The organism is Nocardia flavorosea (genome assembly GCF_015477805.1).
GTDB classification, from domain to species: Bacteria; Actinomycetota; Actinomycetes; order Mycobacteriales; family Mycobacteriaceae; genus Nocardia; species Nocardia flavorosea_A.
Window position 1 is genome coordinate 341,648 of sequence record NZ_JADLQL010000001.1, and the last position, 230,686, is coordinate 572,333.

The following is a 230,686-nucleotide window of genomic DNA, read 5'->3' on the forward strand; positions in this document are numbered from 1 at the left end:
CTCCCCGGTGGGCGCGCGGCGGACGGTACCCGACAGTTCGCCGAGCCCGGTGAGCGTGAGATCGGTGTGGACCGTACGGTCGGCCACGGCCACGTTGACCGCGATGGGCCCGTGCCCGGCGGCAGAGGCGATCAGGACGTAGTTCCCGGGGCCGGGTGCGTCGATCGAATAGCCGCCGTCGGAGGTGCCGATCGCCCGCGCGACCTGCTGGCCGCGCTGGTCGATCAGGGTGAGCGCGGCACCCGGCACCGGATGTCCGTCCGCACGGGTGATCCGCCCCGCCACCGGCGCCCGGCCCGAACCGTCTTCGGAGAATCCGGCGATGGGTAGCGTCTTCGCCATTCCGGCGGCCGTGTAGGTGCCGTGCCCGTTCCGGTCGGCCGGTGCGGGCCCGGCCGGTGCGCCGACGGCGACCGGCACGCGGTCGGTCCGCGGCGCGGTGTCCTCGGCATTGTCGGTATCGCGGGCGGCGGATTCGGTGACGGCGTACGCCGCGGTGTCGAGTTCGGCGAGATCGTCGGGAATTTCCGTGTTCGCCGCCATATCGGTGAGGGTGGCGGGATCGTTGTCGGGCTGGATATCGATCGTGCGGCGCAGCGGACGGTTCGGCAGCAGAACGGCGGCCAGTAGTGCCACCGCGGTGGCGAAGGCCGCGATCAGGAAGATCCGGCCGGTGGCGTCGCCGTAGGCGAAGCGCACGATCTCGGCGATCGGCGCCGGCAGGGCGCCGAGATCGAGATTGCTGCCACCGGAGGAATCGGCGTGGATACCGAGTTCGGCGAACCGTGCACTGGACAGCTCGCCGACGCGGGTGGCCAGTACCGAACCGAGTACGGAGACGCCGATAGCGCCGCCGAAGGTGCGGAAGAACGCGACGCTGCTGGACGCCGCGCCGATGTTCTGCACGCTCACAGTGTTCTGCACGGCCAGCACGAGGTTCTGCATCATCATGCCGACACCGAGCCCGGTGACCGTGATGAAGAGGCCGATCAACCAGATGTTGGTGGCGTGGTCGACGGTCGCCAGCAGGGCGAAACCGATGACCAGCAGGGTAGCGCCGGCGACGACGAACGGCTTCCACTTGCCGAACCGGGTGATCAGCAGGCCGGAGGTGACCGAGGCGACCAGCATCCCGGCGACCATCGGCGAGGAGAGCAGGCCGGCGGCGGTGGGGGAGTAGCCGCGTGCGGTCTGCAGGTACTGGCCCAGGAAGGTGGTGGCGCCGAACATCCCGACACCCACGGCGATCGAGGCGAGGATGGCCAGGGCGGTGGTGCGTTCGGTGACGATCTTCAGCGGGATGACCGGGTCTTTGACCTTGGCCTCCACCAGCACGGTGGCGATCAGCAGCGCGACGCCGCCGCCGACGTAGAGCGCCGTTTCGGTGGACCACCACTCGTAGTAGCCGGCTTTACCGGCGAACGAGACCCAGATCAGCAGGACCGAGACACCGGCGGTGAGCAGCGTTGCCCCCAGCCAGTCGATGGACACGTTCTCTTTGCGGATGGTCGGCAGCTTCAGTGTCCGCTGCAGCAGGAACAGGGCGATCAATGCCAGCGGAACGCAGATGTAGAAGCACCAGCGCCAGCCCAGCGGGCTGTCGACGATGACACCGCCGAGGATCGGTCCGCCGGTCATCGATACGGCCATCACCGCACCCATATAGCCGGAATAACGGCCGCGTTCGCGCGGCGGGATGATACTTCCGATGATCGCCTGCACGAGGGCGGTGAGCCCGCCCATGCCGATACCCTGCAGGGCCCGGGCGGCCAGCAGTAGCCCGACATTGTGACTGAGACCGGCGATCACCGATCCGATGACGAAGATGACGATGGCGGATTGCACCAGCGTCTTCTTGTTGAACAGGTCGGCGAGTTTGCCCCAGATGGGTGTGGAGGCGGCGTTGGTGAGCAGTGCCGTGGTGATGACCCAGGCATAGGCCGTCTGCGACCCCTGCAGGTCGCCGATGATGGTGGGTAGCGCGTTGGCGACGATAGTGGTGCTGAGCAGCGCCGTGAACAGTGCGGCCAGCAGCCCGGTCATCGCTTCGAGGATCTGGCGATGGCTCATGGCGAGCGGATCGCGAGATGGCGGTGCCTCGGTGTCAGACATCAGTGCTCGCTTTCGGAATCTGCGGGTTCTCGCCCGTCGAGGCGCAGCGGGAACGGGCATTGAGGGAATTGCGGAGTCGTCGTACGGCCAGGTAGGCCCGTTCGGCATCGTCCTCGGACCAGTCGTCCAGGGTTTCCTGAAGGTGGCGGGTGTGGGTTTCCCGCGCCCGGTTCAGCAGGTCCAGCCCCGCGCTGGTGAGTTGGACCAGGGCGGCGCGTCCGTCACTGGGGTCGGCCCGGCGGACGATGTATCCGGCGGCGGCCAGTTCGGTGATATGCCTGCTCAGCGCCGACTGGGTAATGCGCATATCGGTGGCGAGGTCGACCTGCCGGCAGGGGCCGGATGCGTCGAGGGTGGTGAGGACGGCGAGCCCGCCGGGCGGTAGCTGACCTGCGTCGGTGAAGAACAGGGCGCTGCGGAGGGCACGGCCGATATGGAACATCTCACCGAGCAGGTGCTGAGCGGTTTCGGATGAGATGGGCACTGGGACTCCAAGAGGTGAATAGTTTCTTTCGCTAATCAACTTTAGAGCAGTTGCTTTCGCTAATCAACTAAAGGAGGGGTGTCGATCCGGTGCGCCTGGGTGTGGTGTCGTGCACAACGGGAGACTTGGGAGGTGTCACACATCGCTCGTCAAGAGCGGAAGGGGCCTCCGGGAGGAAGAGAATAGTACGCGCCTCGCGGATCATCGTCGCCGGGGGGCGGTATAAAAGTGTGGCCGCCGGTGAGTTGTCCATCGATCGGAGAATGGGCGGTCGAAATGCGAAAACAACGGCGTACGAACCATTTCGGACATTACGGACTTATTCTAGCTGGTTCCCACCCGGACCGCGGTTCCGGCGTGCCGATGCGTCCGGTGCTCCGGTCAGGAGGGGACATGCCCGCGGCACGCACGACTCGAGGGATCCGGAACACCACGAAACCGCCCGTGGACCCGGGACGTCCGGGTCCACGGCCCTGTATGCGCCGTGGTGAGAACCGGGCCGCGCACATTTCGTACCTGCCCGCGTGGGGCAGCGTGCCACGTTGAACCGGGACCACCGTGTCACGGCGCCGGACTAGCATCGGCGAGCATGGTGACCGAGGCAGCAGGCCCGGACGGACCGGACTTCCAGATCCTGGTGATCGGGGCCGGTCAGTCCGGTCTGTCCGCCGGTTACCATCTGCAGCGGCGCGGGCTGACTCCCGGGCGCGATTTCCTCGTCGTGGATCACGCTCCGGGGCCCGGTGGCGCCTGGCAGTTCCGCTGGCCGTCGCTCACCCTGAGCACCGTCAACGGGGTGCACGATCTGCCGGGTATGTCGTTCGCCGCGAACCTGCCGCCCGGCGCCACGGAGCGCGCCGATGTACCGGCCGCGGTGGCGGTCCCGTACTACTACCGGCGCTACGAACAACATTTCGGGTTGCGGGTACGCCGGCCGGTCACCGTCCGCGTGGTCTGTGATCGCCGCGAACGCGACGGCCTGCTGCACGCCGAAACCGATAATGCCGGCACCCTGCGCGTCCGGGGCCTGATCAACGGCACCGGTACCTGGGAGCGCCCCTTCATACCGCACTATCGCGGCGCCGAAGTCTTCGCCGGCCGTCAGCTGCACACCCGTGACTACCGCGAACCGGAGGAGTTCGCCGGGCAGCACGTCGTCGTGGTCGGCGGTGGTATCTCCGCCGTCCAGTTGCTCGACGAAATCTCCCGGGTGACCACCACGACGTGGGTGACGCGGTCCGCACCGGTGTTCCGCGAAACACCGTTCGACCAGGACGCGGGCAGGCGCGCCGTCGCCATTGTCGAAGACCGGGTACGGCGCGGCCTGCCGCCGGGTTCGGTCGTCTCGGTGACCGGGCTACCGTTGAACAAACGACTCCGCGCCGCACGCGACCGCGGCGTCCTGCACCGGCTGCCGATGTTCGAGCATATCGAGCCGGACGGTGTGCGCTGGCCCGACGGGACCTTCCGAGCGGCGCAGGTGATCCTGTGGGCCACCGGATTCCGCAGCGCCCTCGACCATCTGGCCCCGCTGGCGCTACGGGGCCCGGGCGGCGGGATCACCATGACCGGCCGCTCCGCGACCCGGGTCGCGGCGGATCCGCGGATCCATCTGATCGGCTACGGTCCGTCCGCCAGCACGGTCGGCGCGAACCGGGCAGGTCGTTCGGCGGCCGTCGAACTGACCGGCCACCTCGGTCTCCGTGCGGATCCTGCCCGAACCTGAGCGTGTGCCCGCATCCCGGAGTCCGGCCGGGTCCGGACCTGGCCGGTGAGGAGGAACCGATACCGTCGGCCGCTGCGATGCGCCGGCGCCTGGCGCGCGTTCACCTGGCCGACCACGATCGAGGTGCGATCTTCGCATGCGGTTGCGGTCGAGTCGGGACGGCGCGTGAGTCGTACGGATATCGCCGACACGGATGTTCGGCAGGTCTTCCGGCCGCGTGGGCCTCGGCAGTTGCGAGCACCGGTGCTCGGACCGGAATACAACGGAGAAGGTTGCGGACACGTCGTTCGTAGCGGGAGCGCTACCGGCGTCCGCCCGCCATTTCGGGCGGCGGTTGGTGCGACCGTCCGTACCCGTGCCCCGCGGCACTGCGGTAGGCATCGTGGGTTGTGTTCGCGGGAGTCGTCTCTAGGGTGGGCAGGATGGCTTCGCGAAACGATATCGGAGGCAGTGGCCGGTCGGTGCGGGTCGCGGTGGGTGATGAGCTGCTGGTCATCGACGACCGCTACGAGACGGCCTCCATCGTCAACGACGTCCTGATCGCCGTATGGTTCACGGTGGGAAGTCTCCTGTTCTTCTCCGAATCGACCCATATCGCGGCGACGTGGCTGTTCCTGGTCGGTTCGGTGCAGTTCCTGATCCGTCCGCTCATCCGGCTGACCCGCCGGGTCCACCTGCGGCGGCTCGGCGATTCCGGCCATCGGCGCGCCGACTACGATTACTGACCGGCTGCGGTCGCGGCTCCTCGGAACAGGCCGTGACCTCGGATCCTGCTGTCCACGGCGCGGGCAGCCGAGCACCGGACGAGCCGCATTCCGCCCGGGCGTGCGCCCGATCGGCCGGTGCTCGTGCGGGTGCCTACCGGTTTGTCCGGCGGCCGGGCGGGTAAGTGCCGGGACATGGTGGCCAAGGATCGTATTGCAGACCCGTGGGGCACGCGGACACCGTACGGGCGAGGTGAGCAGTGGCCGACCCGGGTGGATACGCACTTACGCGAAGGTTTCGCGGCGCAGGCCGTCGATCAGTGGGTACAGACTGCGTCGATCATGCACTCCAACGGCGACGCCTTCGACGTCGCAGTCGCGGACGGCCGCATGGTGGGCGTGCGGGGGCGGGCCGCCGACCGGGTCAACCGGGGACGGCTGGGGCCGAAGGATCTGTTCGGCTGGCAGGCCAATTCGTCGCCGGATCGGCTCACCCGGCCCTTGGTAAGGGAGAACGGCGAACTGGTACCCGCCGATTGGGACACCGCGATGGAACGCATTGTGGCCCACAGCAAATACCTGTTGTCCGAGCAGGGGCCCAGCGCCATCGGTTTCTACACCAGCGGCCAGTTGTTCCTGGAGGAGTACTACACCCTCGGTGTGATCGCGCACGGCGCCATCGGCACCAACCATGTCGACGGCAATACGCGCCTGTGCACGGCCACGGCGGCCGAGGCCCTGAAGGAATCGTTCGCCTGCGACGGACAACCGGGCTCCTATGCCGATATCGACCACGCGGATGTGATCGCGCTGTACGGCCACAATATGGCGGAAACCCAGCCGATGCTGTGGGCCCGGGTCCTGGACCGGATGGCCGGCGACGACCCGCCGGCCATCGTCTGCGTCGATCCTCGCCCGACCAAGGTCGCGCAGTACGCCACCGTGCACCTCGCACCGCTACCGGGAACCAACGTCGCGTTGATGAACGGGCTGCTGCACGAGATCATCGGCAACGACTGGATCGACCACGACTACATCGACCGGCACACCGTCGGATTCGACGAACTGCGGGATCGAGTCGCCGAATATCCACCCGAGAAGGTGGCCGGGATCTGTGATGTACCCGCCGACGATATCCGGCGCGCCGCTCGATTGCTGGGTACCGCCGAAGCCCTCCTGTCGACCGTGCTACAGGGGTTCTATCAATCGCACCAGGCGACGGCAGCGTCCGTGCAGGTCAACAATCTGCACCTGATTCGCGGGATGCTGGGCGAACCCGGCTGCGGGCTGTTGCAGATGAACGGGCAGCCGACCGCGGAGAACACCCGCGAATGCGGCGCCGACGGTGATCTCGCCGGGTTCCGGAACTGGAACAACGACGCACATATCGCCGAGCTGGCGCAATTGTGGAATATCGATGTCAACCAGATTCCGCACTATGCGCCGCCCACCCATGCCATGCAGATGATGCGCTACGCCGAACAGGGCTCATTGCGGATGTTGTGGATCAGTGCCACCAACCCGGCTGCCTCCTTGCCCGAACTCGAACGGATCCGTTCGATCTTGAGTCAGGACCGCCTGTTCGTGGTCGTCCAGGACATCTTCCCCACCGAGACGACAGCGCTCGCCGACGTCGTCCTGCCGGCGGCGACCTGGGGCGAGAAGACCGGAACCTTCACCAATGTCGACCGCACCGTGCATTTGTCGGACAAGGCGGTCGAGCCGCCCGGCGAGGCGAAAGCCGACCTCGACATCTTCCTGGACTACGCGCGGCGGATGGATTTCCGTGACCGGGACAGCCGGCCCCTGCCGCCGTGGCAGGATCCGGAATCCGCGTTCGAGGCATGGAAGAAATGCAGTGCCGGCCGCCCGTGCGACTACACCGGGCTGAGCTACGACAAGCTCCGCGGCGGCAGCGGAATCCAATGGCCCTGTAATGCCGAACATCCCGAGGGAACCGAACGCCTCTACACCGGTGGGGCGTTCTTCGCCGCACCGCAGTACTGCGAGTCCTTCGGAAAGGATCTGGTCACCGGTGCGCCGCTCGAGCCCACTGCGTACCGGGCGATGAATCCCGCCGGTAAGGCGATCATCAAGGCGGCCCGGTACCTGACACCGCACGAGTCTCCCCGGCCGGACTATCCGTTCGCCCTCATCACCGGCCGGACCCTCTATCAATTCCACACCCGCACGAAAACGGCCCGCGCACCACAGTTGGACGCGGCCGCACCGCAGGTGTGGGTGGAGATCTCCCAGCAGGACGCCGACGCCCTGAACATCGCGGAGGGCGATCTGCTGAAAGTTTCCTCCCCCCGCGGCGGCCTGCACGCGAAAGCCCGGGTCAGCGGTATCCGGCCCGGGGTGCTGTTCGTGCCGTTCCACTACGGCTACTGGGACGCCGCCCCGGAAACGAGGGCCGATCACGATCGGGCCGCGAACGAATTGACACTCACCGACTGGGATCCCGCTTCCAAACAACCGATCTTCAAAACCGCGGCCGCACGAGTCGAGGTACTGACCAAAGGCACCGGCAGTCCGGCCCCCGCTCCGACGACAACAGCTTCCGGCCCCCTCGGTGCCGATATTCCGGCGACCGTGGGTGGTGCGACCGCCTCGGCCACCGAAACACTCGACACCGCGGGAGAACGACCATGAAACTCGGACTCGCCATCAGGGAACTACACCGCTCGGAACGCAAACTCGCGCTCGATCTGGCCACCCTCGCCGCCCGTCACAGCACCGATCACGAGGTGTGTCATGTCGCTCGTGATATCGCCGCGTGGTCCGGGGAACACGTGCGCGAACTCGCGCGGGCCGGACAGGGTTACGGGCTCGACCTGAAGAGCGAACCCCATACGAAACCGATCACCGGGCCGGTACAGGAGCGGCTCAGCACCTTGCTGGGGCGCAGACCCGAACCGGCACTGCTGCTGCTCATCGATCTGCGCCACGTGCACCGGGTCGCCGCCGGTGTCTCCCTCGACTGGGAACTGCTCGCTCAAGGAGCGCAGGGCGCCAAAGACGTGGGTCTGCTCGAACTGGCCGAGCGCTGCCATCCCGAAACCCTGCGGCAGATGCGGTGGGCCAACTCCATGCTCAAGATTCTTTCCCCGCAGTTCCTCGCCAGCTGACCGCAGGCCATACCGGGCCCTGCGGTACCGGGCCGCCCCGCGCCTGCGTTCCGGCGACGGTACGCACGAAACCGATGGTACGGCAACGGTTCCGGGACCGTCCTCGGCGCGATATCTGCGATTCCGCAGTGCCCGGCGCCGCTGAGCGCTACTTTTCGGGGCATTGCACGCGTCGATCCCGGCCGGTATCCGCCGCGGGATGGCGCAGTCGGGACGCACTACTGCGTTCGCACGACATAGTTCGCAAGGTCTGTGTAGTGTCTCTGCAATCTGAAACGCACACGAACAAGGCAGAGGCGCAGTGATCGGAATCGATGGATGTCTGGAACGGATCATGGGCATCCCGGGCGCGCGCAGTGTGACCTTGGTCGACGGGGCGAGTGGACTCGCGGTGGCCGGGGCCGGGCGCCACGACCTGGTGGATCAGCACGAGGACGCGGCCACCACAACCGATGTCGTACGTGCGGTACTCGGCTGTCCGGCGCTCGCGACCGGCGGAAACGACGACATCACCGAGATCATCGTGTGCGGCAGCGGCGGATACCACCTGATCGACCTGGTGCGTGGAGATTTCGAGGGCCGGCTGTTCGTACACGCGCTGTTCGACGAGGATTCCGGCAACCTGGCGATGGCCCGATTCCGGCTACGCGGCATCCTCGCGGAACTGACCGGGGACGGGCAGGACACACAACCGGCCGCGGGCGGTCCCCGGGTGGAACCGGCCGGGGACGGTCATGGGAATTGATCTTGCGGACGAGCTGCGGCGCCTGGAAGACGCGGGAAGCACCGGCCTGCTGCATGCGGGCGACGGGGTTTTCCATCTCGCGGACGGCACTGTCGCCGCCGCCGAATGCCGCCGCACCACCGGGCTCGATCGGCTGGCTCTGGCGGCCGGGGTAGCCGGCACCGATGATTGGCAGCGCGCGGCCGCGGGCGATCCCGGGACTGTTCTGCGCCGGCCGCACCTCGAAACGCTGGCCCTGCTTTCGGTTTTCGACGCCGCATATTTCCTGCTGTCGGCCCCGGCCGTCCCGGAATTCCGGCCCGCCCCGCCGCATTGGCTGGCTCCGGTCTGCCATATCCCGCCGCGGGTACTGGTCCGCGAATGCGCACGACGCGGCGACCCGGAGGCCGGGCCGTGGCCGGCCCGGCTGGTCGATCGGGCGACCGTGGTGCCGGTACGCCGGGTACGCCGGAACCGTGTCGTGCTCACCGGAGGCCAAGCCGAGGTGCTGGCAGCGGCGGATTCCCGGCGCAGTGTCACCGTTATCGCCCGCGACCTCGGACGCACCGCGTACGGCTGCCTCGAGGCGGTTCGCGATCTCACTGCGGCCGGGTTGATCGAACCACCGGGCGACGGCCGGCCGCAGGCGGCCTCCCGACTCACCGGCGACCCGCTTCTGCGACGCCGGACGCGGCAGCCGGTACCGGTTCCGGAGGGCGGCGATTGGGAGCCGGTGGATCAGGAACTGCTCCTGCGGCTCCGCTCGGCGCTGGAGGATCTCGCATGACGCCGCGCAGGAAGCTGCTCGGCGATCTGATGGGGAGGTTGACGAAGGTGCCGATGCGCGAACCCGGGCCGAATCCGGCGGTACAGGCGGAGCTCGCCGGGCTAAGGGCCCGGGTGCCCGGACTGATCGGGGCGCTGGTCGCCTCCAGCGACGGCCTGCTGGTCACCCACGATCTACCCGGCCATATCGAACCCACCGGAATGGCCGCGCTCGCCGCGGCGCAACTATCGCTGTCGAACCGGCTGGCGGGTGTCGCGCACGGCGGCGGGTTCCAGGAGGTCGTGGTGGACGGGTCGCGCGGGCATGTCGTCATCTACGCGGCCGGCTGGGCATCGTTGACGGTCCTCGCCGAACCGGACGTGAATATCGGCCGGTTACATCTCGAATCGCGTCCGGCGGCGCGCACTATCGCCGAACATCTGGCGGGCACCGCCCGTGAACCCGGCAGAACCGATGCAAGACCCGGATAACCCATCGAAAGGAAATACCTGTGTCCGATATGGACTTGGCGCTGAAAGATATGATGACGATCGACGGTGCGATCGGCGCGGCCGTCGTCGATTACAACAGCGGTATGGCGCTGGGCATGCTCGGCAGCTCCAAAGCGCTCGACCTGCACGTTGCTGCCGCCGGTAACACCGAGGTGGTGCGCGCGAAACTGCGGACCATCGAACAGCTCGGCCTGCAGGAGGGTATCGAGGACATCCTGATCACGCTGACCGGCCAGTACCACCTCATCCGCCCGATGAGCGGCCGGAAATCGAAGGGCTTGTTCCTCTATCTCGCGCTCGACCGTGGCCGCGCGAATCTGGCGCTGGCCCGGCACAAGCTGCGCGGTATCGAAGAAGACCTCGAGGTGTGACCCGGTATCGGGCAGCGGTGCGTGGCCGCGCCCCGGCACTCGGTTCTACCGTTGCGCCGGTACCGGTCCGGCTGCCGGTTCAGCGACCCCGGCGGGTGGTTCGGCGCGGTAGAGATCGGCGATGCGGCCGGCGTATTTCTCGGCCACCGCCGCGCGTTTCAGCTTCATGGTGAGGGTGATCTCGTCGCCGCCGGCTTCCCAGAACACCGGGAGCACAGTGAAACGTTTGATCTGTTCCACCCGGGCCAGCCGCGCGTTCCCGGCGGCGATACCCGCGGCGATGGCCGCCAGCACCTCCGGGTCGGCGGCGAGTGCGGCGGGTGAGGCATCGGAAAGGCCGTGCCGTTCGGCGTAGGGGCCGGCGGTTTCGGCGTCGAGGACCACGAGCGCGGTGTTGTAGGGACGGCCGTCGCCGATCACCGCCATGGCACCGATGAGCGGTGTGGCAGCCTTGATCGTGTTCTCGATATGCGCCGGGGACATGTTCTTCCCGGATGCGTTGATGATGATTTCCTTCTTGCGGTCGACGACGGTGAAATAACCGTCCGCATCGACGATGACGATATCGCCGGTGGACAGCCAGCCATCGGCGTCGATCGTTTCGGCGGTTTTCTCCGGCAGTCCGCGATAGCCTTTCATCACCAGTGGCCCACGAACCTGGAGCTCACCGTCGGCTGCCGTCCGCGCTTCCATACCCGGTAGCAGCGTCCCGACCGTTCCCAGCCGGGCCTCGCGGGGATGACTCACGGTGCATATACACGACAGTTCCGACATTCCCCAGATCTCGGTGATCGGCACCCCGAGCCCGGCGAAGAAACCCAGCGTCGCCGGGGGAATCGGTGCGGCACCCGACATCGCCCAGCGCATCCGGTCGAACCCGAGTGCCGCCCGCAGGCCCCGCAGCACGAGTTCGTCGGCGCGCTGCCATTCGGCGGCCAGATCGGCGGGGAGTTCGCGGCCCGACAGGGCGTATTCGCCGCGGGTGGCGGCCACCGACAGCGCCCACTGCAAGGCGGTGCGCCGTTCGTCGTCGGGTTCGGCGGACACCTTGAATTCGATGCCGGCCCGGATCTTCTCCCACACCCGGGGCACCGCGCCCCAGATGGTCGGGTGCAGATCGGCCAATGCGGCCGCGATCTCCGACGGGTCGGGGACACAGGTCACCTGAACTCCCAGCACCTCCTGCGCGTACAGCGCGGTGAGCCGGTCGGCGATATGCGCCGAGGGCATATACGAGGTGATGGTGTCGCCGTATTCGATACCGAGCACCTCGGCGACCCCGTAGACCTGGAACAACAGGTTGGCGTGGGTGGTCTCCACACCTTTCGGGGCGCCGGTGGTGCCGGAGGTGTAGATCAGAGTCGCCACATCGCCTGGTCGCACAGCGCGCCAGGCCGCCTCGAAATCGAAATCGGTTGCGCCCGCGGCGCGCAATCCGGCCACCGGCACAGTTCCCGCCGGAGCGTCGTCGAGGCAGACCAGCTGCTCGAGCGCGAGTCCGCAGTCGCGCAACCGCGGAACGTACTGCGGTTCGCAGATCACCACGCGGGCACCGGCATTGCCGAGAACGTACCCGAGCTGATCGCCCGGCAGTGTGTTGTACACCGAGAACGAGGTCGCGCCGAGGTGCTGGGCAGCCACCTCCAGCGGATAGAAGTCCAGGCGGTTGCCCATCATCAGCGCCACCGTATCGCCGCGGCGGACCCCGAGAGCGGCCAGCCCGGCCGCGAATTCGCGGACCTGTTGCGCATACTCGGCCCAGGTCAGTGTCCGGGTGCCGCCAGGGGTGCGGAGCGCAACCGCGGCCGGGTCCACCGCGGCGATGTGCTGAAATGCGGCGGGCAGGGTTTCGAAACGAACTGTGCTCACGAAAATCTTTCGGATCGGACCGCGGCTGCGGTGGTATCGAGAAGGGCGGCGACGAACCGTGCCGCGGACCGGTAGGCGAGCCGCGATTCCGGGATCAGCACCGGCAGCACCGGGAAGGCGTGGATCTGGTCGGGCCACACCTGTAGATCGCAGACCGCGCCGGTGGCCCTCCACCGCCGCGCCAGGGCGACGGCGTCACCGCCGAAGAATTCGGTATCGCCGGCGTGGATGAGCGCCGGTGGCAGCGGTTCACCGTCGGCCGGCAGCAATTCGTAGGGGTCCGCCGTGAAATGGGTGACCGCACGGCGCGACAACCCGGCCGAGAGCAGTCCGCATGCGCGCGCCCCCTCGTAACCGGTGGCCACACCGAGGCTCAGATCCGCCATCGGCGAGAACAGCACTACCCCGCCGGGGGCAGTCAGACCGGTGCCGGCCCGGGTGATGGCGAAATCCGCGGCGAGAAATCCGCCCGCGGAATCACCGGCGACGATGATCCGGCCGGGGGCGTGACCACGGTCGGCCAGCCACCGAAAGGCGTATTCGATATCCTGCGCCGCCGCGGGATGCGGGTGTTCGGGCGCGAGCCGGTAGTCCAGGGTGAGAACCGGCAGCCGGGTCGCGGTGGACAGCCGCGAGGCCACCCCGCGATATCCGGCCGCGGAACCGGCGACGAATCCGCCGCCGTGCACGTACAGCACCACGGCATCGGTCCGGCCGGCGCGCGGCCCCCGCACCCATTCGCCGGTGACCCCGCCGCCGCGAAGCTGTTCGACCGTGGTGCCGGCCAACGCCGGTGCGACCGTGCGCAATGCCTGATCGATCAGCGTGCGCGCGAGCGGGAGCGTCCAGGCGTTCACCGGCGCGGCCGCGGCGAGCCGGCGCGCGGTGAGCGCCGATACCTGCCGGACGGTGCGGGCCTGCCACGAACCCCGCATCGGCGGTGCGGTCATCGGCGTTTCTCGATGGCGCGCACGATATCGTGCACCGACGAATCGGCGGCCAGCCGGCCGTCGAGCACGGTGTTGATCACCCCGCGCAGCAACGCATAGGGCTGCCAGCCGCTGGGCGCGATGGTGCGCGGCGCGCGCCGGGAGATCCCGTCGGCGATGGTGCGCGCGGCGTGTTCGGCGGTGATCCGCACGCTCAGCGGCCACGGCAGTAGATCGTTGATCCGGCGCCCCAGATCGTCGGCGTCGAGCATCGCATGGGTCATCGGTGTCTCCACCAGACCGAAATAGGCGATCCCCGCGGTGGCGCCGGAGGCGGCCAGTTCCACTCGCAGCGCCCGGCCCAGTTGTTCGACCGCGGCCTTGCTGATCATGTACGGCGAACCGCCCATCCCCGGGGCGAACGCCGCGCACGACGACACCACCACCACATGCCCGCCGCTGCGGATGATCTCGTCGAGTGCCGGATGCACGGTATTGAACACACCGGTGAGATTGATGTTCAGCACCCGGTCGAAATCGCCGGGTTCGATGGTGCGCAGCGTCGCCGGCACCGGCGTGACCCCGGCATTGGCGACGACGATATCGAGCCGGCCGAACCGATCGGCCACCTCCCCGATCACCTGCTCCATCCGGTCCCGGTCGGTGACATCGGCCCCGATCCCGCACGCCCGCGACCCCAGTTCGCTCGCGGCGCGCCGGGCCGCGGCCTCGTCGATATCGACCGCTGCGATGACAGCGCCGCGCCGGTGCAGGATACCCACGAGTTCCCGGCCGATACCCTGTCCCGCCCCGGTGACCAATACGACCTTGCCTCGCACATCGAAGACCGGCCCGGTGAGCCGGTCCAGCGGAGCGGGTAGCGGCGACTTCATGAGCTCACCTCGTAGGCTTCGGCGTCGAAATGCTTGGTACGGCGGCGGTATTCGAAACTCCAGCTCGGGTACAGCCCGGCGTTGCGGCCGTCGGGAGTGGTGTAGTAGGTCTGGCAGCCCCCGGTCAGCCAGACCGTATCCGCGCTGCGCCGTTCCATTTCCCCGACGAAGGCGTCCTGGGTTTCCCGGCGCACCTCCACCCGGCGGGCGCCGCGGTCGCGCAGGGTGCGCAGCGCGTCGACGATATAGGCGATCTGCGATTCGAGCATGAAGATGGCGGACTGGTTGCCGGCCGCCCCGAACGGGCCCAGGGTGCAGAAGAAGTTCGGGAATCCCGCCATCGCCGTGCCCAGATAGGTCTGGGGCTCCTCGTAATAGAGTTCGGCGATCGAGCGGCCGTCGCGTCCGGTGATCCGCTCGAACGCGGTGGGGATGGGGGTGAACCCGGTGCCGTAGATGATCGTGTCGACCTCGATCTCGTCCCCGCCGCGGGTGACGATCGACCGCGGCCGCACCTCCGCGATACCGTCGGTGACCACCTCCACGTTGTCCTGGTCCAGTGCGGGCAGGTAGGCGTCGGAGAAGATCGCGCGTTTACAGCCGATGATGTAGTCCGGGGTGGCCGTGCGGCGCAGCCGCGGATCCCGGATCTGGCGCAGCAACTGCAGGCGGCCCAGAACCTCGAAGGGGTGCCGGAACCGGTTGTCGACGAAGCCGACCAGCCCGAAACTCTCGATCAGGCCGTACCAGGTGCCACGGACGGCCTTCTGTGCCAACGGCAGCCGGCGCAGCAAGCTGCGTTCCAGGCCGAGGGTGGGGCGGTCCATCCTCGGCACGATCCACGGCGCCGAACGCTGGAACACCGTCAGAGCGGACACCTGCGGCTGGATCTCGGGAATGAACTGCACCGCGGACGCGCCGGTACCGATCACCGCGACCCGTTCGCCGGTCAGATCGTGCTCGTGATCCCAGTGCAGCGAATGGAACGCGGTGCCGGTGAAACTGTCCAGACCGGGCAGGTCCGGGTACTTCGCTTCCGCGAAGATACCCGCGGCGGACAGGAAATAGTCCGCGGTGAGCGCGCCGCGAGAGGTGTCGATCCGCCAGACGCTGTTCGCCTCGTCCCAGTGTGCGCCGGTCAGTTCGGTGTTCAGCCGGATATGGCGCACCACATCGTGTTCGGTGGCGACGCGGCGGAGATAATCGAGGATCTCCGGTTGCCGGCCGTAGGTTCGCGACCAATCCGGATTCGGGGCGAACGAATAGCTGTACAGGTGGGACGGGACATCGCAGGCACAACCCGGATAGGTGTTGGCCTGCCAGGTGCCGCCGAGATCGGCCGCCCGTTCCAGCAGCACCACATCGTCGAAACCGGCCTGCCGCAACGCAATCGCCAGCCCGATACCACCGAAGCCGGCGCCGAGCACGACAATGCCGTGGTGTTCGGGGGCCGCGCCGGAATCCACCGGGTTCATCGCCGCGCTCCTGCCGTTTCACGGCGGACCCGGCCGGTGATCCCCTCGGCGATGGATTTGGTGACCAGGCGGTTCACCGGGCTCGCGGCGGCCAGTGCGGGCCGCAGCAACGGAGCGCCTTCGAGCGCGAAAGTCCACACCAGCCGGGTCGCGGTGCCCAGCGACAGCAGGGTGAGATCTTCGGCGAACCGGCGCAGGCCCGGGACCGAGGCGGAATCGACGGTGAAGGTCATCCGGGTGCCGTCTTCCCACCGGTAGAAACGTTCGTCGAGACGCAGCGCGCCACCGAGGGTCACCACCCGGGTGGTGCCGATACCGAACGGGCGCGGTGAGGTCCAGCGGGCGGTCGTGATAACCGGTGACCACGACACCAGCGCATCGTCGGCGGTCAGGGTTTCCCAGACGCGGTCCCGTGCGGCCGGGATATCGACGATATGGGTGTAGCGGCAGGCTGTGGTGTTCAGGAAGGTGTCGTCCGCCGGTTCGAGCGGGAAACTGGTACGCATAAGATTGGTGGACCTTTCGGCTTCAGAGATCGAGCACCAACGGCCCGCCCGCGGACCGGGAGACACACGGGAGCATGTGGCCGGGGCGTTCGGCGTCGGTGAGGGTGCGGTCGCGGTGGTCGATATCGCCGGCGAGAACCGGGGTCTTGCAGGTACCGCAGAACCCTTGACGGCAGGAGAACACGGCGTCGGGATGTATCCGGCGGATCGCGTCGAGCGCGGATTCCGTCGCGGCCACCCGGACGTGCTTACCGGAGGCGGCGAGGGTCAGATCGAATTCCCGGCCGTCGACGATCGGTGGTGCCGAGAAACGTTCGGTATGCAGGGAGCCGGTCGGGTTCAGCGCGAAGAAGGCCCGCTGGGCGGTTTGCAGAACGGGCGGCGGGCCGCAGACGTACACCGCGGCACCGGGGGGTGCGGTCGCCAGGATCGCCGCGATATCGGGAGTGCCGGATTCGTCGTCGGGCCGGATTTCGGCGCCTCGGGGTAGTTCGCCGAGGAACGGCATGGTGTCGCGGGAACGGCCCAGGTAAACCAGTTGCCCGCGATCACCCGCGGCGCGCGCCATGGGCAGGATCGGGGTGATACCGATTCCGGCGGCGACGAACAGGTAGGCGGGCGCGGTTTCCACGAAGGTGAACGCATTGCGCGGCCCGCGGATCCGCAGCGCATCACCGGGCGCGAGCGAATGCATCTCCGTCGACCCGCCGCCGCCGTCGGAAAGCCGGCGCACCGCAATACGATAGCGGGAGAGATCGTGTGGATCGCCGCACAGGGAGTACTGGCGTTGCCGCCCCGAGGGCAGGAATACATCCAGATGGGAACCGGGGCGCCAGGCGGGCAGCCGCTGCCCGCCCGGACGCCGCAGGGTCAGCGACACCACGTCCCGCGCCTCGGCACATACCGACTCCACTGTGACGTCGATATCGAAACCGCTGCGCCGCACCGGGTTCGGCGGCGACAGTGCGGGGTTGGTGAACACCTTCTTGTAGACATCCACGGCCACACCCAGCAGTCGCAGGCTCGCCGACGGTGCCGCGGTGGGGCCGTTCATCCGCGGGCCGCGGGGGAGTGCGCCAGATAGCGCAGGGCGTTGTCCATCGCACCGAGTTGTGAGGGGTGGAAACCCGGCCGGAGATAGCGCGGCATCTCGGTGAAGAATGTGGTGAAGCTAGGGATCACACCGCGCACTGTCGCGCTGAGGAATTGCTGCCCCCAGAAGCGCCCCTTCGCCGGACTCGGATCCTTGCGATACAAGTAGGCGGTGGAGACCACGAACAACGGCAACAGCAGCCCGCCGGCCAGCAGACCGGTGCGGACGCGGCGCGCGTAGCCACCGTCGACGTGCATATAGGCGTCGAACACCACGCTGCGGTGTTCGACTTCCTCGGCTCCGTGCCAGCGCACCAGATCCAGCATCGTCGGATGCATCCCGAGTTCCTCGAGCACCTCCGATTCGAGCAGCCATTCACCGATCACCGCGGTGAAATGTTCCATTCCGGCGAACAGGCCGAGGCGTTCCTTGAGCCACTCCTGCCGGGCGCGGCCGGTGAGCCCTTGATCGCCGAGGACCCGGTCGACGAGCCAGGCGATCTTGGCGACATAGGACTCGACATCCAGTCCGATCGATTGCAGATGGTTGCGCGCGCCCTCGTGGCTGCCCGCGTGCATCGATTCCTGGCCGATGAACCCGGTGACCTCTTCGCGGAGTCGTTCGTCGTCGATATGAGCCAGCGCCTCGGCCAGGCACGCCGCCATGGCGCGTTCGCCCTCGGGGAGTACCAGGTGCATCACGTTGGTGACGTGGGTCGCCAGTACTTCGCCCGGGATGTAGTGCATCGGGACGCCGGAGAAGTCGAAGTGCACGTCCCGCGCGTGGATCGCGTGGGCTTCCTCGCGATAGGTGCGCGACGGTGCGCTGTCATCAGCCATGCCCTGAACCGTACAATGCAACATATTCCCTTGCAATGTGGTCGCAACAATTTCTTCCAGATTGTTGCCGATCGGGTGCCCGCTGCTAGCGTGTCCGGCGTGCCCGCTACCGCCTCCACCTCGAAAGACCCTCTTCCCGACAAGATCGAAGAACGTATCCTCGACGCGGCTCGCCGCCAGTTCGAACGACTCGGCGTGAAGAAGACGACGATCGGGGATATCGCCCGGGAAGCGGCCGTCGACCGCGGCACCGTCTACCGGCGTATCGGGTCACGCGACGAGCTGGTCCGTGCGGTCACCGCGCGCGAGGTGCACACCCTGCTCGACGAACTCCACGCGATTCCCGCGCGGCACGCCACGGTCGATGCCGTCGTCGCCGATCTCTTCGTCACCGTGATCAGCCGGTGGCGTGGTCACCGGCTGGTGAATCGAATGCTCTCGCTGGAGCCCACCCGGTTGCTACCGCAGCTCACCACCGAGGGGGGCGCGTTCTTCGCCATGGCGATCACCACGGCCACCGCTGTGGTGGGCGATGCGCTGCGCCGGCTGCGGTCACCGGATATTCCCGACCTCGCGCCGCGTATCGAGATCGCCGCCCGGATCGTGCACTCGTTGATTCTGCAGCCGGTCGGCGCGGTCGACCTCGAATCCGAAGACCGGCTCGCCGAATTCGCCCACCGGCACATCGTCCCCCTGATCACCGGCGGATACCCGGCCTGCTGAAGCCACGGGCGGTATCCGGCCATCCGTGGGGCTGCCGGGGTGTGCGTGCCGCCTGGAGGCGGTAGGCCGCGCCCGCGTCCGCGGTATTCGACTGGATCAGCTACGCGCACAACTACACCCGCATACCGATGATCCTGCATGAGCGGCTGCGCGTGTGCGGTTCCGAGGCGCCGTACGGGCGAGGTGCGGTGCGAGTGCTGATCTGGGCGATCGGTATGTTCTGGGAACGCATCACCGAATACGATCCGCCCCGCATTCGTTCGAATACCATGTGTATCGCAGTATCCTGCAGTCCCGGCATGAAAAAGGCCGGGTGGAATTCAGCGTGACCGATACCGGCACCCGGGTGCGTTGGATCACGACAGTGCAGTTGGCAATTCCGTTCGCCGGTCCCGTGGTGACGCGAAGGGTGGCGCGGCCGCCGCTGGTCTATGGGTTCGACAGGGTGCTGCGGACGGTCGCGCACGACCTCACCGGGGCCGCCGACGGATAGGTACCGCAAAAAAGGTGTGCGCCGGCCGAATCCGGCCGGCGCACACCCTGTCTGCGCAGAATCAGCCGCGCGGGCGTGGCCGATTTCGTTCAGCGGCTGGCGTATACGACGAGAAGATCCCGCATGGCGCGGATTTCCCGATTCGCCTCGTTCAGCGCGGTACGCAAACGGAGATTCTCGTCGAGGAGATCGTCGAGATCGCCCGTGGTCTCCGCGGTCCGGTCGGCGGTGCGGACATGCACGAGTTCGGCGACGGACGCCGTCGCGGTTTCGGTGACCGGCTGGGCCTCCGCGCCGACTCCGGCTTCGGCCGACGGGCTCGCGGCACTCTCGGTTGCCGGAATCTCCGTGTGTTCGGTGACCGGTTCCCGCTCCGGTTCCTGTTCTGGCTCCGGCGCTTTCACCTGGGTTTCCGGTGCCGAGATCGCCGCCGCCGGTGCGGGCTTGCGGGTGGTGGTCCGGCGGCGGCGTTTTTTCGGTGCCGCCACCGGTGCGGCCTCTTCCTGGACGGGTTCGGCTTCGGGGAGACCGGCCGCCTTCACCCAATTCGCCAGGGTGTTGGCCGCGGGCTGTCCACCTTCCCGTTCGGAAACCGAAGTGCACGCGGCATTGACCGTTTTGCCTTGGGCGATAAGTTTTTTCACCCGATTGACGAGTTTGGTCTGTTCCCGTTTCGAGTAGCGCACTGCCATCCTCTACCTCCTGCACTCCGAGCGCTTGCTGCGAGAATTGAACCATTGTGCAGTCGTTCTCGTTCGCCCGGGGCGAGGAATTTCCGTCGAACGGGGTGCGATCATTCGGCGGGTCCCGGCGTAGGACGTTTTTCCGCAATGATTTACGAAGGCGATGTGCCCTCGCCGTCGCCCGCGAGGATTGGCTGCAGACAGTGAATTCACCATGGCCCGCGCGGAAAACTCGGCGTCCGTCGCACTGCATGGGCTACCCGGTTCGGCCGAACGTTCCCGCCACGCAGGTCGCCACGACGAGCGCGGGCCACCGCGGATCGTTACCGGATATTCGCCGCCCGGCGGCAGCCGATCGGTCCGCCCTGCCGGCCGGTCGACTCCCGGAGGTATTGCCGGGGCGCGGTACGCCCCGTTCCCGGCCGCGTTCCGGGGCCGGGCGGACCACGTCTTGTCTCGACAACGGACCTTCACCCCGTCGGACCCCGTGTTATTTTGGTGGCTGCTTTCCGTCGATCGCCCGCGTGACCAGCACGCAGAGGAGGCAGGTGGATGCACAACCAGGCCATTACGAGGGCAGGACAGCAGCTCGTTCGGTCCACCGGACGTCGGCCGCGGGCGGGTGCCCTCCAGGCGGGGAACATACGATGATCACCAGGCTGATCGTGTTCGGCGGAACTGGTGACCTCGCGGGCCGTTATCTGCTGCCCGGATTGGCCGCGCTGCGCGCCGGCGGATATGTGGACGATGATTTCGAACTTGTCTGCGTGGACCTGAAGGAATGGGACGACGACCGATTCCGGGCCTGGGCGCTGGACCGGCTCGACCGGCATGCGGCCGATACGCCGGTCGAGGCGCGGCGCGCGCTCGTGGCCACCGCCCGGTATCGGCGTTCCGATATACGGAACGCGAACGAGGTGGCCGCACTGATCGCCGGGCCCGATCCGGTCGTGGTGTATCTCGCGCTGGCACCGAGCCTGTTCTCCGCGGCGATCCGGACCCTGCATGCCGCGAAGATGCCGGCGGGCAGCCGGATCGTGCTGGAGAAACCGTTCGGTGACGACCTCGCCTCGGCACAGCAGCTGAACCACCTGCTCGCGGATCTGGTGCCCGAACAGGCCGTGTTCCGGGTGGACCATTTCCTGGCCATGACCACCGTGCAGAACCTGCTCGGCAGCCGCCTGGCGAACCGGGTTCTCGAATCCATCTGGAACAGCGCGCATATCGCCAGAATCGAGATCGTCTGGGACGAGACCCTCACCCTCGAGGACCGGGCCGGCTACTACGACCGGGTCGGAGCGCTGAAAGATATGGTGCAGAACCATCTGCTGCAGTTGATGTGCCTGGTGGCGATGGAGCCACCGATCTCGTTGTCCGAACGTGATCTGCGCGACCGCAAAGTGGATGTGCTGCGCACGGTGCGGCCACTGACCGATTCCGATATATCCCACCGGACCCGCCGTGGCCGCTACCGCGCGGGCACGATCGGCACCCGGGAAGTCCCCTCCTATGTCGACGAGCAGGGCGTCGACCCACAGCGGCAGACGGAAACCTTCGCCGAAGTCGAATTGAGCCTGGACAACTGGCGTTGGTCGGGAACCTCCTTCGTCCTCCGCAGCGGGAAGGCATTGGCCGAGGATCGTAAGGAGGTCGCGGTTCACTTCCGGCCCGTCCCGTCGATGCCGTTCGGCCGCGACGGCGCCACCCGGCCCAATGTGCTGCGATTCGGGCTGGATCCGGAATGCCTGACTCTGTCCCTCACCGCGGCGGGCACCAGCGCGGACACCCTGGAGCCGTTGACCATGACAGCGCAGATGGCGCCGCCCGAACTACCCGCCTATGGGACGCTGTTGCGCAACGTCCTGGCCGGCGATCCGGCGTTGTCGATCCGTGCCGACGAGGCCGAGGAAGCGTGGCGGGTGGTGGCCCCGGTGCTTGCTGGCTGGGCACGTGATCTGGCCCCACTGGAGGACTATCCCGCGGGTTCGCGCGGACCCGCCGATATCGGCCGGAGTGGATGAGGCCGATGGATGCCTCCGGTACTCCGCCGCGTATACAGGCCCCGTATATCGTCGTGATGGGCGTGACGGGCAGCGGTAAGAGCTCGACGGCCCGGTTGCTCGCCCGGCGTCTCGGCGTTCCGTTCGCCGATGCCGACGATATGCATTCGCCCGCGAATATCAGCAAGATGCGCTCGGGTATCCCGCTCGACGACAGCGACCGGGGGCCGTGGCTGGCGAAGGTCGGCCGGTGGTTGCGCGACCGTTCGATGGAAGGAACCGGCGCGGTGGTCGCTTGTTCGGCGCTGAAACGGCGTTACCGCGACGGTCTGCGGTCTGCCGCGCCCGGCATATTTTTCGTGCTGCTGACCGCGGACCGCGACGAACTACTGAAACGAACGGCGCAGCGAGGCGAGCATTTCATGCCCGCCTCGCTGCTCGATTCCCAGCTCGCCGCCCTGGAACCGCTCGAACCGGGGGAATCCGGCGCGGTGCTGTACGACACCCGCGGCCCCGGCCAGGCCGTCGATATGGCGATCCGGCATCTGACCGAGGTCGGCGCGGACGACCAGAGCTAGAACTGACCTCCGTGCCGGAGGGGCGCGTCAGCAGCCCATGGGGACGTCTTCGCCGCGGAATCGTGCCTCCACGAACGTCCAGGCATCGGCGAAGCCCGCGACCGCGGCGGTCATATGTTCGGCGATATCGTAGGTGGTCAGTTTGACCGGGGCACCGGCACGGCAGGCGCGGTCGGCGTATTCGGCCACGCCGTCGTACGGGGTCAGTGTGTCGTACCGGCCGTGCCAGAGGTAGGTGGGCATCGTCGGCACCCCGTCGAAATAGCGCAGGCTGTTCTCGTGCAGTACTTCGCGGGCTTCGGGGCTGTCCATCAAGCTCTTGGAGGCCGCCATCTGTTCCGCGCTGCGGAAGGCGCCGTGGAACAGCAGGAAGCGGCGGCAGGCGTCATGGGTGAACTCGCGGAACCACAGGCCGTTCTCGTTGAGCTGATCCGATACCGGCAGCCGGTGCGGATATTCGCGTTCCAGTCCCATAGCCGCGGCGAACGCCAGCCCGAAACCGGGGTGCGGGGCGAAACCGAGCCCGAGTGCCATCTGCTCCAGATCGGCCGGGACCCCGCCCGCCACCGCCGCATCGATCTTCAACTCCGGAGCGTAGGTCGGTTGCAGCGCCGCGGCCCAGCCGGTGGCGAGCCCGCCGCCGGAATAGCCGGCGATCGCGACCGGGGCATCCGCCAGCCCGAGTTCGGCGACCTGCTGGACGGCGCGGATGCTGTCGAGGGTGATCATCCCGCTGAGCCGGCCCGCGGCGTAGGCGACGGTGGGGCCCAGGTAGTCGGGCACGGAGATGGCCCAGCCCCGGCCGATCGGCAGCATCGCCCCGACCGCGTCCTGGAGTTCGCCGTTGAACAGCGAACGCGACGGGTTGCAGCGGGTGCCGAGCGAATTGATCAGGGCCTGATAGGACACCAGCGGCGGGTCGGCCACTCCGACCGGCATGAGAACGGTGGTGACTCCGAGAATGGGCTCGCCGCGGGAATTGGTGGAACGGAAGGCGATCTGATGGCCTTCGGTGCCCAGGTAGAGGCCGGTATCGATGGTTCGGGTCCGGACCACGTCGCCGGGCCGGAGATCGCCCAGGTTGTCGGGTGCGGCGTAGAAGGGGTCCGGATCGGGCTGGGGATACAGCGGTTCGGCTTTCGCCTCGACGCCGAACAGCCCCACCGAGACGAGGGTCAGCAGCAGGATCAGGATTCGGGTGGAAACTCTGAACACGATCTTCTTTCGGACAGCAGGAAACAACCCGGCGACGGGCCGGGCACTCGTGGTGCCGTTCGGCCCGTTGCCGAGGGACAGGCGAGGTATGCGGACGACTGCTGTCGCCGCGAAAGTCCGCCGCGGCGGCCCGGAGGCAGCGAGCGCGGTGATCGCTCGAACGAACTGTCTCCGTTGGCTTGTGGCCGTGGCCCCAGTTCCGCGCGTGGCGGCTTACTTTACGACGCGCACCGATGGTAGCGGTCGGCTCGGCCCGCGTATATGCCCGATTCTGCGCCAGATCACAAGGAACCGGCGCGATCTTCACCATCGGTCCCAAGATCGGCGGGCACCGGGTCCCGCAGGCCCGGCAGACCTCCGGTCCGGGCTCATGGCCGGTGGATTCCGGGAGAGATCGCCACTTCGGCGCGAACAGGCCGGCGCCGGCCGGGACAGATCACCGTGTGCCCGCCCGTAGTGATCAGGCGATGGCGCCGTAGGCGTAGTCGTCCAGCGGGAACCGCACCGCCTCCCGGTGGGCGTTGACGGTACTGGTCGGGCGCAGCAGCGCCGCTTCGCCGTGCTGATTGAAGTAGTAGCTGCGCGCGCCGGCGCAGTCACCGCCGTAGAACACCGAGGAACCGAGCTTCCCGGTCACCCGCTCCAGGAATGCGGTATTGGCGCGTTCGGTGATCTCGAAGGTCGTTTCGCCGCGGCGCGCCAGCTCGCCGAAGAGCCGGCCCATATGCTTCATCTGCGCTTCGATGGTCGTGAAATACGATAGCCCACTGTAGGAATACGGGCTGTTCAGGCTCAGGAAGTTCGGGAATTTCGGCACGGTGATTCCCTCGTATGCCTGGAAGCGGTTCTCCCGCCAGAATCGCCCGAGGTCCACGCCGTCGCGGCCGATGATTTCGAAGGCCGGGAAGTTGACGTCCCACAGGTTGAATCCGGTGGCCAGTATCAAGGTGTCGACGGTGGCCCGGCGACCGTCGGCGGTGACGATTGCGTCCGCCTCCACCCGCTCGATCGGATCGGTTTCCAATCGGACGTGGGGTTTGTTGAAAGTGGCGAAATAGTGGTTGGAGAAAGTCGGCCGCTTACATCCGAAATCGTAGCGGGGTGTCAGCTGCTCGCGGAGCCGTTCATCATGGACCTGGGCGCGCAGATGGGCCTTGGCCAGCAGCGCCGCGGCTTTGTTCAGCGGCCGGGCCTGCTTGTAGTGCAGAACGCCGACCACCATCAACGCTTCCAGCATGGTCGTATTGACCATCCGGGCCGCCCGCTGTGTCGCCGGTATCCGTTCGAAGAGTCGCTGCACTGCGGCAGGGATCGCCGTATCGATCTTGGGCACCACCCAGATGGGGGTGCGCTGGAAAACGGTGAGCTCGCGGGCCCGCGCGGCGACCTCGGGCACCAGCTGCACACTCGTGGCGCCGGTGCCGACGATCGCGACCCGGCGATCGGTGAGATCGTAGGTATCGTCCCAGGCGGTGGTGTGGATGATCTTGCCGGCGAAGGTGTCGATACCCGGGAACGGCGGGGTGTAGGGCTGGGAGAGAAATCCAGTTGCGGTCAGCAGATAGCGGGCGGTGAGTGTTTCCCCGCCGGCCGCGGTGACCACCCAGTATCGGCCGTGGCTGTCCCAGCGGGCGCTCTCGACGGTGGTGTCGAAGCGCATCCGCTCTCGGAGCCGGTACTTGTCCGCGATGTGATCGGCGTATTTCTTCAGTTCGGCGCCGGGCGCGAACAGACGCGACCAGAACGGATTGGGTTCGAAGGAGTACGAGTAGGTCACCGAGGCGATATCGACGGCGAGACCGGGGTAGTGGTTGACGAACCAGGTCCCACCGAGATCGGATTCGCGTTCGAGTATCACGAAATTGCCCAGGCCCAGACGGTCGAGCTGGATACCCGCCCCCATACCGCCGAATCCCGCACCGATCACGACGGCGTCGTATCGAGGTGCCACGTCGAACCTCCCAGCGAACTGAACCACATGTCCCGGAATGACACGTCATTCCGTTTATGATGACCGTATCATCGGGGACGTGACGAAGCCACAGACGCGGGCCGAACGCCGCAAGGCCGAACTCCGGCGCGACATCATCGATACCGCCTTCGTCTGTTTCGCGGAAAAGGGGTATCACGCCACCGGCATCGCAGATATCGCTGCGGAACTCGGAATCGGTCACGGCACCTTCTACCGATACTTCAGCAACAAACGCGACATCATCGACCATGTGATCGACGATCTCGCCGCCCGGATCGCCGATACGCTCGGCACCGACAATGCCCCGGACGCGGCGCGCACGCTGGACGAGTACCGGCAGCAGATCGAACGGATCGGGGCCGCGCTGACGCATATCCTCCTCGCCGACCACCGGGTGGCGCAATTGCTGCTGTTCCACGCGCCCGGGATCGACGACGAGCTGACCCGGCGCCTGTACGGGCTACTCGATACCGCCGACGCGCTCACGGCCGGATACCTCGACCACGGGGTGGAGCTGGGCTATCTACGTGCGGATCTGGACACCCTCAATACCGCCCGTGCGGTCACTGGCATGCTGCTCGCCGGCGTGGTCCACGGGCTCCGCGACCGAGACGAACAGGCCATCGCGGCGTTGAACCAGGCCATCCGCCGGCTGCTGATCGACGGGGTTGCCGAGAGGTGATCGACGCCCAGATCGGCCGATCGGCGCGCCGGGCGCGGCCCCGGTGAACGCATACAGTGGAGTCCATGTCGCCGATGGACGAATGGCATCCGTCCACCGTCGCGGACTGGAGCGATGAACGCCGTCGGGCCCGGTTGCGCGAAACGCGCCCGGGACACCGGTGGAAGGCATTGTCACGCACCAGACAGGCGTTGTTGCGGGTTGCCGTACTACTGACGATCGCACTGGTCGCCTTCGCGCAGTACTGGGAGCACGATGTGGCCCCGGAGCGGGCGCGGCTGGCCCGCACCGAACCCGCGCTGCTGCCGGTCGCCGAACCGGCCACCCCCGGTCTGCGGGATACCGCGGTCGTCGATTTCGTCGGGCTCGGCGGACTGAACGCCAGCGATACCGCGGCCGCGTTACCCGCGCTGCGGAAGATGGGGTCGGTCTGGGCGATCCGCTACGACAACCGCGGTATCGATACCGAAGTGATCGCCGACCTGGTCATTCGTGCCGCCGTCATGTCGGGGGTGCGCAATATCGTGCTGGCCGGGCACAGTATGGGCGGAGTGATCGCGCTGGAGGTCGCGCGGCATATCCACACCGGCAGCGACCGGCGGCTGCTCGCGGTGCTGCTCGATTGCACACCCCTGGATCTCGACGCCGTGCGGCCGGAAAGTCGCGGCCTCGGCGAGGATATGGTCCGGTGGATGGGCTGGCTGCCCGGTGCCCGGGAGAGCCGCGGCCTGCGGATCGCGGTGGAGACCTATGCCCGGCGCGAACGGTTCCTCGACGACACCGGGGTCCCGGGGATCCGGCTCGACCAGCTGGGCGCCGCGGTCGAACAGGTATTGCGGGACAAGATCTTCAACGCCGATGCCGCCAGTAACGGACTCATCGAATCCCAGTTCCTGGCCATCGTCGCCGGCGGCGCCACCGATGATCTACGCCAACTCTCCCGTGCGGCCCGTGGCAAACCCCGCCCGGCCATCGTTTTCCTCCGGCCGCACGACGCCACCCGCGACCGCGTGGTCGATGTGACGTATACCCATCAGGTGTTGATCGACGAGGTCGGCGGGGTGGACGGCAACCTGCTTGTGGTGAAGCCGCGCGGGACCGGGCATGCCGATCCGCGGCAACATCCGGCCGAATACAACACGGTGATCGCCCAGCAGGTACTGCCCTTCGTCGAGCGGTACCGGGCGCAGATCACCGCCGTGAGTTCGGCGGCGCCGCCACGCTGACCTCGGTCTCCGCAGTGCCGGTGAGGTAGCGCTGAACCGTCGGTCCCAGCCAGGCGATCACCTCGTGCCGGGGCATGGTGACCAGTGGCGGGAAACGCAGAACGAACCGGCACAGCGCCATGCCCAAGATCTGTGTGGCGGCCAGGCCGGCGCGGGCCGGGGTCTGGTCCGGGTCGTTGCCCGCTGCCGTGATCACGGGTCCGAGCTGGCCGGCGAAGATCGCGCGCATCCGTTCGGCCACAGCCTCGTTGGTGACTCCGGCGCGCAGCAGGATGAGCAGTGCCTCGTCGCGTTCCCAGCGTTCCAGGAAATGTGCGACGAGCGCGGTGCCCATCCGTTCGCGTGGAACGGCCGACAGGTCCGGCAGTTCCAGATCGAATTCGGCGGCCGCGGCGAAGAGCCGTTCCTTGTTGCCGAAGTAGCGCATCACCATCGCTGGATCGATCGAGGCGTCGGCGGCGATCGCGCGGATGGTTGCGCGTTCGTATCCGTCGGCGGCGAACCGCTCGCGGGCCGCCGCGAGGATCGTTTCTTTGGTTTCCGCTGCCGATCGCTTCATGTCAACGAGTGTAGGCCAACAAGTGTTGACAACGACGGGCGGGCGGTCTTATCGTTGATGCCAACGGTTGTTGACTTTGAGAAAGGGCAGGTGGGAGACATGTCCACACCCGATATCGACGTTATCGTCGTGGGCGCCGGCCCGGTCGGCCTCACCGCTGCGATCGTGCTCGCCGACCTCGGGCACCGGGTACGCATCGTCGACAACCAGGCCGCCGGTGCGAACACCTCCCGCGCCGCCGTCGTGCATTCGCGCACTCTGGAACTTCTCGAGCCCTACGGCGTCGTACCGGCACTGACCGCCCGCGGACTGCCGATACCGCGCTTCACCATTCGTGACCGGGACCGGACCCTGATATCGGTGCCGTTCGACGGACTGCCCACCGCCTACCCCTACACCCTGATGATCTCGCAGGCCGATACGGAGAAAATCCTGCTGGAGCGGGCGACCGAACTGGGCATCGTTGTCGCCCGTCCGGCGACGGTCGCCGCGATCGTCCAGGGCAATAATTCGGTCACCGCGACGTTGTCCGGCGGCGAGCGGATATCGGCCCGCTATCTGATCGGCGCGGACGGGATGCACAGCACGGTACGCGAGCAGGCGGGGATCGGATTCACCGGCGGCAGTTACGCGGAATCGTTCGGCCTGGCCGATATCCGGCTGACGGGAGGTATTCCCCGCGACGAGGTGATCCTCTACTTCTCCCCGGCGGGCCTGGTAGTGGTGGCCCCACTTCCCGACGATATGTACCGGGTCGTCGCGGTGGCGCAGGACGCCCCACACGATCCGGATACCGGTTTCGTGCAGCGGCTACTGGACGATCGTGGGCCGCGAGCTGTCCCGGGAGTGGTCACAGAGGTGGTGTGGGGTTCGCGGTTCCGCGTCCACCACCGCCTCGCCGACAGCTTCCGGCGCGGCCGGATCCTGCTCGCCGGTGACGCCGCCCATGTGCATTCACCCGCCGGCGGGCAAGGGATGAACCTCGGTATCGAGGATGCCGTGACGACCGGCCGGACGCTGTCGCGGGTGCTGCGCGGCGAAACGGCGGCGCTGCTCGACGAGCACGCGGCGGTGCGGCGCGGTACCGCCCGTTCGGTGATGTCCACCGCCGGGCGGCTCACCGATGCCGCCACGATACCGGCCGCCGCGCGGCCGTTACGCAATACCGGTCTGCGTATCGCCGGTGCCGCACCGGTGGTCCGGCGCCGGCTCGCCTACCGGTTGTCCGGGCTGGACCGCCGCTGAACCGGAACAGAACCCGTCATCTCCAGGAGTCCGCCATGCGCGTCGTCAACGAACACCAGGCAAGCAAAGCCCGCCTCATCTCCACCACCGCCGACGGATTCCTGCTGCTCGCCGCCGAGATCGGTGACTGGGCCGGGCCGCTACCGCGGCCTTCGGCAGCTCGCCGCCGGATACCGGCCCGGATCGGCCGGCTGACCGAGCGGCTGGCCGCCCGGCACAATGTGCTCGAGGTGACCGCTTTTCGTGCCGCGTTCCGGCCTCCGGGGGAGGGCGCGCGGATCCTGCGGACCGCCGGTGTGGCGCCCGCCCGCTTCGACTTCGTCGTCCTCGTCAGAGTGGACTCGGTGGCCGGCGTCGATACCGTTCGCCGCGACCCGGCCTGGCTCGAGCTGGCCGGGCTGCTGGAGGCGTCGGCCCGGCGCACCCATATCGTCGCGGCGAGCAGCCCCGCCCGGATCGCCGATGTCGACCATGGACCCGGCCACTGGTTCCTGTTCAACTACTTCTACGGCGACGCCCCCGGGACGGTGCAGGATATCTGGGAGTACACCGCGGGCTGGTTCCAGCGGAAGACGGCACTGCCGAACTCGGTGCCCATGTGCCCGCTCCCGGGGGAGCCCGCCGATTACACGCTGATCAACCACGCCTCCTGGCCGGCGCTGCGCACCTTTCTGCCCGGCCTGCTGTTCCGGCCGACATTCCGTTCGTTCGTCTTGGCGAACTTCGCCGCGAACAATGTTGCCGCGCAACCGATAATCTACCGGCGACTGCCCTGACCCGGCGTTCCGCCGCGGGCGCGCCGGGTGCGCTACACCGGCTCGGCTTCCGCACGGGTGAGTGGAAGCCAGACGGTGAACGTGGTGGTGCCGGGCCGTGATTCCACCCGGATATCGCCGCCGTGCTTGTTCACCACGATCCGGAAGGAGATATCCAGGCCGAGGCCCGTGCCCTCGCCGACCGGTTTGGTGGTGAAGAAGGGTTCGAAGATGCGGTCGCGTACCTCGGTCGCGATCCCGGGCCCGGTATCGGTGATCTCCACGACGGCACAGTCGTCGGCGTGGCGGGTGCGCAACGTCAGGGTGCCGCTGCCCTGCATCGCGTAGACGGCGTTGTCGATGAGGTTGGTCCAGACCTGGTTGAGTTCGGCGGCGTAACACGGCACCTGGGGGAGTGCGGGATCGTACTGCTTGACCACCGCGATCGAATCGCCGATCTTGCGGCTGAGCATGACCAGCGTGCTGTCCAGCAGTTCGTGCAGATCCACAACCTGGAACGGGGCACGGTCCATTTGCGAATACTGTTTGGCCGCGTCCACCAGGGTGGAGATCCGGCCGGTCGAATCGGCGATCTCGTTCATCAGCAGCTCGGTTTCGATGGTGTAGGTGAGCCACCGGAAGGCCCCCTCGAGTACCTGCTGCGCGGAACCCGCCAACGTCGCCGACACCCGCTCGAGCCAGTCGGTGTCGAAACCGGCCTGCACGAAATTCGGCGCCAGTTCCCAGCCTCCGGCGATGCCGTGCTCCTCGAGCCAGTCGCCGAGCGCGTCCTCGCGGTCTGCGGCTTCCAGCGGCGACAGTTCCGGCGCCTTCGCCACCTGGGCCGCCGCCTCTTCCTGGAGCCGCACCAAGGTTTCGAGTACTTCGGTGCCGAACTTGCCCTGTGCCATCATGGCCAGTTTGTGCCGCATACCGGCGATACGGTCGCGGAGACCGGAGGTGGCGCGGACGGCGGCCGCGGCCGGATTGTTCAGCTCGTGGGTGAGGCCGGCCGACAACGATCCGAGCGCCAGCAGCCGTTCCCGCTGGGCGATACGGGCATTGTTGTTGCGGTTACCGAAGAACGCACCCTCGAGCAGGTGCACTGCCATGGGGAACCAGGCGTGCATCATCCGGGAGAACGTCTGTGCGTCGAGGACGAAGAACCGGGACGGCACGGTGACGTAGAGCGAACCGGTGTACTGGGTTTCGGCGTGCTCGCCGAGGTAGGCAGTCCACGCACCGGCATAGGATCCGCGGTGGGCGGTGCGCACCATCTCGATCTCCCGGCCCGCCGACAGTTTCGTGAGACGTACCTCGCCGTCCATCAATACGTAGAAGCACGTCGCCGGTTCGCCTTCGCGGTAGACGGGGCCGGGTTCGAGGTATTCGATGCGGCCGTCGGCGCACAACCACGCCAGCTGGTCGTCGTCGAGCTTCTCGAACAGGAACAAGGTCCGCAATTCGGCCGGATCGCAGATACTCACCACTCGTCTCCTAAGCCAGGTACCGGTGTACGAGCATGACTGCCATGGCGCCCTCGCCGACCGCCGAGGCCACCCGTTTGGCGGATTCGGCATGCACATCGCCGGCGACGAACACGCCCGGCACACTGGTTTCCAGGTGATGGGGCGGGCGCGGTAGTTCCCACCCGGGCGGCCGGGCGCCGTCCACCAGCAGGTCGGGTCCGGCCAGGACGTAACCGGCGGTATCGCGGTGGACCACGCCGTCGAGCCATTCCGTCTGCGGCGCCGCCCCGATGAACAGGAACAGTCGTTCGGCGGGAGCCTTCTCCTCGGTGCCGGTCCGGTTGTCGCGCAGCACCACGGTGTGCAGATGGTCGGCACCGTCCACCGCAACGATCTCGGTCTCGGTGTGCACCACGATGCCGGGCACTTGCGCGATCTGCTGGACGAGGTAGTGCGACATGGATTTTTCCAGCGTGTCCGCCCGGACCACGAGATGGACCCGGCGGGCGTGCCGGGACAGGAACATCGCCGCCTGACCCGCGGAATTCGCGCCGCCGACGATATAGACGTCGTGTCCGGCGCATTCGGCCGCTTCGGTCATCGCCGATCCGTAGAAGACCCCGCGGCCGGTGAACGCGTCCACGCCGGGCGCGGGATGGCGGCGGTAGTCCACGCCGGTGGCGATGAGGACCGTATGCCCCGACAGGGTGCCGCCGTCGGCGAAGCGGACGGTACGGGCCGAACCGTTCACCTCGAGCCCCACCACCTCCCGGGTCGTGACCACCTCGGCGCCGAACTTCGCGGCCTGGCGCCGCGCCCGGTCGGCGAGCTGCACCCCGGACAGGCCGTCCGGGAATCCGAGATAGTTCTCGATCCGCGAGCTCTGCCCGGCCTGACCGCCGGTCGCGGTGCGTTCGACCAGGACGGTCCGCAATCCCTCGGAGGCGCCGTAGACCGCGGCGCCGAGCCCGGCCGGTCCGCCGCCGACCACGATGAGATCGTAGAAATCCGCGGCCGGCTCGGTACTCAACCCGACGCTTTCCGCGAGCTCGCCGTCGGTGGGCTGAACCAGCGCCCGGCCGCTCTCGGTGATCACCACCGGGCATCGGCGTGGATCGGCCCCGGCCGCCTCCAGCAGCCGCGCGCCCTCGGGCTCCTCCGCCGGATACCAGCGGTAGGGCAATTGGTTTCTGGCCAGGAACTCCCTGACCTGAGACGACCGGGGAGACCACCGGTTGCCCACGACCTTGGTCCCGTGTACGGGCCGGTGTTCACTGCTGCGCCAGGCATCGAGCAGGGCATCCAGCACCGGGTACAACTTCTCCTCCGGCGGGTCCCAGGGTTTGAGCAGGTAGTGGTCGAGGTCCACGACATTGATGGCGTCGATCGCGGCGTTCGTATCGGCATACGCTGTCAACAGCACCCGCCGGGCGAAGGGATGCAGGTCCATGGCTTGTTCCAGAAATTCGATCCCGTCCATACCCGGCATCCGGAAATCGGCGAGCAGCACCGCCACCGGCGTACCGCGCAATTTCATCTCCCGTAGCGCTTCGAGCGCTTGCGGACCCGATTCGGCGCGCAGGATGCGATAGTCGGCACCGTAACGCCGGCGCAGGTCGCGGACGACCGCCCGCGATACTCCGGGATCGTCGTCGACGCTCAGAATGGCGGGCTTGGAGACAGTCGGGGAACTCACCGATCGAGTATGCCCGCCCATGCGGCGCTATGGCGGATCGGCGCCGTGACCCGCGTTCCGGCGGCCGGCCGGGCGAGCATCCCGCCGCCGGATGAGGTCGCCGGCAAACTGCCGAGGCGGCGGCGGTGGGGATTGCCGTTCGATCGCCGCGGTACCCGGCCCCGCCGCCGGCCGGGGTGGCGGATAAGGACCGCGGGAATCGCCCCGGTCGTTCGGGCCGGCGAGTAACGGTGTTGTGAAGTGGATCGAACCGCAGCTACCGATTTCGTATATCGCTGCCCGTCGTACCCCGGATCATCGAAGAATTTCCGGTGGCCCTGTTTGCCCGGAATTGTCTCGGGTAGTTGCCGGAATGTAGCCGATCGGCACTCCGCACTGAGTGCCCGGCGGTTACCCGAAAAGAGCCGATGCCGCGCCCGATGCGGAACCGAACACCGGGAGCGGCGAGCACGCCGAATCGCGTCGGCGCCCGGCACCCGGGTACGGGGACAGCCACCCCCGAAGCGCCCGAATCCGGACCGGTCCCCGTGGCGTGAATCGGTTCGCCGATCACGTATCGGACGAGAAGCTAGGAGGAATCATGGCTCAACAGGTGGAAGAACTGATCGGAGACGCCGTTTACGACCTGGACGGCGACAAGATCGGCAAGGTGAAGCGAGTCTATGTCGACAATTCTTCCGGCGCCCCGACCTGGGCGTCGGTGAGCACCGGACTCTTCAGCGAAGATTCACTGGTGCCGCTCGCCGGAGCGCAGCTGCGGCAGGACACCGGGGAACTGCGGGTCCGGGTGCAGAAGGAAGCGGTGAAATCGGCGCCGCATCTCGAGCACGACGGCCTGATCAGCCGCGAATCCGAGGACGAACTGTTCGTCCACTACGGAATCGACCCCGGTCATGCCGGCTGGGAGGATTACGGGCGCCACGCCGAGCGACCCGGCGACACGACCGGTATGGGTACTGCCGCCGGTATGGGTACTGCCGCCGGTATGGGCGGAACCACCGCATCACCCGCGGACCGGGAATCCATGGTGCGCTCGGAGGAGCAGCTCAACGTCGGTACCGAACAGCAGGAGTCCGGCCGGGCTCGGATGCGCAAATACGTGGTCACCGAGGAGCAATCGGTCACTGTTCCCACCAGCCACGAGGAAGTGCATGTCGAACGCGAACCCATCACCGACCCCGATGCGGTGAACGCGGATCTGGGCGATGAGGAACGAGAGGTCACTCTGCACGAAGAGCGGGTGACGGTGAACAAGGAATCCGTTCCCGTCGAGCGGGTCCGCCTCGCTGTCGACGAGGTCGAGGACGAGCAGACGGTTTCCGATACCGTCCGCAAGGAACGGATCGAAACCGAAGGCACCGACCGCGACGACCGTCGCTGACCACCGAATTCCGCGGGATCCCGGGTCTTCACCCGGGATCCCTTTTCGCGGAACGGGACTACGGAGCCGGGCAAGCGGGTAGTCCGTTCACGCCTTCCGCTCGGCCTCGGCCGGTTCGGCATTCTCCGATTCGGCGTATGATCCCCGCTCGTCGCCGGGCAAGGCCGGGACCTCGGGGCGAGCCGTTTCCGCGGCCGGAAGCAGCCGTGGCAGCAGGGTGGAACCGGCGGTGGCACCCGCCGCCGCGGTGGTCGCGACCGACCATCCGATCGGGCCGAGCGGGGTGCAGCCGAAGTAGGCGCCCAGCCCCGGTGTCATGACGACGATCCCCAGCACCGCACCACTGGCGGCGGTGGTGAGCCAGACCAGCGGGCTGCGATAGCCGGCAACCAGAGTCTGCCCCAGCTGGGTACCGATCAGCGCGACCAGTCCGATCGTGTCGGCGCGGCGCTGGGTGCCGGTGTAGCGGCCGACAAGCCATGCGGCCGACGCGCCGGTTGCGGTGGCTACACCGCGGACGGCAATCGTCCGGATCAGATCCGAACCGAGACTGGCAGGGGGAATCGCGGCGAGCTGACGCGCCCGCGCCTCGACCCATTCCGGATCGTCCTGCGGTTCGACACCTTCCTGACCGCCGGCCAGCGCGAGCGCCAGCGCCGGGAACATATCGGTGAGCAGATTGACCAGTAGGAACTGGCGTGTGCCGAGCGGTGCCCGGCCGCCGACCGCGGTCCCGAACAGCGTGAACGCGATCTCTCCCGCGTTACCGCCCACCAGCACCGCCACCGAATCGGCGACCCGCTGCCACATACTGCGGCCTTCGACCAGAGCGTGCAGCAGGGCGCGCGGATCCGGTTCGGTGAGCACCAGGTCGGCGGCATTGCGGGCGGCTGCCGAACCGTGCGCCGCGATACCGATCCCGATGTCTGCGGTGCGGATGGCGGCGGCGTCGTTGCTGCCGTCACCGGTCATGCCCACCACGTGGCCGTTACGCCGCAGCGCCGTGACGATCCCGACCTTCTGCTCCGGGTCGACGCGGGCGAAAACCGTGCTCCGCTCGATCAGCGCGGTCCGGTCGGTCTCATCGAGCTCGTCGAGGTCCGCACCCGTGGTGACCGTATCCACGGTGATCCCGAGCTGCCGGGCGACCGCGGCCGCGGTGACCGGGTGGTCGCCGGTGATCATGCGGACACCGACACCGTTGTCCTGTAATGCGCGAACAAGATAGGGCGTCTGCGGGCGCGGTGTATCGGCTATCCCGAGGAACCCGAGCAGGGTCAGTTCCTCGACGGCGTTCTCCATATCCTGCGGGTGCTCCGGCAGATCACGCCGGGCCACCACCAGTACTCGCAGGCCCTGTTCGGCGAGGTCGTGCAGCGTGGCGTCGGCGCGTTCGCGCAGCTCGTCGGTGAGGACCGGATCCGGTTTCGTACCGGTGCGCACCCGGGTGCAACGCGGCAGCACGACCTCCGGTGCGCCTTTGACCATGAGCCGTAGTTTGCGCGCGGTCTGGCCGAAGGCCGCGGCGTAACCACGGTTGGATTCGAACGGTATCTCGTCGAGGGGATCCCAGCGGTGGGCGTCGGACCCCAGTGTTTCGGCGGCGGCGTCGAGGACGGCACGGTCGGTGGCGTGCAGTACGGGCCCGTCGTCGGGTTCGGGGCAGGCCCGGGCGGCGGCCCGCAACAGCCGCCGCGCCGTGGCGGAATCGCTGTCGGGCTGCCATTGCTCGTCGAGGTCGGCGAGCGCGGTCAGCCGCAATCGGCCCTCGGTGAGGGTGCCGGTTTTGTCGAAACACAATTCGTCGACCCGGCCCAGTGCCTCCACCGCGCGGTTGGCGCGCACCAGCACCCCGTAGCGGGACAGCCGCCGCGCGGCCGCGAGCTGCGCCACCGTCGCCACCAGCGGCAACCCTTCGGGTACCGCGGCGACTGCCACCCCGACACCGTCGGAGATGGCCGCGCGCAAGGTGCGTCCGCGGAGCCCGCCGAGTGCGGTGACGATCGCACCGCCGGTCAGCGTCAGCGGCAGGGCGCGATCGGTGAGCGAACGCAATTGAGCCTGCACGCCGCCCTTGTCCGGCGGTACCGCGCCCGCGGTCGCACGGCCGGCCTGGGTATCGGCTCCGACCGCCACCACCACCGCCACCGCGGAACCGCTGACCACGGTGGTGCCTTCGAAGATGAGGCAGGCCCGGTCGCCGACGACGGCGCCGGGCGTGGCCTCGACCCCCTTGGGCACCGTCACCGATTCACCGGTCAGCCCGGATTCGTCCATTTCCAGATCCTCGGTGCGCAGCAGCCGCGCATCGGCGGGAACCACTTCGCCCGCACGGACGACGAACACATCCCCGATCTCCAGGCAGTCGGCGGGCACCTCGGTACCCGCGGGTTCCGGGTTGGCGATATCCGCCCGGTCGATCACCCGGCCGGTCAGCTGCTCCCCCTCGAGGAGTTCCTGCAATTCGTTCTCCGCCGCCTGCCGCTGGCGAGCGGAGATCATGGCGTTCACGGTGAGAACCGAGGACAGCAGCACGGCATCGGAGGGTGCGCCGAGAATCGCGGTCGCCACCGCGCCCACACCGAGCACCGGAGTGAGCGGGTCGGCCAGCTCCCGCCGCATATGGCCCAGATAGCCGGTGATCGGTGCGAGCGCGTTCGGTATCAACGCACCCCGGCCGGTGGGCTCGTCGGTCTGCCGTTCCGCCGGGCTCGCAGGCTCGGGCAACCGGGACAGCACCTCGTCCGGTTCGAGGGCATGCCAGGGCAGCAGCGGTGCCGGTGCGCCCACCGCGTCCGGCCGGGCGGCCCGCAGCCCGGTCACCGCGCCGTTGAACAATCCCGCGAAATTCGCCGCGATCATCGGCGCGGTACGGGACCGGGCGGCCGGTGCTGCCGCCAGGATCAGCCCGGTGAGGCTGCAAGCCGACAGCGCCAGCGTGCGACCGCGCTCGCTGACCTGCCGCGCCGGCCCGACGGCCGCCAGCGTGCGCCGTACCTGCTCCAGATTCCGGCACAGCAGATCCGCCGACCACGGCACATGGATACCGCCGCCTTCGCAACCGATGAGCCCGATCGCGACATCGGCATGGTCGAGTGCCTTGTGCGCGCGGGTGCTCAGCACCGCCACCGCATGCCCGTCCTGCTGCAGCCGTTCCACATGCGCGCTGAGTGAACCGCGCGCGGAGACGAACTCGTCGGCGAGCCCGCGGAGTTCGGCGGCGTCGCGGTGGCCGGCGAGCACGATACGCAGTCCCGCGCGCCGGGCGGCGGTCAGCACACCGTGCGCCCGCGGATCCAGTTCGCGACCGACCAGTACCTGCCCGACCACTCGGTCACCGTCGCGCAGTTCCCGCTCGACCGGGCGGTTGGTGGTGCCGCCCCGGTCGCGGCTTCCGGAATGCGGATGCACCAGTCGCAGCGGATGGAGTTCGTCGCCGTCGCGATCCGCCAGCTCCCACAGCAACCGCTGCGCGCTGCTCCAGACCCGTGCGTCCGGCCACTCCGGATCGGCGCTCGCTGCCTCGAGGACCACGCGCCGGGTGGTGGCAAGTGATTCGGCGTCGACCACCACCGCCGTCAACCTGTCGAAGCGCCGCCACGCGGCCGGATGCAGCGTCAGTACACCGGCGGCCGCCAGAGTGGTGGATACGGTGGCGGAGTACACTTCCCGCCCGGCCCGCGCGGCTTTCGGCGCACCGAGGATGAGAGCGTCGGCGATATCGCCCGCCCGGCCCAGTCCGGCCAGGGTGGTGGCGCCGGCGAGCGCTGCGGCGGACGTCTCGTCGGCGACTCGCTCCACCGGTCCGCGCGGCATATCGGTGGGCCGGGTGAAACGCGGCAGCGGTTTGTCCACCCGGAAATGGTCGGCATCGACGATATCGGTCTCCCATTCCCGCCACTGTGCGTGCCGGGCCACGGCTTCGGTGAGGGCGAAACCACGCTGGACGGTATCGGCCACCAGATTGGTCACGCCGCCAGCTGCGCCCTCGCCGAGCGCGGCCCCCGCGGCATTGGCCACCGCCAGCAGCAGATCGGTGCGGGTACTGCCGAGTCGCTCCTCGAGATGCCGGCGCACCCGGGGCTGGGCATCGGTGAACGCCGCCACCGAACGCACCCCGCGCATGAACCCGCGCAGCGGCGGCACCGTGCCGGCGGCGGAGATCGCGATCGCGCAGATATCGCCGGCCACCTCGATCGCGGCCGCGATCACCGGTTCCCGGTCCGCCGGGAATTCCACGGCGCGGCTCCAGCCCGCGTCGGCGACGTCGGATTCGCGTTCGACCGCCTCGATCTCGGCCAGTAACCGGTCCAGGTCGGCGCCGCTGGACAACGCCGTCACGATCCGCCCGGTCACCGCGTTGACCCGCCACCACTGCACGCCGCGCAACCGGCCCAGATGCTGTTCCAGTGCGCCGGTGACCGCGGACCGGTGACTATCGTCGAGGCCCTGGACCTCGATCGTCGCCTTGTCCTCCGAGAAGGCGACCCGGCGTTGTGCGCGGCGGTCCCGCGGGTCGAGCAGGGCCGCGAGATCGTCGCGTAGCTCGCTGTTCCGGCCGGGTAACAGTGGCGCGATTCCGGAGGCCAGCGTCGTGGCCATCTTCTCCGCGGTCCGCACGGGGGTTTCCACCACCTGCAGCCCGGTGTCGACGGCCCGCTGGGCGCCCGAACGCATCGCCCCGGTCACCGTGGCGACAGGTGTGGTGATCAGCTGGGGAGACAGGAGTGAACGCACAGTCGGGGCCATACCCGGGCGCTACCCGGCAGACGCCGCCGCAAACGCTGCGAACGGGGTGTCGTAGGGCGCCGATAGTCTCGCCGCATGTCCTCGGCATGGTTACGCGCGAACGCGGTGTCCTGGTCCCTTCCCCAAACCCCCGGCACGCTCGCCGGTGCACTGGCCGATATGGAGTTCGTCCAGGCCGATCCCATTCGGGCGCCGGCGCGTGCCCAGGACCTGATCCTGCGCCAGCGTGTCCGGGGATACCGGGCCGGCGATCTCGACCGCCACTATCGAGAACTCGGTATCGACGAGGACATGGTGTACGCCTACGGCTATATCGTGCCCCGGCTGCGTTCGCTCCTGCACCCGCGCCGCCACCCGCGGGCGACCAACGGTGCCTACCCGCACGACACCCGTTCGGCCGAGGTCCTGGAATTCGTCCGGGAACGTGGGGTCGTGCACCCGCGCGAACTTCAGGAACATTTCGGCCATCGCGGGGTGGTGAACGCCTGGGGCGGTACCTCCTCGGCGACCACCGTGCTCCTCGAGGAGTTGCACCGCTACGGGCTGCTACGGGTAGCCGACCGGGTTTCCGGAGTACGACGCTACGAGCCGGCACCGGCCCCCGCGGAACCGGCGGCCGCGCCGGGTGAACGGCGCCGGGCGCTGGCGCTGCGAATCGCTCGGACCCTGGCGCCCGCGGCGGAATCGACGCTCACCGCGACGGTCAACCGGGCCGTGCGCCCGATCGGCGGCGGCACCGGCTCGGCCACGATCCGGGAACTGCGCACTTCCGGTGAGCTCGCCGGCCGTACGGTCGACGGTGTGCGCTACCTGTGGCCGGCCGATCTGGTACCCACCGACCGCCCGGCACCTGCCCGGGTACGGTTCCTGGCGCCGTTCGACCCGCTGGTCTGGGACCGGAAACGGTTCGGCGCGATCTGGGGATGGGATTACCGGTTCGAGGCCTACACGCCCGCTGCGAAGCGGATCCGCGGCTATTACGCGATGCCCATGCTGTGGCGGGACCGGGTGATCGGCTGGGCCACCTGTACGGGCCCCGGCAGCGAAGTCGAAGTGGGTTTCGCCGACGGCGCGCCCGCGAGCAAAGCTTTTGCGACTGCCTTGGACGCGGAGATCGCCCGGCTCCGGGCCTTTCTGGGACCGAAATGATTCGAGACTCCCACTCCGCGTCGGCCCCTGCACGCCGTAACCTCGCGCATGCCGGCCGGGCGCGCCGGCACCGACATTCGGGCGACGCGCCCGCACACGCGTCCCGGAAGGCTGCCGGATCCCTGCTCGCCGGGCAGCGCCGGGCAGGACGTAACGATCCGGAATGCGCTCCGGCGGGCCGAACCACGGCACCGGAACAAGACCCGTCCAGCGCGACCCGGGCCGGACGGTTGCCCCGGACCCCCGGAAACGCTCCCGTGACCCCGTAAAGTTGCCGCCCACGGTATCCGACGACGAAATACGGCCGCATGCATTCCCCTGGTTCAGCGCTGCAACCGGGCTGCAATCGAGCAACTGGGGAATGTCGGCTGCACACGACTGCCGCACCGCGGGCGTGTCGCGGTCAGCCCGTGTTGCCGCCGCCTGGCACGGCATCGGGCGGGATCGCTCGTACCGGTGGCGTTTGCTGCACCATGTCCCGGGTAGCCGCCCACCGGTCCAGCCCGGCAGCGGGCGCGGTCGCCGGATCGCGCCGTACGCCGGCCGGGGTCAGCGTGTCGGTCGAGGGAGCGGATATGAAAGCTGTGACGTGGCAGGGCAAACGTAATGTTCGGGTGTCCGATGTGGCCGATCCGCGGATCCACCAGCCCGGTGACGCCGTTGTCCGGGTGACCTCCACCGCGATCTGTGGCTCCGATCTGCACCTGTACGAACTGCTGGGCCCGTACATGTCCGCGGGTGATGTGCTGGGGCACGAGGCGATCGGAGTTGTCGAGGACATCGGCCCGGCGGTCACGAATCTCTCGCCGGGCGACCGTGTGGTGGTGCCGTTCCAGATCAGCTGCGGTGGCTGCGTGATGTGCCGGCAGGGGCTGATGACCCAGTGCGAGACGACGCAGGTGCGGGATCAGGGCTGCGGTGCTGCGCTGTTCGGGTATTCCAAGCTCTACGGTCAGGTGCCGGGCGGGCAGGCCGAATATCTGCGGGTACCGCATGCCGATTTCACCCATATCCGGGTGCCCGACGGCCCCGCCGACACCCGGTACCTGTACCTGTCGGATGTACTGCCGACCGCGTGGCAGGCCGTCGAGTACGCCGCTGTACCGGACGGCGGATCGGTGACCGTCCTCGGGCTCGGGCCGATCGGCGAGATGGCGGCGCGGATCGCGCACCATCGGGGGCTCCGGGTGATCGGTGTGGACCTGGTCGCCGAACGCCTGGACCGGGCGGCAGCGCACGGTATCGACACGATCGATCTACGCGCGGTCGGCGGCGGCCTCGCCGACGCGGTACGCGACCGCACCGACGGCCGTGGCTGTGATGCGGTGATCGAGGCGGTCGGTATGGAGGCCCACGGGTCCCCGGTGGCGGCCGTGGCGCAACGCGCTGTGTCGTACCTGCCCGCCGCGGTGGCCGCGCCGGCGATGAACACCGCGGCGGTGGACCGGCTCGCCGCCCTGCATACGGCGATCGATATCGTCCGGCGCGGTGGAACCATCTCGATCATCGGTGTGTACGGCGGCATGGCCGATCCGATGCCGATGCGGGTGCTGTTCGACAAACAGATCCAGTTGCGTATGGGGCAAGCCAATGTGAAGCGCTGGTCCGACGAAATTCTGCCGTTGCTCGACGACAGTGACCCGCTCGGCGTGGAAAACTTCGCCACCCACCACCTTCCGATGTCGGCGGCGCCCGATGCGTATCGCATGTTCCAGGCCAAGGACGACGGCGCGATCAAGATCGTCCTGGATCCCGCTGCGTGACCGGGTTCGCGCCGCGCCGAGCCGGTCACCGCATCACCGCGCGGGCCGCGTTCGATGTGCCCGCGCGCGAACAGGGGGCAATTTGCGACTCAGCGTGAACATGTCTCAGTCCGGGTTGAACTCGGGGACGAAGTGCGCAATACCTATTAGCGGAGTCGCGCTGTCGAGACAGCGCTCGCACGGGACCGAAGGAGACAACTGTGCGCACATTCACCGGCAAGGACGAGGTTCTGGCGGCAGTGGGGGAAACCCTGGGTACCAGCGACTGGGTGGAGGTCACCCAGCAGATGGTCGATCAGTTCGCCGAGGCCACCGGCGATCACCAGTGGATCCATGTCGATCCGGAACGGGCGAAGCGGGAGAGCCCGTTCGGCGGGCCCATCGCGCACGGCTACCTGACCTTGTCGCTGCTGCCCAAGTTCACTTCCCGGATCTTCACCTTCCCCGGCGCCGAACTGGGGATCAACTACGGCTCCAACAAGGTCCGGTTCCCGAGTCCGGTTCCGGTGGGTGCGAAAGTCCGTTCCACCGCCGTACTGGTGGCTGCGGCCGAGGTATCCGGCGGTGCATTGCAGCTGGTCGTGCAGCACACCGTGGAGACCGAGGGCGGCAGCAAACCCGCGCTGATCGCCGAAGTGGTGAGCCGGGTCGTGTTCTGACCCGTGGCACCGGCGCCGATCAGCGATCGGCGTCGGTGAACCGGATGATCCCGCGGATATTGCGGCCCTCGAGCATATCGGTGATCCCCGCGTTGATCTGCTCGAGCGGGTATTCGCGGGTGATCATGTCGCCGAGCCCGAGATCGCCGAGTTTGTAGAGTGCCAGCACCTCCGGGATCAGCAACTGCGGATTCCCGCCGCCGAACAGGGTGCCGCACAGGCTCTTCTGCTGGAACGTCAGCGCCGACAGGTTCATCCGCGGATTGGTTTCCGCGGCGTCACCGGTGGCGGCGAGGACGCAACTACCGGCCTTGGCCGTGATCCGCATCCATTTGGCCAGATCGTGACCGTCGCACCGGCCGACCGCTACGATCACCGTCCGGCACATCTGCCCCCCGGTGATTTCTTCGATCGCGCCGATCGCGGTATCGATATCGGAGTAGGTGTGGGTGGCGCCGAACTTCGCGGCCTGTGTGCATTTGGCCTCGACCGGATCCACCGCGAAGATCCGCCGCGCCCCGGAGATCACGGCGGCCTGTACCGCGGCCGTACCCACCGCGCCGGCGCCGATCACCGCGATATCTTCGCCGGGCCGCACCGTGGCGGTATTGACCACGGCCCCGTATCCGGTGGTGACGCTGCAACTGGCGAGGCAGGCGATATCGAACGGGATCGTGGGGTCGATCTTGACCACCGAACTCTTGTGCACCACCGCATAGGGGGCGAAGGCGCCGATCAGAGAGGTGGGATGCACATCGTGGCCGCGGGCCCGGATACGGAAGGTTCCGTCGGATACGGCGCCCCGGGTGAGCAGCTCCTGTCCGCGGTCGCACAGATTGTGGTGACCCGATAGGCAGGATTGGCATATCCCGCAGGCCGGGATGAAGGAGAACACCACATGATCGCCCACTGCGAGCTGGTCGACTCCCGTGCCCACCTCGACGATCACCCCGGCTCCCTCGTGTCCGCCGAGGATCGGGAACTCGGCGGTGGGGACGTCGCCGCTGGCCAGCCGCTGATCGAACTGGCACAGCCCGGCGGTTTCGACGCGGACTTTGACCTCGCCTTGCTGGGGGTCGCCGATCTCGATCTCCTCGACCGACCACGGCTGCGCGTAATCCCAGATCAAAGCACCCTTGGATTTCATCGGCTTCCCTAACTGTCGCGACGGTCGTGCCCGTGGTCCACGGCAGTACCCAGGTTGCCCGATAATGTCGTTCTCGGAAAGTGTTATATCTAGTTTTCCTACGATTTTCCGCGCGACCGGCCCGAGAACCCGCCGCGGCGCCGCCCGAACGGCACCGCCGCGGGCCGTCGTCAGTACTGGGCCGAACCGAGATCCACCGAGATACTGCCGGCGGTGACGAACCGGGATTCATCGCCGGCCAGCCAGCACACCGCGTCCGCGATGTCCTCCGGCATCGCGATTCCCTCCGGCAGCAGCGCAGTGTTCATCCCGGCCAGCTGACCGTTGGTCTCGGCGGCCCGGGTGAGGGCGCCGACCATATCGCCCGAACCCATCGGCGTGGCCACCGGGCCGGGGGCGACGCTGTTGACCCGGATCGAATGCTTACCGAGTTCGGCGGCGAACGCCCGTGCCATCCCGGTGACGGCATGCTTGCTGGCGGTGTAGTGGACCATGAACGGCTGCATGGCCACCCCGGATGCCGAGCTGATGAGAACGATCGACCCGCCGCGGCCGCCGTCGATGATGTGCTGCGCGCCCGCCATCACCGTATTCCAGGTTCCGGTGACATTGGTGTCGATCACCGCCCCGAACGATTCCGGGGTGATGGTGTCCCAGGGCTCGGGGATGCAGATACCCGCATTGGCCACGATCACATCGAGACGCCCGAACCGGGCGACTCCCTCGTTCACGATGGTGCGCAGCGCCGCGAGGTCGCGGGTATCGGCGACGGCGGCGAGGATCTTGCCGCCCGCGTCCGCCACCAGGCGCACGGTTTCGTCGAGATCGTCCGGGGTCGCGGAATCATAGGGCACCGTGGGCGGCAGCGGTGCGCACAGATCGACCGCGATGATATCGGCGCCCTCCGCCGCGAGTCGTTGCGCGTGAGCGCGGCCCTGGCCGCGCGCCGCCCCGGTGACGAAAGCTACCTTGCCGGATAGTCGAGCGCTCACTTGCTCTACTCCTGTCGTACGGGAAACGTCCGGCCATTGTGAGCCGACGGGAGGCCCACGCGCACCGGCCGGGCGCCCTGGGGACACCGGCGGGGCGGCCCGTGCAACGCGGCGGATGCCAGGGCTCCCTACTCCGCCAACGCTTTCAGTGCGATCTCGGCCAGCTCGGGCCGGCAGATGATCAGGTCGGGCAGGTATGGATCGGGCCGGTTGTAGCGCAGCGGGGACCCGTCGAGCCGGGAGACATGAAGTCCGGCCGCGCGCGCGACGGCGACCGGGGCGCAGGAATCCCATTCGTACTGTCCGCCCGAATGGGCGTAGATATCGGCCGTACCGCGCACGACCGCCATCGCTTTCGCCCCGGCCGACCCCATCGGCACCTCGGTGGCCGACAGGCGGGCCACGAGCCGGCGCACTTCGAACGAGGGGCGGCTGCGTGACAGTGCCACCCGTACGGTGCCCGGGGGCGGCGGCGGTGCCGGCACCGGTGGCCGGCCGGTGTGCAGGGTCTGGCCCGCGGCCGGTAGCGCGACGGCGCCGGCCACGGGTTCGCCGTCGACTGCCAGCGCCACGTGCACCGCCCAGTCCGACCGCCCCGGTTCGCCGAATTCGCGGGTGCCGTCGAGCGGGTCGACGATCCACACCCGGGATTGTTCGGTGCGGGCCGGGTCGTCGGGGGATTCCTCGGAAAGCACGGCGTCCGCCGGCCGGAACTCTGCCAAGCGGTCGAGCAGCAGGCGATTGGACCGCTGGTCACCGACTCGGCCGCCGAGTTCGCGGATCGACAGGAGAAGTTCGCCGGCTTCTTCGGCCAGGCTTGCGGCGAGGGTGTGGTCGTCCATGGGGATCCTTCCTGGCAGGCGCTGCCGTCCGGATCCATATAACACGCTACGTCCGGCGATCTCGTCGCGCGGTGCCCGCGGCCGGCGGCGGTGCGGCCCGTGTCCGGCCGGGGCCGGCGGCCGGTACGGGCGCGGCGGGCCGGCGTCAGTAGGCCATGAACAGGATCTGATCCCGGGTGTAGTCGTGGCCGGGGTGGTTCTCGGTCAGGTGTTTGCGCACGTTGTCGACGAGTTCGTCCTCGTTCGCGCCGGTCAGGTGTTCACCGCAGGGGCAGTTCAGCTGGGTTTTCATCGGGGATCCTTTCGTCATGGGAAACAACGCCGCTCAGCGTAGTAGCCGCGGCGCCGCCGTGCCGACCGATCAGGCCCGGTGTACCGGCAGTCGTTTGATGCCGTGGACGAAATCGCTGTGCACGTACTCCGGTGTTCCGAGTACCACGTCGGGGACGCGGGTCAGCAGCTCGTGAAACAGCAGCCGCAACTGCATTCGGGCCAGCCAGGCTCCCAGACAGAAATGGGCGCCGCCGCCCCCGAAGCCGGAATGCGGATTCCGGGTTCGGGTGATATCGAAGATATGCGGATCGTCGAGTGCGGTCTCGTCACGATTGGCCGAACAATAGAACAGTACGAGTTTTTCACCGGCCCGGACCCGGGTGCCCGCGACTTCGGTATCGGTCACCGCGTGGCGGGCGAAATGCAGTACCGGTGTCGACCATCGGATGAATTCCTCCACCGCGCCACCGATTCGCCCATCGAAATCCTCCAGCAGCCATTCCCGCTGCGCCGGCCGGTCCACCAGCGCCTGGAACGCATGGGAGGTGGCCTGTTTGGTGGTGTCGTTACCGGCCGAGGCCAGTAGCACCATGAACGCCCCGATTTCCTCGTCGGTGAGCCGGTGGCCGTCGACCTCGGCGGCGACGATGGCGGACATGAGATCGTCGCGCGGCTCGGCTCGGCGTACGCGGGCCAGATCGGTTCCGGCGCGGTGCAGAATCTCGAACTGCGCCATGAAGAATTCCGCGCGTTCCGCGAGAGCGGCATATTCCTCGTCGCTGGAGCCGAACATGGCCTCGGCGGCCTGCGCGACCGCATCGCGTTCGGCCGGATCGATGCCGATCATCTCCGAAATAGTGCGCATCGGAAGCTTCCGCGACACGCTTTCCACGAAATCCACCGGCGCGCCCGAGGACAGATCGGTGAGGAATTCGCCGACGATTTCGGCGGCATCGGCCCGTATCCGGGATTCGATACGGCGGACTTGTTTCGGCGTGAACGCCGAACTGATCAGGCGCCGGTAGCGGGTGTGCTGCGGCGGATCCATGGTGAGGAAGAACGTGGTGGGCCGCTGTAGTTCGATGGGCATCGGGTCCATGCTGATACCCAGGCTCGAGGTGAACAGCTCGGGATGCCGGCTGACGAAGGCGATATCGTCGTACCTGGTCACCGCCCAGTAGCCGGGCTCGGCGTGGGGGTACAACGCGGGCGGCGGTGCATGCCAGGTGAGCCCGGGTTCGGTACGCAATTGCGCGAACACCTCGTCGCGGGCGGGGAAATCGCGGGCCCAGAAGGCGGGCTGGGAAATATCGAGCCGGTGGTAGCGGCGCGGTGTGGCGGGCGCGCTGTCGATAGGGCTCATGAGCGGCTCCGAGCTCGGTGATCCATGGTGCGCGCGGAACGGCCGAATGCGCGCGAGTCGTAGGACTACTCTAGAGCGCCGCCTCATCCCGGGCGGCGGCTTCCGGCGAATCCAGATGCGCCCGGCGCACTCGGTGCAGGAAGTCGTCCAGCGGTGCTTCGTCCGGGGTCGGCGGTAATGCGGTGGCGGCGGTATCGAAGCGATACTCGTAGTCGGCGAGGAGCCGGTGCACGGATCCGGCGCCGGGATCCGCCGCGGCCGCGGCGCCCAGCGCGTGGTAGCGGTCGGGATCGGGAACGCGGATCGGCAGCCGGCCCGTGGTGTAGAGCTCGTAGCCTTGCCACAGCAGGCGCATGGTGTGGCGGGCGTGCTTCGCCCGGCGAGCGGCGGAGGCCGGCGGCCGCGGGCCGGCCAGTCGCCGGAACTGGCTGGTGGCATACCCGAAGAAGGCATCGCGCACCCGGGTCGCGGACAGGAAGCAGGCCCGCAACCCGACCAGTTCCCGGCCGAAGGCGGATTCCGCGGTATAGCCGTCGAGCCACAGGATTTCGGTCGCGGTGGGGTTGCACGAGAGCATCAGCCGCATGGCCTTGCCGATTTCGTGATAGGTCGCGTCGGCGCCGTCGCGGCCCTGCCGGGTCTGGCGGCTCGGCGGGTGCAGGCCGAGTAGATTCCGGGTCGGCTCCACATAGATCCCGGCGTAGTCGATATCGCTGGCGGGACCGGCCAGGCCGTAGGCCGTCGAACCGACCACTCCCTCGAGCAGCAGATCCTTCGTGTGGTCCATCGGTGATCCTCCTCGTCACCCCGGCCGATCGCCGCAACCGGTCGCGCGAGCACACCTGTTGCGGCGCGTACCCCGACGTGATCATGTCGCACCGGACGCGTTGTGGCCAGCGATTTTCCATTCGCTACCGGTGCGGCCGAACGCAATCGGAATCTTTTTGTGGATGTTTCCGCAGCCGGCGATGAATTCGCGGCGGGCCGGCCGTCACCACTGTCGAGCCCTACCTGTCGAGATCGCACCACACCACAACCGGACAGAGAGAAAACCGATGCCAGATTCGTCGTTCAGCACGCCGGAGCCCGGCCGCCCCCCGGTCGGGGCCGATACTTCGCGGGCGGGTATCGCCCGTGTCTACGATGCGAGCCTGGGCGGCAAGGACAATTTCGAGGCCGACCGCCGGGCTCTCGACGCGGTCCTGGAGATCGCGCCGGGTATGTGCTCGGTCGCGCGCCGGAACCGGGCCTGGCTGCGCCGGGTGCTGCGGTACCTGGCGGGGGTCGTCGGCGTGGAACAATTCCTGGATGCCGGTGCCGGTCTGCCCACCGTGAGCAATACCCATGAGATCGCCCAGCTGGTGAACCCGTGGGCGCGAGTGGTGTACCTGGACAACGATCCGATGGTCAGCGCGCACGGCCGGGTGCTGCTGGAAACCAACGAAGACACCGTCTATCTGCACGGCGATCTCACCGACCCCGCTGTGCTCGCAGGCGATTCGGCGGTCTGGCGGTATCTGGACCGGGACCGTCCGGTCGCGGTGATCCTGGGCGCTGTACTGCACCACCTGCCGGATGCCGCGGATCCGGCAGGCATCGTGGCCCGGGTGGTGGATGCGGTGAGTCCGGGGTCGTATGTGGCGATCACGCACTTCTGGGATCCGGGGGTGGATTCGCCGGATCACGCACTCGCGCGCGAGGTGGAGCGGCGGTTCGTCGAGAAGGGACTGGGTTCGGGCTGGAACCGGAGCCGGGCGGAGATCGAATCCTTTTTCGCGGGACTGGAATTGGTCGAACCGGGCGTGGTTCAGCTCGACGAATGGTGGCCGTCGGGGCCGGCGCATCCGCCGGCCACCGCCGAGGAGCGTTTGATTCTGGGCGGGGTGGGCCGCAAGGGCGGTCTCACAGTGGTGCGGTAGAGGGCGGCCGGCGTCACACCGCAGCGAATAATTCTATTCTCTTCATAGGAGAATTATCCTAGGCTTGCGCAGGACCGGCCGTCCGGCGGTATGCGGCCGAGCGCAACGCCGGGACGGCATGACACCCGCCGGAACTGGAGAGATGTGGTGATCTCGTCGAACCGACCGTGGACGGTGGCCGAGGCGCCCGGACAGTCGGGCCGTAAATCGGGCGGCGGCTGTGGGTGGTGGCCGAGGAACTGACCGGCGTGCAATTCACCGTCCGTACGACACCGGGCGAAACCGCCGCTGCACATCTCCCGGTTGCTGTGGAGAAAGCGGCCGGCGAAGCAGCAGCGCCCCACCGGCCCCGGTAGCCGGGCCGGTGGGGTCGGGACACATCGGCGCGGGGGTGCCCCGGCCGCCGGACAGGTGGTCGAACGAGGCGGTGGTGTGCTCACCGGCGGCGGATCAGGCCTTCCTGCAGGGTGGTCGCGCACAAACGCCCGGAACGGTCGAGGATTTCGCCGTGGGCGAGTCCGCGTCCTCCACCGGCCCATCGGCCGTGCTGGTCGTGCAGGAACCAGTCGTCGACCCGTAGTGGCGCGTGGAACCAGATCGAGTGGTTGACGGTCGCCACCTGAAGATCGCGGTCGCGCAGTTCTTCGCCGTGCGGGCCGGTGGCCGCCGAGAGCAGCAGCAGATCGCTCAGATACATAAGGCAGGCCGCCTGCTCGAGCTGGACGTCGGGAACCGGTGTCCGCGTACGTAACCACACCCGCTGCCGGGCCGGGGACACCGCACCTCGCATGGCCTGCGCGCGGGCCGGCAATTCCGGGAAACGGGCCTCGATGCCGAGTGCTTCGAGGAAGGTCGACGTCCATTTCAAGGCATCGGGGTAGCCGGCGAAAGCCGCGGCGATATCGGGTAACTCCTCGGGCCCGGGGGCATCGAGAGCGGCCACCTGGTGTTCGAGACCTTCTTCGGTGCGATGGAAGGAGGCGAGCATCGTGAAGATCACCCGGTCTTTCTGGACCGCCTCGACCCGCCGGGTGGAGAACGTACCGCCGTCGCGCACCGGTTCCACCACGAATTCGGTGGGGACGGTGGTGTCACCGGGCAACAGGAAGTAGGTCTGCGCGGAATGGATCGGCCGATCCGCGGGCGCGGTGTAACCGGCGGCCAGCACGGCCTGGCCCGCGACTTCACCGCCGTAGCTGCGCCGGGCGGGGCCGTCGTGGGTACGTCCACGGAAGCGGTATTCGCCGACGCGTTCGAGGGCGAGCCGATCGGCCACCGATTCCGCGCGGCGCACGGTTTCCGGACTCATGGCTACCTCCAGTGTGGCGATACGCGGCCATGAGCCGCGGTGTTCGTGTGGGTCGGGATAGCCGGTCGTTCCGGTGTGGTGCGCGCTCTGCGGACGTACCGCCACAGGCGGACAGGCCGCAGAGCGGAACGCCGCGCGCCGACCGGGGTCGGATCGTCACGCTGCGGAACGTCCCCGGGACGGTGACCGGGAGCGAGCGCGCCCGGTGCGCGGTCGGAAATTCCGGTTCGCGGCCTTCCCCGGTGTACCCACGGGCGGCGCTGCGGACGGGCCGGCCGTCCGCAGCGGTGCCGGCGATTCACTTGGGCGCGAACCGCATCCCGGCGTCCAGACGCAGGCACTGGCCGTTGAGCATCGCGTTGTCGACGATGGCACAGGCCAGCTTCGCGTATTCCTCCGGCCGGCCCATTCGCTTCGGGAAGGCGTTGCCCGCGACCAGCGGCGTCACCATTTCTTCCGGTACCCCGGCGAGGATGCCGGTATCGAACAGGGAGGGCGCGATGGCCAGCACGCGGACCCCGACCGACCCCAGATCGCGGGCCATGGTCAGCGCCATTCCGGCGATACCGGCCTTGGCCGCGGTATAGGCGACCTGCCCGATCTGTCCTTCGAACGCAGCGATGGAGGCCGTGTTGACGATGACACCGCGCTCCCCGTCGGCGTTCGGCTCACCCTGGCTCATATGCCAGGCCTGCAGACGGTTGAGGTTGAAGGTGGAGATCAGGTTCAGGTTGATGATCTGCTGGAAGGATTCCAGATCGTGCGGTCCGGTTTTGGACAGCGTGCGCTTGGCGATGCCGCCGCCGGCGGTGTTGACCGCGATGTCGAGGCCGCCGAGTTGTTCCACCGCTTCGGCGAGTACCGATTCGACACCGGCGTGATCGGTGACATCGGCTTCGAAGAAGGAACCACCGAGGTCGGCGGCAACCTTGCTGCCCTCACTGGCGGTGCGGTCGACGACGACGACCTTCGCGCCGCGGGCGGCAAGCAATTCGGCGCTGGCCCGGCCCATTCCGGAGGCGCCTCCGACGACGACTGCACGTGCTCCCTGAATCTCCATATTTCCTGTCTTTCTCGGTGTACGGCACCGGCCATCGATCGCCGATGGGGCCGGTTACGTTATATCCGCCCGGTGAGTCCGCGCCCAAGTATTTCGCAGAAGTCTCAGTGAAACTGCTGCTCAACCATTCAGTCGACGGGTGTGCGATCGAGTGGGTACCTGGCCGCAACGCGATCGCGATCGCCGTAGTGGAAACAGATCACCAGATCGTCGGCGACCTGGATCAGCAGATCCCGGCCCTCCACGGCGCCGACCCATTCGCTCGGCACCGCGGCCAGCCCGTACCCGGCGCCGAGCAGATTGCCGGTCACCGCGCCGGTGGAATCGGAATCGCCGGAATGGTTCACCGCCGCCAGCAGCGCACCCCGCACATCGCCGGTGTGCTGCGCGGACAACGCGCAGTAGACGGCCACCGCGAGACATTCCTCGGCAATCCAGCCCTGGCCGGCCTGTTCGACCCCGGTGGCAGACGCGGGATCGGAAGCGGCCAGAGCCACCGCGCGTTCGAGTGCGGCGATCGTTTCCTCCGCGCCGGCGATCGTGCGCAGCCGCGCCACGACCTCCTGTACCGCCGTGGGGAGTTCCACACCCTGGATTGCCTGGTCGACGAGCGCCGCGAACGCACCGGCGGACAGATAGCCGGTGGGATGGCCGTGGGTGAGCTGGCCGCACCGGGCCGCAAGGTCGAAAGCGGCGCTCGGACCGGCGGCGATCAACCCGAACGGCGCCGAGCGCATCACCGTCCCGCAGCCCTTGGAGTGCGAATTCACCGGCCCTTCGGTGCCGAACGCCCGCGGCGGCAGTAATTCGGCGGACTGCCGGCGCAGCCCGGTCATACACGCGTTGCCCGGTGCCCGGACGGCGTAGAGGAACCGGTGCGCCGCCAGCCATCCGTCGGGTTCGGGTGCCGGCCCCGGCGACTGCTGCGTCTGCAGCCACCGCAGATAGGCACGGCGCAGCGCCGGAACCGCATCGCTGCCGGCCGGGCAGCGCAACAGGCCCTCGGCAGTGAACAACGTCATCTGGGTGTCATCGGTGATCGCGGCCGGCGCCCCCGGCTCGGGTCCGGGCAGGAACCCGGTGACTCCGGGTTCGCCGTACCGGCGCAGGATTTCGGTCCGGGACAGGAATTCGATCGGCCAGCCGAGAGCATCCCCGACGGCGCCACCCACCAGAGCCCCGCGGACCTTGTCGACGAGTATCTCGTTATCACGCACGATCGCCGATCCTTCCAGTCACGACCGTTGCGGGCCACCGTGTTTCGCTGCGCCGGTCGAACGGTGCGACCGGACGATGCAGCGCCCGCGCCGGGCCGCGCCGAGTGTGGGGCGCGCTGCCCCGCCTGTCTTCGGCGCCGGTCCGCCGGACCCGCGACTTCGACGGCCGCCCGGCCGATTCCCGGCGCTGCGTTGCACCAACCGGTGGGGAGGTTCAACCGGAGCGTGGGCACGGCCGGAGCCGCAGGGCGTCCTGTCCTCCGGAAACCGCTGGACGAGTTCCGGCAGGCGTGGGCGCCCAGCGCATGCCTCCGGCCTGCGAGTCATGCCGTGGCCTGTAGATGATGCGCGGACATCCCCACTTCCGCCGGGCTCGAACCTACGAGCATCTTCTTGAACGCGGCCTGTTCCCGCAGCCCCCGCTCCTCGGCGTGCTGCCGGGCGGCCGGGCTGATCCGGGTGGCGGCGCTGCGCGCGAGGTTGACCGGTACCCGCAGCAGCGGATACCACGGCGGCATATAGGGCCACAGGCCGAGTTTGCGCATGGCGCGCGGCCCCAGGTACATGCTGGAGATCGACAGGTGCTGGGCGCGGGCGATCCGGCCACGCAACCACGGCAGGTTCGGATAGTTCCAGGTGAGCGGATCGTTGGCCATCGGCAACGCGAGTTGACGGGTGGTCTCGTCGGGGTTCGTGATGGCGGTCATGGTGTGGTACAGAATCCGGACACTGTCGCGGAATCCGGTCGGCAGCCACTCGTCGGCGACACCCATCAGCCGGCCCACATAGCGTGCGAGATGGGCCGCGGCCTCGCGGTCGGCGCGGGAGGGCACGATCCCCATCACCAGTCCGCCGACGAACGGGGCGATGAGCGCGCCGACCAGGGTTGCGGCCATATCCGTCTGGTTGATCGGCACACCCCATGCGCGCTGATCCCAGTCGGGCATGGCGCCGACGTGCCGGCGGACGAGCGAGTGCACGAACCGTATGTGCAGGGTGGAGCGGTAACCGGGCTCGAACTTGCCCATCCCGTTCTGGACATCGAGCGCCCACTGCATCGTCTCGGCGAACCGCTGGGCGGGTCCCTTCTCGAGGGCGCCGGTGCGCAGCAGGGTCTTGTTGAATCCGGATGCCAGATAGCCGCCGAGGAAGGAGACGTCCCGGGCCAGATACAGCCCGTCGTAGCCGCCGCGGCGCAGGACCTGTTCGCCGCGGCGCAACATGTCCTCGTCCAGCCACTCCGGGAGGGTTTCGACGGCGGTGAAGAACTCGCGCAGGGGCTGCGGTGCGTCCGGAACGGAATCGATACCGCCGGCCACGGCCTGCTCGAACATGGGCCGGGTCGTGGCCATGCCGGTGCCGATCATCCAGTCGACCAGAGTATCCATCGGCTCGTCGCCGATCAGCAGTGATTCACCCATATCCGCCCAGCGCCGGGCGTCGGGTGCCCCGATGCCCATCAACACGGCGAACGGTTTCAATCCCGGGACTGCCACCGGACCGGCGGGATGCCGGGTGGGGATATCGGCACCCGCGTCTACAGAACCCATGAAACGAATGTATTGAGTGCGTTACATTGTGTCAATGATGGGGCTCGAGCGCGAGCCGGGACACAATGAAACGCGGTCTATAATTCCGTCGCATGTTCCGTACCTATGACGAAGTCGACGAGCGGATTCTGGACGCGACCCTCGGGCGGATTCTGCAGGTCGGCATCCGGCGGAGCAGCCTGGACGATATCGCCCGCCGCTGTGGGCTCAACCGGGTCACCCTGTATCGCCGGTTCTCCGGTAAGAACGCGCTGATCGAGGCAGCGCTGTCCCGTGAGATCGCGCGGATACTCGCGGAGGCGACGGCGATCGCGTCCACGACCGAGGGCGTCGATGCCCAGATCGAGGAGACGGTTCTCTTCGTTCTCCGGCTGACCCGGACCCATCCGCTGGTCACCCAGTTACTGGCGGTGGCGCCGGAGGAAGCGCTGGGTTTCTACACTGTACGTGGCGAGGAAATGGTGTCTCAGGGCATCGATTACATCGCCGGTGTGCTGACGGCCGGTCAAGAACAGGGGGTGCTGGCCCGTTACGATCCACGGCCGGTCGCCGAACTCGTTGCCCGGATGGCGCATTCGCTGATGCTCACTCCGTCCGCGGGCATCGATTTCGACGACGAGCAGTCGGCGCGGGCCTTCATTCGCACCACGATCGTGCCGCTGATGAAGTACGGCGTCAGGTCCGGGACCGGCGAGGCCGGTGGCGAGGAGCCGTCCCCGGCCGAACGTGCGGCTGGGGCGTGACGAAACGGCCATGATTCACCGCGGGCCCCGCGGCCGCGACCTCCCGGATCGCCGGCCGGGCACCTAGGATCGACAACGACGAGGCCGGACAAGGAGTCAGCCGTGGTGAAGACAACCCGGACCACCGAGGTATCCGACAGCATCGTGGTCGGCATCGACCCGGCTACCGCCTACGACGCGGTGAGCGATGTGACGCAGATGGGCCGGTGGAGCCCGGAGAACACGGGCGCAGTCGTCGCCGAACCGGGCCGGCCGGCCTACCCGGGAATGACGTTCGTGGGCGCCAATCGGCGCGGGCCGATGCGGTGGCGTACCGAATGCACTGTGACCGTGGCCGAGCGGCCGCACCGGTTCGCCTTCCGGGTGTGCCGGTGGGGATTGTGGAAACCGCTGCTGCCGGTGGCGGTGGCGACCTGGGAGTACCGGTTCGACGCAGTCGCCGAGGGAACCCGGATCACCGAGGTCTGGTACGACGACCGCGTCCACTGGCCGGATACGCCCGCTCTGTGGTTCGACCGGGTGGCCACCGGTAAACGCGGTTTCGCCGAATTCCAGAAGGGCAATATCCGCCGCACGCTGGATCGGTTGAAGTCCGAACTCGAGGCTGCCGGCTGAACGGCCGAAGGGCCGCAACGGGTGTTGGGCAACCGGCCGAGCGGTTCCCCGGCGGCGTGATCCGGCGGCAGTGCGGCCGGTCCACGGCCCCGGATTTGCCACCAGGCAAGTAGAACGTGTTCTAATCTGGATATCCCGCACCGAACCGGGATCGTTGCCCGACACCCACGACCGGAGTGATAGCCGTGCCCGTTGCCCTGACCGCCGACCAAGCGGCGCTGGCCGAAACCGTCGCCGGATTCGCGGACCGGTATGCCGCGCGCGAATACACGCGTAAGCACACCGATCGCCTGAAACAGGGGAGCCTGCCGGAATTCTGGCCCGAACTGGTCGCGCTGGGTCTCACCGGTGTACACCTTCCGGAGTCGGTCGGCGGCCAGGGCGGAACATTGGACGATCTCGCCGTGGTGCTCGCCGAATCGGGCCGGGCGCTGCTACCCGGCCCCCTGCTGCCGACAGCAATCGCCGGTGCCGTACTCGCCACCGCCGCCGATTCCGCCGACGCGGCGCTGCGCCGGATCGCCGCGGGGGCATCCGGTGCGGTGATCGGTCCGGAACACGCCGTCGCGGAAACCGGTGGCGACGCCCCGCGGATCACCGGCGAAACCGGCGTGGTCCTGGGCGCTGCCTCGGCCGAATTGCTCGTGGTGGCCGCCCGTGCCGGTGCCGAAACCCGGTGGTACCTCGTCGAGCGCACCGCCGCGGGTGTCGAGGTGGAGGCGAAAGACGGTGCCGATCTGGGCCGCGATCTCGGTGTGGTCCGGTTCCGCGACGTGGTCGTGGCCGCACCGATCGAGCTGGACACCGACCGGGCCGAGGCCCTCGCCACCGCATTCCTCGCCGTGGAGGCGGCCGGGGTGATCCGCTGGTGCAGCGATACCGCCACCGAATACGTCAAATCCCGCGTCCAGTTCGGCCGCCCGATCGGTGCGTTCCAAGCTGTCCAGCATCGCACCGCGCGGTTGCTGATCACCAGCGAACTCGCCACGGCCGCCGCCTGGGATGCCGTCCGCGGTCTCGGCGACGAGCCCGGACAGCGGACCCACGCCGTCGCGGGTGCGGTCCTCACCACCCTCGGTACCGCGGTGCACGCGGCGGTGGAATGTCTCGGCCTGCACGGCGCGATCGGCTTCACCTGGGAGCACGATCTGCACCTGTACTGGCGGCGCGCGATGGCGCTGGCCGGGCTGGCCGGACCGGTGGAGACATGGGAACTGCGGCTGGGCGACGCCGCCCTGCAGGGGCCGCGTACCTTCGCCGTACCGCTGCCGGAAACGGATTCGGCGTTCCGCGAATGGGTCTCGGAGATCCTGGACCGCGCGGCACAGTTGGACAACCCGAACCCCTCGAAGGTCGGCAACCACGATGCGGTGAACACCGGCCCCCGCCGTACCCTGCTCGCGGACAGTGGTCTGGTATCGCCGCCGATGGCCGAACCCTACGGTATCGAGGCCGGCCCGCTGGAGCAGCTCATCCTGCAGGACGAATACGACCGGCACGGTATCGCCCAGCCGTCCATGGGGATCGGGCAGTGGGTGGTGCCGATCGTGCTGCAGCGCGGCACCCCCGAGCAGCTCGCCCGGCTGGCGGGTCCGGCGCTGTGCGGCGAAGAGATCTGGTGCCAGCTGTTCAGTGAGCCGGAGGCCGGTTCCGATGTGGCGTCGCTGAGCCTGCGCGCGACCCGGGTCGACGGCGGCTGGCGGCTCCAGGGCCAGAAGATCTGGACGACGCTGGCCCATCGTGCGGACTGGGGTCTGCTGCTGGCGCGTACCGATCCCGAGGCCGGCCGGCACCAAGGGCTGACCATGTTCCTGGTGGATATGCACGCCGAGGGTGTCGAGGTGCGTCCGATCGTGCAGGCCAGCGGCGACGCCGAATTCAACGAAGTGTTCTTCGACGACGCGTTCGTACCGGACGAGATGGTGCTGGGCGAACCGGGTCAGGGATGGGCGTTGACCCTGGAAACCCTGGCACAGGAACGCCTGTTCATCGGCGGTGTCCGCGATCCGGGGCACAACGAGCGGATCCGGGGCATCATCGAGCGCGGTGAATACGCCGGTACCCGCGACGATGCGGTGCGCACGCTGGGGCGGATCAGTGCGCGGGGCGCCGCGATCTCGGCGATGAACCTGCGGGAAACGATCCGGCGGCTGGACGGTCATGCCGTCGGGCCGGCCACCAGTGTCGCCAAGGCGGCCGCATCGATACTGCACACCGATGCCGCGGCCGCTGCGCTGAACCTGATCGGCCCGGCGGCCGCGCTCGGCGAAGCGGTATCCGAACCCGTGCACCACGAGCTCGATATCCCGACCTGGGTGATCGGCGGCGGCACTCTCGAGATCCAGCTGAACACCATCGCGACCCTCGTGATGGGGCTGCCCCGGAAGTAGGGGAGCAGCCCCGTAGGCGCGGCGGCTCAGGGCCGGGCAGACCCCGTGGCCGCCGCGCCGGTATCGGCGCGATTCAGGAACTCGTTGAGCTCGGCCGCCGTCATCAGGCCGAAGTTCAGCGCCAGGCGTCCGATCGGTATCGATGCGACCATCCGCGCCATATCGATACCCAGATCGGCGTCGGCGGAGCCGGAATCGCCGAGCAGAGGTTGCAGCCGTTCACTCAGCTCCGGCCCGGCGACCGGATGCGCCAGTACCTCGGCCAGGCTCGACTCACGGGTCAGCGGCAGCGCCACCGCGTCCCCGGCGAGTGTCACCGTGGCCCGCGCCCGGATATCCCGGCTGGAGGAACCCACCTGCAACGTGTACTCGCCACCCTCCACCACGCGGCGGCGAGCCGCATCGTTCCAGTAGGCGAATTCGTCGCGGGAGGTGGTCACGGTGACCTCCTCGGTCGCCCCGGGTTCCAGGGCGACGGTGGCGAACCCGCACAGTTCCCGAGGTGCGCGTAGCACCCCGGAGGAGTCGAGGCCGCGGTAGACCTGCACCACTTCCCGGCCCGGCCGCTCGCCGGTGTTGGTGATCCGGACGGTGACCGTGACGCCTTCCGCGTCGGCGGACGCCTGCGCCCCGGCGTATTCGAAGGTTGTATAGGACAGGCCGTGCCCGAACGGGAAGGTCACCGCGAGCTCGCGGCGGTCGTACCAGCGGTAGCCGACGAAGATGCCTTCGCCGTAGCGGACGTGCCCGTTCTCGCCCGGGAAGTTGTCGTAGGCGGGTACATCGGTGAGCCGGACCGGGACCGTCTCGGTGAGCCGGCCGGACGGTTCGGCGATGCCGAACAGCAGATCGGCGACGGCGCCGCCGCCCGCCTGGCCGAGCAGGGCGGTGTCGAGGACGGCATCGGCGGCGTCGGCGATCGGCGCCAGCCGCAGAACGCCACCGTGTGCCAGCACGACGACCACCCGCGACTGCACCGCCCGCACCGCGGTCAGCAATTCCACCTGGTCGGCGGGGATTTCGATATGGTCGCGGTCGAAACCCTCGGATTCCTGGGCGGCGGCCAGGCCGAGGAACAGAACGGCGATATCGGCGCCGGCGGCGGTATCCACGGCTCGGGCTCGCAGTTCCGAGCCCGCCGCCGGGTTCCCGGTATCGAAACCGCGGGCGTGGGTGACGGTTGCTGCCCCGGCGAGCGCGCGGATCTCGTCGAGCGGAATATCCACGCGGGCGGCGTTCACATGGGAGGACCCGCCACCCTGGTAGCGCGGTTCGGTGGCGAATTCCCCGATGACGGCGATGGTTCCGCGGGGCTCGAGCGGTAGCACCGCATGGTCGTTCTTCAGCAGCACCGCGCAGCGTGCGGCCACCGATCGGGCCAGCGCGTGATGTTCGTCGATATCCCAGCGGGTCTCCGGGCGGGCGTTCCCGGCGGCCTTGCTCGCCAAGGCGGCCATACGTCCCGCCGCGGTCGCCAGGACGGAACCGGGCAGGGAGCCGTCGTCGACCGCGGCGACGAGCCGGCGGTCGCCGCCGTCGTCGGGCCCCGGCATCGTCAGGTCGAGGCCGGCGGCCACCGCCGCCACCCGGTCGTCGACCGCGCCCCAATCACTGACCACCACCCCGTCGAATCCCCATTCGCCGCGCAGTACCTCGGTGAGCAGCCAGCGGTTCTGGGACGCATATACGCCGTTGATCTTGTTGTACGAGCACATCACCGTCCACGGAGCCGCGTCGGTGACCACGCGCTGGAAGGCGCGCAGGTAGATTTCCCGCAACGGCCGCGGATCGATATCCGAACTCGACCGCATCCGATCGAACTCGGCGTTGTTGGCCGCGAAATGTTTCAGTGCGGCGCCGACCCCCTGCTCCTGCAATCCGCGCACCCAGGCGGTGGCGAGGGCAGCGGTGAGATGCGGATCCTCGGAGTAGTATTCGAAGTTCCGGCCACAGCGGGGATCACGTTTGATATTGATGCCGGGCCCCAGCACGATCCGCACACCCGCGGCCTGCGCTTCCCGGCCGATCGCGGCACCCACCCGGGCGGCGAGGCCGGGATCCCAGCTCTGCCCCAGCCCCACCGCGGGCGGGAAACAGGTTGCCGGGATACTCGGGCCGATGCCCAGCGCGTCGCCGCTGTGAGCGGGGTCCTGGTACCGCAGGCCGTGCGGTCCGTCCGACAACGAGATCGACGCGATGGCGCCGACCGGTTCGGTGGACCAGAAATCCCGGCCGCTGCCCAGCCGGGCGCGCTCCCCGGTGGAGAGATCCGCGATCAGGTGGTCGGTGGTGGGGACCGGGTCCGGCATACGGCTCCTTCGGGTTGCTGGCGCTGATACCGAACATAGCCGGTGGCCGGCGCGGATCGGGCCTGCGCGCGACGGGACCCGGATGCGCGTCTCAGGACCGGGCGGGCCCGTAGTCCAGATGCACCACACCGTTGGCGTAGACGTCGTGTGCGCGGAGCTCGAGTGTCGTGGTGCCGGCTCCGTCGGCGAACAGTTTCGCACCCTTGCCCAGCACTACGGGGTAGACGAACAGGTGCAGATCGTCGACGAGCCCCTCGGCGAGCAGCGCCCGGACCAGGGTGCCACTGCCGCTGATGTAGATGGTCCCGTCGGTATCGGCCTTGAGTTCACGGATCTTTCCGGGATCGTAGGCGCCGAGGGAAACGCTGTTGGCCCATTCGGCCCGCGGTGCCTGTGCGCCCACCACATATTTGGTGGTTTCGTTGAAGAACGGGGCGCCCGGGTCGTCCTCGACGGTCCGGGTGGACCAGGCCGGGGCGAACATCTCGAAGGTATTGCGCCCGAGCAGAATGGCGCGAGCCGCACCGGTGATCGCGGCGAGGGTCTCGCCCATCTGCGGATCGAATCCGAATTCGACGGTGAACGACGGATCCTCGTACGACCCGTCGAGGGAGACGAACTCGTGAACGGCGATGGTTCCCATGCTGATGTCCTTTCCGGCGGCCGCTGGGCTGCGGCCGGTCTGCGCTCCGGCACGCGGGGTGGTGCGGAGGTATGTCTGTCTCGTTCGGGTAGACGGGTCCGGGCGGGGTTTCTCATCGGTACCCGGGGCGGCTGCCGAATCCCGTGCTGCCGGACCGGTTCCTCCTGCGTACAGTGAGTGTGCCGCACACAGTGTTGACAGCACGGCGCCGTGGGGAAATCAATGTGAGGACGCGGCGCCGAACCCGGCTCCGTGCAGGACAGCAAGGGAAACAGGACTTCCGAATGGGTCACCCGCAACCACCCAATCCGTACCAGCATCAGCCTGGTCAGCCCGTACCACCGGGACAGCCGTATCCGGGACAGCCCATGGGCGGACAACCCATGGGTGGGCAGCCCATGCCGGGCCAGCCGTATCCAGGCCAGCCGTACCCCGGTCAGCCCCAGTACGGCCAGCAGTACCCGGGCCAGCAGCCGCAGATGGGTGCGCCCATGGGCTACGGTCAGCCGCCGCGCTCTTCGGGGGGTGGTGGCGGCAAGATCGCGCTCATCGTCGGCGGTGTCGCGGTGGTGCTGATCGCGGTCGGGGTCGGTGCGTTCTTCGTCCTCGGTGGCGGTGGTTCGGCCGTGGGTGGTGGCTACGACGATCCGCGTGATGTGGCGCAGGCGTGGGTGGACCAGGACGGTAACCCCGAGGATCTGGTCTGCCAGGCCGATCTGGACGAGATCTCACAGTACGAGCAGGAAAATCCCGTCCAGCCCACCGGTGTGCCGTCGGGTGTGTCCGCGCCGGAGACCACGCTGAAGAGCGTGGATGTGCCCTCGGGAAGCGATTCCGGAACGTTCACCATGGAGATGACCATGGAGCTGCTGGGCGACGAGACCACCACCACCACGACCTACGACCTGGTCAAGGAGGACGGCTCCTGGAAGGTGTGCGGAATCCTGAATCCCGAAGTCGACGTGGACATGCCGGGCTTCTGATCTTCGTCGGACAGGTGGTCGGTCACCGGGGACAGTGCCCCCGGTGACCGGCCATTGTCTGTTTCCGGCTCGCGTATCGCCCGGTTCGGCACGGCGAATTGCCACTTACTGATGAGGCGGGGTCTTCCGCGGATCGCGGTGTATGAACGTAAAGTTGCGGCGCACCCCGCAGCGCCGCAACCATACCTTCGTACACACCGATCCGACGGAAGAATCACGGCGGGATCGTCGAGTGCACAATCGAAACCTCGGGGGAGTTCGCCGGTCGCGGAACCCCGCCGGTTGTCCCGAGAAGTGTGCGGTGCGGAGACAGGTGCGCCGTAGACCTCGTTCACGCGCCCGGTTCGCGGGTCGCGCACTGTTCATATCCGGCGGTTCACCTCGATCTCCCGTGCTCATACGAACAACGGTGCGGTCGCCGGACGCGACAGCACCGTTGCGCCCGACATTACTGTGTGGGACAGCCCGATCGGAGGGGCGGAAGCGACAGGATGCGATCCGTTTGCGACAGGCCGGTCGGCGGTGGGTTCGTGCCGCGCCCCTGTAAAAGACCGATCGGTTTTCATAGGACGTTTTACGATCCGTATCCTGCCAGCGTGGATGTGGGCATTTTCGTCGTGGACGGTGTGGGTGAGCTCGGTTTGGGCGCCCTCCACGGGGCATTCAGTACCGCCAACGTCCTGCGGCGCGAACTCGATTACCCGCCGGCCGGGTGGAACGTGCATACGGTGTCGCTCGGTAGTTCGGTGCGGTCGGGTAGCGGGAACATTGTGCAGACCATCCCGTTGAGCGAGGCGTCGGCATCGTTCGACACCCTCGCGGTGGCCGCGGTGAATGTGCTGGACCCCGAGCCGCTGGTCGCGCTCGTCTCGGACCCCGGTAACGCCTGGCTCCTCGACCGGATTCGCAGTGCCCGTGACCAGGGCGTGCATCTCGCCGCGGCGTGTACCGGGACGTTCTTCCTGGCGGAGGCCGGCGTCCTCGACGGGTCTCCGGCGACGACCAGCTGGTGGCTGGGGAGCAGCTTCCGCGGGCGATACCCGAGAGTCGATCTGGACGAGCGGGCCATTGTCTGCCACGGTGAGGGCATCACCACGGCCGGCGCCTCGCTGTCCCATGTGGATATGGCGCTGTCCCTGGTGTACCGCACCAGTCCGGAACTGGCAGAACAGGCGCGGCGGTATCTCGCTTTCGAGGGCCGTGCCAGCCAGACGCCCTACGTCATCCCGGAAGTGCTCGCGCGGGGCAACGCGCTGATCGTCGCGTACGAACGTTGGGTGCGCGAACATATCTCGGAACAGTTCCTGATCTCGGCCGCGGCGCGTGAACTGGGCGTCACCGAGCGCAGCCTGCAACGCGCAACCCGCGCGGCGCTCGGCATGTCGCCCAAGGATTTCGCCGACGATATCCGGGCCGACCGGGCCACCCGGCTGTTGCGGACGACCGGCCTGACGGTGGAAGGAGTGGCCCGCGAGGTCGGCTATGTCAATGCCAGCGCGCTACGGGCGCTCCTTCGCCGGCGTCGAGGACTGTCACCAGCACAGATCCGGGCCCACGGTGGCCTGTGACGTGGCGGCGGGGTGATTGCGGTGGCGACACCGTATTCCGTCTCTACACTGATCGCATGTATGTTCGACGGTTGTTCGCCGTAGCCGGGTTCGTGGCCGCGCTGTCACTGGGAGTTTCCGCCTGCACCACCACCGGCGCGGGCGCGACGAGCGAATGTGATGTCCGAGGTTGCACCGTAACCTTCGATCGCGGCGTGGACGCGAAGATCAGCGTTCTCGGCGTGGACGCCGAACTCGCCGCGGTGCAGGGCAATGTGGTGACGCTGAAGGTCGCGGGGCAGGAGGTCACCGTGCCGATGGGGTCGACCGAATCCGCCCAGGGCCTGGACCTGACGGTCCGCGAGATCACCCAGGACAAGGTCGTGATGCAGTTGTCCACCGGGCTCTGACCTCGCCCATCGGCGCCGGCCTTCCGGTGCCGTCCCGATCGCAAGCCCGGTGTCGTCGTGGCGTCTTCCGCGGCGCCGCCGGACGAGTGCCGCGCACAGCGCATGCCGCGCGGCCTCGCATCTGCCCGAGTCCGGGTGAACGCCGTAATTGTGGCCGGTCCTCGCCCCTGGTGGCGGTACCGCCCGATGACCTTCCGTCGGGATTGTTCGTCGGTGTGCAGCCGGGTCGTGAACGCGCGGCAGCGTTCGGCGCCGCGGCCGGCCGGGCGGGACCGGTCGTCGAGTGGGTGCGCGGTCAGCGGTGATACCGGATCCGGGTGCCCGCACGTAGCCGGCGCGGGTACGCCGGACGGCGACCGGTTCATCGTGGTTCGCGGACCGGTGTCTCCGACCATCGAGGTTCGGCGCGACCGTAACCCGTCGCCGGGAACGGATAGTCGGGGAATTCGGCCAGTGCGGGTGCGGCGGTGACGATCCGCCCATGCGTTACCGTGCTGTGCGGGCCGGGCACTGCCGGTGCGGGATGGTCGGGCGTACGGCCGCGTTCGGACAGCAGCCAGGTGGCGGTCCGGGCGAGTGAGACCCGGACATCACGGCCGAACCCGTCGCCGGTCCGGGCGGCGAGTGCGTCGACGATACCGGCCGCGAGCAGATAACCGGAGGCGTGATCGAGCGCCTGGGCAGGGAGCGCGCCCGGGACGGCGGACGCGCCCTCGACGACCGCGATCCCGGTGGCGGCCTGCACGATACTGTCGAAACCGCGCCGGCCCGCCCATGGCCCGGTGAACCCCCAGGCGCTCACCCGGGCGTGGACCAGTCCCGGCCGGCCGGTCAGGCCCAGCCGTTCGAGCGCACCGGGCCGGTAACCCGTGACCAGGACGTCCGCGGTGTCCAGCAGGCTCTCCCAGTGCGCATTCGCTGTGCGCAGATCCAGTAGGGCCGAGTGCTTGCCCTGTCCGGTATCGGTGAACTGCCACAGAATCTCGGGCAGTCCGGGCGGGTCCACCCGCAGGACTTCGGCCCCGAGCAGTGCCAGCGCCCGGGTGGCCACCGGACCGGCGATCACCCGGGTCAGGTCGAGTACCCGCACCCCCTGCAGCGGCTGATACGGGGTGCCGGATACCGGCAGGGTGTAGCGCCGCCGGTCCGATCGTTCCACGACTGCGACCAGGGGGCCGGCCGCGGCCGACCGCGCCTGCGGATGAGCTCGCCACTGTGCCTCGTCGCGTACCCGGACCGCTATCGCGCCGCGGGCCGCCGCCAGTTCCTCGAGATCGGCCGCCCGGATCATCGCGATCTGGGATTCGGCCTGCTCGACGGGCGCATCGGCGGGCAGTTCGAGCGCGGCCAAGAGACGGGCGCGATGATGCGGATAGTTCGCATGCGTGCGCACCCAACCGTCGAAGGTGGGGAAGAAACCGGACAGATCGGCGAAACCTGCGACCGGGGCCCCGTCGATTCGCAGTAGCCGGTCGCTGGTGAACGACGCGGCGATGCGTTCCGGGTCGAGGCGATGGCGGATCGGCGCCGTCCCCGCCGTTGTGCGGTAACGGTCGGCCGCTGCGGTAAAGGCCCGGACGGAGCCGGCGGCCAATCCCCATACCGGCAGGGTGGCGGCGAGACACCGCCCGGGATCGGGCCATTCCACCGGGGCCGACGCGGCAACGCCCACACCGTCCTCGTAATCACGAACCAGCCGTGCTCCCACATCCACTGCTCCGAGCGTACTGGCGTGCGGCGCGGGCGATCCGCGAGTTACCGGTTGGCACAGCGATTTTCATCACACCGTCACCACAGGTGGTGAACAGTTCAGACGAGGTTGCGCGCGGTGGGCCGCCCGGGATGGCGCCGGGCCCGCCACCACCAGCCCGCCCACGACACCAGCACGCAGACCGCGACCAGTATGCGCACCTCGGCGAGCATGCTCTCGGGGTAGATGACGCCGGTCAAGTAATAGTCGATGAATCCTTCCGGTGGCAGGCCCTGCAATCCGGCGCGTTCGCGCGCCCAGTTCTCGGCATACGTGAGCGGACAGTCGTAGCCGATCAGGACGGTACCGAACCCCCAGGCCGCCGCCGCGCCGTGCAACCAGATCGTGCGCGGCAGCCGCCAGGCGACAAAACCTCCCGCCACCACGTAGCCGATGAACAGCACATGCACGGCGGCGGTCAGATCGGCGAGCAGCCGGTACCACACCCTTCCAGGGTATGTCCTGAGCGCGGTAGCCGCGCCGGAATCACCAGGGTGAGGGCCGGTAGTCCTTCAGGAAACAGCCGTACAGATCGACGCCCGCCTCGCCGCGCACGATCGGATCGTAGACTCGGGCCGCGCCGTCCACCAGGTCCAGCGGGGCGTGGAAGCCCTCGTCGGCCAACCGGACCTTGGTGTAGTGCGGGCGTTCGTCGGTGATCCAGCCGGTGTCCACCGCCGTCATCAGGATCCGGTCGGATTCGAACATCTCGCCGGCGCTGGTGCGGGTCAGCATGTTCAGGGCCGCCTTGGCCATATTGGTGTGCGGGTGCCCCGGACCTTTGTAACCACGCGAGAACTGGCCTTCCATGGCCGACACGTTCACCACGTACTTGCGGCGGGCCGCCGCCGCGGCCAGTGCCGGGCGCAGCCGGGATACCAGAATGAACGGCGCCACCGAATTGCACAGCTGCACTTCCAGTAATTCGGTGGGATCGACCTCGCCGACCGTATGCACCCAGCTGTTGGTGTGAGCCAGGTCGGGGACCAGCCCGCCGGCATCGATGGCGACCCCGCGGGCGATCCGATCCGGGGTGGCCGATCCGGCCACCAATGCCAGTTCGGCCACATCGGCGCCGGTGAGGTCCGGCGTGAGCGAGGCGGTCAGGGCGGTCGGATGGGCACGGGTGGTCTGGCCGAAGATCACCGTTTCGGGCAGTTCGCCGGCGGGCAGCGGATCGGATTCGGCAGCGGCCAGGGCGCTGTAGGCGCCGGGGGAGCGGCGGACGGTCTGCGCGGCATTGTTGATGAGGATATCGAGCGGCCCCTGCGCCGCGACATCGTCGGCGAGCGCCACGACCTGGGCGGGATCACGGAGATCGATGCCGACAATGCGCAGCCGGTGCAGCCAGTCGGCACTGTCGGGCTGGGCGGCGAAGCGGCGGATGGCGTCGTTGGGGAACCGGGTGGTGACGGTGGTGTGCGCGCCGTCGCGCAGTAGTCGCAACGCGATGTACATACCGATCTTCGCGCGTCCGCCGGTCAGGAGCGCACGGCGGCCGGACAGATCCGTGCGGGCGTCGCGGCGGCCGTGGCTCATCGCGGCGCAGTCCGGGCACAGCTGGTGGTAGAAAGCGTCGACGCGGGTGTACTTCTCCTTGCAGATGTAGCAGCCGCGTGCCCGCAGCAGAGTGCCGGCCGAGGCACCGGTGGTGGCCGAGCTGATCGGGATACCGGCCGTTTCGTCGTCGATCCGGTTCGGCGACCCGGTGGCGGTGGCGGCCACCACCGCACGATCGGCATCGAGTTTGGCCTGCCGGGCGGCGATGCGACGCCGCCGTTTGAGTTCCTTGAACATGCCGCCGACGGCGCGCTGGACCGTGACCGAGTCCGGGTGGCCGGGGTCCAGCCGGCCTGCTTGTTCGAGTACGTGCAGACAGGTGGCGAGGTCGTTCGGGTCGATGCTGGTCGCGGCCATCGGTGCGGGGATGTCCTTCGTGAGCTGGGAAAGCGTGCCCACCATTGTGGCAAGGCGGGCGGGCACGGCCGCGACCGGGCGTGAACGCCCCCGCGACCCTTCGTTGACATCGCGCCAATAGTGCGGGAAAGTCGTTCCGGAACGATCCGGCACTCCACGTGCCGGGCTGGTGATCACGAGCCGAAGGATGCGGATATGGCACGCCCCGCGTGGAGCGACGACGAGGTCGAGGCGGTACGGGAACTCGCCCGCACCTACTTCGAAAAGGAAGTGGTGCCGCACGAGGATCGGTTCATCGAACAGGGCCACCCGGACAAGGCGCTGTACCGGCGGGCCGGTGAACTGGGCCTGCTGTGTCCCGCGGTCGCCGAGGAATTCGGCGGCGGTGGCGGCACCTTCGCCCATGAAGCGGCCATCATCGAAGAGCAGGTGCGCGCGGGTGACGGTGCTCTCGGTATCCCGGTGCACAGCTCGATCATTGCGCCGTACCTGGCCGAATTCGGATCCGACGAGCTGAAGAAACGGATTCTGCCCAAGGCCGCCAGTGGCGAGATGGTGCTGTCGATCGGGATGACCGAACCGGGCACCGGTTCGGATCTGCAGGCCATCAAGACCCGCGCGGTGCGCGAAGGCGACGAGTACGTGATCACCGGGTCGAAAATTTTCATCTCCAACGGCTGGCTGTGTGACGGCATCATCATCGCCGCCAAGACCGATCCCGAGAAGGGCGCGGCCGGGGTGTCACTGCTGTTCGCCGAGGTGAGCGACGACACCCCCGGTTTCACGCGGGGACGGATCCTGTCCAAGATCGGCGGGAAGGGCCAGGACACCGCAGAGCTGTTCTTCGACGGCCTGCGGGTTCCGGCGGCGAACCTGCTCGGCGGTATCGAGGGGCAGGGCTTCTATCAGATGATGCAACTGCTGGCCCAAGAGCGCCTCGTCACCGCGATCATGGCGGTGGCGATGATGGAACGCGCGGTCGAACTCACCGTGGAGTACACCAAGGGGCGCGAGGCGTTCGGCAAACCGCTTTTCGCCATGCAGAACACCCGGTTCGAACTGGCCGAATGCGCGACCATCGCGCGCACCAACCGGGTTTTCCTCGACGACTGCATCACCCGGCACCTATCGGGTGAACTCGATATCCAGACCGCGGCCATGTCCAAGTATTGGTCCACCGATCAACTCGGTATCGTCGTGGACCGCTGCCTGCAGCTGTTCGGCGGCTACGGATATATGACCGAATACCCGATCTCGCAGCTCTACACCGGCGCCCGGGTGCTGCGAATCCTTGCCGGCAGTAATGAGGTGATGAAGGATCTCATCGCCCGTGGGCTCTGATCCGGAAGCCGTCCCGGGACCCGCTTCGTACGGAGCCGGGACGCCGGTGCGGCGCCGCCGCCTCGAACCCGACGAACGCCGGGCGCAGATTCTGGCCAAGGCGATCGAGATGTTCGGGGAGCGGCCCTACGCCGCGGTATCCACCGCCGAACTCGCGCAGCGCGCGGGGGTGGCCCGCGGCCTGATCAACCACTACTTCGGCAACAAGCGCGACCTATATCTCGCCGTCGTGCGCCGGATGGTGACCCTGCCCCGGCCCGACGATCTACGCGTTCCGGCCGGCAGCACCCGGGAACGGATCGATGCCAGTGTCCGCTGGCTGCTGGACACCATTTCCGAGCACGGCAGCACCTGGGTGAAGGTCACCAGTCACGAGGGAGTGGGCGACGATCCCGAGGTGCAGCAGATCCTGGATGCGGCCGACGATGCGGCGGCACAGCGGCTGCTGCTGATGATCGGCCTGTCCGATGCCGAGGCGGCGGAGCCGCGCCGGGCGATGGTCCGGGCCTTCGGCGGGCTGGTGAAGGTCGCCGGACGTGAATGGCTGACCCGCGGCACGATGACCCGCGACCAGGTGCATGCCCTGCTCGTGGATGTCCTCACGACTCTCGTCACCGAATCCCTTCCGCGAGTGAACGGGGAGAACCGAACCCCCGCGGCGGGTATCGTTATGGACAATCACGGCGTGTCGGATGGACAACTGTGATCTGAACAACTCTCGTTTCGCGCAACGGCCGGACCGATCCCGCTTATTCTTGGCGCACTGCCGGGCGGGTCGACCGCTCCGGGTTCCCCGGCAGCAGTTCGAAAGGGATCGCGCATGGCTTATTCACAGCGCTGGGGCGAGCAGCGCTGGCCGGAGGTACCGCCGGACCGTGACGCCGGCCCACCCCCGCGGACGGGCCGGCGCCGGCCGGAACTCCGTGCGGAACCCGAGGACCTCGACTACGCCGACGACGAATCGTCTTTCGGCACCGCTGAGCCGGCCGTCAACCCGTACGCCGTCATCGCGCTGGTCGCGGCCCTGGTCCTGCTCTTCCCGGTCGCGATCGTTTTCGGGCTGATCGCGTTCACCCGGCCACGCGGCCGGTTCATGGCGTTCGCCGCGTTCCTGCTCGGTGCGCTGGAAGCGGTATTGCTGGTTGCCTGGTTCGTGCTGCCCGGTGAGCGAGTATCGGATATGTACTCCCGGGTCGGCGATGCGTTGGGAGTGACCACGGGATCCGAGACCGCCGCAGGTGTTCCCGCCGACGGCGAACTGGAAAGTGCCACCGCTGTCTCGATTCCGGCACCGCCCAGCGCACCGCCGGCATCGCCCACCCAGCCCCTGGCCACCGGAGCTGCGCCCGAGAACGCCGTACCGGTGGCCGAAAACGACACCGCCTGCCCCGAACCCGCCCTGATCGGCGCGGCCACGGACGGCAGCATCCTGCTGTGCCTGACCGACACCGGATCGGTCACCGGCTATCAGTGGTCCGGGCCGTACCGGGTCGCCGAGGCGGTACGCGAGGAAAACGGGACCTGTGCCGCCGCTGCGGGCGCTACCGCCCGCACTGCCGCCGGCCTGGCGTTGGTCTGCGAGGACGGTGCCTGGACACTGTGGGTTTCCTGACCCGGGGACCGGCGACCTTGCGCACCCGCCTCCGGATACCGCCGCGACTCACCGGCCGGCCGCTCAGCCGGACGAATCGGCTCTACGGGCGCGGCTGGGCTGAACCCGTGGTGGTTCGTTCGGCATCTTCGGGTACTGCGGTGGCCACGGCGCGTCCATGAGACCGCCCGCCAGATCGCGCTCGGACCATTCCAGCAGCGGTTCGATGGACTGCGGCGGACGATCCGCCCACGGATCGCCTGTTTCGGCCAGCCGGGCGGGTACGGTCGCGATCGTCAGATCCTCGGGCACGACCGTATCCAGTTCGGACCACCGCACCGGGGTGGACACCTGCGCGCCGACCTTGGGCCGCACACACCACGCCCCGAAAACGGTTTTGTGCGGGGCGTTCTGGTTGTAGTCCACGAAAACCCGCCGGCCGCGCTCCTCTTTCCACCAGTGGGCGGTGATTTCGTCGGGGTACCGGCGCTCCAATTCGCGGGCCAGTGCAACGGCTGCGGCACGCACCTGGTAGCCGTCCCAGCGCGGTTGCAGCGCGATATACAGGTGCAGGCCACGGGATCCCGAGGTTTTCACCCACGTCTCGATTCCGAGTTCGGTACACAGTTCGCGGGTACGCAGCGCCGCGGACCGCAGTTCGCCGAACCCGATACCCGGCGAGGGATCGAGATCGATCCGCAGTTCGTCGGCGATCGGCAACTCCGCGGCCTGGTTGGGCCAGACGTGGAAGCCCAGGCACCCCTGGTTCACCGCCCACAGCACATGGGCCATATCGTGTGCCACCAGCGCGTCGCTGGTGGTGCCGTTCGGGGTGGACACTTCGACGGTGTGCAGCCAGTCCGGCGCCGACTTCGGTACCCGCTTCTGGAACCACGATTTCCCCGACGCCCCGTCGGGAAAGCGCTCGAGTAGCAGCGGACGGCCGCCGTTGACGCGCAGGAAGGCCTCGGCGACGCTCTGGTAATAGCGCACCAGATCGAGTTTGGTTTCGCCACGGCGGGAGAAATACACCTTGCCGGGATTGCTGATCGTCAGCACCCGCCCGGCGGCTTCGATCTCGACGGATTCGCTCATTTCACCACCGGGGTCCCGAAGATTTCGTGCAGTTCGGCGGGGGCGACTTCCTCGAGCTGCGCGTAGGTGCACGATTCGGGCGTGCGGTCGGCACGGAACCGGACCAGCCGGCCACCGTGCCGGAACCGGCCGGACTGCACATGTTCGTACCGGACCTCGGCCACCAGTTCGGTGCGCAGCGGCTCCCAGGACAGATCCTTACCGGCACTCCACCGGCTGATGCCGCCGGGCATCGAACCACCGGATGCGGCCTGCGCCGCGGCGTCGGCCCAATCGCGCCACGGATGGTTGTCCAGCGCGCCTTCCCGGTAGGGGGCGAGCTCGTCGACCAGCTCTGTTCGGCGGGCGGCGGTGAAACTACTGGCGACGCCCACGTGATGGAGACCGCCCGCGTCGTCGAAGAGCCCGAGCAATAGTGATCCCACCCCGGCGCCGTCCTTGTGCCAGCGGAATCCCGCCACCACGCAGTCGGCTGTGCGTTCGTGCTTGACCTTGAGCATGACGCGTTTGTTCTGCTGATACGGCTGGTCGTCCGCCTTCACCATGACCCCGTCGAATCCGGCACCCTCGAATCGGGTGAACCAGTCCCGGGCCAGTGCCGGATCACCGGTGAGCGGGGTGAGGTGCACGCGGCCCGGCGCGGTGTCCAGGATCGATTCGAGCAGGCCGCGGCGTTGGATGAACGGTGCGGTGGTGAGATCCCGATCGCCGAGTGCGAGCAGGTCGAAGGCGACGAAACTGGCCGGTGTCTCGGCGGCGAGTTTGGTGACCCGCGATGCCGCCGGATGCAGGCGCTGCTGCAGAACATCGAAATCGAGCCCGTGCTCGGTGACGACGACGATTTCCCCGTCCACGACGCACCGATCCGGCAGCGCCGCCTGCAACAGCTCCGCGACCTCGGGAAAGTACCTGGTCAACGGTCGGTCATTGCGGGATCCGAGTTCGATCTCGGCGCCGTCGCGGAAGACCACGCAACGGAATCCGTCCCATTTGGGTTCATAGCTGAGCCCGGGACCCGGCGGGATCTCGGGCGCGGTTTTGGCCAGCATGGGCCGGACGGGCGGCATCACCGGTAGATCCACGCGGTCCTCCTCGGGGCGGTCTCACCCGTATCGACGTCGCGGCCGACGCCGATTCATCGCTCCCGAGCATAGGAGTTCGCGCCGACAAGTCGGCGGATCCGCGCGTCAGTCCGTGATCCAGCCCTGAACGCCGGCGAAATCGGTGAGCCGTTCGCGGATCACCAGGATCTCCCCGGCGGTGAGTGCCGGGGAGGCGTCCAGCAGTAGTTCGGTGACGAGCCGCGTGTATTCGGCGGCGGTGAGCCGGGAACCGCCGCCGGCCGGTTCGGGGCGGGGTCCGGGCGTCCGCGGTGATCGGAGGTTGATCGCCTTCGGCCCGCGGTCGCCCTCGGTGACCTCGAATTCGAAGATCCGTCCCTGTCGTAGTTCGTCCTCACCGAGGCCGATATCGTTGACGTGGACGAATACATCAGGTCCACCGTCTTCGGGCCGGATGAAACCGAATCCCCGCGTTCCGTCGAACGACACCAATTTCCCGCTGGCCACCACACCGCTCCTCGCCGCAGTTACGCGGTCACTCTATATCCCGTTTTTCCTCGTCGCCGGTAATAAGCGCCTTTTGCAGGGAGTTGAACACGGTGAGCCCCTGTCCGACCATGCCGTTGAGCAGTTCGCCGACTCCGTCGGGCCCGTTGAGCACGGTCAGATTCGCGTTCGACAGCCCCCGCGCGGCCTGTTCCACGATCAGCGGCAGCTGCTCGATCAGCATCTGATCGAGCGCGATCCGGTTGTTCGATGCCGCGGCCTCGGCCTGGATCCGGGTGCGGTTCGCTTCGGCCTCGGCCAGGATCCGGACCCGGTCGGCCTCGGCCTGCGCGGGTTTGACCACTTCGGCCTGCAACTGCTGTTCGCGCAGATCGGCTTCCTTACGGGCCTGTGCGGCCTGCGCGCTGAGCACCTCCTGCTGGGCCAGCGCCGCGGCCAGCGGTCCGGCCGCGGCGGCTTCCGCTTCGGCCTTGTCGATATCGCGTTGGTAGCTCGCTTTGAGGATCGAGGTCTCGCGCGAGTACTCGGCCTGTTTGCGCAGCGATTCCTGTTCGGCCTCCGCCGCCCGCTGGGCCGCCTGCGATTTGGCGATCTGCGCGTCGCGGTGCACGGCAGCATTGTGCGGTGCGGCCAGCGCGGAGATATAGCCGAGGTCGCCGTCGTCGATGGACTGGATCTGGAACGAATCGACCCACAGGCCGATATTGCTCATCTCGACCTTGGAGGCCACCAGCACCTCGTCGGCCAGGCGCTGCCGTTCGCGGATGATTTCCTCGACTGTCATCGAGCCGACGATCGACCGCAGATGGCCGGAGAAGATACGTCCGGTGAGCACCGACATCTCCTGCTCCTGTTCGGAGAGGAAACGCTGCGCGGCATTCACGATCGAGGCGGTGTCGTTGGCGACCTTGAAGGCGATAACCGCCCGCACCTGCAGTTGAATGGCCTGTTTGGTGACGCAGCGTTCGGAGATCTCGGCCTCGAACATGGCCAGCGACAGATACCGGACCTTGCGGAAGAACGGCATCACCCAGGCGCCGCGGCCGATGACCACCCGAAACGGTGCGGCGTCACTGCTCTTGGCGCCGCTGACCAGCATCGCCTCGTCGGGATCGGGGACGTGATAACCCAGCACGGAACAACTCCTCGCGTATGTCTACTCGGATGCCGGGTCCGGGACGAGGGGTATCCAGGGCACCACCTCGGCGATACGGCCGGAATCGACCGCGACGACCAGCACGGTGCTCCCGGCCGCAATGGCTTCGCTCGCCCGCGCGATGTAGCCTTCGGTTCCCCCTCGGACGGCGACCAGGACCTCACCCAGCGTCCCGGGGCCGCGGATCGGCGAGATCAGCTTACCTGTCGACCCGATGACTTCGTCCCGCAATTCGTCCGAACCTCCAAGCCTGGCGGCGGTTTCCGCCTTCGTGAGGTTACTGGTAGAGCGTCCGGTAGGCGCCCAGCATCGCGACCAGATGGTCGACGATCTCCGCGCGCGTCGCCCGCAGCGACCCGTTCAACCAGGCCGAGAACATTCCGGCGTTCCCGCTGGCCATGGTGACCGCCGCGAGGCGGCGCCGCACCGGATCGTCGATCCGGGCGAAGAGGTGGTCCTGGATGAGCCGGGTGAAGGCGGGCATCACCGAGATGGTGGTCTGGCCCAGGCCGGTGCTGGAATAGGGCTCGACCAGGAAAAGCCGGGATTTCCGGGGGTCGGCGAGCACCTTGTCCACCAGTGCCTCCGACAGCGCCCGGTCGCGGGAGGAATCATCGGCGACGGCGAACGCCGTCATCGGTTCCAGGAAGTCCTCGGCCGTCTGCCGGTACAGCACATCGAGCAGTTCGTCGCGGCTGGCGAAACTTTCGTAGAAATACCGGTCGGTGAGGTTGGCCCGGCGGCACACCGCCCGCATGGTGACCCCGGCCGCGCCGGCCTCACCGATCAGATCGAGCGCCGCTTCGAGTAGCGCGCTACGCCGTGCCCGCCTGCGCTCCGAAAGCGTGGTGCCGCCCCAGATCCGGGGCCCGCTGTCGTCCGATCGCTGGTCTTCATGCACCCGTCCAGACTAATCTGCGGCCACCCGCCGCCGGGCCGGGTGGGTACCGGCCCTGCCGATGGATAGGAAACAGGACAGCCGGTGAACGGTCTCGTCGGATGCGGTATCACCGGACGCTTGGGTCCGGCGGCCACAGGCCGGCCGCCCACGCGTCCATGCCGTTCCTGAGCGCGCGGGCCGGCCGGCAGGGGATTGCTCGCCGCGGCTCAACAGGGCGGCGGGTTCTCCGATTCGGTCCTGCTGATGAACTCCGGTCGTCCCGCGCCTGCCGGGGCGAGCCGATCGTCGCTGTTCCTGCGAAAGTCGAGTCGCCGGTCGAGCAGGCGGTCTGAGATTGCGGCCCGCGGTTCGTGACAATCCGGCCGGACCTATGACCGCCCGAGCGGGTATCGGCCGCCGGTCGCAGACGCGTCGTTCCCGGAATGCGGTGGTGACCGCGGGGCTCGTATGCACGAAAATGCCGCGGTGAATCCGGGCCGAGGCTCGATCCGGCGGATCCGGGCAGCCGATCACAGCGCGGCCTGTCCGGTTTGCGGCAAATGTCCAGCGGCTATCGTGAAACGCATGGTCTTGTTCGCTGTGCTGCTGCTCGCCGCATTCGCCACGCTGACCGGATCGGTGCTCTCGGGGGCCGCGGCCGGAGCCGACACGGCGATCCACGAGTGGTTCCTGGAGATACGGGACGAAAACCTGACCACCGGCGCGGTAGCGGTTACGCACGCGGGCGGGTCCGCGGTCATGTGGGTGCTGGCGCTGACAGCGTGCGGCTGGCTGCTGTGGCGCGGCCGGCGCGCCGACGCGGCACTCGTAGCCGGTGTGGGCGCGGCCGCAGCGGTCCTGGTGCCGGTGTCCAAGGGGCTGATCGGCAGGGCACGCCCGCCCCTCGAGCACCGGCTGGTCGCGGTGGACAGTGCGGCCTTCCCGTCCGGGCACAGTACGGGCGCCGTGGCGGTAACCGGTGTGCTCGCGGTGCTGTGCTACCTGCGGTTGCGGCATCGGCTCGCGGCGCGGTGCACGGTGACGCTCGCCGCGGTGTTCGTCGGCCTGGTGGGCCTGTCCCGCGTCTATCTCGGGGTGCACTGGGCGACCGATGTCCTGGCCGGCTGGTCGCTGGGCGCGCTGCTGGTGTTGTGCGGTGTGCTGGTTCACCGGCGGGCAGATCGATCCGCACCCCCGGACGAGCCCGATCTCGCGGTACCCACCGGTTCTGTACCGCGAGCCGAGGTGGCGCCCGCGGCGCGTACCGCGAGCTGAGTCACCGATTACCCGCGTTCCAGTTCCAGGCCGGCTGCCCGCCATCCCGCGATCCCGCCGTCGAGGCTGAACGCGCGATGCCCGGCCTGCTGTGCGGTGGCGGCGAACTGCCGGGAGATATCGCCGGTGGGGCAGGTGAATACCACCGGGTGTGCCCGCGAGAACGGCGTACCGTGCGCGAACAGTTCGGTGAGACGGTCGTCGGGGATATTGATCGCACCGGGTATATGCGCGATGCGGTAGGCCATCGCACCACGCGTATCGACCACCACAGTGTGCTGTGCCCGGATCATGTCGGCGAGCCCGGCCGGATCGAGGCCGGCAGCCGCGGCGATCTCGGCGGGGCCGGGCGTCCGGTGCGCGGTATCGCCGCCGAACAACTCCGGGCGCCGCTGCCGGATATAGGACAGGTACGGTTCCAGCCGATCGCACACGATCAGCACTGCCACCGCCTCCCCGCGGCGGGTAGGCCGCGTGAGGACATCGCGGGCCGCGGCGTAGGCGGCGCCACTGGTGGGTCCGGCGAGGATCCCGTACCCGGTGGCGAGTTCCAAGGTGCCCTCGAGGGCGGGCCCGGATTCGACGGTGACGATTTCGTCGTAGAAATCGGGCTGGAACAGCCCGACCTCCCACATCTCCCGTTCCGACCGGATCCCGGGAATGAAATCGCCGCGGTCGGACACCACGGCCACCGTCCGCAGTTCCGGATGGAATTTGCGCAGATAGCTGCCGGCGCCACGGCTCGAGCCGGTGGTGCCGAGACCGCCGATCAGGTAGTCGACGCGGTCGATACCGGCGGCGGCGAGATCCTCGTGGATCTCCCGGCCGGTGCCGTCGTGATGCGCGGCGATGTTCTTCTCGTTCGTGTACTGCGACAGATGCCTGAATCGATCCGGTTCCGCGGCCATGGCGCGTTCGATGGCGGAATAGACATCGTTGGGGGTGGTGGGGTCCGGACATTCGGACAGTCCGGGCAGTTCGACGATATCGGTGCCCAGTAGGCGCAGCAGATCGCGTACCTCGCCGACCTTGATCCGGTTGGTCATGGCCCGCAGCCCGATACCGTGGACTGCCCCCAGTACGCGCAACGCCTTGGCGGTGTTTCCGCTGGACGCCTCGATCAAGGTCCGGCCCTCGGCGCGTACGGTCTCGAGCTCGTCGCGCAGCATCGCCCAGGCGACCCGGTCCTTCACCGAACCGAACGGGTTGTGCGATTCCAGTTTCGCGTAAAGGTCGACGCCGTCGAGCCCGTGTACGTCCGGATCGAGGCGGAGCAGGGGAGTGTCACCGATCAGTTCGGTGATGTGCTGATAGATCGTCACGGGACCTCGGGAGTCAGTGATTCGCGACCGGGTGGTCGCGGGTGGAAACCGGCGTCCGGAGTGGCCCGGTAGGTTCCGTCGCGGAACTCGATCGCGACCTTGGCCGCCGGTGGGTGCATGGCCGCCGCCGCGGCGGACAGATCGGAGTGGTAGGCGGCCGTATTGGGGAACACGACGAGATCGCCCGGCCGGGGCCGCCAGGGCAGCCATATCTTGTGGGCCGTGATGAGGTCACGTTCCAGGCACAGCCGTCCCGCCAGGTAGACACCAACCGGGTCGCCGGGTGGTGTGGGCGGGTGCCCCGGCAGCAGCAGCGGGTCGACCATGACCTCTTGGTCCGCGGGGGTCACCGAATCCCGACTCAGATCCAGATGAACGAGCACACTGCCGTCGGCGGACTCCTTCACGAATTCCACCCGGGCCAGCGTGATCCCGGCATGATCGGCCAGGGATTTTCCCGGTTCGAGCCAGATCTCCAGCAGATTATCGGCCGCGACCCGGCCGATTCCGCGTCCGCCGTGGCCGTCGAGCGGCGCGGTCAGCAGCTCGGCGAGCATCACGTCGGCCGCGACGGTATTGGCGTATTTGTGGAACACCGGCGTACCGCGTACCGAGGTGCCGTCCACCTGGTATCCGAAGGTATCGCCGCCCCAGCTCATCCGGGGGCCGCGACCGGTGAGCCCGTCGCGCAGGCGGTGTACGTAGTCGTCGAACCGGCACGCGTCGGCCGTGAACACCTGCCGCAGGCCGCCGCCGATATTCAGCACCGAAGGCAGCAGATCCCGGGCGCAGGCCTGTTCGAACAGGGTGAAACAGGTCTTCGCGGCCCCGAGCCGCTCCGCGATATCGCCGGTGTCGAGATGAAAGGCGAGACCGCGGAAGACGAGCCGGTCCCGGCTGTTCGCGAGCACGTCGAGCGCACGGTCCACCGAACCTGCCGGGATACCGAACCGGCTCGGCCGGGAGTCCGGGAAGCCGCTGATCCGCAGCAGCACCGGGACGGGCGAGTCCGGTCCGGCGAGTCCGGCCAGCGTTTCGAGTTCCCACTGGTTGTCGATATTGACCGTGACGCCGCTGCCCACCAGAGACCGCAGGAAAGCCTCGCCTTTCGGGCCGGTGACCTCGATCCGATCCGGTGTGAATCCGGCCTGCCGAGCCGAGTCCAGCTCTCCGGCCGAGGCGACGTCCACGAATGTACCGAGCGTGGCGGCGGTGCGCACCAGCGCAGCCGAACGATTCACCTTGTGCGCGTAGCAGATCCGGTAGCCGACCCGGGCCGCGTCGAGCACCGCGGTCAACCGGGCGAGGTTGCGGGCGAACACTTGCGGGAAAAGCAGGTGCACCGGGGTCCCGAACCGGCCGGCCACTCGGTCGAGCGCGGTCCGGTCGGCCAGGAAATCCCGGACCAGTGGATCCCATCGGGCCGGTAACGCAGGCGGCTCGGCCGCCGTGATCCGGGTGCCGGAAATCGGTGTGGTCTGTCGCACGGTCACCGTCCGGGGACTGCCGGTTCGGTGCCGGACCGCCGGTCCACCGGGTTGTATCCGCCGTCGCGCAGCGCCTCGAACGCCCGGGCCCGGTTGCGCGGGCTGCGGAATTCGGCGATCACCCGTTTACTGTCGAGGTCGATATCGACCACCCGGATATCCATGGTTTCCAGTACGCCGCCGATGGTTCGCACGCAGTGTTTGCAGGTCATATCGGGTACGTAGAAGATCCGATCCTCGGCCGTCACGGGAAGGTCGTCGCCGACGTCGCCGGTCACTCGGGCAGCCACCGGTTCACACCGGGTCACGAGGTCGCCGAACACCTCCACGAGATGCCGGGCGACGAGCGGAAGCAAGGTGTAGTTCCCGCCGCCGCCACGATGGGTGACCGCCGCCGGGCAGACCGGGTTTTCGTCCGCCGGTAACAGCGCATACTGGCGGGAGATGAGGTCCAGATCGTCGTGATAGCGGGCGATGGCCTCGGGTACCGACATTCCCTCTTCCGTGGTGGCCCGGTGCATTACGCGGCGGGCCTCGGCGATGGTGGCGTCCTTCATCGCGCGCAGGGTCGTGATTGTTCGCTGCGGGTAGCGGACCGTGCCGTCGGCGGTGACCTGCAGCTCCACCGGAATCATGCCGCGCCGGTAGGTCGAGGCCTGGAGTTCCCAGAACCAGCGGGTCGCGACCGCGGTGAAAATCCCGGAATCGAGAAGTCCGCACGCGAATTCGGCTGCGGACCCGTAGGGCGTCCCGCCCGCGAGCAGCGCATGCTGGGCCAGTGCCCGCCCGGCGGATTCGACGCCGACCCGGAAGATATCGATCGGCTCGTGGTCGGTGGTGGTCGCCGCCAGTATCTCGCGCGCCGCTGTCCCGAGCGCGGCGATACGGCCGGCCAGCGCGCCTTCGGCGTCGATCTGCTCCCAGAGCACGAGCACCGCCTCCCGGGTCGCGATGGGCACCTGCGGCCCGAACCCGTCCTCCCGATAGAACCCGGTGTTGGGAATTCCGGCACTGTCGGTCCAGGTCATCCGGTGGGTCGCGGAGGTGACCTCGCCGGCCCGGCAGGGTTGCATGAACCGTTCCAGATACAGCCGCTGCGAGAATGTGAGGTGACTGCCCTGTTCGGGCCGCAGTTCGGTGGCGGTGTACTCGAAACGCCGGGTGGGGCGTGAGGCGGTGGGGCCGAAGAGCCCGGGCCGGGCCAGTTCGGACAGGATCTGCGCAGCGGTCCGCCGATCGTAGCGAAATGCCTGGATACTTTCGCGGGACGGGCCGGTCTCGATGGTCATGGAATCTCCTGGGCCAGGGCGCGGACACGGTCGAGGAAACGGTCGATATCGTCGGTGCCGGTGTAGATCTGGGTACTGACCCGTACGGCGTCCCCGGCGGCGCCGCCGGGAACACAGTGCGCGCCGGTGCGGACCAGGAAGCCGTATTCGGCGAGTACGAAACCGAGATCGGCCGCGGAGATACCGTCGAGGGTGAACGAGACGATGCCGTGACCGGTGTCGTGCCCGCCGTAGGCGGGACCGGGCAGGAAATCCACTCCGCCGATCTCCCGGAGTCCGGTCACCAGGCGCTGCGTCAACGCGGTGTTGTGCGCCGCGACAGCGGCCATACCGTACGATTCGAGAACTTCGAGGGCAGTGCCGAGAGCGAGGATGCCCGGAATATTCGGGGTGCCGCCCTCGAGCAGTCCGGGCATCTGCCCGGACTCGAACCCGGCGGCGGTGAGCCGTGCGTCCGTGGTCCCGCCGGGCAGGAACGGGCGTAGTTCCGGGTGGACCCGGCGGTGGCAGTACAGGATGCCGGTACCGGGCGCGGCGAACATCTTATGCGCCGCGAAGACCGCGAAATCGGCGTCCAGAGCGGACATATCGACAGGCAGGTGCCCCCCGCTCTGACTGCAGTCGTAGCAGACCCGCGCCCGTTCGGGTAACAGATCCCGGATATCGTCCAGGACGGTCGTGCTGCCGAAGACATGGTGCAGATGCGTGACAGTGAGCAGCCGGGTACGCGAACCGGTCTTGTCGGCGATGTCACCGATATCGGCGGCCCCGGTCGCGGTCACCCGATACGGGACGAGATGAATCCGCCGCCCGAACCGGGCCAGGGTATCGCGCAGGAGATACCAGGGGTGGACGTTGGCGGCGTGATCGCGAGGGCTGTAAAGGATTTCGTCTCCGTCGCGGAATGCGGTGAGACCCCAGCAGAGGGCGACGGCGTTGAGGGCCGCGGTTGCGCCGCCGGTGAAGACTATCTCGTCGGTGTGGGCCGCGCCGATGAACCGGGCCGTGCGTTCCCGGACCGCGGCGATCCGCTGGGTGAGCGCGGTGGCCCAGGGGTAGGTTCCGCGGGCGGCGTTGGCCGTCGCGGAGGCGTGATACGTCCGCACGGTCTCGATGACCGCGCGCGGTTTCTGCGTTGTGGCCGCACTGTCGAGATACACCTCGGGAGCCCCGGCCAGCGCGGGAAAGGATTCCCGCACCCGCGGTGAGAACAGTGCCTCGGCCGGGCCGCGGCGGGGATGCTCCGGGAGATCCCGGCCGGGCAGCGAGGACCGCATCGTGCTCGCTCCCTCCGCCGATCCGCCGGACTGCACCAACGATACCCATCACCGGGCAGTCACGCCCAGTGGCTTTGCTGCGCAGCAGGTTTGGGTAGACAGCAAAGTACTGTCGCGGCCTCCCCGATTCTGTCGGTGTGGAGCACTAGGGTGCGCGTATGTCTCTGACTCCTGAAGAACGACAGTCGTTGCTGGCCGAACCGCATATCGGCGCGCTGTCGGTATCCGCCGGGCCCGACCGGGGGCCGCTGACGGTCCCGATCTGGTACCAGTACACACCGGGCGGGGACCTGTGGGTGGCCACCGGGCCGGAATCGGCGAAGATGCGCCGGATCCGGGACGCAGGCCGGTTCAGCCTGATGGTGCAGCGGGTGCAGCCGACGGTCCGCTATGTGAGCGTGGAAGGACCGGTCACGGCGGTGGAGCCGCTGCCGGATGCCCGGCATCGGGAAATGGTGTCGCGCTATCTTCCGCCGGACCAGGTGGAGGGCTATCTGGCATTTGCCGCGGCCGAGCTGGGGGAACACGTTATGGTCCGGATGCGGCCCGAGCGTTGGCTGTCTGCGGATCTGGGCTGAGCGGGTTCAGTACCCGCCCTGTAGGTATCCGACGAGTTGTTCCCGTTCGGTCGTGAGTTCGGACAGCGCGCTCTTGACGACATCGCCGATGCTGACGATCCCGGTGAGGCGGCCCTGGTCGACGACCGGGAGGTGGCGCACCCGGTGATCGGTCATGATCCCCCGGAGTCCGTCGACTCGGTCGCCGGGGCTGCAGGTCCGGACCTCGGTGGTCATGATCCGGGTGACGGGGAAATCGAGGAGCGCCGCGCCGTGCCGGTGCAGGCCGCGTACGACATCGCGCTCGGAGACGATCCCGGCGATCCGCTTGCCGTCCGGGGAGACGACGGCGGCGCCGATGTTCTGTTCGGCGAGCAGCGCCAATAACGCTCGGATATCCGTATCGGGCCGGACAGTCGCGACGGCGCTGCCCTTGGTGTTGAGGATTTCGGCGATACGCATGGTCACCATCCACATGAGCGCGGGATTTCTACAATCCCGCGACCGGGGGCGGAATACCAGCACGAATCGGCATCGGACGGACGCCGTCGTCTCGGCTCGGGGAAGAAGCGCCAGGTACGCGGGGTTATTCGTCGTCCAGTCCCGCGGACAGGTAGGCCGCGGCCGCCAGCCATTGCCGGCACTGCGGGCCGTGTACATCGTGGACACGCAGGATGGCACGGGCCTGCCGGTAGGTGAGTACCGGCGGTTCGGCGTTACAGTCCGTGCCGGCTTCGGGCGCCAAGTGGCGCAGCGGGTCCGGATCGGGCCCCAGGGCGTAGGTGCCGGGAACGCTTCCGACCGCGTTGCGGTGGGGACTTCGGAATGGCTGGATCATTCGGTTGCCCCTCACGTGCGATGGTGCGGGGGCGATCTACCCGATCCGGCGAAGCGACCGGAAGTTGCTGCGTATCGCCCCTCTTGGTGGTGCGAGTCTATGTCGCCGTCACTTACAAATGCAAGTACATCTGCAAACAACATTCAAGAAAATTTCCCCGCGATCGCCCGTCGGTCGCCCGCCACCGCTCTACTCGCACTGCGCTTCTCGCCGGCGCCGGACCGGGCTACGGTTTGCGCGCCGCACCTCCGTACGCCGGGATCGACGGGCCGGCGGTAATCGGTTCCCCGGGCTGCCACCGCGCCACCGAGGTGAATCCCGGGGCGACAGGTTCGAGGCCGTCGAACAGCGCGCGGATCTCGGACTGCGGCCGCGGCATATACGGTTCACCGCCGATATCGGCGGACTCGGCGCACAGTCGCACATAGGCGTCATCGTCGTCGGTGCCGTCCCAGAGCACGAGGTAGCTACCGGCAGCGGTCGCTTCGAGTACGGTGTGCACGATCCGGCGCATTTCCGCGGCGCTGCGGGCATGACCGAGGACTCCCATGAACATCACCGCGACCGGCTCGGTGAGGTTCAGGATGTGGCGGGCATCGGCCACGACGATCTCGGGGTGCCGGTAGTCGGTGTCGATATAGGTGGTCACTCCTTCGTCGGTGGTGCCGGCCAGCAGTGCGCGGGCGTGTGCGAGGACGACCGGGTCGTTGTCCACGTACACGATCCTGGATTCCGGTGCCACGCGCTGGGCGACCTCATGGGTGTTCTGCACGGTGGGCAGTCCGGTGCCGATGTCGAGGAACTGGCGAATTCCTTTCTCGGCGGCGAGGTATCGCACGGCGCGGGCGAGGAACCGGCGTGTTTCCGTCGCGAGGGTGCCGATCCCGGGATAGACGGCGCTGCCCGCGTCTCCGGCGATCCGGTCGACTTCGTAATAGTCGTTCCCGCCCATCCAGTAGTTCCAGATCCGGGCGGGGTGCGGGATATCGGTCCGGATGGTGCGCGGGCGTTCGTCGGGCATGGCGGCCTCCTCGGCAATAGAGGCCGGGAGCGTGCCGGAGGGGGCGTCGCGGCCGGCTCTCGGGGCTGGTGGAACCGGTGTCGGATTGCGACAGTACAAGGCTTGCGGGTGGGCTCCCGGCAGGCGCGCGGCCCTGCGGGGTCGCGCGGTGCTGCCTACGGTGGGCCGGTCGGGAACGGATGTCCGCGGGGTGGCGGCGTCCCTCCGGAGGCTCTGGGGGCGCGTCGGCGAACTTCGTGCTATCGTCCTGATGTCGGTGCAGATGCAAGAACACTTGCGAGTGCATCTGTAAGGACCGGCGGTATGCGACGAGGGTGTCAGCAACCATGAGCAAGGAGTAGGTCCTATGTCGGAAGTAACCAATCGGGTGGTCGGAGCTTGGCGTAAGAGCACCTTCAGCAATCCGAGCGGGAACTGTGTCGAGTTCGCCGAGGCGGCCGACAACCTGGTGGCCGTGCGTAATTCGCGATTCCCCGACGGCGGTGTGCTCTTCTATACCCGCCCGGAGATCGAGGCGTTCCTGCAGGGCGCGAAAGCCGGAGAGTTCGACGATCTCGCTGTATGAGAGGTAGCATGGGCCGTCGGCGTGGTGCGCCGCGGATTGCACTGTGGCGCACCGTGGGTTAACCCGAAAGCGGAGACGACTCCATGATCGCAGAGCCCGGGAATCGTGGCGGCAACCAATCCGTCGAGGCGGAGCGTGGTCCCACGGTCCTACGCATTGCGTTGGGCGGCCAGCTACGGAAATTGCGTGAGAGCAAGAAAATCACCCGCGAGGCCGCGGGGGAGGCCATTCGTGGCTCCCATGCGAAGATCAGCCGGCTCGAGCTGGGCCGGTCGAGTTTCAAGGAACGCGATATCCGGGACCTGTTGACGCTCTACGGCATCACCGATACCGAAGAGCGCGAGCGGTTTCTCGATCTCGCGCGTAAAGCCAACGAACCGGGATGGTGGCATCGCTACGGTGATCTGCTGCCGTCCTGGTTCGGGCAGTATCTCGGCCTCGAGCAGGCCGCCAGCAAGATCCGCACCTACGAGTCACATTTGGTTCCGGGGCTTTTGCAGACCCCGGATTATGCGCGTGCGGTGGTGACCCTCGGTTACGAGGACGCCGATACCGACCGTCGGGTGGCTTTCCGGCAGCGTCGGCAGGAGATTCTGCACCGCAACGATCCGCCGGTCGTCTGGGCGGTGATCGACGAGGCGGCCTTGCATCGCCCGGTCGGTGGTCCGGAGGTGCACCGGGCCCAGATGGAACATCTGCTCGATCTGACGCGGTTGCCGAATGTGACCATCCAGATCGTCCCGTTTTCGGCCGGCGAACATCCCGCGGCGGGAAGCTCGTTCACCATTCTGCGATTCGCGGAGCCTGATCTGCCCGATATCGTATATCTGGAACAGTTGACGAGCGCGTTGTACCTGGACCGGCGCGAGGATTTGGCTCTGTACCTCTCGGTGATGGACCGACTGAGTGTGCAGGCCGCGACGCCGGAGAAATCCCGGGCGATCATCGCCGAATACACGAAAGGCCTGTAATACCAGTCGGATAAGGGCGGTTGCGGACGAACTTCCGGGCCGCCCCGGCGCCGAGCCGCCGAGACGGTGATTTCCCGCGTCCGTCAGGCCCGGATAAAGGTGGACGCCACGCGCCAGAAGGTATCCGGCTGCAGCGAACGGAAATCCCAGTCGTCGGACAGCGCGTGGACAGTTGTGACGATCTGGTCGATATCGAAATCGTCACGTGTCGCTGCGCCAGTGGACTCTATTGCGTCGATTACGAACTCTACGGCGGTCTCGCGCGACGAACCGGCGCGGGGACCACCGGCGCGGACGCCGAATGTACTCATATCAATACCGTTCGCCGGCTTGCCTATCGGGGCAGGATCCATTCGGGTTGTACTACTACCGAATCGGTTCGGACCCGCTGGACTGTCCCGCAGCTGTGGCAGTAAACCACTGGCGAATGTTGTCGTCGGCTCACTCACGCGGCCTCCCCATGTTATCCCCTGTATAGCGGTGTGGGACGAGTCTAGGTCGGCAGTGCTTTCAAATGCAAGTACATCTGCACGATCGATTCATTGTGTCGGAACGGTTTTCGGTTGATCTTGTCAGTCCGCCAGGGCGGCGACGGCCGCCTCGATCGGGGTATCGCCGGAGACGAGTTCCAGCGTACGACCGGCCGTATGTCCCGTATCGAGTAGTGCGGCCACCACATCGGCGACATCGGCACGCGGGATATCGCCCCGGCCGATTCGCGGTGGCGCAAGCGTGACCGAACCCGTGCCGGGCGCGTCGGTGAGGCGGCCCGGGCGCAGAATGGTCCAATCCAGGTCGCGGCGGCGCAGATCCTCCTCGGCCTGTGTTTTGGCCTCGAGATATGCGGCCCACACTTCGTCGGTGCCCGGCGCAGGCGCCAGACCGGTACCCATGGCCGATATCTGCACGAAGCGCCGGGTGCCCACTCGTTCGGCGGCGTCGGCGAGCAGCACCGAGCCGTCCCGGTCCACGGTGTACTTGCGGGCCGCGCCGCTGCCCGGCCCGGCGCCCGCGGCGAATACTGTCGCATCCGCTCCCTGCAGGGTCGCGGCGATATCGGTCACCACCGCCTGTTCCAGGTCCAGGACCACCGGTTCGGCGCCGGTGGCGTAGACCTCGGAGGCGTGCGCCGGATTTCGGATCAACGCGATAACGCTGTGTCCGCGGCGGGTGAGCCGTTCGGCGAGCAGTAGGGCGATCTTGCCGTGTCCACCGGCGATGACAATGCGCATACCGGACTCCTCTCGTATCTCAGCGTTCGGGACCGCCGGGGTTACAGGCGGCGCCGACGGTCGCGTCGTAACCGACCGGTGGCCGCCAGGGCTCCAGATTCCAGGTGGGCTTGTCCGGCGCGATGAGCCGCGCCCACTCCCAGTGGCAGCGGAACTGATCCCACATTCCGGGGGTGTCCGCGGCGGGGTCGAGCGTATTGATCTCGCGCCAGGCGCGGTCCGCGGCGCCGGGGAAGGTGGTGTCGCGGCCGGCGCGGGTGGGATGGACCACGAGACGTGGACCGTCGACGGTCGATGTCCACGCCAGCCGGTCGATCAACGGCATTCCCGCGTAAGGATCGACCACCGGGGTGGAACTGCGCGCGACGTCGGTCGCCGGCGTTGCGGTCGGACGGGGGATCTCCGGAACCACTGTCGTGGATCCGGCCGCCGTGGCCGCTGCCGGCTCCCGCGGATCCGGAGGACCGCAGCCGGCCAGCAGTGCCGTACACAGAAGAGCGAACGAACCGGCCACACGGGATGTGGGATCGGCCGGCATAGACGCTCCTGTGGTCGGTTCCGGCGGTTCGTCGTGCCGGTGCTTCCGAGCTTAGAGGGCGCAGCCGCGTTTGTGGGGTTGTGCCGCCGGGTGCGCTGTCACGCGTTTCCGGGGCGGCCGTGCGAACGGCCCGGGATGATTCAGCGCCACAGGCTGTGGCACGGCAACCGGCGTAGTCCCGGCCTGATCTTGCTGTCCACCGTGACCGTGAGTCCCGCGTGGACGGCGGCGGAGGTGAACTCCCATGCCTCGGTGCTGGTTGCCGCGTATTCCAGGACGAGGGCATTATCGGGTGCCGGGCCGTCGAAGTAGACCGTCACCCGGCGTGTGAGGTTGTCGCGACCGCTGGTGTCGCGTTCGGCCGTGGCCGGTGCTGGAGCGTCCACGATTCGCGCCTCCTTCCGGGCAGCGTCACCGTCGACGCCGTTGTGTGTAACTTTAAGTCCCGACCATGGGTGAGAACATGTTCCGGAATCGGGTCTGGGCGATTCACAGCATGTACCGGCTCCTCTCGGGTGGGGTCACGAAGCGCCGTGACCCGGTCGGGAACCATACGACAGCCGGGTGACGGCGGTGCTCCGGCTACCGTGCGCTATGAGCTGTCTCGCAGGGACGCCGCCGGGACGCCGGTGCTGAACTGCCCGGACACGCGAATGTCGTTCACTGCACGGCGGTTTCGTTTGGTCTCCCGTGCCGCTCCCATGCGAAACTCGAATAATGGGTGCTTCTGGGATGCGATCGGCGTTGGAGACGGCTGCCTCGACCGGATCGGGGACTGCGGCGCGTGCCGCGGTGGAGGGTGGGCCCACGGTGCTGCGCATGGTCCTCGGCGGACGTCTGCGGCGTTTGCGGGAGGCCCGGGGGTTGTCCCGGGAGCAGGCCGGAGACCATATCCGGGGGTCGGACTCCAAGATCAGCCGACTGGAGCTGGGGCGGACCAGTATCCGGGAGCGTGATCTGGTGGATTTGCTCCAGCTCTACGGGGTGACCGATGACGAGGAGCTGGCGGCGTTCCGGGAGTTGGCCCGCCAGGCCAATACCTCCGGCTGGTGGCACCGCGACAACGACTGGCTTCCGAAATGGTTCGATATGTATCTGGGCCTGGAACAGGCGGCGCAGGTGATCCGGTGTTACGAACCACGTGCCGTGCCCGAACTGTTGCAGACGCCGGATTATGCACGGGCCCTGCTCACTCTCGCGCATCCGGGGGAGACGACCGAAGCCGTCGAACGGCGGGTGGCGCTGCGGATGCGCCGGCAGCATATCCTGACCCGTCCGCATCCGCCGCACCTCTGGCTGATCGTCGAGGAGGCGGCGCTCACCCGCCGGATCGGTGGTTCCCGGATCTGGTCGGCTCAGCTGGACCGATTGCAGGCCGCCGCAAAACAACCGCATGTCACCGTGCAGGTATTGGCCGATCACGTCGGCGGTCCCGCCATGACCGACGGTGCATTCACCTATCTGCGGTTCGCGGAGGCCGATCTGCCCGATATCGTGTATCTGCAGCAGCTCACCGGGGCGTTGTACCTCGACAAACAAGCGGATCTGGACGCCTACCGGTCGGTCGCCAACCAGTTGTCGGTGCATGCCGCACCTCCCGAGCACACGCCGGGACTGTTGGCCGCGCTGCGGCGGCGGCAGCCGCGGATCCTGGACCAGCCGCTGCGCCGGGAACTCGGCCCCGGTCACTGAATCCGGCAGATCGGCGTACGGCCCCGCGGCGAGTAATTCGCCATGTCGTTATCGGTTTGTGACCGAACCCAATTCGCGGTCGATCCCCTGATGAAGTATCCGGACAGACGACGGATGGGCCGCTGACGCCCGGGTTCGTGGTTACTGTCCGGTAGTTATGGTGGGCAGTAGGGCAGCCGGCTCCGGAAGCGCAGACCTGGAGGCCGAACTCGTAGCGCATTTCCGGTGTCCAGGGCCGGAAATCGACGCGGCCGATATGGTCACCACCGTCCGGCACTGCCTGGCCGCGGCCGCACAGGATCTCGGCGCCCGGCCCGCCGCCGCGGCGACGATCACCGCCGCGGCCGCCCGCTGGGCCCGCGAAGGGGTGGCGCTGGAATCGGTACTCACGGCCTGCCACGACAGTGCGCGCAGCGGCTTCGAATTCCTCGCGGCGCGGATGGCGGAGGCCGCCGTGGGCGGACAGGTTATGGCCGACGCCGCCCGTCTGCTGGTGCGGGTCGTCGAGGTGGTGACCACGGCGGCCGCCACCGCCTACCTGGACGAGCATCGAATCGTGGCCCGTGAACACCAGACCTCGGCGCAGACGATGGTCGCGGCGCTTCTCGGCGGTCACGGGGTGAGCGCGCTGGCGAGAAGGTCGGGACTACGCGTCGCACCCGCCTATCAAGTGGTGGCCCTGGCGATTCCGCCGAACGCCGAGGAACGGGCCGGCGGCCCCGGCGCGGTGTCGGCGGCCCGGCGCAAGCTTCGCCGGGTACAGGCGGCCTTGGGGCCGCCGTTGGGTTCGCGTTCCCTGTCGCTACTGCACGCCGATGGCGGCACCGTGCTGATTCCCCTGGCGGCAGCACACGATACCGGGGGCGGTCCGGTGGGAGCGGGGGTGATGAGCGCCGAGGTACTGCAGTTGGTCGCCGAGGCCGCGGAGGCCCCGCCGACCGCGATCGTGGCCAGCGGCTCCACCGACCAGATCCCGGAGCTGGCCGGACGTACGCACGAACTATTGGACCGACTGCGCGCCGGTGGCCGGCCACCCGGCCTGTACCGGATCGCGGAGGGCGCAGCCCTGGAGCCGGATTCGGTGGTGGACGCCATGCGGTTGCGCCGGCTGCCGCGCGTCCCGTCCGGTGCGCGCACCCGGCCGGGAAAACCAGGAGCGGCGTGACAGGGGCTTCGAATGACAAGTGGTACCGCGAGGTGTGAGATGAGATTCCGGTCGACGGTTCTGGCCACACTGGCAGTGCTGGGTATGACTGCCACCGCTACTCCGGCGACCGGTGTCCCGCCGGTCGCGCCGCCGGGTCCCGCCGCCACCGAGACCCGGCAGGCGCGTCCGCAATTGTTGCGGGTGGAGGTGTTGAGCGATCGCCGGATCCGGTTGCATATCCGTTCGGTGGCGATGCGCCGCGAGATCGCCGTCGATACCTTGGTAGGCACCGGTCCGGCGCCGCGGCCCACGCTGTACTTGCTGGACGGAGTGGACGGCGGCCCCACCTCGGGCTGGCTGACCGACGGCGGCGCCGCGGAATTCTTCGCCGATAAACCGGTCGATGTCGTGCTCACCACCGGCGGAACCGCGAGCCTGTACGCGGACTGGATCCGGGTGGATGCCGCCCTGGGGCTCAATCGGTGGGAAACGTTCCTCACCGAAGAATTGCCGCCGATCGTCGAGAAGTACCTGGGATCCAACGGTGTTCGCGCCATCGCCGGTGTATCCATGGGGGCGCAGGCGGCGATGATGCTGACCCAGCGGCATCCGGGTTTCTATCGGGGGGTCGCCGGAATGAGCGGGTGTTACTCCACCGCCGACGAGCTCGGTCGTGCGGTCACGGTGATGACGGTGGCCTCACGCGGCGGTAACCCGGAAAATCTGTTCGGGCCGCCGACCTCACCGGAATGGCGGGCCCATGACAGTCTGCTCGGCGCGGAGAGGTTGCGCGGTACCGGGATCTATCTGTCGGTGGCCAACGGAACGCCGAGCGGTGCCGCATTGATGTCGATCGGGGACAGCCCGGAGATTCTGGCCGTACTCATGGGCGGCGGCTCATTGCTGGAACAGGGCGCGCGCCTGTGCACCGAACGCCTGGCCACCCGGCTCGCCGAACTCGATATTCCGGCGGTGGTCGATTTCTTGCCCGAAGGTATGCATTCGTGGCCGGATTTCGAGGTCCAATTGCATCGGAGCTGGCCCACTCTCGCTCGCGCAATGGAGCTCACCGGGCACCCTTGACGACCGCGCAGATATTCCGGTCCGGTACCCAGTCGGAATTCGGATTGACGAAGGAATACATACCGCAGCGCGTCCCGTTCGCTTTCTCACTGCCACCAGGTTGCAATGAATTTCGGAATCTGGCGGGGCGTGAGCGTCGCGGCGACCGGTACACCGGCGGCGGTGAAACTGGCCGCCGCGCGGTCGATATGGTTTTCCGAGGTCACGACCACCGCATCGTATGCCCCGAGCGCGTGGATGAGTTGCGCGCTGCGCTGCGCGTTCTGCACGGTGGTGGCGGCAGCGGGTTCCTGATGGACGCGCTGCGCCGGTAGCCCGTGGCGGATGAGCCAGGCGGCCATGGCGGCGGCCTCGGTGACCCCGTTGCGCGGGTTCCCGCCCGTGACGATCACCGGGGACAGCGGCGCGAGAAGGGCTTGAACGTACCCGGCGCGCAACCGTTCCACCAGTTCGCGACGCATGGTGCCGCCGGGAAGCAAACCGTAGCCGAGGATCACGATCGCGGTCCCGGGGCCGTGCGCGCGCATCAGCGGGCCGTTCGGCAACTCCCCGATTCCGGTCGGTAGCCCGTCCGGGACGATGGGGGTGGCGCCGGCCGATCCGCACAGACCCGCGGTGATCGCGGCAGCGGTGAGGGCGGTGGTCAGAACCGTCCGGAACCCGGGAGCGCGGCGGCGGCGGTGGCTGCGGATATCGGGCATCGCGAACTCCGAAATGACGGGGCCGGAATCGGCCGTGTATCGAAAAGCGGTGATCACATTTTCGGGTACCTGGCCGTGATCGATTCGTGATCGTCTGTGTTATTGGACAATCCACGAAAAAACGTGCTTTTGTCAGGGTTCGCAACGGCACCCTGCCCGCGTGGCCCCCGCGATTCCGGGGAATTCCCGATCGTTTCGTCTGTGACGGGCACCAAACCGGATCGAACGCTTTGGTGAGCTGCCCAATTCCACCACCCGAATCATTGGACAACCGGTCGGCCGCCCGTACTGTCGGCGCAGCTTCCCTGCCGCGAAAACTCTGCGCGGCAAGGGAATCGGACGACGAAGTTCTGGCAGAAAGGGTCCTGATGAATCGACCTACCTCCGGCCGGCTGCGCGCCGCGGTCTTGTGTGCCGCCACCGCACTATTTTTCGGGTTCACCGGTGCGGGCGCCGGAGCCGGCCCGCCGGTGGCTCCCACCGAACAGGATCTGGCCGAATACATCGCGGCGGGCCGGACCGCCGGGCCGGTCGCCGATTCCGGAAGCGCCAGCGGCTCGGCCTGTAACTCCGGCAGCGGGGCGGGTTCGGGTAACGGTTCCGGGGATTGTTACGGCGGTTCGGGCAGCAGTTCGGGCCTTTCGGGCGGGTACGCCTCCGATACTGTGGGCCACGGCCCGGCGCAGACGGCGTTCCTGTCGGCTTTCGCGCACGGCCTGTTCAACGCCGATGTCGCGCCACCCGGCGCCAATGACTGGAACTGCAAACCCACCGCGGAACACCCGCGCCCGGTACTGCTGATCCACGGCACATGGATGAACGCCTACAACGGTTTCGCTTTCATGGGACAGCCGATCAAGGACGCGGGTTTCTGCACCTTCACCTTCAACTACGGCCGCGCGAATCTCGTCCAGGGCGGCGGGCTCGGCTCCGTGCTACCGGGCACGATGGGTACCGGTTACATCCAGGATTCGGCAAAGCAGCTCGCCGTGTTCGTGGACCGGGTACTCGCGGCCACCGGCGCCGCCGAGGTGGATATCGTCGCGCATTCCCAGGGCGGCTCGATGTCGAACTGGTACACCAAGTTCGAAGGCGGCGCCGACAAGGTCGCCAAACTGATCACCTACGGCGCCACCCACCACGGCACCACCCTGGACGGGATCGGTGCACTGGGCCGGGCCATCAACAACTTCGGTATCGATATTCTCGGCTTCATCGAGATCTTCGTGGGCCACTCCGGGATCCAGCAGACGGTGGGCTCGGATTTCGTCAACCAGCTGAACGCAGCCGGCGATACGGTGCCCGGTGTGGAGTACACCGTCGTCGGCACCCGCTACGACGAGGTGACGACCCCCTTCGACCTGACCTTCCTGAAACCCGGGCCGGACGCGCCCGTCCGCAACATCACCCTGCAGGACGGGTGCGAACAGGACCTGTCGGACCACCTCACGATGATGTATTCGCCGCGCGCGCTGTCCATCGCCCTGCAGGCGCTGGATCCGGTGCAGTTCCCGGCGCTGCAGTGCACCTTCAACCCGTGGCTCATCGGCGGCGGCGGCAAGCTGTGATCCGCCGGTAGACGGTGCGCACCGGCATAACTGCCCGACTCCACAGTTCTGTTCGGTGCGTACCCGGCCGCCGTATCCGGTTCGGACGGGTCCCGGGTGTTCGGGCCCTGCCGCCCGAGCCGGTGCGGCGGCCGCGACCCACCGGTGACGTCACCGCATATCCGTCACCGGTGGGTTCGCCGGGAACGGGCAGTGTCCCGGGAACCGCCGGCTGCACCGCGTCCGAGCCGGCGGTTGCGCACGCTGTCAGGGGCGGGTCAGGAACTCGGCGGCCTGGGCACCAATGAACACGCTCGGTGCGTGGGTGTGGCCGCGTACCAGGACCGGCATGACCGAGGCATCCGCCACCCGCAGTCCCCGGACGCCGCGGACGCGTAGTTGCGGATCCACGACGCTCGTATCGTCGGAACCCATCCGGCAGGTGCCGGCGGGATGGTAGAGCGTATGTGCGTACTGCTCGAGCGATACCGTCCGCGTTTCCTCCGCCAGCCCATCGGCCGCATCCGGTGGATAGCACAGGTCGCCGAGAACACCTTTCATCGCCTCGGTGCCGGCGATTTCGGCGCAATGCCGTAATCCGGCCATCAGCGCGGCCCGGTCGGCGCCGTCGGGATCGGAGAGGTACTTCGGATCGATCACCGCTTTGGCGAGGGGGTCGTTCGAGGCCAGCGTGATGGTGCCGCGGCTGCGCGGGCGCAACAGCACGGTGGCCAGGATGACGCCGTGCGCGGTCGGATCGATCAGGCCTTCGTGGTAGAACGGCGCGGGCGCGTACACGAGTTCCAGATCGGGATATTCCAGATCCGGGTCGCTGCGTACGAAACCGTAGGCCTCGCCGACATTGGAGGTGAGCATGCCACGGTGCCGCAGCAGGTAATCGACGAGCTGCCTGGGCTTTTCGGCGCCGAAAAGCGAATCGGCAGCCACCGAGTAGCCGAGCCCCGCGACGAGATGGTCCTGTAGGTTGGCGCCTACTTCGGGAGCGTGCCGGCGGACGTCGATCCCGTGCCGCTCGAGTTCGGCCCGGTCACCGATCCCGGACAGCATGAGCAGTTGCGGGCTGTTGATCGCTCCGCCGGACAGGATCACTTCCTTGGTGGCGCGCACCTGCTCGCGGCGCCCGGCCCGGGAGAACTCGACACCCACGGCGCGGTCCCCGTCGAACAGCACCCGGGTGGCGGTGGCTTCCGGCAGCACGGTGAGGTTGCGGCGTTTCATGGCCGGCCGCAGATAGGCGTCCGCGGTGCTCCAGCGCCGGCCCCGGTACTGGGTGACCATGGTCTGGGTGAATCCCTGCGGCTCGGGCAGGTTCGCGGTTTCGACGCAGAACCCGCGTTCGGCGACGGCTTTCAAGTAGGCGGCCGTGGACGGGCGCGGACTGCGCTGGTGGGAGATATGCAGGGGCCCGCCGGTGCCGTGGTCGTCGCCGGCGGGCCCTTCGACGTCCTCGATCGTGCGGAACTGTTCGACCGCCTTGTCGAATCCCCAGTCGGGGCCGGCGGCCGTGGCCCATTCGTCGTAGTCGGCGCGGAAACCGCGGACCCACATCTGCGCGTTGAGCGAGGAGGATCCGCCGAAGGTCTTACCGCGCGGCCAGTAGATCTGCCGGTTGCCGAGTTGCGGCTGCGGTTCGGTGAGATAGTCCCAGTCGTAGGGGCTGCGGAACAGTTTCGAGAAGCCGGCCGGGATCCGGATGAACTTGTCCTTGTCGGCCGGGCCGGCCTCGAGCACGATCACCGAGCGTCCCGGATCAGCGCTGAGCCGGTCGGCGAGTACCGCGCCCGCCGAACCCGACCCGACGATCACATAGTCCGCACTGACTTCTGTCACCTTCGCACCTTTCGACATCGTGTAGGGCAAACATACGAGACCCGCCCGGGGTGTGGGGCGGGTTCGCATCGTTGTGCCGGACACCGGCGGACGCGGTACCCGGGGTTTCCGAAGCCGGATAATCCGGGACGCTGTTTGCGCTGCCGGATGTTCCCGGACGGGGTATAACCGGCCCATGAGTTACCCGGTGGACCTCGGGGTGCTGCAGGCCGGTGCGATCGCCGTGATCATCGCCGGTGTAGCCCTGGTGATTTCGGCGCTGGTGGCGTTGCGCAGGAAAAGGCCCCGGTCTTCACTGCTACGCGGCGGGGGTGGGCTGGTACTGCTGGCTGCGGCGGCACTGGTGCTGTGGACGGCGACCCTCGTCCAGACCTATCTGGGTTTGACGGGCGAGATTCGCGCCGCGCACGTGGTGGTGACCCCGGTCGCCGATGCCGAGCACCGGCTCGAGGTCGATCTGACGCTGTTCGACGAGGAGGGGGTTCCGGCCGAACGCAGCACGTATCGCGTGACCGGCGATCTCTGGGTACTGCAGGCGCAGATCGTCGAACTGCAGCCGTGGGTGAACGCGCTCGGCTTCCATTCCGGCTACAAGGTGTCGCGCCTGTACGGGCAGCGGCTCGACGGGGTCGCGACCGGACAGGACCATGTCCTGCTCAACGGCGGTGATCGCGATTTCTTCCGTGAGATGACCGAGGACCGCTGGTTCACCTCGCCGTTCGTGCGTTCTGCCTACGGTAACGCGGTGATCGCGATGCCGGGGGAGTACGACGTCTACATCTCGCGGGACGCGATCAAGACCCGTCCCGTCGAGTGAACGCCGCCCCGGCGCTCGCGCCGACCGCGGACCGGCACAGGATGCTCAACTCCTCGACCACGGTATCGAGCGCGGCGGGGTCGCGTTCGGTGCGCGCGACGATGAGGGCCCCCTCCAGGGCGCTGACCACCAGCACCGCGACCGACCGGGCGCGTTGCCGCGGTGCTCCGTCGCCGACGAGTTTCCCGGCGATCAGCTCACGCCAGGTATCGAAGGTGGCCCCCGCGGCGGTGACCGCATCCGGCTCGTTGCCCAGCGCGGCCGCAGCGATCGGGCAGCCGACCGCGTAATCGCCGCGGTCGAGCCCCCGTGCGAGGGTCTCGGCGAGTTCCCGTAATGCGACCGAGGTATCCGGCGTATCGAGTACCCGCTCGAGTTCTTCGGTGACCCGCGCCCCGGCGACCTCGGTCGCCTCCGTGACCAGTTGCGCCTTGCCTCCGGGGAAGTGGTGATAGACCGATCCGCGGGGTGCGCCACTGGCGTTCAGGACATCGGCGAACGACACCGCTGCGACACCTCGCCGGCGGATGAGCGAGATCGCGCTACGGATCATCGCCGCCCGGGGCCCGTCCGGATCCTTACGTCGTGGCATCGCACCGCTTCCTGTTGCCTCCCATTCCTATGTATGTTGTCATACTTATATTCGTCCCACCACTCGAACATCGGCACTATCCACCAGGAGGACCCCGTGACCGGGATCGATGCGCCACCCCATCCCTTCGATACCGCGATCGCCACCGAGCACCTCGGCGGAGGCCGTGTCACCGGGCGGACCTGTCCCGACTACGCGAATATGGTCGGCCCGTTCGGTGGTGTCACCGCAGCGGCGCTACTGCGCGCGATCGAAGGACATCCCGACCGAATGGGTGACCCGCTGGCGCTGACGGTGAACTACGCGGGCCCGATCGCCGACGGCGAGTTCGAGATCACCGCCCGTCCGGTCCGCACCAACCGCACGAATCAGCACTGGCAGCTCGAGCTCGCCCAGAACGGTGCGATCACCACCACCGCGACCGCGGTCTTCGGGATCCGCCGCGATACCTGGTCGGATATGGAACTCGCGATGCCTTCGGTGCCGGGGCCCGACAAGGCCGAACCGCAGGAGTTCCCAGAGTTCATCGCGTGGGGCCGCAACTACGATCTGCGCTTCGTCACCGGCGCCGTCCCCGAACCGGCTCCGATCGAAGCGCACCCCGCAAGCCCGGATTCGGTGAGCACTCTTTGGCTGCGTGACCGGCCGGCCCGCCCGCTCGATTTCGCCTCGCTCACGGCGATGTCGGACGCGTTCTACCCGCGGGTCTTCCTCCGCCAGGGCCGGTACCTACCTGCCGGAACGATCTCGCTCACCGTCTACTACCACGCCACCGCCGCCGAACTGGCCGCCCAGGGCGCGGAATACCTGCTGGGCAGCGCCCGCGCGCATCGCTTCGCGCACGGCCATTTCGATCAGAACGCCCACCTGTGGGGACACGACGGTACCTTGCTGGCGACAAGCCATCAGCTGGTGTACTTCAAAGGCTGACAGCTGTCCGAGGCCGCGTGCTGAGCCCCGTTTCGCGGGTCGAATCCCGGCTCAGCCCGCCGCGGGATCGGTGACCGGGGTGATCGGCAACCGCAGTGCGGCCGGTGCCGATTCCGGCACCACCGGTGCTTTCGGCGCCACCGGCGCGATCCGGCGATACCCGGATCCCTGCGGTGGCCGGGTGTCCTGCTCGCCCTTGTTCGGCCAGTACGCGGCGGCCCGCTCGGCCTGTGCGGTGATGGTCAGCGACGGGTTCACGCCCAGGTTCGCCGATACCGCCGCCCCGTCGACCACGCTCAGCGTCGGATAACCGAAAACCCGGTGGTAGGCGTCGATCACCCCCGTATCGGGGTCCGCGCCGATGGCGGCTCCGCCGAGAAAATGCGCGGTGAGCGGGATATTGAACACCTCGCCCCACGTGCCGCCCGCGGTGCCGCCGATCTGTTCGGCCACCCGCCGGGTCGCCTCGTTACCCGCGGGGATCCAGGTCGGGTTGGGTTGACCGTGGCCCTGGCGGCTGGTCAGTTTGCGGCCGAACAGACCGCGTTTGGTGTAGGTGGTGATGGAGTTGTCCAGATGCTGCATCACCAGTGAAATGATGGTGCGTTCACTCCAGTTGCGTACGCTGAGGAAACTGATCAGCAACAGCGGATGCCGCAGCGCGATCCCCAGGAACCGCAGCCAGCGCGGAATACGACCGCCACCGTCGACCATCAGCGTCTGGAGCAGACCCATCGCGTTCGACCCCTTCCCGTAGCGCACGGGTTCGATATGGGTGTCGGGGGTCGGGTGGATCGATGAGGTGATCGCGACGCCGCGGGTGAAATCCTGGCCGGGGGCGAGCTTCTTCGTGGCGGCCCCGACGATGGACTCCGAGTTGGTGCGCGTGAGCAGGCCGAGCCGGTCGGACAGGTCGGGCAGGATCCGGCGGTCGCGCATATCGTGCAGCAGCCGCTGGGTGCCCAGGGTGCCGGCGGCGACCACGACCTGCCGCGCGGTGTAGGTGGTGCGCTGTTTGCGGAGCCACGCGCCGGTACGTTGCGCGGTGACGACCCAGCTCCCGTCGGCCTGCGGCCGCAGTTCGGTGACCGTGGTCATCGGCACGACCCGTGCCCCGGCCTGTTCGGCGAGATAGAGATAGTTCTTGACCAGGGTGTTCTTCGCGCCGTATTTGCACCCGACCATACAGTCCCCGCATTCGACACAGCCCGTACGAGCCGGTCCGGCGCCGCCGAAGTAGGGATCGGCCACGGTTTCCCCCGGTTCGCCGAAGAATACGCCGACCGGTGTCTGCACGAAGGTGTCGCCGACACCCATATCCTCGGCGACCTTCCGGAACACTTCGTCGGCCGGGGTCATATGCGGATTCTGTACCACGCCCAGCATTCGTTTCGCCTGGTCGTAGTAGGGCGTGAGCTCGGCGCGCCAGTCGGTGATATCACGCCACTGCGCGTCCTGGAAGAACGGCTCCGGCGGGACATAGAGTGTGTTGGCGTAGTTGAGGGAACCGCCACCGACGCCGGCGCCGCCGAGGATGAGGACATTGCGCAGCGGGTGAATGCGCTGGATTCCGTAGCATCCCAATTTCGGTGCCCACAGGAACTTACGCAGGTCCCAGCTCGTCTTCGGCAGCTCGTCGTCGGCGTAGCGGCGACCGGCCTCGAGTACGCCGACCGTATAACCCTTCTCCACCAGTCGTAGTGCGGTGACACTGCCACCGAACCCGGACCCGACGACGAGAACATCGAAATCCGCGGTCGCCTCGGCCATGGACTACTCCTTGCTTCGGAAGGGTCAGCAGTGACTGGCGGTAACATTAACACAGGCTGTTGCGAGCGCTGATCACTTTTGTTGACACCGCTCTCTGAAATGGTCAGGCTGGGGCGGGTGACCACTCCTCGTGCCCGGGCCCGCGCCCAGACCATGTCGGATATCCTGCGCATCGCGCGCGAACATCTTGCCACCGGCGGCGCGGCAGCGCTGTCCCTACGCGCTGTGGCCCGGGATCTCGGCGTGGTCTCCTCGGCGGTGTACCGCTACGTCCGTAGCCGGGACGAACTACTGACCTTGCTGGTGGTCGACGGCTACGACGCCCTCGGTGACGCCGTCGACGCCGCGCTGGCCGACGCCGGCGACGATCCGATCGAACGCTTGCGGATCACCGCCCGTGCCGTCCACACCTGGGCGCTGGCCGAACCGGCGTGGTACGGGCTGCTGTTCGGCACCCCGGTCCCCGGCTACACCGCCCCGGCCGACCGCACCGTTATCCCGGGAACCCGGGTGATCCTCATTCTGATCCGGATCATCGAAGCGGCCCACGCCCGGCAACTACTCACCCGTCCCGCGGTGGAGCCGCCGGTACCGAGCCCGCTGTCCCGGGACTTCACCCGGATCCGCGACGAGTTCGACGTGGACCTGCCCGATTGGGCGCTGGCTCGGGCGCTCACCGTCTGGTGCACTCTGTTCGGGGCGGTGAGTTTCGACGTCTTCGATATGTACGGCGGCGATACTTTCACCGACCGGGGTCAGGTGTTCGAACTCCATATCGCGGCACTGGAATCGCTGCTCGGCGCCTGAACCGCCTACCTGTTCTCCGGGACGCCGGCGTCGTCGACCGGTACCGGTTGTTCGGCGGCCTCGGTATCGCCACCGGCCCGGGCGACCTGCACATCGATCTGTTCGCTGATATAGCGGATCACGACCGCTACGACGGCTACCACGGGGACCGCCAGGAACGCCCCGGTGATCCCGTACAGCGTGCCGCCCCCGGTCACTGCCAGCAGCACCACGACCGCATGCAGTTTCATCGTCCGGCTCTGCAGTACCGGCTGCAGCACATTGCCCTCGAGCTGCTGTACCGCGATGATGATCACCAGCACGATCAACGCTGTGGTGAATCCGTTCCCCACCAGCGCCACCAGCACGGCCAGCGCCCCCGCGACGAAAGCGCCCACCATCGGGATGAATCCGCCGAGGAAGGTCAGCGCGGTCAGCACGCCCCACAGCGGCACCCCGAGTATCACCAGGCCGAGGCCGATGAAGAAGGCGTCGATGAAGCTGACCAGCGCCTGCGTGCGGATGAACCCGCCGAGTACGTGCCACACCCGGACCAGCACTTCCTCGACATGCCGCCCGCTGCGGCCGCCGAGGAACTTGTGCATCCACGGCACGAATTTGAGCCCGTCCTTGATGAAGAAGAAGGTGAGGACCAGGACGAGGAAGATGGTGACCAGGACCGAGGTCGCGGTGCTGACGCCGGTGAAAACGCCGGAAGCGATCTGTTCGGCACTGGACTGCACCCGCTCGACGACCGCGTCGACCGCCGAATCCAGCTGTTCGTCGCGGATGTTCAGCGGCGGCCCCTGCAGCCAGTCTCGTACGGTGTTGATCCCGCCGGTGGCCTTGTCGGAGAGTTCGGGCATCTGATCGACCACCGACGGCACGATCAGTGCGATCCCGCCCGCGAGCACCCCGATGAATCCCACCAGGGTCAGTGATGCGGCGGCTGCCGGCGGCAGCCCGGCCCGCATCAGCAGTCCGGTCGGCGGCCACAGCACTGTGGCGATCACGATCGCCAGCAGTACCGGCAGCAGCACCACCCACAGTTTCGCCGCCAGGAACCCGAGCACCCAGGCTCCGGCAGCGATCGCCACGATGCACAATGCCCACTTCGCCAGCCACAGCACCCCGGAACCCATCACGTCCCCCCGGTCCAGCCGGGTGGCGGCGGACGCGCCGGTACTGTCGTTGCGGATGTCCTTCTCCCCGTTCACCCGGTCAGTCTCGCACGACCGGCCGGTCCGGGCGGTGTACCGCCTCGGCGGCGCGGTGCATACCGGGTCAGCGCGGCACGGTCACCTGATCGGCGCAACTGGACAATCCGTCCACGATCGAACAGTCGGCCGGCGCCCGGGTGGGCCGGTAATCGCCGGGCACACCGCCACGGCGGGTGATGGCGGTGTAGGCGGCGACGGCATCGGTGGGGCGGCGGGTGAGTGCGGGGTCGGTGCGGACGTCGACGGTGTAGAGCCCGAACCGGGGGGTGTAGGAACCCCATTCGTAGTTGTCGGTGAGGCTCCAGTAGTTGTAGCCCATGAGGTTCATCCCGTCGGCGGCCGCTCGCTGCAGCCAGTAGACGGTATCGCGCAGCAGATCGGCCCGGGGGTAACCGTCGGCGCGGGGCCTGCCGTTCTCGGTCGGCATCCCGTTTTCGACAATGTAGAGCGGTTTACCGGGAAACCGCCGCGCGTAGTGGTCGAGCGCGTAGTAGATACCCTCCGCCTGCAGTGACAGCGTCCACAGTTTCCCGGGGTCCGGGAACTGGGTGAGCAGGCTGTGTGGTGAAAACCCGTAATAGTAGTCGATTCCGATGTAGTCGAGCCGCCCGCCGATCCGGTCCACGAACGCACCGTTGATCACGTCGTCGGCGGCCGGGATGTAGGCGACATTACTGCTGACCATCGCCCCCGGCTGTACGCGGTGGATATGGTCGTAGGCGGCGTCGTGCGCGAGCGCCATCCGTTGCTGCATCACCGGGATATCGCCGACGCCGATCCCGCCGTGCCGCACCTCGTTCATGAGATAGGCCGCGGGTTCATTGAAAGTGATCCACAGTGGGTCCGCTGCCGCGTACCGGTCTACGACGATGCGGGCGTTGGCGAGCCAGTCGTCGACCATTCCGGCGCGCCGCCAGCCGCCGAGTTCGGCCTGCCATCCCGGATACACCCAGTGGTCGAGGGTGAGCATCGGCCGCATCCCCGCCGCCCGGATAGCGGCGACAACCTCGTCGTAGAACCGGAACCCGGCCTCGTCCCATTCGCCCGGACGCGGTTGCACCCGCGCCCATTCGATTCCGATCCGGTACACCCGCACACCCAGTTGCGCGGCGAGCTCGATATCGGAACGGAACCGTGAGTAGAAATCGACGGAATCATGGTAAGGGTCTTCGGTTTTCCCGGCCGCGATATAGCGCGTCCAGTTGCTGTCCGGTGCATGCCCCTCGGACTGGAACCCCGACGATGCGACCCCCCAGAGGAATTCAGGTCCGAGTGGTGCGACCTCCAGTGGGGGAGCGGGGCGTGCGGCCACCGGTCCCGTACCCAGTGCGAGCGCCCCGGCGGCGAGTGCGCCGGTGGTAAGAAAACGACGACGGTTCCATGGCCCCATCGAATCGGCCTCCTCTTCTGCACCTGGCCATGCACGGCCCGGCACTGGTCCCGACGCAACAGCCTAACGGCCGAAGCCCAACCGATCCGGCGTTCTGCCGACAAGGGGTTCCGGTAGTAACCGCCGAAAAACCAACGGATACGGCGTAGCCGCAGCTGACTGCCGGTGAGGCCCTGGTTCGGTCTGCGGCGATGGCCGGTTGCTGGTTGGCTTGGCTCCCAACGCTATTGGTTGGTGTGGGGGGCAGTTTCGTGGCGACGCGGTGGCCCGGTGAGCATGGTCGAACGCATCGCTGATGCCCGCGAGCAGGCCCAGCGCGAGACTTACGATCGCCTGGCGCATGAGTTCACTCCGGCGCGTTGCGCGGAGCTGGATGCGCTGCTGGTTACCGATGCCTCGCTGCGGGTGCGCGACACCCTGTTCTGACCCGGGCCCGGCGCTACCCCAGGGCCCGGTTCGTGTGCTCGCGGCCGAGCCATTCGGTGGTCGTCATGTCCGGATCAGGTCCGCTGTCCAGTCGTGGTCCCGAGCTCGCGGATAGTGCGGTCCGGCGACGTAGCCGAATGAGTAGGGGCGCCCTCGACTCCGATCCGCAGCTTATCGGCGGTGATGCACGCCCACTGGCGTCCGGAGTGCCAGATGATCACCCGCCACACCCGGCCAGTGGCGAGCCCGACAAATGCAGAGGTTAGGACTTACTGCGTGCGAAAAGAATCGCTTGCTGAGCTTTCGCATCCGGGTCGAGCAGCAGCTGGGCCTCGACCACGAATCCGGCATCGTGCAGCCAGGATGCCACCTGGTCCGGCTGACGGTGGTGGACATGGACCTTCATCGGGTGACCGCCGTAGCCCTCCGTCTTCAACAGCGACTCGTCGCCGACGTGGAACAGGAGTTGCAACGGTCCGCCGGGACGCAACGCTCGGTGGAAGCGCCCGAATACAGTCGGCACCTCGTCGTCGGGGATGTGGATCAACGACTGCCAGGCGAGCAGGCCGGCCACCGAAGCGACGGGCAGGTTCAGCTCCGTCATCGAGCCCACCTCGAACCGCAGGCCGGGGTGGTCGCGCCGGGCCACGTCGATCATCGCCGGGGAGAGGTCGATACCGAAGGCATCGACACCGAGCTCATGCAGGTGGGCGGTGACTTCACCGGGGCCGCAGCCGACGTCCGCGACCGGTCCGCCGCCAGCGGTCCGCACGCTGTCGGCGAACAACGCCAGAGCCGCGCGAAGGTACTGGTGTCCGGCGAGGGCGCCGCGCACTTGGTCGGCATAGCTGACCGCGACCGTGTCATACGAGGTTCGGGTGTCGGCCAACCAGTCATCCGTGGTCATGACCGGCACGATATTCCATGATCGCGGCGCTGCACGAACTACGCCACTCCGGACTTACCCACCTCGGAGAATCAGGAGCCAGCCTGCTGGAACTGATGGCCAAGTCCCGCCACCGCAAAGCCGAGAACTTGCGCCGCTACTTCAAACCGTCCCCGCAGGCGATGCGCGAGCTGACCTCGATCCTGGGCCCGGGAGCCGAACGCCGACGCTGACCAGCAGCTACGCCATATCCGTTGGTTTTTCGGCGGTTACGACCGGACCCCCGACAAGGCATGACGCAAAACGATCCAGATACATAGATATGCGCATCCAATCATTGATTTCCTCCGACGGTTTGGCTGTTCGGTCGCGACCACTCACGCGCCGAACCGATACAAAGACAGGGGAGTGGACTGTCGTCACGAGACCTGTCCGCACCCACTTGTGCAGTCCCGCGGCGAGCGGGCGGAGGAGGTTCGCCCGGTGCAATGCCGCGAAGCTCGGCCGGGTGGCCCGTATTTCGGTGGCCGCGTACTGAACACTGGCGTACGGCCCGAACAGCAGCGCTTCGCGACCGCCGACATCGGTGCTGGGCGTTGTCCTACAGGCCGTCGATCGCCGTGCCGAGATCCGTGCCGTAGCCGGACCAGCAGAAGATCGGCTCTCCTGGCCCGCTCCGATGGCCCATGTACCACTCGCCGTCGTCGGCGCAGCGCGCGAGACACAGGCCGGTGAATCCGATGATCAGATCGACTTTCAAAGAGACGCCTCGGCTGGGGTCGAGTGGCGCCAGGAAGACCGGGGTGCTGGAATCCAACAACTCCACGGTGCTGTCCCGCGCTCGTCGCCGCACCTCCTCGATGGTCCACTGATCCGGAAGCATGCCTTTGTCCATCACCTGATTCTCGCCGAAGGTGTCCGCCGCGACCCCGGCACCGGCGGCGACGGAGTTCGACCGGTTGCTCAACTTTCCGTGAGATGCGTACTCGGGGGCGGGGGAGTGGCCCACTTGCGGGGAGGCGGCGCGTGTGGACCGGCCGCACGGGGAGGGTCGAAGCCTGCTCTGCCGAGTGGGCCCCGTCCGTAGGGCGGATGCCCGAGAACCCCGCCCGGGATCAGCCTTACTAAACATAGGCGGATACATGGATATGCGCATCTATACATTAATCTCCCTCATCTCACACTCAGCAATCCGATCTCGACTACACAAGGAGGGGAGAGATTCGTCCTCACGCCGTGTCTGTACTCGTTGCAGTCATATCAGCGACTCGTTCGACGATATTCGGGTACCGCATCGTGTGTGCTCCGCCGTTGAGGTCGATCGCAGCGCCGGTCATCCAGCCGGTGTCGCCGGAGGTGAGGAAAGCGATGGTGCGGGCGACGTCCGCCGGTGTGCCGGCTCGACCCAGTGGCGTGTTCTCGATGTATTCCTCGACCAGTCCGGGTACGAGGGTGGCGCCGTGGGTAAGGGGTGTGTGGACGAAGCCGGGATTGACCGCGTTCACACGGATTCCGCGTGGTGCGAGTTCCATGGCGGCGACCTCGGTGAGCATGAGAACCCCGGCCTTCGCCGAACAGTATGCGCCCATCCCCACGCCCGGTTGCCGTCCGTTGAGTGAGGCGACGAGCACGATGGAGCCACCGTCGCGCATGGTGTGGGCGGCGTGTTTGACGGTGAGGAAGGCTCCGGTGAGGCAGACGTCTACGGTGGCTTTCCAGTCGGCGAGGGAGAGGTCGGCGATCGTTCCTGGATGGGAAATTCCGGCGCAGTCGACGACCGTATCGATCGGCCCGTGGTCGGCGGCGACGGTATCGAACAGGGTCCGCATTGCTTGTTCGTCGGTGACGTCGACCTGGTGTCCGGCCGTGTTTGCGCCGAGTTCGGTGGCTCGGGTGCCGGCGGCGGTGCCGTCGAGGTCGGCGATGATGACGGTATTGCCGCGGCCGGCGAGGAGTTGGGCGGTGGCCCAGCCGATTCCGGAGGCGCCGCCGATGATGATCGTGGTCTGCCCGGGTGTGCTCATAGCCGTTCCTTCGTGTCGGTGCCCGGCGCGGCTTACCTGCCCCGGCGGGTTCGGGACATATATCTGTACAGCTGTCTAGCAGCTTGTGCCGGCTTTGGCTAGCATGCAGCCATGCCCAGGGGTGAACTTCGCACAGTGCGTGTCGGTGAATTCGATTTCGAAGTGCGGGTCCACCCCGGTGGCCCGGTGAACGGAGCCGAGGCACTGCTGCTGCACGGATTTCCACAGAGCGCCGCGTCGTGGGACGGCGTAGCGGAACACAGCTCCCAGGGAGTCCGCTCGTATGCCCCCGAACAGCGCGGCTACTCGCCCGGAGCCCGCCCCGTGGATGTTGCGTCCTACCGCCTTTCCGAGCTCCGTGCCGATATCGTCGGCCTCTGCGATGCGCTGGGCCTGCGTCGGATTCATCTGGTCGGCCACGATTGGGGTGCGATCGTCGCCTGGGATGTTGCGGCCCGGTATCCGGATCGGGTGGCTACGCTCACCGCGGTTTCGGTACCGCATCCGGCGGCGTTCGCCCGGGCCCGCGAGATCGATCCGGTGCAGGCCGAAAAGTCCGAGTACATGGCATTTTTCCAGCAGCCCGGCGCACCCGAGGAGTTGCTGCTGGCGAATGATTGTGCGGGTCTGCGGGCAGGTTTCGGGGATACGGTCCCCGCGGAGCAGTCGGCGCGGTCCGGTGTGGACGCCACGTCGGAGTACGTGGACGCGGAGTACCGCTTGCTAGTGATGGAGGGAGTAGGTCACTGGATCCCCGAGGAGGCACCTGAATCGCTCTCCCGGGTTGTTCTCGACCGTATAGGCTTGCGGTGATCCTGGGTCCGCGTGTGCCGAGTACAAACTCTGTGCCGTGCTGCGGTAGAGGTCCGATCGGCTGCCGTCGACAGGGACACGCGGCGATTATCAAAAGCGCAATTGTGAGCTGTCCCGGTTACCTGTACCGGAATCCGCCGCTGATTCAGCGGGCGAGCCGACGGTGCGGGGCCCGGTGAAATCGATTTCACCGGGCCCCGCGCAGGCGTACAAGGCCGCTGCCCTGTAATTGCCCGCTGCGAACTACATCTACCGTACCTGCTGACGCATCTGGTGCATCTGCAGTTCCCACTGCATCGCGCGGTCCTGGGCCCGGGTGGACTGTTCCTCGGCCTGCTGGGCGAGGTAGGCGGCCTGATCAGCCTGGTCCTGCGCCGACTGACAGCGCTGGTTGGCTTGGTTGGCGTCGGCCTGGGCCTGCTGGGCCTGGCTCTGCGACCGGTCGGCTTCGCTCTGCGCCTGCTGGGCTTGGTTCTGTGCCTGCTGAGCCTGCTGGCGGGCCTGCTGGGCCTGTTGCGCGGCCTGGTTGGCCTGGCTCTGTGCGATCTGGGATTGGTGCTGTACCTGCCGGGCCTGCTGTTGTACCTGGCGGGCGAGGTTCTGCGCCTGCTGGGCGTACTGCCGCGCACTCTGGGCTTCCTGGCGGATCTCGTCCAGGCCCATGCGCAGCATTTCCAGGCTCTGGACTTGCTGACCGTTGCCGTTGCCGTTGCTGGTGCTGGTGCGGGCGGCAGCGGTGCTGGTGTCTTGCGCCATCTGAGCATCCTTCCAAAGGGGGGTTTTGAAATGGACCGACTCGTGGAGCGCTCAATATCCTCGCACAGCACGGCCCCGTGGTAACCCTCCGATTGCACCCGGAACACACGGGATATCCGCTGGTGGGGCGACCGCTCGCGGTTATCGGACGTGACGGTGGCACCAGGGCGGCGGATATGCGCACCCCCGTCGCGGGGCGATGCCCGATCGAGACCACACCGTCATGATCTGCGCGTACTTCAGCGCCGGATGAGGCCGAGGTCGGTGGCCGCGGCGACGGCGGCGGTGCGGGAGTCGACGCCGAGTTTGGTGTAGATGCGGGCGAGATGGGATTTGACGGTGCCTTCGGTGAGGTGGAGGCGGTGGCCGATGGCCTGGTTGGACAGGCCGTCGGCGACCAGGGTCAGCACCTCGGTTTCGCGCCGGGTGAGGGCGGTTCCGGGCGTGCGGAGGCGGTTCATCAGCCGGTCGGCGACGGCCGGCGCCAGTGTGGTCCGGCCGGCTGCCGCGGTGCGGACGGCGGCGGCGAGGTCCTCGGGTGGAGCGTCTTTGAGGAGGTATCCGGTGGCGCCGGCTTCGATGGCGGGCAGGGTATCGGCGTCGGAGTCGTAAGTGGTGACGATCAGTACGCGGGGTGCGCCGGGCCGGGCGGTGATGCGGGCGGTGGCTTCTGCTCCGCCCATGCCCTTTCCGAACTGCAGGTCCATGAGGACGACGTCGATATCGCCTGCGGCGGCCCGGTCGACGGCGTCCTCCGCGGTAGCGGCTTCGGCGACGACGAGCATGCCTGGTTCGGTTTCGAGTACGGCCCGTAGCCCGGCTCGTACTACGGGATGGTCGTCGGCGAGGAGGAGTCGGATGGTCACGGGCGGACCTCGGGTTCGGTCGGTGGGGTGCGGGGTATCCGGGCGGCGAGTGTGGTGCCGTGGCCGGGTGCGGATTCGATGGTCAGGGAGCCGTCGAGGGCGTGCGCACGGGCGCGCATGGCGGCAAGCCCGAATCCGCCGCGGTCGGGTTCGGAGTCGGGTGCGGGTAGGTGGGCGGGGTCGAAACCGCGGCCGTTGTCGGTGATGTCGAGGGTTACGTGGTCGTCGAGGTATCCGAGGGTGACTTCGGCGGTGGTGGCGGCGGCGTGGCGGACGGTGTTGGCGAGCGCGGATTGGGCGATGCGCAGTAGGGCGACCTCGGCGGTGGTGGCCAGTGGGCCCGGGTTGCCGGTGCGGTGGAATTTTACGTCGAGGTGGTGGCGGGCGCCGGTGGTGTCGCACAGTCGTTCCAGCGCGTCGGCCAGTGTGGTGTTTTCGAGTGCAGGCGGGGTGAGGGCGGCGACGAAGCGGCGTGCTTCGGCGAGGTTGTCCTGGGCGGTTCGGCGGGCTTGGTCGACGTGGCGGGCGGCGATGCCGGGCCGGTCGGGTAGGGCGCGTTCGGCGGCGCGCAGCAGGAGCTGGATGCTGGACAGTCCTTGGGCGAGGGTGTCGTGGATTTCGCGGGCGAGGCGCTCGCGTTCGGCGAGCATTCCGGCGGTGCGCTGGGCGTGGGCGAGGTCGGCGCGGGTGGTGGTGAGTTCTTCGATGAGGCGTCTGCGTTGTTCGCTTTCCCGGTACAGGGCTTGGTAGCCGCGGACGACGGCGACGGCGACGGCGGCGCCGAGTGCGGGGCCGATCGCCATGGCGGGGGCGAAGGAGTGCTGGTGGGCGGCGAATCCGGTGATGGCCGCGGCGGCGGTGGCGGTGACGGCGAGGTGTCCGGCGCGGCGGGGCAGCAGGTGGAGCTGGAGGAAGTACAACGGGAAGGCGACCCATACGGCGTCCGGGGAGAGTGTCAGCAGTGCCAGCCATACGGTGCCTACGGCAGTGAGCCACCAGGCGACGGCGGGCCGGGAGCGGTGGATGCGGGGTAGGAGGGGGCCGGCGGCGTATACGAGGGCGCAGAGGGTGGCCGTGGCGACGATTGCGCCGGTATGGGGCTGGTGCTGGGTTGTCGCGCGGACGGCGGTGAGCGCGAGCAGGCCGAGGATCAGCAGGTGCAGGCACCAGGCCAGGGCGCGGGTGGTGGGGGTCGGGTCGGGTGCGGTGGTGTTCACGGTGCTTCCAGGCTACGGAGGTGGGCTGCCGGTTGGCCTCTGTCGAAAGTTGGAATCGCGGTGGTGTCTTCCGGTTCGTGAAGTGCCGTCTCGGGCGGGATGTGCGGAGTGGCTCGGGCGGCAAGGGTGGAGTCGTACCGTTTTCCACTGCCGGAGAGGACAGGCCGAGGTCGTGTTTGTTGCCTGGAGAGATCTGAGGTTCGCCAAGGGGCGTTTCGCTCTGATGGGGACTGTTATCGTGCTGATCACGCTGCTGGTCGGGTTGTTGTCCGGTCTGACGGCCGGTTTGGGCCGGCAGAACATTTCTGCGATCACGTCGCTTCCGGTGGACAGGATCGTTTTCGCCGAGCCGGGCGAGGGCCAGGATCTGTCGTATTCCGGTTCTTCGGTCACGCGCGGGCAGTGGGAGCGGTGGGCGGCGGCTCCCGGTGTGGTGGATGCCGAACCGTTGGGGATCACCACTACCCGCGCCACTGCCGGGGCCGGGAGTGTCGGTGTGTCCGTGTTCGGTGTCCGTCCCGGGTCGGGTCTGGCCCCGGCCGGTGGCGGTGTCGATGACGAGTCGGTGGTGTTGTCCACTGCGGCGGCGTCCGATCTGGGGGTGGCGGCCGGCGATTTGGTGACTGTGGCGGGTCGGCAGTTGCGGGTGACGGCGGTGCAGGGCGATGCGTATTTCAGTCATACCCCGGTGGTGTGGGCAGGCTTGGGTTTCTGGCGGGAGATCGCGCCGCCGGCGGGTCCGGGTGTGGATGTGGCGGCCTCGGTTGTCGCGGTGCGGACCACGTCGGAGGTGGATATGGCGGCTGTCGATCGAGCGGCTGGTACGCGGACTGTCACTGTCGACGAGTCGTTGTCCGCGATCGGTTCGTATACGTCGGAGAACGGTTCGCTGCAGTTGATGCGTGCTTTCCTGTTCGTGATCTCGGCGCTCGTGGTGGGGGCGTTCTTCACGGTGTGGACGGTGCAGCGCAGTGGCGATATCGCGGTGTTGAAGGCGTTGGGCGCGACCACTGCCGGGCTGCTGGTGGATGCGCTCGGTCAGGCGGTGGTGTTGCTGGTGGGCGGCACTCTGCTCGGTACGGCGCTCGCGGCGGCGCTGGGGATGGTGGTCGCGGGGTCCGCGGTGCCGTTCCACCTCGGTGTCGCCACTGTCGTTGTTCCGGCGGCGGTGATGGTTGTCGTGGGCGCTGTCGGCGCCGCGGTATCGGTCCGCCGTATCACTTCTGTCGACCCGTTGACTGCTTTGGGGAGCGCCCGATGAGTTTGAACCTGATCGATATCACTCTCACGTATCCGGATGGCGAGAACCGTTTGACGGCGCTGGACCGGGTGGATTTGGAGGTGCCGCGGGGCAGCTTGACCGCGGTGGTGGGCCCGTCGGGCTCCGGTAAGTCCAGTCTGCTCGCTGTCGCGGCCACTTTGATCACGCCTGATTCCGGCACTGTTGTCATCGACGGCGTTTCGACGACGGGATTGCGCCGCGGTGAGCTGACCGATCTGCGGCGGAGCCGGATCGGCATCGTGTTCCAGCAGCCGAATCTCATCGCGTCATTGACCGCTGCCGAGCAGTTGCAGGTGATGGCCCATCTGGATGGCGGTAAGCCGCGTGCGGCGCGGGGGCGGGCGATGGAGTTGCTGGATGCGGTCGGTTTGGCTGGTGTGGCCGGGCGTCGCCCGCATCAGCTTTCGGGTGGTCAGCGTCAGCGGGTGGGTATTGCGCGGGCGTTGATGAACGATCCCAGGGTGCTGCTGGTGGATGAGCCCACCAGCGCGCTCGATCACGACCGTGGTGCCGCGGTGCTGGATTTGCTCGCCCGGTTGACCCGCGAAAGGTCGAGTGCGACGGTCTTGGTCACCCATGACCGTGCCCATCTCACTGTCGCGGATCGGGTTGCCGAGGTGCGCGACGGCCGGTTGGGGTTTCCGGTTCCGGCCGGGTAGCGACGCTACCCGGCCGGGGTGGGGTTACTCGGTGGCGGGGGCTCGGCGTGCGGTCCGCTGTTGGACTTGGGCGTAGAGCGCTGTCGCGGCCAGGGCGATGGTGCCGACGAACAGGTACTGCCAGGCCTGTGAGAGGCCGAGGAAGATCGTGGAGTTCTCGATCAGCTGCAGGAACAGGACGCCGAACAGGACGCCGATGAAGCTGCCGCGGCCGCCGAAGATGGAGGCGCCGCCGAGCACTACCGCGGTGATGGAGGTGAGGGTGTAGGTGAGGCCGGCCGGGGGGTCTCCGACGCCGATCTGTGACATCAGCAGTAGTGCGCCGACGGCGGTGAGCAGGGAACTTGCGATATAGGCGAGGAGTTGGACACGGCCGACGAGGATTCCGCGGTAGTGGGCTGCGGATTCGTTGGATCCGGCGCCGCGCAGGCGCAGGCCGAGGGAACTGCGCCGGGACAGGTATTCGAGGGTGATCAGCAGGACGGCGCCGATGACGACCGCGACCGGGACGGGGCCGATCCGGGTGTTGAGGAGGTCGACGATATCGAGGGCGATGATGCCGCCGGGTGCGTCGCGCAGTACCAGGGACAGTCCTTGCAGGGCGGTGTAGGTGATCAGGGTGGCGACTACGGGACTGACTCTTGCGAACCGGATCATGGATCCGTTCAGCAGGCCGACGGTGAAGGCGAGGGCTGTCATGGCGGCGAATCCGAGGATCCACCAGCCCCATCCGTATCCTTCGACGACGAAGAAGGAGGCGACGACCACCAGCGTTCCGGCGAGTGGCCCCACGGACAGGTCGATACCGCCGGTCAGCATCACTACGAGTTGTCCGGCGGCGATGAACAGGATGGGCGCCAGCAGGGCCAGCATGCTGCCGATATTGAATTCCGACAGGAATCGTTCGCTGTGGGTGTAGCTGACGGTTGCCAGCACGATGGCGGCCAGGAGCAGCACCAGGCTCGGTGCTTGCTGGCCGGTGATGAACCGCCGGAACGCGGTGCCCGGTTTCGCCGCTGCGGTGGTGGTGGTCGGGGCTTCGGCGCGGCCGGCGGTCAGTGATGCTTCGGTGATGGCGTGTTCGGTCAGGGTGTCGCCGGTGAGTTCTTCGACGATGCGGCCGTGGGAGAACACGAGTACGCGATCGCACAGTCCGGCGAGTTCGACGTTGTCCGAGCTCGACACGACTACGGGGGTGCCGTTTTCGGCGGTCGCCCGGAGGCGGTGGTAGATATCGGAGCGGTTGCCGACGTCGATGCCTTGGGTGGGTTCGTCGCACAGCAGTACGCGGGGTTCGGACAGCAGGGCGCGGCCGAGGACCACTTTCTGCTGGTTGCCGCCGGACAGGTGTTCGAGGGGTGTTTCGATGGTGGCTGTTTTCACGCCGAGTGCGCCGACTTGTCGTTCGGCGAATTCGCGTTCGGCGCGGGGGGGAGACGATACCGGCGCGGGAGAGTTTTTCCGGTGCCGCGACGGAGAGGTTTTCGCGGACCGACAGGGCGGGCGCGATACCTTCGATATGGCGTTCCTGCGGCATCAGGACTATTCCGGCGGCGCGGGCGGTGCGCGGGTCGGAGAGGTCGGCGACGGTTTCGCCGATTCGCACCCGGCCGCGGGCGCCGATGGCGCCGCCGAGTGCTCTGATGAATTCGCGTTGCCCGTTGCCTTCGACGCCGGCGAGGCCGAGGATTTCCCGGCGTCGTAGTCGGGTGCCGGCGCCGGTGAGCAGGCCGGCGCTCAGGTCGTCGATATCGACGGCGACGTCGCCGGGGTCGTCTGTTCGTGGGGGGAACAGGGCGTCGATGGTCCGGCCGGCGATGAGGGTGACGATTTGTTGTTCGGTGACTTCGCCGGCTGCGAATTCGCCGCGTTTGCGGCCGTCGCGTAGCACGGTCATGCGGTCGGCGAGGGCGAATACATCGGGGAGCCGGTGGCTGATGTAGATGACGGCGACGCCGGTTCGGGCGAGGGAGCGGATGAGCCGGAAGAGGGTGTCGGTTTCGGTGGCGGCGAATGGTTCGGTGGGTTCGTCGAGGATCAGGACTCGGGGTTCGGCGGCGAGGGCGCCGCAGATTTCGATTGCCTGTTTTTCGGCGAGTCCGACGCTTCCGGCCGGTGCCGCGGGGTCGATGTTCATTCCCATCGGGGCCAGCGCTTTTTCGGCCCAGGTGTGTGCGTGGGCGAGGGCGGGGCGTAGGGCGGGTGGGACGGCGAGTATCAGGTTTTCTGCGACGGTGAGGTCGGGCAGGATCGCCGGGTGCTGGTATGCGATGGCGAGGCCTTGTTCGCGTACTGCCATCGGGGATCCGCCCCCCGCACCACCCGCCGTAGCATTCGGCCACGCGCTCATCTACGAAACGGCGATGTTCCTCGCCGCAGCGGGCCTGGCGATCATCCTCCACCGGGCTCTCGAATACTCGACACCGGAGCGGTCGTTCGTGGGAGCATGACCGAGCGTGTCGGCCCGCCGAACGGCGACCAGCCCCTCCAGCGCGGTGATACCGGGCCGCAGCACGCCCTCGATACCGGCGAACTCGATCACGCGGATTCGCCGATATCGGCCTCGGCACCGCGGTGTACGACACCGATGAAACCGAGCAGGCGCAGTGTGTGGGCGGCCCGGACAACCGTATCCAGTGGACGGCCCTCGCGATAGACCAGCCGCCGATGAGGTCGTTGGTCGACCTGTCGGGCATCGAGCCGGCTCGCGGACAGTTTCGGACGCACCGTGGTCACGGCCGATCGAAGGGTGGTAGCGGCGTCCATGCCGGTGTCCAGATCTCGGTGTCGGGGACGGCCGGTTGTCTGGAGTCGAGGTAGCCGCGGAGGGTGATGAGCGCGGGATGCGGATTGTCTTCGCGCCAGATCAATGACATCGGGTAGACCGGCATCGGATCACGCAGTGGTATGCGCCGCAGGTCGTAGCGGTCCGGCCACAGATATCGTGAGCCTTCACCGATCAGGGTCGCCACATTCGACGAGTCGGCGATTTCGTCCAGCAGTGCCTCTTTTGCGAAGACAGGGCCGAGTGCGTCGATGGTGAACCCGAACGTGGTGGTCAGTTCGGCGTAGTAGTCGGCCACCTCGCCGCGCGACGGCAGGCCGGGCATCCAGATTCGGTGTCCGGCCAGTTGCCAGGGCGTGACGGCGTGGGCGTCGGCCAGCGGGTGGCGGGGGCCGACGAGCAGTTCGTGCGGTTCGTCGATCGCTTTGGCAACGCTGATCGCCTTGGGCAGATACTGGTATCGGGGGACGGCGTGGAAGGTGGCGTCGATCGTTCCCGCTTCGACCGCGGCGATCGCCCCGGTAACGTCGGCGTCGAGGGTGACGAGGTCCAGTTCTGTGCCGGGATGCATGCGGTGGAAGTCCTGCAGGAGCCCCGCCGGCGCGATCCGCCGGGCGACGATATCGACCCGTAGCGCGCGCCGGCCGGGCCGCACGGAGGCGTCGGCACGTTCCGCGGCCCGAAGCAGTTCACGCGCGTGCGGCAGGAACGCCTGGCCGTCGATGGTGAGCTGGGCGCCGCGGGCCGTGCGGGCGAACAAGCGCACATCCAGATATCTCTCCAGCGTCGCGATGCGTTTGGAGACCGCCTGCTGGGTGATCGACAACGCAGCGGCGGCCTCTTGGAACTGCCCTGCGTCCGCGGCGGCGACAAAGGTACGCACGGCGTCGAGATCCACACCGCAACCCTACTGACACAACAACTGGTTGTGGCTCGCCGCCGGTTCCGTTGTTTGATTCCGTCTCCTCGGCCTTGCTTTGATCACCGCGATCAACAGCGAGTTGTCCGGAGCGGAAGGCATGGAGCTCAGTGCGCAGAAGATCGTTGGGTCGTCGGTTCGGGTGGCTGTGGGCGTCATATGCGGTCAGTGCCTACGGCTCCGGGCTGGGATTCGGCGCATTACCGCTGATCGCCGTACTGGTGTTGGACGCCGGCCCCGTACAGGTGTCCACGCTGTCAGCGGTAGGGCCGGCGGTGGGCGCGGCGGTCGCGTTTCCGCTCGGGCCCTGGGTGGAGTTTCGCCGCAAACGACCGGTGATGATCACGATGGACCTGGCGCGGTTCGCGATCATGATGACGATCCCGGTCGCCTACGCCCTCGGCCGGCTCAGTTTCGTTCAGTTGCTGGTCGTCTCGGTTGTGGTTGCCGCAGCCAAGATCGCCTTCGGCGCGGCGAGCGGCGCGCATCTGAAAGCTCTCGTCCGGCAGGACGACCTACTCGTGGCCAATGCGCGATTCGAGTCGACGAACTGGAGTTCCATCGCCGTCGGGCCACCACTGGGCGGCGCGGCAATCGGCCTGTTCGGTCCGGTCATCACCGTAGTGGTCGATGCGGTGAGCTACCTGCTCTCGGCGCTGGGGCTGACGATGATTCGCGGCCGAGAAGAACGCCCGGCTCGCGTCCCCGAACGCCAGGTTCGGGCAGGTGAGTTACTCGACGGCTGGCGACATATTCTGTCCCACAGCGGCTTACGATCGTTCTATCTCAATCACCTGGTCGTCGGCGGACTGATCATGGCGACCGAACCGCTGCTGGCCGTGCTGCTGCTGCGCCAGCTCGGATTCTCACCTTGGCAGTACGGCCTCGCCTTCGCCGCCCCCTGTCTCGGCGGGTTCATCGGCTCACGCCTTGCCGGCCGTGTCGTAGCGCGCTACGGCCGATACCGGATCCTTCGTACCGTTGGCACGCTGCGCGCAGTCTGGTTGATCGGCCTCGTCTTCGTTCAGCCCGGTGCCGCCGGCCTTGTCACAGTGATCGCTGTCGAGCTCGCGATCGTCATCAGCATGAGCCTGTACACCCCGGTACTGGCCACCTACCGACTCGACCACACCCCCGAAGACCGCATCGCCCGCACCTTGATGGCCTGGTCGATCAGCAGCAGCGCCGCCATCGCGATCCTCAGCGCACTCGGCGGACTACTCGCCGCCGCAACCAGCCCCCGCACGGCTATCGCGGTCGCAGGACTGCTGATCCTGGCCAGCCCGCTGTTACTTCCGCGCCGCCAGGATCCGCCGCTCACATCCGACCTTGCGATCTCGACAGCGCACGCCCTGCCGCCCGCGGTGGTCGGTGCGCGCGAGGCCGAGTAACCGCCATCCATCAGCAACCACGGCTGGGGCGCCCGTGCAGGTGGTCGCTTGCCGGCGGGCTCGATTCCGTGCGACGCGTAGCGCCTCTGCGTCAGAGGCCGAGTTTGGTGACGGCGTTGTCGGCGAGGGGGTCGGCGGTTCTGATGTAGCGGTGGACGGTACGCGGGTTGCTCCATCGGCCTTGGCGCATGATTTCGCGGTCGGCGGCGCCGCCGAGGGCGGCTTGGGTGGCGAAGCCGGCGCGCAGTGAGTGGCCGGAGAAGAGGGTGGGGTCGAGTCCGGCGCGGGCGGCGTAGCGTTTGACTATTTCGGCGACGGCGCGGCCGGACAGGGGGGTGTCGCCGAGTCCGCCGTGCCGGTTGACGGCGGGGAACAGGGGTTGCGTGGGGGTGAGGCGAGGGTCGGGGTGGTAGCTGTGGCAGCGGTGGATGTGAGGTTCGCCGACGGGGTTTTCGCCGATCCAGGTGCGGACGCCGCGGGGGTTTTCGGTGTGTGCGGCGAGTAGGCGTAGCCAGTCGGCGCAGGCGCAGACGGGGCAGGTGTGTGCTTGGTTGCCGCGGGGCAGGGCGACGTGTTGTTCGGTGATGCCGGTGGGGTCGGTTTTAGTGGTGGGCAGGTGGATCAGCAGCAGGGGTTCGCCGGTCGTGTGGTCGGTGCCGAAGTGGATGTCGGCGATGCGCAGGCCGGCGAGTTCGCTGCGGCGCAGGGCGCCGGCGAAGCCGAGGAGCAGCAGCAGGGTGTCGCGGCGGCGGGCGGGTTCGCCGGGCCATCCGGGTTCGGGCAGGCCGGTGAGCAGTTCGCCGAGGGTGTGCAGCAGGATCGGGCGTTTGCGGTCGGGCCGGGTGCGGCGGGTGCGGCGGATTCCGCGCAGGGTGAGGCGGACGACGTCGCTGCGGGTGGGGGCGGGTAGTCCGTTGGCGGCGTGGACGGCGGCGATGGCGGCGGATTTGCGTTCGAGGCTGGCGGGACTGTAGGCGTAGCGGCCGTTTTCGCGGCGGGCGTCGGCGGCGGCGGCGAGGTAGACGGCGATGTCGAGGGGGTCGGCGGGTAGGGCGGTTCGGTTCTCACGGGTGCACCAGGCGACCCAGGCGATCCAGTCGGTGCGGTAGGCGCGCAGGGTGTTGGGGGATTGGGAGGCGGTGAGGTAGCGGCCGAGTGCGGTGGCTTGTTCGGTGTCGAAGCGTTCGCGGACGTTGCGTAGTGCGGCTGTGTCGACGAGGACGCTCGTGACGCCGCGGCGGAGCTCGGTGCGCACGGTGTCGGGTAGGTCCACGGCCGGTTCGGTCACTGCGTTCTCCTCGTCGGTAATTTCGTCACTCAATACGTTACGTTTGCGGCGACGTAACGAAACGTATTGAATGGAAACAGATCTCCCGCAACCTTACCTGTCTAGCCTCCGATAATGTTCACTTATCGGAGGTTAGAGCCCTGAGTAGCCGTCGCGTGACCTCACCGCCGCTTCGGATTTCGTTTCGTGTCATTCCGTTGGATTTGACGAAACCAACGCTACGATTCCCGGGTGCCGACAACCTGCAACTATCCCGGCTGCACCCAGCCGATCCCGCGCCCCACCGGACCCGGCCGGCCCTCCGAATACTGCGACCGTCCCGACCACACCCGATGGCGCGCCTGGCGCGAAAGACAACGGCTACAACAGGAAGCCGAACCCCAACCCGATTCCGTCACCGTGACGCACACCGGCCCGGTGACCACCGCCCGGCTCCGCGCCGACGAACTACTCACGCAATTCCGCGGCCTCGCCGAACAACTCGGCACCACCCTCAACGCCGCCGTCGCCGAAATGTCGACACTGGCCGACCCATCTGCTGCCGAAGCGCAGGTCCAGGCCGTGCAAGCCGACGCCGCACGCCGTATCGCCGAAGCCGAAATCGCCGCGGCCGCCGCCGAACAGGCCCGCCGGGACGCCCAGCAGGCACGAATCCACGCGGAGGAAGCAGCCGAGGACGCGGCCGCTACCGCGGAAACCGCCGATACCTGCATCGCCGAAGCCCGCACCGCGGCCGCGGCCGCGGAAACCGCCCGCGACGACGCACTCCGCCAGGTCGAGGCAATCACCACCCGCGCCGCGGACGAAGTTTTCGCGGCGCGCGCCGCAGCGGAAGAAGACGTCCGGGCCGCGCGGAACGAGGCCGCCACGGAAGTGGAGCGGATCCGAGCCGAATGCGCCGCGGAAATCGAGCGCGTACAACGCACCGCCGACGCCGATATCGAACGCGCCGACCGCGACAACGCCCAGAAAGTGAAAGCCGCCACCGCCGACCGGGATCTGGCCGTACAGCGCGCCACCGACATCGAGCGCGCCTTGGAACGGGCCGAACGGTCGGCTACCGAGCGGGAGGAAGCCGCGCGGGAAGCACGCGCCGAATTACAGCGACTACGCTCCGAATACGACACCGTCCGCCGAGATCTCGCCGAGCTCCGGCGCACCGCGGCCGCGGAACTGGCCACAGCCCGCGCTGACGCCGCAGCCGCTGTCGAGCAGGTGCGCACGGAAACCGCGCAACGTATCGAAGCGCTCGACCAGGCACGCGCGCAGATCCTGGCGCGCGCGGAACGGGCGGAACGCCAACTCGATGCCCTGTTGTCCGAGCGGGCGACGGCACGCACCGAACCCGAACCGGTGTAACCAGAGGGAAGAGGAGCACCCGCCGGGAATCCGGCGCTGAGCCGGTCGCTTGCCGCCCGGCGTTGGGCTATGGATGATTCATGTCGCAGTGATGGATGAAGGTGGTTACGGCCGGTTCCGCTCGATGTCCCGGAGGAACCGGCCGCGTATGTTGCCGAACAGCTCGGGACCGAAGAGCCGTCCTGCGTGAAGCGCTACACCGACCGAACCTGCCGATGAAGGCCGACGCCGAACGCACGAGTCACATTATGCCGCAGCGTATCCGGTGAATTCATGCGCGGTCACAGTGACCATGCGACCCCCCATCGCCCGCACCTGCGAGTGGACTCTGGGATCGCCGCTGGGCGGCAACAGTATCGACCACACCGGCGTTCCGTCGGCGGCGTCGATGGCCTGCACGGTGACACCGTCGGTCAGGATGAGATGGGTTGCGTCGGTGATGCCGTCATAGTTCGTGAATTTCGTGGCGTGTTCGAACGGCGAGGGCCGCTGCCAGATTCGATGTCCGTCGGTGAGATCCAGCCCGGACAGCGTTGTGCCGTCGAGTGATCGGATGATCACGGTATCTCCCACCACACCCTCGATCGCATCCTCGCGCCCGGCTGTGTCGTCGACGCCGATCTCGGGATTGGTCCACAGGACCGCACCGGTGGTGCGGTCGTAAGCACTTTCGCCGGTCATGATCGGCAGTGGCGATGCGGTGGCGACCGGATACCACTCGAGCAGGAAGCTGGCATTCGCGACCTCGGTGATACGGTGTCCGTCGCGGCCGAGCAACGCGACCTGTCCCGCGGTGCCGCTGCGATCGATCACCTGCGAGGCGATCATGCCGCCGTCGAAGACATAGCCCACCGGTCCGGTGAAAAGCAGCTCGCCAGTGCGCAAATCGTGGAGACGAATATTGCCGTAGCGCCCGTACCGGAAGTAGTCCGGTGCGCTGATGACGGGTATGACCGGCTCTCCGGGAACCACTGTCGGAAACGTCTTACGCCAACTCGCGGCGATGTCCGAGACGGTTCCTCGTGTGAAGACAGCGGTCTGCCGATCTGCGGTTCGCCCCGCCACTGTGACAACACCGTCGCGAGCATCGACCTGCTCCACCTCGAAATCGGTGATGTGGTCGGTGAGCACCGTGCCCGTCGCGCTGTCGACGATCAGCACCCGATGGGTGTCCCAACAGCTCAGCAGGCCCTGAAACACCTTTCCGGCGCAGCCGGCGATCGCGCCGACATCGATTGTCCAGTGCGGCTTTCCGGTATCGGGGTCGATACCGTGCAGTCGCACCGCGCCGACCGGCTGCCCGACCCCGCCACCCGCGCTGTCCGGCACCGCGGTGGCCGCGACGATCGTGGTCCCGGCATCCATCGGCGTGCCGTGTCCGTGGTAGACGTCCAGGCTGTGCGGAGCGGACAGCAGAACAGCGCCGGGTTCAGTGGACAGATCGGCGGCGCGCACCGTCCAGCGGGGAGTGGGTGCGGAGTCCAGAGTGGTCTCGATACGAAACTTGCCGCCCACCACCGGCGCTGCCTGCTGGGACTGTCGTGGGGATCGATTCGCCCATACGACCGCAGCGACAACCACCACGACGGCTACGACCAGCACGGCGATCCAACTTCGACGCCTGTCCGGACCGGTGAACCATCGTGCAGCCGTGTTCATGCGGAGAGGTCTCCTTCATACATCTATCTGGACAGGCACTGGTCGAGCTGTGCGGATCTGCAAGATATCAACCATCGTTGAAGGGTGGCGATCGCGAGGACGACCCACCGCTGGTGGTTTCGTGCCGGCCAAATCGTCGCTGAACTCGCCCCCGAAACCGGGGCCGGAGGCGTCGCGGTTGCCGGGGGCTTTTCCATGCGTCGAATTGCGCGTTGTAGGCGGCCATCTCTTCCTCGGACATGACCTCCTCGCCTGCGGCTACCGGATCGTGGTGCCGGTAGCGGGCGCGTCCGGCGCCGGGCCGGCATTGCGGCCGCCGAGGTGGCGGGCGAAATGCTGTTCGATCGCGCGGTACAGCATGACCTGGTTCTCCGGGTTCTCGAAGCCGTGTCCCTCGTCCTCGGCGACCAGGTACTCCACCGGCACCCCGCGTTCACGTAACCGGGCAACGATATTGTCCGATTCGGCGCGGACCACGCGGGCATCGTTGGCGCCCTGGGCGACGAGCAGCGGGGTGCGGATCCGGTCGACCAGGGTGATCGGCGAGCGGGCCAGCATCTCGGCTTCCTGTTCCGGGATTTCGGGGTCGCCGACATAGCGGTACCAGTTGTTCACGTTGAATGGGCGAGTGAACGGCGGCAGGGTACGCAGGAAGTTCGCGAGATCGGAGATTCCGACGTAGTCGACAGCGGCGGCGAAGCGGTCCGGGGTGACGGTGACACCGACCAGGGCGGCGTATCCCCCGTAGGAGCCGCCGTAGATGCCGATGCGGCCGGGGTCGGCATACCCTTCGGCGACGGCCCAATCGACGGCATCGATCAGGTCATCGTGCATGGCGCGGGCGAATTCGCCGATCGCGGCGGTGACGTGCCGTTTCCCGTAGCCGAGCGAGCCGCGGAAGTTCACCTGCAGTACCGCGTAGCCGCGGTTGGCGAGGAACTGCACGTCCTGGCTGTACCCCCACGAGTCGTGGTACCAGGGCCCCCCGTGCACGGCCAGTACCAGCGGAAGGTTGCGTGCCTCGGCACCGACCGGGAGGGTGAGGTAGCCGTGCAGGGGAAGCCCGTCGCGGGCGGCGAAACCGACGGGGTGCATGGGGGCCATGGTTTCCGGGTCGCGGTCCGGGAAGGACCGGAACAGCAGGCGGGCATCGCCGGTGGTGTGGTCGTAGAACCAGGTGACACCGGGGTCACGGTCGTGGACGAAGGTGGCGATCCAACGCTGCCCGGAGTCGTCGCAGGACAGGGTGCCCAGCACTCCGTCGGACAGTTTCTGCAACCGGGCATGGATTTCGGCGAAGCGCGGGTCGAGGACCTCGATATGCGGGCGGTCGGCGACGAAGCGGGCGGCCAGGATTTCACCGGTGCGCCGATGGGTGTGGACCGCGGGCGGCAGCACCCCCGGCAGCATCATCCCGCTGATATCGAGGTCGTGGCCGTCGACGGCGGCGACCACGGTTTCCGCGCCGGTCGCGTGGTCGATACGGACCAGCCGCAGGTTGTCACCGTCCTGGTAGGCGCCGACCAGCAGCCCTTTCCCGTCGGCGGTGACCTGCTGGGGTTGGACGCTCATCGGATGTTCGGCGCCGCCGATCCGGCACAGCAGCCGCGTCAGTGCGGTGCCGGGGTCGATCGCGGAGATCTCGACGGAGCCGTCCGCGGCGAGCGCGGTCCGGAATACGGGTGCGCCGTGGCGGTCGAGCAGTACGGTGGCCGTCGGATCGTCCTGTTCGAGATGCAGGGTCGTTTCGCCGGTGGCGACGTCGATCCGGAACGTGTCGAAGAACAACGGCCGCCGGTTCATCGTGACCAGCACGCTGCCGGGTATGGACGGCAGGTCCTGCGCTCCGACCACCCGCGACCCCGGGTCCATCGGGGTGAGGTCCACCGCGGGTGCGCCGGGGTCGTCGAGGTCGGCGCGGTACAGGTGCCAGTCCTCGTTACCGTCGGTGTCCTGCAGGTAGAGCAGCCGGCATGAGTCGTCGGTCCAGTAGTAGGTGGTGATTCCGCGGCGGGTGTCGTGGGTGACGGGGACTGCCTCGTCGTGGGTGGCGTCGACAGCGCGGACCCAGACGTTGCGGCGCCCGCGGTGGGGGGCGAGGTAGGCGATGCGGGTGCCGTCGGGGGAGATCGACGGGTTCGCGAACTGCGGGTCGGCGAAGAAGGTTTCGATATCGATCAGCGCCGGTCGCTGGTCGGTCGGGTCTCCGGTCATGGTCACTGCGCACTCCGCTCTGGTCCGGTTCACGATGTCCGCTCCGACTCAACACTGTGCCGTCGCGGCATACTCAACCCCTGCCGCACCGTGTCGCCGGTCACGTCTGCGTTCCGGACGGGTCCGGGGCGCGGGTCTGCAACCGGCCGCGTGCCAGGTCACATGCGTAGGGGGAGCCCGGCTTCCATCCGCGCGATACGGTCGGCGTGCACCAGATGCGCCCGGTCGAGCAGCGCGACCAGTTCGGTTTCGCCTTCGCGGATCCGCCGCCGGTATTTGGCGGGCAGGCCGGTGATCGTTTTCTCTTCGTCCAGCATTCTGCTGTAGGTGCGTTCCCGCAGGCTCTGGTCGGCTTCGTAACCGAGGTCGAGGTATCGGGTGGCGTGTCGGCGGGCGTTGCCGACCGCGGTTTGCGCGCGCCCGGCGGGGCTGAGCAGTGAAGCGACGATGGTGACCAGCAGGATCAGCACGATGAGGGCCAATGACAGGCCGGTGGAGATCTCGGTGACCGGTACCGGTTCTCCGTTGTTGATGAACGGGACGTTGTTCTCGTGCAGGGCGTGCAGGACGAGTTTGACGCCGATGAGGGCCAGCACGGCAGCCAGCCCGAAACCGAGGTAGATCAACCGGTCCAGCAGGCCTTCGAGCAGGAAGAACAGCTGACGCAAGCCGAGCAGGGAGAACGCGGTGGCGGTGAAGACGATGAACACGTTCTGGGTGAGGCCGAAGATCGCGGGTATGGAGTCGAGGGCGAACAGGACGTCGGTGCCGCCGATGGCGACCATGGCCAGCACCATCGGCGTCATATGGCGGCGGCCGTCGACGGTGGTGAACAGTTTGTCACCGTCGTAGGTATCGCTTGTGCGCAGGAAACGGCGCGCCAGACGCAGGACGATATTGTCGCCGGCGTGACTGTCCTCGCCTTCCGGGCGCAGCATGTTCCCGGCGGTGAGGAGCAGCGCGGCGCCGAACAGGTAGAACACCCAGGCGAACCGGTTGATGAGAGTGGCGCCGACGAAGATGAACCCGGTGCGCACCACCAGGGAGAACACGATCCCGACGAGCAGCACTTTCTGCTGGGCGGCGCTGGGAACGCGGAAGGTGGTCATGATGATGAGGAACACGAACAGGTTGTCCACCGACAGGGCTTTCTCGGTGACGTAGCCGGCGAAATACTCCAAGCCCATATCGGATCCCCCGAACCCCCACACCACGAACCCGAAGACCACCGCGATACCGATATATGCGGCCGACCACACCGCGGCTTCGGGAAGCGAGGGGGTATGTGCGCTGCGGACGTGGAAGAAGAAGTCGAACAGCAACAGTCCGGCGATCAGCGCGAGGGTGCACCCCCATACCAGCGCGGGAACGGTCACGACGGCCTCCTGACTGGTGCCCTCGACACGTGTCTCGCTGCGACTGTAGTGCCCGCACCGAGCCGGTGAAGCGGTTTACCGCGCGGTGTCGCCGGGCTCGGTGCCGCCGGTTCGGGCCCGTACTGTGGCAGGTTCATGCGCGGATCGTCGGCGGCACCGGTTCGGTTGTTGCGGTCTGTCGGGTTGCGCTTGTACTGGACGATCGAGATGGGGTCGCCCCGGAACGCCGCCGAGGCTTCGGGGGTTGAGGCTCATCCGGGAGGAAAGTCACGCTAAGCAGACAGGCTGAATCCTGCTGTTGAGCTGGTGATTTCATGTCGGCGTGATTGATGCGGGTGTGCCCGAGTATGGGCGTTTCGGTGTGTTATCTCGGGTGGAGTTGGAGCGGTTCTGCTACCTGGACGATGAGGATCGGCGGTTGATCGCGGCGCGGCGCCGGGATTACAACCGGCTCGGGTTCGCGGTGCAGGTGGTGACGGTCCGCTACCTGGGGATGTTCCTGGCCGATCCGTCCGATGTGCCGGTCGAGCTGGTGGCTTATCTGGCCGAGCAGTTGGAGATCGAGGATCCGTCGTGTCTGGGCGAGTACATGGTGCGGCGTACGACGCGGTTCGAGCATCAGGCCGAGATCGAGGCCGAATACGGGCTTGTGCCGTTCGGCGAGGCGGAGGCGGAACTGGCGGCATGGATCGCGGATCAGGCATGGATCACCGGTGACGGCCCGAAAGCGATCTTCGAGGGTTCGGTGGCGTGGTGCCGGGCTCGGCGCGTACTGCTGCCGGGTGTGACGACGCTGGAGAAGCTGGTTGCCGCGGGGCGCGAGGCGGCCGAGCAGCGGTTGTGGGCGCAGCTGGCCGGTCAGATCTCGCCGTCGTCGGCGGGTGTGTTGTTGGGGTTGTTGGAGGTGCCGGCGGGCACGAAACAGCGGGTCAGTGAGCTGGATCGGCTGCGTAAGGGGGTGTTCAGGCCGTCGTCGAAAGGGATGCTGACCGCGTTGGATCGGGTCGGTGATCTCGCGGTAGCGGGTTCGGCGGGGGTGGATGTGTCGGCGGTGCCGCCGCGGCGGTTGCTGGGTTTGGCTCAGCATGGCTTGTCGGGCAAGGCGACTCAGCTACGCCGGATGAGCCGCGAGCATCGGCTGGCGGTTTTGGCGGCGACGGTGTCGGTGCTGAGCGCACGGGCCGTCGATGACGTACTGGAGCTGTTCGACCTGCTGATGACCACGGAGTTGCTGTCCAAGGCCGAACGGCAGTCGAAAGAGGAGAAGCTGCGCCGTTATCCGCAGGTCTCACGGAACGCGGGCAAACTGGCCGAAGCGGTGCGGGTGCTACTGGAGATGGTGGAGATCGATCAGAGCATCGAGCTGGGCGTGGTGTCTGATCGAGGCGAAGGTCACCGGCACCGTGTTGCGGTCGGCGGTCGCCGTCATCGACGAACTGGTCCCGCCCGGGGATGCCGAACTCGACGGTCAGCGCGCCGAAGAGCTGGCCGGCCGGTTCGCGACCGTGCGGCCGTTTCTGCCCCGGCTGATGCGCGGCCTGGCATTCGGCGCGACCCCCGACGGTGCGCCGGTGCTGGCCGCGATGCGCGGCCTGGCCGAGATGATCACAGAAAAACCCGGCAAGCCCGGGGCGCGCTGGCTCGATGCCCACCGGGTCGATCACGACCTGATCGGCGGGGCGTGGTCCCGGCTGGTCTACGCGGCCGGCCGCCCGGCTGAGACCGTTGATCGCGCGGCCTACACGTTCTGTGTGCTCGAGCAGTTCCACCGCCATCTCAAGCACCGCAACATCTTCGTGGAGGCTTCGTCGAGGTGGCGCGATCCCCGAGCGCACCTGCTGACCGGCGCGAGTTGGGAAACCGCGCGTGAGGCCGGGCTCAACGCGCTGGGCTTGCCGCACGAGCCGGCGGCGATGCTCGCCGAGCATGCCGAAGCACTGGATACCGCCTACCGGGAGGTCGCGGCCCGGCTCGATGGCGATACCCCGGCCGCGGTCGACGACGACGGCAAACTGCACGCCGCCGCGCTGACTGCGGTCCCGGATCCGCCGAGCCTGACCGACCTGCGGCGCAGGGTGGAGGCGATGCTGCCGCGGATCGATCTGCCGGAGCTGGTGCTGGAGGTGATGTCGTGGCATCCCGGGTTCACCGAGGCCTTCACCCACGCCTCCGGAAACCCCGCTCGGGTCGCCGATCTCGGATTGTCGGTCGCGGCGGTGTTGTGCGCGCACGCGATGAACGTCGGGTTCGGTCCGGTCACCAGCCCCGGCGTAGAAGCATTGACCCGCGACCGTCTGCACCACGTCGACCAGTCCTACATCCGGTTCGACACCCTCGCCGCCGCCAACACCGGCCTGATCGAGGCCCAGGCCCGGATCCCGCTGGCCCAGGCCTGGGGCGGTGGACTGGTCGCGTCGGTGGACGGGCTGCGGTTCGTGGTCCCGGTCCGCACCATCCATGCCCGCCCGAACGCGAAGTACTTCGGCCGCAAACGCGGGATCACCTGGCTGAACATGATCAACGACCAAGCCAGCGGCCTCGCCGCCCAAGTGCTGTCGGGCACCCCGCGGGACTCGCTGCACGCGGTGGACGTGGTGCTACGACAGCAGGGTGGGACGGTGCCGGAGGCGATCATCACCGACACCGGCTCCTACAGCGATATCGTGTTCGGGCTGCTGCACCTGCTCGGCCGCCAGTACCGGCCGCAGCTGGCGAACCTGCCCGACCAGCGGTTATGGCGTATCGACCCGGCCGCCGACTACGGACCCCTGGACACCGCCGCCCGCGGTCGCATCGATGTCGAGCGGATCGGCCGGCACTGGGAGGACATGTGCCGGATCGCCGTCTCGATCCATACCGGCGAAGTGTCCGCGCACGAGGTCACCCGCATGATTTCCCGCGACGGACAACCGAGCGCGCTCGGGCACGCGGTCGCGCATTTCGGGCGGATCTTCAAAACCCTGCACGTGCTGCGGCTCGCCGACGACGAACCCTACCGCCGTGAGATCAAAGCCCAGGCCAACCTCACCGAGGGCCGCCACGACCTGGCGCGGCGGATCTTCCACGGCCGCAAGGGTGAAATGACGCGTATCTACTACGAAGGGATGGAAGACCAACTCTCCGCGCTCGGCCTGGTGCTGAACTGCGTGGTGCTGTGGAACACCGTCTACATCGATCGCGCGTTGACCGAACTACGCCGGTCAGGGCTATCCGGTGCTGGACGCGGACGTTGCCAGAATCTCGCCGTTCATCCGAACTCATATCGGCATCGATGGCCACTACAGCTTCCACCTGCCCGATCTCGGCGGAACACACCGGCCGCTGCGCGATCCCGATACTCCCGACGAGGACTGAGGGCATCGACAGGCGAATTCCTCGGTGTGGCCCGTGCCCTGGACCGGCACATGCCGCGTGATTGGGACACACGCCGAATCAGCGGCTGGTGCTCAGCGAGTACATCGGGTCTATTTCTCGGCTTTGTGGCGCTGGTGGTGCCGGGCCACGCGCATACGGTTGCCACACAGAGCGGGTGAGCACCAGCGCCGGCGCGGGTTGGTGGGCAGGAACCAGATCACGCAGTCGTGGGCGTCGCACTGCCGGATCGCGGTGACCGCGGGATCGGCCAGCAGGTGAGCGGCAGATTCGGCGAGTTCGGCGGCCAGCCGCTGTCCGGGGGTGCCCGCACGCCGGCGGGCGGCGGTCAATCCGGTGTCTTCCCACCTCAGGTGCGTGATGGCGGGTGCTGCGAGTTGGGCGTGTTCGAGCGCGAGTAGGTCGAGCCGGTGTGGGCATTGCCCGCGACGGGTGCGCTCCAGGGCGGCCGCGATGTGGCCGCGGATCTCGCGGACTGCGGCGAGATCGGCCGCGCCGATATCGCCGTCGAGTTCGGGTAGCCGGTGGGCTTGGGCCGTGTACCAGGCGCGCAGATCGTCGGGGGTTTGCAGCAGGTCGCCGAGGGAGGGGGTGGTGTTGATCAGATCCAGCGGCAACGGCTCGCCGAGCAAGGGGAAACGGCCGGTCACAGAAGCTAATGCTACACATTGGATTGACACATTAGCCAGGTCTAGATACCTTACGGGGGTATCCCATGGTGAGGAGGTGTGAGCATGACCGAGGTAGTCGGCACCGCGGCAGGCAAGAGTGGGAAGACGTCGCCCGCGTTGGTGGCTTCCTTGTTCACCGTCGCGACGGCCCAGTTGATGCTGGTGCTCGACGACTCGGTCGTGAATGTCGCGCTGCCCAGCATCCAGCGGGAACTGGACGTACGCGCGGTGCATCTGTCGTGGGTGGTGAATGCCTACATCCTGGCGTTCGGTGCGTTGCTGATGCTCGGTGGCCGGATCGGGGACCTGTGGGGTCGGTGCCGCACCGTGCAGGTGGGTTTGATCGTCTTCGTGGTCGCCTCGCTCGCTGGTGGTCTGGGGCAGACCGCGGGCATGTTGATCGGGGCGCGCGGGCTGCAAGGGCTGGGTGCGGCGCTCATCGCCCCGAACGTGCTGGCGCTGATCACCACGACCTTCGCCGAGCGCAAACTGCGCGACACCGCGTTATCGCTCTACGGCGCGATGTCGGGCCTGGGCGTCGTGATCGGCCTGCTGGTCGGCGGTGTGCTGACCGGCACCCTCGGGTGGCGTTGGGTGTTCTTCATCAATAATCCATGACGGGCTCGGCATCGCGGATTTCCTGGCTCGCAGCGGCTGGTCCCGGCGGCGCCTCGATCAGGCGCTGACCGTTCTCGCCCGCCAGCTCGAACCGACCGCGTTGCGGGTTGTGGCCACCGACGACCGGCTCACCGTGCTCATCCGCACCGCAGTGTTGCCCGACGACCTGCGCGCGGCCTTCACCGACCAGCGCGTGCGCCGGGTGCCCCTGGGCCCGCACGAGGCGGTCGAGCTGGTCAAACTCGTCCGCAACAAAGTCCTGGAACCCTTCCCGGATTCCATCGGCCTGCACGAGGAATCCACCAACGCCTACACCGTCGACCCCACCGGCATGCTGGCCCGACAGCGCATCGCGATCCACCGCACTGGCCCCACCCACCGCGGTACCGGTGTGAATGAGCTGGAGGTGCATCCCGACGTGATGTTCGCGCTCGGCCTCGCCGCCCGCCCGGCATCGACGGAGCCACCACCGCGCCCCGATTCCTCGACGGCAGCGTGACCGTGACACTCACCGACGGTGCTCGTGTGCCTGGCGCAGTAGCTCGGCGGCGTTGGCCTCGACCCGCACTATGTGCCGCGGCCGGTGATCATCGCCAAACCGGCCACCCACCTCCACGCCATCGGTCAGCTGGGAGGAGAGGAAGGACATGGAGTCGAACCTGATCAAACCCAGGCTGTTCGAGCCGGTCTCCGATCATCTACCGAAATCTAGGGCGTAGGTCACTTCGGGGCCGGGTGATCCGGGCAGACCACCCCGGCGGCGGTGCTTCGCCACCGGCGGACCGCGAGCCATCGGCGTACCAGCATCGGTAGTTCCCCGGTGTCGAGGAGTTCGGTGGCGTAGAGCCCGGTCAGCAGGGGGCCGCCGCAGTCGCAGGCTGCGCATTCGATGTCGGTGATCGGCACGTCGCGAGGACGGCACCGTTGGCAGTGGCGCCGTTCGACCAGGCCGCCGTCGTCGGCCGGTTCGAGCCAGACGACCTGGGTGTCTTCGAGCATCCGCCCCCGCTCGGAGGTGTCGCTGCTGGTGTAGCCGCACATCGGGTTCGGGCACACCGCCGGAGCCTCGGGCAGGTTGCGGTGCGCGGTCTGCTTGAGCCGCCACGCCAGATTCGGCCGCCGGCGAACGAGACCGGAAGCGGTGTCGCTGGTTTCGTACCGCTCATCGTCGTTGTCGGCGGCCGTGACGGCAGCAGGTTTCGGGTGGGCCGGCGCCGGTTCGGGATCGGCCGGGGCGATATCGAACAGGTCGTCCGGATCGCCGATGGCCCTTCGGGTTTCCCGTTCGGAGATCACCGATACCGAGGCCGCAGCGTCAGCGAGGACCGGCACGGCATCGGCCGTCTGCCCTGCGGGGCTCACCGCCACCGCAGCAGCAGCTGGTGTTTTGGTTGCGGGGCCGGAGTGGGGCCGGGTACCGATACGGGTTTTGTCGAGGTGGCCGTAGAGGGTTCCGCGTTTGACGCCGAGGATGTCGGCGATCTGCTGCACGGTGTGGCGGCCCTCGTCGTAGAGCCGTTGGGCCTGTTCGACCTGGTGGGCGGTGAGTTTCGGACGGCGGCCGCCTGTGCGGCCTCGTGCGCGGGCAGCTTCGAGGCCGTCGCGGGTGTTGGCGAGGATCAGTTCCCGCTGCAACTCCGCCAGCACGCTGAGCATGCCGAACATGGCGCGGCCTTCGGCGGTGTCGGTGTCGATGCCCTGCTCGACGACCTTCAACCCGATCCCGCGCTCGCGTAGCTGTGCGCCGAGGGTGATCAGGTGCAGCACCGACCGGCCGAGGCGGTCGAGGCGGGTGATGACGATGGTGTCGCCGCGGCGCGCCAGGGTGAGCACGAGATCGAGTTTCGGTCGCGATGCCTTCGCGCCACTGGCAGTATCGATATGGACATCGGCGGGTTCGACGCCGGCGCGGCGCAGGGCGTCGATCTGGTGGGCGGGGTTCTGTTCGGCGGTCGACACCCGCCCGTAGCCGAACAACATGGTGTCGAAAATAGCCGAAATGTGGTTTGCCGACATTGTTTTCCGACACGGGTTTCCGACACTCACGTCCTGGGGTTTCTCCCGCTCACATCAGGTTGTCGACAAACGATCGTTTTCCGACAACCTCCGAATCCGGCACACTGGCCACGCAACCGGGTTCCCGGCGACGTGCCACCGTCAATACGAATCCGACTATCGCACTGCGTAAATCACCGCTTGAAACCTGAGTGACAACGATGCACGCTGGTTCTTATCTTACCGGAACGTATCAAGGAGTGGGTGCATGGCAGTCCGGTTCAAGCTTGGATACTTCTCACCAGTGACTGACGATCCACTAGGGCGAGAGCATGTCGGTTACTTTCCGAGAATGACCGAAGGGGAGGCATGGGTCTCTGGCCGGGGAGCATGGAAGGCCAACAAAGAACGTCTATCCCGGGAGCAATTTGCGTTGATCATCGGTGATGGCCGGGTATGCGCCGTAGGCGAGATCACCGGGGTCGCCGTCCACGGTGATCGGGTCGCTGTCGACGGCGACGTGCTCGCCGAGGGCCACCCGGTACGGGATGCATGGATCGGGCAATCCGATCCCGTGATGAATGCCTCGAACCATCCCGTCGGCTACTGCGATCTCCCCGAAGAAGCGCAATTCCGGGAACGGCCCTGCGGCTGCGGGTGCGGCGAGATATCCACGCGTGATTTCCTGCCCGGCCACGATGTACGCGCCTTCCAAAACCGGGTCCGGCGGATGTTCGCCGGCTCTGCACTCGAATTCATCCGCTGGGTCGACCGGATGGGCGCCGAACACGGCCTCCCGCTCCTAGATATCCGCAGCAACCCCGAGATCCGCATCGACGACGACCGGCAGCCGCCCTCGCTCGAACCCTATGACCAGCTCCTGAGCAGAACCGCCACCCCGGAGCCGAGCCAGTAACTGTGCCCTGGGGGCTATCTGATGAAACGGCCGGAAGCCCTGCTGGTCACAGGTTGCGGTCGATGTCCATGCGCTGGTGCAGGATTCGCACGACATCGATCACGTCCCCGTTGATCCGGTAGTAGAGGGTGTGTGATCCAGCGGGAAGTGCACGGTAGCCGGGGCGGATCTCATCACACGCCCGGCCGATGCCGGGGTTCGCCACGGCGCGCTCGATGGCGTACTGGAGTTCGCGTACATACTTCTCGGCCTGCTCGAATCCCCATTGCTCGCAGGTGAATTCGAAGATGTTATCGATATCGGCCTGCGCGGCGGGGGAGAGAAGATACCGGCTCACCGGCTGCCCGCGCCGCCGTCGGCCCGTTTGCGGGCAATGAAGGCGTCGAAGTCGAAGGGTGTCGACTTTCCGCTGTTCTCCCCGTCGATCAGCGCGGTGCGCAGGGCACGCAACTGAGTCTCGCGATCTTCCAGCAGCCGCAGTGCTGTACGGACGACGTCGCTGGCCGAGCGGTAGCGGCCCGAGGCGACCTCGCCGTCGATGAACGAGCTGTAGTGCTCGTCGAGGCTGAAGGAGGTGTTCTTGCCCACGAACCGATAATACCAATTTTTGGTATAGCGGGTCGGTGATTCTTTTCCCCTGGTCAGAGGCGGTCGGTGGCGGGTTCGACGGTGTGGTCGTAGCCGTAGAACTGGGCGACTTCCGGTGACCATTCCCAGCGTTGGTCAGCGAACCAGAACCGGAAGCTTCCCATCTGTTGTGGTGTTGCGGTGATCGCCTCCAGTGGGGCGGTGGCGGTCGGTTCGTCGATGCCGCTCATGCTCTGATTGTGCTGTATGTCCTCGCCGCGAGTACCGCGGTGGGTGGGCCGGGCAACGCTGTTGTCCAGGATGTGAGATGCGCCTCGCGTGAGGGCGGATGAGCCATCGCCAGGTTTTCTGTTTGTTAATGTGTGCAAGTAGCGTGGTTATGTGCGGTTGGGTGCGTCGACGGAAGGCGGAAACGGTGCCGGGTTCGAGCAGACCCTTGTATCAGATGAAGGCGGAGTTCTTCAAGACGTTGGGGCATCCGGTACGGATCCGGGTCCTGGAGTTGCTCAGCCAGCGCGAGCACGCGGTCTCGGAGATGCTCAACGATATCGATATCGAGCCGGCGAATCTGTCTCAGCAGTTGGCGGTGCTGCGGCGGGCCGGGTTGATCACCAGTCGTCGTGAGGGTTTGTCGGTGACTTATGAGCTCACCTCACCGCAGGTGGCGCAGCTGCTGACCGCGGCGCGCGCCATCTTGACCGGGGTCGTGGCGGGACAGGCGGAGGCTTTGGAAGAACAGCCCGCCTGAAGTCCGGATCGCTGGCGGCCTCCTGTTCTCGTCTGTCAGGTCGTGGTGATTCCGCGCAGATTGTTTGCATGTTTTCCTACATAGTCATCTAGTTGTTGATGGAGGAGATGTTGGTGGAGGCCGATCACATGGAGGCGGTGGAGTCGATGGCCGCGCCTACCGGTCATGCACAGATCCTGGCCTGGGTGGCCGAGATCGCTGATCTGACCGCACCCGAGGATGTCGTGTGGTGCGACGGGTCGCGCCAGGAGTGGGACCGGTTGACCGCCCGCCTGGTGGACAAGGGCACCTTTGTCGAGTTGTCGGGAAAGCCGAATTCGTTCTGGTGCGCCTCCGATCCCGAGGACGTGGCGCGAGTGGAAGACCGCACCTTCATCTGCTCATGCGACAAGCAAGATGCGGGGCCGACGAACAACTGGGTGGATCCGGTCGATATGCGCACGGTGATGACCGAGCACTATCGCGGCGCGATGGCCGGGCGCACCATGTATGTGATCGCGTTCTGCATGGGCCCACTCGACGCCGAGGACCCGAAATACGGTGTGCAGATCACCGATTCGGAGTACGTGGCGGTATCGATGCAGATCATGACCCGCTCCGGAGCCGCAGTGTGGAACCAGCTCGGCAACGACGCCGAATTCGTCCGATGCCTGCACTCGGTCGGCGCACCGCTGAGCCCAGGACAACAGGATGTGGCGTGGCCATGTGACCACACGAAATACATTGCGCATTTCCCCGAAGACCGCACCATCTGGAGTTACGGCTCCGGCTACGGCGGCAACGCCCTGCTGGGCAAGAAGTGCTTCGCCCTGCGGATCGCCTCGGTTCTGGCCCGCGACGAGGGGTGGCTGGCCGAACACATGCTGATCCTCAAACTCACCTCACCCCAGGGCCGCACCCATTATGTGGCGGCGGCGTTCCCGTCCTCCTGCGGCAAAACCAACCTCGCCATGCTCGAACCCGCCCTGGAGGGATGGAAGGCCGAAACCGTCGGCGACGATATCGCCTGGCTGCGGTTCGGTCCCGACGGCCGGTTGTATGCGGTGAACCCGGAAGCCGGGTTCTTCGGAGTCGCCCCGGGCACCAGCGCGAAGACCAACCCGAACGCGATCGCCACCATCTCCCACGGCAACTCGCTCTTCACCAACACCGCCCTCACCGATGATGGAGACGTGTGGTGGGAAGGACTCACCGATACGCCGCCCGCACATCTGACCGATTGGCGCGGCAACGACTGGACCCCAGAGTCCGCAACCGGCCCGGCGGCGCACCCGAACTCGCGGTATTGCACCCCGATCGAGCAGTGCCCGTCGGTGGCCCCGGAATGGGACGACCCGGCCGGGGTCCCGCTTTCGGCGATCTTCTTCGGCGGCCGCCGCGCCACCACGATCCCGTTGATCGCCGAATCCTTCGACTGGACCCACGGGGTGTTCACTGCCTCGGTGCTGTCCTCGGAAACCACCGCCGCCGCCGCGGGGAAGGTCGGTGTGGTGCGCCGGGACCCGATGGCGATGCTGCCGTTCCTGGGTTATCACGTCGGTGACTACTTCGCCCACTGGCTGCGCCTTGGCAGCGCAGCGGACCCGGCCGAGCTGCCGAAGATCTTCCAGGTCAACTGGTTCCGCCGCGACACCGACGGACGGTTCCTGTGGCCCGGATTCGGCGACAACGTCCGCGTCCTGAAATGGGCGCTGGAGCGGATCGAGGGCACCGCGGCAGCAGATACCACCGCGATCGGCTACGTCCCCGTGCCGCACACACTGGACCTGTCCGGATTCTCCGACACCGACAAACGCTCCGTACGGGCCGCGCTCGAAGTCGACCACGACGAATGGGCCGCCGAGGTCGCCTCCATCGAGGACTGGTATGCCAGCATCGGTGCCGACACGCTCCCCGGACCGCTGTGTGATCAGCTCGCTGCGCTGAAGAACCGCCTGGCGCACACTCCGGCCCGGCCCGCCGACACCACTGCCGGGGCGTCGTGACCCTGCGCGCGCTACTGCCCACCCGGGCGGACTGGACGCCGGGGCTGCGCCGCCCGGGACCGGACCTGCTCGCCGGTGTCATCGTCGCGCTGGTGGCGTTGCCGTTGGCGCTCGGTTTCGGGATCAGCTCGGGTCTCGGCGCCGCTGCGGGTCTGGCCACCGCGATCATCGCCGGTGTGGTGGCCGCGGTGTTCGGTGGCTCCCGGTTCCAGGTGTCAGGTCCTACCGGCGCCATGACCGTGGTGTTGCTGCCGATCGTGGCCGAACACGGCGGCCCCGGCGTTCTGGCTGTCGGGTTGATGGCCGGTGTGGTGCTGGTCGTTCTCGCTGCGGCTGGTGTCGGGCGTGCGGTCCGCTATATGCCGGCGCCGGTGATCGAGGGATTCACCGCGGGTATCGCCGTGGTGATCGCGTTGCAGCAGTTCCCGTCTGCCCTCGGCGTCGGCGAGGCCGAGGGTGAGAAGATGTGGCAGCTGGCTTCCGACGCTGTCGGCCGTTACCTCGACCATCCCGACCCTGCCCCGCCGGTCACTGCACTGCTGGTCGCTGCCGCGGTGCTGATCGGCGGCCGGTACCTGCCCAAACTGCCTTTCGCGCTCGTCGCGGTCGCAGTGGCTACCGCTGTGGCCGGGCTCGCCGGTCTGGACCTCACTCGCATCGGGGCCCTGCCCGCGGGGCTGCCCGCCCCCTCCCTCGGGTTCCTCGACCCCGGCCAGCTCGGATCACTGATCGCGCCCGCGCTGGCCGTGGCCGCGCTCGCTGCGTTGGAATCACTGCTGTCGGCCACCGCCGCGGACTCGATGTCGGTGGGCACCCGCCACAACCCCGACCGCGAACTGTTCGGCCAGGGCCTGGCCAATATCGCCGCACCCTTGTTCGGTGGCGTCCCCGCCACCGGCGCGATCGCCCGCACCGCCGTCAGCGTCCGCTCCGGCGCCCGCACCCGCCTCGCTTCCCTCACCCACGCGGTCGTGCTGGCCGCCCTGCTCTACCTCGCCGCGCCCCTGGTCGCCCAGATACCGCTGGCCGCCCTCGCCGGTGTGCTGCTGGCCACCACGGTGCGAATGGTCGAAACCGCGTCCCTGGCCGCGATCGCCCGCGCCTCTCGCGGTGATACCGCGATCATGGTGATCACCTTCGCCGCCACTGTCGCCTTCGACCTGGTCACCGCCGTCGCTATCGGTGTCGGTATCGCGGTCCTGCTGGCCCTGCGCTCGGTGGCCCGCGAAGCCCGCTTGGACCAGGTTCCCCTCGATGAGGGCGACCACCTCACCGAAGAACACGACCTGCTGCGCGACCACATCGTCGCCTACCGCATCGAGGGCCCGCTGTTCTTCGCTGCCGCGCATCGATTCCTGCTCGAACTGGCCGATGTCTCCGACGTGAAAGTCGTCATCCTGCGCATGTCCCGCGTCACCGCCCTCGACACGACCGGCGCGCTCGTGCTCAAAGACGCCATCTGCAAGCTCGAACACCACCACATCACCGTGCTCATGTCCGGGCTCCGCGCCGATCACCTCCGCCGCCTCACCGCAATCGGTGCGCTGCCCGCTGCCGGTGAGGAGGCAATCTTCGCGAACACGGTCGACGCGATCGCCCACGCTCGCGGCGACCTTCCCGAACCGGTCGGAGGAATTCGATGAGCGGCGAAGCAACCACGCCGACCTTGACCCAGCGTGTGCGCTACATCGGCGGCGCGACGCTGCCGCCGTCGATGCACCGGTGGGTGATCGACGATCTCACAGGCCCCGGCGCGGCCCGCCGATACCATCTGCGGATCCTGCTGCCGATCATTGCGCCGCTGTGCGTGTTCCTGCTCATTCCGGGACCGCTGTGGATGGGGCTGGCGATGATGGCGCTGCTGTACCTGCCACTGATCTACTTCACAACCGCGCTCATGTACGTCTACCGCCGCCACCGCCTCGCCAAGCACGGACTCGACCCGGCACTGGCCGATGTGCGAGAGCGCCAGAAACACGCCGCGGAACGCGATGCCTACGAACGACGCCACGGGCGCTGAAACGATGTCGGCGCCTTCTGGCAAGGTCCCGGGCGGAGCTGGCCGTGGGGTCCAGCCCGTGAGGAAGGTGAACGATGAATGGTGGTCAGGAGCGTGAGCGGGCGTGGCAACCGGAGGACTTGAGCCGGCTCGTGGTGGAGCGTCTGAACGCGGGTGACGTCGAGGGGCTGGTGGCCTTGTATGAGTCGGATGCGGTCTTGGCACTACCCGACGGCGGTGTTGCCACCGGCAGCAGTGAGATCCGCACGGCCTACGCGCATATCGTCGCCGACGCGCCGGCGTTCACGCCCGGGAGACAGTTACCGACAGTCCGCAATGGAGATGTGGCACTGACCTCGGTCCGATTGGGCGACAGCGGCGTCACCGTCGAAATCGCTCGATGCCAGGCCGATGGCACGTGGCTGTGGATGATCGATCAGCCCAGCCTGCCCGGGTAGATCCAATCAGAAAGCGCCGGTGATCAACTGTTCTCGATGGCCGGTGGCGCGTGCCACTTACAGTGGATGTGACCACACGCCACCGGACTCGATACCGCATAGCTTCGGCGCCGGTCGTCGATCAGAGCTTCTTCACCACGCTGGATTTCAGCTGCATCGGCCCGATGCCGTCGACCTTGCAATCGATGTCGTGATCGCCCACCCCGGCGACCAGGCGAATATTGCGGACCTTGGTGCCTGCCTTGATGCCGGTGGGGCTGCCTTTGACCTTGAGGGATTTGATCACGGTGACGGTGTCACCGTCGGTGAGCACATTGCCGACGGCATCACGAATCACGTCGCTATCGTCGCCGGTAACCTCGGCTGGTTCCCATTCATGGGCGCATTCCGGGCACACCAGCAGAGCCCCGAGTTCGTAGGTGTACACCGACGCGCACGCGGGGCAGGGCGGCAGCGTATGACTCATCGAGTGTCTCGTTTCGGTGGAAGGTCAGGGGGTGGTGAGGAAGTCGATCAGGACGCGGTTCACTTCCTCGGGGCGCTCGAGATATCCGTAATGCCCGCAGCGCTCGATTTCGTGGTACCGCGCGGCGGGGATCGCCTCGGCGACTTCGCGACAGAAACGCGGGGGCACCATCCGGTCATCGGCGAATCCGACGACCAGGCTCGGCACCCGAATCGCGGCGTAGGCGGCGCGGCGGTCCTGGCTGCGGTCCATGCCAAGTTGGGCGCGGGTGCCGGGAGTGCCCTTGCCCGAGGTGAATTCGAAGATATCGAGCCACTCCTGCGCCGTGCCCGGGTCCTCCAGGGTGTGTGGGGAGAGGTTGAGCATGGCTTTGATCGCGGCGGCATACTCCGGCGGGAGCTCAATGCCCTTGTCGTAGAGGGCCTGCTCACCGCGGTTGAGCGTGCCGGCCACCGGATGCGGCCGGGCTGTGGCGGCGAACATAACTGCCTTGCCGAGCAATTCGGGTCGGGCCAGGCAGAGTTCGGCCACCACGCGCGATCCCATCGAGGTGCCGACTACATGCGCAGGTGTACCCAGGTGCTCGATCAGTGCGGCGGTATCGTCGACGAGATCGGGCATCGTGATCCCGGCTGCCGATTCCGACGATGGCGCGATACCGCGGTTGTCGACCGTGGCGACACGGAACCCGGCCTTCACCAGCGCGGGCGCCTGATGGGTACGCCAGACCCGGCCAGGGCTGCCGTTGCCCATGATCAGCAGGACCAGCGAACCCGAGCCGGTGACCTCGTAACTGATCTGGACGCCGTTGAGTGCGGTGAGAGGCATTCTTCTCCAGGTGTCTGATTGCTAAAGTTAGCAACTACTTTAGCTAGGGTGAGGTCGGCGTCCTCCACCGGCACCCGGCTTCTGCTGGGCCGGTCCGCACCTCGCAGTGACCAGCACCGTGGATCCAGAGGCTTGCGCTGCGCGTCGAACATCGCCGAGCAGCAAGGAGCCGAACCTGGATGATCCCGATGTCGGCGGTGGCTCAGAAGTGACAGCCAGCCGGGATCCGGCGCTAAGGAGCTACCGCAGGTAACTGATGATTATCTGCGGTAGCTCTTGTGCCGACCTGGGCAAATGTTTCCGCCAGGTGAGCCGAGATCCGCACAGAGTCTGCTTGCAGGCAGTCACTGTGGATTCGGGCATCGGCAGGCCGGGACGCCGATCCACAGGAGAGCACCCATCCGGGCCAACAACGAGACGGGCGCTCATACCCGGGGAGAGGTAAGACAATGCTCGATCTACGAACGCTGCGCCCGCGGAAGCTGACCGCACCGAAGATGGTGTGGGCGCGAGTGGTGATCTTCGTGATCGTCGTGGCGGCTGTGATCATCTTGATCGCATGCCACGTCGCTCCGGACGTTGCTGTCGCGGTCATCGTGGCCGGGGCAGCAACGGCGACTACCACGACCCGGCTGCTGACCGGCGAACCGGAGCCGCAGCGGTGACCGCGCCGGAGCCGGACCCGGTGTCGGAACTCAGGAAAAGCTCAATGAACTGGTCGACGAGGCCACCCAGGACGGTCTGAGCCGTGCGCAACTGGCGAAGAAGGCCACGGTTTCTGCGCCGGTTTTGTCCAAGGCACTCAGAGACAACTACGAGCTGTCCTCATGGGACGGCGTGGGAAAATTCCTCGTACAGGCATGCCTGCAGCTCACTCAACCATCCGATCCGGCTGCAGCGCAGCTTGAGTGGGAGCATCTATGGCGAGCCGCCCGCGCCGCCCAGCAAAACCACACCCAGGTGACCCAGCCTCAAAACTCCACAGAATTTACGGTACGGCAGCAGGACAATAGCGGCGCAGCGGTGAATATCGACACGATCGCGCTGAGACAGCCCGATCCGGTGACCACCGGGTCTGCCGGTCGGCACGGTGGCAGCTGGGCCCGATCCGGGCTCCCCGGCCGGGTACGTCGCGCGTCGCTGAAGACGAAAGTGTCTGCGTCGGTCGGTGTCGTCGTTGTCGTGGCCGCCGCGATCACCGGTGGTATCGGTCTCACAGACCGATCGAACTCAGCTGCCGCCGCCGATACCGCCGCCGGCGCCGAGCAGGCGCCGAGCAGGCCGCTGCCGATACCGGCGGCCCGGTCACAGACAAACCCGCGAACATCAGCCTCACCGTGGAGGACGGCGCCACCTACTATTTGGGCAACGGTGCCTGTACCGAGGGGAGCCCGGACACACGAAATTCAGCGGTGAGGCTGTTCCCGCTCAAGGATGTCGGTAACGGCAGTTGCACATCCCTGCTGCGCTGGACACTGCGGCGGCAGTCTACAGGCGGGACCTACTACTACATCATCCCGGACAGCTTCCAAGGCCACTATCTGACCGCCGACCCTGACGCGCCGGCAGCAGTCACGGCCCGGTCCCAGCACCGGATGGGTCCGACGCCTACGACTCGCTATCTCGCTGCAACCGTGCAACCCCACCAACGCCAGCCAAGACTGGACCATCACCGCGGTCAAGTGGAAAACCGACAAATAGAGTCGACGCCGTCCGGGCCGGAGTCCGGCGTCCGGCATTTCCGGACACCGGCCGATAGTGGCATGCCCTCTTCTCGAGATCGGCACGAGGGGGCCAAACGCCCCGAATCCTGCGGTAAACCCTCTACCGCAGGATAATTCGCGGAGTCGGCACCACCCGCCGGAAACATTTGCCCAGGTCGGCACAAGAGCTACCGCAGATAATCATCAGTTACCTGCGGTAGCTCCTTAGCGCCGGATCCCGGCCGGCCACACGACTACCCCCGTCAGCCCAAGGTGACGGTGATGGCGCTGCCGACGACGGTGGCGGTGACGCCGAGCAGGTGCTCGGTGATCATCGCGGCGATCGGCTGGATGTGGCGGTCTTTACGGGCGACGACTGCGAGGGTGCGGGCGTCGATGACGTGAGTGGAAGCGAGGTCGTTCACCGTCGTTGCCCTGAGCGTGTCCTGCGGGAATGTGGGGGCGGGCAATGCGCACACCGCATCCTGCACCCGCCGGATCACGCTGATCGCACGCGTCGGAGTCTCGACCGGGTGGTGGCCGGGAGGCGGCAGGATTGCGGTGGTCATCGCGTTCTCCTCGAATTCTCCGGTACGGACGGTTATGTGAGTCGCCGCCTGGCCCGGCCGAGCGGGCTGTGGATGACGGGCGTCATAGCCGGGATGGCTTGGCTGGCGGGCCTCGCAGGGTTAGTTTATACAATAGGGGATTGTAAAAACTAGGAGGTGGGTCACATGCCCGACACGGACCTGACACAAACGGGACCGGCGGAATTGGATGTGCGGGAGTTGCGCAAGCCGGACAAGCATCCGGCGATCTTCGCGCGGTTCGACGCCCTGGCTGCCGGGGAGTCGTTCGTGCTGGTGAACAATCACTACCCGCGGCATCTGCGCGACGAGTTCGATGTGGAGCATCCCGGCGGGTACGGCTGGGAGGTCGTCGAGAACGGGCCGCGTGTGTGGCGGGTGCGGATCGGGAAGCTGGCCTCGACCTCGCCGCCGCGGATATTGACCGATACCACCATGTTCGAGCCTGGACATCCGGATACGACAGGGGCGGTGTGGACGTTGCCGGTGCGCCGCCGCGATCTGGATGCCAACATCATTCGCATTGCTCCGCACGGGCGCATCGAGGCGCACACCGGCCCGGATCTGGATGTGCTGATCCACGTTCTCGACGGCGCGGGCACCCTTACCATCGAGCTCGGCGAGCTCGAGTTGGCGGCGGGTGCGCTGGTATGGCTGCCGCGCCGGTCCCGGCGCGCGTTCACCGCGGGACCGCATGGTCTGCGGTATCTGACCGTGCATCAACGCCGCCAGGCTCTGGTGCTGGACCCGATCGGCTGAGCCGGATCGGCGAGGCTGCGCCGGACCCGCTGTTATGGCACCACGGTGACCGGGCAGCGGGTCCGGCGCAGCAGCCGGGCGGCGGTGGATCCGGTGAGGCGGTGCAGCCGACTGCTCGACCGGCCGACGACGAGGCTGTCGGCGTTGTTTTCCTCGGCCAGCCGCGCCAGTTCGACCGCGGGGTCGCCGCAGCGGACGGTGAACGACCAGGGCAGGGGCAGGTCGTGGAGGATCTCGGTGGCCAGCTCGCGGGTGGCGGTGACCTGCTCGGTGGTGAGGTCGGTGGTGAGGTCGGCGCCCATCGGCGCCAGGCTGGTCAGGTAGGCGCTGGTGGCGAGCGTGCTGATGTAGGCAACCAGCACGGTGGCATGCATGCGGCGTGCGGCGCCGGCGGCATAGGCGAGCGCATGCGGGGACGCCTCGGAGGTGTCGATGCCGACGACGATCAGCGGAGCGCGGGCCCGGCCGCGGTGATCGCGGCGGTGTGTGGTCTGCTCGATCACCGCGTCGTGCTGGTCGCGGGATCGGCGCGGGTGTTCGGGGCGGGATTCAGCCGGTGTGGTCATGGTCGTGTCCGGCCAGCGTGTGCAGGGCGATGGTGGAGTGCGCGAACGCGCCACCGGCACGCATCTCGGCGGCCACCCAGATCGCTTCCATGATCTCGGCGTCGCCGGCACCGGCACGGTGCGCGAGCTTCGTGTGGCCGGCGATGCAGTACGGGCATTGGGTGACGTGCGCGACCGCGACGGCGATGAGCTGCTTGGTTTTTTGCGGCAGTGCCCCGTCGGCGAACACCTGCCGGCTGAATTCGTCGAACGCCTGATGGATGTCGGGGGCCAATTCGCGGCGCCGCGCGCCGATGTCCTGGGTCGCGGCGGGATAAACGGGGTCGCTCATCTGCTGTTTCTCCTCTGCTGTGTCGCTGGATTGTTCTTTTTGTCGATTCCTCCCGGGTGGGTGAAGGTGAACCGTGGTGCGGCCGCCGCCCTGGGGACGGCTGGTGTGTCGTTCCCGCTGGACCGGCTGCAGTCCGGGAGTTGTTCACGACACGCTGTGGGCCAGTAGCAGGGTGGCGCCGACGAGCAGTGCGGCGATTTTCAGGATTTCCAGCACCACGTACTCGTAGTGGCCGCGCGAGCGGGGCGCGTCGTGGCCGGCGAGCACGGCATTGCTGCGGCGGGTCAGCCGCGGCCGGACCACCGTGAGCTGCACGAGCAGCGCCGCAATAGCCACGATCAGCGCGGTCATGGTGCCCGTGGCGGGCGGGTCGATGACGAGGGCGACGACAATCGCTGCCGCGAAAACGATTTCGATGCCGTTGAGGGCGCGGAACACCAGCCGTCCGATTCCGAGCCCGATCGGCACGGTGACGCCGGGCGCCCGGAATTTCAGCGGCGCCTCCAGGAACGAGATCGCCAGCACCATGCCGAGCCAGCAGAAACCGACCGCGGTGACAACAGCCCCGGCGGTGGTCATGCCGCGGATCCGGTCGGTGCCTGCGCGGGCGTGGCGGTGCTGGTCGTGGTGAGGTGGGCCAGGCACAGGTCGGGGGTGACGAACGGGTCGAGCCGTTGCACGGCGACCGGTGCAGCCCGGCCTTCGAGCACCCCCTGCATCAAGCCCAGATGGATCGGGCACACCACGCTCGCACGAGTTTCGGCCAGGTCCAGGAACGGGCAGTGCTGCAACCGGATCTTCGGCTGATCGTCGTCGGTGTCGGGTTCGGGATCGAAGCCGACCTCGTCGAGCACCCGCACCAGCTCATCCACCGCCTGCTCGGCGGTCGGCGCCGCGGTGTCCATGTCGCGGGCCATCTCGCGGCCCCAGCGTCGCCCGGCCTCGGCGGCGCGGGCCGACGGGTCGGGGTCGGCGGCCAGCTGCGCGGTGAGGATCTCGGCGAGCAGTCGGTAGTTACGTGGCCCGGCCGGGTCCATCCCACGATGAGCGCGAAACATCTGCGGCGGGCGCCCCGGCCCGGTGCGCGGGTGTTTCACCCGCTCGGCTTGCCCGGCCTCGACCAGCGCCTCGAGATGGAAGCGCACCGTATTCGGGTGCAGCCGCAGCTGCGTAGCGATATCGACGATGCTCAACGCCTCACGCGAACCGCGCAATGCCGCGAGCACGTCGCCGCGACGCCCACCACCGGCTCCGACCGGTGTGGCACGTGAGCGGGGCGGTGTGGCGGCGGAGGCTGGGGTGTGTGTCATGGCTGGTTATTCCTTACTCCGTGTCGGCAGTGCGGCAACCAACGGAGTATCGACCCCAACCGGGCCGAGCTGTGTTGCGCCACCGGGGAATCCGAGCGGTTGGTCGCGTCCGGGCAGCGTTTCGGTGAAGAAGGCGGCGTTGTCGTCGAGATAGGGCTCGAGTTCGGCGGGAAGGTCCTGCTCGTAGTAGATCGCATCCACCGGGCACACCGGTACACACGCGCCGCAGTCCACACACTCGTCGGGGTGGATGTACAACGACCGGCCGCCCTCGTAGATGCAATCGACCGGGCATTCCTCCACACACGCCCGGTCCATCACGTCCACACAGGGCTCGCCGATCACATACGCCATACCTCTATTTATACATCGAAATCTTGTATAAACTAAGCGGCGGGTGACCTACCCCACCGGAGCTCTCGGTGCCGACCATCAACACAGGGATCGATTGTCTCGCCGCGGTGTCTCACTCGCCGCCGCCTGCGGCGAGGGGTCGGCTGATCCCCATGCTGTGACGGCCGGCCACCCGCCATGTGTACCCGTCGAGGATGTCGAACCGAGAGGGGATTCACCGTTGTCTGCAGCACCGGGGCACACCATGCCCGCCGTCGAGGCCGAGCGCCCGTTCGCCGCGCGGAGGGGCCCCAAGGGCGCGGCGATCCGGAAGATCGTCACCACCACCGACCCGAAACTGCTCGGCGTCATGTACATCTTCACCGCGATATCGTTCTTCCTGATCGGCGGGTTGATGGCGCTGCTGATGCGTACCGAGCTGGCGCGGCCGGGCCTGCAGTTCCTGTCCAACGAGCAGTACAACCAGTTGTTCACCATGCACGGCACACTCATGCTGCTGTTCTATGCGACCCCGATCGTGTTCGGATTCGCCAACTGCGTGCTGCCACTGCAGATCGGCGCCCCCGACGTGGCGTTTCCACGGCTGAACGCGCTCAGTTACTGGCTGTATCTGTTCGGCGCGACGATCGCGACCGCGGGATTCGTCACCCCCGGCGGTGCCGCCGGCTTCGGGTGGACGGCATACATACCGTTGAGCTCTGCCATCTATTCCCCCGGCGTCGGTGCCGACCTGTGTGGATCATGGGGGTGGGATTATCCGGTGTGGGAACCATCTTGGGCGCGGTGAACATGGTCACCACCGTGGTGTGCCTGCGGGCACCCGGGATGACGATGTTCCGGATGCCGATCTTCACCTGGAATATTCTGGTGACGAGCTTTCTCGTGTTGCTGGCGTTCCCGATCCTGACCGCCGCCTTGATGGCCCTGGAGGTGGATCGACATCTCGGCGGGCACATCTACGACCCCGCCACCGGCGGCCCGATCCTCTACCAGCACTTGTTCTGGTTCTTCGGCCATCCAGAGGTCTACATCGTCGCGATCCCGTTTTTCGGGATCATCACCGAGATCTTGCCGGTGTTCAGCCGCAAACCTGTCTTCGGCTACACCGCGCTGGTGTACGCGACCCTCGGTATCGCCGCATTGTCGTCGGCGGTGTGGGCGCACCACATGTTCGCCACCGGCGCGGTGCTGCTGCCGTTCTTCTCCCTGATGTCGTTTCTGATCGCGGTACCGACCGGGGTGAAGTTCTTCAACTGGATCGGCACCATGTGGAAGGGACAATTGACGTTCGAAACACCCATGCTGTGGTCGCTGGGGTTCATCACCACGTTCCTGTTCGGCGGTCTGTCCGGGGTGATCCTGGCCAGCCCACCCCTGGACTGGCATGTGCACGACAGCTACTTCGTCGTCGCGCACTTCCATTACGTGCTGTTCGGCACCATCGTGTTCGCCACCTTCGCCGGCATCTATTTCTGGTTCCCGAAATTCACCGGCCGCTTCCTCGACGAACGCCTGGGCCGCCTGCACTTCTGGACCACCTTCCTCGGCTTTCACGCGACATTCCTGGTGCAGCACTGGCTCGGCGCCGAAGGCATGCCGCGGCGCTACGCCGACTACCTGCCCGCCGACGGTTTCACGATCCTCAATACGGTAGCCACCCTCGGGTCGTTCGTTCTCGGGTTCTCGATGATCACCTTCGTATGGAACGTGTTCAAAAGCTATCGATACGGTCAAGTCGTCACCGTGGACGACCCGTGGGGGTACGGCAACTCCCTGGAATGGGCGACGACCTGCCCGCCGCCACGGCACAACTTCTACGAACTACCCCGCATCCGTTCGGAGCGGCCCGCGTTCGAATTGCATTACCCACACATGGTGGAGCGGATGCGCGCCGAATCCCACGCCGGCCGGGGTGCCGCCGGCCGCGCCCACGCCACGGTTACCGCGGCCGAGGCAGACGGCACCGATCCATCGAACCCGGCCGATGAGTCCGATGCCGACTAGAGCGCCGGGGCCGGACACTGCAGCACCTACCATCGACTCCCGGCACCGCCGGGCCCTGACCGAGGTCGGCAGTGCGCCCGTCCCCATCCAGGCTATTTGGCGACTGTCAGCAGCACCACGGCATCGTCGATCGCTTCGAGGCTGTGGCGGGCTTGCGGAACTATCAGCAGGTCACCGTGACGGCCATCCCACGAGGCGCCTGCAGTGTGTAGCTGGACCCGGCCGTGCAGCACCAGCACCGTCGCCTCGCCCGGATTCTCGTGCTCACCCAGCGCGGTGCCGGCAGCCAACGCGACCACAGTCTGTCGCAGCCGATGCTCATGCCCGCCATACATCGTGGCCGCCGCCCGCCGTGCAGGGACCGCGTTCGCCCGCTGCAGCAGTTCTCGTGCCATCGCTTCCACCGAGAACTTCTCCATCACCGCTCCTCGCTTCCCGTCCGGCATCACATCGATCGCTATCTTCCAGCATCACCGCAGGCCGGTCCGGCTTCTCCGGGGTGGCGTCACTCGCCTGCGGCCTGGCCCTCGACCACGTCGAGGCGACACCGAGGTGTCCTGCGCGCTGCGGATCCGAGTCCAGACCCCCGGGCTCCAACCGCCGAACTCGGGGCCATCCACGCCGAGGTCGCCGCCTCGTGCCCAGTGTCGGAACTGGTTTGCCGGCACCGAAATGCTCGGTCGGACGCCGAACTCGACACCTGGTAAACGGCTGCACTCGCCAAACGCATGGAAGGAGATGCTCATGTCCGACCCTTTGACCGCATTGAGCGAGGCCGGGGTGTCGATCTGGCTCGATGACCTCAACCGCGGGCGGCTGATCGAGGGCAGCTTGGCCCGCCTGGTCGCCGACCGGCATGTGACCGGGGTGACCACCAACCCGGCCATCTTCGCCAAGGCCATCACCGGCAGCGACGCCTATACCGGCCAGATCGGTCGTCTCACACTGCGCCGGGTCGATGTCGATACAGCGTTACGGGAGTTGACCGCCTACGACGTGCGGTGGGCGTGTGATGTGCTGCGCCCGGTCTTCGACGCCACCGACGGGGTGGACGGGCGGGTGTCGATCGAGGTCGACCCACGGTGGGCGCACGACACCGACCGCACCGTCGCCGAAGCCCACGCGCTGTGGTGGCTGGTGGATCGGCCCAATCTGCTGGTCAAGATCCCCGCGGCCAAACAAGGACTGCCGGCGATCACCGCCTGCCTTGCCGAGGGAATCGACATCAACGTCACCCTCATGTTCTCTCTGCACCGTTACCGGCAGGTGATCGAGGCATTCCTCGACGGGCTCGAACAAGCTCGCGCGAACGGCCACGACGTCTCCCGAATCCACTCGGTGGCGTCTTTTTTCGTCTCCCGCGTGGATACCGAGGTCGACCACAGGCTCGACACAATCGGCACCGACGCGGCCGCGGCCTTGCATGGGAGCGCGGCGATCGCCAACGCACGACTGGCGTATCAGCTCTACGAGCAGTACCACGAGAGCGAGCGCTGGCAGGCACTGGCCGACGCGGGGGCCCACCCGCAACGCCCGTTGTGGGCGTCGACCGGGGTGAAAAACCCCCGTTACGACGACACCCGCTACGTCACCGACCTCGTCGCACCCGGGGTGGTGAACACCATGCCCGAGGCCACCCTGCACGCGGTCGCCGACCACGCCCACATCCCGCGTGACAGCATCCACGGCACCTACCCACAGGCGCACCAAACCCTCGAGCAACTGACCGCGCACGGCATCGACTACGACGACGTCGTGGCCACCCTCGAAACCGACGGGGTCGCGAAATTCGACGACGCCTGGGACCACCTCTGCGGTGAACTGTCGGCCGCCCTCGCCGGGTCCAGGCGGTGACCACCATGGCTGCAGTCGGAACAGTCGTGATCGCCGGGGCCGGTCTGGCCGGCGCGAAAACCGCACAAGCATTGCGTGAGGGCGGGTTCGAGGGGGCCGTCATCCTGGCCGGCAACGAAACCCATCGCCCCTACGAGCGGCCGCCGCTGTCGAAGGACTACCTACAGGGCAAGACTGGCCGCGACAGCATCGACGTGCACGAACCCGACTACTACACCCGCTACGACATCGACCTGCGCCCCGGTAACGCTGTCACCGACATCGACCCACACGCCCACCAGGTCGTGTTCGATGACGGGCACCGGCTGGGCTATGACCGGCTGGTGCTGTGCACCGGCGTCACCCCGCGGCGGCTGCCGCTACCCGGCGCCGACGCCGACGGCGTGCTGTATCTGCGCAGCGTCGACGACAGCGACCGGCTGCGCGCCACCTTGGCGACCGCGTCGTCGATCGCGATCGTCGGCGGCGGTTGGATCGGGCTCGAGGTCGCCGCCGCCGCGGTCGCGGCCGGGGTTGCGGTCACCGTCGTCGCCCGCGCACCCGTGCCCCTGACCGGCGTGCTGGGACCGCAGATGGGGCAGGTGTTCGCCGAGCTGCACCGCAGCCACGGCGTCGACCTGCGTACCCGCCGGTCCCCGACCGAAAGCCTCACCCACAAAGGCACCGCGGTCGGGCTACGGCTCGACGACGGCACCCAGATCGACGCCGATGCCGTCCTTATTGCTGTCGGCGCTGTCCCCGACACTGCGCTCGCCGCCCGCGCCGGTCTCGCCGTCGACGACGGTGTCCTGGTCGATGCCTCGCTGTGCAGCAGCGATCCCGCCGTCTACGCCGCCGGTGACATCGCTCGTGCCGAGCATCCGCTGCTGGGGCGCCGGGTGCGGGTAGAGCACTGGGCCAACGCCCTGAACCAGCCCGCCACCGTCGCCGACGCTATCCTCGGCCGGCCCGCTTCCTATCAGCGGCTGCCGTACTTCTACACCGACCAGTTCGAGCTGAGTATGGAATACACCGGGTACATCCCGCCCGGTAGCAGCGATCGGGTCGTTGTACGCGGTGAGGTCGATCGGCTCGAATTCATCGCGTTCTGGGTGCGCGAGGGGCGCGTGCTGGCCGGGATGAACGTCAACACCTGGGACGTCACCGACCCGATCAACCAACTCATCCGCGACCGCACCCCACTCGATCTCGACCGGCTCGCCGACCCCAGCGTGCCGCTGGCCGACCTCACGACACCCCCGTGAGGAACCCACCAGCCGCGACACCCCCGTCACCCGTCACCGATACGGAGCACTGAAACGCATGCCCGAACAGCTGAGTATCGAGTTGGTCATCGATCACGAATATTGCGTCCGCATCGGCGACGGCGGCGACACCGTGGAATCGGAGTTCGTCGTCGATCCCGACGTGCTGACCGAACTGGGCTTCGATCCAGGCGACGAGCGGCGCATCGTCGAACACACCGCACGGTTTTTGGCCGATCATCAACCGATTACCGATTTCCCCGCCTTGATCTACCTCGACGAAGTCGCCGCCGCCTACCGCGACTACCCCGACGAGTTGCGTCGCAGACTCGGCTGAGTCGATCGAGCCGGCACGGCGGATCGACTGTGGTTGCGGATGGTGCTCGCGCCGTTACCGCTCGGGTGGATGGGCATACAGTGAAATCAGTGGGCCACGTTGTCGGCGCACCGGCCTGATGGCCGGTCGCACCTGATCAGGAGGCGCATCACATGACCGAATCGCTGCATCCGTGTGCTACCACACCGATCCTCGCGCACCGCCGGATTCTCGCTACGAGGGTGCGCGAGGCCTTCGGAAACGTCGACCGAGCGATGTGCGACGACAGCGCACCAGCGCTCCACACGATCGACCGGGCCGATGTGCACATCGGCTCCGGCGCCGGGCCGCAGTGATGAGCGGCAACAGTTTCGGGGCCCGCGACGTGTGGACGGCCGGGGACCGGGAGTTCACCATCTACCGGCTCGACCGTATCCCGACTGCGCACCGGCTGCCCTACAGCCTCAAAGTGCTGCTGGAAAACCTTGCCCGCCGTGAGGACGGGCACCTGGTCACCGCCGAACAGGTACGTGCCCTCGCCGCGTGGGATCCGGCCGCGGTCGGTACTACCGAGATCGCGTTCACACCGGCGCGGGTATTGATGCAGGACTTCACCGGGGTGCCGTGTGTGGTGGATCTGGTCGCTATGCGAGATGCGATGACCTCACTCGGCGGCGACCCGGGCCGGATCAACCCGCTGATCCCGACCGAGTTGGTCATCGACCATTCGGTGATCGCCGACGTCTTCGCCCGCCCGGACGCGTCCGCGATCAACGCGGAGTTGGAGTTCACCCGCAATATGGAGCGCTACCAGCTACTGCGGTGGGCGCAGCAGGCTTTCGAGGGCTTCTCCGTGGTACCTCCCGACACCGGGATCTGCCACCAGGTCAACCTCGAATACCTCGCGCGGGTGGTGTTCACCCGTGACGACCCGGGCGGCGGGCCGTCGCTGGCCTATCCGGACACTGTCGTGGGTACCGACTCACATACCCCGATGGTCAACGGCCTCGGCGTACTCGGCTGGGGTGTCGGCGGCATCGAAGCCGAGGCCGCGATGCTCGGCCAGCCGATGAGCATGCTGCTCCCACAGGTTCTCGGGATCGAGCTGACCGGCGAGTTACGCGAGGGCACCACCGCTACCGATCTGGTGCTCACCGTCGCCGAACTGCTGCGCCGCACCGGCGTGGTCGGCAAGTTCGTCGAGTTCTACGGCCCCGGGGTGGCGAACGTGCCGCTGGCCAACCGCGCCACCATCGGCAATATGAGCCCCGAGTACGGCTCCACCTGCGCGATCTTCCCGATCGACGACGTGACAGTGGACTATCTGCGGCTCACCGGGCGCCCCGAACACCAGATCCGCCTGGTCGAGGCCTACGCCAAGGAGCAGGGGCTGTGGCACGACCCCGGCCACGAACCCGACTACAGCCAGCGGATCGAACTGGACCTGACTACCGTGGAGCCCTCCATCGCCGGACCCAAACGCCCGCAGGACCGCATCGCGCTGGCCGACGCCCCACACGCGGTCGCATCCTTGCTGACCGGACCGCCCGCCGCACCCGCGGCAGTAGGGCTGGACCAGGCATCGGGGGAGTCGTTCCCGGCCAGCGACCCCATCGCCGTCGACCGCGACCGCGCCGTCGACAGGCCGCGGGATCCGAGTGATCGGTGTCGATGCGAGCACACACACCGCTGGCTTTCGGCGCCGCAGTCGGTGACCTTCACCGACGAGACCACCACAACCGTCGACCACGGGCACGTGGTGATCGCCGCGATCACCTCCTGCACCAACACCTCCAATCCGTCGGTCATGATCGGCGCGGCGCTCCTGGCGAAGAAAGCCGTCGAGAAGGGCCTCACCCGCAAACCGTGGGTCAAAACCACGCTCGCGCCGGGTTCGCGGGTGGTCACCGACTATTACACCCGCGCCGGGCTCACGCCCTACCTCGACGAGCTGGGATTCTCACTCGTCGGCTACGGGTGCACCACCTGCATCGGCAACTCCGGCCCGCTGATCCCCGAAGTCGGCACCGCCATCGCCGCGGGTGATCTCACGGTGTGCTCGGTGCTGTCGGGCAACCGCAACTTCGAGGGCCGCATCCACCCGGAGACGAAGATGAATTTCCTCGCCTCGCCACCGCTGGTCGTCGCCTACGCGCTGGCCGGCACGATGCGCATCAACCTGCTGCGCGACCCGCTCGCCACGGCCCCTGACGGCACCGAGGTGTATCTGCGCGACATCTGGCCCACCACCGCCGAAATCGAGGAGATCGTCGCCGCGAACCTGCGCTCGGAAATGTTCACCGGCGGCTACGCCGACGTGTTCACCGGCGACGACCGCTGGCGCGGGCTCGACGTCGCGGCCGGGCAGATCTACACCTGGAACGACGAGTCGACCTACGTGCGGCGCCCACCCTACTTCGAGCACACGACCCGCGAACCACAACCGGTCACCGACATCACCGGCGCCCGGGTACTGGCGATGCTCGGTGACTCGGTGACCACCGACCACATCTCCCCGGCCGGGTCCATCACACACGACGGCCCCGCCGGAACCTACCTCCAGCAGTGCGGCGTCGTACCGAAAGACTTCAACTCCTACGGCTCGCGCCGCGGCAACCACGAGGTGATGATCCGCGGCACCTTCGCCAACATCCGATTGCGCAACCACCTCGCCCCGGGCACGGAGGGCGGGGTGACCCGACACCTACCGGACGGCCGGCAACTGAGCTTTTTCGACGCCGCCACCGTCTACGCCGCCGAACAGGTGCCGCTGTTGATCCTTGCCGGGGCCGAATACGGCTCCGGGTCCTCGCGAGACTGGGCAGCCAAGGGCACACTGCTGCTCGGCGTGCGGGCGGTGCTGGCGCGCTCGTTCGAGCGTATCCATCGGTCGAACCTGATCGGTATGGGAGTGTTGCCGCTGCAGTTCCCCGACGGCGAAACGGTGCAGTCACTCGGCCTGACCGGTGAGGAAACCTACTCGATCACCGGGCTGACGCACGCGAACACCGCCGAGGGCTTTCCGCGGCAGGTGAGCGTTCGCGCCATCGACGACACCGGGCACCCGACAGAATTCACCGCCACCGTGCGGATCGACACCCCCGCCGAGGCCGCCTACTACCGACACGGCGGCATCCTGCCCTACGTGCTACGCCAACTACTCACAGACTGAAACACCACGGTCAGCGTGGTTCGCAGGACAGCCACGACACCACAGGAGCCCGGTATGCCACAACACCATGGCCCCGACACTCGACCGATGCCGGGTCCCGATCCCGCCACCGTCGAGTATCCGGCGATCCGAGCCGATCGCGCCGAGACAATCGACGAGGTGCAGGACGCACTGATCCGATGCCGGGCCTGTCCACGCCTGGTCACCTGGCGTGAACACGTCGGCACCGTCAAGCGCAGCGCCTACCGCGACTGGGACTACTGGTCCAAGCCTGTCCCCGGGTTCGGGCCCAGCGATGCGGCGGTTGCCCTCGTCGGCCTCGCCCCCGCGGCACACGGCGGCAACCGCACCGGCCGCATCTTCACCGGCGACCCCGCCGGTGACCTCCTCTACGCCACCCTGCACGCACTCGGCGTCGCCTCCCGGCCCACCGCCACCCACCGCGGCGACGGCCAGAGCCTGTCCGGGGTTCGCATCACCGTCCCCGTGCACTGCGCCCCACCGGACAATCAGCCCACCACCACCGAACGCAACACCTGCCGGCCCTGGCTGACCCGCGAACTCCAACTCCTGCAACCCACCCTGTCCGTGATCGTCGCCCTGGGCGGATTCGCCTGGCGCGCACTACTGCCGATCCTCACCGACATCGGCTGGCACCTGCCCGCACCCCGGCCCACCTTCGGCCACGGCCGACACATTCTCATCGACGACCGGTCCACCCAGCACGGGCTGCACCTCTTCGGCTGCTACCACCCCAGCCAGCGCAACATATCCACCCGCACCCTCACCCCCGCCATGCTCCACGACCTCCTGCAGCGCGCTCTCACCACCGCAACCCTCAACCACTCCAACGGCCGGCTTCGATGCCCGCCAGTTCAGAGGACCGATGACGCAACCGGGTGACAAGTCGATATCGCCGTTCACGCAGCGGGTCTTGGACGTGATCGACCAGATTCCGGCCGGCCGGGTGATGTCCTATGGCGCGATCGGCGACCTGGTCGGCGGTAGCCCCCGACACGTCGGACATGTCATGACCACCTGCGCCGAAGAAACCCACTGGCATCGGGTCGTATACGCCGACGGCACGCCCGCATCCTGCCACGCCGGTCGCGCTCTCGACCTGCTGCGCGCCGAAGCCACCCCGATGCGCGGCAACCGCGTGGATATGGCCCGCGCCCAGTGGAGTGGCCCGCCCGATCACCGCGGCGTCGACGGATAGGTGACTCGTGTGCCGCGGACCGAGGCGAAACTCGTCATCGCTGCCGGTGTGAGCGTCGACGCGCCCATGATGTGCTGGACATCGATGCCGCGTACGAGAAGTGCGTCGGCGACCAGCCGGCGATGACACCACCAGAAGACGGCCTCAGCGCACATGATGACGGTGACATGTTCTGCGGTCAGCGCGATGAGTTCCTCGATCGCCTCCTCGAACGAGCGCGTCTGCATATAGTCGGCGTACCCGCGGAAGGACGCGTTGCGCCACCCCGTGTTGATCGAATCTCGTGCCGGCTTCCGTAGTCCACCCAGCCCCGGCAGCGGCCGGTACCCGATACCGGCCGCGGCCAGCGATCCTGCGAGCCGGTCGATATGGAACTGCGGGTTGTGGCGGGACTTGGGCACGGTTCGGATGTCTGCCACCAGGCCGATGCCGACATACTCCAGCGTCCCGATGAACTCCGCGACGGGACGGGTGGAATGGCCGATGGTGTAGACGAGCGGCATGGCACTCCCTGCGGTGGCGAACTCCTTCCGAACAACGTCTCGGTCGCATCTAAGCAACGCGGAAGCGCCGGTGACCGACCTGTCCCGCGGGCGGTCAGCGGAAGCGGTCCGCGATCACCTCGCGAGGAAGCTTTTCGGGACTCGGGTAGGCGATCAGTACCCGGCCGCCGTCCGGGTCGACACTGTCGATGAAACTGATCTCGTTCGCAGTGTGGGCGTAGGTGCTGGGGTAGTAGGCGCGCAGTCGATGTTCGATTCGGTCCAGTTCTGTTTTGCTGTCGGTAGCCCAGATGAGATACACCACGCCCAGGTCACCGATATTGCGTCGGCGAGGCGTTTCACTCACCCGTAGATACAGCTGGAAGCCGGCGGGTGTGAGCAGCAGAGCAGCGTCCGGCTCGTGAATCGAGATACTGCATTCAAATACGTCGCAGTAGAAACGTATCGAACGATCCAGATCGGATACTTCCACCAAACACGATGCGGCCCGTACGCTGCTCATCTGTTTCCCTTCGGAAGCTTCACCCCCCTTGCACCACGCTACCGGCTGTTGTGGAGCGCACCATTTCGCTTCGATATCAGGGCAGCGATCTCACCGCCCGGAATCGCAGGTAGGCGTACCGTCCGGTATGTGGTGAGGGCCCGGATCGGGCGCGGGGACCATCGCCTTGGCGGTCGGCATCCCCACTGAGACTCCGCATGCGAGCAGCGATGAGACCGGGAGTCGATGATGACTCGACGCACTGTGCAGATCCGCAGAATCTATGACGACCCGACCCCGAAGGACGGCACCCGCGTACTGGTGGACCGGCTCTGGCCGCGCGGCGTCAGCAAAACCAGAGCGCACCTGGATGAATGGTGTAAACAGATCGCCCCATCCACCGAACTACGCACCTGGTACGGCCACGACCCGCAGCTCTTCGACGCCTTCGCCCGCCGCTACCGCGACGAACTGACCCAACCCGCCCGCGCCGCGGCACTCTCACATCTACGCGAACTGGCCGACCACAACGATCTCACGCTGCTCACCGCCACAAAGAACACCGGCATCAGCGAAGCAGCCGTACTCGCCGACCTCATCGCACATCCGAACAAATCCCCTCGACAGTGACCAAACGCCAGCACTACCGGGCCACGGACGCAATGCCGCACTTGTACTCTTGGCCCGCGCCTGCAACAGGGTTCCCCAGCACCGAAGACGCGGCGGTGGACACTTCTTCCGGTCGAAGCGGCCCAGGTCTCCAAAGTCCCCGACACCGGCTCGCGGTGGTGTCCAACTCGATGCGCCGACCGACAGGCGGCAGTCCCCGCGCTCCGACCACGACCTTCTACCGGTCGCGTCTACTGCTGAACAGCGCTGCAGTATCGGTTCGACCTCGGAGCGGCTCATGGTGACGTTGGACCGGTTGGCGAACATCCTGGGTGGCTACGGGGTCCGCCTACGGTTGGGTTCGATGCCCCGATCCACGGAATTGCGCAGCGTGGTGCTACACGGGGGCGATCAGGGCCCCGCGGAGGTGGGCGATGTGCTTCTGGGTGTCGGGGCGCGCTCGGTCGCGGAGGTGGTGGGCTGGGCGGTGTCGGCGCGGGCCGTGGTCGCGCTTGTCCGCGGGGAGGACGAGTTCGCAGACGACCCGCAGACCGAGGAGGTGGCGGTAATGGTGATCGACCCTGCGGTGGCGTGGAGCGAGGTGGCCGCGGCGGTCTATGGACTGGTGCAGGAAGGCCGCGAAACCGAGGCCGGTCGCGGCCCGACCGATTTGTTCGCTCTGGCCGACAGCCTGTCCACCGCGGTCGACGGCGCGGTGGCGATCGAGGACCGCCTGTCTCGCGTGCTGGCCTACTCCCGGCCCCAGCAGCACCTCGACCCCGCACGCGTCGAAACGATCCTGAGCCGGCAGATGCCGCCATGGTTGCATGCGGTCTTTGATGCCCACGGTGTCTTCGCCCATTTAGCGGCCTCGGATGAACCACTGTTCGTTCCCGCGCAGGAAGAACGTGGAATGACCGGGCGGATGGTGGTGGCGGTGCGCGTGGGCGAGCAACTGCTGGGCTCGGTGTGGGTGTCGTGCCCGGCCCCGTTGACCGGGGCCCGGCACCAGGCCCTGGCCGCCGGCGCGCGTACGGTGGCCCTGCACCTGCTGCGGTCGCGGGCCAGCGCGGATCTGGAACGTCAGGTGGAATCCGAACTGGTGATCCGCTTGCTGGAGGGCGCTGCAGACGCGGCGGCGGTGGCCGGCAGGCTGGGGTTGGCGCCGCAAGGTTTGCGGGTGATCGCGCTGCAGGCCGGGATCGCCGATGAGCAACACGCCGCGTTGCTGGTGATCTTCGAACGAGCAACAACCGGATTCGGCTGGTCGCGGTCGAGCCGCAGCGCCTTGGTCGGCGACACCGTCTACACCGTGCTGCCCGCTGATCAGGCGGCGACCGCACGCCGCTGGATATCCGAGCGGCAGGCGGCACTGCCCCCACAGATGACAGTGCTGGCGGGCATCAGCGGCGTCGCCCGAGCCACGGAATTGGCAGCGGCGCGCCGAGAGGCCGACGAATGCCTGGCGCTGTGCGCAGTCCAAGCCCAGTCAGCCGATGCCGAGCCCCTCGCCTATGACGAGTCGTGGGACGAGATCCTGCTACAACGATTGCGCACCGCCGGGTCGTCCGGCCGCACCCCCGTGCGCGGGCCGGTGTCGCAGTTGCGGCGCCACGACCAGGCGAACTCCACCCAGTATGTGGCGACGCTGGGTGCGTGGTTGCAGGCCCAAGGCGACCCGGTAGCGGCGGGTGCGCAGTTGGGCGTGCACGAGAACACCGTACGCAACCGGTTACGCAAAATGGCAGAGGTGACCGATCTCGGCCTGGATGACCCCCGCAGACGACTCGCCACGATGATCGAGCTCGCTGTCACCGGCGACGCCTGACGCCCCGCGCTGTGGGATCCCCAAAATCCCGGCACCGCGATTGTCGGATCAGCGCAACCGATCGCCGCAGCTCGATCCCTATCATGGAGTTGAGCAGAAGTCGCAGGTAGTAGCAGTGAAACTGTGCGCACCGAGCAGACCGACTACCGACCCCAGCCGGCCATCATGCCCCCGAATCCGGGGGACGTGCCCCGATGCGCGACTCCGGCCTGCTGCGTTGATTCGGCACGAAACGCACCACCGAGCACTCGGAAACACCGAGACGGCCCGGTGTGTATCCGGCTTCGGAGCCGATCCGGTCACCAAATGAAGCGGAGTTGAACGCAATGATGAACATGCAGGTGTGTGAGCTCATGCAACGACCAGTCGTCGCCGTGCGGTACAACAATACCGCACGCGAGGCGGCGTTGACCCTCGCCGAATTGGGCTACGCGGCGCTACCCGTTCTCGACCACGACGATCGGCTCGTCGGGGTGGTCACCAGCGGTGACCTCTTGCGGGCCGGCGACCTCAACGACCCCGTCGACGCGGTGATGACCGCCCCCGCGGTCTCGGTCCCCGGCACTGCGGTACTGGTCGAGGTCATGAACAGGCTGGTGACACACGGACTGCGTAGTCTGCCGGTGGTCGATGCCAACGACCGTGTGGCCGGCATGTTCAGCCGCGGCGACGCGCTACGGATCATGCTCACCCCCGACGACGTACTCGCCGGCGAGGCCCAGTACCTCCTCGATCGATACATCGGCGCGCGACGCTGGCATGTCACCGTCGACGAAGGCCACGCCAGTATCTCCGGCCGATTCGCCGATGAATCCGAACGGCGCATCGCCGTCGCCCTGACCCACACAGTGCCCGGCATCCACACCGCGACCATCGCGACCACACCGGCAGCGACCATCGCGATCGCACCGGTCGCTGAGACCACTCCAGCCGCCGCAGCGGTGCACTGACACCACTTCACCCCAACAAATGAATCCGACCTTCCGACGTGAGCAGCACTCCGCCACGCCGGCGGATTCGAGTGCACCCCTGCGAACGTTGACGAACGCCATAGTCCCGTGGACCGCACCTCGAACCACAGTCCAAACCTTCCGCCCCGGAGACCAGATGCCCCTCGCACCCCCCATCTCACAAGCCCGCCTTTCCGACCACTTACCCGCGCTGCGCGCCAAACTCGATCGACAACGCCGCTTCCGGATACAGCAACTGACCGAACTCGATGCCGAAATCGACCATGCAGCCATCCCGACCGACGCGGCTGATCGGGCCAGGCATGAGGTCACCCTCAAGTTGGCCGCAGCCGCACGACAAGCATTGGCCGATATCGACGAAACTCTCACCCTCATCACCAGAGGCCGCTACGGGCGCTGCCGCCGCTGCCACACCGAAATCCCGATTCAGCTACTACAAACCATTCCCACCACACAGTGGTGCCTGAACTGCCGACGGCATCTGCCTGCCTTCAACGGTTCCCGCCCAACACCCGGACAGCTGCCTCGCACACCCTCCCGAACACGGCACCATGACCAGACTGCGGGTCGGGCAACCCTCGCCTGCCGATAACATAACCGTCGATGACCAGATCTCGACGGCACCACCGAACTCGATCCCGGCCACGCACAGGATGAGCACCGCGTCGGCGACGGTCCTCGGCTCGCCAGTCCGCAAAGCACTGCGGCAGTGTGCCGCTGTCGTTTCCGAACAATAGTGCCTTGCTGGGCCGTTGCGATGCGGTAGGCATCCGAACTGGACGCCGCCAGCTACTGACATCCGGTGTCGCCCACCACTGACACTGATGTCGTATTACCAGGCCACCCCACTGACATCTTCAAGTCGCCTCTCACCGAGTCGCTGGTGCGCGGAATACTCACAACGCCAGGATGACTCAGCAGTTACCGCACATAGTATGTCACTATCTGCGGTAACTCCTTAGCGTGACTTTTCTCGTGGATGTTCCCGGACCCCCGCTTCCGGGACGCGCGCGGGCGCCGGTGACACGGCCGGTGCGGGAATCGGCGAAGACGACGCGAGCAGGGAGCGGGGTCCGCGCCGGGCGATGCCATCGCTCGTGTGGTGCCGGCCGGCGGCTCTACGGCGGGACCCGGCGATTGCCCCGACAGGCGGGTCGGGGCAACTGTTCGGCAATCCGGCACGCCGACCCATATCATTCAGCTATGCCGACCAACGAGGAAGCGGGGGCCGCTCCGGTATTCGGTCGCGGCGTACGTCAGACGGTGCTGGCGATGGGGGTGTGTTCGGTGATGATCGGGGTGGCGACGGTGGTGTGGCCCGATAAATCGCTGGGCGCGGTGGGGAATCTGTTCATGTTCTCGCTGCTGTGCGGCACAGTGTCGCTGGCGACGGTGGCGGTGGGCAGTGCACTGGGCCGTTTTCCGCGCACCCTGCTGTTCCTGGCGGCGGTGGTATCGCTGGTGACGGCGACACTGTGCTTCCGGGCGGGGAACTGGACACTGCTGCTGGCGATGTGGCTCGGGTTGGCGTGGTCGGTGCGCGGGATCGCGCATGCGGTGGCGGGGGTGTGGGACGACGACGAGGTGACCGGGCAGGGCAAACAGGAAATGTTCGGTCTGGTGACGTTGGCCGCCGGTCTGGTGATCGCGGTGGCCCCGTTCGACAGTATCGAGATGCTGGCCGCGGTCGCGGGCAGCTGTATGGCGGCGTTCGGTGTGCTGGAGGTGTGGACGGCGCTGCGTTCGCCGCTGGCGATACGGTCGCCGGAGTCGGACACGCTGACACCGGACCAGCACCTGACCTCGGTGATCGCGAGCGCGGGAGGTTCGGGGAGACGCGCCTCGGACTGAACCGCCGGATCGGTCCGGGTTTCGCTACTCTTTCCTGCTATGGCGATCATTGCGAGCCATCGGATCATGCGCCTTCGTGCTCTGATCGAGCACCCCAACACCGGGGCCGGCGAGCGGGCGACCGCGCAGCGGATGCTGGACCGGCTGCTGGCCCGCAGCGGTGGCGCGCCGGTCGGTGACCGCACCTACGGCGACCGCCATCACCGGGTCGGTAAACATGCGGATCTGCCGGCCGTGGCGGAGATGATCCGGGCGGATATCGCGCTGGGGCGGATCATGTTCGCGCCCCAAACCCGGCTGGGTGAACCGGCGATCCGGGATCCGCTCGGCGATGCGCCGGTGCAGATCGAGATCACGGTGGACTTGCCGCATCACGCGTGCATCGATATCACTATCGACAGGGTGCCGCGGGACTGGGGCTGGGTGGTCGAGGACGGTATCGAGCGGGTGAGTCCGCAGTTGCAGGAACTGGCGACCGAACTGGCCGACATCATGAACGGCTACAACTTCGACGGCAGCGATATCGCGAAACGTTTCTTCGGCCGGGTCCGCATCCCGGAACTCACCCTGGTCTGGTGACGCGCTGCAGCGTCTCGGGTCGGACCGTTCGGGCCATCTCACGCGCTACCAGCGGAGGCCGGTCCCGACGCGGGCCTGCCGGTGCGGTTCACTCGCCGGCGACGTCGACGCGGGGGGTATGGGTTACCGGGAAGTTCACCGACGCCGCGATGAAGCATTTCGCCGCAGCGTCACCATGTAGTTCGGATGCGCGCTCGACCATGTCGGCCGAGGCGACCGTCACCACCGGCCGCAGTTCCACACCGGTGAAATGCCCGCCGCCGTCCGGGGTTTCGTTCATCGTCGCCTGCGCCTCGTCGTGGTATCCGAGGACCGTCACCTTGTTCACGGCGCACAGGTGCAGGTACCAGAGCAGGTGGCATTGGCTCAACGCGGCAACCAGTAGCAGTTCGGGGTTCCAGCGGGTGTCGTCGCCGCGGAACGCCGGGTCGGCGGATCCGTGCAGGTCGGGGCGGCCGGGTGCTCGGGTCACGTAGGACCGTTCGTAGGAGCGGTAGTCGAGCGTTCCGGTTACGCCGGCCCCGGTCCAGTCGGTGCGACATGCATAGTGGTGGGTCAGTGTCATTTCCACGATCTTGCCAGTCGGTGCGAGATCGGTCGATTCCGTTTCCGTTCGGTCCGGTGTGGTGATCTCGGCGAAGCCGAGTGATCGGGCTCAGACGAGGTACTTTCCGGGCCGCGCTCGCTGCGCGTCGAGGGGCGGACCGGGTCGAGCCGGGCGAGCAGTTCGTCGCGTTCGCCGGGGCCCAAGCGCGGCGTGTGCGCGGGAGCAGCCGCGCGTCCGAGAACTACTCGTCCGCGCGGTGCGCAGCGGCGGCCCGGGCGGTCTGCTGGTAGGCGGCGGTCAGTTCGGCCAGTACTCCGTTCTCGGGTGCCGGTTTGCGGTGTAGGTGGATGTGGCGGAGTTCGTCCATGAACCGTTGTCCGAGTTCGGGGCCGCCGTCGGCGAGCAGTTGGGCGCGGATTGCGAGTTCGGGTGTGGTGGGCAGCCAGCGGGCGCCCCAGGCGCCGAGTTCGGTGAGGAGGGGGACGAGCTGGATGGCGGCTTCGGTGAGGTGGTATTCGATTTTCTGCCGGTGGCTGGGGTCGTCGTCGCGGCTGAGCAGTCCGGCGTCGACGAGTTTGGCGAGCCGGGCGGCGAGAGTGTTGGAGGCGATCCGTTCGAGGGAGGCGCCGAGCAGTTCCCGGAAGTGGGTGTTCCCGCTGAACATGATGTCGCGCAGGACGACGAGGCTCCAGCGGTCGCCGAGTAGTTCCATGGTCATGTTGATGGGGCATCCGGATTTTCCGGGTGCCACGCGGAGCGCCTCGGCGGAAACTGGTTGCGTCATGAGATCAGCATAGGTAGGTTCACAACCGGTTGCAGATTGAGATCAGAAAGGGTGGCCCGATGAGCCAGCTCGTACGCGTGCAGAATTTCACCGTCTCCGCCGACGGTTTCGGGGCCGGCACCGGCCAGAGCCTCGACCGGCCGTTCGGCCACGCCGATCCAGGGGCCATGATGGCGTGGGCCGGCGCCACCGCCAGCTGGCCCAACCGCACCGACCCCGGTGGTACGCGCGGTCTCGACGACTATTTCACCCGCGATTTCGCGCACAATATCGGCGCGGAAATCATGGGCCGCAACAAATTCGGCCCACAGCGCGGCCCGTGGGAAAACTACGACTGGCAGGGCTGGTGGGGTGACGAACCACCGTTCCGCACCCCGGTCTTCGTCCTGACCCATTACCCGCGCCCGTCGTTCGCACTGGGCGAGACAACTTTCCACTTCCTCGACACCACCCCGGAGAAAGCGCTCGAACAGGCCTTCGCTGCCGCCGACGGTAAGGATGTGCGGATCGGAGGTGGTGTGGCGACCGTCCGCGAATTCCTCGCAGCCGATCTGATCGATGCCCTGCACGTCGTGGTCGCACCGAACGAACTGGGCGCCGGGGAACGCCTGTGGGAACGACCCGAGGACCTGCTGGATCGGTTCCATCTGGAGAAGGCACCCAGCCCGAGCGGCGTGGTGCACCACCTGTTCTGGCGACGCTGAACAGCGCAGTGCTCCCGGCGTCCGACGACACCGGGGGTACCCAGGAATCCACGCCCCGGCAGACGGGGCACGCAGGATCAGGCCAGGTCGAACCGGTCCGCGTTCATCACCTTGTTCCAGGCCGCCACGAAATCGTGCACGAACTTCTCCTTCGCGTCGTCGGCCGCGTACACCTCCGCGACGGCGCGCAGTTCGGAGTTGGAACCGAATACCAGGTCGTAGCGGGTACCCGTCCATCTGACCTCGCCGGACGCGCTGTCACGCGCCTCGAAGGTCTCCTGGGTTTCGTCGGTGGATTTCCACTCCACACCCATATCGAGCAGGTTGACGAAGAAATCGTTGCTCAGTGCGCCGACCTTGTCGGTGAGCACGCCGTGCGCCGACTGCTGGTAGTTGGCGCCCAGCACGCGCAGGCCACCGACCAGTACGGTCATTTCCGGTGCGGTGACGCCGAGCAGGTTCGCGCGGTCGACCAGCAGATGCTCCAGCGGCAGCCGGTGCCCCTTGCCGATGTAGTTGCGGAAACCGTCGGTCCGCGGTTCGAGTACCGCGAACGAATCCACATCGGTCTGCTCCTGCAGGGCGTCGTTGCGGCCCGGCGCGACCGGCACGGTGACCTGCACGCCGGCTTCCTTGGCGGCCTGTTCGATTCCGGCGGCACCGGCGATCACGATCAGATCGGCCAGCGACACCTTCTTGCCGCCGGTCTGGGCGGTGTTGAACGATTCCTGGATCTTCTCCAGCGCGCCGAGTACGGTGCTCAGCTGCTCGGGCTCGTTGACATCCCAGCTCTTCTGCGGTTCGAGCCGGATCCGGGCACCGTTGGCACCGCCGCGTTTATCGCTGGAACGGTACGTCGACGCCGAGGCCCATGCGGTGGATACGAGCTGCGGCACGGTCAGTCCGGCGGCCAGGACCTGTTCCTTGAGCGCGGCGATATCGGCGTCGTCGACGACCTGGAAGTCCACGGCCGGGATCGGATCCTGCCAGATCTGGACCTCGGCGGGAACTTCAGGGCCGCGGTAGCGTTCGATCGGGCCCATATCGCGGTGGGTCAGCTTGTACCAGGCGCGGGCGAAGGCGTCGGCGAACTCATCCGGGTTGTCCTTGAAACGGCGCGAGATCGGCTCGAATTCGGGATCGAAGCGCAGCGCCAGATCCGTCGTCAGCATCGTCGGCTTCTTCTTCTTGCCCGGGTCGTGGGCGTCGGGGATGATCGCCTCGGCGTCTTTGGCCACCCACTGGTTGGCGCCCGCGGGGCTCGTGGTGAGCTCCCATTCGTAGCCGAACAGAATCTCGAAGAAGTCGTTGGTCCACTGGGTGGGTTGGGTGGTCCAGGTGACCTCCAGGCCGCTGGTGATGGCGTCACCGGCTTTGCCGGAGGCGTGGGCGCTCTTCCAGCCCAGTCCCATCTGTTCGATGGTCGCGGCCTCGGGTTCGGCGCCGACGAGGTCGGCGTCACCGGCGCCGTGGGTTTTGCCGAAGGTGTGGCCGCCGGCGATCAGCGCGACAGTTTCGGCGTGGTCCATCGCCATCCGGCCGAAGGTTTCCTTGATGTCCACGGCCGCGGCCAGCGGGTCGGGGTTGCCGTTGGGACCTTCCGGGTTGACATAGATCAGGCCCATCTGGACAGCGCCGAGCGGGTTCTCCAGGTCACGTTCACCGCTGTAGCGTTCGTCGCCCAGCCAGGTGGCTTCGGGGCCCCAGTAGACGTCCTCGTCGGGCTCCCAGACATCGGCGCGGCCGCCGGCGAAACCGAAGGGTTCGAAGCCCATGGTTTCCAGGGCGACGTTGCCGGCGAAGATCAGCAGGTCGGCCCAGGACAGCTTCTTGCCGTACTTCTTCTTCACCGGCCACAGCAGCCGGCGGGCCTTGTCCAGGTTGCCGTTGTCGGGCCAGCTGTTCAGCGGCGCGAACCGCTGCTGGCCGCCGCCCCCGCCGCCGCGGCCGTCGATGGTGCGGTAGGTGCCGGCGGAATGCCAGGCCATGCGGACCATCAGCGGGCCGTAGTGGCCGAAGTCGGCGGGCCACCATGCCTGCGAGGTGGTCAGCACCTCGGCGATGTCCCTGCGGACTTCGTTCAGGTCGAGGGTTTCGAACGCCGCGGCGTAGTCGAAATCGGGTTCCATCGGATCCGAGGCGGGCGCGTTCTTGCGCAGGATCTTCAGGTTGAGCTGGTTGGGCCACCAGTCACGGTTGCCGGCACCTGTGGTGGGGTGTTTGGCCGCGAACGGGCACTGGCCTGTGGTGGTCTCGGACACTGCTTTCCTTCCGGTTGACAGGAGTCATTGCGGGCTGGGGTGAGGTAGCGCGGGCGGGGGCAGACCCCCGGAGTCGACCTCGGTTTCGTCGAGGGAGCCAACCGTCGCCGGCGACGGCCGAAATGCCGTGTGGCGCCATCGGCGGCGGTGACGGCACCGCGGGACCGGCAGACGAGGTGGTCGCCGGCGACTCGGGTGTTCGCGGCCGTCGACGCCTGCGGTACACGGGAGCTGAAACCCGGGCGGGTGTGCACGTGTCCCGTGTTCGGGGGAGTGGGGCCGGATACCGCGTTCGGCGCAGCGCGGCGCAGCGCGGCATGTCTCGAACTCCACGGCCGGGGTCACGGCCCGAAGCTTACCGCTTTTCTGGAACCAATCAAGTATCAGTATATATCCAGAAGACGCCCGAAATCGGGTGTCGCGGGCTATCATCCGCGCAACGCCGACAGCCTCGCGATGGAACCCATCCCGCCCAGGAGGGCGAGGATAATGCGTCCCCCGGCCCGCCGCAGGACAATCGCCACGCCGGTCGCTCCCGGTCCCACCCCTCCGGTCACCGCGCACCCCTCCCACTGCTCCGGATGCGCACCCCGATCCACCGCAGGTGGTTCAGCATCATCCGGGGAGAGACCTGCTACAACGACGGAACGAAGCCGGGCTGCCACCACCGGCGCACCGTGGAACGCCCGGCGACGAGCGGAACGGACCCACCGGGCACAATTCGCCCCCGCATCGCCGATGCGGCCGCACACCGGGGCTCCGGGTTCACATCCCCCGCACAGAGCGCAGAAAATAAATACCCGTTGCGCGGCTCGTCGAAACTTGCATATCATTGCCTTCTCGAGCTTGGTCGCCGGAATGCAAGTGCGCTCCGGCGACTGCCGGACCGGATGCCATCACCGACCGGTCGGGCGAAACGATGATCCTCCAATTGTCGGGGTTGCGGGGAATCCATAGCACGAATTCGACGACAGTGCGGTCGCCGAATTCTGCTGGAACAAACTGGTACATAGGCACGCCACTTCCGAGAAGGCGATCCAGTGCAACCAATGAATTCCACTACGGTCCGCTTCCTGCTCGCCGCACCCGCCTCGGGGCCGAGACACCACTGTGACCTGCGAACCTGCTGCCCACCGGGCAGCAGGAGCGAATGTGTGCGTACGGCACCGCCGGAGCGCACCGGGTCTTCCGGGAGTCTGCCCGAGGAGCATCTGGCCCGCCGGAAACGCGCCCTTTCGGTTTTGCTGCCGTCCGCGCCGATGACCGGCCGGCCGGCCGCGATCCCGGCCGCCGATAATTCCCGTCGGCCTTCTACACGAAATCGGTAACCGTCCGGTCTCGATACTCGCAGGTGATTCATCACGGATCGACCACAAATTATTCGGCACTTCCGAAAGCCGCATAAATCGCGAACCAATTCCGCATCGGCGGCATTCGATGCCATTTCGATAAATTTCGCTTCACATTTCCGGAGTGATTCACGTTCTTTGTGGTGGAGGGGCTGTCCGACCTGTCGGACAGCCCGCGAAATGACGAAATCCATGGAGGTCAGGTGACCCAGTCCAAGCGCAACCTCGACAGCAGCCGGGAGCAGTCGGTTTCCGCGCCGGGCGGCGCGGCGGAGGTCCCCGGTAACAGCGCACGCTCGCACAACGGCAACGGCAACGGCAACGGCGCCGGGCCGGGACCGCGGCCCGGTGGTGCGCTGCGCCTGTCCGCGGCACAGCGAGGGATCTGGTTCGCCCAGCACCTGGCCGGTTCGTCCCCGATCTCGGTGGCGCAGTATGTCGAAATCGCCGGCGCGCTCGATATCGATGTCCTCGTGGCAGCGTGCGAGACCGCGGGCCACGAGTTCGGCTCCGCCTACGTACGACTGGCCGAGATCGAGGGCGAACCGTATCAGTTCGTCGACGAAAGACTGCCCTCACCGGTGTCGGTGCTGGACTTGCGCGGATACGACGACCCGGTGGCCACCGCACACGACCTGATGGTCCGCGACTATTCCGCCCCCCTGGATCTGCACAGCGACCGCCTGATGAAATGCGTTGTCTTCCAGGTCGGCCCCGACCACTACCTGTGGTATCAGCGCGCCCACCATATCGTGCTCGACGGATTCGCCGCGGTCACCATGCTGCAGCGGATCACCGAGCTGTACAACGCGTGGCGGGCGGGGGAGCAGGCACCCGACTCCTCGGCGAAAGACCTCAGCGAAATCGTCGACCAGGATCTGGCCTACCGGGGTTCGCCACGATTCGACAACGACCGCAACTATTGGACCGAGCACCTCGACGGCGCCCCACCCGTCGTCAGCCTCGCGGGCCGCGTCGGAAAACCCACCATCCACCCGGCTCTCGTCAGCGCCGACCTCCCCGAAAACACCGCCCGACTGCTGGACCGGGTCGTCACCGACCGCGGAACCAGCGTCACACCCGTCGTCGTCGCCGCATTCGCCACCTACCTCGCCCGGATGACCGGCAGTGACGAAGTGCTACTGAGCCTGCCGGTCTCCGGCCGGCACTCCGCAGTGCTGCGACGGTCCGGCGGGATGGTCGCCAATGTGGTGCCGCTGCGAGTCCCCGTCGCCGGCCGCGACACCGGCGACGTCATCGACCTCGTGCAAAGCGAGCTGACCAGTGCACTGCGCCGGCAACGCTACCGGCAGGAAGACATATTCCACGATATGGGGATCGCCCGCGACGAAACCGCGTCGTTCGGGCCGGCGGTCAACCTCATGATGGTCGACAACGAGATCGTGCTCGGCTCCACCACCGGCCGGTTACATGTGCTGACCTCGGGCCCCACCGCTGACCTTTTCGTCAACATCTATCCCGGCGCGGGCCGCGACAGCACCCAGATCGATTTCCAAGGCAACCCGAACATCTACAGCGGCGACGAACTCGCCACCCACCACGCCCGGTTCCTGATGTTCCTGCACGAATTCCTCGCCGGCGGGCCGGAACACCCCGTCAGCACCCTGCCGCTGCTGGAACCGGCGGAACGGACCGCGCTGCTGCCCGTACGCGGCCCGGAAAGCACCGGCGACCGGCTGCTACCCGATATCCTCACCGCCGGCGCGCACCGCGACCTCACCGCAACCGCGGTCACCACAACCACCGACACGCTCACCTACCGCGACCTCGACACCCGTTCGTCACAGCTCGCGCGGTACCTGATCGGCCGCGGATGCGGGCCGGGAACAGCGGTCGCGATCACGCTGCACCGGTCGGCGGAGTCGATCGTCGCGGCGTGGGCGGTCGCGAAATGCGGGGCCGCGATCGTACAGATCGATCCGGACTATCCGGCGAAACGTATCGAGCATATGGTCGCCGACAGCGACGCCCGGGTGGTGATCACTCTCGACGCGCTCCGCGACCGGCTACCGGACACCGCGCCGGTCCTGATCCTCGACGACCCCGCGACCCGGCAGGGCTGCGCGGTCAGCGACGACGGGCCCGTCACCGACACCGACCGCCTCCGCCCGCTGCGAGTAGCCGACCTCGCCTACATCACCTACACCTCCGGTTCCACCGGAACGCCCAAAGGCGTGCAGGTCACCCACCGCGGCCTGGCCAATCTCATCACCGACCGCAGCGACACCTACGGTATGAACCCGCGCTCGCAGGTCTCCTACGCCCTCTCACCGGCCTTCGACGCATCCTTCGAACAGTTCCTGACCTGTTTCGGCAACGGCGCCACACTGGTGGTGGTACCGCCGGAGGTGATCGGCGGCGACCGGCTCACCCAACTGCTGGCCGACCGGCACATCACCCACCTGACATTGACACCGGCGATGCTGGCGACCGTGGACCCGCATCCACTGACCGACCTGCAGGTGGTGGTCGTCGGCGGCGACGTATGCCCGCCCCATGTGATCGAACGGTGGTCGGCGCACTGCGCGATGTTCAACGAATACGGGCCCACCGAGACCACCGTGACCGCCGCCGGCGCCCGGATCCGGCCCGGCCACGACCTCACCGTCGGCGGCCCCGTCCGCGGCGTGGCGGCAATGGTGCTGGACCGGGCACTGCAACCGGTACCGGCCGGCACCGCCGGAGAACTGTATCTGACCGGGCCCGGCCTGGCCCGCGGCTACAACCGGCGGTTCACCGACACCGCGGCCCGGTTCGTCGCCGACCCCTACAGCGGCCGCGGGCAACGCATGTACCGCACCGGCGACCTCGCCCGCTGGACCATCCAGGATTCCGGGGTGTCGCTGGAACTGCTGGGACGCAGCGACTTCCAGGTCAAGATCCGCGGCTACCGGATCGAACCCGGCGAAATCGACGCCGCCCTCACCGCCCATCCCGATGTCGACCTGTCGGTCACCGTCCCGGTGCACAACAACGCCGGCGCCACCGTCCTGGCCTCCTACGTCGTCCCCGTCGACGACCACCGCGCCGACCCGGCGCAACTACAACGATTCGCCCGCGAATCCCTGCCGCCGCATATGGTGCCGGCGGTGATCATGCCGCTGGACCGGCTGCCGGTGAACGCGTTCGGCAAACTCGACCGCGCCGCGCTACCGGAACCGGAATTCGGGGCCGCCCCGGCCGGGCGCGCCCCCGAAACCGCCCGCGAAATCCTGATGGCCGGCCTGTTCAGCGAGATCCTCGGCGTCCCGCAAGTCGGCGCCGACGACAGCTTCTTCGCCCTCGGCGGCGACAGTATCCTGTCGATCCAGCTGGTGGCCCGCGCCAAAGCCGTCGGCCTGGGCTTCTCCACCCAAGACGTGTTCGAACACAAAACCGTCGCCGCCTTGGCCGCCATGGCCACCGAAGCCGGCGGCGCCCCGCAACTACGCGAACTCCCCGGCGGCGGCACCGGCCCGATCCCGCTCGCACCGATCGTGCACGCCATGCTCGACCGCGGACACTACGACCGGTTCGCGCAGGCCACCCTCGTCGAACTACCCGACCGGATCGACCCCGGCCATCTCGTACGCGCCCTGCAGACCCTGCTGGACCGCCACGACATGCTGCGCGCGACCCTGCACCGCACCGCCTCCGGCGACCACCGCCTCGACGTCGCGGCCCCCGGCAGCGTCGACGCCGCCACCGTACTCACCCACACGACCCTGCCCGACCGCGACGCCACCGAGGTCGACCGGCAGCTACAGGCGGCCGCGGACCGCCTCGACCCCGCCACCGGTGTGCTGGTGCAGGCCGTCCGCATGCAGGACGGCGCCGGCACAGGCCCGGACCTGCTGTGGCTGGTGGTCCATCACCTCGCCGTCGACGCGGTGTCGTGGCGGATCCTGCTCGCCGACCTCGCCCACACCTGGCTGCAGGTGTCCACCGGTGAGGACCCGCAACCCGGCGCCGGCACCACCTCGGTGCGGCGCTGGGTCCACGGACTGACCGAACGAGCCGCCGCGCGGCGCCCAGCCGAACTCCCGCACTGGCGCGAGGTCCTCGCCGGCGGTGAACGGCTACTCGGGTCGCGGCCACTGGACCCCGAACGAGATGTCATGGCCGGCGCCGGCCGGATCCGGTTACGGATCCCGGCCGATATCACCGAAGCCGTGCTCACCACCCTCCCGGCCCGGTTCCACGGCAGCGCCAACGACCCACTGCTGGCAGCGCTGGCGCTGGCGCTGGCGCAATGGCGCAACCGCCGCGGCGGCGATCCCGCCGGACCGGAACTGATCTCGCTGGAAGGCCACGGCCGCGAAGAGCAGGCCGTACCCGGCGCAGACCTCAGCGCCACCGTCGGCTGGTTCACCACCCGGTTCCCGGTCCGGCTCGAAATGTCCGGCGTCGACCTCGACGACGCCTTCGCCGGCGGCCCCGCCGCGGGGTCGGCGATCAAACAGGTGAAGGAACAACTGCGCGCGGTCCCCGACAACGGGATCGGCTACGGGATGCTGCGTTACCTCGACCCCGTGGGCAGCGCTGAACTCGGGAGCACGCCGGAACCCCAGATCAGTTTCAACTATCTGGGGCGGGTGGGTGTCCGCGACCACTCGGGGGCGTGGACACCCACCACCGAATTCACCTCGCTGACCGCGACCACGGATCCGCGGATGGCGCTGCCCGCGGTCCTGGACGTGAACGCGATCGCCGAAGCCGGCCCCGACGGCCTCGAACTGGACGCCACCTGGGAGTTCGCGCAGAACATCGTATCCGCCGGCGAGATAGCGGAATTGGCCGACCTGTGGGCGGCGGCCCTGCACGGCCTGGCCGCGCATCTGCACACCGAACCCGCCGGCGGGTTCACCCCGTCCGATTTCCCGCTGGTCCCGGTCACACAGGACGTTATCGACGGCTGGTCGCGGGAATTCCCGGCAATGACCGATGTGTGGCCGTTGACGGCGCTGCAGACCGGGCTGCTGTTCCACACCCGCTACGACCGTGACGGCGACGACAGCTACATCGTGCAGGCGACACTGACCCTGGCCGGCGAGGTGGACCAGCAGCGCATGCGTCAGGCCGCGCAAACACTGATCGACCGCCACGACAGCCTGCGCACCGCATTCGTCGAAACAGCAGACGGCCCCCGCCAGATCGTGCTGCACGGTGTCCGGGCCGACTGGCGCGTCACCGACCTCCGCGGCCACGACCCCGCCGCCCGCGACCGCGAACTCAGGCGCCGCACCACCGAAGCGGCGGCACCGTTCGACCCCGCCCGCCCGCCGCTGCTGCGGTTCCAGCTCCTGCGAACCGGCACGAGCGAATACCGGCTGTTGATCACCAACCATCACCTCGTGCTGGACGGCTGGTCGATGCCGCTGCTGATCCACCAACTGCTCGTGCTGTACACCAACGACGGTGACGGCGGCGAGCTCGCAGCCCCCCGATCGTTCCGGGACTACCTGCAGTGGCTGCACACCCAGGACGACGCCGCCGCCACCGCCGCCTGGCAGCGGATGCTGGCCGGGGTCGAGCACCCGACCCGGGTCACCGGCCGCCCGGACCGCACCGGCAGCGCACCCAGCGGTGAGGCCGGACTCGACCTCGACCCCGCCACCGCCGCCGCAGTGCTCGATCTGGGCCGCTCCCACGGCGTCACCGCCGGCACCGCCATCCAGGTGGCGTGGGCGATGCTGCTCGCCACCCGCACCGGAACATCCGATGTGGTGTTCGGCAATACGGTCTCGCACCGGCCGCCGCAACTCCTCGGCGTCGAACACATGGTGGGCCTGTTCATCAATACCCTGCCCGTCCGGGTCCGGCTCGACCCCCGCGAAACCGTCGGCGACCTGCTTACCCGGGTGCAGTCCGAACAGGCCGCGATGCTCGAACACCGCCATATCGGTCTGGCGGAACTGCAGCGCGCCACCGGAATCGCCGATATGTTCGACACCGTCACGGTGCTGGAATCCTATCCACTGGACCGGGAAGGCCTCGCCCGCGACCTCGCCGCCGCCGGACTGCAACTGATCGACCTCGACGCCCAGGACGCCACCCCCTACCCGCTGAGCCTGCAAGTCACCCCGCCGCGCCCCACCGGCGACGACGACCCCGGCGCCTACACGGTCACCCTGCGCTACGCCACCGACCGGTTCGACACCGAACAGGCCACCGCCGTGCTCCGGCAATTCGAACAGATCCTCACCCGGCTGGTCACCGACCCCGGCACCCGCACCGCCGCCATCACCCCCGGCCACGACCCCGGTGAACCGCTACCGGCCACCGGCGGGCCCGCGGTCCCCGAACGCACCCTCCACGACATCCTCACCGCCACCGCCGACCGGTACCCGGACGCGGCCGCCGTACGATCCGGCGACACCACCCTCACCTACCGGGAACTGCAGCAACGCGCCGGCGACCTCGCCGCCCGGCTCACCGGCCACGGCGCCCGCCCCGAAACATTCGTCGCCCTGGCACTCCCGCGATCGATCGACCTGGTCGTCGCGATCTGGGCAGTCGCGCACACCGGTGCCGCGTTCATCCCCCTCGATCCCGCCAACCCCACCGAACGGCTCGCCCGGATGCTCACGGATGCAGGCAGCACCCTGGGCGTCACCACCGGCCCCACCGCCGCACACCTACCCGGCACCGTCGACTGGCTGACCCTCGACGACACCCCCCACACCCCGCCGCCGGCACCCGCACAACCCGCCACACCCGCCGGCACCGCCTACCTCATCTTCACCTCCGGCTCCACCGGCACCCCGAAAGCGGTGCAGGTGCCCCACCGCGGCCTGGCCGACATCGTCGCCGCCCACACCGACGCCTTCGGCGCGGACACCACATCCACGGTGCTACAGGTCGCCTCACCCGGTTTCGACGCCAGCGTCTCGGAACTGCTACTGGCACACGGCAACGGCGCCTGCCTGCTGATCGCACCCCCCGACGTGTACGGCGGCCCAGACCTGACCGAACTGCTGCGCAGCGAACACGTCACCCACGCCATCATCACCCCGTCCGTACTGAACACCATGGACCCGGCGCGGCTACCGGACCTCACCACGATCGCCGTCGTCGGTGAAGCCACCGGCACCGACACCGTGAACCGGTGGGCGCCCGGCCGGCGGCTGATGAACCATTACGGCCCGACCGAAACCACCATCTGGGCCACCGGATCCACCGCCCTACAGCCCAGGGAACCGGTTACGATCGGCGGCCCCATCCGCGGCGTCTCGGTAGCCGTCCTCGATATGTGGCTACGACCGGTACCGGCCGGGGTCGCCGGAGAGCTGTACCTCGGCGGACCGGGCCTCGCGCACGGCTATGCCGGCCGGCCCGCCACCACCGCCGCCCGTTTCGTCGCCGACCCGCACGCCGCCCACGGTGAACGCCTCTACCGCACCGGCGACGCCGTGCGCTGGATACCCGGCCGCACCGGACCCGAACTGGAATATCTGGGCCGTACCGATCAACAGGTCAAAATCCACGGCCTGCGCATCGAACCGGGAGAGATCGACACCGAACTCACCCGCCACCCGGCCGTGGCCGGCGCCGCCACCGTCACCCGCACCGGCCCCACCGGCGAACCGATCCTGGTGTCCTATGTCGTCGCCGCACCCGGAGCAACCCTGGACACGACCGCACTACACAACCAACTCGACCGCACCCTCGCCCACTACATGAACCCCGCCGCGATCGTGGAACTCGGCCGGATGCCGGTCACCGCCACCGGAAAAATCGACCGGAAAGCACTGCAACACTACGAATTCACCGCCCCCGACACCACCGGCCGGGCTCCCGCCGACCCCGCCGAACAGCTCATCGCCGACCTGTTCGCGCAGGTCCTGAACGTGGACAGCGCCAACGTATCCGCCGACAGCAACTTCTTCGCCCTCGGCGGCGACAGTATCGTCTCCATGCGCCTGGTCGCCCTCGCCAAAGCCGCCGGGCTCATCCTCACCCCCCGCGAAGTGTTCGAAGGCAAAACGCCTGCCGCGCTCGCCGCCACCGCCCGCCGCGACACCCCCGCCACCGACACCGACGACACGAGATCCCCGCTCATCGCACTCGACGACTCCGAGACCGCCGCCCTGCGCCGTGAATATCCCGGCCTGGCCGACGTGTGGCCGTTGTCGCCGATGCAATCCGGTATCCACTTCCACTCCACCTTCACCGGCGACACACACACCCGCACCGCCGACAACTACACCGTCCAAACCGCCATCGACCTCACCGGCGAGATCGACACCGGCCGCCTGCACCGCGCCACCCAGGCACTGATCGACCGTCACGACATCCTGCGCGCGGCATTCACCGAAACCACCGCCGGACCCCGCCAGATCGTCCTCCGCCACGCCGACACCGACTTCCGGGAAATCGACCTCACCACCGACCCCCGCCCGGCCACCGATATCGCCGCCGCCGACGCCGCCACCGGATTCGACCTGACCGCGCCACCACTCATCCGGTTCACCCTGCTCCACCTCGAACCCGGCGTGCACCGGCTACTGGTCACCAACCATCACGTGATCCTCGACGGCTGGTCCATGCCGCTGCTCATGGGTGAACTCCTCGAAAACTACGGTGCACCCGAACGGATCGGCACCACCGGACCCGCACCCTCCTACCGCGACTACCTGACCTGGCTGCGACGCCAAGACCCGGCCACCTCCAAAGCCGCCTGGGCGCACGAATACGCGGACGTGGATTCCCCGACCCGCGTCGCCCGCGGCACCGGCGCCGCCGGCCCCGCCGCCGAGGTGAACGCCGACCTGCCCGCCGACCTCCACAGCGCGCTGCGCGAGGTCGCCGCCGATACCGCCGTCACCGTCAACACGGCGATCGCCGCGGCCTGGGCACTGAACCTGCGCGTCCTCACCGGCGACACCGACGTGATCTTCGGTTCCGCGGTATCGGGCCGGCCCCCCGAACTACCGGATGTGGACCGCGCCCTCGGCATGTTCCTCAACACCATCCCGGTCCGGGTCCGGCTCGACCCGGCGCAGACACTGCACGACCTGCTGACCGGCATCCAGGAACAGCACGCCCGCATGCTCGACCACCACTACATCGGGCTGCCCGAAATCCAGCGCAGCGCCGGCGTCACCGAACTGTTCGATACCGCCATCGCATACCAATCGTTCCCCGTCGACCGTCCCGCCCTGCAGCAACTCGTCGACTCCGCGGGCCTGCGCGTCGGCGATATCACCGGCGTCGACGCCACCCCGTTCCCACTGAGCCTGGTCGTCGCCCCCACCGGCGACGGCTCACCCGGCCTGCGAATCAGTCTCCGTTTCCTCACCGGCGAATTCGACGCCACCCGCGCCTACCACATCCTCACCCGCTTCGTCGACGCCCTGACCCGCATCGCCCGCGAACCCGCCACCCGCCTCGGCACGCTCGCACTACCCGGCGCACCCGCGCCCACCCACCCCGACACCGCCCACCACACCCCGGACACCCTCGCCGGCATCCTCACCGCCACCGCCGCCGCCACGCCCGGCGCCGTCGCCGCCCACTACGGTGGAACAACCCTCACCTACCGAGAACTCGACGAACAATCCAACCGGCTCGCCCGCGCCCTGCTGCGCCGCGGCGCCCACCCCGACCGGATCACCGCGATCGCGCTCCCACGATCCCTGCACGGGGTCGTCGCGCTGTGGGCCGCCGCCAAAGCCGGCACCCCGTTCGTCCCGATCGACCCGAACCTGCCCGCCGGGCGGATCGAATTCCTGCTGTCGGATTCGGCAGCACAACTCGGCATCACCGATACCGCCACCACACCGAACCTGCCCGACGGCATCGACTGGCTCATCGTCGACAACGAACCGGACCGCCGCAACCTGGCCGCCGAATCACCGCAACCCATCACCGACACCGACCGCGGCACCGCCCTGCACCCCGACCGCAACGCCTACGTCATCTACACCTCCGGCTCCACCGGCACCCCCAAAGGTGTCCTCGTCGGCCACCGCGCCCTCACCGACGTCGTCGCCGCCCAACACCGCACACTGCACGTCGACGAAAACTCCACGGTCCTGCAAGTCGCGTCCCCCAGTTTCGACGCCAACCTGTTCGAACTGCTCATGGCACACGGGTCCGGCGCACGACTGGTCATCGCACCCCCCGACGTGTACGGCGGCCGCGAACTCGCCGACCTCATCCGCCGCGAACACATCACCCACGCGGTGATCACACCGTCCGCCCTGGCCACCATCCCCACCGACGACCTCCCCGGCCTACGGGTCCTGGCCACCGCCGGCGAACCCGTCGGCCCGGAACTGGTCGAACGATGGGCACCCGGCCGCACCATGATCAACCTCTACGGCCCCAGCGAAACCACCATCTGGGCCACCGCCGGCGAACTGGTCACCACCGCACCCATCGGCATCGGCCGCCCCGTCGGCCCCGTCGCCGCCACCGTCCTCGACACCTGGCTACGGCCCGTCCCGAACGGCGCAACCGGCGAACTGTACCTGTTCGGGCCCGGCCTGGCCGAAGGCTATATCGACCGGCCCGGACTGACCGCCGCCCGGTTCATCGCCTGCCCGTTCGCCCCCGACGGCGCCCGCATGTACCGCACCGGCGATATCGTCCGCCGCAACCCCGGCGGCGACCTCGAATTCGTCGGCCGCAACGACTTCCAGGTCAAAGTCCGCGGCTCCCGCGTCGAACTCGGCGAAATCGACGCCGTCCTGTCGGCCCGCCCCGACATCACCTTCGCCACCACCCTCGCCCACACCGGCGACGGAGGCCCGGCACGACTGGTGTCCTATGTGGTACCCGCACCGGAGGCGACCGTATCGGTCGAAACACTCACCGACGCACTCGCCGACGCACTCCCCACCTACATGGTCCCCGCCGCGATCATCGTCCTCGACGACGTACCGCTGACCGCCCACGGCAAACTCGACCGCGACCGCCTCCCCGAACCGGTATTCACCACCCGCGAATACCGCGCCCCCGCCACACCGGCCGAAAAACTCGTCGCCGACACCTACGCCCAAGTCCTCGACGTCCACCAGGTCGGCGCCGACGACAACTTCTTCGCCCTCGGCGGCGACTCGCTCAGCGCCTCGCTGGCCGTGGCCCGCATCGGCGCCGCCCTCGATATCCGGATACCGGTCCGCGTCCTGTTCGAAGCCCCCACCGTTGCCGACCTCGCCCACCACACCACCACCCAGCGCGGCGGCCACCGCATACCGCTCACCGCCCGCCCCCACCCCGAACCCATCCCGCTGTCGCTGGCCCAGCAGCGCATGTGGTTCCTCAACCGGTTCGAACCCCAATCGGCCGCCTACAACATCCCCGTGATGCTGCGCCTCACCGGCCACCTCGACACCGCCGCACTGCGCGCCGCACTCACCGACGTCACCGCCCGCCACGAAGTGCTGCGCACCATCTACCCCGAAACCGCCGGCGAACCCCGGCAACAAATCCTGACCGACCCCGAACCACCCCTGCACACCGTCCCCGCCGACCCCGCAACCCTCACCGACACCGTGACCGCGTTCATCCGCACCGGTTTCGACGTCACCACCGAAGTCCCACTCCGCATCGGACTGTTCGACCTCGGCACCGGCGAATACATGCTCGTCCTCGTCGTCCACCACATCGCCGGCGACGGACAATCCATGGGCCCACTGGCCCGCGACGTCGTCACCGCCTACGCGGCCCGCGCCGCCGGCCACGCACCCCACTGGCAGCCCCTACCCGTCCAATACGCCGACTACGCACTCTGGCAACGAGACGTCCTCGGCGCTGCCGACGACCCCGAATCGCTCCTGTCCACCCAACTGCGGTACTGGCGCGACACCCTCACCGACGCCCCCGACCGACTCGACCTGCCCACCGACCGCCCCCGCCCACCGGTCGCCTCCCTCACCGGCGGCCGCATCCCCATCGACATCGACACCGGCCTGCACACCCGGCTACGCGAACTCGCCCACACCCACGGCACCTCCCTGTTCATGGTGATGCACGCCGCCCTCGCCGCCACCCTCGGCCGGCTCAGCGGCAGCGACGATATCGTCATCGGCACCCCCATAGCCGGACGCGGCGAACCCGGCCTCGACGACCTCGTCGGCATGTTCGTCAACACCCTCGCCCTGCGCACCCCCCTCGACACCGGCGAACCGTTCACCGACCACCTCACCCGCACCCGCGATACCGACCTCGCCGCCTTCGAACACGCCGACGTCCCCTTCGAACGGGTCGTCGAAGAGCTCAACCCGCAACGCACCGCCGACCGCCACCCCCTGTTCCAGGTGATGCTCGCCTTCCAAAACCTCACCGGCACCGACATCGAACTCCCCGGCGTCACCGTATCCCGCGCCGACGCCGACACCGGACTGTCCCAATTCGACCTGCAACTGATCCTCGCCGACACCTACGACGACGGGGGAGCGGCCAACGGACTCTCCGGAACCCTCACCTACGCCCGCGACCTCTTCGACGAAACCACCGCCCACACATTCGCCGCGCGACTGCACCGCATCCTCGAAGCCGTCACCGCCGACCCCACGACAACCATCGGCGATATCGACTGGCTCGACGACACCGAACACCACGACCTGACCAACCGAGTCGGCGCACACCCCACCGGCCCCCGCCCGGCCACCCTGCTCCCGGACGTATTCACCGACGCCGTCCACGACAACCCCCACGGCCTCGCCCTCATCGCCGACGACACCGAACTCACCTACCAGCAACTCGACACCCGATCCAACCAGCTGGCGCGGCAACTGATCCGGCGCGGCGCCGGACCCGACAACCCAGTCCTCGTCGCCACCGGCCGCACCGCCGAAGCGATCATCGCCTGGTGGGCCGTCGTCAAAACCGGCGCACCCTACGTCCCGGTGGACCCCCGCTATCCCTCCGCCCGGATCGAACAGATGGTCACCGACTCCCACGCCGGCCTCGGCATCACCCGCACCACCACCCGCCCCCAACTCCCCGGCACCGTCGACTGGCTACTACTCGACTCCCCGGCCGAAAAAACGCGCATCGACAACGAACCCGGCGAACCCGTCACCGACACCGACCGGATCCGGCCACTACACGCCACCGACACCGCCTACATCGTGTTCACCTCCGGCTCCACCGGCCGCCCCAAAGGCGTCGCCGTCACCCACACCGGAACCGCCGACTTCATCGCCGCCCAACGCAGCGGCACCCCACCGCACCACACCGACCGCATCCTGCACTTCGCCTCACCCTCCTTCGACGCCTCCCTCCTCGAAATCCTGCTCGCCGCCGGCCGCGCCGCCACCCTCGTCATCGCCCCCACCGGCATCTACGGCGGCGACGAACTCGCCCGATTCCTCCGCACCCACCGCATCACCCACGCCTTCGTCACCCCCGCCGCCCTCGCCTCCGTCGACCCCACCGGACTCGACGACCTCCACACCGTCATGTCCGGCGGCGACGAAGTCCCCGCCGACCTCATCAACCGGTGGGCCGGCACCGACCACGCCGGAACCCGCGAATTCCGAGTCCTCTACGGACCCACCGAAACCACCATGGTCGCCACCGCCACCCGCCCCGTACACCCCGGCGAACGACCCACCATCGGCACCCCGCTACCCGGTATGCAAGCACTGGTCCTCGACGACCGACTCCGGCCCGCACCCACCGGAGTCACCGGCGAACTGTATCTCGCCGGCCCCGCCCTGGCCCGCGGCTACCTGAACCGCCCCGCCACCAACGCCGCCCGATTCACCGCCTGCCCCTACGCCGAACCCGGCACCCGCATGTACCGCACCGGCGACCTCGTCCGCTGGAACACCCACGGCGACCTCGAATTCGTCGGCCGCAACGACTTCCAAGTAAAAATCCGCGGCTACCGCGTCGAACTCGGCGAAATCGACACCGCGCTCGGCGCCCAGCCCGATATCGCCTACGCCGTCACCATCCCACGCCGCGACGGCACCGGACCCACCACCCTCGTCTCCTACATCGTCGCCACCCCCGGCGCCGAAATCGCCGTCGACGCCCTCACCACCGCACTCACCGACACCCTCCCCGCCTACATGGTGCCCGCCGCGATCATGGTCCTCGACCGGATCCCGCTCTCACCCAACGGCAAACTCGACCGCAAAGCCCTCCCCGAACCCGTCCTGCAAACCAAACAATTCCGCGCCCCCACCTCCCCGGTCGAAGAAATCGTCGCCGGCATCTTCGCCGACGTCCTCGCCCTCGACCGCGCCGTCGGCGCCGACGACGACTTCTTCGAACTCGGCGGCAACAGCCTCATCGCCACCCGCGTCGCCGCCCGCATCGGCGCCGCCCTCGACGCAGCCGTACCGGTCGCGATGATCTTCGACGCACCCACCGTCGCCAAACTCGCCGCCCGCGCCGAATCCCACGCCGACACCGGACACCTCGCCCTCACCCCACAACCCCGGCCCCCGCACATCCCGCTGTCCTACGCACAGCAGCGCATGTGGTTCCTCAACCGGTTCGAACCCGACTCCGCCGCCTACAGCATCCCCATCATCATCCGCCTCACCGGCCACCTCGACACCGACGCCCTGCACCACGCCCTCACCGACGTCATCGACCGGCACGAAATCCTGCGCACCCACTACCCGCACACCGACGGCGAACCCGCCCAGGTCGTACTCCCCGCCGACCACACCACACCACCCCTGCACCCCATCCCCACCGACGACACCGACCTACCCGCCGCACTCGCCGGCTTCGTCGCCACCACCTTCGACGTCACCACCGAAGTACCGGTACGCGCCCGGCTCTACCAGACCGGACCCGACACCTGGGTCCTCGCCGTGGTCCTGCACCACATCTGCGGCGACGGATCATCGCTGGCCCCACTGGCCCGCGACATGATGACCGCCTACCAGGCCCGAATCCACGCCCGCCCACCCGCCTGGACACCACTACCGGTCCAATACGCCGACTACGCCATCTGGCAGCACACCGTCCTGGGCTCCGAACACGACCCCGACTCGCTGCTACGCGCACAAATCGACTACTGGACCACCCAACTCGCCGACCTGCCACCACTGCTCGAACTCCCCACCGACCACCCACGGCCCCCGGCCCAGACCTACACCGGCGCCAACCTCCCACTCACCATCGACGCCGACCTGCACGCCGCACTCGACAAAACCGCGCGCAGCCACAACACCACCCTGTTCATGGTGTTCCACGCCGCCCTCGCCGTCACCCTCGGCCGGCTCGCCGCCACCGACGACATCGCCATCGGCACCCCCTACGCCGGACGCGGCGAACCCGAACTCGACGACCTCGTCGGCATGTTCGTCAACACCCTCGTCCTCCGCACCCGCCTCACCGGCCACATGACCTTCACCGAACTCCTCGACCACATCCGCGACACAGACCTCGCCGCCTTCGGGCACGCCGACGTCCCCTTCGAACGCCTCGTCCAAGAACTCAACCCCGTCCGATCCCACGCCCACCACCCCCTGTTCCAGGTGATGCTGGCCTTCCAGAACCAGGCCGGCACCGAATTCGAACTCCCCGGACTCACCGCCACCGCTGTCGAAGCCGACACCGCGACCTCCCTGTTCGACCTACAGGTCACCGTCTCCGACACCTACGACCACACCGGCGCACCCACCGGAATAACCGGCACCATCACCTACGCCACCGACCTGTTCGACCCCGCCACCGCCACCGCAACAGCCGACCGCCTCCACCGGATCCTGCGCGCCCTCGCCGACGACCCCACCCAACACATCCACGACGTCGACCTCCTCGACACCACCGAACGAGACGCCGTCCTGCACCGCTGGAACGCCACCGAACACGCACTCGACCCCGACGAAACCCTCCCCGGCCTGTTCACCCGCGCCGCCACCGCCCACCCCGACCGGCCCGCCGTCGAATCCGGCCCCCACACCCTCACCTACGCCGAATTCGCCGCCCGCGTCAACCGCCTCGCCCGCTGGCTCATCACCCGCGGCGTCGGCCCCGACACCCTGGTCGCACTCCGCATGCCCCGATCCCTCGACCAGGTCACCGCCATGTACGCCGTCCACGCCGCCGGCGGCGGATACGTCCCCATCGACCCCACCCACCCCGCCGACCGCATCGACTACATGCTCACCACCGCCGCCCCCGTCGTCGACCTCACCACCCTCGACGACATCGACCTCACCGGCTACGACGAGACCCCCGTCACCGACACCGACCGCCACGCCCCACTACGACCCCACAACACCGCCTACGTCCTGTTCACCTCCGGCTCCACCGGCCGCCCCAAAGGCGTCGCCGTACCGCACAGCGCCGTCCTCAACCAATTGCACTGGATCATCGGCACCTACCGGCTCACCGCCGCCGACACCGTCCTACAGAAAACCCCCGCCACCTTCGACGTCTCGGTGTGGGAACTGTTCGCCACCCTCGCCGTCGGCGCCCGCCTCGTCATCGCCCGACCCGACGGCCACACCGACCCCGCCTACCTCGCCCATATCATCGACGACCGGCACATCACCATCACCTCCTTCGTTCCGTCCATGCTCGCCGCCTTCGCCGACGCCGCACCCGAACAATCCCTGACATCCCTGCGGGCACTACTCGTCGGCGGTGAAGCATTCGGCGCCGACGTAGTCGCCGCCGCCCGCCGCGCCATGCCCCACACCGAACTGCACAACCTCTACGGCCCCACCGAATTCACCCTGCACGCCACCTCCCACCACGTCACCGACACCGACGACGGCAGCATCCCCATGGGCACACCGGTCTGGAACGTCCGCGCCTACATCCTCGACACCCGCCTACGCCCCGTCCCACCCGGAGTGGCAGGAGACCTGTACCTCGCCGGCAACCAGATCGCCCGCGGATACCACGCCCGACCCGGCCTCACCGCGCAACGATTCGTCCCCGACCCCTTCACCGAGGGCGAACGCATGTACCACACCGGCGACCGCGCCCGCCGCCTGCACACCGGCGAACTCGAATACCTGGGCCGCAACGACTTCCAGGTCAAACTCCGCGGCCTGCGCATCGAACTCGGCGAAATCGAAGCCGTCCTCGCCGAACACCCCACCGTCGCGCGCGCCATCGCCGCCGTCCACACCTCCGGCACCGGCGACCGGCTCATCGCCTACCTGGTGCCCACCGCCGGCGCCACCGTCGACACCGACGCCGTCCTCGCCCACGCCGCCGCCGAACTCCCCGGCTACATGGTGCCCACCACCGTCATGGTGCTCGACACCGTACCGTTCACCGCCTCCGGCAAACTCGACCGCAAACGCCTCCCCGAACCCGAATTCGAGGTAGGGGAGTTCCGGGCACCCGAATCCTGGCTCGAAGGCGAAGTCGCCCGCGCCTACGGACACGTCCTCGGCGTCGACCGCGTCGGCGCCGACGACGACTTCTACGCCCTCGGCGGCAACTCCCTCAAATCGGTACAGGTCGTCAGCGAACTCCGTAAGGAACTCGACTACGAGGTCCCCGTCAGCTGGATCCTGTCCGACCCCCGGCCCACCGACCTCGCCAAACGCATCGAAACCGGGATGCGCACCGGCCACGCCACCACCGAACCCACCACCCCCGGATTCGAAGTCCTGCTACCCATCCGCACCACCGGACAGCGGCCACCACTGTTCTGCATCCACCCCGCTTCTGGCCTGGCCTGGAGCTACCGCCCTCTCGGCGAATACCTCACCGCCGACCGCCCCATCTACGGAATCCAGGCACCGCAACTCACCGGCGACAGCCACGAGACCCCCACCATCGAAGACACCGCCCAGCGGTACTTCGACGAGATCCGCAAGGTCCAGCCGCACGGCCCCTACCACCTACTCGGCTGGTCCCTCGGCGGCCAGATCGCACACGCGATCGCCGTCGAAATGCGCGCCGCCGGCGAAGAAGTCGCGCTCCTGGCCCTGCTGGACGCCGAAGCCGACGGATTCGACCGCTCCGCCGTCACCACCGTGACCGCCGGGGAACTGGTCGCCAACCTCGGCCCCGTCCTGGGTATCGATTTCGTCCCCACCGACGCCACCGCCGAACAAGCCGCCGCACTGATCGAACAAAACCTGGGGGAGGGGATCGGCATCGACGCCACCCTCATCCAGCGCATGACCGACGCCTACAACCAGTCGATCCAGGCGGCCGCAGATTGGCAACCCCGGGTACTCGACAGCGACATGCTGTACTTCACCGCCACTCGCGAACGCCGCGCCGACGCCACCGGCCACCAGGGCTGGGAACCAGCGGTCCGCGGCCACATCACCGACATCGATATCGACGCCACCCACCTCGCAATGACCGAACCCGCCGTGCTGGCCCACATCGCCCACGTCCTGAACGAACAACTCGATCGAGAGGCCCCCCGGCAGAACGGATGACAACCCCCGTGTGCGGTCCGTCCGGGACCTCCATACCGGGGCTGTGCCCGCCTGTTCAGATGCCGTCCTCGAACTTTCCGGCAGTCCGCCGGGAACCTGACCGGACCTCGGTCACTCGCGTCCTTCGACGATGCGGAAGTCGCGCTCGAAGCCGTCGGGAAGTTCGGCCAGCGCCTTCTGGTAGGCCGCGCTCGCCCGTGCGGCGACCGCCTGTTCGAAGCTGTCGAACTCGATCAGGACGACGCGCTCGGCGATTCCGGCTTCGTGTGCGTCGATCCGGCTGCCGATGCCGGCCAGCACCCGCCCGCCCGCGGCCGCGACGGCTAGACCTGCCAGTTCGTTGTAGACATCAAACCTCTCAGGGTCCTCGATAGTGGGGTAGACGCTGACCCAGTAGCCCTTGGGCATGGAAACCTCCAGTGTTGGGTTTAATACATCGGGGTGGTCTTCTACGAGCGTCGACGGGCGAGAGCGAGGCTTGTCAGCATCGCGATCGCCATGGTGCCGATGCCGATCAGCGCCGCAGTGGTGTAGGCGCTGTCGTCCGGGAAGAGGTGGCCGGGGCCGGTGCCCGCCGCGAGGATGAGACCGCCGATGGCGCTGCCCAGTGAGTACCCCACACTGCGGACGACGTAGTTGAAGCTCATGGCGCTCGACGTCTCACTCTTGGGGGTGACGGCCAGGATGACGCCGGGCATCGCGGCCGAAAAGCCGCCGACGCCGAAGCCGAGCACACCCATCGCCACGAACAGTTCGGCCAGGTCCGACCGGGCCGCCGCGAACAGAGCGAACCCGCCGCCGACCACGACGGCGCTACCGGCCAGCAGCAGGGGGTCGGCGATCCGCGTCCGAACCCGCGGCGTGAGCTTGCCGGCGACGAACCCCAGCACCGAGAACGGGATGAGGACCAGCCCGGCGACGAAGGTCGTCAACCCGAAGCCATAACCGGCGTCGTGCGGGGTCTGTGCGTACCGGGTGATGAGCGTGAGCAGCAGATACATGCCGATCCCGCCGACGAACATGGCAAGGTTCGCCCCGGCGACCGCCGGATGCCGCACCGCCCGCACATCGACCAGCGGCGTCGTGCTGCGCAGCTCGATGACAGCCCAGACGCAGAGCAGCACCACCGCGACGACGGCGAGGCCCGCCGCGACGGCGAGGTGCCGGCTCCACAGATTTTGTTCGCCGGCGAGGAACAGCACCAGGACCAGCGCAGCGGCCAGAACGACCGCACCTACCACATCCACGCGGGCGGAGCGGCCCTCGGGGGCTTCGGGTATAGAGCGCCACGCGGTCAGGAGGGCAGCGGCGGTGACGACCAGGCCGAGGCCGTAGGCGGCCCGCAGTCCGCCGAGCTCGACGAGCAGTGCGGCCAGCGGATAGCCGACGCCGGCCCCGATGATCGAAACCACCGAGAGCAGGGCGATCACAGCCGCGCTGCGCTCCTCGGGGAGGTGGTCGCGGGCCACACCCATCATCAGCGCCGTCAGCCCGAGCCCGACGCCCTGGGCCGCCCTGCCGGCCAGCAGCCACGCGAACGGTAGCGGCAGCACGGTGAGCGCGCTGCCGGCGACGACGATCGCCAGCGTGGCGAGGATCGTGGCCCGCCGGTGCGGGCCGGCTCCGAGGCGGCCCAGGACCGGCGTGGCGACGGCGCCGCTGAGCAGCGCGACGGTCAGCGTCCACTGCGCGCTGCCGAGCGAGACGTGGAACGAGGTCGCCACGCTGGTGATCAGCGGCGCGCCGAGGCTGGCGACTGCCGCCACGACCAGAGCGATGAACATCAGGGCGGGGACCAGCAGCCGCGCCTCGGAACGCGCCACCGGGAACGCCTTCACCGTGATCCCGCCGACCGGCTGCCCGGTCACTGCTTCTGCCCTTCACGGTCCTGACTTTCGAGCTCTGCCAGATGCTTCAGCGCCGGAAGGGCCGCCACCAGCGCTTCGACCTCGTCGCCGGTGAGTTCGCCGATCAACCGTTCGAACGCCTGGACGCCCGCCTGGCGCCGCGTCCGGACGTAGGAGGCGCCGGCCTCGGTCAGGCACACCAGCGTGACGCGCTTGTCGCACGCGTCGCCCCGCCTCTCGACCAGGCCGGACTCCTCCATCACCCGGACCAGCGCGGTCATCGCGGGCTGGGTGACGCCCTCGACCGCGGCCAGATCGGTGATCCGCCGCGGGCCGGTTCGGTCCAGGGTGGCCAAGGTGGCAGCGGACGTCAGGCTCATGTCCCGGGGTAGGCGTCTCACGGCTCTGGTAGCCAGGCTGTAGAGGGCTGCCCCGATAGCAGCGGACGCGCCGGGGGCGATGTCTTGACGACTCACACGCAGAGCATAACACTTTTATATATACTATCTATGTACATGGGGGATACTGTCCGGGGATGTCGGATCAGGCACGGTTCATAGTCCGCGGTAAGAATTCCGCGGCGCGCGACACCAACTGAGCATGATGGTTCATCTGCCGCCGCAGACGACTGCCGGAAGTGATCGTGCGTCGGCTGCCGAGGTCCGGGCCTGGCGGCGACGCCGGCTGCTCGATTCGGGTTTCCCGACAGATGTGGCTGATGCCGTGGTCGCTGATCCCGGGTTCGACCTGCACGCGTTGTTGCAGCTGCTCGACAGGGGTTGCCCGCCGGAGTTGGCGGTGCGCATTCTGGCGCCGATGCCGTCGCGGGAGGCGCTACTGTGAGCACTGTGAACCCCACGACCTCCGGCGTGGCGCATCCACAGGCCGATGAACAGTGGCTGGCCGATCTGACCGATGACGGACCCGCCGGCCGTCACGCGGTGGCGCGTTTGCGTGAGGTGTTGCTGCGAGCCACCCGGCATCAAGTGTGGCGGTTGCGTGGTCTACTGCCGGGCACCGGTGCCGGTGATCTGGAGGATCTGGCTCAGCAGTGCGCCAATGACGCCGTGGTCGCGGTGCTGCGTCAGCTGCCCACGTTCGAGGGCCGCAGTCGTTTCACCACCTGGGTCTACAAGTTCGGGGTTCTGCACGCCGGTGTCGCGGTGCGCCGCCAGGCCTGGCGGCATCGGGAAATTCCGTTGCCGGACGCACTGACTTCGGTTGCTGACAGATCGGCGACGCCGGAGGCCGTGTTGGGTGCCTCCGAGCTCGCTCGCGCGGTCGAGGCGGCGGTCGCGCGGGATCTCACCGCACATCAGCGGCGCATCCTAGTGGCGTTGGTGGTGGAGCAGGTGCCGATCGACGTGTTGGCCGATCGGTTGGGCAGCACCCGCAATGCGCTCTACAAAACGTTGCATGATGCTCGTCGCCGGCTGCGCGCCGCGCTCATCGACAGCGGGCATCTCGAACCACGCCCCGATCGGAGCATCTCATGACCGATCCGACAGCGGCGTCGCGCGCCGAGCTCATCGCCGGCTTGCTGGCCGATACCAGCCCTTACCTGTCCTGTGACGAGTGTTTCGACCGGATCGATGAGTATGTTGAACGCCGTCTGGACGACCCACGGTATGAAGATGTCGCGATGCAGACCCATCTGACCGGTTGTGGTGCCTGTGCTGATGAGGCGCTGGCGTTGCAGGAATTGCTCGATCAGCGGCCCGGACCGTAGCGATGACGCGGGTTCGCCGGGCGTGAATGTTGCTGTGTGTCGGTAAGACCTTCGCAGACGCGGCCACTAACAGTGTGACCGTCAACGTCGAAGGAGAATCTGATGACTGTGCACACCGACCGGAGCGGGCAGGTGGCGTCGCTCGCCGATCCCGGTTACCAGGCTTTTTGGGCGCTGCGACTCGGCTTCGGTGTCTTGCCGATCCTGTTCGGGCTCGACAAATTCGTCAATGTCCTCACCGATGACTGGACCCGCTATCTGGCCGGCTTCGTCAACGACCTCGTTCCCGGTGACGCGGCCACGGCGATGAACGTAGTCGGCGTCGTCGAGATCGTCGCCGGCATTGCCGTGCTTGTGTTTCCGCGCTTGGGTGCGCCGCTGGTTGCGGTGTGGCTGGGCGGCATCATTGTCAATCTGCTACTGGTCGGCGGGTACGGCGATATCGCGTTGCGGGACTTCGGGCTGATGGCAGCGGCGCTCGTGTTGACGCGTCTGGCGTGGGCCTACCCGAATGGGATGCCCGCACGACAGCCCTGAACCCGCGCTCGGCGCGGGTCGAGAATGGCCGGGCGATGTTGGTAACGCCCGTTTCTTCGCGGCTGCACCGGCTATCGGCCGCATTGGCCCTGAAGGCGGTGCACCCACCCGGCTATCGCGGGGAGTGCACCGCCGGAATCAGGTCCGCAGCGGTCAGATGCCGACGTAGGTGGCGAGGTGTTCGCCGGTGCGGGTGGAGCGGTCGGCGCGTATGCGGTTTCGGTCGCCGAACACGACATGTTCCTTCAGCTACTTTACATAATGTAGATTATCGGCAGTTTTCGGAAGGGCGGGTCCGGACAACTGGCTTCTCGTGAGAATCACTTTCGTGCAGCGCATTTGCCGGCCCCAGCTCGGACCGAAGCTCTCGACTGGGACGTTTCAGAGAACGCGACGACTCGCTGCGGAAGCCGGACCGATTCGACGTCGGTCAGATCTGAGGCGCAGGCATTATGTCAACTCGCAGCTATACGCGGAACCATTGCGGAGTCACTCCGACCGGGCCCCACAACCCGCCGCCCGCATTCCTGCATGCGCCTTCTCCACGGCGCACCCCCATGAGCATCTGAGCTGGACGCGCCCAAAACCCCTTCCCGCAGAGCGGCCGATCGCCACAGGTGCCGCTCAGCGAATCCTCCCCTAGTTGCCGGTACGGCACATAGTGTCACGACTTTTTGTCACAGTGACGTTTTACCGGGATCGGGGGGCCGGCAGGGATCGCCCGCATACACCGCCCCGGGCAGACCTCACCGATATGCGCTGAGGATTTCGTCGGCAGATTGCCTTGCGCCGCTGAACTCCGACAGCTCCGCCATGCCGCCGTTATCCAATGCTGCGGCGACTACCTCCGGCAACCACACTTTCCTGCCGGGCGCCCGTCCATTCGACGCCTGACCTGCGCTTACTGAACTTACTGCGCTTCGAGCTCCGATGTAATACGCCTCTTCCTTTGTCTTTTTCTTTCCGGTTGCGACTGAACAATATAGACGTTGAAGATCAATGGTTAGATACGCATATCTAAGTAGTCTCATGGTGATACTGTCGGTCAAAGGTCTCCATTCGGGCTGTTACGAAGTCTCACCCGGACTTCGCAGACCGGGCTGCGCCCGTCTCGTCGCTACCGGTCCGACTCTCCAGGGTGTCGGAGTACTCCCCTGCTCAGGAATTTCGGTGGTAGCCGGCGGTCGCCGGCCCTGTCATTCCTGAGTCGCGAATACCACCGGATCGGTCACCGATCCGGTGGCGGCCTGCGTGGTCACTGGGCACTACTTCGGTGGTTGGAAGCCGCCGATCTTCCGCTCGAGCAGCTCAGCCAGCCGCAGTGGGGTGTGGTCCTCGAACATCGGGCCGATGAGCTGCACTCCCACCGGCAGTCCTTCGGGAGACAGGCCAGCGGGTATGGCAGTGGCGGGCAGCCCGGGCATGGTGGCGACACCGGCCCAGACGAGCTGATCGAAGTACGGGTATGCGACACCGTCGATATCGATATGCCGATCCTGCAGATCTCCGCTGTGATTGTGCGCGAAAGCGGTGGTGGGCGTGATGGGGCATACGACGGCGTCGAATTCGGCGAAGAGCCGGCGCCAATCCCGACGGTGATTTTCGCGACGGTTGTCGGCCTCGACCCAGTCGCGGTGGCGCAGCACCATGCCACGCAGTCGCGCTGCCTCGAGACTCCGGTCGTCCGCGCTGCAGGCCGCGGCCTGGATCTGCAACTGTTCGTACACGTCGGCAGGAAGGCTTGCGGCGGCGTTCGACAGCATCAATTGCATGTAGAGCGTCGCGGCTTCGGCCGGATCGGGCAGTAGCGGACTGTGCCGTTCGACGCGGGCGCCTTCGTCGGCGAGGGCCGCGGCGACCCGGTTCACGCCCGCTCGTACCGCCGCGCCGGTCGCAATGAGCGGATGGTCTTCGAGGATCAGGACACGGAAGTCAGCCAACTGTTGGTGGCGCGCGGGCGGCAGTTCGGCGTCATAGGCGATGCCGTGGGTGAGCGGGTCCGGGCCGGCCATCACATCGAGCAGTAGCGTGAGGTCGCGGGCGGTGCGCGCCATCGGGCCGACGACAGCGAGGTCGAGGTCGATCGGCAGGGCCGGCGTGGGGGGCGCGACCATGCCGCGGGTCGGTGCCAGTCCGAGTGTCGGCTTGTGTGCGTAGATTCCGCAGAAATGCGCGGGGGTGCGCAGGGATCCGGCGAGGTCGGAGCCGATGGACAGTGCGCCGAATCCGGACGCCAGGGCTGCCGCCGATCCGCCGGACGACCCACCGGATGTGCGGCTGTGATCCCACGGGTTGTTGGTGGTGCCGTAGATCTCGTTGAAGCTCTGGATATCTCGCAGCTGCACCGGCACGTTGGTCTTGCCGAGCACCACCGCGCCGGCCGTCTCGAGCCGTGACACCTGTACCGCGTCCTCCGACGGTATGTGGTTCGCGTGCTGTGGCATACCCCAGGTGGTGGGCAGTCCGGCGATGTTGTAGGACTCTTTGACGGTTACCGGGACACCAAGCAGTGGTCGGTCCTCGCCGCGGGCGCGGGCCTCGTCGGCTGCGCGGGCGGCGGTTCGTGCCCGGTCGAAGGTCCGCACACAGATCGCGTTGATCGCGTCGTCGTGTCGTTCGATCCGCGCGATTGCCGCATCGGTCAGTTCGGTCGATGTCACGTCACCGGCACGCAAGGCGTTCAGGAGTTCTTCCGCCGACTGATAGTTCGGGTCCATGAAATGGGACGCTATCGGCCTGCCGGGGAGGGCATAAAAAGTCGCTTCGTACAACGGGAGACCAACGAGGCTACCGGCGGCGATGGCTCACGGGGCTCGTTCTGCCCGCGCATGCGGTTATCGCCCAGGTCATGGCGTCGGTGGCGGCCCACGCCATGTGGACGGGGCATAAGGATGCCGCTCAGGGCAACGGGATTGATATCTCGATACTCGTCCGCGTTCATCGGCCATGACGACGCGCGGCGGGCGTTGTGCCGGTCTGGAAGTTCAGGGTTTCTCCGGACACTCGCGCGCACTTCGCGGTTCATGTAGCGGCGTGGGTCGGGGTGGCCGGTAGCGTGGCCTTTCCCGGTTATGTCGCTGTTGCCCGCTCCGGGCGTTCGGGGAGCTGCCCCCGCAGTGCCCGGTCGACGGTGTCGTCGCCGCATACTTTTCGGGCGAGGATTTCCAGGTCGGCGGCGCGGCGTAGATGGTTGCCGCCTTCGACCGGGAGTACGGCGCCGGTGACCCACGATGATTCCGGGCCGGCGAGGTAGCGGACGGCTTCGGCGATATCTTCGGCTGTTCCGACGCGGGCCAGTGGTTTCTCCCGCAGTACCCGGGCCCGTTGTGTTTCGTCGGCGGCGATGAGGCCCGGTTTTGCCGCGTCGGTGGGGACCAGGCCGGGGCGGATCGCGTTGACGCGGACAGCGTGCGCTCCGAGTTCGTCGGCGGCTACCCGGACGAGGGCTTCCAGTGCGGTTTTGGCGATGGAGTAGGAACCCATGAAGGGGAACGAGCCGCCGCCGGCTGTGGAAGACAGGCAGATGACCGATCCGCCGCCGTGGGCCGCCATCGCGGCGGCGCTGTGCCGGATCGCCAGTAGGGCGGTCAGCACATTGCGTTCGAAATCGGCGGCGGCCACTGTTCCGGTCAATGCCAGCACTGGGGCCATGGTGCCGCCGCCGACCGTGCAGACACAGATCCGCAGGGGTGTGCTGTCGGTGTCGGCCAGTGCGACGGCGCGGGCGATATCGTCCTCGTCGGCGGAATCTCCTACCGTCCACTGCACCGGTGCGGCGTCCGGGATGTTGTCTCGCATCCATTCGGCGGCGCGGCGCAGGGTCGCTTCGGTTCGGCCGAGCAGAGTGATCGAGGCGCCGTCGCGGGCCAGGCGCGCGGCGGCGGCGCGGCCGAATCCGCCTCCGCCGCCGGTGATCAGTGCGCCGTGGCCGGTGAGGGTTCGGGGCATGAGGCGGACCGCCTGTCTTCGTGACTGTGGATGGGTTCGTTGTCGCGCAAGCGCCGGGGTGCCGGCCCGGTGCGCGGTGGGTGGTGCCGGCCGAGTGTCAGCGCGATCTCCCGGGCCGCGGATGCGATCAACGGGGCGGTTCGCTCGAGTGGTGCGGTGTCGGCGGCGTGGGAGATCGAGAGCGCGGCGACGGGGCCGCGGGGGCCGCGGATGGGGGCGCCGGCGCAGGCCAGGCCGCGGAAGGCTTCACCGGATTCGTATGCGAGGCCGCGGCGTTGCCGGATGAGTGTGAGTTCGCGGTGCAGGGTGGTGATCTCACCGATGGTGCGTTCGGTGCACCGGTGCAGTCGTTGCCCGTACATGTTGTCGACCCATTCGGGGTCGAGGTAGGCGAGGATGGATTTGCCGCAGGCGGTGGCGTAGGCGGGTGCGCGGCCGCCGACGCGGGACGGCAGCGCCGATGCGTTACGTCCACCCACTTTGTCGAGGTAGACGCTTTCGCCGCCTTCCAGGACGGCCAGGTGGACGACCATTCCGGTTTGCGCGTGCAGATCGTGCAGGACGGGGGCCGCTGCGGCGCGGATTGCGCTGTATCCGTCGGAGATTCCGCCCATTCGTAGCGCGCGTCGGCCGATGGTGTAGCCGAACGGGGTGTGTTCGACCCAGTTGAGCCGGACCAGTTGTTTGAGGATCCGGTGCACTGTCGAGCGGGGCAGTTGTGACCGGCGGCTGATTTCTTCGAGGGTGAGGCGGGAGGTGCGGTCGTCGAAGACGTCGAGGATTACGGTGATCCGTTCGATCATTGCCATGATGGTTTCCCCGGTCTCGTGGTCAGTGCCGCGCGCTGCGCGGGATGGGTACGGGGATGGCTGCCAGTAGTTTCTGCGTGTATTCCTCCTGGGGGTTGTGGTAGATCTCTTCGACGGTGCCCGTTTCGACGACTCTGCCGCCGGCCATGACCAGGACGCGGTCGGCGATCACTTCGATGAGTGCGAGGTCGTGGCAGACGAAGAGGTAGGCCAGTCCGAGTTCGTCTTGCAGGTCGCGCAGTAGGTTGAGTACTTGTGACCGGACGGAGACGTCGAGGGCGGCGACGGGTTCGTCGCAGACGATCATTTTCGGTTTCAGGGTGAGTGCGCGGGCGATGGCGACGCGTTGTAGCTGTCCGCCGGACAGTTCGGCCGGGTAGCGGTCGAGGTAGCGGGCGCCGATTCCGACCTTGTCGAGCAGGGTTCGGACGGTGGCGGTGCGGGTTTTGCGGTCGAGGTCGGTGTGCACGACGAGGGGTTCGGCGACGGCGTCGAGGATGCTCATGCGGGGGTCGAGTGAGCTGTGCGGGTCTTGGAAGATCATTTGCATTCCGCGGCGCAGGGTGCGGAGCCGGGTGGGGGTGGCGGCGCGGATGTCGTGGCCGTCGAAGATGACGCTGCCGGTGTCGGGTTCGATCAGCCGCAGCACGATTCTGCCGACGGTGGATTTCCCGGCGCCGGATTCGCCGACCACGGCGAGGCATTCGCCGGTGCCGAGTTCGAAGGAGACGTTCTGTACGGCGTGGGTCCGGCCGGAGCGGCGGCCGAGGAGGTCGCGGCCTGTCGAGAACGATTTCGATATATCGGTTACCTGGAGCAGGCTCATGGTTGCTGTACTCCTTGTAGTTCGATCTCGGTGGTGCGCAGGCAGCGGGCGGTGCTCCGGTCGCCGGTGGGGGTGGTGGCCGGGTGGGTGGTGTCGCACAGTCCGGGCCGGGCGTGTGGGCAGCGGTCGCGGAAGCGGCAGCCGGGCGGCCACTCCCCCGCGACCGGTACGCGGCCTTCGATGGCGGTGAGGCGGCGGTCGCGGCGGCGGCCCGGGTGCGGGATGGAGGCGAGCAGGCCGGCGGTGTACGGGTGGCGGGGTGTGTAGAACAGTTGTTCGGCGTCGGCTTCTTCGATTACTTCGCCTGCGTACATGACGACGACGCGCCGGCACAGTTCGGCGACCACGGCGAGGTCGTGGGTGATGAACAGCAGGCCGATGCCGGTTTGTTCCTGGAGGTCGCGCAGGAGTTGGAGGATGGTTTCCTGGACTGTGACGTCGAGGGCGGTGGTGGGTTCGTCGGCGATGAGCAGGCGGGGGTTGCAGGCCATGACCATGGCGATCATGACGCGCTGGCACATTCCGCCGCTGAAGGCGTGGGGATATTCGCGGACGCGTTCGGCGGCGCGGGGTACTTGGACCAGTTCGAGCATTTCCACTGCGCGGGCCATGGCGGCGCGGCGGTCGAGGCCGAGGTGGCGGCGGACGGATTCGGCGATCTGGTCGCCGACGGTGTAGGCGGGGTTGAGGCTGCGGATGGGTTGCTGGAAGATCATGCCCATTCCGGTGCCGCGCAGTGCGCGCCATTCGCGTGGTGGGAGTGCGGTGAGGTCGCGGCCGTCGAATTCTACGGAGCCGCCGGCGATGCGGCCGCCGGTATGGGCGGTCAGTCCCATGACCGCCAGGGAGGTTACGGTTTTTCCGGAGCCGGATTCGCCGACCAGGGCGACGGATTCGCCGGCGCCGACGTCGAAGGAGGCGCCGTCGACGACGGTGGTCCAGCGGCCGCGGCCGGCGGGGAACTGCACGGTGAGGTCGCGTACGCGCAGCAGGGTGCCGGTGGTTGCGGCTGCTGGGTTTTCCGGCAGTTGGAGTCCGTTACTTGTTACTGCCATTGCGGCTCCTCGTCAGGGCTCGGCGCACACCGTCGCCGAGGTAGGTGAAGGCGAGCACGGTCAGGAAGATCATCACGCCGGGCGGCCATACGAGGTGCGGGGCGAGTTGCATATTGGAGGCGGCGGTGCTGAGCATCGATCCCCAGCTCGCGGCGGGGGCTTCGGCGCCGAGGCCGAGGAAGCTCAGGCTCGCTTCGGCGGCGACGGCGGTGCCGAGGGAGACGGAGATGACCAGGACGATCGGGGGCATCACGTTCGGCAGGATGTGCCGGATGATTGTCCGGGATGGTGTGCATCCCAGGGCGACGGAGGCTTCGATGTAGGTGTCGCCGCGGACGTCCATCGTGGAGGCGCGGGCGACGCGGAAGAACCGGGGCGCCATCACCAGGCCGACTGCGAACATCGCGTTGGTGATTCCGGAGCCGAGGACGGCGACGATCGTGATGGCCAGGACGAGGGACGGTGCGCTCATCAGGGCTTCCATGAGCCGGGTGAGCAGGGTGTCGGTCCAGCCGCCGCGGTAGCCGGCGACCACGCCGAGCGGTAGTCCGAGGATCAGTGCCAGTGCCACCGCTTGTAGTGCAGCGGTCAGGGAGATACGGGCGCCGAAGATCAGCCGGCTCAGTGCGTCGCGGCCGTAGTCGTCGGTGCCCAGTAGATGTTCGGCGGCGGGGGGTTGCAGCCGGTTCAGCAGGTCCTGGGTGTACGGGTCGTGGGGGGCGATCCACGGCGCGAACAGCGCGACGAGTATCAGCAGGGCGACGAACAATGCGGCGGTGGCGGTGACGGGGCGGCGGCGCAGGGCGGCGGCTGTCCGGCGGGCCGCGCCGGGCCGGGCGGCGGTGTCGGCAGGTGTGGTCGCGGTCATGAGCGCACCTTCGGGTTGAAGTAGCCGTAGGAGATGTCGACGAGCAGGTTGACGAGGATGACGACGACGGTGGTGAACAGGACGAATCCGAGCAGTACCGGTACGTCGTGGTTCTGGACGCTGTTGACCGCGAGGCTGCCCAGGCCGGGCATGTTGTAGATGATCTCGATGGTGACGGCGCCGCCGAGCACTTCGGCGACCCGGAATCCCAGCACGGTCACGACGGGGATGCAGGCGTTCTTGAGCCCGTGTTTGCCGATCACGCTCGCCCGTGACAGTCCGCGGGCTTCGGCGTTGAGGATGTAGTCACTGCCGAGGACTTGGCCGAGCGCGGACCGCAGTTGCAATGTCACTTCGGCGGCGGGCAGTAGCGCCAGCGCGACTCCGGGCAGTACCAGGTGCTGGAACCACGGTACGACTCCCTCCGATATGGGCACGTAGCCGAATGCGGGGAATATCTGATGTGTGACCGCGAACAGCAGGACCAGGACCAGTCCGAACCAGAAGGCGGGGATCGCGATCGCGATCGAGGCCAGGGCGTTGATGCCGCGGTCGACGACACCGCCGGGACGCAGCGCGCCGAGGATGCCCAGGGTTACGCCGATCAGCACGGCCAGCACCATCGCGAACAGCACCAGCGACAGGGTTGTGGCCATCCGCCGCAACAGCAGTTCGGCTACGGTCTGGTTCGACCACAGCGACATCCCGAGGTCGCCGCGTAGTGCCGAACCGACCCAGTCCAGGTATCGCACGAAGACGTTCTCGTCGAGGTTGAGGTTCTCGTGTAGTTCGCGCAACCGTTTCGGTGTCGCGTTCTCCCCGGCCAGTACGACCGCCGGGTCGCCCGGGGCGAGGTCCATCAGTAGAAATATCAGCAGTGGGACGATCAGCAGCAGCGGAATCGCCGCCAGTAACCGCTGCCCGGCATAACGCAGCACGGGGTCTCCTCATCATTGCGGCGGACTATTCGGTCATTGCGACGTGGCGAAGGTCGAAGATCCCGAGATCGGCCCAGGGGATGTCGTATGCGCCGACGACCTGGCTGGTGAACAGCGTGGCGTTGGTCTGGTTGCAGATCGGGACGAACATGGCTTCTTTCAGCGTGAGGTCCCAGGCCTGGTGGTACAGCGGGGCGCGCTGTTCTTCGGTCAGGGTGGGGTCGGCTGCGCGGGTCGTCAGGTCGCGGATCTGCGGGTTGTCGTTGGCGAGGGCGTAGGCACCGAACAGGAAGGTGTTCACGGTCTCGGCGGGATCGGTTTTCGCGTTGAAGCTGTTGGCGACCATCGATTCGAAATCGCCGGCGATATAGCGGGGTTCGTTCTGGGTGTTGGGGACCGGGTTGAGGTCGGCGTCGATGCCGGCTTGTGACAGGCTCGATTGCAGGACGTTCGCGGTGTTCTCGGTGTTGGTGCCGGCGGCGAAGGTGAGTGCTATTCGTGCGCCGCCGGCCGCCTGCACCAGGGCCCTGGCTTTGCCGGGATCGTATGGGTACGGGTATTCGTAGTTTTCGTCGGCGGGCCAGCTGCCCGCCGGGTACAGCTGCCGGTGTGGTGTGCATGTTCCGGAGAACAGGGCGCTGACGGCGGCGGGGTCGATGGCGGCGGCCACGGCCTGCCGGACCTCCGGTTCGGCCAGGTCGCCGTAGGGGCGCATGTACAGGCCGAGCACATTGCGGAAGACCACTTCGTGGACTCCTACGGCGCGGTTGCGTCCCAGTGTCTGCGCTTCGAGTACTTCGTTGGCGGAGCTGACCCAGCTCAGGTCTGTCATGCCTGTTTTCATTCCGTTGAGCCGGGTCCGGGCGTCGGGGATCCATTCGAATTCGATTCCGGCGAGCTGACCGGCCTTGGGATCCCAGTTGGGGGCGCCGTCGGCGCGCACCAGCGACAGTGATTCTTCGGGTACGTATTCGGTGACCACGTACGCGCCGGAGCCGGCGGTGCCGGGACCGTTGCGGAGATCGGTGCCCGCGGCGATCGCTTTCGGGCTGATCATCATTCCGACGTTGGTGCTGAACACGCCCGGTAGTTCCACGCCCGTTCCGGGCACCAGATGCAGGCGGACGGTGTAGTCGTCGATTTCCTCGACCGAGGTGATGTTCTGTAGGGCGGCGGTGACCGTGCTGCCTTCCATGTTCTGGCCGCGGTGGATATTCGCGGCCACGGCCGCGGCGTCGAAGGCGGTGCCGTCGTGGAACGACACATCGGTGCGGAGTTTCAGCTCCAGATAGGAGCCGTCGCGGGCGAACTGCCACGATTCGGCGAGTCCCGGGATGAGGTTGCCGTCCTTGTCGACCGTGGTGAGCCGGTCGAAGAGGACGGTCAGGTAGCCCCAGCCGCCGTAGCTTGTCTGCAGGTAGGGGTCCAGGTTCCTGGTCGGTGAGCTGCTGGTGACCCGCAGGATCGCATCGGGGTCGATATCGCCGACCGGGCCGCCGAAGCCGCCGTCGATGGGGCCGCCCCCGCAACCGGCCACGACCAGCGTCGCCGCGGCCGCGGCCAGCAGATGCCGGGCACGGCGAAACCTTCTGCGGTTCATGGGGTTCCTTTCAGCAAGATGTGAGCTTCCGGATCGGGCCGGCTGGTGGGCGCGGTGGCGCCGGTATCGGGAGCCGTCCGATCGGGTGGGGTCAGAGGACCGGTACCCGGCTGCTCGGGGCCGGAGTTCGGACGGGATGCCGGGTCGGTGCGGCCGGGGCGGGAGGTGGCCGGGCGCTTCGTGGTCGCGGCCGGTGTCCGTGGGGACGAGGGTTTACGGTCGGGCACGCGGGGCCTGCGCGTATCCGGGTTCGGGGTGGCCGGTCTCGGCGGCTGCCTGCGGGGCGGCCGGGCTGCTACCGGGTGCTGTTCATCGGTGTGTGGGTCGTGCGGGTTTCGGGGTGTCGCGTCGCCGGAGCCTGGAGTGGTTGCTCAGCACGTTCGTGGCTGCGATGGGACGAGTTCGGGCCGGTCACCGCGGTCGTCGTTGTGTTGTTGCCTCGTCGGGGAAACCGGCGAGATCGCCGCATCGAATGAACCGAGACCCATGCTCTCTCCTTGCATGCTGCTTGGTTATCAGCGCTCACCACGGCGACCAAGCACTGTTAGGTCACTCCAAAGCAATCGCTTGGTTGGAACGTTAGATGGATCACAAGAGCCTGTCAACGGTTTGCCGAATATCGCCTGCCCGACACCCGAGAGGCACCGGAAACGGGGGACGCGTCCGACGGAGATCCGGCGCTGGACGGACAGGCGGCAAGCTGCTCCCGGTTGCCCACCAACGGATAGGCGGCGAGTAGCCGTGGCCACCCCGCCCTGCCCGAGCCCGTCTCGAGCAGGGCGAGTGCGACGTGCGGCCGGGTCGATAGATCGACATCCTCGGCGGCGAGTCGTTCATTGCGGGCAGGCTGTACCGCGGCCACACCGAACCGCGCGAGCGCGGCCACCTGCGTGCCGGTCAGGGGCCGGGCGGCAGGCAAGATTTTCGGGGAGGTCGGTGCCTCACCACGGAGGCCCGGGAGGTCGCGGTAATTGCGAATTGCTATCGGTCCGCACGTGACGTCTCGTCGCGACACATTGTCAGCCTGCGTTTGCGCCGGTCCATCGAAGGGGCACCGGGCGCGACACGGTCGTGTAATCTGCGATTCAAGCAAGTGCTTGATAGGGAACCGGCTACACGGCACGAGGAGACGCCAGGTGTCATCCACTCGAAAAGAGGCCATCCTGTTCCATGCCGCAAAACTGTTCAGCGAACGGGGTGTAGCGCGCACCACCGTGCGCGATATCGCCGACGAAGTCGGGATCCTTTCGGGCAGTCTGTATCACCACTTCGCCTCCAAGCATGCGATCGTCTTCGCAATCGTCATCACCTTCATCGACGATCTCAACGACCGCTACGAGGCCGCGCTCGTTCCCGGCGAAACCGCGCGCGAGCGGCTCGACCGGATGGTCGCGGTCTCCTTCGAATCGGCCACCGACCACCCCTACGCGACGGAGATCTACCAGAACGAGAGCACGCTGTCGGCGCAGCCCGCCGACAGCCGTATCGCCACCGCCGTACGCCGCGCCAACCAGTACTGGGACGACGCGATCACCCGCGGCGTCGACACCGGCGAATTCCGGACCGATGTGAACCCGCACCACTTCCATCGGATGCTGCGTGAATCCGTTTGGCTCACCGTTCGTTTCCACCGCGCTTCGCTGGCCACCGACGCCGATCGGCTGCGCCGCGATCTGATCGCGGTCTTCCTCGACGGTTTCGCCGCCGCGAAGCCGGCCCGGACGCCCGCCCCGCCCGTCCCCGAAATCCCGGCCGGACAGCCGGCAGCCGTAACCGAGGGCACTGCCTCCGAACCGGCGCTCATCGACCTGCAGCGCAATATCCGCGAACTCGAGGAAGCCGTCCGGGAACTACGCCTGCAGCGAGGCTGACGGGCGGTCACGGCCGACTATTGAGGCGCCCGGCTGGACGACTCGGACACATTCGGCCGAGGTATCGGCTCCCCTGTTGCCGCCGCGCGAGGCCGCGGGACGGTTTTGTCGATGAACAGGGCCTCGACGGAGACACAGAGCTCACCGTCCGCTGTGTGGATCGCCCCAACGGAGTTGATCTTGCTGCCGTGCTGCGCGACCATGCGGCCGCTCACCGTGAGCGGTACGAACAACGGTGTCGGGCGGTGGTACCGCACATTCAATTGCGCGGTGGGACCGTTGCTGCCCGCCCAGGTGTTGGCGACCCCGAGCGTGTGATCGAGCAGCTGGGCTGCCACTCCCCCGTGCACACTCCCCGGCGGGCCCTGATACGGAATGGTCAGGGTGACCACGCCGTCGACCGATCCGTCGGCCCGGCCGGTGAGCACGAGCGGCGGCGCGAGCGCATTCTCCGGGCCGGTGACCGGGTCATGGCGTGTGACACCCTCACCGTGCCACATATCCACCAGGCGTTCGGCTACCTCGGGTGCGTGCTGCTCGAGATGGTCGGCGATACTCTGCAGTTCCTCGGCCACCCGGTCCAGGTTCGCGTTCGAGCGGTCGGTGCGCAGCAACGCGTCGATCACCCGCCGCGCCGCTGCCGTCGCACGGTCGACCGGTGCATCGCGGGGCGCAGAGGTCAGCACCGTGCCGTCGGCCGCGGTGCGCACGGTGGGACGGACAGGCGGGTCGTAACTCATCGGCATCTCCAGGGGTGAGTGAGCGGGGGTGTTCCAGCACTGTGCCTACGCCGGTCGTGGTGCGCCGTCCCAGTGTTCACCGGCAGATGGGAACGTATCCGGCGGCGGCCGGGCGGCCCCGTCGAGCCGCCGCCCTCGCCCCTCGCCTCATTCGACACCGAGTACCAACCCGCTCGTCGGCACCGCGGTTCCAGCGGTGACCAGGACGTTGTCGACACCGTCGGGCTGGTTCGCGGAAGTGCCGCGCAGCAGCCGCACGGCCTCCGCGATCCCGTTGACGCCGTGCAGGTACGCCTCGCCGATCTGACCGCCGTGGGTGTTGGCGGGTAACCGGCCGCCGAGTTCGAGATTGCCGTCGGCGATGAAATCCTTCGCTTCCCCGAGCGCGCAGAAACCGAGTTCCTCCAGTTGCGGGAGCACCAGCGGCGTGAAGTGGTCGTAGAGGATCGCGGCGTCGATATCGGCGGGTCGCAACCCGCTCTGGCGGTAGAGTTGCCGGCCGACGAGCCCCATTTCGGGGATGCGGGTGATATCGGGCCGGTAGTAGCTCGTCATCATGTGCTGGTCCTTACCGCTGCCCTGTGCGGCGCCCTTGATCAGCGCCGGCGTGTGGGCGAGAGTGCGGGCACGTTCGGCGGAAACGACGACGAGAGCCTGGCCGCCGTCGGTTTCCTGGCAGCAGTCCAGCAGGTGCAGCGGTTCGGCGATCCAGCGGGAATTCTGGTGATCGGCGAGCGTGATCGGCCGCCGGTAGAACCAGGCGGCCGGATTGTTCGCGGCGAATGCGCGGGCGGCCACGGCCACCCGGCCGAAGTCTTCGCTGGTGGCGCCGTACTGATGCATATACCGCCGGGCGAACATCGCGACCCATTGGGCGGGAGTCGACAGCCCCTGCGGTGTCAGCCAGGCATAGGCCGCCCGGTCGGCGGTGCTGTCCATCGGCCGATCGTGCTGGCCGAGACCGTAACGGACACCGGAGCGTTCGTTGAACGCCCGATAGCAGACGACGACCTCGGCGACTCCGGTGGCCACGGCCATCGCCGCCTGCTGCACCGTGGCGCAGGCGGCGCCGCCGCCGTAACCGACACGGGAGAAGAAAGTGAGCTCCCCTAGCCCGCAATTGCGGGCGACGAGCACCTCACCGTTCGTTTCCGCGGTATAGGTTGCCAGTCCGTCCACTTCGGCCGGGTCGATACCGGCGTCGGCGAGCGCGGCGACGATCGCCTCGCAGGCCAGTTGCAGTTCGCTGCGGCCGGAATTCTTGGAGAACTCGGTCGCGCCGATACCGACAATGGCGGCCGCGCCGGATAGTGCACTCACCGTCATGGGGCGTTTCCTTCCACGAAGGCGACGGTGACGAGACCGCGCACATGATCGCCCAGGCTGTTGGCGCCGCGGACCTGCACCGACACCACACCGCCGGTGTTATCGGTCACCTCACCGCTCAACGTCATCGTGTCGCCGGGGTAGTTGGGGGCGCCGAGCCGGATCGCGACCTTACGCAACGACGCCCGCGGCCCCGCCCAATCGGTGACATAACGGCCCACCAGCCCGTTGGTGGTCAGGATATTCATGAACACATCCCGGGAACCGCGCTCGATCGCCAGGTCGGGGTCGTGGTGCACGTCCTGATAGTCCCGGCTCGCGATAGCCGTCGACACGATCAGCGTGCGGGTGAGCGGGACAGCGAGTTCCGGCAGCACCTCACCCACCGCGATATCCGCGGCCGCTCTCATACCGCCACCTCCGGGCGGGCGAGCAGATCGCCGAGGCGAGCGAGATCGGCGCTCGCCGACCCCAGGGTCGCGGCGATCTGCTTACCCCACAGCAGGTAGCGGTGCACCGGGTAGTCGATATCCACGCCGATCCCGCCGTGCACATGCTGGGCGCGGTGTACCACCCGCTGCCCGCCGTCGGTGGCCCACCATTTGGCCACCGGCACCGCCGTACCGGGGTCCTCGTCGTTGCCGAGCAACCATGCCGCCTGCCACAGCGTGACCCGCATCGCCTCGAGATCGATATAGCAGTCGGCCAGTTGATGACCGACCGCCTGGAAGGTCGAGAGGGGGCGCCCGAACTGCCGGCGTTCGTTGAGGTAGTTCACCGCATGCTGCACCGCACCGGCGCCGACCCCGGTCTGTACCGCGGCCAGCGCGATTTCGGCCCGGGAAACCAGCCACTGCACCGAATCGCCCTCGGCGAGCAGTTCCACCGGCGCGTTGTCGAAGGCGAGGGTCGCGGCGAGCGCGCGGGTGGTGGTCTCGTTGTTCTCGGCGTGTACGCCCGCGCCGGCGGGGTCGGCCAGGAACAACCCGGTTCCGGTCGGTGTCGCGGCGGAGACCACGACCCGGCCGGCGATATGCGCCGCGGGGACCACCGCTTTCGCACCGGTCAATACCCATGTTCCCGTGCCGGACCGGTGCGCCGACGTCTCGGGTGCCACCGGGTCGGCGGGGCCGAACTCTTCGAGCCCGACGGTGAGGAACAGTTCCCCGGCCGCCGCGGGCGCCACATACTCGCGCTGCTGGTCGGGTGTGCCGAATTCGGCGACGGCCGCCGCGGCGAGCGCGGTCTCCCACAGCGGTACGGGGGCGACACTGCGCCCCTGCTGTTCGAGCAGCACACAGAGTTCGGTGAATCCCATTCCACCACCGCCGGATTCCGCGGGCAGCGCGATTCCCACGAGCCCGGCGCGGGCGAGTTCGCGCCACAGGTCCCGGTCGATACGTTCCGCGGATGCCTCGACGGCCTTGATACGCTCCGGGCCCGATGTGCCGGTGAAGATATCGGCGGCCAGGTCGCGGATCGCGGTCTGCTCTTCGGTGAAGGCGAAATCCATCAGTTCTCCTCGCGTATGACCGGACGGAACGCGGGCAGCGTCAGCTCCGGGTCGGCGTCGATCCAGTCCAGTTGCACGGGCATATCGACCCGCATCTCGCCGGGTTCGGCACCGACCATGTTCGCGACCAGCCGGGTGCCCTCCTCGAGTTCGACGACCGCGACGATCAGCGGGTAGTCGAAGGCGTCGAGCCGCGGATGGTGGTTGACCACGAAGCTGTAGACGATGCCGCGGCCGCAGGCGTCGACGGTGTCCCAATCCAGTGATCGGCAGTGCCCGCACATCGGCCCGGTCGGGTGCCGCAGGGTGCCGCAGGAGGTACACCGCTGGATCACCAGGCGATGTTCCTCGGCGGCAGCGAACCAGAAGGCATTGTCCGGGTTGATCGCCGGACGTGGCCGCAACGCGCGGGGCGGCTCTTTCGCTACGGGCCGGAAACGCAGGGTGCGCCAGCGCTGGGTGGCGACGACCACACCGGTGTCGTCCCGGTAGGTCTTGACGGTGGTCACGAAATGCCCGGGTCCGAGGGCAGTGTTCTTCTCCGGCGAGATCGATTCGATGACCTCGGTGACGTTGATCCGGGTGCCGGGGCGGAGTTCGGCGAAATACTCCTGTTCGGAATCCGTGGCGACCACCGAGGTGAAGCCGGCCTCGGCGAGGGTGTCCAGTAGCCGGGTGGCGACCTCGGACACGCCGGCGCCGGCGGCGGTCGCCGCGTAGCCCCGCATGGTCCACGCCTGCACCATCGTCGGCGGGGCGATGACGCCGGCGCGGCCGGCAGCGCGGGCGGCGGTCTCGTCGAGATAGATCGGGTTGGTATCGCCCATGGCTTCCACCCAGTGCCGGATCATGGCGGTGTTCACCGGGTCCGGCGCCCAGGTGGTGGGCTGCAGTTCGCGACCTATCAAGGTGTTCAGGGTGTCGAGAACGGTCATCGGCCGCGGCCCGCCTTGACCGTCCCCAATCCGAGGGTGGCGACCATATCGCGCAGTACCTCGTTGACCCCGCCACCGAAGGTGTTGACCACCCCTTGCCGTGAGATCTGTTCGATCTGCCCGGACAGGACCGCGCCGGGGCTCCCGGGGCGGATCCGGCCGGCCGCCCCGAGGATGCCGAGCAGGGTGCGGTAGACGTCGAGATGGGTTTCGGTGCCGAACACCTTCGTGGCGCCCGCGTCCGCACCCGAGAGGGTGTCGGCCGCTACCGCGGCGGTCATCTTCCAGTTCATCAGCCGCATCGCGACCAGTTTCGCGTGGGTGCGCGCGAATTCCTGCCGCACCCAGGGTGTTTCGATTGCGCCGGTTTCCCGCGCCCAGTCCAGCACCTGGTGCCACAGGCCTTCGGTGCGCCCGCCCAGCGCGGCGAGCCCGATACGTTCGTGGTTGAGCTGTGCCGTGATGAGGCGCCACCCACCGTTCGGTTCGCCCACCACGGCATCGGCGCCGACGCGGATACCGGAGTAGTAGGTGGAGGTGACCGTCAGGCCGCCGACGGTATGGATCGGCGACCAGGAGAAACCGGGGGTATCGGTCGGCACGATCAGAATCGAGATGCCCTGATGTTTCGGGGCCTCCGGATCGGTGCGGCAAGCCAGCCAGATGTAGTCGGCGGTGTTCGCGCCGGAGGTGAAGATCTTGTTGCCGTCCACCACCCAGCCGTCGCCGTCGCGGACCGCGCGGGTCTGCAGCGATGCCAGATCGGTGCCGGCGCCGGGCTCGGTGTAGCCGATGGCGAAAACGATATCGCCGGACAGGATCCCGGGCAGGTACTTCGCCTTCTGCTCGTCGGTGCCGTACTTCTGCAGGGTCGGGCCCACCGTGTTGACGGTGACGAACGGGAACGGCAGCCCCGCGCGCTGGACCTCGTCGAAGAATACGAACTGGTCCTCGATGCAACGGCCCTGGCCGCCGAACTCCACCGGCCAGCCGATCCCCAGCCACCCGTCCGCGCCGAGCATTTTGACGATCTCCCGGAACCGGTCGCCGCCCACACCCTGTTCACCGGCCGCGCGGCGCTCGTCCGCGGGCAGCAGCTCCGCGAAGTAGGCACGCAATTCCCGCCTGAGTTCCCGGTGCTCGGGTGACTCCCGCAAATCCATCGTGGTTCTCCTATCCCGTGCACGGCCGTCGGCGTGGCCCGGACGCTAATGCGCCGGGCGATTCCGGGCCTGCCGAGGTCTCACCCAACGGAAAGCCGGTTTCCGTCCCGGGCGCGGCCGGGCTGAAATGGGGCCATGGAAATCGGGCTCAATCTTCTCGGCGCCGAGGCTCTGTTCGGTGGTGACATCAGTTGCGTGCCCGACCTGGCGGCCGAAGCGGATCGCCGCGGTATCGACCTGCTGTCCACCGGCGACCACCTCGGATTCGCGGCCGGCGCGCACGCACAGCGCGTCCGGGACAACAATTTCCCGTTCCCGCTCGACCACCCGTGGTACGAGCCGATCTCGCTGTTGTCGGCCGTGGCCGCCGTCACCGAACGGGCCCAGCTCGGGGTGTCGGTACTGATCGCGACCGTCCGGCCCGCCGTGTTGCTGGCCAAACAGATCGCGACCCTCGACCGTCTCTCCCGTGGACGGGTCACCATGGGTTTCGGTGTGGGCTGGCAGGAGGCCGAATACACCGCGACCGGTATGCCGTTCGACGCCCGGTTCGGCCGGATGGAGGATACCGTGCGCGCGTGCCGGGAACTGTGGACCGGGGCCCCGGCACAGTTCGCGGGACGGGATTTCGCCTTCGACGACTTCCACAGCCTGCCGTTCCCGGTGCAGGATCGGGTGCCGATTCTGTTCGGTCTCGGTCCGAGCCCCCGCAATTTCGACCGGATCGCCCGGGTTGCCGACGGCTGGTCGGTCAACCCCACCGATCTGCCCGGATTCACCGACAGTGTCGCCTTACTGCGGGACAGGTTCACCGCGCACGGCCGCGACCCCGGCACAGCACGTATCCAGGTATCCCTCACGCCGGTGCGGCGTCCGGACGGCAGCGTCGACCTGGACGCCACCGCCCGGGCGGCACAGCAGTTCCGGCGCAACGGGGCCACGGCCGTCGTCTTCCGCCCGACCACGTTCGGCCGGGAAGCCGAGCGGCTACCCGAACTGCTCGACTGGATGGTCGGCGTCGGGCACGAATAACAGAAGGAGAGTCCCGGTGACCGACGCATTACGGGAACTGCTGCACAAACAGGCCATCTACGAGGTGGTGCTGCGTTATTGCCGCGGTATCGACCGGCTCGACTTCGACCTGGTGCGTGCCGCCTACCATCCCGGCGCCATCGACCATCACACCGGATTCGACGGCACGGCCGACGAATTCATCGAATGGGTGCGTCCGAAGCTCCGCAGGCTCGGCGGCACCATGCACCATATCGGCAATCACCTGGTGGAGCTGCACGGCGACCGGGCGATCAGCGAATCGTATTCCACGGCGGCCCATTGGGGCGCCCCCGGCCGGGACGATTTCACCAGCGGTTGCCGCTATATCGACCTGATGGAACTGCGCGACGGCAGGTGGGCCATCGCCGAACGGTGGGCGGTCCGCGAATGGACCCGCTCCGACGCCGGCCGGCTCACCGCCCCCGAGGGGCACGGACCCCGCGGGCGGCGCGACGATTCGGACCCGCTGAACCTGCTCCGGGCGCGAATCGGCTAGGGCCCTCCGATCCGCGCAGTGCCCGGGCAGGTGGTCGAGTCGCTGCTGATATGATCGAAACTCAGTGATCCGCACCCTCGTCCACCGGCCCGCCAGGGCCGGGGAGGCGCAAGATCGCCACTTCCGTCGAAGGGTGTTCTGCTGTGCGTGGAATTTCGAATGTTTCGGCCGGTTCGGGCCAGGGTCCGCTGCATCTCCTCACCGTCGGTAACGGTGGGCGGCGCGAGGGCAGTAGTCCGACAGGGATCGTCGGCCGGGCGCTGGCACGCCGGTTGCTTGCCGGGGCGGCCGGGTCCGGGTGCTCGCCGAACCGGCACAGGCCGGCGGATGGCCGCCGCACTGCGAAATCGTGGAGGGTTCGGTCGCTTCGCCGGCCGATGTCGAATCGGTGTCCTCCGGAGTGAGCACACTGTTCCTGGCCGACGCCGATCCGGCGAGCGCAGCGGAAGTATTGCAAGCAGGAGACATCCCCCGGATCCGGCGGCTGGTACTGCTCTCCTCGCATGGGCCCGAATACGAGGAGAACTATCCTCCGGAGACCTGGTTCTGGCTGGCAATCGAACACGCCGTCCGGAATTCGGGTATCCCGGCGACGATCATCCGCCCCTCGGCGGTGATGGGCGCCATGCTCGCGGGTACCTACCCGGCCACCGGCTTCGGGTGGCGGGAGACGATCGAAACCGCCGGCACCGTGTGGGAGCCCTATGGCGCGGCCGGCTGCTACCCGTTCATCCACGAAGAGGATCTCGCTGCCGTCGCCGCGGCCGGGCTGCTCGGTGACGAATACACCGGGATGGTCCTCGAGGCGGTCGGATTACCGGTGAGCACCGGCGACCGGGTGGCATGCCTGGCTGCTGCCCTCGGCCGCGAGATCGACCTGGTCGCACTGACAGAAGCCGAAGCCCGTCAGCGGTGGCGTACGCAGGGCTGGCCCGACAGCGCTGTCGACGTAACTCTCTACGCGCTACAGGAATACGCGGCACGAACGGCAGAGCTGACGCAGTGGACACTCGACCAGCGTCCGAGCGTGGCGGCGATCATCGGGCGCCCGCCCCGCACTTTCCAGGATTGGGTTGCGGACAACCTCGACGAGTTCCGCTGACCACTGCACGGCATACCCCGTGCGTTCACAGGGTAGTCGGCACTCTTTCGGCCGTTCCCGCACGGCCGGAACCGGGAACGGCTGTCGCGGCGGGCGATTCGCCGCTCGAGCAGCCCCCGGCCGAGCTCCTTCAGCCGCCGGTGCCCGCGTAGGCCCGGACCACCTCGAGTCGTTTCACCTTCCCGGTGGCGTTACGGGGCAGCGGTTCGGTGGTGATTTCCCACCGTGTGGGCACCTTGTAGCGGGCGATCCGCTCGGTGACGAACGCGCTCAGCTCTTCGGCGCCCACCGGATCGGTATCCGCGGTGACCACCACCGCGCACACCTCCTGGCCGAGGTCCGCGTGCGCGACGCCGAGCACCGCGCATTCCCGTACCGCGGGATGCTCGCTCAGCGCGTTCTCGACCTCGATCGGGTAGACGTTCTCCCCGCCGCGCAGGATGAGATCGGATCGGCGGCTGCTCACCCACAGGTAGCCGTCGTTCATCGTGCCCAGATCGCCGGTGCGCATCCAGCCGTCCGCGGCGATCGCGGCGGCGGTGGCCTCCGGGTTGTTCCAGTAGCCGAGCATCACCAGCGGACCGCGCAGGCAGATCTCGCCTTCGGTCCCGTCGGACACCGGTTCACCGTGTTCGTCGCGGATCTGCACATTCATCGTCGGCACCGGGGTTCCGACGGTGTCGGGACGTTCCTGCAGGTCGGCGGCGGTCGCGAAGGTCGCCGCCGTAGAGGATTCGGTGAGGCCGTAGCTGGTTCCCAGCGACCGTCCGGCGACCGGAAGGGCCTCCCGCAGCCGTTTCTTGAACGATGCGGAGGAGGGCGCGCTGTTCACCGAGATCGTGCGCAGCGAGGACAGGTCGTATCCCGACAGGTCGCCGTGTTCCAGGAGACGGTGCAGCATGGTCGGCACCGCACCCCAGTTGGTTACCCGTTCGGTCTCGATGAGCCGCAGTACGCGGTCGATATCGAAGCGGCCGGTGTGGATGACCGCGGTATCGCCGAGCGCGAGCCGGGGGACGGCGAGATTGTGCAGCGCCGCGATATGGAACAGCGGAGTGGCCAGCAGGAACCGTCGCGTGCCCGGGGCGCTGCCCAGTTCGGCGGCGACGGCTTCGTTCAACCGGTAGAAGTCGACCGCGGCGATCATGTTCCGATGGGAATGCACGGCGCCCTTGGGGCGGCCGGTGGTGCCGCTGGTGTAGAGGATGACCGCCGGATCGTCCTCGTCGATCTCGGTGGTGGGCAAGAGTTTTCCCGGCGTGTCCGTGGCCAGTCGCGAAATATCCGATTCGATCGACAGCACCGGCGCCTCGACCGCGCCGAGCAGGTCCCGGCGCGATGCGTCGGCCACGACGAGCGCCGGCGTGCAATGCTGCATACCGTAGGCGATTTCGCGCGCGGACCACATCGAGTTCATTCCCACGGCGATGGCGCCGAGTGAGGTCGTCGCCCAGAACGTGAGAATCCATTCGGCACAGTTGGCGGCGAGGATCGCTACCCGGTCACCCTTGCCTATCCCGTGGGTGGTGCGCAGCGCATGGCTCAGCGATGCCACCCGGTCCAGATGTTCGGCGAAGCTCCACCGGGTGTCACCGCAGATGAGGTATTCGCTGTCGCCGTAGCGGGCCGATTCGAGCAGCAACTCCGGCAGCGTATGCCTGCGATTGCGGAACACCGGCATGGGAATCCCGCGGACCGGCTCGCAAGTGATCTCGAGGGCGGCGCCGGGCGCGGTGAGGCGGGCCGTGACGGCCGCGCGGGGGTCGGGTGTCGTCGAACGATCGGACATGGGCAAGATCCCTTTCCTGGAAACCGCACGCGGGGCGGTGAACGTACTACGGCGGATCGGTCAGCGGACGGTCAACTGGCCCCCGTCGACGTTCCAGGACTGGCCGGTGACCCAGCCGGCCTGTTCGCTGGCGAGAAATACCACCGTCCAGGCGACCTCGCGCGCGTCCCCGACCCGCTGCAGTGGCAGATTGGCTTCGACGTAGCTGCGCCACGCCTCCGCCGGCAGATCGTCGAGCCGGCTGGTCCCGGTCACCCCGGGGCAGATGGCGTTCACGCGGATCCCGGCGGGACCCAGTTCTTTCGCCATCGACGAGGTCAGGGCCTGCACACCGGCCTTGGACGCGGCGTAGGCGGCGGTGTTCGCGCCGCCCAGTTTCCCGGCGATCGACGAGATGTTGACGATACTGCCGCCCGCGCCGTCCGCGCGCGCGACCATGGCGCGGGCGAAGGCGCGGCTCACCAGGAAGGTGCCCCGCAGGTTGACCCGCAGCACCGCATCCCAGGACTCGGTGGGCAGCTCGAGGACCGGAACCCGGTCCCCGGCGCGCGCCGCGGCGGCATTGTTCACGACGATATCGACCCGCCCGTAGTCGTCGGTCACCTTACGTACCAGGGCGTCCACCGCGGGTTCATCGGCGATATCGCAGACCACCGCATCGGCGCGCCGCCCCAGTTCGCGGATCTCGGCCACGACCGAATCGATATCGCGCCAGCCGGCGGCACGTTCCTCGCCGGTGTAGCGATCCGGAGTGCGCCCGGTGCCCGTGACGACGACATCGCAACCGGCGCGGGCCAGCGCCAGCGCTGTCTCCCGGCCGATGGACCGCATCCGGCCGGCTCCGGTGACCACCGCCACCTTGCCCTCGAACCCGGTGAGCTGCATCGTTCAGACCCTTTCGATGATGGCACCGGAAACCATCGCTCCGCCGGCGCAGACGGCGACGAGCGCGTGCTCGCCGTCGCGGCGTTCGAGTTCGTCGATTGCCGCACCGACCAGCCGGACCCCTGAGGACCCCACCGGATGTCCCAGCGCGATCGCCCCGCCGTTGACGTTCAGCCGGTCCTCGTCGATACCGTGGGTGCGGGCCGCGGACAGGGCGACCGCCGCGAACGCCTCGTTGACCTCGAATATGTCGATATCGGCGAGCGACATCCCGGTGCGGTCCAGCAGATGCTCGATCGCCAGGACCGGGCCGTCGAGCAGGTAGGGCACCTCACTGCCGAGCAGGCACTGCCGGACGATGCGGGCGCGGGGCCGCAACCCGAGCGAACGCGCGAGGTCCTCGTCCATGAGAACGGCGGCCGCCGCACCGTCGGAGATCTGCGAGGCCGTCCCGGCGGTGTGCAGGCCGTCTTCCAGCACGGGCGCGAGGGCGGCCAATGCCGCCAGGGAGGTGTCCCGCAGTCCCTGGTCGCGGGAGACGGTGCCGGGCGCGGCGCCGTCGCGACCCGGTACCTCGACGGGAATGATCTGCCGGTCGAATCGGCCCTCCTGCCACGCCGTCGCGGCGCGCTGCTGCGAACGCAAACCGAATTCGTCGAGGTCGGCGCGGGTGAAACCGCGGCGGCGCGCGATACGGTCGGCGCCGACGAACTGGGTGGGCAGATCCAGCGACCAGTCGGCGGGCCGGGGGCGGCCGACATTGTCGGGGATATTCGACAGCAGCGGTACCCGCGACATCGCCTCGACTCCGCAGGCCATCCCCGCGTCGATCACCCCGGCGGCGATCTGGGCCGCCACGATGTTCACCGACTGCTGACCGGAGCCGCATTGTGCGTCGATCGTGGTGGCGCCGGTGCGTTCCGGTAGCCCGGAGTGCAGCCATGCCGTCCGGGTGATGTTCGACGACTGTTCACCGGCTTGGGTGACGCAACCGCCGACCACCTGTTCGATCAGTGCGGGGTCCAGCCCCAGCCGGTCGAGTATGCCTTTCTGTACCGCCCCGAGCAGTTCGGCGGCGTGCAGTTCGGACAGCCAGCCGCCGCGGCGGCCGATCGGTGAGCGCGCGGCGTCGACGATGACCGGATTGCCCATATGAGTCCTCCTTGACCGAAATACGAAGGTGCTGCCCTCTCGATCGATAAGGACTGCTGAAACAGCATTCTATCCAACCAAGCACTTGTTTGGTAACTGGTTCTCGAATGTTTCCGCCGATCGGAAAGAGACGGGCCGGAAGCTCGGCTGATCAGCCACCCAGCGACCGGATCTGCCGTTCCAGTTCCGGATCGTCGCGCAACTCGGCCCGGACCGCCGCCTCCCAGAATCCGTGAAACCCGTTCCCGTCGCCGCGGCGTTGCCGATCGAGCCACCAATCGGGCAACGCGGACTTCTCCGGCCCACCCGCGACCCGCACCATCCACGCATTCCTGGCCCGCTGCTCCAGCGCCACCGCCCGCAGATACACCGCCCGCGCCGTACTACCGATGACGAGCACACCGTGACCGCCGAGCAGGGCCAGATCGGCATCGCCCACCGCGGCGATCGCCGCGGTGGCGGCCTGCGCACTGTTCACCGCACCGGCGTACTCGTCGACCAGCACCAGCTCCCCGCCGCCGAGACTCGAACTCTGATCGTAGGCCGGCGGCACCTCCGCCAGATCGCTCCAGATAGTCCCGAACTCGGGATGGTTGTGCACCACGAACTGCACATCCGGGCGCGCGCGGTGCAGGGCGAGATGCAGCGGGATACCCAGCGGCACCGGCCACTCCCCTTCGAGCAGGGTCCCGTCCAGGTCGATGCGGAGCACATCGCCGGGCCCGAACTCCGGCCAGGTCAGCAGCCACGGATTGCACAGCAGTGTGCCGTCACCCATATTGCGGGTGATATGACCCGCCAGATGGTCGCGATACCCCGCGCGCCACAGGGCCCGCGCCAGCAGCACGATCTCCTCGGCGGGAGCCAGGTCCGGCAGGAGCCGGTCGGCGGTCGGCCGGAAACCCATCCGATCCTCCTCAATCCCGCGGCAGCACGGTATCGGGCAGCGGATGACGGTAGAGCCGCGCCGCGTTCTCGCTGCACATCTTGCGGAGTTCGGGTGCAGGGATACCGGCCCAGTACCGTTCGATCACGTCCTGCGTATGCGGCCAGGTGCCGTCACCGTGCGGATAGTCGGTTTCGAGCATGATGTGATCGACGCCGATCACCTCGCGCAAGGCGATCGTGGACGGATCGTCGAGGGTGCAGAACCAGAAGTTGCGGCGCAGGATATCCGCCGGGCGTTCGTCCCAGCCCAGGCCGTACCCGGAGCGGTCGATGATGTTGTCCAGCCGGTCGATCAGCATCGGCACCCAGCCGATACCGCCTTCGCTCATCGCGATTTTCAGGGTCGGGTTGTCCTTCGGGTATCCCGACCACAGCCATTCGCTGCACGCCCCGAGCGACAACTGGCCGAACATCGTGGCGCCGAGTTGGAGTCCGGGCGCGCCCTGCGGGTAGGCGTACATTCCCGAACTGCCCACGTGCAACGAGATTACGGTGTCGGTCTCGACGCAGGCCCGGATGATCGGATCCCAATAGTCGCGCTCCCACAGCGACGGCAGCCCGATCGCGTGCGGACGTTCGGGAAGTGTGACCGAGGTGAATCCGCGAGCCGCGTTGCGCTCGATCTCGGCGACGGCCTCGACCGGATCGCCCAGATAGGTGATACCACCAGGAATCACGCGGGACGGATACGCCAGATACCACTCGTTGTAGATCCAGTCGTTCCAGGCCCGCACCGCGGCCTTGCCGACCTCGCGATCGGCGGCGAAGGCGAACACCCGGCCGCAGAAGCCGGTGATCTGGGACGGAAAATTGAGCATCGCCCAGATTCCGCCGAGATCCATATCCCGCACCCGGGCATGGATGTCGTAGCAGCCGGGGCGCATCTGCTCGAACCGGAACGGTTCGTACTTCACCGATTCCGAACGCCGTCCGGCCACCGCGTTCATCCCGACCTGCGAGTAGGTCTTGCCCTCGAACTCCCAGACCTGTGCACCGTCCGCGGTCTCGCGGATCCGTGGACCGCGATCGCGCAGGGCGGCCGGCATCCAGGTCTCGAAGAGATGGGGTGGTTCGACCACATGGTCGTCCACCGAGATCACGGTGTAGCGGACGGCCGCCGGTTCGGGTTCCGGGTCGAACAATTCGGGGTCGAGTGCCTGCTGCGGTGCTGCCACGGGTTCTCCTCCACACAGCGGGTGCGCCACGGGGACGGCCCACACCTTGAATCTAGTATCGCTATGCGATACCTTGGTATCTCCTGTTGATACCAAGGTAGGGGTGATCCATATTCCGGTCAAGACGTTGAGCGGCCTGCTGCGCGGCCTACACGTCGTCGAAGCGATTGCCGCGGCCCAGCCGGTCGGACTGACCGAGTTGTGCCGGGCCCTCGGCGAAGACAAGAGCGCCATGCAGCGCGTCCTCGCGACTCTCCACGAAGCCGGCTGGATCCGGCCGCTTCCCGAGTCCCCGCCGCGATGGGAACTCTCGGCGAAAATCGTCACGATGGCGGGACAGGCCCACAGCACCTCCTCGCTACTCGTCCGCGCCCGTCCCGTGCTGGCCGCCCTGCGCGATACGACCGGCGAAACCAGCCACCTCGCACTCCTCGACGGCGGGCAACTCGTGGTCGCGACCGTCGCGGACGGCACCCACACAGTGCGCACCGCCCTGCCGATCGGCCAGGTCCATCCGCCGGAAACCAGCGCCGCCGGGCGCGCGATCTTCGCGCACCTGCCCCCCACCGAACGCGCCGAACGCGCCGAAACGGCCGAAGCGCTGCTGTCCGCAGCGGAATACGACCGGATCCGGACGCGCGGCTGGTCGCTGTGCGAAGGCGCGGTCCAGCACGGTTCGACCAGTATCGGCGCGGCGATCTTCGATATCACCGGCGCACCCCAGGCGGCGATCGTGGTGAGCGCACCCGATACCCGGCTCACGCCCGGCGAATACGCACACGTGGGAGCTCTCGTCCGCGCTGCCGCACGCCGGTTGAGCGGCACAACTCCCGAAGCAACAGACGCGGCCCCGTAGCGGCGCGGCTCCGCTCCATCGTGTCGCGGCGCGGGCCGGGTCCGACTCACCCGCCCTGGGCCGGGCCCGGTGCAGGCTCTGGCCTGGTGGCCGTTTCGCGTGGGCTTTCACCACCGCGCCGAAGGGCGACACCAGCCCATCGTGCCGTGGCGGCGGGTCGGTCCGCCGGGCCGTCCCGGGGTCGGATATCGGCCGGGACGCCACCCAATTCCACGCTTCGACCACCGGGAACGCCGGAACCGCACCCCGGTGGCCGAGCAAGCCGTGGACTCACGGGAGCGGCCCATTTCACTGCTCAGTGCCGCGGGCGGGCCTGCCGGGTCACGATCGAACCAGGCCATGCGGGCCGCGCTGTCCGGCGGTGAACACCGGCAGCGATAGGCTCGGACAGCTGGGCTAGTGTCGGCGACAACCTCCCGGAGGCAGCTGTGCACAGACGTCGGTTGACCATTCTCGGGGCCGCGGTGACGATCGTCGCCGCGGCGGGCACCGGGTGCGGGATCGAGGAACCGGTGCCCGGTGCCACGACCACCACGAGCGCGACCGTCGCGCAGCCCGCCCGCGCACCCGGGATCGTCATCCCCGACGGGAGGGTGGAACATATCGTCGACCGGGTGGACCAGCGCGCGCAGGAATTGCTGCGCGAAACCGGTATCCCGGGCATGGCTGTCGCCATCGTCGCCGACGGAAAGGTCGTGTATCAGGAAGGGTTCGGGATCCGCGAGGTCGGCACCGAACAGCAGGTGGAACCCGATACCGTGTTCCAGCTCGCCTCGGTATCGAAACCGATCGGAGCGACCGTGGTGGCCCGCGAAGTCGCCGCCGGGCCACTCGAATGGGATACACCGCTGCGGCAGCTCGCGCCGTGGTTCACGCTGAACGATCCCTATATCGGCGATCACGCGACCGTCGGTGACCTGTACGCACACCGGTCCGGGCTGCCCGACCACGCCGGAGACAAGCTGGAAGACCTCGGATTCGACCGGGCACAGGTGCTGCAACGGTTACCGCTGCTCCCGCTGGAACCGTTCCGGGCCGCCTACGAGTACACGAATTTCGGGTTGACAGCGGCGGCCACCGCGGTCGCCGAGGCCGCGCACACGGACTGGGCCGACCTGTCGGAACGCGCGATCTACGAGCCGCTGGGCATGACGGCCACCAGCTCCCGCTACGCCGATTTCGCGGCCGCCGCGAACCGCGCGGTGGGGCACACCCGCGTGGGCGAGGACTACCGGCGCACCGAACCGCCGCGCCGGCCGGACGCGCAATCGCCGGCGGGCGGCGCCAGCTCATCGGTGGTGGATATGGCGCGCTGGATGACAATGGTCTTGGGGAACGGATCCTACGAAGGCCGGGAGGTGGTGGCCCCGGACGCGCTACTGCCCGCGGTATCACCGCAGATCGTCTCGGCGCCGCCGGCGACACCGGATGCGCGGGCCGGTTCGTACGGGTACGGATTCAATGTCGGCACCTCGGCGGCCGGCCGGGTGGTGCTGAGCCATTCCGGGGCTTTCAACGCGGGCGCGGCGACGGCGTTCACGTTGATCCCGTCGGCGAATGTGGGGATCGTGACGCTGACGAATGCCGCGCCGATCGGGGTACCGGAGACGTTGAACGCCGAATTCGCCGATCTCGTGCAGTTCGGTGAGGTGCGCGAGGACTGGTGGGGGCTGTACCAGGAAGCGTTCGCGGAAATCGAGGGCCCCACCGGTGAGCTGGTGGGTGAGCGACCACCGCCGAATCCCGCGCCGGCCGGGCCACCGGCCGAATATGCGGGGATATACGGTAACGATTATTTCGGCCCCGCGCAGGTCGTCGCGGACGGTGACCGGTTACTGCTGACCCTGGGCCCGGGAAAGGTGACCGTACCGCTGCGGCACTGGGACGGCGATACTTTCGTCTTCACCCCCACCGGCGAAGCCGCGAACCCGGGAACGATATCGCAGGCACGGTTCGACGACGACCGCCTGTGGCTGGAGTTCTACGACTCCGAAGGCTTCGGCACTTTCACCCGCTGACCGAGCAGGCCGGGCAACCCGGTCACCGGCCAGCGGGTCGCGCCGGCCGGTGACCGGGTGGTCTCGCTATCTCCTGCTCGGTCAGCTGCCGACGTAGGCTGCCAGATGTTCACCGGTGAGAGTGGACCGTGCGGCGACCAGATCGGCGGGGGTGCCCTCGAAAACGATCCGGCCGCCGTCGTGCCCGGCGCCGGGACCGAGGTCGATGATCCAGTCGGCGTGCGCCATCACCGCCTGGTGGTGTTCGATGACGAGCACCGATTTACCCGAGTCCACGAGCCGGTCCAGCAGGCCGAGCAGGTTCTCGACATCGGCGAGGTGCAGACCGGTGGTCGGTTCGTCCAGGACGTAGATTCCGCCCTTCTCACCCATCCGGGTCGCCAGCTTCAGCCGCTGCCGTTCACCGCCGGACAGCGTGGTGAGCGGTTGCCCGACCTTGATATAGCCCAGGCCGACGTCCACCAGGCGCTCGAGGATCTTGTGGGCCGCGGGGATACGGGCGGCACCGCCGCCGAAGAACTCCTCGGCTTCGGCGACCGACATCTCGAAAACCTCCGCGATATTGCGACCGCCGAAGGTGTATTCCAGAACCTGCGCCTGGAATCGCCGGCCTTCGCATTCCTCGCACGGCGATTCGACCGTGGCCATGACCCCGAGATCGGTGTAGATGACCCCGGCGCCGTTGCAGGCCGGACAGGCGCCTTCGGAGTTCGAGCTGAACAGGGCCGGTTTCACCCCGTTGGCTTTCGCGAAGGCTTTGCGGATCGGATCGAGCAGGCCGGTGTAGGTGGCCGGATTGCTGCGCCGCGACCCCTTGATGGGGGTTTGGTCCACCATGGCGACATCGTCGTGGCGGGCCACCGCGCAATCGATCAGCGAGCTCTTGCCGGACCCGGCGACACCGGTGAGAACGACCAGCACGCCGAGCGGGATATCGACGTCGACGTTCTTCAGGTTGTGCGTATCGGCGCCGCGGACCTCGAGCGCACCACTCGAGGTGCGGACCGACGGTTTGAGCGCGGCGCGGTCGTCGAGGTGGCGGCCGGTGATGGTGTCGCTGCCGCGCAGGCCCTCGATGGAGCCCTCGAACATGACCTGCCCGCCCTCGGTACCGGCGCGGGGCCCGAGATCGATGATGTGATCGGCGATGGCCATCACTTCGGGTTTGTGCTCCACGACGAGCACGGTGTTGCCCTTGTCGCGCAGCTGCAGCAGCAGTTCGTTCATCCGCTGGATATCGTGCGGGTGCAGGCCGATGGTGGGTTCGTCGAACACGTAGGTGACATCGGTGAGCGAGGACCCGAGATGCCGGATCATCTTCGTCCGTTGCGCTTCACCGCCGGACAGGGTGCCCGCGGGGCGTTCCAGCGACAGGTAGCCGAGCCCGATCTCGACGAACGAGTCGAGGGTCTGCCCGAGCGCGGTGAGCAGCGGCGCCACCGACGGTTCGTTCAGCTCGCGTACCCAGGCGGCGAGATCGCTGATCTGCATCGCGCAGGCGTCGGCGATGCTGATGCCTGCGATCTTCGACGACCGGGCCTCGGCGCTGAGCCGGGTCCCGGCACAGTCGGGACAGGTGTCGAAGGTGATCGCCTTGTCGACGAACGCGCGGATATGCGGCTGCATCGCTTCCCGGTCCTTGGACAGGAAGGATTTCTGGATTCGCGGAATCAGGCCCTCATAGGTGACGTTGACACCCTCGACCTTGACCTTCGTGGGCTCTTTGTACAGCAGATCGTTGAGCTGTTTCTTGGTGAACTTCTTGATCGGCTTGTCCGGGTCGAAGAATCCGCACCCGCGGAAGATCCGGCCGTACCAGCCGTCCATGCTGTAACCGGGGATGGTGAGGGCGCCCTCGTTCAGCGACAAGTTCTCGTCGTAGAGGGCGGTGAGGTCGAAATCGGAGACCGAGCCGCGGCCCTCGCAACGTGGGCACATACCACCGGTGATACTGAAGCTGCGGCGCTCGCGCACGGTCTGCCCGCCCTTCTCCACGGTGACCGCGCCGGCGCCGCTGATCGAGGCGACATTGAAGGAGAACGCCTGCGGTGAGCCGATATGCGGGGTGCCGAGCCGGCTGAACAGGATCCGCAGCATGGCGTTGGCGTCGGTGGCGGTACCGACGGTGGAGCGGGGATCGGAACCCATGCGCTCCTGGTCGACGATGATGGCGGTGGTGAGCCCATCGAGGACGTCGACATCGGGGCGGGCCTGATTGGGCATGAAACCCTGGATGAACGCGCTGTAGGTCTCGTTGATCAGCCGCTGCGATTCGGCGGCGATGGTGCTGAAGACCAGTGAGCTCTTCCCCGACCCGGAGACACCGGTGAACACGGTCAACCGGCGCTTCGGGATTTCGACACTGACATCTTTGAGGTTGTTCTCCCGCGCGCCGTACACGCGGATCAGATCGTGGGTGTCGGCGAGATGCGGCTCGGATATCTGTCTGCCGGTCTTCGTGGCCATACTCATCTGCTCTCCTGGTCTCCCTCGGTTTTTCGGGCCGCCCGCGCGACCCCGCCGCCGTCGTCCGGTCGATCAAACCAGAACGAGGCGTCAGATTCCGTTGCACCGGACCGCGATTTCGGGCCGCTTCCCCGGGGGGTCCGGAAACGGCCCGGCGTACCCGTGAGACGGGCCGCCGGACCGTCGTGCGTCCGGCGGCTATCCGCTCGGGTATCGAATAGTTCACGGCCGGCGCTACCACGCGGTGTGGACGCCTGCTCCGGGTCGCTCAGCCGGCCTGCTGGATGCGGATCATGTTCCCGGCGGGATCGCGGACAGCGCAGTCGCGGATACCGTACGGCTGATCGGTGGGTTCCTGGACGATTTCGACATCACCGGCCTGGAGCCGGTCGAAGGTGGCGTCGAGATCCGCGGCGGCGAGGTTGATCCCGGCGTAGGTGCCTTTGGCCATCATCTCGCCGATGACGCGGCGTTCGTCGTCGGTGATCCCGGGATCCACGGCCGGCGGGGTGAGCACGATGGAGATGCCGGGCTGATCGGCGGGGCCCACGGTGAGCCACCGCAGCCCTTCGTAGCCGACGTCCTTGCGCACCTCGAAGCCGAGGAGATCCCGGTAGAAGGCCAGCGCCGCATCCGGGTCGTCGTGCGGGAGATAGCTGGAGTGGATGGTGAGGTTCATGACGAAGACGCTAGCCGCGCCGCGGTGACCGGTGCTTCTCGATTCCTGATCGGTCTCGTCACCTGTCTGGCGACACAGCTCGGCATCCCCGCCGCTTCGGCGGACTCCTGCTGCCGGTAGACGCTCGGCGGAACTCCGACCAGTTCGGTGAAGCGGGTGCTGAACGTGCCCAGTGAGGAGCAGCCCACCGCGAAGCAGATCTCGGTGACGGTCATATCGCCGCGGCGCAGCAGCGCCTTGGCCCGTTCGATCCGCCGGGTCATCAGATAGCCGTAGGGCGATTCACCGTAGGCGAGGCGGAATTGCCGGCTGAGGTGGCCGGCCGACATATTCACGCCGCGGGCGAGTGCGGCGACGTCGAGCGGTTGTGCGAACTCGCGGTCCATCCGGTCACGGACCCGCCGCAGCAGGGCGAGATCGCGCAACCGCGGATCGGCGGCGGGTTTGCTGGTCACGCGAGAAATCGTGCCACAGCCGGCGCCGGTTGCCCAGCCTCGGCCGGCCGGTTCCGTCAGCCCGGTGGCGGAGCGGACAGCCACGCGAGGGCCGCGACGGTCAATCCTCCCCGTCGGCGCGGCGCACGCGCCGACGGCGGCGTGGCGGCCGGGCGCCGCGGAAAGCTTGTGCCAAACGGGTGTGTGGCTGCCAATCCAACCCGTTGGGCAGGCCCCAGCCGAATCGGACGGCGGCCAGTCGCAGCACGAGAGAACAGGTGATTCCCAGGACGATACCCAGCGCGGGTGCGCCGAGATAGGTGCAGACGACCATCGTGCCGGCGACGACGGCGGCAACGGTCGCGTAGAGGCCGTTACCGCCGAATACGGCCGGCACCCGGCGCAACAGCACATCGCGAGTGGCGCCGCCGCCCACGGCGGTGGTGATACCGAGCAGCACCGCGGGCAGCCAGCCGAGTCCGGCGGCCAGTGTCTTCTGCGCGCCGGTGACCGCCCAGAAACCGATAACGGCGGCATCGAGAGCGGTGAACAGCCTGTCCCACGCGGGTTCGCTGAGATGGATGACGAAGGAAATCAGCGTGCCCAGCACCGCGGTGGGCAGATAGGCGTAGTCGGTGAGCGCGACCGGTGGGCCCTGTTGCAGCAGGGTATCGCGGATGATGCCGCCGCCGAGCCCGGAGACGATACCGACGACGAGAAACCCGAAGAGATCGAGTCCCTCGCTACGGGAGACCGCGCCGCCCAGCATCGCGCACGCCAGCACACCTGCCAGATCCAGATACCGGGTGACCTGGTCGATGGTGTCGATGGGTGCGGCCACGGCAGCAAACTAACACGTGCGGCCGCGCCCGCCCCGCCGCCGGGAAGTCGGCCCTCCACCAGTCGGCCCGGGCCGGTGCGCTGAGGTCATCCCGCTCCGCCGGTCGCCAGGCGCATGAGATCGGTATCGAGATCGATACCCACTTCGCTGCCGCCCGCACTGCCGAAGGAGTGCTGGTAGCTGTCCCAGGATTCGGCCTTCACCCGATGCGCGAATTCGCTTTCCATGAGCAGCACCAGTTCCAGCGCGGCCCGGTCGATCCGTTTGTTCAGGTCGGTGTCGTTCCAGTCCTCGGCGGCGGCGAACAGCGAGGTGGGCACGGTCATGGTGCGCAGGAAGGCGAACAGCGCACGCATCTGCTCGTCCACGACCAGAGCATGCCGGGATGTGCCCGCGGTCGCCGCGAGGATCACCGGTTTGGCGATGAGCAGGTCATTGTCGAGGACATGGAAGAAGGAGGTGAGCAGACCGCTCGGGGCGGCCTTGTAGACGGGGGCCGCCACGACCAGTCCGTCGGCGGCGGCCAGGCTATCTATCGCCGCCGTCATTTTCGGGCCCGTCAACTGTGAGACCAGGGCGGTGGTGATCTCGGTGGCCAGCTCCCGCAGGTCGATCACGGTAACGGTCACCCGCGCATCGCGGCGGGCGGCCACGGCGCCGACGCGGGCGGCGATCCGGTCGGCGAGCATCCGGGTCGAAGACGGGTTGCTGGTGCCGCCACTGACCACGACCAGCCGATACGGGTCGCGGGCCTGTCCGTTCGATTTCATGACTGTCTCCTGTTCGCGGTGTCGGCGAGTTTCCCGCAGATCTCTTCGAGGGCGTGCAGTTCGTCGTCGGTGAGGGCGCCTGTCAGCACCCGGGCGACGCCGACCGCGTGCCGGCCCCCCACCCGGCGTTGCCTGGTCCGGCCCGCGTCGGTGAGCGAGAGCCGCACCCCGCGGCCGTCGTGCGGGTCCCGGGTGCGCTGCACGAAACCGCGTTCGACGAGCCGGTCCACCATCCGGGAAAGCGCCGGCTGGGTGAGCAGCACATGCCGGTTCAGTTCGGCGGGCCGGATCGGCTCCGGGCATTTCGACAGCGTGTAGAGGACGTCGTATTCGCGCATGGTCAGCCCGTGCCACACGTCCTCGGCGGCGAACTGTTTCATCAGCGCGGCATGCGCGGTGAGCAAGGACTCCCACGCGTCGTTGGCGAGCCGGCTGCTGGTCCGGGACACGTCCGCACGCTCCGCTGCCTCCTCCGGGCCTGACCCGCTCATGCTGTGTCCATCGGGCACGAGCGGGGGCCCTACGTGGTCACGCTCCGCTGCCTCCTCCGGGCCTGACCCGCTCATGCCGGGGCATCCAGGTACGGGCTGGCGCCCGCGAGGTTGTCGCCCTGGTTTGCACCCGGCCGGGCCTGCCGGGGCGGGGTGTCGCCGTATTCGGCGGTGACCCGTGCCCGGTGCGTCGGGGCGGGGGCCGATTCGGGGTCGCGGCGCGATTCCAATTCCTTGCGCAGCACCGGAACAACTTCCGCGCCGAGCAGGTCGAGCTGGTTCAGCACCGTTTTCAGCGGTAGGCCGGCGTGGTCCATCAACCAGAGCTGGCGCTGGTAGTCGCCGAAGGTGTCGTGGAAGGTGAGGGTTTTGTCGATGATCTCCTGCGGGCTGCCCACCGACAGCGGGGTCATCTCGGCGAAATCCTCCAGGGAGGGGCCGTGACCGTAGACGGGCGCCTCGTTGAAGTAGGGCCGGAATTCGTTCCACGCGTCCTGGGATTTCTTCGCGATATAGGCCTGTCCACCGAGACCGACGATCGCCTGCTTCTTGGTGCCGTGGCCGTAGTGCTCGAATCGCTGCCGGTAGAACTCGATGAGCTGCAGCGAATGCGCGGTCGGCCAGAAAATGTGGTTGGCGAAGAATCCGTTGCCGTAGTAGGCGGCCTGTTCGGCGATCTCCGGGGTGCGGATGGAACCGTGCCAGACGAACGGCGGCACACCGTCGAGGGGCCGCGGGGTCGCGGTGAAACCCTGAAGCGGGGTCCGGTACTTGCCTTCCCAGTCCACCACGTCTTCGCGCCACAGCCGGTGCAGCAGATTGTAGTTCTCCAGAGCCAGCGGCAGACCGGCCCGGATGTCCTTGCCGAACCAGGGGTAGACGGGTCCGGTGTTACCGCGTCCGAGCATGAGGTCCATGCGCCCCCCGGACAGATGCTGCAGCATCGCGTAGTCCTCGGCGATCTTCACCGGGTCGTTGGTGGTGATCAGCGTGGTCGCCGTGGTGACGATCAGACGCTCGGTGAGGGCGGCGATATGGGCCAGCAGCGTCGTCGGCGAGGACGAGAAGAACGGTGGATTGTGATGCTCGCCGATGGCGAAGACATCGAGACCCACTTCCTCTGCTTTCTTCGCGATCTGCACGATCGCGTCGATTCGTTCGGCCTCGCTGGGGGTCACGCCGGTGACGGGGTCACGCGTGATATCGCTGACCGAAAAGATTCCGAACTGCATTGATGTCACTCCCGACGTAGGTTCTATGCATTTGCATCTACCTCAACCCAGGGGCCGGCGGGGTTATTCCAGCGCGTACCGGGCACACGACCCTACTCACGGCAGGGCAACGCGCAGAGTGCGCTCCGCCGTCCCGCATCTGGGTGCCGGACCGGACGGGCCGGCGAACGTCGACATCGCCCCGCGCCATCGTCCACAGAGTCACCGGCGCGAGCACCGCCGGTTCGAAAATCAGAACGCGAAGCATGCCGAACATCTGGAGAATGTCCAGATCAGTATCCTCGCCGTCCGCCGGCAGCTGGACGATCCCGCCACCGAACGGCAGCAGGATCGCAAGGAACACTGTCAGTGTCGCCGAGCCCTCGGCACTACCGATGATCCGACGTTGCGCCGGTGCCGGAGTGAGCGGTGCGCACCGGTGCCGGGTGCGCGGTGAGCGAGTCCAGTTCGCGGATCGCGGCGCAGCTACGGCGGATCATGGTGGCGAACATGGCGTCGCCCCGTTCGGTCGGGGCGCCGTAGGCTGCGCCGAATACCGCGACCAGCGGACCCTGCAGGGTCGCGAATCGATAGTCCTGGCGGCAATCGTCGAGCGAATAGCCGGTCACTCCGAGTTCGAGCAGCCGCCGATGATAGGTGGCGATGAGATCGTCTTCTTCGGCTCGCCGGATTTCGGGATCGAGACCGGTGGTGACGAAGTAGGCGAGGTCGCGGGCCGGCAGCCCGAGGTTGACGGTCTGCCAGTCGACCGCGGTCACCACCGCCGGCTCACCCGTGCCGAACAGCAGGTTGTCCAGGCGGTAGTCGCCGTGGACCAGGCCGAACCGTTCGGGCCGGGCAAGCAGCCAGTCGGCGATGACCGCACCGCAGGCGCGCACGGTATCGCAGTCTTCGGGTGTGAGGCGATCACCGAGGCGGCCGAAGAAGAGATCGGTGGTGGGACCGTACAGCTCGCCGAGCGTCTCGGCTTCCGCGGGCCCGTTGCGGCTGAACCCCGGAACGTCCAGCAGGGTTTGGTCGCACCAGCGCGGCGCGTGCAGGCCGGCGAGGTTCGCGACAGCACAGTGGGCGTGTGTCACCGGACATCCCGCGATCTGGTCGCCCTGGCGGGCGGGTGCGAGGTCTTCGAGCAGCAGCACGAATTCGCTGCCGTCGCCCCGTATGCCGGCGTAGTAGCAGTGCGGTGTGCGGACCGCCACCGTAGCGGCGATCTCGGTGTAGAACCGGACCTCCTGCCGGTAGGCGCCGGCGAGCATCGCCCGGGTCCCCGGGTCCGCGGCCGGAAGTTTGGCCAGTAGCTGCTCTGGAACAGAGTCTCCGGTGAGCCGCAGCCGGTACACCGACCCGATCTGGCCGGTGCCGACCGCTTCGGCGACAACGCCGTCGACGTGGCCGCGGAGCGCCGTGCCGAGCCATTCGGGCGTGAGTTCGGCGACGGTGGTGGGGATCGTCATCGGTCACTTCTCCGGGGATCGGTTCGCCCGGCAGCTCCCCCGTTCCGGCGGTGTTCCCGCCACGCGGCGAGCACCGGGGCCAGTTCGGACGGGGTGTTGCCGTGCAGGATCACGCCGTCGGCGCCGGCCCGGAACTGGTCGGCGATCCGGTCGGCGCAGTCCGCGGCGGTGCCGGTAGCCGAGGCCGCGAGCCACTCGGCCGGGAGCAGTTCCTCGATCGCGGCGAGGGTTTCCGGGTCGGCGACCGCGTCCAGCGCCCCGCCTGCCCCGGTGACCAGCGGGTGAGCGCGGAAACCGTCGAGTACTCGCTGATCCCAGCCGTTGACCCGGACGAGGATCTCGCCGTAGCCCTGCAGGTAGGTACCGAGACGGCCGGCGAGTTTACGCAGCCGGGCGGATTCTCCCTGGGATTCGTCCACGACGGCCAGAACGGACCAGATCCGGACAGCGGCGGGGTCGCGACCGGCGGCTTCGGCGGCAGTACGGATGGTGTGCACCGCGTGGGCGGTGGTCTCGTCGGTGAAGAAGGTGTGCAGAACGACGGAATCGGCGATCTCCCCGGCGAGCCGGAGTGTGGCAGGACCGATCGCGGTGAGGGTGACCGGGATGTTCTCCTCGTAGGCGGGGTCCAGCTGTAGCAGTGGATAGCGCCCGGCGGGTCCGTCGTGGCCGAGAACGGTTTCGCCGCGCCAGAGGCGACGATAGATATCGACGGCGTCGCGGATCTGCGCAGAGGTGATGCGGGGTAGGCCGATCGCGTCGAACAGGGCGTCGAAACCGCGGCCCAGGCCGAGGCTGTAGCGGCCGCGGGTCAGGCGGTGCAGGGTGACCGCGCCGGCGGCGGTGACCAGTGGGTGGCGGGTGTTGTGGTTGGTGGCGGCGGTGCAGATCCGCAAGCCGGTGGTGACCGCGCCCGCGGCGGCGGCGAGGGTGAATGCTTCCTTGGTGTTGAAACGTTCCGACAGGAAAAGGGTGCCCAGGCTCAGCTCTTCGGCGGCACGGGCTTCTTCGAGCAGGGCGTGCGGGTCGGTGGCGGGCCCGGCGAGCCCGTAGCAGCCGAGTTCGGGGAATTCGGCTGAGCGGTTTTCCTCCGGGGCGACCGCGGGCGCCTCGCGGTCGCGGTCGGCCGCATCCGGTCCTGGGTCGTTCATGCCCGACCGGCCCGGTCGCGGCTGCCGGCGATCATGTGGTGCAGCTCTTCGGTGGTCCACGGCGGGGTGTCGTTGTGGTCGCGGAAGCCGAGAATGCTGGGAGTGGGCCGGTCGTATCGGCCGAGGAACCCGCCGGCGGCTACGAAGATCTGCCCGGTGATATCGCGGGCTTGCGCGCCGGCCAGGTACAGGTAGAGCTGGGCGGCATATTCGGCGGGTGGGGCGTCGAGGGCGGCGTCCTTGCTCATTTCGTCGAGCATGCCCCGGCGATACAGCTCCATGATCTTGGCCTCGTAGGCGAACCCGCTGGAAAGTCGCGTTTTCGCCCCGGGGCAGACGACATTGGCGCGGACCTCGTGTTCGGCGAGTTCGGCCGCAATGGCGAGAGTGAGGCTGTTGACGGCACCTTTGCCGGCCGCGTAACCGGTGCCGCCGTAATCGCCGAGATAGGCGAACGAGCTGGTGTTGATGATGCTGCCGCGGCGTTGCGCCACCATTTTCGGGGCGGCGGCGCGGCAGGTGTTGAAGGTGGTGGTGAGGTGGGAGTCGAGCAGGGCGCGCCAGTCGCGGGTGGTGACGTTCAGGATCGAGGATTCGGCGGGCTCGGCGATTCCGGCGCAGTTGACCAGGACGTCGATGGTGCCGAACGTGCGCACGCAGGTGTCGACGAGTTCGGTCGCGACGGATTCCTCGGCAGCACTGCCCGCGACGCCGACCGCGCGCTGCCCGCCGAGGGCGAGCGAGCCGACGGTGCGTTCGACCGCCGCTTCGTCCCGGCCGTTCACCACCACGCCGGCACCGTGCCGGGCCAGGGCGTGGGCGACGGCGTGACCGATACCGCTGGTGGCGCCGACGACCACGGCGCCGCGGCCCCACAGGGTTTGCTGACCGCTCATGGACCTGCTTTCGTTTCCCGGGCCGGCGACAAGCTACGGCCGAACACTTATCCGTACAGGTGTCCGAGCAGTATGCCACCCTACTGTCGCGCAAGTCCGCGAATCACCGCCGCCGATTAGGCGCAACGCGTACGCGTTGCGTATACGAAACGGTCCGTAGTACTGTCTGGACAGGTGTCTACCATAGATCCTGGACAGTAATCTGGGGAAGGATTTCCACATGACTTCGGTGAAACCGCCGCGGGTGTCCGGAGGCGAACACGAACACGGCCATCTGGAAGAGTTCCGCACCGACCCGATCGCGCTGATGCGCCGGGTGCGTGAAGAATGCGGTGATGTCGGCCAGTTCGAACTCGCCGGCCGCCACGTCATCCTGCTCACGGGAGCCGAGGCGAACGAATTCTTCTTCCGCGCCGCCGACGAAGACCTCGACCAGGCCGCCGCCTACCCGTTCATGAAACCGATCTTCGGTGAGGGCGTGGTCTTCGACGCCAGCCCGGAACGGCGCAAGGAGATGCTGCACAACTCCGCGCTGCGCGGCGACCAGATGCGCGGCCACGCCGCCACCATCGAACGCGAAGTCGCCCGGATGCTGGCGAACTGGGGCGACGAGGGCGAAATCGACCTGCTCGATTTCTTCGCCGAACTCACGATCTACACCTCCTC

204 protein-coding genes and 3 pseudogenes (2 of these 207 cut by a window edge) are annotated in these 230,686 nt (G+C 67.7%); 87 read left to right on the forward strand and 120 right to left on the reverse strand.

Translation table 11 applies throughout. From position 1 onward, the window contains the following. A protein-coding gene (locus IU448_RS29660) for an MFS transporter (RefSeq protein ID WP_195053708.1) crosses the window boundary here: on the reverse strand, positions 1–2,112 show its 5' portion. The gene continues 474 nt to the left of window position 1, outside the view; 2,112 of the gene's 2,586 nt are visible here — the first part of the coding sequence; it begins with the start codon at positions 2,110–2,112; the stop codon falls past the left edge of the window. Continuing rightward, complete coding sequence (locus IU448_RS01625; protein WP_195053709.1) at positions 2,105–2,596, reverse strand: MarR family winged helix-turn-helix transcriptional regulator; 492 nt, start codon at positions 2,594–2,596, stop codon at positions 2,105–2,107. Before IU448_RS01625 ends, IU448_RS29660 begins: the two co-directional genes overlap by 8 nt. Before the next feature lie 589 nt (positions 2,597–3,185). Between IU448_RS01625 and IU448_RS01630 the strand changes: the two genes are divergently transcribed. The 8 genes from IU448_RS01630 (at position 3,186) to IU448_RS01665 (ending at position 10,530) form a co-directional block, all read left to right on the forward strand. Further along, positions 3,186–4,322 (forward strand): NAD(P)-binding domain-containing protein, encoded by a 1,137-nt coding sequence (locus tag IU448_RS01630; RefSeq protein ID WP_195053710.1) that lies wholly within the window; start codon positions 3,186–3,188, stop codon positions 4,320–4,322. 422 nt (positions 4,323–4,744) lie between these two features. Beyond that, on the forward strand, positions 4,745–5,047 hold the full coding sequence (locus IU448_RS01635) for a YrhK family protein (protein WP_195053711.1): 303 nt from the start codon (positions 4,745–4,747) through the stop codon (positions 5,045–5,047). A gap of 177 nt (positions 5,048–5,224) precedes the next feature. Next, on the forward strand, positions 5,225–7,681 hold the full coding sequence (locus IU448_RS01640) for a molybdopterin oxidoreductase family protein (RefSeq protein WP_195054965.1): 2,457 nt from the start codon (positions 5,225–5,227) through the stop codon (positions 7,679–7,681). Continuing rightward, complete coding sequence (locus IU448_RS01645; RefSeq protein ID WP_195053712.1) at positions 7,678–8,157, forward strand: hypothetical protein; 480 nt, start codon at positions 7,678–7,680, stop codon at positions 8,155–8,157. The genes IU448_RS01640 and IU448_RS01645 overlap by 4 nt, the downstream gene beginning before the upstream one ends. Positions 8,158–8,458: 301 nt before the next feature. Next, positions 8,459–8,902, forward strand: a complete 444-nt coding sequence (locus IU448_RS01650; RefSeq protein ID WP_280457002.1) for a hypothetical protein — start codon at positions 8,459–8,461, stop codon at positions 8,900–8,902. Then, positions 8,892–9,668, forward strand: coding sequence for a hypothetical protein (locus tag IU448_RS01655; protein ID WP_195053713.1), 777 nt, complete (start codon positions 8,892–8,894; stop codon positions 9,666–9,668). The genes IU448_RS01650 and IU448_RS01655 overlap by 11 nt, the downstream gene beginning before the upstream one ends. Beyond that, positions 9,665–10,138, forward strand: a complete 474-nt coding sequence (locus IU448_RS01660) for a roadblock/LC7 domain-containing protein (protein WP_228811987.1) — start codon at positions 9,665–9,667, stop codon at positions 10,136–10,138. The genes IU448_RS01655 and IU448_RS01660 overlap by 4 nt, the downstream gene beginning before the upstream one ends. A gap of 20 nt (positions 10,139–10,158) precedes the next feature. Further along, positions 10,159–10,530, forward strand: coding sequence for a hypothetical protein (locus IU448_RS01665; RefSeq protein WP_195053714.1), 372 nt, complete (start codon positions 10,159–10,161; stop codon positions 10,528–10,530). A gap of 45 nt (positions 10,531–10,575) precedes the next feature. On the opposite strand, the gene fadD11 is transcribed toward IU448_RS01665, so the two are convergent. The 7 genes from fadD11 to IU448_RS01700 are packed head-to-tail and all read right to left on the reverse strand — an operon-like array spanning position 10,576 to position 18,134. Next, entirely contained in the window at positions 10,576–12,399 is a 1,824-nt protein-coding gene (gene fadD11, locus IU448_RS01670; RefSeq protein WP_195053715.1) for a fatty acid--CoA ligase FadD11, read from the reverse strand. After that, positions 12,396–13,349, reverse strand: coding sequence for an alpha/beta hydrolase (locus tag IU448_RS01675; protein ID WP_195053716.1), 954 nt, complete (start codon positions 13,347–13,349; stop codon positions 12,396–12,398). Before IU448_RS01675 ends, fadD11 begins: the two co-directional genes overlap by 4 nt. Beyond that, complete coding sequence (locus tag IU448_RS01680; RefSeq protein ID WP_195053717.1) at positions 13,346–14,221, reverse strand: short-chain dehydrogenase/reductase; 876 nt, start codon at positions 14,219–14,221, stop codon at positions 13,346–13,348. The genes IU448_RS01675 and IU448_RS01680 overlap by 4 nt, the downstream gene beginning before the upstream one ends. Beyond that, positions 14,218–15,696, reverse strand: a complete 1,479-nt coding sequence (locus tag IU448_RS01685) for a flavin-containing monooxygenase (protein ID WP_195053718.1) — start codon at positions 15,694–15,696, stop codon at positions 14,218–14,220. Before IU448_RS01685 ends, IU448_RS01680 begins: the two co-directional genes overlap by 4 nt. After that, the gene (locus IU448_RS01690) at positions 15,693–16,202 is read right to left on the reverse strand and encodes an SRPBCC family protein (protein ID WP_195053719.1); all 510 of its coding nucleotides are present in this window, start codon (positions 16,200–16,202) and stop codon (positions 15,693–15,695) included. Before IU448_RS01690 ends, IU448_RS01685 begins: the two co-directional genes overlap by 4 nt. Positions 16,203–16,224: 22 nt before the next feature. After that, entirely contained in the window at positions 16,225–17,256 is a 1,032-nt protein-coding gene (locus tag IU448_RS01695) for a PDR/VanB family oxidoreductase (RefSeq protein WP_195053720.1), read from the reverse strand. Beyond that, on the reverse strand, positions 17,253–18,134 hold the full coding sequence (locus tag IU448_RS01700) for a metal-dependent hydrolase (protein WP_195053721.1): 882 nt from the start codon (positions 18,132–18,134) through the stop codon (positions 17,253–17,255). Before IU448_RS01700 ends, IU448_RS01695 begins: the two co-directional genes overlap by 4 nt. 99 nt (positions 18,135–18,233) lie before the next feature. On the opposite strand from IU448_RS01700, the gene IU448_RS01705 reads away from it, so the two are divergent. Together IU448_RS01705 and IU448_RS01710 are read left to right on the forward strand one after the other, a co-directional pair. After that, entirely contained in the window at positions 18,234–18,857 is a 624-nt protein-coding gene (locus IU448_RS01705) for a TetR/AcrR family transcriptional regulator (protein ID WP_280457006.1), read from the forward strand. Positions 18,858–19,182: 325 nt separating this feature from the next. Beyond that, complete coding sequence (locus tag IU448_RS01710; protein WP_195053723.1) at positions 19,183–19,350, forward strand: hypothetical protein; 168 nt, start codon at positions 19,183–19,185, stop codon at positions 19,348–19,350. Between the two features lie 89 nt (positions 19,351–19,439). Here the strand turns inward: IU448_RS01710 and IU448_RS01715 are convergent, their stop codons facing one another. Next, positions 19,440–20,042 carry a hypothetical protein gene (locus IU448_RS01715; RefSeq protein WP_195053724.1) on the reverse strand — a complete coding sequence of 201 codons (603 nt, stop codon included), beginning with the start codon at positions 20,040–20,042 and terminating at the stop codon, positions 19,440–19,442. Positions 20,043–20,680: 638 nt separating this feature from the next. On the opposite strand from IU448_RS01715, the gene IU448_RS01720 reads away from it, so the two are divergent. Together IU448_RS01720 and IU448_RS01725 are read left to right on the forward strand one after the other, a co-directional pair. After that, positions 20,681–22,054: a glucose-6-phosphate dehydrogenase gene (locus IU448_RS01720; protein WP_195053725.1), complete on the forward strand. Its 1,374-nt coding sequence runs from the start codon at positions 20,681–20,683 to the stop codon at positions 22,052–22,054. Between the two features lie 5 nt (positions 22,055–22,059). Next, positions 22,060–22,611 carry a gluconokinase gene (locus IU448_RS01725; protein ID WP_195053726.1) on the forward strand — a complete coding sequence of 184 codons (552 nt, stop codon included), beginning with the start codon at positions 22,060–22,062 and terminating at the stop codon, positions 22,609–22,611. Between the two features lie 27 nt (positions 22,612–22,638). Here IU448_RS01725 and IU448_RS01730 read toward each other — a convergent pair whose 3' ends face one another. Continuing rightward, the gene (locus IU448_RS01730) at positions 22,639–23,805 is read right to left on the reverse strand and encodes a lipase family protein (protein ID WP_416382968.1); all 1,167 of its coding nucleotides are present in this window, start codon (positions 23,803–23,805) and stop codon (positions 22,639–22,641) included. A 481-nt stretch (positions 23,806–24,286) separates the two neighbouring features. After that, positions 24,287–25,777 (reverse strand): flavin-containing monooxygenase, encoded by a 1,491-nt coding sequence (locus IU448_RS01735; protein ID WP_195053728.1) that lies wholly within the window; start codon positions 25,775–25,777, stop codon positions 24,287–24,289. Positions 25,778–25,814: 37 nt separating this feature from the next. Between IU448_RS01735 and IU448_RS01740 the strand changes: the two genes are divergently transcribed. Both IU448_RS01740 and IU448_RS01745 read left to right on the forward strand, forming a co-directional pair. Continuing rightward, positions 25,815–26,480, forward strand: a complete 666-nt coding sequence (locus tag IU448_RS01740) for a TetR/AcrR family transcriptional regulator (protein ID WP_195053729.1) — start codon at positions 25,815–25,817, stop codon at positions 26,478–26,480. A 65-nt stretch (positions 26,481–26,545) separates the two neighbouring features. Then, positions 26,546–27,706, forward strand: a complete 1,161-nt coding sequence (locus tag IU448_RS01745) for an alpha/beta fold hydrolase (protein WP_195053730.1) — start codon at positions 26,546–26,548, stop codon at positions 27,704–27,706. Here the strand turns inward: IU448_RS01745 and IU448_RS01750 are convergent. After that, positions 27,672–28,265 carry a TetR family transcriptional regulator gene (locus IU448_RS01750; protein WP_195053731.1) on the reverse strand — a complete coding sequence of 198 codons (594 nt, stop codon included), beginning with the start codon at positions 28,263–28,265 and terminating at the stop codon, positions 27,672–27,674. The two genes, IU448_RS01745 and IU448_RS01750, sit on opposite strands and share 35 nt — an antisense overlap. A gap of 99 nt (positions 28,266–28,364) precedes the next feature. On the opposite strand from IU448_RS01750, the gene IU448_RS01755 reads away from it, so the two are divergent. Beyond that, positions 28,365–29,510, forward strand: coding sequence for an FAD-dependent oxidoreductase (locus IU448_RS01755; protein ID WP_195053732.1), 1,146 nt, complete (start codon positions 28,365–28,367; stop codon positions 29,508–29,510). Positions 29,511–29,545: 35 nt separating this feature from the next. Beyond that, positions 29,546–30,286: a hypothetical protein gene (locus tag IU448_RS01760; protein ID WP_195053733.1), complete on the forward strand. Its 741-nt coding sequence runs from the start codon at positions 29,546–29,548 to the stop codon at positions 30,284–30,286. 32 nt (positions 30,287–30,318) lie between these two features. Here IU448_RS01760 and IU448_RS01765 read toward each other — a convergent pair whose 3' ends face one another. Continuing rightward, complete coding sequence (locus tag IU448_RS01765) at positions 30,319–31,752, reverse strand: ATP-binding protein (protein WP_416382951.1); 1,434 nt, start codon at positions 31,750–31,752, stop codon at positions 30,319–30,321. Positions 31,753–31,762: 10 nt separating this feature from the next. After that, complete coding sequence (locus IU448_RS01770; protein WP_228811988.1) at positions 31,763–33,451, reverse strand: FAD-dependent oxidoreductase; 1,689 nt, start codon at positions 33,449–33,451, stop codon at positions 31,763–31,765. 559 nt (positions 33,452–34,010) lie between these two features. Between IU448_RS01770 and IU448_RS01775 the strand changes: the two genes are divergently transcribed. Beyond that, positions 34,011–34,811 (forward strand): DUF2382 domain-containing protein, encoded by an 801-nt coding sequence (locus IU448_RS01775; RefSeq protein ID WP_195053736.1) that lies wholly within the window; start codon positions 34,011–34,013, stop codon positions 34,809–34,811. A gap of 87 nt (positions 34,812–34,898) precedes the next feature. Here the strand turns inward: IU448_RS01775 and IU448_RS01780 are convergent, their stop codons facing one another. Further along, a complete protein-coding gene (locus tag IU448_RS01780) occupies positions 34,899–39,560 on the reverse strand; it encodes a cation-translocating P-type ATPase (protein ID WP_195053737.1) in 4,662 nt (1,553 codons plus the stop codon). Positions 39,561–39,635: 75 nt separating this feature from the next. On the opposite strand from IU448_RS01780, the gene IU448_RS01785 reads away from it, so the two are divergent. The 3 genes from IU448_RS01785 (at position 39,636) to IU448_RS01795 (ending at position 43,131) form a co-directional block, all read left to right on the forward strand. Next, a complete protein-coding gene (locus tag IU448_RS01785) occupies positions 39,636–40,709 on the forward strand; it encodes a DNA glycosylase AlkZ-like family protein (RefSeq protein ID WP_195053738.1) in 1,074 nt (357 codons plus the stop codon). A gap of 575 nt (positions 40,710–41,284) precedes the next feature. After that, on the forward strand, positions 41,285–42,472 hold the full coding sequence (locus tag IU448_RS01790; RefSeq protein ID WP_195053739.1) for an alcohol dehydrogenase catalytic domain-containing protein: 1,188 nt from the start codon (positions 41,285–41,287) through the stop codon (positions 42,470–42,472). A 200-nt stretch (positions 42,473–42,672) separates the two neighbouring features. Continuing rightward, a complete protein-coding gene (locus tag IU448_RS01795; RefSeq protein WP_195053740.1) occupies positions 42,673–43,131 on the forward strand; it encodes a MaoC family dehydratase in 459 nt (152 codons plus the stop codon). Between the two features lie 19 nt (positions 43,132–43,150). Here the strand turns inward: IU448_RS01795 and IU448_RS01800 are convergent, their stop codons facing one another. From IU448_RS01800 to IU448_RS01825, 6 genes are all read right to left on the reverse strand, one after another. Then, positions 43,151–44,278 (reverse strand): NDMA-dependent alcohol dehydrogenase, encoded by a 1,128-nt coding sequence (locus tag IU448_RS01800; protein ID WP_195053741.1) that lies wholly within the window; start codon positions 44,276–44,278, stop codon positions 43,151–43,153. Between the two features lie 170 nt (positions 44,279–44,448). Continuing rightward, positions 44,449–45,270: a mycofactocin-coupled SDR family oxidoreductase gene (locus IU448_RS01805; RefSeq protein ID WP_195053742.1), complete on the reverse strand. Its 822-nt coding sequence runs from the start codon at positions 45,268–45,270 to the stop codon at positions 44,449–44,451. Positions 45,271–45,398: 128 nt separating this feature from the next. Further along, positions 45,399–46,112 (reverse strand): 3'(2'),5'-bisphosphate nucleotidase CysQ, encoded by a 714-nt coding sequence (locus tag IU448_RS01810; RefSeq protein WP_195053743.1) that lies wholly within the window; start codon positions 46,110–46,112, stop codon positions 45,399–45,401. 145 nt (positions 46,113–46,257) lie between these two features. Then, a complete protein-coding gene (locus IU448_RS01815; RefSeq protein ID WP_195053744.1) occupies positions 46,258–46,404 on the reverse strand; it encodes a DUF1059 domain-containing protein in 147 nt (48 codons plus the stop codon). Positions 46,405–46,473: 69 nt separating this feature from the next. Further along, positions 46,474–47,748, reverse strand: a complete 1,275-nt coding sequence (locus IU448_RS01820; protein ID WP_195053745.1) for a cytochrome P450 — start codon at positions 47,746–47,748, stop codon at positions 46,474–46,476. A gap of 70 nt (positions 47,749–47,818) precedes the next feature. Then, positions 47,819–48,535: a DNA polymerase beta superfamily protein gene (locus IU448_RS01825; protein WP_195053746.1), complete on the reverse strand. Its 717-nt coding sequence runs from the start codon at positions 48,533–48,535 to the stop codon at positions 47,819–47,821. Positions 48,536–48,803: 268 nt separating this feature from the next. On the opposite strand from IU448_RS01825, the gene IU448_RS01830 reads away from it, so the two are divergent. Beyond that, a complete protein-coding gene (locus tag IU448_RS01830) occupies positions 48,804–49,667 on the forward strand; it encodes an SAM-dependent methyltransferase (RefSeq protein ID WP_195053747.1) in 864 nt (287 codons plus the stop codon). 436 nt (positions 49,668–50,103) lie between these two features. Here IU448_RS01830 and IU448_RS01835 read toward each other — a convergent pair whose 3' ends face one another. From IU448_RS01835 to IU448_RS01850, 4 genes are all read right to left on the reverse strand, one after another. After that, complete coding sequence (locus IU448_RS01835) at positions 50,104–50,976, reverse strand: acyl-CoA thioesterase (RefSeq protein ID WP_195053748.1); 873 nt, start codon at positions 50,974–50,976, stop codon at positions 50,104–50,106. Positions 50,977–51,274: 298 nt separating this feature from the next. Continuing rightward, positions 51,275–52,036, reverse strand: a complete 762-nt coding sequence (locus tag IU448_RS01840) for an SDR family NAD(P)-dependent oxidoreductase (RefSeq protein ID WP_195053749.1) — start codon at positions 52,034–52,036, stop codon at positions 51,275–51,277. Between the two features lie 128 nt (positions 52,037–52,164). After that, positions 52,165–53,253, reverse strand: a complete 1,089-nt coding sequence (locus IU448_RS01845) for an ADP-ribosylglycohydrolase family protein (RefSeq protein ID WP_324188482.1) — start codon at positions 53,251–53,253, stop codon at positions 52,165–52,167. 323 nt (positions 53,254–53,576) lie between these two features. Continuing rightward, a complete protein-coding gene (locus IU448_RS01850) occupies positions 53,577–54,803 on the reverse strand; it encodes an oxygenase MpaB family protein (protein WP_195053750.1) in 1,227 nt (408 codons plus the stop codon). Positions 54,804–54,895: 92 nt separating this feature from the next. Between IU448_RS01850 and IU448_RS01855 the strand changes: the two genes are divergently transcribed. The 3 genes from IU448_RS01855 (at position 54,896) to IU448_RS01865 (ending at position 58,551) form a co-directional block, all read left to right on the forward strand. Further along, entirely contained in the window at positions 54,896–55,546 is a 651-nt protein-coding gene (locus tag IU448_RS01855; protein ID WP_195053751.1) for a TetR/AcrR family transcriptional regulator, read from the forward strand. 102 nt (positions 55,547–55,648) lie between these two features. Beyond that, complete coding sequence (locus IU448_RS01860) at positions 55,649–56,161, forward strand: SRPBCC family protein (RefSeq protein ID WP_324188483.1); 513 nt, start codon at positions 55,649–55,651, stop codon at positions 56,159–56,161. Between the two features lie 185 nt (positions 56,162–56,346). Further along, complete coding sequence (locus tag IU448_RS01865) at positions 56,347–58,551, forward strand: acyl-CoA dehydrogenase (RefSeq protein WP_280457597.1); 2,205 nt, start codon at positions 56,347–56,349, stop codon at positions 58,549–58,551. Positions 58,552–58,577: 26 nt separating this feature from the next. Here IU448_RS01865 and IU448_RS01870 read toward each other — a convergent pair whose 3' ends face one another. Together IU448_RS01870 and IU448_RS01875 are read right to left on the reverse strand one after the other, a co-directional pair. Then, on the reverse strand, positions 58,578–60,860 hold the full coding sequence (locus tag IU448_RS01870) for a glycoside hydrolase family 3 C-terminal domain-containing protein (RefSeq protein WP_195053752.1): 2,283 nt from the start codon (positions 60,858–60,860) through the stop codon (positions 58,578–58,580). Between the two features lie 91 nt (positions 60,861–60,951). Continuing rightward, complete coding sequence (locus tag IU448_RS01875; RefSeq protein ID WP_195053753.1) at positions 60,952–61,503, reverse strand: dihydrofolate reductase family protein; 552 nt, start codon at positions 61,501–61,503, stop codon at positions 60,952–60,954. A 368-nt stretch (positions 61,504–61,871) separates the two neighbouring features. Between IU448_RS01875 and IU448_RS01880 the strand changes: the two genes are divergently transcribed. The 3 genes from IU448_RS01880 to IU448_RS01890 all read left to right on the forward strand — a co-directional run bounded on the left by IU448_RS01880 (position 61,872) and on the right by IU448_RS01890 (position 64,443). Further along, positions 61,872–62,486, forward strand: a complete 615-nt coding sequence (locus IU448_RS01880) for a hypothetical protein (RefSeq protein WP_195053754.1) — start codon at positions 61,872–61,874, stop codon at positions 62,484–62,486. A gap of 596 nt (positions 62,487–63,082) precedes the next feature. Beyond that, a complete protein-coding gene (locus IU448_RS01885; protein ID WP_195053755.1) occupies positions 63,083–64,054 on the forward strand; it encodes a GlxA family transcriptional regulator in 972 nt (323 codons plus the stop codon). Positions 64,055–64,110: 56 nt separating this feature from the next. Next, positions 64,111–64,443 (forward strand): hypothetical protein, encoded by a 333-nt coding sequence (locus IU448_RS01890; RefSeq protein ID WP_195053756.1) that lies wholly within the window; start codon positions 64,111–64,113, stop codon positions 64,441–64,443. A gap of 361 nt (positions 64,444–64,804) precedes the next feature. Here IU448_RS01890 and IU448_RS01895 read toward each other — a convergent pair whose 3' ends face one another. The 3 genes from IU448_RS01895 to IU448_RS01905 form a co-directional block, all read right to left on the reverse strand. Beyond that, the gene (locus IU448_RS01895; RefSeq protein ID WP_195053757.1) at positions 64,805–66,157 is read right to left on the reverse strand and encodes a CoA transferase; all 1,353 of its coding nucleotides are present in this window, start codon (positions 66,155–66,157) and stop codon (positions 64,805–64,807) included. Between the two features lie 95 nt (positions 66,158–66,252). Continuing rightward, complete coding sequence (locus tag IU448_RS01900) at positions 66,253–66,639, reverse strand: DUF2784 domain-containing protein (protein ID WP_195053758.1); 387 nt, start codon at positions 66,637–66,639, stop codon at positions 66,253–66,255. Positions 66,640–66,679: 40 nt separating this feature from the next. After that, the gene (locus IU448_RS01905; RefSeq protein WP_195054970.1) at positions 66,680–68,110 is read right to left on the reverse strand and encodes an SDR family NAD(P)-dependent oxidoreductase; all 1,431 of its coding nucleotides are present in this window, start codon (positions 68,108–68,110) and stop codon (positions 66,680–66,682) included. Positions 68,111–68,305: 195 nt separating this feature from the next. Between IU448_RS01905 and IU448_RS01910 the strand changes: the two genes are divergently transcribed. From IU448_RS01910 to IU448_RS01920, 3 genes are all read left to right on the forward strand, one after another. Further along, the gene (locus tag IU448_RS01910; RefSeq protein ID WP_195053759.1) at positions 68,306–69,451 is read left to right on the forward strand and encodes an acyl-CoA dehydrogenase family protein; all 1,146 of its coding nucleotides are present in this window, start codon (positions 68,306–68,308) and stop codon (positions 69,449–69,451) included. After that, positions 69,441–70,157 carry a TetR/AcrR family transcriptional regulator gene (locus IU448_RS01915; RefSeq protein WP_195053760.1) on the forward strand — a complete coding sequence of 239 codons (717 nt, stop codon included), beginning with the start codon at positions 69,441–69,443 and terminating at the stop codon, positions 70,155–70,157. The genes IU448_RS01910 and IU448_RS01915 overlap by 11 nt, the downstream gene beginning before the upstream one ends. Before the next feature lie 114 nt (positions 70,158–70,271). Next, entirely contained in the window at positions 70,272–71,063 is a 792-nt protein-coding gene (locus IU448_RS01920; RefSeq protein ID WP_195053761.1) for a hypothetical protein, read from the forward strand. A 63-nt stretch (positions 71,064–71,126) separates the two neighbouring features. On the opposite strand, the gene ligD is transcribed toward IU448_RS01920, so the two are convergent. The 6 genes from ligD to IU448_RS01950 form a co-directional block, all read right to left on the reverse strand. Next, positions 71,127–72,137 carry a non-homologous end-joining DNA ligase gene (gene ligD, locus IU448_RS01925; protein WP_195053762.1) on the reverse strand — a complete coding sequence of 337 codons (1,011 nt, stop codon included), beginning with the start codon at positions 72,135–72,137 and terminating at the stop codon, positions 71,127–71,129. Further along, positions 72,134–73,219 (reverse strand): ATP-dependent DNA ligase, encoded by a 1,086-nt coding sequence (locus IU448_RS01930; RefSeq protein ID WP_280457378.1) that lies wholly within the window; start codon positions 73,217–73,219, stop codon positions 72,134–72,136. The genes ligD and IU448_RS01930 overlap by 4 nt, the downstream gene beginning before the upstream one ends. Positions 73,220–73,324: 105 nt before the next feature. Further along, complete coding sequence (locus tag IU448_RS01935; protein WP_280457377.1) at positions 73,325–73,708, reverse strand: cold shock domain-containing protein; 384 nt, start codon at positions 73,706–73,708, stop codon at positions 73,325–73,327. Between the two features lie 25 nt (positions 73,709–73,733). Continuing rightward, entirely contained in the window at positions 73,734–74,840 is a 1,107-nt protein-coding gene (locus tag IU448_RS01940) for an SPFH domain-containing protein (protein ID WP_195053764.1), read from the reverse strand. Between the two features lie 21 nt (positions 74,841–74,861). Then, positions 74,862–75,092, reverse strand: a complete 231-nt coding sequence (locus tag IU448_RS01945) for a hypothetical protein (protein WP_228811989.1) — start codon at positions 75,090–75,092, stop codon at positions 74,862–74,864. Positions 75,093–75,138: 46 nt separating this feature from the next. Then, positions 75,139–75,762, reverse strand: coding sequence for a TetR/AcrR family transcriptional regulator (locus IU448_RS01950; protein ID WP_195053765.1), 624 nt, complete (start codon positions 75,760–75,762; stop codon positions 75,139–75,141). A gap of 564 nt (positions 75,763–76,326) precedes the next feature. Here IU448_RS01950 and IU448_RS01955 point away from each other — a divergent pair. Continuing rightward, positions 76,327–77,016 carry a phosphatase PAP2 family protein gene (locus IU448_RS01955; protein WP_195053766.1) on the forward strand — a complete coding sequence of 230 codons (690 nt, stop codon included), beginning with the start codon at positions 76,327–76,329 and terminating at the stop codon, positions 77,014–77,016. Positions 77,017–77,024: 8 nt separating this feature from the next. On the opposite strand, the gene IU448_RS01960 is transcribed toward IU448_RS01955, so the two are convergent. The 4 genes from IU448_RS01960 to IU448_RS01975 are packed head-to-tail and all read right to left on the reverse strand — an operon-like array spanning position 77,025 to position 82,391. Continuing rightward, a complete protein-coding gene (locus tag IU448_RS01960) occupies positions 77,025–78,338 on the reverse strand; it encodes a pyridoxal-phosphate dependent enzyme (protein ID WP_195053767.1) in 1,314 nt (437 codons plus the stop codon). Beyond that, on the reverse strand, positions 78,335–79,831 hold the full coding sequence (locus IU448_RS01965; RefSeq protein WP_280457375.1) for a decarboxylase: 1,497 nt from the start codon (positions 79,829–79,831) through the stop codon (positions 78,335–78,337). The genes IU448_RS01960 and IU448_RS01965 overlap by 4 nt, the downstream gene beginning before the upstream one ends. Further along, positions 79,828–81,114 carry a heavy-metal-associated domain-containing protein gene (locus IU448_RS01970; protein WP_195053768.1) on the reverse strand — a complete coding sequence of 429 codons (1,287 nt, stop codon included), beginning with the start codon at positions 81,112–81,114 and terminating at the stop codon, positions 79,828–79,830. The genes IU448_RS01965 and IU448_RS01970 overlap by 4 nt, the downstream gene beginning before the upstream one ends. Beyond that, a complete protein-coding gene (locus IU448_RS01975; RefSeq protein WP_195053769.1) occupies positions 81,111–82,391 on the reverse strand; it encodes an aminotransferase class V-fold PLP-dependent enzyme in 1,281 nt (426 codons plus the stop codon). Before IU448_RS01975 ends, IU448_RS01970 begins: the two co-directional genes overlap by 4 nt. A 158-nt stretch (positions 82,392–82,549) precedes the next feature. Here IU448_RS01975 and IU448_RS01980 point away from each other — a divergent pair, with 158 nt between their 5' ends. Beyond that, positions 82,550–82,969: a pyridoxamine 5'-phosphate oxidase family protein gene (locus IU448_RS01980; protein ID WP_195053770.1), complete on the forward strand. Its 420-nt coding sequence runs from the start codon at positions 82,550–82,552 to the stop codon at positions 82,967–82,969. Between the two features lie 6 nt (positions 82,970–82,975). On the opposite strand, the gene IU448_RS01985 is transcribed toward IU448_RS01980, so the two are convergent. From IU448_RS01985 to IU448_RS01995, 3 genes are all read right to left on the reverse strand, one after another. Next, positions 82,976–83,410, reverse strand: coding sequence for a CBS domain-containing protein (locus IU448_RS01985; protein WP_195053771.1), 435 nt, complete (start codon positions 83,408–83,410; stop codon positions 82,976–82,978). Positions 83,411–83,534: 124 nt separating this feature from the next. Then, positions 83,535–83,786, reverse strand: coding sequence for a hypothetical protein (locus IU448_RS01990; protein WP_195053772.1), 252 nt, complete (start codon positions 83,784–83,786; stop codon positions 83,535–83,537). A gap of 226 nt (positions 83,787–84,012) precedes the next feature. After that, the gene (locus IU448_RS01995; protein WP_195053773.1) at positions 84,013–84,807 is read right to left on the reverse strand and encodes an SAM-dependent methyltransferase; all 795 of its coding nucleotides are present in this window, start codon (positions 84,805–84,807) and stop codon (positions 84,013–84,015) included. Between the two features lie 346 nt (positions 84,808–85,153). On the opposite strand from IU448_RS01995, the gene IU448_RS02000 reads away from it, so the two are divergent. Together IU448_RS02000 and IU448_RS02005 are read left to right on the forward strand one after the other, a co-directional pair. Continuing rightward, entirely contained in the window at positions 85,154–85,372 is a 219-nt protein-coding gene (locus IU448_RS02000; RefSeq protein ID WP_195053774.1) for a DUF397 domain-containing protein, read from the forward strand. An 83-nt stretch (positions 85,373–85,455) separates the two neighbouring features. Next, the gene (locus IU448_RS02005) at positions 85,456–86,343 is read left to right on the forward strand and encodes a helix-turn-helix domain-containing protein (RefSeq protein WP_195053775.1); all 888 of its coding nucleotides are present in this window, start codon (positions 85,456–85,458) and stop codon (positions 86,341–86,343) included. Positions 86,344–86,426: 83 nt separating this feature from the next. On the opposite strand, the gene IU448_RS02010 is transcribed toward IU448_RS02005, so the two are convergent. The 4 genes from IU448_RS02010 to IU448_RS02025 all read right to left on the reverse strand — a co-directional run bounded on the left by IU448_RS02010 (position 86,427) and on the right by IU448_RS02025 (position 88,499). After that, positions 86,427–86,654 carry a hypothetical protein gene (locus tag IU448_RS02010; protein ID WP_195053776.1) on the reverse strand — a complete coding sequence of 76 codons (228 nt, stop codon included), beginning with the start codon at positions 86,652–86,654 and terminating at the stop codon, positions 86,427–86,429. A gap of 261 nt (positions 86,655–86,915) precedes the next feature. Next, positions 86,916–87,575 (reverse strand): SDR family oxidoreductase, encoded by a 660-nt coding sequence (locus IU448_RS02015; protein ID WP_195053777.1) that lies wholly within the window; start codon positions 87,573–87,575, stop codon positions 86,916–86,918. A gap of 19 nt (positions 87,576–87,594) precedes the next feature. Further along, positions 87,595–88,113, reverse strand: coding sequence for a DUF2599 domain-containing protein (locus IU448_RS02020; RefSeq protein WP_195053778.1), 519 nt, complete (start codon positions 88,111–88,113; stop codon positions 87,595–87,597). Positions 88,114–88,253: 140 nt separating this feature from the next. Then, the gene (locus tag IU448_RS02025; protein ID WP_195053779.1) at positions 88,254–88,499 is read right to left on the reverse strand and encodes a hypothetical protein; all 246 of its coding nucleotides are present in this window, start codon (positions 88,497–88,499) and stop codon (positions 88,254–88,256) included. Positions 88,500–88,932: 433 nt separating this feature from the next. Between IU448_RS02025 and IU448_RS02030 the strand changes: the two genes are divergently transcribed. From IU448_RS02030 to IU448_RS02040, 3 genes are all read left to right on the forward strand, one after another. Continuing rightward, complete coding sequence (locus IU448_RS02030; protein ID WP_195054974.1) at positions 88,933–89,805, forward strand: helix-turn-helix domain-containing protein; 873 nt, start codon at positions 88,933–88,935, stop codon at positions 89,803–89,805. Positions 89,806–89,962: 157 nt separating this feature from the next. After that, positions 89,963–90,970, forward strand: coding sequence for a transcriptional regulator (locus tag IU448_RS02035; protein WP_195053780.1), 1,008 nt, complete (start codon positions 89,963–89,965; stop codon positions 90,968–90,970). A gap of 39 nt (positions 90,971–91,009) precedes the next feature. Further along, positions 91,010–92,035, forward strand: coding sequence for an alpha/beta hydrolase (locus tag IU448_RS02040; RefSeq protein ID WP_195053781.1), 1,026 nt, complete (start codon positions 91,010–91,012; stop codon positions 92,033–92,035). Between the two features lie 86 nt (positions 92,036–92,121). On the opposite strand, the gene IU448_RS02045 is transcribed toward IU448_RS02040, so the two are convergent. Beyond that, positions 92,122–92,736 (reverse strand): YdcF family protein, encoded by a 615-nt coding sequence (locus tag IU448_RS02045; protein ID WP_195053782.1) that lies wholly within the window; start codon positions 92,734–92,736, stop codon positions 92,122–92,124. 368 nt (positions 92,737–93,104) lie between these two features. Between IU448_RS02045 and IU448_RS02050 the strand changes: the two genes are divergently transcribed. Beyond that, positions 93,105–94,304, forward strand: coding sequence for an esterase/lipase family protein (locus tag IU448_RS02050; RefSeq protein WP_195053783.1), 1,200 nt, complete (start codon positions 93,105–93,107; stop codon positions 94,302–94,304). Positions 94,305–94,550: 246 nt separating this feature from the next. On the opposite strand, the gene IU448_RS02055 is transcribed toward IU448_RS02050, so the two are convergent. Further along, a complete protein-coding gene (locus tag IU448_RS02055) occupies positions 94,551–96,152 on the reverse strand; it encodes a GMC family oxidoreductase (RefSeq protein WP_195053784.1) in 1,602 nt (533 codons plus the stop codon). A gap of 157 nt (positions 96,153–96,309) precedes the next feature. Here IU448_RS02055 and IU448_RS02060 point away from each other — a divergent pair, with 157 nt between their 5' ends. Then, complete coding sequence (locus IU448_RS02060) at positions 96,310–96,951, forward strand: hypothetical protein (protein WP_195053785.1); 642 nt, start codon at positions 96,310–96,312, stop codon at positions 96,949–96,951. Here IU448_RS02060 and IU448_RS02065 read toward each other — a convergent pair. Next, entirely contained in the window at positions 96,929–97,543 is a 615-nt protein-coding gene (locus tag IU448_RS02065) for a TetR/AcrR family transcriptional regulator (RefSeq protein ID WP_195053786.1), read from the reverse strand. The two genes, IU448_RS02060 and IU448_RS02065, sit on opposite strands and share 23 nt — an antisense overlap. Before the next feature lie 96 nt (positions 97,544–97,639). Here IU448_RS02065 and IU448_RS02070 point away from each other — a divergent pair, with 96 nt between their 5' ends. Then, positions 97,640–98,473 (forward strand): acyl-CoA thioesterase, encoded by an 834-nt coding sequence (locus tag IU448_RS02070; protein WP_195053787.1) that lies wholly within the window; start codon positions 97,640–97,642, stop codon positions 98,471–98,473. A 51-nt stretch (positions 98,474–98,524) separates the two neighbouring features. On the opposite strand, the gene IU448_RS02075 is transcribed toward IU448_RS02070, so the two are convergent. Further along, on the reverse strand, positions 98,525–100,243 hold the full coding sequence (locus tag IU448_RS02075) for a GMC family oxidoreductase N-terminal domain-containing protein (RefSeq protein WP_195053788.1): 1,719 nt from the start codon (positions 100,241–100,243) through the stop codon (positions 98,525–98,527). A gap of 99 nt (positions 100,244–100,342) precedes the next feature. Between IU448_RS02075 and IU448_RS02080 the strand changes: the two genes are divergently transcribed. Further along, complete coding sequence (locus IU448_RS02080) at positions 100,343–101,050, forward strand: TetR/AcrR family transcriptional regulator (protein WP_195053789.1); 708 nt, start codon at positions 100,343–100,345, stop codon at positions 101,048–101,050. A gap of 5 nt (positions 101,051–101,055) precedes the next feature. Here IU448_RS02080 and IU448_RS02085 read toward each other — a convergent pair whose 3' ends face one another. Together IU448_RS02085 and IU448_RS02090 are read right to left on the reverse strand one after the other, a co-directional pair. Continuing rightward, positions 101,056–102,171, reverse strand: coding sequence for an AI-2E family transporter (locus tag IU448_RS02085; RefSeq protein ID WP_195054975.1), 1,116 nt, complete (start codon positions 102,169–102,171; stop codon positions 101,056–101,058). A gap of 142 nt (positions 102,172–102,313) precedes the next feature. After that, on the reverse strand, positions 102,314–103,639 hold the full coding sequence (locus tag IU448_RS02090; protein ID WP_195053790.1) for a family 1 glycosylhydrolase: 1,326 nt from the start codon (positions 103,637–103,639) through the stop codon (positions 102,314–102,316). Positions 103,640–103,909: 270 nt separating this feature from the next. On the opposite strand from IU448_RS02090, the gene IU448_RS02095 reads away from it, so the two are divergent. Further along, the gene (locus IU448_RS02095) at positions 103,910–104,065 is read left to right on the forward strand and encodes a hypothetical protein (RefSeq protein WP_195053791.1); all 156 of its coding nucleotides are present in this window, start codon (positions 103,910–103,912) and stop codon (positions 104,063–104,065) included. 262 nt (positions 104,066–104,327) lie between these two features. Here the strand turns inward: IU448_RS02095 and IU448_RS02100 are convergent, their stop codons facing one another. Further along, the gene (locus IU448_RS02100) at positions 104,328–104,972 is read right to left on the reverse strand and encodes a class I SAM-dependent DNA methyltransferase (RefSeq protein WP_195053792.1); all 645 of its coding nucleotides are present in this window, start codon (positions 104,970–104,972) and stop codon (positions 104,328–104,330) included. Positions 104,973–104,989: 17 nt separating this feature from the next. Between IU448_RS02100 and IU448_RS02105 the strand changes: the two genes are divergently transcribed. Beyond that, a complete protein-coding gene (locus IU448_RS02105) occupies positions 104,990–105,184 on the forward strand; it encodes a hypothetical protein (protein ID WP_228811990.1) in 195 nt (64 codons plus the stop codon). Positions 105,185–105,552: 368 nt separating this feature from the next. On the opposite strand, the gene IU448_RS02110 is transcribed toward IU448_RS02105, so the two are convergent. After that, the gene (locus IU448_RS02110) at positions 105,553–105,918 is read right to left on the reverse strand and encodes a hypothetical protein (RefSeq protein WP_195053793.1); all 366 of its coding nucleotides are present in this window, start codon (positions 105,916–105,918) and stop codon (positions 105,553–105,555) included. Between the two features lie 262 nt (positions 105,919–106,180). Next, a complete protein-coding gene (locus IU448_RS02115; protein ID WP_195053794.1) occupies positions 106,181–106,975 on the reverse strand; it encodes an SDR family NAD(P)-dependent oxidoreductase in 795 nt (264 codons plus the stop codon). 111 nt (positions 106,976–107,086) lie between these two features. On the opposite strand from IU448_RS02115, the gene IU448_RS02120 reads away from it, so the two are divergent. Next, complete coding sequence (locus IU448_RS02120; protein ID WP_195053795.1) at positions 107,087–107,788, forward strand: alpha/beta fold hydrolase; 702 nt, start codon at positions 107,087–107,089, stop codon at positions 107,786–107,788. Positions 107,789–108,037: 249 nt separating this feature from the next. Here the strand turns inward: IU448_RS02120 and IU448_RS02125 are convergent, their stop codons facing one another. The 3 genes from IU448_RS02125 to IU448_RS02135 all read right to left on the reverse strand — a co-directional run bounded on the left by IU448_RS02125 (position 108,038) and on the right by IU448_RS02135 (position 110,627). Beyond that, on the reverse strand, positions 108,038–108,544 hold the full coding sequence (locus IU448_RS02125) for a hypothetical protein (RefSeq protein WP_195053796.1): 507 nt from the start codon (positions 108,542–108,544) through the stop codon (positions 108,038–108,040). A 239-nt stretch (positions 108,545–108,783) separates the two neighbouring features. Continuing rightward, positions 108,784–109,410: a response regulator gene (locus IU448_RS02130; RefSeq protein ID WP_195053797.1), complete on the reverse strand. Its 627-nt coding sequence runs from the start codon at positions 109,408–109,410 to the stop codon at positions 108,784–108,786. Then, positions 109,407–110,627, reverse strand: coding sequence for a sensor histidine kinase (locus IU448_RS02135; protein WP_195053798.1), 1,221 nt, complete (start codon positions 110,625–110,627; stop codon positions 109,407–109,409). Before IU448_RS02135 ends, IU448_RS02130 begins: the two co-directional genes overlap by 4 nt. Before the next feature lie 223 nt (positions 110,628–110,850). Between IU448_RS02135 and IU448_RS02140 the strand changes: the two genes are divergently transcribed. Continuing rightward, positions 110,851–111,888 carry an FtsX-like permease family protein gene (locus IU448_RS02140; protein ID WP_228811991.1) on the forward strand — a complete coding sequence of 346 codons (1,038 nt, stop codon included), beginning with the start codon at positions 110,851–110,853 and terminating at the stop codon, positions 111,886–111,888. Further along, a complete protein-coding gene (locus tag IU448_RS02145; protein ID WP_195053800.1) occupies positions 111,885–112,568 on the forward strand; it encodes an ABC transporter ATP-binding protein in 684 nt (227 codons plus the stop codon). The genes IU448_RS02140 and IU448_RS02145 overlap by 4 nt, the downstream gene beginning before the upstream one ends. 24 nt (positions 112,569–112,592) lie before the next feature. Here IU448_RS02145 and IU448_RS29510 read toward each other — a convergent pair whose 3' ends face one another. After that, positions 112,593–114,089, reverse strand: coding sequence for an ABC transporter permease subunit (locus IU448_RS29510; protein ID WP_324188540.1), 1,497 nt, complete (start codon positions 114,087–114,089; stop codon positions 112,593–112,595). Between IU448_RS29510 and IU448_RS02155 the strand changes: the two genes are divergently transcribed. Next, on the forward strand, positions 114,088–114,273 hold the full coding sequence (locus tag IU448_RS02155) for a hypothetical protein (RefSeq protein ID WP_195053802.1): 186 nt from the start codon (positions 114,088–114,090) through the stop codon (positions 114,271–114,273). The two genes, IU448_RS29510 and IU448_RS02155, sit on opposite strands and share 2 nt — an antisense overlap. A 327-nt stretch (positions 114,274–114,600) precedes the next feature. Here the strand turns inward: IU448_RS02155 and IU448_RS29665 are convergent. The 3 genes and pseudogenes from IU448_RS29665 to IU448_RS02170 all read right to left on the reverse strand — a co-directional run. Then, positions 114,601–114,918: pseudogene (locus IU448_RS29665) on the reverse strand (ATP-binding cassette domain-containing protein); the annotation flags it as partial. Positions 114,919–115,106: 188 nt separating this feature from the next. Then, entirely contained in the window at positions 115,107–115,304 is a 198-nt protein-coding gene (locus IU448_RS02165; protein ID WP_195053803.1) for a hypothetical protein, read from the reverse strand. Beyond that, positions 115,301–116,251, reverse strand: coding sequence for a LysR family transcriptional regulator (locus IU448_RS02170; protein ID WP_195053804.1), 951 nt, complete (start codon positions 116,249–116,251; stop codon positions 115,301–115,303). The genes IU448_RS02165 and IU448_RS02170 overlap by 4 nt, the downstream gene beginning before the upstream one ends. A 131-nt stretch (positions 116,252–116,382) precedes the next feature. Between IU448_RS02170 and IU448_RS02175 the strand changes: the two genes are divergently transcribed. After that, positions 116,383–117,663, forward strand: a complete 1,281-nt coding sequence (locus tag IU448_RS02175) for an MFS transporter (RefSeq protein ID WP_280456981.1) — start codon at positions 116,383–116,385, stop codon at positions 117,661–117,663. Between the two features lie 91 nt (positions 117,664–117,754). Here IU448_RS02175 and IU448_RS29330 read toward each other — a convergent pair whose 3' ends face one another. Further along, positions 117,755–118,984, reverse strand: coding sequence for a site-specific integrase (locus IU448_RS29330; RefSeq protein ID WP_267466985.1), 1,230 nt, complete (start codon positions 118,982–118,984; stop codon positions 117,755–117,757). Positions 118,985–119,182: 198 nt separating this feature from the next. Between IU448_RS29330 and IU448_RS02185 the strand changes: the two genes are divergently transcribed. Beyond that, a complete protein-coding gene (locus IU448_RS02185) occupies positions 119,183–120,310 on the forward strand; it encodes a hypothetical protein (protein WP_228811992.1) in 1,128 nt (375 codons plus the stop codon). Between the two features lie 246 nt (positions 120,311–120,556). Here the strand turns inward: IU448_RS02185 and IU448_RS02190 are convergent, their stop codons facing one another. The 3 genes from IU448_RS02190 to IU448_RS02200 form a co-directional block, all read right to left on the reverse strand. Beyond that, positions 120,557–121,969, reverse strand: coding sequence for a PQQ-binding-like beta-propeller repeat protein (locus IU448_RS02190; RefSeq protein ID WP_195053805.1), 1,413 nt, complete (start codon positions 121,967–121,969; stop codon positions 120,557–120,559). Positions 121,970–122,227: 258 nt separating this feature from the next. After that, positions 122,228–124,183: a S9 family peptidase gene (locus tag IU448_RS02195; protein ID WP_195054979.1), complete on the reverse strand. Its 1,956-nt coding sequence runs from the start codon at positions 124,181–124,183 to the stop codon at positions 122,228–122,230. Between the two features lie 158 nt (positions 124,184–124,341). Beyond that, entirely contained in the window at positions 124,342–125,559 is a 1,218-nt protein-coding gene (locus IU448_RS02200; protein ID WP_195053806.1) for a TerC family protein, read from the reverse strand. A gap of 373 nt (positions 125,560–125,932) precedes the next feature. On the opposite strand from IU448_RS02200, the pseudogene IU448_RS28710 reads away from it, so the two are divergent. Both IU448_RS28710 and IU448_RS28715 read left to right on the forward strand, forming a co-directional pair. Beyond that, positions 125,933–126,313: pseudogene (locus IU448_RS28710) on the forward strand (DUF4158 domain-containing protein); the annotation flags it as partial. A 649-nt stretch (positions 126,314–126,962) separates the two neighbouring features. Further along, a complete protein-coding gene (locus IU448_RS28715) occupies positions 126,963–129,092 on the forward strand; it encodes a Tn3 family transposase (RefSeq protein ID WP_324188485.1) in 2,130 nt (709 codons plus the stop codon). Here the strand turns inward: IU448_RS28715 and IU448_RS02210 are convergent. Next, on the reverse strand, positions 129,024–129,581 hold the full coding sequence (locus tag IU448_RS02210; protein ID WP_195053807.1) for a CGNR zinc finger domain-containing protein: 558 nt from the start codon (positions 129,579–129,581) through the stop codon (positions 129,024–129,026). The genes IU448_RS28715 and IU448_RS02210 overlap by 69 nt on opposite strands. Positions 129,582–129,665: 84 nt before the next feature. Between IU448_RS02210 and IU448_RS02215 the strand changes: the two genes are divergently transcribed. Further along, positions 129,666–130,220 (forward strand): MFS transporter, encoded by a 555-nt coding sequence (locus IU448_RS02215; RefSeq protein WP_195053808.1) that lies wholly within the window; start codon positions 129,666–129,668, stop codon positions 130,218–130,220. Positions 130,221–130,329: 109 nt separating this feature from the next. Then, positions 130,330–130,719, forward strand: a complete 390-nt coding sequence (locus IU448_RS02220) for a hypothetical protein (RefSeq protein WP_195053809.1) — start codon at positions 130,330–130,332, stop codon at positions 130,717–130,719. A 221-nt stretch (positions 130,720–130,940) separates the two neighbouring features. On the opposite strand, the gene IU448_RS02225 is transcribed toward IU448_RS02220, so the two are convergent. Continuing rightward, a complete protein-coding gene (locus IU448_RS02225) occupies positions 130,941–132,236 on the reverse strand; it encodes a recombinase family protein (RefSeq protein ID WP_228811993.1) in 1,296 nt (431 codons plus the stop codon). A 247-nt stretch (positions 132,237–132,483) separates the two neighbouring features. Here IU448_RS02225 and IU448_RS02230 point away from each other — a divergent pair, with 247 nt between their 5' ends. Beyond that, positions 132,484–133,131 (forward strand): hypothetical protein, encoded by a 648-nt coding sequence (locus tag IU448_RS02230; RefSeq protein WP_163843915.1) that lies wholly within the window; start codon positions 132,484–132,486, stop codon positions 133,129–133,131. A 46-nt stretch (positions 133,132–133,177) separates the two neighbouring features. Here IU448_RS02230 and IU448_RS02235 read toward each other — a convergent pair whose 3' ends face one another. Genes IU448_RS02235 through IU448_RS02245 form a run of 3 tightly spaced genes read right to left on the reverse strand, consistent with a single transcriptional unit; the run spans position 133,178 to position 133,949 of the window. Then, entirely contained in the window at positions 133,178–133,468 is a 291-nt protein-coding gene (locus IU448_RS02235) for a type II toxin-antitoxin system RelE/ParE family toxin (protein ID WP_033247014.1), read from the reverse strand. Continuing rightward, positions 133,465–133,719, reverse strand: coding sequence for a type II toxin-antitoxin system ParD family antitoxin (locus tag IU448_RS02240; protein WP_033247015.1), 255 nt, complete (start codon positions 133,717–133,719; stop codon positions 133,465–133,467). Before IU448_RS02240 ends, IU448_RS02235 begins: the two co-directional genes overlap by 4 nt. Positions 133,720–133,772: 53 nt before the next feature. Then, the gene (locus IU448_RS02245) at positions 133,773–133,949 is read right to left on the reverse strand and encodes a hypothetical protein (protein ID WP_174375626.1); all 177 of its coding nucleotides are present in this window, start codon (positions 133,947–133,949) and stop codon (positions 133,773–133,775) included. A 215-nt stretch (positions 133,950–134,164) separates the two neighbouring features. Between IU448_RS02245 and IU448_RS02250 the strand changes: the two genes are divergently transcribed. From IU448_RS02250 to IU448_RS02270, 5 genes are all read left to right on the forward strand, one after another. Further along, a complete protein-coding gene (locus IU448_RS02250; RefSeq protein WP_033247016.1) occupies positions 134,165–134,467 on the forward strand; it encodes an ArsR/SmtB family transcription factor in 303 nt (100 codons plus the stop codon). 98 nt (positions 134,468–134,565) lie between these two features. After that, positions 134,566–136,452, forward strand: a complete 1,887-nt coding sequence (locus IU448_RS02255) for a phosphoenolpyruvate carboxykinase (GTP) (RefSeq protein WP_228811994.1) — start codon at positions 134,566–134,568, stop codon at positions 136,450–136,452. Positions 136,453–136,454: 2 nt separating this feature from the next. After that, positions 136,455–138,095 carry a SulP family inorganic anion transporter gene (locus IU448_RS02260; protein ID WP_130919439.1) on the forward strand — a complete coding sequence of 547 codons (1,641 nt, stop codon included), beginning with the start codon at positions 136,455–136,457 and terminating at the stop codon, positions 138,093–138,095. Beyond that, complete coding sequence (locus tag IU448_RS02265) at positions 138,092–138,472, forward strand: DUF5313 family protein (protein WP_033247017.1); 381 nt, start codon at positions 138,092–138,094, stop codon at positions 138,470–138,472. Before IU448_RS02260 ends, IU448_RS02265 begins: the two co-directional genes overlap by 4 nt. A 74-nt stretch (positions 138,473–138,546) precedes the next feature. Next, positions 138,547–138,909 carry a YybH family protein gene (locus tag IU448_RS02270; protein WP_033247018.1) on the forward strand — a complete coding sequence of 121 codons (363 nt, stop codon included), beginning with the start codon at positions 138,547–138,549 and terminating at the stop codon, positions 138,907–138,909. Between the two features lie 121 nt (positions 138,910–139,030). On the opposite strand, the gene IU448_RS02275 is transcribed toward IU448_RS02270, so the two are convergent. Both IU448_RS02275 and IU448_RS02280 read right to left on the reverse strand, forming a co-directional pair. Next, entirely contained in the window at positions 139,031–139,375 is a 345-nt protein-coding gene (locus IU448_RS02275) for a zinc ribbon domain-containing protein YjdM (protein ID WP_043740550.1), read from the reverse strand. 24 nt (positions 139,376–139,399) lie between these two features. Continuing rightward, positions 139,400–140,203 carry an alpha/beta fold hydrolase gene (locus tag IU448_RS02280; protein WP_033247019.1) on the reverse strand — a complete coding sequence of 268 codons (804 nt, stop codon included), beginning with the start codon at positions 140,201–140,203 and terminating at the stop codon, positions 139,400–139,402. A gap of 449 nt (positions 140,204–140,652) precedes the next feature. Between IU448_RS02280 and IU448_RS02285 the strand changes: the two genes are divergently transcribed. Further along, the gene (locus tag IU448_RS02285) at positions 140,653–140,868 is read left to right on the forward strand and encodes a hypothetical protein (RefSeq protein WP_130916235.1); all 216 of its coding nucleotides are present in this window, start codon (positions 140,653–140,655) and stop codon (positions 140,866–140,868) included. Positions 140,869–142,169: 1,301 nt separating this feature from the next. Here the strand turns inward: IU448_RS02285 and IU448_RS02290 are convergent. Then, a complete protein-coding gene (locus IU448_RS02290; RefSeq protein WP_033246299.1) occupies positions 142,170–142,475 on the reverse strand; it encodes a hypothetical protein in 306 nt (101 codons plus the stop codon). A gap of 165 nt (positions 142,476–142,640) precedes the next feature. Here IU448_RS02290 and IU448_RS02295 point away from each other — a divergent pair, with 165 nt between their 5' ends. Next, the gene (locus IU448_RS02295) at positions 142,641–143,252 is read left to right on the forward strand and encodes a DUF2249 domain-containing protein (protein ID WP_195053810.1); all 612 of its coding nucleotides are present in this window, start codon (positions 142,641–142,643) and stop codon (positions 143,250–143,252) included. Between the two features lie 32 nt (positions 143,253–143,284). On the opposite strand, the gene IU448_RS02300 is transcribed toward IU448_RS02295, so the two are convergent. The 5 genes from IU448_RS02300 to fdxA form a co-directional block, all read right to left on the reverse strand. Further along, a complete protein-coding gene (locus IU448_RS02300) occupies positions 143,285–143,818 on the reverse strand; it encodes a universal stress protein (RefSeq protein ID WP_195053811.1) in 534 nt (177 codons plus the stop codon). Beyond that, positions 143,802–144,149, reverse strand: coding sequence for a carboxymuconolactone decarboxylase family protein (locus IU448_RS02305; protein WP_033246300.1), 348 nt, complete (start codon positions 144,147–144,149; stop codon positions 143,802–143,804). Before IU448_RS02305 ends, IU448_RS02300 begins: the two co-directional genes overlap by 17 nt. Positions 144,150–144,293: 144 nt before the next feature. Then, positions 144,294–144,728, reverse strand: coding sequence for a hypothetical protein (locus IU448_RS02310; RefSeq protein ID WP_195053812.1), 435 nt, complete (start codon positions 144,726–144,728; stop codon positions 144,294–144,296). Continuing rightward, a complete protein-coding gene (locus IU448_RS02315; protein ID WP_195053813.1) occupies positions 144,725–145,459 on the reverse strand; it encodes a helix-turn-helix transcriptional regulator in 735 nt (244 codons plus the stop codon). Before IU448_RS02315 ends, IU448_RS02310 begins: the two co-directional genes overlap by 4 nt. A gap of 6 nt (positions 145,460–145,465) precedes the next feature. After that, entirely contained in the window at positions 145,466–145,813 is a 348-nt protein-coding gene (gene fdxA, locus IU448_RS02320; protein WP_195053814.1) for a ferredoxin, read from the reverse strand. A 244-nt stretch (positions 145,814–146,057) separates the two neighbouring features. Between fdxA and ctaD the strand changes: the two are divergent. Continuing rightward, positions 146,058–147,817: pseudogene (gene ctaD / locus IU448_RS02325) on the forward strand (cytochrome c oxidase subunit I). A 92-nt stretch (positions 147,818–147,909) separates the two neighbouring features. On the opposite strand, the gene IU448_RS02330 reads toward ctaD, so the two are convergent. Continuing rightward, positions 147,910–148,236, reverse strand: a complete 327-nt coding sequence (locus tag IU448_RS02330) for a cupin domain-containing protein (protein ID WP_195053815.1) — start codon at positions 148,234–148,236, stop codon at positions 147,910–147,912. 319 nt (positions 148,237–148,555) lie between these two features. Between IU448_RS02330 and tal the strand changes: the two genes are divergently transcribed. The 6 genes from tal to IU448_RS02360 all read left to right on the forward strand — a co-directional run bounded on the left by tal (position 148,556) and on the right by IU448_RS02360 (position 155,622). Further along, positions 148,556–149,671, forward strand: coding sequence for a transaldolase (tal, locus tag IU448_RS02335; RefSeq protein ID WP_416382952.1), 1,116 nt, complete (start codon positions 148,556–148,558; stop codon positions 149,669–149,671). Between the two features lie 5 nt (positions 149,672–149,676). Continuing rightward, positions 149,677–150,915 carry an NAD(P)/FAD-dependent oxidoreductase gene (locus IU448_RS02340; RefSeq protein ID WP_195053817.1) on the forward strand — a complete coding sequence of 413 codons (1,239 nt, stop codon included), beginning with the start codon at positions 149,677–149,679 and terminating at the stop codon, positions 150,913–150,915. A 58-nt stretch (positions 150,916–150,973) separates the two neighbouring features. After that, the gene (locus IU448_RS02345; RefSeq protein ID WP_195053818.1) at positions 150,974–151,252 is read left to right on the forward strand and encodes a hypothetical protein; all 279 of its coding nucleotides are present in this window, start codon (positions 150,974–150,976) and stop codon (positions 151,250–151,252) included. 334 nt (positions 151,253–151,586) lie between these two features. Beyond that, entirely contained in the window at positions 151,587–154,403 is a 2,817-nt protein-coding gene (locus tag IU448_RS02350) for an aconitate hydratase (RefSeq protein ID WP_195053819.1), read from the forward strand. Positions 154,404–154,490: 87 nt separating this feature from the next. Then, entirely contained in the window at positions 154,491–155,306 is an 816-nt protein-coding gene (locus IU448_RS02355) for a uracil-DNA glycosylase (protein ID WP_195053820.1), read from the forward strand. After that, positions 155,290–155,622 carry an MGMT family protein gene (locus tag IU448_RS02360; RefSeq protein ID WP_195053821.1) on the forward strand — a complete coding sequence of 111 codons (333 nt, stop codon included), beginning with the start codon at positions 155,290–155,292 and terminating at the stop codon, positions 155,620–155,622. Before IU448_RS02355 ends, IU448_RS02360 begins: the two co-directional genes overlap by 17 nt. On the opposite strand, the gene IU448_RS02365 is transcribed toward IU448_RS02360, so the two are convergent. After that, on the reverse strand, positions 155,601–156,125 hold the full coding sequence (locus IU448_RS02365; RefSeq protein ID WP_195053822.1) for a DUF488 family protein: 525 nt from the start codon (positions 156,123–156,125) through the stop codon (positions 155,601–155,603). The genes IU448_RS02360 and IU448_RS02365 overlap by 22 nt on opposite strands. Before the next feature lie 94 nt (positions 156,126–156,219). Further along, positions 156,220–156,627, reverse strand: a complete 408-nt coding sequence (locus IU448_RS02370; protein ID WP_130916248.1) for a VOC family protein — start codon at positions 156,625–156,627, stop codon at positions 156,220–156,222. Positions 156,628–156,852: 225 nt separating this feature from the next. Here IU448_RS02370 and IU448_RS02375 point away from each other — a divergent pair, with 225 nt between their 5' ends. The 3 genes from IU448_RS02375 to IU448_RS02385 all read left to right on the forward strand — a co-directional run bounded on the left by IU448_RS02375 (position 156,853) and on the right by IU448_RS02385 (position 159,993). After that, entirely contained in the window at positions 156,853–157,236 is a 384-nt protein-coding gene (locus IU448_RS02375) for a DUF488 domain-containing protein (RefSeq protein ID WP_130916249.1), read from the forward strand. Between the two features lie 277 nt (positions 157,237–157,513). Next, positions 157,514–159,043 (forward strand): PucR family transcriptional regulator, encoded by a 1,530-nt coding sequence (locus IU448_RS02380; RefSeq protein ID WP_195053823.1) that lies wholly within the window; start codon positions 157,514–157,516, stop codon positions 159,041–159,043. 353 nt (positions 159,044–159,396) lie between these two features. Then, entirely contained in the window at positions 159,397–159,993 is a 597-nt protein-coding gene (locus IU448_RS02385) for an HPP family protein (RefSeq protein ID WP_228801099.1), read from the forward strand. 202 nt (positions 159,994–160,195) lie between these two features. On the opposite strand, the gene IU448_RS02390 is transcribed toward IU448_RS02385, so the two are convergent. Then, positions 160,196–160,426, reverse strand: a complete 231-nt coding sequence (locus IU448_RS02390) for a hypothetical protein (RefSeq protein WP_033246311.1) — start codon at positions 160,424–160,426, stop codon at positions 160,196–160,198. Here IU448_RS02390 and IU448_RS29670 point away from each other — a divergent pair. The 3 genes from IU448_RS29670 (at position 160,358) to IU448_RS02400 (ending at position 162,444) form a co-directional block, all read left to right on the forward strand. Next, entirely contained in the window at positions 160,358–160,606 is a 249-nt protein-coding gene (locus IU448_RS29670) for a TraR/DksA C4-type zinc finger protein (RefSeq protein WP_373280890.1), read from the forward strand. The genes IU448_RS02390 and IU448_RS29670 overlap by 69 nt on opposite strands. A 611-nt stretch (positions 160,607–161,217) precedes the next feature. Then, positions 161,218–161,865 carry a DUF308 domain-containing protein gene (locus IU448_RS02395; protein ID WP_195053824.1) on the forward strand — a complete coding sequence of 216 codons (648 nt, stop codon included), beginning with the start codon at positions 161,218–161,220 and terminating at the stop codon, positions 161,863–161,865. Between the two features lie 39 nt (positions 161,866–161,904). Further along, entirely contained in the window at positions 161,905–162,444 is a 540-nt protein-coding gene (locus tag IU448_RS02400; RefSeq protein ID WP_195053825.1) for a hypothetical protein, read from the forward strand. Positions 162,445–162,532: 88 nt separating this feature from the next. Here the strand turns inward: IU448_RS02400 and IU448_RS02405 are convergent, their stop codons facing one another. Next, complete coding sequence (locus IU448_RS02405; protein ID WP_195053826.1) at positions 162,533–163,009, reverse strand: OsmC family protein; 477 nt, start codon at positions 163,007–163,009, stop codon at positions 162,533–162,535. A 223-nt stretch (positions 163,010–163,232) separates the two neighbouring features. Further along, positions 163,233–163,775 carry a winged helix-turn-helix transcriptional regulator gene (locus IU448_RS02410; protein WP_195053827.1) on the reverse strand — a complete coding sequence of 181 codons (543 nt, stop codon included), beginning with the start codon at positions 163,773–163,775 and terminating at the stop codon, positions 163,233–163,235. 59 nt (positions 163,776–163,834) lie between these two features. On the opposite strand from IU448_RS02410, the gene IU448_RS02415 reads away from it, so the two are divergent. Continuing rightward, positions 163,835–164,479 carry a dihydrofolate reductase family protein gene (locus tag IU448_RS02415; protein ID WP_195053828.1) on the forward strand — a complete coding sequence of 215 codons (645 nt, stop codon included), beginning with the start codon at positions 163,835–163,837 and terminating at the stop codon, positions 164,477–164,479. Positions 164,480–164,556: 77 nt separating this feature from the next. Here the strand turns inward: IU448_RS02415 and katG are convergent, their stop codons facing one another. Next, the gene (katG, locus tag IU448_RS02420) at positions 164,557–166,761 is read right to left on the reverse strand and encodes a catalase/peroxidase HPI (RefSeq protein ID WP_228812162.1); all 2,205 of its coding nucleotides are present in this window, start codon (positions 166,759–166,761) and stop codon (positions 164,557–164,559) included. 1,531 nt (positions 166,762–168,292) lie between these two features. On the opposite strand from katG, the gene IU448_RS02425 reads away from it, so the two are divergent. Next, positions 168,293–186,427 carry an amino acid adenylation domain-containing protein gene (locus IU448_RS02425; RefSeq protein ID WP_195053830.1) on the forward strand — a complete coding sequence of 6,045 codons (18,135 nt, stop codon included), beginning with the start codon at positions 168,293–168,295 and terminating at the stop codon, positions 186,425–186,427. 111 nt (positions 186,428–186,538) lie between these two features. On the opposite strand, the gene IU448_RS02430 is transcribed toward IU448_RS02425, so the two are convergent. Genes IU448_RS02430 through IU448_RS02440 form a run of 3 tightly spaced genes read right to left on the reverse strand, consistent with a single transcriptional unit; the run spans position 186,539 to position 188,750 of the window. Continuing rightward, a complete protein-coding gene (locus tag IU448_RS02430; RefSeq protein ID WP_195053831.1) occupies positions 186,539–186,835 on the reverse strand; it encodes a DUF1330 domain-containing protein in 297 nt (98 codons plus the stop codon). Positions 186,836–186,876: 41 nt separating this feature from the next. Then, positions 186,877–188,295, reverse strand: coding sequence for an MFS transporter (locus tag IU448_RS02435; RefSeq protein WP_195053832.1), 1,419 nt, complete (start codon positions 188,293–188,295; stop codon positions 186,877–186,879). After that, positions 188,292–188,750 (reverse strand): MarR family winged helix-turn-helix transcriptional regulator, encoded by a 459-nt coding sequence (locus IU448_RS02440; protein ID WP_280457275.1) that lies wholly within the window; start codon positions 188,748–188,750, stop codon positions 188,292–188,294. Before IU448_RS02440 ends, IU448_RS02435 begins: the two co-directional genes overlap by 4 nt. Positions 188,751–188,874: 124 nt before the next feature. On the opposite strand from IU448_RS02440, the gene IU448_RS02445 reads away from it, so the two are divergent. The 4 genes from IU448_RS02445 to IU448_RS02460 all read left to right on the forward strand — a co-directional run bounded on the left by IU448_RS02445 (position 188,875) and on the right by IU448_RS02460 (position 190,540). Continuing rightward, a complete protein-coding gene (locus IU448_RS02445; protein ID WP_228811995.1) occupies positions 188,875–189,117 on the forward strand; it encodes a hypothetical protein in 243 nt (80 codons plus the stop codon). Between the two features lie 5 nt (positions 189,118–189,122). Next, positions 189,123–189,770: an RNA polymerase sigma factor gene (locus IU448_RS02450; protein ID WP_324188486.1), complete on the forward strand. Its 648-nt coding sequence runs from the start codon at positions 189,123–189,125 to the stop codon at positions 189,768–189,770. Further along, positions 189,767–190,003, forward strand: coding sequence for a hypothetical protein (locus IU448_RS02455; RefSeq protein ID WP_195053834.1), 237 nt, complete (start codon positions 189,767–189,769; stop codon positions 190,001–190,003). The genes IU448_RS02450 and IU448_RS02455 overlap by 4 nt, the downstream gene beginning before the upstream one ends. Positions 190,004–190,105: 102 nt before the next feature. Beyond that, positions 190,106–190,540, forward strand: coding sequence for a hypothetical protein (locus tag IU448_RS02460; protein WP_195053835.1), 435 nt, complete (start codon positions 190,106–190,108; stop codon positions 190,538–190,540). A gap of 1,265 nt (positions 190,541–191,805) precedes the next feature. Here the strand turns inward: IU448_RS02460 and IU448_RS02465 are convergent. From IU448_RS02465 to IU448_RS02500, 8 genes are all read right to left on the reverse strand, one after another. Then, complete coding sequence (locus tag IU448_RS02465) at positions 191,806–193,257, reverse strand: amidase (protein ID WP_195053836.1); 1,452 nt, start codon at positions 193,255–193,257, stop codon at positions 191,806–191,808. A 352-nt stretch (positions 193,258–193,609) separates the two neighbouring features. Further along, positions 193,610–194,488 carry an SDR family NAD(P)-dependent oxidoreductase gene (locus IU448_RS02470; protein WP_195053837.1) on the reverse strand — a complete coding sequence of 293 codons (879 nt, stop codon included), beginning with the start codon at positions 194,486–194,488 and terminating at the stop codon, positions 193,610–193,612. Next, positions 194,455–195,297, reverse strand: a complete 843-nt coding sequence (locus IU448_RS02475; RefSeq protein WP_228811997.1) for an IclR family transcriptional regulator — start codon at positions 195,295–195,297, stop codon at positions 194,455–194,457. The genes IU448_RS02470 and IU448_RS02475 overlap by 34 nt, the downstream gene beginning before the upstream one ends. A gap of 22 nt (positions 195,298–195,319) precedes the next feature. Then, a complete protein-coding gene (locus IU448_RS02480; protein WP_195053838.1) occupies positions 195,320–196,123 on the reverse strand; it encodes an ATP-binding cassette domain-containing protein in 804 nt (267 codons plus the stop codon). Beyond that, the gene (locus IU448_RS02485) at positions 196,120–197,178 is read right to left on the reverse strand and encodes an ABC transporter ATP-binding protein (protein WP_195053839.1); all 1,059 of its coding nucleotides are present in this window, start codon (positions 197,176–197,178) and stop codon (positions 196,120–196,122) included. Before IU448_RS02485 ends, IU448_RS02480 begins: the two co-directional genes overlap by 4 nt. Continuing rightward, a complete protein-coding gene (locus tag IU448_RS02490) occupies positions 197,162–198,046 on the reverse strand; it encodes an ABC transporter permease (RefSeq protein ID WP_195053840.1) in 885 nt (294 codons plus the stop codon). Before IU448_RS02490 ends, IU448_RS02485 begins: the two co-directional genes overlap by 17 nt. Then, the gene (locus IU448_RS02495) at positions 198,043–198,984 is read right to left on the reverse strand and encodes an ABC transporter permease (RefSeq protein WP_195053841.1); all 942 of its coding nucleotides are present in this window, start codon (positions 198,982–198,984) and stop codon (positions 198,043–198,045) included. The genes IU448_RS02490 and IU448_RS02495 overlap by 4 nt, the downstream gene beginning before the upstream one ends. Positions 198,985–199,009: 25 nt before the next feature. Further along, positions 199,010–200,584: an ABC transporter substrate-binding protein gene (locus IU448_RS02500; RefSeq protein WP_195053842.1), complete on the reverse strand. Its 1,575-nt coding sequence runs from the start codon at positions 200,582–200,584 to the stop codon at positions 199,010–199,012. Positions 200,585–201,720: 1,136 nt separating this feature from the next. On the opposite strand from IU448_RS02500, the gene IU448_RS02505 reads away from it, so the two are divergent. Beyond that, positions 201,721–202,455, forward strand: a complete 735-nt coding sequence (locus tag IU448_RS02505) for a TetR/AcrR family transcriptional regulator (RefSeq protein WP_195053843.1) — start codon at positions 201,721–201,723, stop codon at positions 202,453–202,455. A 17-nt stretch (positions 202,456–202,472) separates the two neighbouring features. Here IU448_RS02505 and IU448_RS02510 read toward each other — a convergent pair whose 3' ends face one another. The 6 genes from IU448_RS02510 to IU448_RS02535 form a co-directional block, all read right to left on the reverse strand. Next, positions 202,473–203,195 (reverse strand): PaaI family thioesterase, encoded by a 723-nt coding sequence (locus IU448_RS02510; protein WP_195053844.1) that lies wholly within the window; start codon positions 203,193–203,195, stop codon positions 202,473–202,475. Positions 203,196–203,342: 147 nt separating this feature from the next. Then, positions 203,343–204,521, reverse strand: a complete 1,179-nt coding sequence (locus IU448_RS02515; RefSeq protein ID WP_195053845.1) for a lipid-transfer protein — start codon at positions 204,519–204,521, stop codon at positions 203,343–203,345. Then, positions 204,518–204,931: a MaoC family dehydratase gene (locus tag IU448_RS02520; RefSeq protein WP_195053846.1), complete on the reverse strand. Its 414-nt coding sequence runs from the start codon at positions 204,929–204,931 to the stop codon at positions 204,518–204,520. The genes IU448_RS02515 and IU448_RS02520 overlap by 4 nt, the downstream gene beginning before the upstream one ends. Next, positions 204,928–206,034, reverse strand: a complete 1,107-nt coding sequence (locus tag IU448_RS02525) for an acyl-CoA dehydrogenase family protein (RefSeq protein WP_195053847.1) — start codon at positions 206,032–206,034, stop codon at positions 204,928–204,930. The genes IU448_RS02520 and IU448_RS02525 overlap by 4 nt, the downstream gene beginning before the upstream one ends. Further along, positions 206,034–206,969 carry a bifunctional MaoC family dehydratase N-terminal/OB-fold nucleic acid binding domain-containing protein gene (locus IU448_RS02530; protein ID WP_195053848.1) on the reverse strand — a complete coding sequence of 312 codons (936 nt, stop codon included), beginning with the start codon at positions 206,967–206,969 and terminating at the stop codon, positions 206,034–206,036. The genes IU448_RS02525 and IU448_RS02530 overlap by 1 nt, the downstream gene beginning before the upstream one ends. Then, the gene (locus IU448_RS02535) at positions 206,966–208,132 is read right to left on the reverse strand and encodes an acyl-CoA dehydrogenase family protein (RefSeq protein WP_195053849.1); all 1,167 of its coding nucleotides are present in this window, start codon (positions 208,130–208,132) and stop codon (positions 206,966–206,968) included. The genes IU448_RS02530 and IU448_RS02535 overlap by 4 nt, the downstream gene beginning before the upstream one ends. 135 nt (positions 208,133–208,267) lie before the next feature. On the opposite strand from IU448_RS02535, the gene IU448_RS02540 reads away from it, so the two are divergent. The 3 genes from IU448_RS02540 (at position 208,268) to IU448_RS02550 (ending at position 210,783) form a co-directional block, all read left to right on the forward strand. Then, on the forward strand, positions 208,268–209,164 hold the full coding sequence (locus IU448_RS02540; protein ID WP_195053850.1) for a TIGR03619 family F420-dependent LLM class oxidoreductase: 897 nt from the start codon (positions 208,268–208,270) through the stop codon (positions 209,162–209,164). Positions 209,165–209,180: 16 nt separating this feature from the next. Beyond that, positions 209,181–209,681 carry a nuclear transport factor 2 family protein gene (locus IU448_RS02545; protein ID WP_195053851.1) on the forward strand — a complete coding sequence of 167 codons (501 nt, stop codon included), beginning with the start codon at positions 209,181–209,183 and terminating at the stop codon, positions 209,679–209,681. A gap of 400 nt (positions 209,682–210,081) precedes the next feature. Beyond that, on the forward strand, positions 210,082–210,783 hold the full coding sequence (locus IU448_RS02550; protein ID WP_228811998.1) for a hypothetical protein: 702 nt from the start codon (positions 210,082–210,084) through the stop codon (positions 210,781–210,783). A gap of 130 nt (positions 210,784–210,913) precedes the next feature. On the opposite strand, the gene IU448_RS02555 is transcribed toward IU448_RS02550, so the two are convergent. The 5 genes from IU448_RS02555 to IU448_RS02575 form a co-directional block, all read right to left on the reverse strand. Further along, a complete protein-coding gene (locus tag IU448_RS02555; RefSeq protein WP_195053852.1) occupies positions 210,914–212,572 on the reverse strand; it encodes a class I adenylate-forming enzyme family protein in 1,659 nt (552 codons plus the stop codon). 60 nt (positions 212,573–212,632) lie between these two features. Further along, complete coding sequence (locus tag IU448_RS02560) at positions 212,633–213,457, reverse strand: SDR family NAD(P)-dependent oxidoreductase (protein WP_195053853.1); 825 nt, start codon at positions 213,455–213,457, stop codon at positions 212,633–212,635. Positions 213,458–213,460: 3 nt separating this feature from the next. Beyond that, complete coding sequence (locus tag IU448_RS02565) at positions 213,461–214,609, reverse strand: steroid 3-ketoacyl-CoA thiolase (protein WP_195053854.1); 1,149 nt, start codon at positions 214,607–214,609, stop codon at positions 213,461–213,463. 151 nt (positions 214,610–214,760) lie between these two features. After that, positions 214,761–215,516, reverse strand: a complete 756-nt coding sequence (locus IU448_RS02570; RefSeq protein WP_195053855.1) for a class II aldolase/adducin family protein — start codon at positions 215,514–215,516, stop codon at positions 214,761–214,763. Positions 215,517–215,526: 10 nt separating this feature from the next. Continuing rightward, on the reverse strand, positions 215,527–216,732 hold the full coding sequence (locus IU448_RS02575) for an amidohydrolase family protein (protein WP_195053856.1): 1,206 nt from the start codon (positions 216,730–216,732) through the stop codon (positions 215,527–215,529). 103 nt (positions 216,733–216,835) lie between these two features. Here IU448_RS02575 and IU448_RS02580 point away from each other — a divergent pair, with 103 nt between their 5' ends. Then, a complete protein-coding gene (locus IU448_RS02580; RefSeq protein ID WP_195053857.1) occupies positions 216,836–217,588 on the forward strand; it encodes an IclR family transcriptional regulator in 753 nt (250 codons plus the stop codon). A 443-nt stretch (positions 217,589–218,031) separates the two neighbouring features. Continuing rightward, positions 218,032–219,606: a serine hydrolase gene (locus IU448_RS02585; protein ID WP_228811999.1), complete on the forward strand. Its 1,575-nt coding sequence runs from the start codon at positions 218,032–218,034 to the stop codon at positions 219,604–219,606. Between the two features lie 81 nt (positions 219,607–219,687). On the opposite strand, the gene IU448_RS02590 is transcribed toward IU448_RS02585, so the two are convergent. The 10 genes from IU448_RS02590 to IU448_RS02635 all read right to left on the reverse strand — a co-directional run bounded on the left by IU448_RS02590 (position 219,688) and on the right by IU448_RS02635 (position 230,020). Beyond that, positions 219,688–222,078 (reverse strand): ATP-binding cassette domain-containing protein, encoded by a 2,391-nt coding sequence (locus tag IU448_RS02590; protein ID WP_195053859.1) that lies wholly within the window; start codon positions 222,076–222,078, stop codon positions 219,688–219,690. Between the two features lie 262 nt (positions 222,079–222,340). Further along, the gene (locus IU448_RS02595) at positions 222,341–222,751 is read right to left on the reverse strand and encodes a VOC family protein (RefSeq protein WP_195053860.1); all 411 of its coding nucleotides are present in this window, start codon (positions 222,749–222,751) and stop codon (positions 222,341–222,343) included. Further along, on the reverse strand, positions 222,748–223,137 hold the full coding sequence (locus IU448_RS02600; RefSeq protein WP_228812169.1) for a helix-turn-helix transcriptional regulator: 390 nt from the start codon (positions 223,135–223,137) through the stop codon (positions 222,748–222,750). The genes IU448_RS02595 and IU448_RS02600 overlap by 4 nt, the downstream gene beginning before the upstream one ends. Before the next feature lie 169 nt (positions 223,138–223,306). Beyond that, the gene (locus IU448_RS02605) at positions 223,307–224,026 is read right to left on the reverse strand and encodes a trimeric intracellular cation channel family protein (protein WP_324188487.1); all 720 of its coding nucleotides are present in this window, start codon (positions 224,024–224,026) and stop codon (positions 223,307–223,309) included. Positions 224,027–224,112: 86 nt separating this feature from the next. Continuing rightward, positions 224,113–224,796, reverse strand: coding sequence for a CE1759 family FMN reductase (locus IU448_RS02610; protein WP_195053862.1), 684 nt, complete (start codon positions 224,794–224,796; stop codon positions 224,113–224,115). Next, positions 224,793–225,287, reverse strand: coding sequence for a MarR family winged helix-turn-helix transcriptional regulator (locus IU448_RS02615; RefSeq protein WP_195053863.1), 495 nt, complete (start codon positions 225,285–225,287; stop codon positions 224,793–224,795). The genes IU448_RS02610 and IU448_RS02615 overlap by 4 nt, the downstream gene beginning before the upstream one ends. Positions 225,288–225,358: 71 nt before the next feature. Further along, positions 225,359–226,519, reverse strand: a complete 1,161-nt coding sequence (locus IU448_RS02620; RefSeq protein WP_195053864.1) for an LLM class flavin-dependent oxidoreductase — start codon at positions 226,517–226,519, stop codon at positions 225,359–225,361. 368 nt (positions 226,520–226,887) lie between these two features. Next, positions 226,888–227,973: a phosphotransferase gene (locus IU448_RS02625; RefSeq protein ID WP_195053865.1), complete on the reverse strand. Its 1,086-nt coding sequence runs from the start codon at positions 227,971–227,973 to the stop codon at positions 226,888–226,890. After that, on the reverse strand, positions 227,970–229,124 hold the full coding sequence (locus IU448_RS02630; protein WP_195053866.1) for a TIGR03857 family LLM class F420-dependent oxidoreductase: 1,155 nt from the start codon (positions 229,122–229,124) through the stop codon (positions 227,970–227,972). Before IU448_RS02630 ends, IU448_RS02625 begins: the two co-directional genes overlap by 4 nt. Further along, on the reverse strand, positions 229,121–230,020 hold the full coding sequence (locus IU448_RS02635; protein WP_195053867.1) for an SDR family NAD(P)-dependent oxidoreductase: 900 nt from the start codon (positions 230,018–230,020) through the stop codon (positions 229,121–229,123). Before IU448_RS02635 ends, IU448_RS02630 begins: the two co-directional genes overlap by 4 nt. A gap of 220 nt (positions 230,021–230,240) precedes the next feature. Here IU448_RS02635 and IU448_RS02640 point away from each other — a divergent pair, with 220 nt between their 5' ends. After that, positions 230,241–230,686, forward strand: partial view of a cytochrome P450 gene (locus tag IU448_RS02640; RefSeq protein WP_195053868.1) — the beginning only. 913 nt of this gene lie beyond the right edge of the window; the window shows 446 of its 1,359 coding nt (coding positions 1–446); the start codon lies at positions 230,241–230,243; its stop codon lies beyond the right edge, outside the window.

What these genes read in the sequence shown, in the direction of transcription:
- IU448_RS02565 (WP_195053854.1), bottom strand. Translation starts at nt 214,609, where the DNA reads ATGGGCAATCCGGTCATCGTCGACGCCGCGCGCTCACCGATCGGCCGC.
- IU448_RS02530 (WP_195053848.1), bottom strand. Translation starts at nt 206,969, where the DNA reads ATGACCGTTCTCGACACCCTGAACACCTTGATAGGTCGCGAACTGCAG.
- IU448_RS02265 (WP_033247017.1), top strand. Translation starts at nt 138,092, where the DNA reads ATGAGCGGCGAAGCAACCACGCCGACCTTGACCCAGCGTGTGCGCTAC.
- IU448_RS01655 (WP_195053713.1), top strand. Translation starts at nt 8,892, where the DNA reads ATGGGAATTGATCTTGCGGACGAGCTGCGGCGCCTGGAAGACGCGGGA.
- IU448_RS01985 (WP_195053771.1), bottom strand. Translation starts at nt 83,410, where the DNA reads ATGCGTATCGCCGAAATCCTCAACACCAAGGGCAGCGCCGTCGCGACT.
- IU448_RS01720 (WP_195053725.1), top strand. Translation starts at nt 20,681, where the DNA reads ATGATCACCAGGCTGATCGTGTTCGGCGGAACTGGTGACCTCGCGGGC.
- IU448_RS02430 (WP_195053831.1), bottom strand. Translation starts at nt 186,835, where the DNA reads ATGCCCAAGGGCTACTGGGTCAGCGTCTACCCCACTATCGAGGACCCT.
- IU448_RS02490 (WP_195053840.1), bottom strand. Translation starts at nt 198,046, where the DNA reads ATGACCGCGACCACACCTGCCGACACCGCCGCCCGGCCCGGCGCGGCC.
- tal (WP_416382952.1), top strand. Translation starts at nt 148,556, where the DNA reads ATGCTCATGTCCGACCCTTTGACCGCATTGAGCGAGGCCGGGGTGTCG.
- IU448_RS02515 (WP_195053845.1), bottom strand. Translation starts at nt 204,521, where the DNA reads ATGACGGTGAGTGCACTATCCGGCGCGGCCGCCATTGTCGGTATCGGC.
- IU448_RS02140 (WP_228811991.1), top strand. Translation starts at nt 110,851, where the DNA reads ATGGGGACTGTTATCGTGCTGATCACGCTGCTGGTCGGGTTGTTGTCC.
- IU448_RS02500 (WP_195053842.1), bottom strand. Translation starts at nt 200,584, where the DNA reads ATGAACCGCAGAAGGTTTCGCCGTGCCCGGCATCTGCTGGCCGCGGCC.
- IU448_RS02360 (WP_195053821.1), top strand. Translation starts at nt 155,290, where the DNA reads ATGACGCAACCGGGTGACAAGTCGATATCGCCGTTCACGCAGCGGGTC.
- IU448_RS01830 (WP_195053747.1), top strand. Translation starts at nt 48,804, where the DNA reads ATGCCAGATTCGTCGTTCAGCACGCCGGAGCCCGGCCGCCCCCCGGTC.
- IU448_RS02080 (WP_195053789.1), top strand. Translation starts at nt 100,343, where the DNA reads ATGGTCAGGCTGGGGCGGGTGACCACTCCTCGTGCCCGGGCCCGCGCC.
- IU448_RS01835 (WP_195053748.1), bottom strand. Translation starts at nt 50,976, where the DNA reads ATGAGTCCGGAAACCGTGCGCCGCGCGGAATCGGTGGCCGATCGGCTC.
- IU448_RS02055 (WP_195053784.1), bottom strand. Translation starts at nt 96,152, where the DNA reads ATGTCGAAAGGTGCGAAGGTGACAGAAGTCAGTGCGGACTATGTGATC.
- IU448_RS02280 (WP_033247019.1), bottom strand. Translation starts at nt 140,203, where the DNA reads ATGCCTCTCACCGCACTCAACGGCGTCCAGATCAGTTACGAGGTCACC.
- IU448_RS02230 (WP_163843915.1), top strand. Translation starts at nt 132,484, where the DNA reads ATGGCAGTCCGGTTCAAGCTTGGATACTTCTCACCAGTGACTGACGAT.
- IU448_RS02460 (WP_195053835.1), top strand. Translation starts at nt 190,106, where the DNA reads ATGACTGTGCACACCGACCGGAGCGGGCAGGTGGCGTCGCTCGCCGAT.
- IU448_RS01695 (WP_195053720.1), bottom strand. Translation starts at nt 17,256, where the DNA reads ATGAACGGCCCCACCGCGGCACCGTCGGCGAGCCTGCGACTGCTGGGT.
- IU448_RS01910 (WP_195053759.1), top strand. Translation starts at nt 68,306, where the DNA reads ATGGCACGCCCCGCGTGGAGCGACGACGAGGTCGAGGCGGTACGGGAA.
- IU448_RS02560 (WP_195053853.1), bottom strand. Translation starts at nt 213,457, where the DNA reads ATGCAGCTCACCGGGTTCGAGGGCAAGGTGGCGGTGGTCACCGGAGCC.
- IU448_RS01645 (WP_195053712.1), top strand. Translation starts at nt 7,678, where the DNA reads ATGAAACTCGGACTCGCCATCAGGGAACTACACCGCTCGGAACGCAAA.
- IU448_RS02155 (WP_195053802.1), top strand. Translation starts at nt 114,088, where the DNA reads ATGGCGTTCCTGCGGCATCAGGACTATTCCGGCGGCGCGGGCGGTGCG.
- IU448_RS02470 (WP_195053837.1), bottom strand. Translation starts at nt 194,488, where the DNA reads ATGCCCCGAACCCTCACCGGCCACGGCGCACTGATCACCGGCGGCGGA.
- IU448_RS02635 (WP_195053867.1), bottom strand. Translation starts at nt 230,020, where the DNA reads ATGAGCGGTCAGCAAACCCTGTGGGGCCGCGGCGCCGTGGTCGTCGGC.
- IU448_RS02255 (WP_228811994.1), top strand. Translation starts at nt 134,566, where the DNA reads ATGGAGGAGATGTTGGTGGAGGCCGATCACATGGAGGCGGTGGAGTCG.
- IU448_RS02010 (WP_195053776.1), bottom strand. Translation starts at nt 86,654, where the DNA reads ATGAGTACATTCGGCGTCCGCGCCGGTGGTCCCCGCGCCGGTTCGTCG.
- IU448_RS01800 (WP_195053741.1), bottom strand. Translation starts at nt 44,278, where the DNA reads ATGAAATCCAAGGGTGCTTTGATCTGGGATTACGCGCAGCCGTGGTCG.
- IU448_RS02595 (WP_195053860.1), bottom strand. Translation starts at nt 222,751, where the DNA reads ATGAACCTCACCATCCACTCCAGCTATCTCCCGCACGACGACCCGGAT.
- IU448_RS02410 (WP_195053827.1), bottom strand. Translation starts at nt 163,775, where the DNA reads ATGACGCAACCAGTTTCCGCCGAGGCGCTCCGCGTGGCACCCGGAAAA.
- IU448_RS01875 (WP_195053753.1), bottom strand. Translation starts at nt 61,503, where the DNA reads ATGGGAACCATCGCCGTTCACGAGTTCGTCTCCCTCGACGGGTCGTAC.
- IU448_RS01740 (WP_195053729.1), top strand. Translation starts at nt 25,815, where the DNA reads ATGACACGTCATTCCGTTTATGATGACCGTATCATCGGGGACGTGACG.
- IU448_RS01975 (WP_195053769.1), bottom strand. Translation starts at nt 82,391, where the DNA reads ATGCGGTCCTCGCTGCCCGGCCGGGATCTCCCGGAGCATCCCCGCCGC.
- IU448_RS02295 (WP_195053810.1), top strand. Translation starts at nt 142,641, where the DNA reads ATGCCCGACACGGACCTGACACAAACGGGACCGGCGGAATTGGATGTG.
- IU448_RS01770 (WP_228811988.1), bottom strand. Translation starts at nt 33,451, where the DNA reads ATGGGCGGGCATACTCGATCGGTGAGTTCCCCGACTGTCTCCAAGCCC.
- IU448_RS02375 (WP_130916249.1), top strand. Translation starts at nt 156,853, where the DNA reads ATGATGACTCGACGCACTGTGCAGATCCGCAGAATCTATGACGACCCG.
- IU448_RS02040 (WP_195053781.1), top strand. Translation starts at nt 91,010, where the DNA reads ATGAGATTCCGGTCGACGGTTCTGGCCACACTGGCAGTGCTGGGTATG.
- IU448_RS02400 (WP_195053825.1), top strand. Translation starts at nt 161,905, where the DNA reads ATGGCGATCATTGCGAGCCATCGGATCATGCGCCTTCGTGCTCTGATC.
- IU448_RS02370 (WP_130916248.1), bottom strand. Translation starts at nt 156,627, where the DNA reads ATGAGCAGCGTACGGGCCGCATCGTGTTTGGTGGAAGTATCCGATCTG.
- IU448_RS01905 (WP_195054970.1), bottom strand. Translation starts at nt 68,110, where the DNA reads ATGGCCGCGACCAGCATCGACCCGAACGACCTCGCCACCTGTCTGCAC.
- IU448_RS02610 (WP_195053862.1), bottom strand. Translation starts at nt 224,796, where the DNA reads ATGAAATCGAACGGACAGGCCCGCGACCCGTATCGGCTGGTCGTGGTC.
- IU448_RS02615 (WP_195053863.1), bottom strand. Translation starts at nt 225,287, where the DNA reads ATGAGCGGGTCAGGCCCGGAGGAGGCAGCGGAGCGTGCGGACGTGTCC.
- IU448_RS01850 (WP_195053750.1), bottom strand. Translation starts at nt 54,803, where the DNA reads ATGGGTTCTGTAGACGCGGGTGCCGATATCCCCACCCGGCATCCCGCC.
- IU448_RS02250 (WP_033247016.1), top strand. Translation starts at nt 134,165, where the DNA reads ATGAAGGCGGAGTTCTTCAAGACGTTGGGGCATCCGGTACGGATCCGG.
- IU448_RS02395 (WP_195053824.1), top strand. Translation starts at nt 161,218, where the DNA reads ATGCCGACCAACGAGGAAGCGGGGGCCGCTCCGGTATTCGGTCGCGGC.
- IU448_RS02215 (WP_195053808.1), top strand. Translation starts at nt 129,666, where the DNA reads ATGACCGAGGTAGTCGGCACCGCGGCAGGCAAGAGTGGGAAGACGTCG.
- IU448_RS02330 (WP_195053815.1), bottom strand. Translation starts at nt 148,236, where the DNA reads ATGGAGAAGTTCTCGGTGGAAGCGATGGCACGAGAACTGCTGCAGCGG.
- IU448_RS01980 (WP_195053770.1), top strand. Translation starts at nt 82,550, where the DNA reads ATGTCTCTGACTCCTGAAGAACGACAGTCGTTGCTGGCCGAACCGCAT.
- IU448_RS01750 (WP_195053731.1), bottom strand. Translation starts at nt 28,265, where the DNA reads ATGAAGCGATCGGCAGCGGAAACCAAAGAAACGATCCTCGCGGCGGCC.
- IU448_RS02120 (WP_195053795.1), top strand. Translation starts at nt 107,087, where the DNA reads ATGCCCAGGGGTGAACTTCGCACAGTGCGTGTCGGTGAATTCGATTTC.
- IU448_RS01635 (WP_195053711.1), top strand. Translation starts at nt 4,745, where the DNA reads ATGGCTTCGCGAAACGATATCGGAGGCAGTGGCCGGTCGGTGCGGGTC.
- IU448_RS02535 (WP_195053849.1), bottom strand. Translation starts at nt 208,132, where the DNA reads ATGGATTTGCGGGAGTCACCCGAGCACCGGGAACTCAGGCGGGAATTG.
- IU448_RS02290 (WP_033246299.1), bottom strand. Translation starts at nt 142,475, where the DNA reads ATGACCACCGCAATCCTGCCGCCTCCCGGCCACCACCCGGTCGAGACT.
- IU448_RS02045 (WP_195053782.1), bottom strand. Translation starts at nt 92,736, where the DNA reads ATGCCCGATATCCGCAGCCACCGCCGCCGCCGCGCTCCCGGGTTCCGG.
- IU448_RS02085 (WP_195054975.1), bottom strand. Translation starts at nt 102,171, where the DNA reads ATGGGTTCCGGGGTGCTGTGGCTGGCGAAGTGGGCATTGTGCATCGTG.
- IU448_RS01990 (WP_195053772.1), bottom strand. Translation starts at nt 83,786, where the DNA reads ATGATCCAGCCATTCCGAAGTCCCCACCGCAACGCGGTCGGAAGCGTT.
- IU448_RS02630 (WP_195053866.1), bottom strand. Translation starts at nt 229,124, where the DNA reads ATGAACGACCCAGGACCGGATGCGGCCGACCGCGACCGCGAGGCGCCC.
- IU448_RS02190 (WP_195053805.1), bottom strand. Translation starts at nt 121,969, where the DNA reads ATGAACACGGCTGCACGATGGTTCACCGGTCCGGACAGGCGTCGAAGT.
- IU448_RS02020 (WP_195053778.1), bottom strand. Translation starts at nt 88,113, where the DNA reads ATGCCGGCCGATCCCACATCCCGTGTGGCCGGTTCGTTCGCTCTTCTG.
- IU448_RS01995 (WP_195053773.1), bottom strand. Translation starts at nt 84,807, where the DNA reads ATGCCCGACGAACGCCCGCGCACCATCCGGACCGATATCCCGCACCCC.
- IU448_RS01810 (WP_195053743.1), bottom strand. Translation starts at nt 46,112, where the DNA reads ATGGACGACCACACCCTCGCCGCAAGCCTGGCCGAAGAAGCCGGCGAA.
- IU448_RS02455 (WP_195053834.1), top strand. Translation starts at nt 189,767, where the DNA reads ATGACCGATCCGACAGCGGCGTCGCGCGCCGAGCTCATCGCCGGCTTG.
- IU448_RS02475 (WP_228811997.1), bottom strand. Translation starts at nt 195,297, where the DNA reads ATGGCAATGATCGAACGGATCACCGTAATCCTCGACGTCTTCGACGAC.
- IU448_RS02285 (WP_130916235.1), top strand. Translation starts at nt 140,653, where the DNA reads ATGCTCGATCTACGAACGCTGCGCCCGCGGAAGCTGACCGCACCGAAG.
- IU448_RS01685 (WP_195053718.1), bottom strand. Translation starts at nt 15,696, where the DNA reads ATGAACCCGGTGGATTCCGGCGCGGCCCCCGAACACCACGGCATTGTC.
- IU448_RS02510 (WP_195053844.1), bottom strand. Translation starts at nt 203,195, where the DNA reads ATGAGTTACGACCCGCCTGTCCGTCCCACCGTGCGCACCGCGGCCGAC.
- IU448_RS01675 (WP_195053716.1), bottom strand. Translation starts at nt 13,349, where the DNA reads ATGACCGCACCGCCGATGCGGGGTTCGTGGCAGGCCCGCACCGTCCGG.
- IU448_RS02465 (WP_195053836.1), bottom strand. Translation starts at nt 193,257, where the DNA reads ATGGACCCGAACTATCAGTCGGCGGAAGAACTCCTGAACGCCTTGCGT.
- IU448_RS01855 (WP_195053751.1), top strand. Translation starts at nt 54,896, where the DNA reads ATGTTCCGTACCTATGACGAAGTCGACGAGCGGATTCTGGACGCGACC.
- IU448_RS02030 (WP_195054974.1), top strand. Translation starts at nt 88,933, where the DNA reads ATGGTCCTCGGCGGACGTCTGCGGCGTTTGCGGGAGGCCCGGGGGTTG.
- IU448_RS02520 (WP_195053846.1), bottom strand. Translation starts at nt 204,931, where the DNA reads ATGAGAGCGGCCGCGGATATCGCGGTGGGTGAGGTGCTGCCGGAACTC.
- IU448_RS01785 (WP_195053738.1), top strand. Translation starts at nt 39,636, where the DNA reads ATGTCCTCGGCATGGTTACGCGCGAACGCGGTGTCCTGGTCCCTTCCC.
- IU448_RS02555 (WP_195053852.1), bottom strand. Translation starts at nt 212,572, where the DNA reads ATGTCCGATCGTTCGACGACACCCGACCCCCGCGCGGCCGTCACGGCC.
- IU448_RS01690 (WP_195053719.1), bottom strand. Translation starts at nt 16,202, where the DNA reads ATGCGTACCAGTTTCCCGCTCGAACCGGCGGACGACACCTTCCTGAAC.
- IU448_RS01725 (WP_195053726.1), top strand. Translation starts at nt 22,060, where the DNA reads ATGGATGCCTCCGGTACTCCGCCGCGTATACAGGCCCCGTATATCGTC.
- IU448_RS02355 (WP_195053820.1), top strand. Translation starts at nt 154,491, where the DNA reads ATGCCGGGTCCCGATCCCGCCACCGTCGAGTATCCGGCGATCCGAGCC.
- IU448_RS02590 (WP_195053859.1), bottom strand. Translation starts at nt 222,078, where the DNA reads ATGAGTATGGCCACGAAGACCGGCAGACAGATATCCGAGCCGCATCTC.
- IU448_RS02625 (WP_195053865.1), bottom strand. Translation starts at nt 227,973, where the DNA reads ATGACGATCCCCACCACCGTCGCCGAACTCACGCCCGAATGGCTCGGC.
- IU448_RS02145 (WP_195053800.1), top strand. Translation starts at nt 111,885, where the DNA reads ATGAGTTTGAACCTGATCGATATCACTCTCACGTATCCGGATGGCGAG.
- IU448_RS02350 (WP_195053819.1), top strand. Translation starts at nt 151,587, where the DNA reads ATGAGCGGCAACAGTTTCGGGGCCCGCGACGTGTGGACGGCCGGGGAC.
- IU448_RS01715 (WP_195053724.1), bottom strand. Translation starts at nt 20,042, where the DNA reads ATGGCAGTGCGCTACTCGAAACGGGAACAGACCAAACTCGTCAATCGG.
- IU448_RS01955 (WP_195053766.1), top strand. Translation starts at nt 76,327, where the DNA reads ATGGTCTTGTTCGCTGTGCTGCTGCTCGCCGCATTCGCCACGCTGACC.
- IU448_RS02540 (WP_195053850.1), top strand. Translation starts at nt 208,268, where the DNA reads ATGGAAATCGGGCTCAATCTTCTCGGCGCCGAGGCTCTGTTCGGTGGT.
- IU448_RS02000 (WP_195053774.1), top strand. Translation starts at nt 85,154, where the DNA reads ATGTCGGAAGTAACCAATCGGGTGGTCGGAGCTTGGCGTAAGAGCACC.
- IU448_RS02445 (WP_228811995.1), top strand. Translation starts at nt 188,875, where the DNA reads ATGATGGTTCATCTGCCGCCGCAGACGACTGCCGGAAGTGATCGTGCG.
- IU448_RS02340 (WP_195053817.1), top strand. Translation starts at nt 149,677, where the DNA reads ATGGCTGCAGTCGGAACAGTCGTGATCGCCGGGGCCGGTCTGGCCGGC.
- IU448_RS01815 (WP_195053744.1), bottom strand. Translation starts at nt 46,404, where the DNA reads ATGAAAACCCAGCTGAACTGCCCCTGCGGTGAACACCTGACCGGCGCG.
- IU448_RS02415 (WP_195053828.1), top strand. Translation starts at nt 163,835, where the DNA reads ATGAGCCAGCTCGTACGCGTGCAGAATTTCACCGTCTCCGCCGACGGT.
- IU448_RS02525 (WP_195053847.1), bottom strand. Translation starts at nt 206,034, where the DNA reads ATGGATTTCGCCTTCACCGAAGAGCAGACCGCGATCCGCGACCTGGCC.
- IU448_RS02620 (WP_195053864.1), bottom strand. Translation starts at nt 226,519, where the DNA reads ATGCAGTTCGGAATCTTTTCGGTCAGCGATATCACGCGTGACCCCGTC.
- IU448_RS01630 (WP_195053710.1), top strand. Translation starts at nt 3,186, where the DNA reads ATGGTGACCGAGGCAGCAGGCCCGGACGGACCGGACTTCCAGATCCTG.
- IU448_RS02345 (WP_195053818.1), top strand. Translation starts at nt 150,974, where the DNA reads ATGCCCGAACAGCTGAGTATCGAGTTGGTCATCGATCACGAATATTGC.
- IU448_RS02385 (WP_228801099.1), top strand. Translation starts at nt 159,397, where the DNA reads ATGCAACGACCAGTCGTCGCCGTGCGGTACAACAATACCGCACGCGAG.
- IU448_RS01660 (WP_228811987.1), top strand. Translation starts at nt 9,665, where the DNA reads ATGACGCCGCGCAGGAAGCTGCTCGGCGATCTGATGGGGAGGTTGACG.
- IU448_RS01880 (WP_195053754.1), top strand. Translation starts at nt 61,872, where the DNA reads ATGGGCGGACAACCCATGGGTGGGCAGCCCATGCCGGGCCAGCCGTAT.
- IU448_RS02225 (WP_228811993.1), bottom strand. Translation starts at nt 132,236, where the DNA reads ATGTCGGCAAACCACATTTCGGCTATTTTCGACACCATGTTGTTCGGC.
- IU448_RS02065 (WP_195053786.1), bottom strand. Translation starts at nt 97,543, where the DNA reads ATGCCACGACGTAAGGATCCGGACGGGCCCCGGGCGGCGATGATCCGT.
- IU448_RS01760 (WP_195053733.1), top strand. Translation starts at nt 29,546, where the DNA reads ATGCGCGTCGTCAACGAACACCAGGCAAGCAAAGCCCGCCTCATCTCC.
- IU448_RS01840 (WP_195053749.1), bottom strand. Translation starts at nt 52,036, where the DNA reads ATGGAGATTCAGGGAGCACGTGCAGTCGTCGTCGGAGGCGCCTCCGGA.
- IU448_RS02125 (WP_195053796.1), bottom strand. Translation starts at nt 108,544, where the DNA reads ATGGCGCAAGACACCAGCACCGCTGCCGCCCGCACCAGCACCAGCAAC.
- IU448_RS02195 (WP_195054979.1), bottom strand. Translation starts at nt 124,183, where the DNA reads ATGACCGGAGACCCGACCGACCAGCGACCGGCGCTGATCGATATCGAA.
- IU448_RS01920 (WP_195053761.1), top strand. Translation starts at nt 70,272, where the DNA reads ATGGCTTATTCACAGCGCTGGGGCGAGCAGCGCTGGCCGGAGGTACCG.
- IU448_RS01890 (WP_195053756.1), top strand. Translation starts at nt 64,111, where the DNA reads ATGTATGTTCGACGGTTGTTCGCCGTAGCCGGGTTCGTGGCCGCGCTG.
- IU448_RS02035 (WP_195053780.1), top strand. Translation starts at nt 89,963, where the DNA reads ATGGTGGGCAGTAGGGCAGCCGGCTCCGGAAGCGCAGACCTGGAGGCC.
- IU448_RS02600 (WP_228812169.1), bottom strand. Translation starts at nt 223,137, where the DNA reads ATGGACCGCGAGTTCGCACAACCGCTCGACGTCGCCGCACTCGCCCGC.
- IU448_RS02270 (WP_033247018.1), top strand. Translation starts at nt 138,547, where the DNA reads ATGAATGGTGGTCAGGAGCGTGAGCGGGCGTGGCAACCGGAGGACTTG.
- IU448_RS02075 (WP_195053788.1), bottom strand. Translation starts at nt 100,243, where the DNA reads ATGGCCGAGGCGACCGCGGATTTCGATGTTCTCGTCGTCGGGTCCGGG.
- IU448_RS02485 (WP_195053839.1), bottom strand. Translation starts at nt 197,178, where the DNA reads ATGGCAGTAACAAGTAACGGACTCCAACTGCCGGAAAACCCAGCAGCC.
- IU448_RS01870 (WP_195053752.1), bottom strand. Translation starts at nt 60,860, where the DNA reads ATGCCGGACCCGGTCCCCACCACCGACCACCTGATCGCGGATCTCTCC.
- IU448_RS02380 (WP_195053823.1), top strand. Translation starts at nt 157,514, where the DNA reads ATGGTGACGTTGGACCGGTTGGCGAACATCCTGGGTGGCTACGGGGTC.
- fdxA (WP_195053814.1), bottom strand. Translation starts at nt 145,813, where the DNA reads ATGGCGTATGTGATCGGCGAGCCCTGTGTGGACGTGATGGACCGGGCG.
- IU448_RS01775 (WP_195053736.1), top strand. Translation starts at nt 34,011, where the DNA reads ATGGCTCAACAGGTGGAAGAACTGATCGGAGACGCCGTTTACGACCTG.
- IU448_RS02405 (WP_195053826.1), bottom strand. Translation starts at nt 163,009, where the DNA reads ATGACACTGACCCACCACTATGCATGTCGCACCGACTGGACCGGGGCC.
- IU448_RS01780 (WP_195053737.1), bottom strand. Translation starts at nt 39,560, where the DNA reads ATGGCCCCGACTGTGCGTTCACTCCTGTCTCCCCAGCTGATCACCACA.
- IU448_RS01970 (WP_195053768.1), bottom strand. Translation starts at nt 81,114, where the DNA reads ATGACCATCGAGACCGGCCCGTCCCGCGAAAGTATCCAGGCATTTCGC.
- IU448_RS02570 (WP_195053855.1), bottom strand. Translation starts at nt 215,516, where the DNA reads ATGGGTTTCCGGCCGACCGCCGACCGGCTCCTGCCGGACCTGGCTCCC.
- ligD (WP_195053762.1), bottom strand. Translation starts at nt 72,137, where the DNA reads ATGAGCGAATCCGTCGAGATCGAAGCCGCCGGGCGGGTGCTGACGATC.
- IU448_RS02275 (WP_043740550.1), bottom strand. Translation starts at nt 139,375, where the DNA reads ATGAGTCATACGCTGCCGCCCTGCCCCGCGTGCGCGTCGGTGTACACC.
- IU448_RS01820 (WP_195053745.1), bottom strand. Translation starts at nt 47,748, where the DNA reads ATGAGCCCTATCGACAGCGCGCCCGCCACACCGCGCCGCTACCACCGG.
- IU448_RS01680 (WP_195053717.1), bottom strand. Translation starts at nt 14,221, where the DNA reads ATGAAGTCGCCGCTACCCGCTCCGCTGGACCGGCTCACCGGGCCGGTC.
- IU448_RS02300 (WP_195053811.1), bottom strand. Translation starts at nt 143,818, where the DNA reads ATGACCACACCGGCTGAATCCCGCCCCGAACACCCGCGCCGATCCCGC.
- IU448_RS02090 (WP_195053790.1), bottom strand. Translation starts at nt 103,639, where the DNA reads ATGGGGCCATGGAACCGTCGTCGTTTTCTTACCACCGGCGCACTCGCC.
- IU448_RS02305 (WP_033246300.1), bottom strand. Translation starts at nt 144,149, where the DNA reads ATGAGCGACCCCGTTTATCCCGCCGCGACCCAGGACATCGGCGCGCGG.
- IU448_RS01825 (WP_195053746.1), bottom strand. Translation starts at nt 48,535, where the DNA reads ATGGACCACACGAAGGATCTGCTGCTCGAGGGAGTGGTCGGTTCGACG.
- IU448_RS02105 (WP_228811990.1), top strand. Translation starts at nt 104,990, where the DNA reads ATGATCGCGGCGCTGCACGAACTACGCCACTCCGGACTTACCCACCTC.
- IU448_RS02050 (WP_195053783.1), top strand. Translation starts at nt 93,105, where the DNA reads ATGAATCGACCTACCTCCGGCCGGCTGCGCGCCGCGGTCTTGTGTGCC.
- IU448_RS02005 (WP_195053775.1), top strand. Translation starts at nt 85,456, where the DNA reads ATGATCGCAGAGCCCGGGAATCGTGGCGGCAACCAATCCGTCGAGGCG.
- IU448_RS02015 (WP_195053777.1), bottom strand. Translation starts at nt 87,575, where the DNA reads ATGCGCATTGTCATCGCCGGTGGACACGGCAAGATCGCCCTACTGCTC.
- IU448_RS01745 (WP_195053730.1), top strand. Translation starts at nt 26,546, where the DNA reads ATGTCGCCGATGGACGAATGGCATCCGTCCACCGTCGCGGACTGGAGC.
- IU448_RS02315 (WP_195053813.1), bottom strand. Translation starts at nt 145,459, where the DNA reads ATGACACACACCCCAGCCTCCGCCGCCACACCGCCCCGCTCACGTGCC.
- IU448_RS02365 (WP_195053822.1), bottom strand. Translation starts at nt 156,125, where the DNA reads ATGCCGCTCGTCTACACCATCGGCCATTCCACCCGTCCCGTCGCGGAG.
- IU448_RS02100 (WP_195053792.1), bottom strand. Translation starts at nt 104,972, where the DNA reads ATGACCACGGATGACTGGTTGGCCGACACCCGAACCTCGTATGACACG.
- IU448_RS01755 (WP_195053732.1), top strand. Translation starts at nt 28,365, where the DNA reads ATGTCCACACCCGATATCGACGTTATCGTCGTGGGCGCCGGCCCGGTC.
- IU448_RS02310 (WP_195053812.1), bottom strand. Translation starts at nt 144,728, where the DNA reads ATGACCACCGCCGGGGCTGTTGTCACCGCGGTCGGTTTCTGCTGGCTC.
- IU448_RS01790 (WP_195053739.1), top strand. Translation starts at nt 41,285, where the DNA reads ATGAAAGCTGTGACGTGGCAGGGCAAACGTAATGTTCGGGTGTCCGAT.
- IU448_RS02060 (WP_195053785.1), top strand. Translation starts at nt 96,310, where the DNA reads ATGAGTTACCCGGTGGACCTCGGGGTGCTGCAGGCCGGTGCGATCGCC.
- IU448_RS01700 (WP_195053721.1), bottom strand. Translation starts at nt 18,134, where the DNA reads ATGGCTGATGACAGCGCACCGTCGCGCACCTATCGCGAGGAAGCCCAC.
- IU448_RS02480 (WP_195053838.1), bottom strand. Translation starts at nt 196,123, where the DNA reads ATGAGCCTGCTCCAGGTAACCGATATATCGAAATCGTTCTCGACAGGC.
- IU448_RS02245 (WP_174375626.1), bottom strand. Translation starts at nt 133,949, where the DNA reads ATGAGCGGCATCGACGAACCGACCGCCACCGCCCCACTGGAGGCGATC.
- IU448_RS02115 (WP_195053794.1), bottom strand. Translation starts at nt 106,975, where the DNA reads ATGAGCACACCCGGGCAGACCACGATCATCATCGGCGGCGCCTCCGGA.